At 67.1% G+C, this 230,686-nt stretch carries 195 protein-coding genes, 1 tRNA gene, 1 other RNA gene, 1 pseudogene and 1 riboswitch (2 of these 199 cut by a window edge); of the genes and pseudogenes, 88 read left to right on the top strand and 110 right to left on the bottom strand.

Annotation, left to right across the window (positions count from 1 at the left end):
• From AC5P9F_RS06020 to AC5P9F_RS06010, 3 genes are all read left to right on the top strand, one after another.
• On the top strand, positions 1-703 hold the 3' portion of the coding sequence (locus AC5P9F_RS06020) for a fumarylacetoacetate hydrolase family protein (protein ID WP_087802752.1). It extends 14 nt beyond the left edge of the window; 703 of the gene's 717 nt are visible here — the last part of the coding sequence; the start codon falls outside the window, past its left edge; the stop codon is at positions 701-703.
• A 54-nt stretch (positions 704-757) separates the two neighbouring features.
• Positions 758-1,162 carry a large-conductance mechanosensitive channel protein MscL gene (mscL, locus tag AC5P9F_RS06015; RefSeq protein WP_014038282.1) on the top strand — a complete coding sequence of 135 codons (405 nt, stop codon included), beginning with the start codon at positions 758-760 and terminating at the stop codon, positions 1,160-1,162.
• Positions 1,163-1,387: 225 nt separating this feature from the next.
• Positions 1,388-2,809 (top strand): M28 family peptidase, encoded by a 1,422-nt coding sequence (locus AC5P9F_RS06010; protein WP_012481115.1) that lies wholly within the window; start codon positions 1,388-1,390, stop codon positions 2,807-2,809.
• 161 nt (positions 2,810-2,970) lie between these two features.
• Here the strand turns inward: AC5P9F_RS06010 and AC5P9F_RS06005 are convergent, their stop codons facing one another.
• From AC5P9F_RS06005 to AC5P9F_RS05970, 8 genes are all read right to left on the bottom strand, one after another.
• Positions 2,971-3,804, bottom strand: a complete 834-nt coding sequence (locus tag AC5P9F_RS06005; protein ID WP_099524700.1) for a TrmH family RNA methyltransferase — start codon at positions 3,802-3,804, stop codon at positions 2,971-2,973.
• Positions 3,797-5,317, bottom strand: coding sequence for an alanine/glycine:cation symporter family protein (locus AC5P9F_RS06000; protein ID WP_099524698.1), 1,521 nt, complete (start codon positions 5,315-5,317; stop codon positions 3,797-3,799). The genes AC5P9F_RS06005 and AC5P9F_RS06000 overlap by 8 nt, the downstream gene beginning before the upstream one ends.
• Positions 5,318-5,579: 262 nt before the next feature.
• On the bottom strand, positions 5,580-6,176 hold the full coding sequence (locus tag AC5P9F_RS05995; protein ID WP_099524696.1) for a GNAT family N-acetyltransferase: 597 nt from the start codon (positions 6,174-6,176) through the stop codon (positions 5,580-5,582).
• Positions 6,169-9,294, bottom strand: coding sequence for an efflux RND transporter permease subunit (locus AC5P9F_RS05990; protein ID WP_099524694.1), 3,126 nt, complete (start codon positions 9,292-9,294; stop codon positions 6,169-6,171). Before AC5P9F_RS05990 ends, AC5P9F_RS05995 begins: the two co-directional genes overlap by 8 nt.
• Positions 9,291-10,397: an efflux RND transporter periplasmic adaptor subunit gene (locus AC5P9F_RS05985; RefSeq protein WP_043034322.1), complete on the bottom strand. Its 1,107-nt coding sequence runs from the start codon at positions 10,395-10,397 to the stop codon at positions 9,291-9,293. Before AC5P9F_RS05985 ends, AC5P9F_RS05990 begins: the two co-directional genes overlap by 4 nt.
• Before the next feature lie 274 nt (positions 10,398-10,671).
• Positions 10,672-12,735, bottom strand: coding sequence for a TonB-dependent copper receptor (locus AC5P9F_RS05980; protein WP_099524692.1), 2,064 nt, complete (start codon positions 12,733-12,735; stop codon positions 10,672-10,674).
• Positions 12,736-12,806: 71 nt separating this feature from the next.
• Positions 12,807-13,238 carry a DUF2946 domain-containing protein gene (locus AC5P9F_RS05975; protein WP_049459280.1) on the bottom strand — a complete coding sequence of 144 codons (432 nt, stop codon included), beginning with the start codon at positions 13,236-13,238 and terminating at the stop codon, positions 12,807-12,809.
• A 676-nt stretch (positions 13,239-13,914) separates the two neighbouring features.
• Positions 13,915-14,898 (bottom strand): LysR family transcriptional regulator, encoded by a 984-nt coding sequence (locus AC5P9F_RS05970; protein WP_024958695.1) that lies wholly within the window; start codon positions 14,896-14,898, stop codon positions 13,915-13,917.
• 207 nt (positions 14,899-15,105) lie between these two features.
• Between AC5P9F_RS05970 and cysK the strand changes: the two genes are divergently transcribed.
• A complete protein-coding gene (gene cysK, locus AC5P9F_RS05965; RefSeq protein ID WP_005410829.1) occupies positions 15,106-16,065 on the top strand; it encodes a cysteine synthase A in 960 nt (319 codons plus the stop codon).
• Between the two features lie 268 nt (positions 16,066-16,333).
• Positions 16,334-16,933 carry an O-acetyl-ADP-ribose deacetylase gene (locus AC5P9F_RS05960; RefSeq protein ID WP_049404060.1) on the top strand — a complete coding sequence of 200 codons (600 nt, stop codon included), beginning with the start codon at positions 16,334-16,336 and terminating at the stop codon, positions 16,931-16,933.
• A gap of 92 nt (positions 16,934-17,025) precedes the next feature.
• Here the strand turns inward: AC5P9F_RS05960 and AC5P9F_RS05955 are convergent, their stop codons facing one another.
• The 8 genes from AC5P9F_RS05955 to gap form a co-directional block, all read right to left on the bottom strand.
• The gene (locus tag AC5P9F_RS05955; RefSeq protein ID WP_033834920.1) at positions 17,026-18,171 is read right to left on the bottom strand and encodes a hypothetical protein; all 1,146 of its coding nucleotides are present in this window, start codon (positions 18,169-18,171) and stop codon (positions 17,026-17,028) included.
• 129 nt (positions 18,172-18,300) lie between these two features.
• Complete coding sequence (locus AC5P9F_RS05950; protein ID WP_087923481.1) at positions 18,301-19,305, bottom strand: class I fructose-bisphosphate aldolase; 1,005 nt, start codon at positions 19,303-19,305, stop codon at positions 18,301-18,303.
• 196 nt (positions 19,306-19,501) lie between these two features.
• Positions 19,502-20,968 (bottom strand): pyruvate kinase, encoded by a 1,467-nt coding sequence (gene pyk, locus AC5P9F_RS05945; protein ID WP_005410833.1) that lies wholly within the window; start codon positions 20,966-20,968, stop codon positions 19,502-19,504.
• Positions 20,969-21,194: 226 nt separating this feature from the next.
• The gene (locus AC5P9F_RS05940) at positions 21,195-21,848 is read right to left on the bottom strand and encodes an HAD hydrolase-like protein (RefSeq protein ID WP_012481127.1); all 654 of its coding nucleotides are present in this window, start codon (positions 21,846-21,848) and stop codon (positions 21,195-21,197) included.
• Entirely contained in the window at positions 21,845-23,020 is a 1,176-nt protein-coding gene (locus AC5P9F_RS05935; RefSeq protein WP_005410835.1) for a phosphoglycerate kinase, read from the bottom strand. Before AC5P9F_RS05935 ends, AC5P9F_RS05940 begins: the two co-directional genes overlap by 4 nt.
• 654 nt (positions 23,021-23,674) lie before the next feature.
• Positions 23,675-25,051 (bottom strand): DUF3999 domain-containing protein, encoded by a 1,377-nt coding sequence (locus tag AC5P9F_RS05930; protein WP_099524252.1) that lies wholly within the window; start codon positions 25,049-25,051, stop codon positions 23,675-23,677.
• Complete coding sequence (locus tag AC5P9F_RS05925; protein WP_076739758.1) at positions 25,048-27,711, bottom strand: DUF2339 domain-containing protein; 2,664 nt, start codon at positions 27,709-27,711, stop codon at positions 25,048-25,050. The genes AC5P9F_RS05930 and AC5P9F_RS05925 overlap by 4 nt, the downstream gene beginning before the upstream one ends.
• Positions 27,712-27,836: 125 nt before the next feature.
• The gene (gap, locus tag AC5P9F_RS05920; protein ID WP_005414333.1) at positions 27,837-28,841 is read right to left on the bottom strand and encodes a type I glyceraldehyde-3-phosphate dehydrogenase; all 1,005 of its coding nucleotides are present in this window, start codon (positions 28,839-28,841) and stop codon (positions 27,837-27,839) included.
• A 191-nt stretch (positions 28,842-29,032) separates the two neighbouring features.
• On the opposite strand from gap, the gene AC5P9F_RS05915 reads away from it, so the two are divergent.
• From AC5P9F_RS05915 to AC5P9F_RS05905, 3 genes are all read left to right on the top strand, one after another.
• Positions 29,033-29,662: an OmpW/AlkL family protein gene (locus tag AC5P9F_RS05915; RefSeq protein WP_005410839.1), complete on the top strand. Its 630-nt coding sequence runs from the start codon at positions 29,033-29,035 to the stop codon at positions 29,660-29,662.
• A gap of 231 nt (positions 29,663-29,893) precedes the next feature.
• Positions 29,894-30,712, top strand: coding sequence for a S1/P1 nuclease (locus AC5P9F_RS05910; RefSeq protein ID WP_005410840.1), 819 nt, complete (start codon positions 29,894-29,896; stop codon positions 30,710-30,712).
• Between the two features lie 11 nt (positions 30,713-30,723).
• The gene (locus tag AC5P9F_RS05905; protein ID WP_099524251.1) at positions 30,724-31,524 is read left to right on the top strand and encodes an MBL fold metallo-hydrolase; all 801 of its coding nucleotides are present in this window, start codon (positions 30,724-30,726) and stop codon (positions 31,522-31,524) included.
• 55 nt (positions 31,525-31,579) lie between these two features.
• Here the strand turns inward: AC5P9F_RS05905 and AC5P9F_RS05900 are convergent, their stop codons facing one another.
• The 3 genes from AC5P9F_RS05900 to AC5P9F_RS05890 are packed head-to-tail and all read right to left on the bottom strand — an operon-like array spanning position 31,580 to position 33,694.
• Positions 31,580-32,143, bottom strand: a complete 564-nt coding sequence (locus AC5P9F_RS05900) for a hypothetical protein (protein ID WP_076739760.1) — start codon at positions 32,141-32,143, stop codon at positions 31,580-31,582.
• Positions 32,140-33,336, bottom strand: coding sequence for a M56 family metallopeptidase (locus tag AC5P9F_RS05895; protein WP_060381110.1), 1,197 nt, complete (start codon positions 33,334-33,336; stop codon positions 32,140-32,142). Before AC5P9F_RS05895 ends, AC5P9F_RS05900 begins: the two co-directional genes overlap by 4 nt.
• On the bottom strand, positions 33,329-33,694 hold the full coding sequence (locus AC5P9F_RS05890; RefSeq protein WP_049450457.1) for a BlaI/MecI/CopY family transcriptional regulator: 366 nt from the start codon (positions 33,692-33,694) through the stop codon (positions 33,329-33,331). The genes AC5P9F_RS05895 and AC5P9F_RS05890 overlap by 8 nt, the downstream gene beginning before the upstream one ends.
• A 118-nt stretch (positions 33,695-33,812) precedes the next feature.
• On the opposite strand from AC5P9F_RS05890, the gene AC5P9F_RS05885 reads away from it, so the two are divergent.
• Positions 33,813-34,370 carry a flavin reductase family protein gene (locus AC5P9F_RS05885; protein WP_060381111.1) on the top strand — a complete coding sequence of 186 codons (558 nt, stop codon included), beginning with the start codon at positions 33,813-33,815 and terminating at the stop codon, positions 34,368-34,370.
• Between the two features lie 34 nt (positions 34,371-34,404).
• Positions 34,405-36,357, top strand: coding sequence for an acetyl-CoA hydrolase/transferase C-terminal domain-containing protein (locus tag AC5P9F_RS05880; protein WP_099524249.1), 1,953 nt, complete (start codon positions 34,405-34,407; stop codon positions 36,355-36,357).
• A gap of 125 nt (positions 36,358-36,482) precedes the next feature.
• On the opposite strand, the gene tkt is transcribed toward AC5P9F_RS05880, so the two are convergent.
• The 13 genes from tkt to AC5P9F_RS05815 all read right to left on the bottom strand — a co-directional run bounded on the left by tkt (position 36,483) and on the right by AC5P9F_RS05815 (position 52,355).
• Complete coding sequence (gene tkt, locus AC5P9F_RS05875; protein WP_005414341.1) at positions 36,483-38,480, bottom strand: transketolase; 1,998 nt, start codon at positions 38,478-38,480, stop codon at positions 36,483-36,485.
• Between the two features lie 215 nt (positions 38,481-38,695).
• The gene (locus tag AC5P9F_RS05870; RefSeq protein ID WP_099524247.1) at positions 38,696-40,015 is read right to left on the bottom strand and encodes a dicarboxylate/amino acid:cation symporter; all 1,320 of its coding nucleotides are present in this window, start codon (positions 40,013-40,015) and stop codon (positions 38,696-38,698) included.
• A gap of 57 nt (positions 40,016-40,072) precedes the next feature.
• Positions 40,073-41,788, bottom strand: coding sequence for a BatD family protein (locus AC5P9F_RS05865; RefSeq protein ID WP_099524245.1), 1,716 nt, complete (start codon positions 41,786-41,788; stop codon positions 40,073-40,075).
• Entirely contained in the window at positions 41,785-43,629 is a 1,845-nt protein-coding gene (locus AC5P9F_RS05860; RefSeq protein ID WP_099524243.1) for a VWA domain-containing protein, read from the bottom strand. Before AC5P9F_RS05860 ends, AC5P9F_RS05865 begins: the two co-directional genes overlap by 4 nt.
• Entirely contained in the window at positions 43,626-44,630 is a 1,005-nt protein-coding gene (locus tag AC5P9F_RS05855; RefSeq protein WP_005410851.1) for a vWA domain-containing protein, read from the bottom strand. The genes AC5P9F_RS05860 and AC5P9F_RS05855 overlap by 4 nt, the downstream gene beginning before the upstream one ends.
• Positions 44,627-45,076 (bottom strand): DUF4381 family protein, encoded by a 450-nt coding sequence (locus AC5P9F_RS05850; RefSeq protein ID WP_076739771.1) that lies wholly within the window; start codon positions 45,074-45,076, stop codon positions 44,627-44,629. The genes AC5P9F_RS05855 and AC5P9F_RS05850 overlap by 4 nt, the downstream gene beginning before the upstream one ends.
• Positions 45,073-46,002 (bottom strand): DUF58 domain-containing protein, encoded by a 930-nt coding sequence (locus AC5P9F_RS05845; protein ID WP_099524241.1) that lies wholly within the window; start codon positions 46,000-46,002, stop codon positions 45,073-45,075. Before AC5P9F_RS05845 ends, AC5P9F_RS05850 begins: the two co-directional genes overlap by 4 nt.
• An 8-nt stretch (positions 46,003-46,010) precedes the next feature.
• Positions 46,011-47,036 carry an AAA family ATPase gene (locus AC5P9F_RS05840; protein WP_038646427.1) on the bottom strand — a complete coding sequence of 342 codons (1,026 nt, stop codon included), beginning with the start codon at positions 47,034-47,036 and terminating at the stop codon, positions 46,011-46,013.
• A 198-nt stretch (positions 47,037-47,234) separates the two neighbouring features.
• On the bottom strand, positions 47,235-49,202 hold the full coding sequence (locus AC5P9F_RS05835) for a type IV pilus secretin PilQ (RefSeq protein ID WP_005410855.1): 1,968 nt from the start codon (positions 49,200-49,202) through the stop codon (positions 47,235-47,237).
• Between the two features lie 21 nt (positions 49,203-49,223).
• Positions 49,224-49,727, bottom strand: coding sequence for a pilus assembly protein PilP (locus AC5P9F_RS05830; protein ID WP_044571441.1), 504 nt, complete (start codon positions 49,725-49,727; stop codon positions 49,224-49,226).
• 26 nt (positions 49,728-49,753) lie between these two features.
• Positions 49,754-50,410 (bottom strand): type IV pilus inner membrane component PilO, encoded by a 657-nt coding sequence (locus AC5P9F_RS05825; protein ID WP_076739774.1) that lies wholly within the window; start codon positions 50,408-50,410, stop codon positions 49,754-49,756.
• The gene (locus AC5P9F_RS05820) at positions 50,407-51,297 is read right to left on the bottom strand and encodes a PilN domain-containing protein (protein ID WP_012481141.1); all 891 of its coding nucleotides are present in this window, start codon (positions 51,295-51,297) and stop codon (positions 50,407-50,409) included. The genes AC5P9F_RS05825 and AC5P9F_RS05820 overlap by 4 nt, the downstream gene beginning before the upstream one ends.
• Positions 51,297-52,355, bottom strand: a complete 1,059-nt coding sequence (locus tag AC5P9F_RS05815; protein WP_005410860.1) for a pilus assembly protein PilM — start codon at positions 52,353-52,355, stop codon at positions 51,297-51,299. The genes AC5P9F_RS05820 and AC5P9F_RS05815 overlap by 1 nt, the downstream gene beginning before the upstream one ends.
• Before the next feature lie 219 nt (positions 52,356-52,574).
• Between AC5P9F_RS05815 and AC5P9F_RS05810 the strand changes: the two genes are divergently transcribed.
• Positions 52,575-54,998, top strand: coding sequence for a penicillin-binding protein 1A (locus tag AC5P9F_RS05810; protein WP_005410861.1), 2,424 nt, complete (start codon positions 52,575-52,577; stop codon positions 54,996-54,998).
• A 329-nt stretch (positions 54,999-55,327) separates the two neighbouring features.
• Positions 55,328-55,972, top strand: coding sequence for a hypothetical protein (locus AC5P9F_RS05805; protein ID WP_043034094.1), 645 nt, complete (start codon positions 55,328-55,330; stop codon positions 55,970-55,972).
• Between the two features lie 155 nt (positions 55,973-56,127).
• Here AC5P9F_RS05805 and AC5P9F_RS05800 read toward each other — a convergent pair whose 3' ends face one another.
• The 15 genes from AC5P9F_RS05800 to gmk form a co-directional block, all read right to left on the bottom strand.
• Positions 56,128-56,871 carry a hypothetical protein gene (locus AC5P9F_RS05800; RefSeq protein WP_111118230.1) on the bottom strand — a complete coding sequence of 248 codons (744 nt, stop codon included), beginning with the start codon at positions 56,869-56,871 and terminating at the stop codon, positions 56,128-56,130.
• 69 nt (positions 56,872-56,940) lie between these two features.
• Positions 56,941-61,320, bottom strand: a complete 4,380-nt coding sequence (locus AC5P9F_RS05795; RefSeq protein WP_111118229.1) for an ESPR-type extended signal peptide-containing protein — start codon at positions 61,318-61,320, stop codon at positions 56,941-56,943.
• A gap of 68 nt (positions 61,321-61,388) precedes the next feature.
• The gene (locus tag AC5P9F_RS05790; protein ID WP_043034091.1) at positions 61,389-62,096 is read right to left on the bottom strand and encodes a pilus assembly protein; all 708 of its coding nucleotides are present in this window, start codon (positions 62,094-62,096) and stop codon (positions 61,389-61,391) included.
• Positions 62,097-62,112: 16 nt separating this feature from the next.
• A complete protein-coding gene (locus AC5P9F_RS05785) occupies positions 62,113-63,252 on the bottom strand; it encodes a CblD like pilus biogenesis initiator family protein (protein WP_076739777.1) in 1,140 nt (379 codons plus the stop codon).
• Positions 63,249-65,975 (bottom strand): TcfC E-set like domain-containing protein, encoded by a 2,727-nt coding sequence (locus tag AC5P9F_RS05780; RefSeq protein WP_111189054.1) that lies wholly within the window; start codon positions 65,973-65,975, stop codon positions 63,249-63,251. The genes AC5P9F_RS05785 and AC5P9F_RS05780 overlap by 4 nt, the downstream gene beginning before the upstream one ends.
• A 50-nt stretch (positions 65,976-66,025) precedes the next feature.
• Positions 66,026-66,535 (bottom strand): CS1 type fimbrial major subunit, encoded by a 510-nt coding sequence (locus tag AC5P9F_RS05775; RefSeq protein ID WP_099524236.1) that lies wholly within the window; start codon positions 66,533-66,535, stop codon positions 66,026-66,028.
• Positions 66,536-67,053: 518 nt separating this feature from the next.
• On the bottom strand, positions 67,054-68,142 hold the full coding sequence (locus tag AC5P9F_RS05770) for a membrane protein (protein ID WP_012481150.1): 1,089 nt from the start codon (positions 68,140-68,142) through the stop codon (positions 67,054-67,056).
• Positions 68,143-68,507: 365 nt separating this feature from the next.
• The gene (locus AC5P9F_RS05765; protein WP_005410870.1) at positions 68,508-69,785 is read right to left on the bottom strand and encodes a citrate synthase; all 1,278 of its coding nucleotides are present in this window, start codon (positions 69,783-69,785) and stop codon (positions 68,508-68,510) included.
• 296 nt (positions 69,786-70,081) lie between these two features.
• Positions 70,082-70,324: a type B 50S ribosomal protein L31 gene (locus tag AC5P9F_RS05760; RefSeq protein ID WP_005410871.1), complete on the bottom strand. Its 243-nt coding sequence runs from the start codon at positions 70,322-70,324 to the stop codon at positions 70,082-70,084.
• 88 nt (positions 70,325-70,412) lie between these two features.
• Positions 70,413-71,351, bottom strand: a complete 939-nt coding sequence (locus AC5P9F_RS05755; protein WP_005410872.1) for a nucleoside hydrolase — start codon at positions 71,349-71,351, stop codon at positions 70,413-70,415.
• A 471-nt stretch (positions 71,352-71,822) separates the two neighbouring features.
• Positions 71,823-73,934, bottom strand: a complete 2,112-nt coding sequence (gene recG, locus AC5P9F_RS05750; RefSeq protein WP_495231898.1) for an ATP-dependent DNA helicase RecG — start codon at positions 73,932-73,934, stop codon at positions 71,823-71,825.
• 7 nt (positions 73,935-73,941) lie between these two features.
• Complete coding sequence (locus AC5P9F_RS05745) at positions 73,942-74,328, bottom strand: RidA family protein (protein WP_005410875.1); 387 nt, start codon at positions 74,326-74,328, stop codon at positions 73,942-73,944.
• Between the two features lie 182 nt (positions 74,329-74,510).
• Positions 74,511-76,673: a RelA/SpoT family protein gene (locus AC5P9F_RS05740; RefSeq protein WP_005410876.1), complete on the bottom strand. Its 2,163-nt coding sequence runs from the start codon at positions 76,671-76,673 to the stop codon at positions 74,511-74,513.
• 105 nt (positions 76,674-76,778) lie between these two features.
• Complete coding sequence (gene rpoZ, locus AC5P9F_RS05735) at positions 76,779-77,078, bottom strand: DNA-directed RNA polymerase subunit omega (RefSeq protein ID WP_005410877.1); 300 nt, start codon at positions 77,076-77,078, stop codon at positions 76,779-76,781.
• A gap of 110 nt (positions 77,079-77,188) precedes the next feature.
• The gene (gene gmk / locus AC5P9F_RS05730; protein ID WP_005410878.1) at positions 77,189-77,854 is read right to left on the bottom strand and encodes a guanylate kinase; all 666 of its coding nucleotides are present in this window, start codon (positions 77,852-77,854) and stop codon (positions 77,189-77,191) included.
• A 290-nt stretch (positions 77,855-78,144) separates the two neighbouring features.
• Here gmk and fdnG point away from each other — a divergent pair, with 290 nt between their 5' ends.
• The 10 genes from fdnG to AC5P9F_RS05680 all read left to right on the top strand — a co-directional run bounded on the left by fdnG (position 78,145) and on the right by AC5P9F_RS05680 (position 89,898).
• Positions 78,145-81,213 (top strand): formate dehydrogenase-N subunit alpha, encoded by a 3,069-nt coding sequence (fdnG, locus tag AC5P9F_RS05725; RefSeq protein ID WP_139338758.1) that lies wholly within the window; start codon positions 78,145-78,147, stop codon positions 81,211-81,213.
• Positions 81,214-81,223: 10 nt separating this feature from the next.
• Positions 81,224-82,141 (top strand): formate dehydrogenase subunit beta, encoded by a 918-nt coding sequence (gene fdxH / locus AC5P9F_RS05720; protein WP_005410881.1) that lies wholly within the window; start codon positions 81,224-81,226, stop codon positions 82,139-82,141.
• Positions 82,138-82,785 carry a formate dehydrogenase subunit gamma gene (locus AC5P9F_RS05715; RefSeq protein ID WP_005410882.1) on the top strand — a complete coding sequence of 216 codons (648 nt, stop codon included), beginning with the start codon at positions 82,138-82,140 and terminating at the stop codon, positions 82,783-82,785. The genes fdxH and AC5P9F_RS05715 overlap by 4 nt, the downstream gene beginning before the upstream one ends.
• 392 nt (positions 82,786-83,177) lie before the next feature.
• A complete protein-coding gene (gene fdhE, locus AC5P9F_RS05710) occupies positions 83,178-84,161 on the top strand; it encodes a formate dehydrogenase accessory protein FdhE (RefSeq protein WP_076739919.1) in 984 nt (327 codons plus the stop codon).
• A gap of 3 nt (positions 84,162-84,164) precedes the next feature.
• Positions 84,165-85,589 (top strand): L-seryl-tRNA(Sec) selenium transferase, encoded by a 1,425-nt coding sequence (selA, locus tag AC5P9F_RS05705; protein ID WP_076739920.1) that lies wholly within the window; start codon positions 84,165-84,167, stop codon positions 85,587-85,589.
• Entirely contained in the window at positions 85,586-87,517 is a 1,932-nt protein-coding gene (selB, locus tag AC5P9F_RS05700) for a selenocysteine-specific translation elongation factor (RefSeq protein WP_076739921.1), read from the top strand. Before selA ends, selB begins: the two co-directional genes overlap by 4 nt.
• A 24-nt stretch (positions 87,518-87,541) precedes the next feature.
• Positions 87,542-87,637, top strand: a tRNA-Sec gene (locus AC5P9F_RS05695).
• 26 nt (positions 87,638-87,663) lie between these two features.
• Positions 87,664-88,743 (top strand): selenide, water dikinase SelD, encoded by a 1,080-nt coding sequence (selD, locus tag AC5P9F_RS05690; protein WP_012481159.1) that lies wholly within the window; start codon positions 87,664-87,666, stop codon positions 88,741-88,743.
• Positions 88,744-88,813: 70 nt separating this feature from the next.
• Positions 88,814-89,305 carry a helix-turn-helix domain-containing protein gene (locus tag AC5P9F_RS05685; protein ID WP_495231897.1) on the top strand — a complete coding sequence of 164 codons (492 nt, stop codon included), beginning with the start codon at positions 88,814-88,816 and terminating at the stop codon, positions 89,303-89,305.
• On the top strand, positions 89,302-89,898 hold the full coding sequence (locus AC5P9F_RS05680; RefSeq protein WP_012481161.1) for a nucleotidyl transferase AbiEii/AbiGii toxin family protein: 597 nt from the start codon (positions 89,302-89,304) through the stop codon (positions 89,896-89,898). Before AC5P9F_RS05685 ends, AC5P9F_RS05680 begins: the two co-directional genes overlap by 4 nt.
• 82 nt (positions 89,899-89,980) lie before the next feature.
• Here the strand turns inward: AC5P9F_RS05680 and AC5P9F_RS05675 are convergent, their stop codons facing one another.
• The gene (locus AC5P9F_RS05675; protein ID WP_012481162.1) at positions 89,981-90,841 is read right to left on the bottom strand and encodes a YicC/YloC family endoribonuclease; all 861 of its coding nucleotides are present in this window, start codon (positions 90,839-90,841) and stop codon (positions 89,981-89,983) included.
• Between the two features lie 124 nt (positions 90,842-90,965).
• Here AC5P9F_RS05675 and rph point away from each other — a divergent pair, with 124 nt between their 5' ends.
• The 7 genes from rph (at position 90,966) to pepQ (ending at position 98,213) form a co-directional block, all read left to right on the top strand.
• Positions 90,966-91,691 carry a ribonuclease PH gene (rph, locus tag AC5P9F_RS05670; RefSeq protein ID WP_005410889.1) on the top strand — a complete coding sequence of 242 codons (726 nt, stop codon included), beginning with the start codon at positions 90,966-90,968 and terminating at the stop codon, positions 91,689-91,691.
• The gene (locus AC5P9F_RS05665; protein ID WP_005414366.1) at positions 91,688-92,077 is read left to right on the top strand and encodes a VOC family protein; all 390 of its coding nucleotides are present in this window, start codon (positions 91,688-91,690) and stop codon (positions 92,075-92,077) included. Before rph ends, AC5P9F_RS05665 begins: the two co-directional genes overlap by 4 nt.
• Positions 92,074-92,670 (top strand): RdgB/HAM1 family non-canonical purine NTP pyrophosphatase, encoded by a 597-nt coding sequence (gene rdgB, locus AC5P9F_RS05660; RefSeq protein ID WP_005410891.1) that lies wholly within the window; start codon positions 92,074-92,076, stop codon positions 92,668-92,670. Before AC5P9F_RS05665 ends, rdgB begins: the two co-directional genes overlap by 4 nt.
• 56 nt (positions 92,671-92,726) lie before the next feature.
• Positions 92,727-93,953 (top strand): radical SAM family heme chaperone HemW, encoded by a 1,227-nt coding sequence (gene hemW / locus AC5P9F_RS05655; RefSeq protein ID WP_024956759.1) that lies wholly within the window; start codon positions 92,727-92,729, stop codon positions 93,951-93,953.
• Between the two features lie 202 nt (positions 93,954-94,155).
• Complete coding sequence (locus AC5P9F_RS05650; protein WP_076739923.1) at positions 94,156-96,435, top strand: DUF1631 family protein; 2,280 nt, start codon at positions 94,156-94,158, stop codon at positions 96,433-96,435.
• Positions 96,432-96,806 (top strand): PilZ domain-containing protein, encoded by a 375-nt coding sequence (locus AC5P9F_RS05645; protein ID WP_005410894.1) that lies wholly within the window; start codon positions 96,432-96,434, stop codon positions 96,804-96,806. The genes AC5P9F_RS05650 and AC5P9F_RS05645 overlap by 4 nt, the downstream gene beginning before the upstream one ends.
• Positions 96,807-96,881: 75 nt before the next feature.
• Positions 96,882-98,213 carry a Xaa-Pro dipeptidase gene (pepQ, locus tag AC5P9F_RS05640; protein ID WP_005410895.1) on the top strand — a complete coding sequence of 444 codons (1,332 nt, stop codon included), beginning with the start codon at positions 96,882-96,884 and terminating at the stop codon, positions 98,211-98,213.
• A 544-nt stretch (positions 98,214-98,757) separates the two neighbouring features.
• Here pepQ and AC5P9F_RS05635 read toward each other — a convergent pair.
• The gene (locus AC5P9F_RS05635; RefSeq protein WP_087944448.1) at positions 98,758-100,080 is read right to left on the bottom strand and encodes an aminopeptidase P N-terminal domain-containing protein; all 1,323 of its coding nucleotides are present in this window, start codon (positions 100,078-100,080) and stop codon (positions 98,758-98,760) included.
• 5 nt (positions 100,081-100,085) lie between these two features.
• Positions 100,086-100,634 carry a YecA/YgfB family protein gene (locus AC5P9F_RS05630; RefSeq protein WP_005410897.1) on the bottom strand — a complete coding sequence of 183 codons (549 nt, stop codon included), beginning with the start codon at positions 100,632-100,634 and terminating at the stop codon, positions 100,086-100,088.
• A 153-nt stretch (positions 100,635-100,787) separates the two neighbouring features.
• On the opposite strand from AC5P9F_RS05630, the gene AC5P9F_RS05625 reads away from it, so the two are divergent.
• The 8 genes from AC5P9F_RS05625 (at position 100,788) to AC5P9F_RS05590 (ending at position 104,864) form a co-directional block, all read left to right on the top strand.
• Positions 100,788-101,009, top strand: a complete 222-nt coding sequence (locus AC5P9F_RS05625) for a TIGR02449 family protein (protein WP_005418996.1) — start codon at positions 100,788-100,790, stop codon at positions 101,007-101,009.
• Entirely contained in the window at positions 101,006-101,302 is a 297-nt protein-coding gene (locus AC5P9F_RS05620) for a cell division protein ZapA (protein WP_005410899.1), read from the top strand. Before AC5P9F_RS05625 ends, AC5P9F_RS05620 begins: the two co-directional genes overlap by 4 nt.
• A gap of 97 nt (positions 101,303-101,399) precedes the next feature.
• Positions 101,400-101,585, top strand: a non-coding RNA gene (ssrS, locus tag AC5P9F_RS05615) — 6S RNA.
• A gap of 84 nt (positions 101,586-101,669) precedes the next feature.
• Complete coding sequence (locus AC5P9F_RS05610) at positions 101,670-102,263, top strand: 5-formyltetrahydrofolate cyclo-ligase (RefSeq protein ID WP_076739715.1); 594 nt, start codon at positions 101,670-101,672, stop codon at positions 102,261-102,263.
• Positions 102,260-102,739 (top strand): EVE domain-containing protein, encoded by a 480-nt coding sequence (locus AC5P9F_RS05605; protein ID WP_005410901.1) that lies wholly within the window; start codon positions 102,260-102,262, stop codon positions 102,737-102,739. Before AC5P9F_RS05610 ends, AC5P9F_RS05605 begins: the two co-directional genes overlap by 4 nt.
• A gap of 22 nt (positions 102,740-102,761) precedes the next feature.
• Positions 102,762-103,409, top strand: a complete 648-nt coding sequence (gene rpiA, locus AC5P9F_RS05600) for a ribose-5-phosphate isomerase RpiA (protein WP_005410902.1) — start codon at positions 102,762-102,764, stop codon at positions 103,407-103,409.
• Positions 103,410-103,430: 21 nt separating this feature from the next.
• Positions 103,431-103,874 (top strand): DUF192 domain-containing protein, encoded by a 444-nt coding sequence (locus tag AC5P9F_RS05595; protein ID WP_005410903.1) that lies wholly within the window; start codon positions 103,431-103,433, stop codon positions 103,872-103,874.
• Positions 103,875-104,018: 144 nt separating this feature from the next.
• Entirely contained in the window at positions 104,019-104,864 is an 846-nt protein-coding gene (locus tag AC5P9F_RS05590; RefSeq protein WP_024957828.1) for a SirB1 family protein, read from the top strand.
• A gap of 78 nt (positions 104,865-104,942) precedes the next feature.
• On the opposite strand, the gene AC5P9F_RS05585 is transcribed toward AC5P9F_RS05590, so the two are convergent.
• Positions 104,943-105,167: a rubredoxin gene (locus AC5P9F_RS05585; protein WP_005410905.1), complete on the bottom strand. Its 225-nt coding sequence runs from the start codon at positions 105,165-105,167 to the stop codon at positions 104,943-104,945.
• A gap of 34 nt (positions 105,168-105,201) precedes the next feature.
• Here AC5P9F_RS05585 and thiE point away from each other — a divergent pair, with 34 nt between their 5' ends.
• Complete coding sequence (gene thiE, locus AC5P9F_RS05580; RefSeq protein WP_049460853.1) at positions 105,202-105,828, top strand: thiamine phosphate synthase; 627 nt, start codon at positions 105,202-105,204, stop codon at positions 105,826-105,828.
• Positions 105,829-105,844: 16 nt separating this feature from the next.
• Positions 105,845-107,134, top strand: coding sequence for a glutamate-1-semialdehyde 2,1-aminomutase (gene hemL / locus AC5P9F_RS05575; protein ID WP_049460855.1), 1,290 nt, complete (start codon positions 105,845-105,847; stop codon positions 107,132-107,134).
• 72 nt (positions 107,135-107,206) lie between these two features.
• On the opposite strand, the gene azu is transcribed toward hemL, so the two are convergent.
• Positions 107,207-107,656 carry an azurin gene (azu, locus tag AC5P9F_RS05570; RefSeq protein WP_012481174.1) on the bottom strand — a complete coding sequence of 150 codons (450 nt, stop codon included), beginning with the start codon at positions 107,654-107,656 and terminating at the stop codon, positions 107,207-107,209.
• Between the two features lie 122 nt (positions 107,657-107,778).
• Here azu and AC5P9F_RS05565 point away from each other — a divergent pair, with 122 nt between their 5' ends.
• The gene (locus AC5P9F_RS05565) at positions 107,779-108,381 is read left to right on the top strand and encodes an HAD-IA family hydrolase (RefSeq protein ID WP_049459224.1); all 603 of its coding nucleotides are present in this window, start codon (positions 107,779-107,781) and stop codon (positions 108,379-108,381) included.
• 53 nt (positions 108,382-108,434) lie between these two features.
• Here the strand turns inward: AC5P9F_RS05565 and AC5P9F_RS05560 are convergent, their stop codons facing one another.
• A complete protein-coding gene (locus AC5P9F_RS05560) occupies positions 108,435-109,661 on the bottom strand; it encodes an acetylornithine transaminase (RefSeq protein WP_049459223.1) in 1,227 nt (408 codons plus the stop codon).
• A 63-nt stretch (positions 109,662-109,724) separates the two neighbouring features.
• Here AC5P9F_RS05560 and AC5P9F_RS05555 point away from each other — a divergent pair, with 63 nt between their 5' ends.
• Entirely contained in the window at positions 109,725-110,597 is an 873-nt protein-coding gene (locus tag AC5P9F_RS05555) for an ion transporter (RefSeq protein ID WP_005410911.1), read from the top strand.
• Positions 110,598-110,652: 55 nt separating this feature from the next.
• Here AC5P9F_RS05555 and AC5P9F_RS05550 read toward each other — a convergent pair whose 3' ends face one another.
• Together AC5P9F_RS05550 and AC5P9F_RS05545 are read right to left on the bottom strand one after the other, a co-directional pair.
• Positions 110,653-111,645 (bottom strand): YiiG family protein, encoded by a 993-nt coding sequence (locus AC5P9F_RS05550; protein ID WP_049450508.1) that lies wholly within the window; start codon positions 111,643-111,645, stop codon positions 110,653-110,655.
• A gap of 93 nt (positions 111,646-111,738) precedes the next feature.
• Positions 111,739-112,557, bottom strand: a complete 819-nt coding sequence (locus AC5P9F_RS05545; protein WP_005410913.1) for an SDR family oxidoreductase — start codon at positions 112,555-112,557, stop codon at positions 111,739-111,741.
• Between the two features lie 108 nt (positions 112,558-112,665).
• Here AC5P9F_RS05545 and AC5P9F_RS05540 point away from each other — a divergent pair, with 108 nt between their 5' ends.
• Complete coding sequence (locus AC5P9F_RS05540) at positions 112,666-113,349, top strand: hypothetical protein (protein WP_076739717.1); 684 nt, start codon at positions 112,666-112,668, stop codon at positions 113,347-113,349.
• A 51-nt stretch (positions 113,350-113,400) separates the two neighbouring features.
• Here AC5P9F_RS05540 and AC5P9F_RS05535 read toward each other — a convergent pair whose 3' ends face one another.
• Complete coding sequence (locus AC5P9F_RS05535) at positions 113,401-113,907, bottom strand: DUF2867 domain-containing protein (protein ID WP_076739718.1); 507 nt, start codon at positions 113,905-113,907, stop codon at positions 113,401-113,403.
• Positions 113,904-114,566 (bottom strand): serine/threonine-protein kinase, encoded by a 663-nt coding sequence (locus AC5P9F_RS05530; RefSeq protein ID WP_076739719.1) that lies wholly within the window; start codon positions 114,564-114,566, stop codon positions 113,904-113,906. Before AC5P9F_RS05530 ends, AC5P9F_RS05535 begins: the two co-directional genes overlap by 4 nt.
• Before the next feature lie 85 nt (positions 114,567-114,651).
• On the opposite strand from AC5P9F_RS05530, the gene AC5P9F_RS05525 reads away from it, so the two are divergent.
• Positions 114,652-116,649: a bifunctional DedA family/phosphatase PAP2 family protein gene (locus AC5P9F_RS05525; RefSeq protein ID WP_087802408.1), complete on the top strand. Its 1,998-nt coding sequence runs from the start codon at positions 114,652-114,654 to the stop codon at positions 116,647-116,649.
• A gap of 147 nt (positions 116,650-116,796) precedes the next feature.
• Here the strand turns inward: AC5P9F_RS05525 and AC5P9F_RS05520 are convergent, their stop codons facing one another.
• The 3 genes from AC5P9F_RS05520 to AC5P9F_RS05510 form a co-directional block, all read right to left on the bottom strand.
• Complete coding sequence (locus tag AC5P9F_RS05520; protein ID WP_012481182.1) at positions 116,797-117,375, bottom strand: LON peptidase substrate-binding domain-containing protein; 579 nt, start codon at positions 117,373-117,375, stop codon at positions 116,797-116,799.
• A complete protein-coding gene (gene mpl, locus AC5P9F_RS05515; protein ID WP_087802411.1) occupies positions 117,372-118,736 on the bottom strand; it encodes a UDP-N-acetylmuramate:L-alanyl-gamma-D-glutamyl-meso-diaminopimelate ligase in 1,365 nt (454 codons plus the stop codon). Before mpl ends, AC5P9F_RS05520 begins: the two co-directional genes overlap by 4 nt.
• A gap of 329 nt (positions 118,737-119,065) precedes the next feature.
• The gene (locus AC5P9F_RS05510) at positions 119,066-119,629 is read right to left on the bottom strand and encodes an adenylate kinase (protein ID WP_012481184.1); all 564 of its coding nucleotides are present in this window, start codon (positions 119,627-119,629) and stop codon (positions 119,066-119,068) included.
• Positions 119,630-119,765: 136 nt separating this feature from the next.
• Here AC5P9F_RS05510 and AC5P9F_RS05505 point away from each other — a divergent pair, with 136 nt between their 5' ends.
• Positions 119,766-121,022 (top strand): 6-phosphofructokinase, encoded by a 1,257-nt coding sequence (locus AC5P9F_RS05505; RefSeq protein ID WP_005410921.1) that lies wholly within the window; start codon positions 119,766-119,768, stop codon positions 121,020-121,022.
• Between the two features lie 118 nt (positions 121,023-121,140).
• Positions 121,141-121,530 carry a DUF488 domain-containing protein gene (locus tag AC5P9F_RS05500; RefSeq protein ID WP_111174465.1) on the top strand — a complete coding sequence of 130 codons (390 nt, stop codon included), beginning with the start codon at positions 121,141-121,143 and terminating at the stop codon, positions 121,528-121,530.
• 73 nt (positions 121,531-121,603) lie between these two features.
• Here the strand turns inward: AC5P9F_RS05500 and AC5P9F_RS05495 are convergent, their stop codons facing one another.
• The gene (locus AC5P9F_RS05495; protein ID WP_012481186.1) at positions 121,604-122,107 is read right to left on the bottom strand and encodes a hypothetical protein; all 504 of its coding nucleotides are present in this window, start codon (positions 122,105-122,107) and stop codon (positions 121,604-121,606) included.
• Between the two features lie 355 nt (positions 122,108-122,462).
• Here AC5P9F_RS05495 and AC5P9F_RS05490 point away from each other — a divergent pair, with 355 nt between their 5' ends.
• Positions 122,463-124,490 (top strand): sodium-translocating pyrophosphatase, encoded by a 2,028-nt coding sequence (locus tag AC5P9F_RS05490; protein WP_111174466.1) that lies wholly within the window; start codon positions 122,463-122,465, stop codon positions 124,488-124,490.
• 78 nt (positions 124,491-124,568) lie between these two features.
• Here the strand turns inward: AC5P9F_RS05490 and AC5P9F_RS05485 are convergent, their stop codons facing one another.
• From AC5P9F_RS05485 to AC5P9F_RS05465, 5 genes are read right to left on the bottom strand one after another with little or no spacing between them, the layout of a single operon-like run.
• Positions 124,569-125,288, bottom strand: coding sequence for an energy transducer TonB (locus AC5P9F_RS05485; RefSeq protein WP_111174467.1), 720 nt, complete (start codon positions 125,286-125,288; stop codon positions 124,569-124,571).
• Complete coding sequence (gene exbD, locus AC5P9F_RS05480; protein ID WP_111174468.1) at positions 125,285-125,710, bottom strand: TonB system transport protein ExbD; 426 nt, start codon at positions 125,708-125,710, stop codon at positions 125,285-125,287. The genes AC5P9F_RS05485 and exbD overlap by 4 nt, the downstream gene beginning before the upstream one ends.
• A 9-nt stretch (positions 125,711-125,719) precedes the next feature.
• The gene (gene exbB / locus AC5P9F_RS05475; RefSeq protein WP_049396214.1) at positions 125,720-126,448 is read right to left on the bottom strand and encodes a tonB-system energizer ExbB; all 729 of its coding nucleotides are present in this window, start codon (positions 126,446-126,448) and stop codon (positions 125,720-125,722) included.
• Entirely contained in the window at positions 126,435-126,902 is a 468-nt protein-coding gene (locus AC5P9F_RS05470) for a YbaN family protein (RefSeq protein WP_043034067.1), read from the bottom strand. Before AC5P9F_RS05470 ends, exbB begins: the two co-directional genes overlap by 14 nt.
• A 31-nt stretch (positions 126,903-126,933) precedes the next feature.
• Positions 126,934-127,521 carry a biliverdin-producing heme oxygenase gene (locus AC5P9F_RS05465; protein ID WP_005410929.1) on the bottom strand — a complete coding sequence of 196 codons (588 nt, stop codon included), beginning with the start codon at positions 127,519-127,521 and terminating at the stop codon, positions 126,934-126,936.
• Positions 127,522-127,628: 107 nt separating this feature from the next.
• Here AC5P9F_RS05465 and AC5P9F_RS05460 point away from each other — a divergent pair, with 107 nt between their 5' ends.
• Entirely contained in the window at positions 127,629-127,886 is a 258-nt protein-coding gene (locus AC5P9F_RS05460) for a DUF2789 domain-containing protein (RefSeq protein ID WP_024957127.1), read from the top strand.
• 150 nt (positions 127,887-128,036) lie between these two features.
• Here AC5P9F_RS05460 and AC5P9F_RS05455 read toward each other — a convergent pair whose 3' ends face one another.
• The 4 genes from AC5P9F_RS05455 to AC5P9F_RS05440 all read right to left on the bottom strand — a co-directional run bounded on the left by AC5P9F_RS05455 (position 128,037) and on the right by AC5P9F_RS05440 (position 133,243).
• Positions 128,037-130,955 (bottom strand): TonB-dependent receptor, encoded by a 2,919-nt coding sequence (locus AC5P9F_RS05455; protein ID WP_111174469.1) that lies wholly within the window; start codon positions 130,953-130,955, stop codon positions 128,037-128,039.
• Between the two features lie 201 nt (positions 130,956-131,156).
• Complete coding sequence (locus tag AC5P9F_RS05450; protein WP_111174470.1) at positions 131,157-132,092, bottom strand: FecR family protein; 936 nt, start codon at positions 132,090-132,092, stop codon at positions 131,157-131,159.
• Positions 132,093-132,196: 104 nt separating this feature from the next.
• Complete coding sequence (locus tag AC5P9F_RS05445; protein ID WP_005410933.1) at positions 132,197-132,697, bottom strand: RNA polymerase sigma factor; 501 nt, start codon at positions 132,695-132,697, stop codon at positions 132,197-132,199.
• A 72-nt stretch (positions 132,698-132,769) separates the two neighbouring features.
• The gene (locus tag AC5P9F_RS05440) at positions 132,770-133,243 is read right to left on the bottom strand and encodes a hypothetical protein (protein ID WP_044570834.1); all 474 of its coding nucleotides are present in this window, start codon (positions 133,241-133,243) and stop codon (positions 132,770-132,772) included.
• Between the two features lie 184 nt (positions 133,244-133,427).
• Here AC5P9F_RS05440 and ppa point away from each other — a divergent pair, with 184 nt between their 5' ends.
• The gene (gene ppa / locus AC5P9F_RS05435; RefSeq protein WP_005410935.1) at positions 133,428-133,964 is read left to right on the top strand and encodes an inorganic diphosphatase; all 537 of its coding nucleotides are present in this window, start codon (positions 133,428-133,430) and stop codon (positions 133,962-133,964) included.
• 152 nt (positions 133,965-134,116) lie between these two features.
• On the top strand, positions 134,117-135,238 hold the full coding sequence (locus tag AC5P9F_RS05430) for an HDOD domain-containing protein (protein ID WP_005410936.1): 1,122 nt from the start codon (positions 134,117-134,119) through the stop codon (positions 135,236-135,238).
• A gap of 57 nt (positions 135,239-135,295) precedes the next feature.
• On the opposite strand, the gene AC5P9F_RS05425 is transcribed toward AC5P9F_RS05430, so the two are convergent.
• From AC5P9F_RS05425 to thiC, 6 genes are all read right to left on the bottom strand, one after another.
• Positions 135,296-135,490: a hypothetical protein gene (locus AC5P9F_RS05425; RefSeq protein WP_223846439.1), complete on the bottom strand. Its 195-nt coding sequence runs from the start codon at positions 135,488-135,490 to the stop codon at positions 135,296-135,298.
• Between the two features lie 191 nt (positions 135,491-135,681).
• Positions 135,682-138,645 carry a TonB-dependent receptor plug domain-containing protein gene (locus tag AC5P9F_RS05420; protein WP_005410938.1) on the bottom strand — a complete coding sequence of 988 codons (2,964 nt, stop codon included), beginning with the start codon at positions 138,643-138,645 and terminating at the stop codon, positions 135,682-135,684.
• 49 nt (positions 138,646-138,694) lie between these two features.
• Positions 138,695-139,594, bottom strand: coding sequence for a helix-turn-helix transcriptional regulator (locus AC5P9F_RS05415; protein ID WP_005414398.1), 900 nt, complete (start codon positions 139,592-139,594; stop codon positions 138,695-138,697).
• A 114-nt stretch (positions 139,595-139,708) separates the two neighbouring features.
• Positions 139,709-142,039 (bottom strand): winged helix-turn-helix domain-containing protein, encoded by a 2,331-nt coding sequence (locus AC5P9F_RS05410; RefSeq protein WP_164225584.1) that lies wholly within the window; start codon positions 142,037-142,039, stop codon positions 139,709-139,711.
• A 269-nt stretch (positions 142,040-142,308) separates the two neighbouring features.
• Positions 142,309-142,980 (bottom strand): ion channel, encoded by a 672-nt coding sequence (locus AC5P9F_RS05405; RefSeq protein ID WP_005410941.1) that lies wholly within the window; start codon positions 142,978-142,980, stop codon positions 142,309-142,311.
• A gap of 139 nt (positions 142,981-143,119) precedes the next feature.
• Complete coding sequence (thiC, locus tag AC5P9F_RS05400) at positions 143,120-144,964, bottom strand: phosphomethylpyrimidine synthase ThiC (protein ID WP_012481195.1); 1,845 nt, start codon at positions 144,962-144,964, stop codon at positions 143,120-143,122.
• 82 nt (positions 144,965-145,046) lie between these two features.
• A riboswitch (TPP riboswitch) is annotated at positions 145,047-145,147 on the bottom strand.
• 220 nt (positions 145,148-145,367) lie between these two features.
• Here thiC and AC5P9F_RS05395 point away from each other — a divergent pair.
• Positions 145,368-146,945: a BCCT family transporter gene (locus AC5P9F_RS05395; RefSeq protein ID WP_005410943.1), complete on the top strand. Its 1,578-nt coding sequence runs from the start codon at positions 145,368-145,370 to the stop codon at positions 146,943-146,945.
• Between the two features lie 565 nt (positions 146,946-147,510).
• Here the strand turns inward: AC5P9F_RS05395 and ggt are convergent.
• Positions 147,511-149,229, bottom strand: coding sequence for a gamma-glutamyltransferase (gene ggt / locus AC5P9F_RS05390; protein ID WP_164225757.1), 1,719 nt, complete (start codon positions 149,227-149,229; stop codon positions 147,511-147,513).
• 657 nt (positions 149,230-149,886) lie between these two features.
• On the opposite strand from ggt, the gene ilvC reads away from it, so the two are divergent.
• The 9 genes from ilvC (at position 149,887) to leuB (ending at position 159,541) form a co-directional block, all read left to right on the top strand.
• Complete coding sequence (gene ilvC / locus AC5P9F_RS05385) at positions 149,887-150,861, top strand: ketol-acid reductoisomerase (RefSeq protein WP_005410945.1); 975 nt, start codon at positions 149,887-149,889, stop codon at positions 150,859-150,861.
• 39 nt (positions 150,862-150,900) lie between these two features.
• The gene (gene ilvG / locus AC5P9F_RS05380) at positions 150,901-152,637 is read left to right on the top strand and encodes an acetolactate synthase 2 catalytic subunit (protein WP_164225758.1); all 1,737 of its coding nucleotides are present in this window, start codon (positions 150,901-150,903) and stop codon (positions 152,635-152,637) included.
• On the top strand, positions 152,621-152,872 hold the full coding sequence (locus tag AC5P9F_RS05375) for an ACT domain-containing protein (protein WP_005410947.1): 252 nt from the start codon (positions 152,621-152,623) through the stop codon (positions 152,870-152,872). The genes ilvG and AC5P9F_RS05375 overlap by 17 nt, the downstream gene beginning before the upstream one ends.
• Positions 152,873-152,968: 96 nt before the next feature.
• Positions 152,969-154,060: a threonine dehydratase gene (locus AC5P9F_RS05370; RefSeq protein WP_033835631.1), complete on the top strand. Its 1,092-nt coding sequence runs from the start codon at positions 152,969-152,971 to the stop codon at positions 154,058-154,060.
• Positions 154,057-155,643 (top strand): 2-isopropylmalate synthase, encoded by a 1,587-nt coding sequence (locus AC5P9F_RS05365; protein WP_164225649.1) that lies wholly within the window; start codon positions 154,057-154,059, stop codon positions 155,641-155,643. The genes AC5P9F_RS05370 and AC5P9F_RS05365 overlap by 4 nt, the downstream gene beginning before the upstream one ends.
• Positions 155,644-155,653: 10 nt before the next feature.
• Positions 155,654-156,433, top strand: coding sequence for a class I SAM-dependent methyltransferase (locus AC5P9F_RS05360; RefSeq protein WP_076739909.1), 780 nt, complete (start codon positions 155,654-155,656; stop codon positions 156,431-156,433).
• A 60-nt stretch (positions 156,434-156,493) separates the two neighbouring features.
• Positions 156,494-157,912 (top strand): 3-isopropylmalate dehydratase large subunit, encoded by a 1,419-nt coding sequence (leuC, locus tag AC5P9F_RS05355; protein ID WP_099524003.1) that lies wholly within the window; start codon positions 156,494-156,496, stop codon positions 157,910-157,912.
• Positions 157,912-158,490 carry a 3-isopropylmalate dehydratase small subunit gene (gene leuD / locus AC5P9F_RS05350; RefSeq protein WP_005410953.1) on the top strand — a complete coding sequence of 193 codons (579 nt, stop codon included), beginning with the start codon at positions 157,912-157,914 and terminating at the stop codon, positions 158,488-158,490. Before leuC ends, leuD begins: the two co-directional genes overlap by 1 nt.
• Positions 158,480-159,541 carry a 3-isopropylmalate dehydrogenase gene (leuB, locus tag AC5P9F_RS05345; RefSeq protein ID WP_005410954.1) on the top strand — a complete coding sequence of 354 codons (1,062 nt, stop codon included), beginning with the start codon at positions 158,480-158,482 and terminating at the stop codon, positions 159,539-159,541. The genes leuD and leuB overlap by 11 nt, the downstream gene beginning before the upstream one ends.
• 101 nt (positions 159,542-159,642) lie before the next feature.
• On the opposite strand, the gene AC5P9F_RS05340 is transcribed toward leuB, so the two are convergent.
• Positions 159,643-160,416, bottom strand: coding sequence for an SDR family oxidoreductase (locus AC5P9F_RS05340; protein WP_043034056.1), 774 nt, complete (start codon positions 160,414-160,416; stop codon positions 159,643-159,645).
• A 117-nt stretch (positions 160,417-160,533) separates the two neighbouring features.
• Here AC5P9F_RS05340 and AC5P9F_RS05335 point away from each other — a divergent pair, with 117 nt between their 5' ends.
• Positions 160,534-161,439, top strand: coding sequence for a LysR family transcriptional regulator (locus AC5P9F_RS05335; protein ID WP_274849926.1), 906 nt, complete (start codon positions 160,534-160,536; stop codon positions 161,437-161,439).
• 81 nt (positions 161,440-161,520) lie between these two features.
• On the opposite strand, the gene AC5P9F_RS05330 is transcribed toward AC5P9F_RS05335, so the two are convergent.
• Complete coding sequence (locus tag AC5P9F_RS05330) at positions 161,521-164,682, bottom strand: efflux RND transporter permease subunit (protein WP_005410957.1); 3,162 nt, start codon at positions 164,680-164,682, stop codon at positions 161,521-161,523.
• A gap of 4 nt (positions 164,683-164,686) precedes the next feature.
• Entirely contained in the window at positions 164,687-165,817 is a 1,131-nt protein-coding gene (locus tag AC5P9F_RS05325) for an efflux RND transporter periplasmic adaptor subunit (protein WP_005410958.1), read from the bottom strand.
• Positions 165,818-165,934: 117 nt separating this feature from the next.
• On the opposite strand from AC5P9F_RS05325, the gene AC5P9F_RS05320 reads away from it, so the two are divergent.
• The 3 genes from AC5P9F_RS05320 (at position 165,935) to AC5P9F_RS05310 (ending at position 168,774) form a co-directional block, all read left to right on the top strand.
• Positions 165,935-166,615 carry a TetR/AcrR family transcriptional regulator gene (locus tag AC5P9F_RS05320; RefSeq protein WP_005410959.1) on the top strand — a complete coding sequence of 227 codons (681 nt, stop codon included), beginning with the start codon at positions 165,935-165,937 and terminating at the stop codon, positions 166,613-166,615.
• 136 nt (positions 166,616-166,751) lie between these two features.
• Positions 166,752-167,399 carry a protein-L-isoaspartate O-methyltransferase family protein gene (locus AC5P9F_RS05315; RefSeq protein WP_043034053.1) on the top strand — a complete coding sequence of 216 codons (648 nt, stop codon included), beginning with the start codon at positions 166,752-166,754 and terminating at the stop codon, positions 167,397-167,399.
• 16 nt (positions 167,400-167,415) lie between these two features.
• Positions 167,416-168,774, top strand: a complete 1,359-nt coding sequence (locus AC5P9F_RS05310) for a TolC family outer membrane protein (protein WP_005410961.1) — start codon at positions 167,416-167,418, stop codon at positions 168,772-168,774.
• Between the two features lie 87 nt (positions 168,775-168,861).
• Here AC5P9F_RS05310 and AC5P9F_RS05305 read toward each other — a convergent pair whose 3' ends face one another.
• Positions 168,862-170,079, bottom strand: a complete 1,218-nt coding sequence (locus AC5P9F_RS05305; RefSeq protein WP_012481208.1) for a hypothetical protein — start codon at positions 170,077-170,079, stop codon at positions 168,862-168,864.
• A 216-nt stretch (positions 170,080-170,295) separates the two neighbouring features.
• The gene (gene waaA, locus AC5P9F_RS05300) at positions 170,296-171,594 is read right to left on the bottom strand and encodes a lipid IV(A) 3-deoxy-D-manno-octulosonic acid transferase (protein ID WP_005414416.1); all 1,299 of its coding nucleotides are present in this window, start codon (positions 171,592-171,594) and stop codon (positions 170,296-170,298) included.
• A 60-nt stretch (positions 171,595-171,654) separates the two neighbouring features.
• Here waaA and AC5P9F_RS05295 point away from each other — a divergent pair, with 60 nt between their 5' ends.
• On the top strand, positions 171,655-172,572 hold the full coding sequence (locus AC5P9F_RS05295) for an LpxL/LpxP family Kdo(2)-lipid IV(A) lauroyl/palmitoleoyl acyltransferase (RefSeq protein ID WP_005410964.1): 918 nt from the start codon (positions 171,655-171,657) through the stop codon (positions 172,570-172,572).
• 42 nt (positions 172,573-172,614) lie between these two features.
• On the opposite strand, the pseudogene AC5P9F_RS05290 reads toward AC5P9F_RS05295, so the two are convergent.
• The 4 genes and pseudogenes from AC5P9F_RS05290 to AC5P9F_RS05275 form a co-directional block, all read right to left on the bottom strand.
• Positions 172,615-172,979: pseudogene (locus tag AC5P9F_RS05290) on the bottom strand (transposase).
• 149 nt (positions 172,980-173,128) lie between these two features.
• Positions 173,129-174,460 (bottom strand): O-antigen ligase family protein, encoded by a 1,332-nt coding sequence (locus AC5P9F_RS05285; RefSeq protein ID WP_049460230.1) that lies wholly within the window; start codon positions 174,458-174,460, stop codon positions 173,129-173,131.
• Positions 174,441-175,556 (bottom strand): glycosyltransferase, encoded by a 1,116-nt coding sequence (locus AC5P9F_RS05280; protein ID WP_049460229.1) that lies wholly within the window; start codon positions 175,554-175,556, stop codon positions 174,441-174,443. Before AC5P9F_RS05280 ends, AC5P9F_RS05285 begins: the two co-directional genes overlap by 20 nt.
• 15 nt (positions 175,557-175,571) lie before the next feature.
• Positions 175,572-175,769, bottom strand: a complete 198-nt coding sequence (locus AC5P9F_RS05275; protein ID WP_005410967.1) for a zinc-finger domain-containing protein — start codon at positions 175,767-175,769, stop codon at positions 175,572-175,574.
• A gap of 421 nt (positions 175,770-176,190) precedes the next feature.
• On the opposite strand from AC5P9F_RS05275, the gene AC5P9F_RS05270 reads away from it, so the two are divergent.
• Complete coding sequence (locus AC5P9F_RS05270; protein WP_164225648.1) at positions 176,191-179,535, top strand: GH92 family glycosyl hydrolase; 3,345 nt, start codon at positions 176,191-176,193, stop codon at positions 179,533-179,535.
• Complete coding sequence (locus AC5P9F_RS05265) at positions 179,532-180,275, top strand: basic secretory protein-like protein (RefSeq protein WP_032966989.1); 744 nt, start codon at positions 179,532-179,534, stop codon at positions 180,273-180,275. The genes AC5P9F_RS05270 and AC5P9F_RS05265 overlap by 4 nt, the downstream gene beginning before the upstream one ends.
• Positions 180,276-180,837: 562 nt before the next feature.
• On the opposite strand, the gene AC5P9F_RS05260 is transcribed toward AC5P9F_RS05265, so the two are convergent.
• Both AC5P9F_RS05260 and AC5P9F_RS05255 read right to left on the bottom strand, forming a co-directional pair.
• On the bottom strand, positions 180,838-183,129 hold the full coding sequence (locus tag AC5P9F_RS05260; protein WP_005410971.1) for an NADP-dependent malic enzyme: 2,292 nt from the start codon (positions 183,127-183,129) through the stop codon (positions 180,838-180,840).
• Between the two features lie 231 nt (positions 183,130-183,360).
• The gene (locus tag AC5P9F_RS05255; protein WP_005410972.1) at positions 183,361-184,704 is read right to left on the bottom strand and encodes a dicarboxylate/amino acid:cation symporter; all 1,344 of its coding nucleotides are present in this window, start codon (positions 184,702-184,704) and stop codon (positions 183,361-183,363) included.
• A 332-nt stretch (positions 184,705-185,036) separates the two neighbouring features.
• Between AC5P9F_RS05255 and AC5P9F_RS05250 the strand changes: the two genes are divergently transcribed.
• Entirely contained in the window at positions 185,037-186,206 is a 1,170-nt protein-coding gene (locus tag AC5P9F_RS05250; RefSeq protein WP_005414426.1) for an OprO/OprP family phosphate-selective porin, read from the top strand.
• A gap of 66 nt (positions 186,207-186,272) precedes the next feature.
• Entirely contained in the window at positions 186,273-188,915 is a 2,643-nt protein-coding gene (locus AC5P9F_RS05245; protein WP_087802431.1) for a hybrid sensor histidine kinase/response regulator, read from the top strand.
• Between the two features lie 558 nt (positions 188,916-189,473).
• On the opposite strand, the gene AC5P9F_RS05240 is transcribed toward AC5P9F_RS05245, so the two are convergent.
• The 4 genes from AC5P9F_RS05240 to AC5P9F_RS05225 are packed head-to-tail and all read right to left on the bottom strand — an operon-like array spanning position 189,474 to position 193,278.
• Positions 189,474-190,124, bottom strand: a complete 651-nt coding sequence (locus tag AC5P9F_RS05240; protein WP_005414428.1) for a response regulator — start codon at positions 190,122-190,124, stop codon at positions 189,474-189,476.
• 28 nt (positions 190,125-190,152) lie between these two features.
• Entirely contained in the window at positions 190,153-191,208 is a 1,056-nt protein-coding gene (locus AC5P9F_RS05235; RefSeq protein WP_043034044.1) for an ABC transporter substrate-binding protein, read from the bottom strand.
• The gene (locus AC5P9F_RS05230) at positions 191,205-192,596 is read right to left on the bottom strand and encodes a sensor histidine kinase (RefSeq protein ID WP_024958492.1); all 1,392 of its coding nucleotides are present in this window, start codon (positions 192,594-192,596) and stop codon (positions 191,205-191,207) included. Before AC5P9F_RS05230 ends, AC5P9F_RS05235 begins: the two co-directional genes overlap by 4 nt.
• Entirely contained in the window at positions 192,589-193,278 is a 690-nt protein-coding gene (locus AC5P9F_RS05225; RefSeq protein WP_062605673.1) for a response regulator transcription factor, read from the bottom strand. The genes AC5P9F_RS05230 and AC5P9F_RS05225 overlap by 8 nt, the downstream gene beginning before the upstream one ends.
• Positions 193,279-193,520: 242 nt before the next feature.
• On the opposite strand from AC5P9F_RS05225, the gene AC5P9F_RS05220 reads away from it, so the two are divergent.
• From AC5P9F_RS05220 to AC5P9F_RS05195, 6 genes are all read left to right on the top strand, one after another.
• A complete protein-coding gene (locus AC5P9F_RS05220; protein ID WP_049448331.1) occupies positions 193,521-194,660 on the top strand; it encodes an OprO/OprP family phosphate-selective porin in 1,140 nt (379 codons plus the stop codon).
• Positions 194,661-194,734: 74 nt separating this feature from the next.
• Complete coding sequence (locus tag AC5P9F_RS05215) at positions 194,735-196,063, top strand: CitMHS family transporter (protein WP_012481220.1); 1,329 nt, start codon at positions 194,735-194,737, stop codon at positions 196,061-196,063.
• A 24-nt stretch (positions 196,064-196,087) separates the two neighbouring features.
• A complete protein-coding gene (gene phbB / locus AC5P9F_RS05210) occupies positions 196,088-196,828 on the top strand; it encodes an acetoacetyl-CoA reductase (RefSeq protein WP_005419193.1) in 741 nt (246 codons plus the stop codon).
• A 181-nt stretch (positions 196,829-197,009) separates the two neighbouring features.
• Entirely contained in the window at positions 197,010-197,630 is a 621-nt protein-coding gene (locus AC5P9F_RS05205; RefSeq protein WP_227860177.1) for a hypothetical protein, read from the top strand.
• The gene (locus tag AC5P9F_RS05200) at positions 197,605-198,147 is read left to right on the top strand and encodes a hypothetical protein (RefSeq protein ID WP_164225510.1); all 543 of its coding nucleotides are present in this window, start codon (positions 197,605-197,607) and stop codon (positions 198,145-198,147) included. The genes AC5P9F_RS05205 and AC5P9F_RS05200 overlap by 26 nt, the downstream gene beginning before the upstream one ends.
• Positions 198,148-198,307: 160 nt before the next feature.
• Positions 198,308-200,614: a TonB-dependent receptor gene (locus AC5P9F_RS05195; protein ID WP_164225511.1), complete on the top strand. Its 2,307-nt coding sequence runs from the start codon at positions 198,308-198,310 to the stop codon at positions 200,612-200,614.
• Between the two features lie 439 nt (positions 200,615-201,053).
• On the opposite strand, the gene AC5P9F_RS05190 is transcribed toward AC5P9F_RS05195, so the two are convergent.
• Together AC5P9F_RS05190 and rsgA are read right to left on the bottom strand one after the other, a co-directional pair.
• The gene (locus AC5P9F_RS05190) at positions 201,054-202,307 is read right to left on the bottom strand and encodes a flavohemoglobin expression-modulating QEGLA motif protein (protein WP_164225512.1); all 1,254 of its coding nucleotides are present in this window, start codon (positions 202,305-202,307) and stop codon (positions 201,054-201,056) included.
• 210 nt (positions 202,308-202,517) lie between these two features.
• On the bottom strand, positions 202,518-203,627 hold the full coding sequence (gene rsgA, locus AC5P9F_RS05185; RefSeq protein WP_032965961.1) for a ribosome small subunit-dependent GTPase A: 1,110 nt from the start codon (positions 203,625-203,627) through the stop codon (positions 202,518-202,520).
• A gap of 114 nt (positions 203,628-203,741) precedes the next feature.
• On the opposite strand from rsgA, the gene AC5P9F_RS05180 reads away from it, so the two are divergent.
• The 3 genes from AC5P9F_RS05180 to AC5P9F_RS05170 are packed head-to-tail and all read left to right on the top strand — an operon-like array spanning position 203,742 to position 206,360.
• Positions 203,742-205,016 (top strand): pyridoxal phosphate-dependent aminotransferase, encoded by a 1,275-nt coding sequence (locus AC5P9F_RS05180; RefSeq protein ID WP_005414441.1) that lies wholly within the window; start codon positions 203,742-203,744, stop codon positions 205,014-205,016.
• A 2-nt stretch (positions 205,017-205,018) separates the two neighbouring features.
• Positions 205,019-205,636 carry an SGNH/GDSL hydrolase family protein gene (locus AC5P9F_RS05175; RefSeq protein ID WP_033835206.1) on the top strand — a complete coding sequence of 206 codons (618 nt, stop codon included), beginning with the start codon at positions 205,019-205,021 and terminating at the stop codon, positions 205,634-205,636.
• A 4-nt stretch (positions 205,637-205,640) separates the two neighbouring features.
• Positions 205,641-206,360 (top strand): class I SAM-dependent methyltransferase, encoded by a 720-nt coding sequence (locus AC5P9F_RS05170; RefSeq protein ID WP_005410989.1) that lies wholly within the window; start codon positions 205,641-205,643, stop codon positions 206,358-206,360.
• Positions 206,361-206,480: 120 nt separating this feature from the next.
• Here the strand turns inward: AC5P9F_RS05170 and AC5P9F_RS05165 are convergent, their stop codons facing one another.
• Complete coding sequence (locus tag AC5P9F_RS05165; RefSeq protein WP_049396506.1) at positions 206,481-207,260, bottom strand: polysaccharide deacetylase family protein; 780 nt, start codon at positions 207,258-207,260, stop codon at positions 206,481-206,483.
• 59 nt (positions 207,261-207,319) lie between these two features.
• Here AC5P9F_RS05165 and grxD point away from each other — a divergent pair, with 59 nt between their 5' ends.
• A complete protein-coding gene (gene grxD / locus AC5P9F_RS05160) occupies positions 207,320-208,246 on the top strand; it encodes a Grx4 family monothiol glutaredoxin (protein ID WP_033835209.1) in 927 nt (308 codons plus the stop codon).
• 77 nt (positions 208,247-208,323) lie between these two features.
• On the opposite strand, the gene AC5P9F_RS05155 is transcribed toward grxD, so the two are convergent.
• Together AC5P9F_RS05155 and AC5P9F_RS05150 are read right to left on the bottom strand one after the other, a co-directional pair.
• Complete coding sequence (locus tag AC5P9F_RS05155; protein WP_005410992.1) at positions 208,324-208,863, bottom strand: DUF924 family protein; 540 nt, start codon at positions 208,861-208,863, stop codon at positions 208,324-208,326.
• Between the two features lie 43 nt (positions 208,864-208,906).
• Positions 208,907-209,683: an AMP nucleosidase gene (locus tag AC5P9F_RS05150; RefSeq protein ID WP_005414446.1), complete on the bottom strand. Its 777-nt coding sequence runs from the start codon at positions 209,681-209,683 to the stop codon at positions 208,907-208,909.
• Between the two features lie 152 nt (positions 209,684-209,835).
• Between AC5P9F_RS05150 and AC5P9F_RS05145 the strand changes: the two genes are divergently transcribed.
• From AC5P9F_RS05145 to AC5P9F_RS05125, 5 genes are all read left to right on the top strand, one after another.
• The gene (locus AC5P9F_RS05145; RefSeq protein ID WP_005410994.1) at positions 209,836-211,245 is read left to right on the top strand and encodes an amidohydrolase; all 1,410 of its coding nucleotides are present in this window, start codon (positions 209,836-209,838) and stop codon (positions 211,243-211,245) included.
• Entirely contained in the window at positions 211,245-212,528 is a 1,284-nt protein-coding gene (locus AC5P9F_RS05140) for an amidohydrolase family protein (RefSeq protein ID WP_164225515.1), read from the top strand. The genes AC5P9F_RS05145 and AC5P9F_RS05140 overlap by 1 nt, the downstream gene beginning before the upstream one ends.
• 20 nt (positions 212,529-212,548) lie before the next feature.
• Complete coding sequence (locus tag AC5P9F_RS05135; protein WP_005414448.1) at positions 212,549-213,181, top strand: 2-hydroxychromene-2-carboxylate isomerase; 633 nt, start codon at positions 212,549-212,551, stop codon at positions 213,179-213,181.
• Between the two features lie 94 nt (positions 213,182-213,275).
• Complete coding sequence (locus AC5P9F_RS05130; protein ID WP_012481234.1) at positions 213,276-214,217, top strand: DegV family protein; 942 nt, start codon at positions 213,276-213,278, stop codon at positions 214,215-214,217.
• A 77-nt stretch (positions 214,218-214,294) separates the two neighbouring features.
• Positions 214,295-214,633 (top strand): hypothetical protein, encoded by a 339-nt coding sequence (locus AC5P9F_RS05125; protein ID WP_005414449.1) that lies wholly within the window; start codon positions 214,295-214,297, stop codon positions 214,631-214,633.
• A gap of 112 nt (positions 214,634-214,745) precedes the next feature.
• Here the strand turns inward: AC5P9F_RS05125 and AC5P9F_RS05120 are convergent, their stop codons facing one another.
• The 4 genes from AC5P9F_RS05120 to AC5P9F_RS05105 form a co-directional block, all read right to left on the bottom strand.
• Complete coding sequence (locus AC5P9F_RS05120; protein WP_049459661.1) at positions 214,746-216,158, bottom strand: efflux transporter outer membrane subunit; 1,413 nt, start codon at positions 216,156-216,158, stop codon at positions 214,746-214,748.
• Positions 216,155-217,237: an HlyD family secretion protein gene (locus AC5P9F_RS05115; protein ID WP_043034034.1), complete on the bottom strand. Its 1,083-nt coding sequence runs from the start codon at positions 217,235-217,237 to the stop codon at positions 216,155-216,157. The genes AC5P9F_RS05120 and AC5P9F_RS05115 overlap by 4 nt, the downstream gene beginning before the upstream one ends.
• A 21-nt stretch (positions 217,238-217,258) precedes the next feature.
• Positions 217,259-218,788: an MFS transporter gene (locus AC5P9F_RS05110; RefSeq protein ID WP_033835214.1), complete on the bottom strand. Its 1,530-nt coding sequence runs from the start codon at positions 218,786-218,788 to the stop codon at positions 217,259-217,261.
• Positions 218,789-218,941: 153 nt separating this feature from the next.
• Positions 218,942-219,859: a LysR family transcriptional regulator gene (locus AC5P9F_RS05105; protein WP_043034033.1), complete on the bottom strand. Its 918-nt coding sequence runs from the start codon at positions 219,857-219,859 to the stop codon at positions 218,942-218,944.
• A gap of 141 nt (positions 219,860-220,000) precedes the next feature.
• Here AC5P9F_RS05105 and AC5P9F_RS05100 point away from each other — a divergent pair, with 141 nt between their 5' ends.
• On the top strand, positions 220,001-220,447 hold the full coding sequence (locus tag AC5P9F_RS05100; RefSeq protein ID WP_005411003.1) for a universal stress protein: 447 nt from the start codon (positions 220,001-220,003) through the stop codon (positions 220,445-220,447).
• A 5-nt stretch (positions 220,448-220,452) separates the two neighbouring features.
• Positions 220,453-220,923 carry a hypothetical protein gene (locus AC5P9F_RS05095; RefSeq protein ID WP_005411004.1) on the top strand — a complete coding sequence of 157 codons (471 nt, stop codon included), beginning with the start codon at positions 220,453-220,455 and terminating at the stop codon, positions 220,921-220,923.
• 39 nt (positions 220,924-220,962) lie between these two features.
• Here the strand turns inward: AC5P9F_RS05095 and AC5P9F_RS05090 are convergent, their stop codons facing one another.
• The 6 genes from AC5P9F_RS05090 to AC5P9F_RS05065 all read right to left on the bottom strand — a co-directional run bounded on the left by AC5P9F_RS05090 (position 220,963) and on the right by AC5P9F_RS05065 (position 226,252).
• Positions 220,963-222,408, bottom strand: a complete 1,446-nt coding sequence (locus tag AC5P9F_RS05090; RefSeq protein WP_133050311.1) for a GGDEF domain-containing protein — start codon at positions 222,406-222,408, stop codon at positions 220,963-220,965.
• Between the two features lie 161 nt (positions 222,409-222,569).
• Entirely contained in the window at positions 222,570-223,400 is an 831-nt protein-coding gene (gene fghA, locus AC5P9F_RS05085; protein WP_049459665.1) for an S-formylglutathione hydrolase, read from the bottom strand.
• Between the two features lie 63 nt (positions 223,401-223,463).
• Entirely contained in the window at positions 223,464-223,823 is a 360-nt protein-coding gene (locus AC5P9F_RS05080; RefSeq protein WP_005411007.1) for a YqcC family protein, read from the bottom strand.
• Between the two features lie 8 nt (positions 223,824-223,831).
• Positions 223,832-224,941 (bottom strand): S-(hydroxymethyl)glutathione dehydrogenase/class III alcohol dehydrogenase, encoded by a 1,110-nt coding sequence (locus AC5P9F_RS05075; RefSeq protein ID WP_108270532.1) that lies wholly within the window; start codon positions 224,939-224,941, stop codon positions 223,832-223,834.
• Positions 224,942-225,000: 59 nt separating this feature from the next.
• Entirely contained in the window at positions 225,001-225,276 is a 276-nt protein-coding gene (gene frmR / locus AC5P9F_RS05070) for a formaldehyde-responsive transcriptional repressor FrmR (protein WP_005411009.1), read from the bottom strand.
• A gap of 70 nt (positions 225,277-225,346) precedes the next feature.
• Positions 225,347-226,252, bottom strand: a complete 906-nt coding sequence (locus AC5P9F_RS05065) for a LysR family transcriptional regulator (protein ID WP_049396494.1) — start codon at positions 226,250-226,252, stop codon at positions 225,347-225,349.
• Positions 226,253-226,381: 129 nt separating this feature from the next.
• Here AC5P9F_RS05065 and AC5P9F_RS05060 point away from each other — a divergent pair, with 129 nt between their 5' ends.
• Positions 226,382-227,485, top strand: coding sequence for an alkene reductase (locus AC5P9F_RS05060; protein ID WP_308679174.1), 1,104 nt, complete (start codon positions 226,382-226,384; stop codon positions 227,483-227,485).
• A gap of 101 nt (positions 227,486-227,586) precedes the next feature.
• Here AC5P9F_RS05060 and AC5P9F_RS05055 read toward each other — a convergent pair whose 3' ends face one another.
• Positions 227,587-228,264 carry an SMI1/KNR4 family protein gene (locus AC5P9F_RS05055; RefSeq protein ID WP_043034024.1) on the bottom strand — a complete coding sequence of 226 codons (678 nt, stop codon included), beginning with the start codon at positions 228,262-228,264 and terminating at the stop codon, positions 227,587-227,589.
• A 114-nt stretch (positions 228,265-228,378) separates the two neighbouring features.
• Between AC5P9F_RS05055 and AC5P9F_RS05050 the strand changes: the two genes are divergently transcribed.
• Positions 228,379-228,795, top strand: a complete 417-nt coding sequence (locus tag AC5P9F_RS05050; RefSeq protein WP_043034099.1) for a VOC family protein — start codon at positions 228,379-228,381, stop codon at positions 228,793-228,795.
• A gap of 12 nt (positions 228,796-228,807) precedes the next feature.
• Here AC5P9F_RS05050 and AC5P9F_RS05045 read toward each other — a convergent pair whose 3' ends face one another.
• A complete protein-coding gene (locus tag AC5P9F_RS05045) occupies positions 228,808-229,503 on the bottom strand; it encodes a DAPG hydrolase family protein (protein ID WP_005411014.1) in 696 nt (231 codons plus the stop codon).
• Positions 229,504-229,579: 76 nt separating this feature from the next.
• Between AC5P9F_RS05045 and AC5P9F_RS05040 the strand changes: the two genes are divergently transcribed.
• Positions 229,580-230,242 carry a TetR/AcrR family transcriptional regulator gene (locus AC5P9F_RS05040; RefSeq protein ID WP_024956057.1) on the top strand — a complete coding sequence of 221 codons (663 nt, stop codon included), beginning with the start codon at positions 229,580-229,582 and terminating at the stop codon, positions 230,240-230,242.
• Positions 230,243-230,388: 146 nt separating this feature from the next.
• On the opposite strand, the gene AC5P9F_RS05035 is transcribed toward AC5P9F_RS05040, so the two are convergent.
• A protein-coding gene (locus AC5P9F_RS05035) for a LysR family transcriptional regulator (protein ID WP_005411016.1) crosses the window boundary here: on the bottom strand, positions 230,389-230,686 show its end. The gene runs 587 nt beyond the window's last position; the window shows 298 of its 885 coding nt (coding positions 588-885); the start codon falls outside the window, past its right edge — the gene reads right to left on this strand; the stop codon is at positions 230,389-230,391.

Genomic DNA, 230,686 nt, shown 5'->3' with positions numbered 1-230,686 from the left:
CGATGTGATCCCTGCCATAGCCCTGCCGCGTGTACCGGTGGTGGGCGGTGGCAGTTTCCCCGTGCACCGCATCTACTGCGTCGGCCGCAACTTCGCCGACCACGCCCGCGAGATGGGCGCGGCGGTGCCGGCAGCCGATGACCGCGGCCGCCCGATGTTCTTCAGCAAGCCGGCCGATGCGATCGTGGTCGGCCACGACGATGCCATCCCCTACCCGCCGGCGACCGCCAACCTGCACCACGAAGTGGAGCTGGTGGTGGCGATCGGCCGTGATGCGCCCGCAGGCGAACTGGCCGTGGCCGATGCCGAAGCACTGGTCTACGGCTACGCCGTCGGCCTGGACCTGACCCGCCGCGACCTGCAGGCTGCGGCCAAGGACAAGGGCCACCCGTGGGATGCCGCAAAGGGCTTCGATGCCTCCGCGCCGATCAGCGAAATCGTCCACGCCGAAGAGGTCGGCGACCTGGCCGCGCTCAACCTGTCGCTGGAGGTCAACGGCGAGGTGCGCCAGCAGGCGCTGCTGGACCAGATGATCTGGAACGTGCCGGAGATCCTGCACGAGCTGTCCAAGCTGTGGCAGCTGCGTGCCGGCGACCTGGTGTTCATGGGCACCCCGTCCGGCGTGGCTGCACTGAAGCCCGGCGACCGCTTCAGCGCGCGCCTGGAAAATGTGGCCGAGCGCCACGGCGTGATCGCCGGCTGACATTACCTGCGCTACCCTGCGCGCTGTCCACTTCCCCACCGGAGAAAAACAACAATGGGAATGCTCACCGAGTTCAAGGAATTCGCGATGCGCGGCAACGTCATCGACCTCGCCGTCGGCGTGGTGATCGGCGCGGCCTTCGGCAAGATCGTGACGGCGCTGGTCGAGAAGATCATCATGCCGCCGCTGGGCTACCTGATCGGCCGCGTGGACTTCTCCAGCCTGGCCTGGACCCTGTCGCCGGCCCACCTGGGTCCGGATGGCAAGGAGATTCCGGCCGTGGTGGTTGGCTACGGCGACTTCATCAATACCATCATCCAGTTCGTGATCGTGGCCTTCGCCATCTTCATCGTGGTCAAGGCGATCAACCGCCTCTCGCGCAAGCAGGAGGCTGCACCGGCCGCACCGGCCGAGGAAGTGGTGCTGCTGCGCGAGATCCGCGACAGCCTGAAGAAATAAGGCGGCAGAACGGTAGTGCCGGCCGCTGGCCGGCAACATCGGAACATGCGGAAGCCGGCCAGCGGCCGGCACTACCGCAGCTGCGCGAAAGCCCCGCTCCGGCGGGGCTTTCGCTTTGCCGGACATGGCGGAAAACAGTGTTCGCGCCAGCCATGACCTCCCGCCCATGCGCCGGGCTGAACGACTGTTAAGCTCCAAGGCTTAGGTCCCTTCCCGGAGTTGTCCATGCGTCGCCGCGTCCTTGCCATCGCATCCTCCCTCGCCCTGCTGGCCGCCCCGGCCTTCGCGGCGCCGCATACCACCACCCTGCCCCCGGCGTCGCTGGCCACCGCCGCGCAGCTGCGCGACCAGGCGCTGGCCGATGACACCGGCTGGAAGGTGGTCGAATCGCTCACCACCGAAATCGGCCCGCGCATCGCCGGCAGCGAGGCCGACGCCCGCGCCGTGGCCTGGGCCGAAGCCAAGTTCAAGGCACTGGGCTTCGACAAGGTGTGGAAGGAACCGGTGACCTTTCCGAAGTGGGAGCGCCGCAGCGAACACGCCGCCGTAACCGGCAGGAACCCGCAGCCGCTGCAGATCACGGCACTGGGCGGCAGCCCGGGCGGCACCGTGGAAGCCGAAGTGGTCCGCTTTGCCGACTTGGCCGCACTGCAAGCCGCACCGGCCGGTTCGCTGAAGGGCAAGATCGCCTTCGTCGATTACCAGATGCTGCCGTTCCGCGATGGCCGCGACTATGGCCGTGGCGGCGCGATCCGCAGCAAGGGCCCGTCCGAAGCGATCCGCAAGGGCGCGGTCGGCTTCCTGATGCGCTCGGCCGGTACCGACTCGCACCGCGTGCCGCACACCGGTATCACCCGTTTCGATGACGGCCTGACCCCGGTGCCATCGGCGGCGCTGTCGGTGCCCGATGCCGACCAGCTGGCGCGCCTGCTGGCCCGTGGCAGCACCACGGTGAAGGTGGCACTGGACTGTGGCTGGGATGGTACGGCGACCTCGTACAACGTGATCGGCGAGATCACCGGCCGCAGCCTGCCGAAGGAAGTGGTGGTGATCGGTGGTCACCTGGATTCGTGGGACCTGGGCACCGGCGCGGTCGATGACGGCGCGGGCGTGGGCATCACCATGGCCGCCGGCCACCTGATCGGCCAGCTCAAGCAGGCACCGAAGCGCACCATCCGCGTGATCGCCTTCGCCAACGAGGAACAGGGCCTCTACGGCGGCAAGGCCTATGCCGAGGCACACGCCAAGGACGTGGCCCTGCACCAGCTGGCCGCCGAGAGCGACTTCGGCGCAGGCCGCATCTACGCCTTCAATACCGGTTCACCGAATCCGGAAGGCTCACGTGAAGCGACGAAGCAGATTGCCGAAGTAATGAAGCCGCTGGGCATCGAGTACCAGGCCGACAAGGGTGGCCCGGGCCCGGACGTCGGCCCGCTGGCCGCCAAGGGCGGTGCGTGGGCGTGGCTGGCGCAGGACGGCTCGGACTACTTCCACCTGCACCACACCGCCGACGACACCCTGGACAAGATCGACCCGAAGGCGCTGGCGCAGAACGTGGCCGCGTATACGGTGTTCGCGTACCTGGCGGCGGAAGCCGATGGTAGTTTCGGCAGCGAAGCCAAGGCGACCACGCCTCCGAACGAGTGATGCGGTAGTGCCGGGCCATGCCCGGCGAGCGCAACGGCAGGAGCGGTGCGAACCAAGGTTCGCACCCACCAAGGCGGGTCCTGAATCAGGAACCCGGCAGGGTCAGAGCCCTCGCCTTCGGCGAGGGATCCGACCCCGATCATGCGACCCCGGATACGGGATCACCCGCGGCGACTTGCCCACTGCGCCAGCAGCACGGCCGTGGCCGAGGCCACGTTCAGGCTCTCCACCGCGCCGCTGCCGGGAATCGAGACCCGCATGTCGCATTCGCTGGCCAGGCCGCGGTCCATGCCCTCGCCTTCAGCGCCCATCACGTACACAAGGCGCGACGGCAGCGACGCGCGGAACACGTCGTCACCGCCCTCGACCAGGGTTGCGGCCAGGCCGAAACCGGCACTGCGCAGCTGCGCCATCGCCTCTGCAGTCTCCGGCAGCTGCACCAGCGGCACCGACTCCGCCCCGCCTTCGGCCACGCGTGCGGCAGCACCGGACAGCGCCAGCGTGCTGCCGGCCGGCAGCAGCAGCGCCTTGACGCCGAAATGCGCGGCCGAGCGCAGGATCGCGCCGAAGTTGTGCGGGTTGCCGACACCATCCAGCCACAACGCCAGCACCGGGCCCTGCTCCAGATCGGCCAGCCACTGCGCCAGCGGCACGACCGGCGCACGCAGCACGTCGGCCACCAGGCCTTCGTGATGGGTCGTGGCAGCCAGCTTGTTGAGATCGCCTTCCTCCACCACGCGATAGCCCACGCGGTTGGCCACGCACCACTTCAGCACCGGCTGCATGCGCGGAATCAGCGCGTCCACCAGGTACAGCTTGCGCAGCGCCTGCGGGCGATTGGCGAACAGGGCCTGTACGGCGTTCCAGCCATACAGGCGCAGTTCGTCGTTGCCGCGCCCCGGCGGTGGCGGGGTGCCGCCCTCACGCGGTGGCAGCGGAGTGGCCCGCGGCGGTCGCGACGACGGGCGGCGGGCATTCTTCCAGGGATCATTCACTACGGGACAACTCCAGCTTGCGTTGACGCCAGAAATCGGCGTTCTTGATGCCCAGGGCATCGGGGTCGAAGATTGGATCGAGGCCGAGCTTCTTCTGTCGTTCGTAATCACGCAGGGCGAGCATGGCCGGCTTCTGGATGATGAGGATGGCAATGATGTTCAGCCAGGCCATCAGGCCGACGCCGATGTCACCCAGCGCCCAGGCCAAGGTCGCATTATGGAACGCGCCGAACACCACCATGCCGATGATGCCCAGGCGCAGCACCAGCACGGTCAGCGGGCGCTTCCTGTTGTGGTTCACATAGCTGAGGTTGGTCTCGGCCATGTAGTAGTACGCCATGATGGTGGTGAAGGCGAAGAAGAAGATGGCGATGGACACGAACGCCGAACCCCAGCCCGGCAGCACGGCTTCCACACCGGCCTGGGCATAGCCCGCGCCTTCCGGAATGCCGGCCAGGCCCTGGAAGATCGGCGCGGCGCCGGCACCTGCGGGCGAGTACACGTTGTAGGTGCCGCTGGCCAGGATCAGGAAGGCGGTGGCGGTGCACACCATCATGGTGTCGAAGTAGATGGCGAAGGCCTGCACGTAGCCCTGCTTGGCCGGGTGCGAGACTTCCGAGGCGGCCGCTGCATGCGGGCCCGAACCCTGGCCGGCTTCGTTGGCGTAGATGCCGCGCTTGATGCCCCACTCCACTGCCAGGCCCATCATCGCGCCGAACGCGGCGTGGGTGCCGAAGGCGCTGCTGAAGATGATGTTGAACATCTCCGGCACGCGGTCGTAGTTGATGATCATGATGATGATGGCCATCAGGATGAAGCCGGCGGCCATGAACGGCACCACCACTTCGGCGAAGTTGGCGATGCGCTTGACGCCGCCGAAGATCACCACGCCCAGCAGCAGCGCGACCACGATGCCGATGCCCAGCTTCAGCGCCTGCACCGATTCCATGCCGAAGGCCTGGCCATCGAGCGGCCCGCACAGCGCGGTGCCGCGGCAGGCGTTGATGATGCTGTCGGCGATCGCGTTGGCCTGCACGCCCGGCATCAGGAAGCCGGCGGCGATGATCGTGGCGATGGCGAAGGCCAGCGCGTACCACTTCAGGCCCATGGCCTTTTCGATGTAGTAGGCCGGGCCACCGCGGTAGCGGCCTTCGGCGTCCTTGGTCTTGTAGATCTGCGCCAGGGTGCATTCCACGTACGAGGTGGACGCGCCGAGGAAGCCCATCACCCACATCCAGAAGATCGCACCGGGGCCGCCGAAGGCGATGGCGGTGGCCACGCCGGCGATGTTGCCGATGCCCATGCGGCCGGCCATCGACATGGCCAGGGCCTGGAACGAGGACACGCCGGCGTCGGATTTCTCACCCTTGACGGTGAGGCGGCACATCTCGAGGAAGCCGCGGATCTGCATGAAGCGCGTGCGCAGGCTGAAGAACAGGCCGGCGGCCAGGCACATGAAGATCAGCGCCTTGCTCCAGATGATGCTGTTGATGAAATGTACGGTAGCTTCCACGCGCGCTCTCTCCAGTCGGCGGGTTGTAAGGACGTCCCGTCGGCTGGAGGGGACCGGTCGATTCTCCCTGATCGAAGGCCGCTGCGGTAGCGCCGGATCAATGGGGGCTGCGGGATGGGTGGGTGGGATGGCTGCGCTGACGCCATGATGCCCGGTAGAGTCGACTGTTGGTCCACTGCCGTTGGCCCCGGTCGCAGAAGAGCCCGCGCTGCGCGCGATAGTCGACTGACAGTCGACTCTACCCCTCCCCCTCCCCGGCTGCTCAGGGCAGTTGGGTGCGCACCCGGGCAAAGCGGCGCAGGTCGTGCAGCACCCCGCGCTTGTAGACCGCACAGCGCTCCACGCCCTCTTCCTGGAAGCCGTTCTTCTCCAGTACACGGGCCGAGCCGAGGTTGAAGTCGACCACCCCGGCCTGCAGCCTGAACAGGCGCAGTTCGTCCATCACCCACGGTGCGAACAGGCCAACCACGCGGGTCATCACGCCCTGGCCCCAGTAGGCCTGGCCCAGCCAGTAACCCAGTTCGGCGGTATGCCCACGCTCGGCCACGCCCTGCTGGGCACCGACGCTGCCGCAGGCCTGGCCGTCGATCTCGATGGCCAGGTTCAGGGTTCCGGGGGCAAGCACGCGGCCGGCGAGGAAGGCCTCGCCATCCTCGCGCGTGTACGGGTACGGAAAGCGATCACGCAGGCCGCGCGATACCTCGGCGTCGTTGGCATGGCGCAGCAGGGATTCCAGGTCTTCCGGGCGCCAGGGGCGCAGTCGGAAACCTTCTCCCTGTAGTGGCGGGGTCAGAGCCCTTTCCGTTCCGGAAAGGGGTCCGACCCCTGGTTCGACCCCGTCGGCGTGCCGGTCAGGCATGCCCGCCCACCGAGGGCGATTCGGCTTCCTGCTTCTCCAGCTCGCGCTTCACCGCTTCCGGCGAGCGGGTGTACGGGGCCAGCCGCGCGTAGAACGCCGGCACCACGAACAGCGACAGGAACGTCGAGAGGGTCACGCCGAAGATGATCACGATGCCGATGGTGCCACGGCTGGCCGAGCCGGGGCCACCGGCCACCACCAGCGGGATCGCGCCGACCACGGTGGCGATCGAGGTCATCAGGATCGGGCGCAGGCGCACCATCGCCGATTCGATGATCGCCTCGCGCACGGTTCTTCCGTCGTCGCGCAGCTGGTTGGCGAATTCGACGATGAGGATGCCGTTCTTCGCTGCCAGGCCGACCAGCATGACGATGCCGATCTGACTGAACAGGTTCACCGTGCCGCCGCTCACCCACAACCCGACCAAGGCACCGAGCACGCCCAGCGGCACGGTCAGCATGATGGTGAGCGGGTGGATGAAGCTTTCGAACTGTGCGGCCAGTACCAGATACACCACCAGCAGGGCCATGGCGAAGGTCAGCAGCACTGCGCCACCGGCACTCTGGTACTCGCGCGATTCGCCCTTCCAGTTCACCTGCGCGTACTGCGGCAGCTCCTCACGGGCCACGCTCTGCGCCCAGGCGATGGCCTCGCCCAACGGATAGCCCGGCGCCAGGCCGGCGGTGATGGTGATCGAGCGCAGACGGTTGAAGCGGTTCAGCGTGCCCGCCTCGGCCACTTCACTGAGCGTGACCAGGTTGGACAGCGGCACCAGTTCGCCGGAGGTGGCACGCACGCGGATCGCGGCCAGGTCGGCCGGGCTGGCACGGCCATCGCGACCGGCCTGGACCAGCACGTCGTACTCCTCGCCGTTGTCGACGAAGGTGGTGACGCGACGCGAACCCATCATGGTTTCCAGCGCCGAACCGATCGCGGTGACCGGCACGCCGAGATCCGCCGCACGCTGGCGGTCGATGTTCACCCGCATCTGCGGCCGGGTTTCCTTGTAGTCCGAATCCGGGCCGACCAGGCCGGGATTGTCGGCCATGCGCAGCAGGATGCGGTCGCGCCACTGGGCGATTTCCGCGTACTCCGGCCCGCCCAGCACGATCTGGAAGGGCTGGCCGCCACTGCGCACCAGGCCGCCACCGACCTGGGTACGCACGCGCACGCCGCGCATGGTATCGAGTTCCTTCTGCAGTGCGTTGGCCACATCCGGGGTGGCCTCGCTGCGCTGGCGCCACGGCTGCAGGAAGATGCTGACGCGGCCGGTGTGCATTTCCTCGCTGGCGCCCCAACCGCCGGGCACGCGCGGGTTGGCACGCACGATCGGCTTGTCCGGGCCGACGTGCGGGGCCAGCAGCGCTTCCACCTGCTGTACCTGCTGCACGGTGTAGTCGTAGCCGGCGCCTTCCGGGCCGTCGATCATGATCTGGAACGAACCGCGGTCTTCGGCCGGCGCCAGCTCCGACGGCAGCAGTTTCAGCAGGCCCCAGCTGGCGGCCAGCGCGGCCACCATCACCAGCAGGTAGATCCAGGTGCGGTCCACGTGATGGTCGAGCACCCGGCCATAGCCGGAGGCCAGGCGCTCCAGGTTGCGGTTGACGAAGCCATGCAGGCCGCGCGGTGCCTGCCCGGTGTGCGGCTTGAGCAGTTTGGAGGCCATCATCGGCGTCAGCGTCAGCGCCACGAACGCGGACAACGCAACCGCTGCCGCCAGCGCCACCGCCAGTTCGCGGAACAGGCGGCCGGTATTGCCTTCCAGGAAACCGACCGGCAGGAACACCGCCACCAGCACGGCGGTAGTGGCGATCACCGCGAAGGCGACCTGCGTGGTACCGCGCTTGGAGGCCACCAGCGGGGGCTCGCCCAGGTCGATGCGGCGCTGCACGTTTTCCACCACCACGATCGCATCGTCCACCACCAGGCCGATGCACAGCACCAGGGCCAGCAGGGTCAGCAGGTTGATCGAGAAATCGAACGCATACAGCGCGATGAACGCCGCGACCAGGCAGACCGGCACGGTCACGGCCGGAATCAGCGCAGCGCGGAAACTGCCAAGGAACAGCCAGATCACCGCCAGCACCAGGATCATCGCTTCCACCAGCGTGGCGTAGACGCGATCCACCGCCGCTTCGATGAAGGTGGTGTTGTCGAAGGCGACGAAGATCTGCGTGCCCTTGGGCAGGGTCAGCGCCACCCGCTCGGCTTCAGCGCGCGCGGTACGCGCCACGTCCAGCGAGTTGGCAGTGGAGGTCTTGACGATGCCCAGGCCGATGCCCGGCTCGCCGTTGCTGCGGTAGTACGCGCGACGCTCGGCCGAAGCCAGTTCGATCTTCGCCACGTCGCCCATGCGCACCACGTAACCGTCGCGGCCCTTGCCCAGCGGGATGGTCGCAAAGTCTTCCGGCTTGATGTAGTTGCGCTCCACGCGCAGGGTGAAGTCACGGTCGGTCGACTCGATGCGGCCGGCCGGCAATTCCACGTTCTCGTTGCGCAGTGCGGTTTCCACATCGCCAGTGGTCAGCCCGCGCGCGGCCAGCTGGTCACGGTCCAGCCAGATGCGCATCGCATAGCGCTGGCGACCACCGATGCGGACCTGGGCCACGCCATCGAGGCTGGAGAAACGATCGACCACGTAGCGGTCGGCGTAGTCGCTCAGCTCCAGCGTGTCCATGGTCGAGGAGACCATGTTGAACCAGATGATCGGGTCGGCATCGCTCTCGACCTTGGCGATTTCCGGCGGACGCGCTTCTTCGGGCATGCGGTCGGCGACGCGGCTGACCGCATCGCGCACGTCATTGGCCGCCGCTTCGATATCGCGGTTGGAGGTGAACTCGATGCTGACCTGCGAGCGGCCGTTGGTGCTGCGCGCATTGATCGTATCGATGCCTTCGATGCCGGCCAGCGCATCTTCCAGCACCTGGGTGATGCGGCTTTCGATGACCGCCGCCGAGGCGCCGGTGTAGTCCACCGACACCGACACGATCGGCGGATCGATGGCGGGCAGTTCGCGCAGGGTCAGGCGGGTGAAGGACATCACGCCCAGCACCAGCAGCAACAGGCTCATCACCACGGCGAACACCGGCCGCTGGATGGAGATGTCGGACAGCTTCATCCGCCGTGGCCCTCGGCCGCGACCGGCGCCGGTGCATCCGCCGGCTTGGCACCGCTGGCCGGCGCCGCATCCTTGGCCGCGACCTTCAGGCCCGGGCGCAGCTTGCCGGTGCCATCGACCACGATGCGCTGGCCGGCTTCCAGGCCCTGCTTGATCTCAACCACGCCGGCACGGCGCGCACCGGTCACCACGTCCACGCGCTCGACGCTGTCGTCGCTCTTGATGCGGTACACGAACGTGTCGCGGCCCACCTGCACCACGGCAATTTCCGGCACCACCAGCGCCGGGCGCTCGGGGCGGAACAGGCGCACGTCCAGCAGCATGCCCGGGCGCAGCGCGTGGTCGCTGTTGGCGAAATCGCCGCGCACGGTCACCGCACGGGTCGCCGGGTCGATGCGTGCGTCGATGGTACTGACCACGCCCTCGAAGGTGCGGCCCGGCCACGCCACGCTGGTGGCACTGACCTTGTCACCGACGCCCAGTGCGGCCAGTTCCACTTCCGGCACCTGGAAATCGATGTGCATGTGCTCGATGTCGTCGAGCGTAGCGATGACCGTGGTCGGGGTCACCAGCGAGCCGGGGCTGACCTGGCGGATGCCGAGCACGCCGGCGAACGGTGCGCGCACACGGCGATCACCGATGTCGGCCTGCATCTGCATCACGCGCGCCTCGGCGGCATCACGGATCGACTTCTGCGTATCCAGCGTGGCGCTGGACACCAGCCGCTGGGAGGCCAGCTCGCGCTGGCGCTTGTACAACTGGTCGGCCTCGTGGAAGGTGGCCTGCGCCTGCACCAGCGCCGCTTCCTGGGCCTGCCCGCGCAGCGTCACGATCGGTGCGCCGGCGGCGATGTGCTGGCCGCTTTCGAAATGCACCTTCTCGACGATTTCGCTGACCTTGGCGGTGACGCTGATCGACTCGCGCGCCTTGGCCGTGCCCAGCGCCTGCAGGCTGTCGTTCCACTGCATGGGCTGCACCACCTGCGCCGTGACCGGCACTGCTTCGCCCTGCCGACGCGCGGCGGCCTCCTGTTTGCCTGCGCACCCGGCCAACACGGCCAAGCTGAGGCCAAGGGCCAGGGTCGAAGCGATACGAGCCAACATGAAGGGTCCTGATTGATCCACGGCCGCCGAGTGTAGGCAAGGCCCCGCAAAAGCGGTATGTGCCAAGCGTTTACCATCGTGGAACCGAAGCCGTGATAGCGCCTTGAACCCGTTCCGTGCAAGGCTGCCCTTGGCGGTGTCGGCGTGTGTCGGGTTGTATCCAGCCGTGCACCACGGGCGTTGCCATCGTAGAGTCGAAGCTGCCCGACAGAGGGCGTCGGGCGGGGACGGATCCTGGCGGGGATCCGGCCCCGGTTTTTTTTCACCCGGCGGATCAGTACCGGTAGTTCACCTTCATCCACAGGCTGCGCCCGGGCTCGTTGATGCGCACCGGGTCGGCCGGGAAGCCGAAGTCGGCACTGCCGGCCAGGTTCAGGTGCTCGCTGTACGCGCGGTCGAACAGGTTGTCGACGCCCGCGCTGAGCTGCAGCTGCGAACTGAAACGGTACGCGGCGTTGAGCGCGAACGTGGCGAAACCTGCACTCGGCCCGAGGTCCTGTGCGACCACGTTGCCCTGGCCCTCGGCCACGCGGTGCTGGTGGGTCACCGCACGCAGCAGTGCCCCGGCACTCCAGCGCTGGCCTTCCCAGTTCGCGCTCAGGCGTGCTTCCAGTGGTGGCATCTGCGGCAGCGGACGCTGCTGGTCGCGGTTCTCGCCCCAGGCATAGGCCAGCGTGCCGCCCAGCTTCCACTGCCCGGCCAGGCTCACTTCCAGGCCCGCCTCGGCACCGGCGATGCGCGCGTCGACATTGCGGGCCTGGCTCATGCCCATCATGCCGCTGCCGTGGTACGTGAACAGGATGTAGTCCTGGATCTGCCCGGCGTACGCCGAAACCCACGCCTGCACGCGCGGTCCCTTGTACTGCAGGCCGACGTCGAGCTGGGTGGTGCGTTCGGGCTGCACGCCGGTGAACGCGTTCACTGCGCCGGCCGGGCCGTGGTTGGGCGAGAACAGCTCCCAGTAGTCGGGCATGCGTTCACTGTGGCCGAGCCCGGCGTACCAGGTCAGGCCGTCGGCCAGGTCCTGCTCGTAACGCAGGAAACCACTGCCGAGCCATTCCTTGCGGCGCTGGCCCGCAGTCGGATTGGGCCTGTTCCCCATCATTCCGCGGATCGATTGCCGCTCATCGCGGACGCTGGCGCGGTCAATGCGCAGGCCACTGATCCAGCGCTGGTCGGTGCCGGCGCCCAGGGTCAGTTCGCTGAACACGCCATAGCGACGGAAGTTGGCATCAGTCTCCCACGCCGCCTGCCGGTAGGTATCGCGGCCCATGCCCATGCGGCCGCGGTGGCGGCTGTCTTCGCCATCCACACCCGCCACCAGCTGCACATCCTGCCAACGCCACTCGGAACTGACCCGGCCGCCCTGGGTACGGCGGTCCACGTTCGAGGCCATCGGCATCGGCATCATGCTGTTGGGATTCGGCGTGCGCAGCGTGTAGTTGTCCATCACGTGGTCGGCTTCGTTGTAGTACACGTTGGCCTGCACCGTGTCCCACGCGCCCGGCAGGTTGCGCTTCTCGAAGCGTGCCGCGTAACTGGTGCGCTCGAACGCGGCGCCGTCCATGCCGCGCCCGGCATAACGCGCGATGGCATCGCCGGCACCGGCGGAAATCTCCAGCAGCGTGTCGGCATCCGGCGTCCAGCCGATGGCCACGTCACCGTTCCACTTGCGCCACTTCGACGGCACCACGTCACCGTGGCCATCCTTGTAGTCATCGGCCTCGGAGCGGTTGCCGCTGGCGCGTACATAGCCGGTCGGATCGCCCAGGGTCAGGTCCAGCACCTGGTCGTTGCGGTTGCGCGAACCGACCAGCGCACTGGCATCGGCACGCAGGCCGGGTTCATCGAAGCGCGGCGTGTCGCGCTCGAAGCGCACGGTACCGGCCGAGGCACCTGCGCCCCAGCGCACGCTCTGCGGGCCCTTGATGATGGTCAACCGGTCGAAGCTTTCCGGCGCGATGTAGGACAGCGGATTGTCCATGCGCGACGGGCAGGCACCGATCAGGTTGCCGTCGTTGCTGAGGATGTTCAGGCGCGAACCGAACATGCCGCGCAGCACCGGGTCGCCGTTGGTGCCGCCATTGCGGATGGCAGAGAAGCCGGGAACGGTTTTCAGGTAATCGGCACCATCACTGGCCGGCACCGGCTGCCGCGGCAGGCGCGGATCGGTCACCCAGTGCAGCGGCGAGGACGGTGCGGCGGCGGTGACCACCATCGTATCGAGGGTACGCGCCTCGTCGGCGGGCGCAGCGTGGGCCAGTGACGCGGCCACGGCCAGGCCAAGGGCAACCGGCAGGCGCGCGCAGGCGCCCGCGGGGCGGGAAGTCATTTTCATCGGAACAGCTCCAAGGTACGCACGCGCGCACGGCGCCCGGTCAGGCGTCGTGCGGCAGATTCACGGGGATATCAGCGGACGATGGAGACGCGCGGTGGCCCACGTGCGGCATGTGCGGGCCAGTGCGGTGCGGGCAGCACCTGTTGCGACCACGGGAACACCAGGCGCGGCCGCCACAGCAGCGGCAACAGCAGCACCAGCACCGCCAGCCATGGCAGCAGGCGCATGGCCAGTACACAGTATTCGCAGGCTTCGCCATGCATGGCGTGGGGATCGGCCGCGGGGCGGGGCACTGCCGGCGCGGCGCCGTGCTGATCGTGCCCGGCCATGGCCATGTCGTGCATGTCATGGCCCATGGCGGCGTGGTCCATGCCCGCCATTGCGGTGTGGTCCATCGGCGGCGCCTGCAGCGCGCGGCTGACCAGCGGCGCAAGCACCATCAGCAGCGTCGCCAGGATGGCGAGCTGGAGCAGAAGACGCTGCGGGCGGGACAGGCGGATCACCCCGCTAGTGTAGAGCCGGGTCCAGGGTTACCCGTGCGACGAACCGTCGCAGGAGGGAGTTTATCGGCAGGGCTGCGCCCTGCACCCGCTGCGAGCTGGAGCAACAGCAAGAGCCGAAGCAACATCAAAAGCTGGCTTCCTGTGAGTTAGGCGGGGTGGGTCCGGTTGCGGGGGGCGCTGCAAGTACGTCCATGTAAGCTCGGTCGCCGCATCCATGCGGCTCACGCCCCCGCAACCGGACCCACCCCGCCTTCGACAGATCTCTGCGATCTGCAGTAGATCCACGCCATGCGTGGATGAATCTCCATCGGAATCGAATATTTCGAACTGGAATCGAAAAGCATCCACGCATGGCGTGGATCTATCGTGTCGACCAAGGTCGACACCTACCAGCAGCCATCGGGATCTGTCAGAGGTGGGGCGGTGTCGGAGTGCGGGGTGTCAGCCGCATGGGTCCGAGGCATGTCTCGGGCGGGTTGGGCAGGACGCCCAACCCCGGTCTTGCCGTGTGCGCAGGAAAGCGCACACGAGCAAGCGGCTGCCAAGCTTACAGGGACGTACTTGCAGCGTCTCCGCACTCCGACACCGCCCCGCCAACCCACGGAATGCCGCTTCTGCTGTTGCTGTTGCCTTTGTCCGCAGCAGGTGCAGGGCTGCAAGCCCTGCTCGCCCCCCCTCACACCGTGATGGTCTGGGTCAGTGACTCCCACGTCGGGGGCACCGGCCACGCGGCGGCCTGGTTGCCATCCAGCACCCTGCGCAGATCGCGCGGATCAATCTGCGGTGCCAGCACGTGCACCAGCTCCAGCGCGTAATCGCGCAGCACCCGGTCGCGCGGCAACACCGCCCAGGCAATGCACTCGCTGATCGGGTCCGGCGCCGGCCACGAGCGCAGGTCTTCGTCGTTGGAACTGACCGCCATCTCGGCCAGCAGGCCCACGCCCAGCCCGGTACGCACATAGGTCTTGATCAGGTCCGCATCGAGCGCGGTCAGCGCCAGGTCCGGCGCCAGGCCGTTTGCAGCGAAGGCGCGCTGCAACGAGGAATTCGGGCGGGTCGAGGATTCGTAGCTGATCAGCGGCTGCCGGGCCAACGCGGCCAGGTCCGGTGCGCGGCCGGCGCGGTCCAGCGGGTGCCCCTTGGGTACCACCACCAGGCGTCGCCAGCGGAACAGCGGCACCGCGATGCCATCGGTGGGCTCACTGCCGGCGGTGCTGATGATCGCGATATCCGCGTCACCCTGGTTCAAGCGGTCCAGCGCGTCGGTTTCACCGGCCTGCTGCAGGTGCACGCTCACCTGGGGATAGGCCTGCTTGATCGCTGCCACCGCCGGCGGCAGCACGAAGCGCGCCTGGGTGTGGGTGGTGGTCAGGATCAGCTGGCCCTGGCTCTCGCGGCGCTGGTTGGCCGCGTAGGTGCGGATGTTGTTGGCCTCGGCCAGCACCGCGCGGGCGCGGGCGATGACCTCGGTGCCGGCCGGGGTGACCGACTCCAGGCTGCGGCCCTTGCGCACGAACAACAGGAAGCCGAGCTCGTCTTCCAGCTGCTTGAGCTGCTTGGACAGGCCGGGCTGGGTGGCGTGCACGCGCGAGGCGGCCAGCGTGATGTTCAGCTCGGCGTCGGCGATGGCGACCAGGTAGCGCAGCTGGGTCAGCGTCATGGGAGGCGGGCGGCGTGGGGCGGAGGTCCACTCTAGGGTCAATTGCCGTCACCAGCTTATAACCAAAGGTTGTTTAAGAAAGGTATCTGGTCATTTCCGGGCGTCATATGCCGGCGCTACGGTCAGCCGGCAGCCGCTGGCCTGAACAGCCAGCCCTCCCCTTCTGCCCGCCGGCGTCCGGCGCGGCCCTGTTTCCGGAGCGCTTCCATGGCCCTGTACGACTCCATCCTCGATACCGTCGGCAACACCCCCATCGTCAAGCTGCAGCGCCTGGCGCCGCCGCAGGTCAGCGTCTACGCCAAGGTCGAGTCGTTCAACCCGGGCGGCTCGGTCAAGGACCGCCTGGCGCTGGCGATCATCCTCGACGCCGAAGCACGTGGCCTGCTCAAGCCGGGTGACACCATCGTCGAAGCCACTTCTGGCAACACCGGCGTGGCGCTGGCGATGGTCGCCGCCGCGCGCGGCTACAAGTTCGTGGCGACCATGGTCGAGACCTTCTCGGTGGAGCGCCGCAAGCTGATGCGCGCCTATGGCGCCAAGGTGATCCTGACCCCGGCCGCCGAACGCGGCAGCGGCATGGTGCGCAAGGCGCGCGAACTGGCCGAGCAGCACGGCTGGTTCCTGGCCAGCCAGTTCGCCAACCCGGCCAATCCGGCGTATCACCGCAACACCACCGCCGCCGAGATCCTGCGCGACTTCGCCGGCAAGCGGCTGGACTACTTCGTCAGCGGCTGGGGCACGGGCGGCACGCTCACCGGCGTGGGCGAAGTGCTGAAGGTCGCGCGTCCGCAGACCCGCATCATCGCCACCGAGCCAGCCGGCGCCGCACTGCTGAAGGGCGATGACTGGAAGCCGCACAAGATCCAGGGCTGGACCCCGGACTTCGTGCCCGACGTGCTCAACCGTGATGTGGTGGATGAACTGCTGACGGTGGAAGATGACCGCGCGATCGCCACCGCGCGCCGACTGGCCGCCGAGGAAGGCATCTTCGTCGGCATCTCCGCCGGCGCTACCGTGGCCAGCGCACTGGACGTGGCCGCACGTGCCGAACCGGGTTCAGTGATTCTGGCGATGCTGCCGGACACCGGTGAACGCTACTTCTCCACGCCGCTGTTTGCCGACGTGAATGAGGGTTCCGACGACGACTGGTTGGCCGGCCTGCCGTGACACCCGGGGATCAGAGCCTCTTCCATCCGGAAAAGGATCCGACCCCATCCTGTTACATGCCCGGGGGCGGATCCCTTTTCCGCAGGGAAAGGGCTCCGACCCCCTTCTGCTTCAGCCTGCATGAAGGCGTCGCCCGCCATCGTGCGTGAAGGCCGTCGGATCGCAGCGCGTGAGACGGTCATGACGCAGTATCGATGCCCTGTCCCCTACCGTGGGAACAGCCGGCGCAGATGCTGCGCGGATCACCTCACAGGCAGGAGACGGACGCATGAAGATCGAAGTTTGGCAGGGCGACATCACGACCCTGGCGGTGGATGCGATCGTCAACGCGGCCAATGAAACGCTGCTCGGTGGTGGCGGTGTCGACGGCGCGATCCATCGTGCGGCCGGGCCCGCGTTGCTGGCCGAATGCGGGCAGCTGCCGGAACTGCGCCCGGGCGTACGTTGCCCGACCGGCGAAGTGCGCGCCACCAGTGCTTACGCTTTGCCTGCACGCTACGTACTGCACACGGTGGGCCCGGTCTGGCACGACGGCCAGCGCGATGAACCGGCGTTGCTCGCCAACTGCTACTGGAAGTCGCTGCAGCTGGCCGAATCGCTGGGCGTGCAGTCGATCGCATTCCCAGCCATCAGCTGCGGCGTATACGGCTATCCGCTGTACCAGGCCGCGCAGATCGCAGTGACCGAAACACTGGCCTGGCAGCGCAGCCATGCGCAACCGATGCGCATCGTGCTGGTGGCGTTCAATACCGCTACGGCCAAGGCCTACCAGCAGGCGTTGAGTGCCGCCGGGCAAAGCGCCGACAGCGAACCGCGCGGGTCGATGCTGCCGCCCCTGGGTGACGCGGGTTTTGCCGCCGCGCATTGAATCGCGGCGCAGCGTGGAAAGGAAAAGGCCGGGCATTGCCCGGCCTTCTCAGTTGCACCGTTGATGTCATCCACGCATGGCGTGGATCACGCTCAACGACTGGCAGCTTCCACCGCAGCGGCGTCATCGGCCACGGCGGCTGCAGCGTCGGCAGCGGCACGTGCAGCCGAGGCGGCAGCACCCTCGGCGCTGGCCCCTTCCACCTGCACGCGCACCTCGACCATGCCTGCGCCATTGTTCAGGCTGGACACGTCGACGGTGTAATGACCGGCCGGCAGAGTCTCCTCCAGGCGCGAGTTGGTACCGTTGCCACCGTCGTCATCGGTCAGCTCGACATCGCCACCGACCACGCGCAGCACGGTATCGACCTGGCTGGAAATCGCATCCAGGCGCACGTCGGCCGGCCGGTCCAGGGTCAGCAGGAAGCGGCGACGGCCTTCGTTGTCCAGCATGGTGTACACGCTGCCCGACTTCGGCAGGGCGGTGCCATCGCGCTCGACCAGATTCCCCGGCAGTTCGATGCGGGAGGCAGACAGGGTGAACATGCCATTGACACCGCTGCCGAGGCCGCGCGCGGTCAGGGTGTACTTGCCCGGCTTCAGCGACAGGGTCAGCCGCGAGTTGGTGCTGTCGTTGCCATCGTCGTTTTCGGCTTCAACGCCCTGGCCCGACAGCTTCAGCACCGGATCGAAGACATCCGACACCAGGCGGATTTCGTACAGGCCGGCCTTGTCCACCTGCAGGGTGTAGTCCTGCGAGTCACTGGCCAGCATGTCCACGATTTCGCCACTGCCCGCCAACGGCTTGCCGTCGTAAGGTTTCAGCTTCTCGGCTCGCAGGCGATACGGACCAAAGGCGGTCGGGCCATCGGCATTGACCGCCACCTGGTAGGTGCCGCCGCCATTGGCACGGAACGCCAGCGAGACGTCGCCTTCGCGTTCGTAACCGGTGTTGCTGGTGGAAACAAGACTGCCGTTGTTGAACACGGCGATCGAGCCGCTGAGGGCACCAGTAAGTTTCAGGCCGACCAGATCCTTGTCTTCCAGCTTGATCTGGTAGAGCTGGTGATGGCTGCCATCATTGAAGTTGATGCCGCTGCGCGAGGTGATCTCGCCGGACACCGGCTTGTCGAAATCGAGCGACGCGGCCTTGCCTGCCTCTGCGCCGCCGCCGATGCGGTTGCACCCGCCGGCGACCAGGACCGTGGCTACGGCCAGTGTGATTGCTGCCAAACGCATGTTGTTTCTCCTTGGCCTTCCATGTGGTTCCCGCGTACCGGCCGGGCACGCGGGGGCGGAAAAGATACCCGCAAAAGCAAACGCCGGCGTGATGCCGGCGCTGCCTTGTTCATCCAGCGATGGGACGGATCAACCGTTCCACTTGCCCAGCGCGGCCAGGCCGTTGTCCTTGGCGCGCTCGTACACGGTCTTCTGGGCGGCAGCGTAGTTGCCCTTCATATCCTTGGCCCACAGCTTCAGCGCGGCCTGCTGCATGGCGCGGCCGTAGGAGAAGCTCAGCGGCCACGGCAGGTTGCCCAGCTGGTTCATCGCGTTCAGATGCTCGGTGGACTGCTCGTCGCTCTGGCCACCGGACAGGAACACCACGCCCGGCAGGATGGCCGGCACGGTGCTCTTCAGGCACATCACGGTCGACTCGGCCACTTCCTCGACGTCGGCCTGCTCATCGCAGCCCTTGCCCGAGATGACCATCGAGGCCTTCAGGATGGTGCCTTCCAGCAGCACGTTCTGCTGGTACAGGGCATCGAACAGCGAACGCAGGGTGGCTTCGGTGACTTCGTAGCAGGTCTCGATGTCGTGGTCGCCGTCCATGATCACTTCCGGCTCGACCATCGGCACCAGGCCGCATTCCTGGCACAGGGCGGCATAGCGGGCCAGCGCGTGGGCGTTGGACTCGATGCAGGTGCCCGACGGAATGCTCTCGCCGATGTTGATGACCGCACGCCACTTGGCGAAGCGCGCACCCAGCTTGTAGTACTCCTGCAGGCGCTCGCGCAGGCCGTCCAGGCCTTCGGTGACCAGCTCGCCCGGGCAGCCGGCCAGCGGGTGCGCACCCTTGTCCACCTTGATGCCCGGAATCATGCCGTGGTCGGCCATGTACTTGGCGAACGGCACGCCGTCCCTGGTCGACTGGCGGATGGTTTCGTCGTACAGGATGGCGCCGGAAATGTGCTCGTTGAGCTTCGGCGTGGTCAGCAGCAGCTCGCGGTAGGCACGACGGTTCTCCTCGGTGTTCTCGATACCGACGCCGGCGAAACGCTTGGCGATGGTAGCGGTGGATTCGTCGATCGCGATGATGCCCTTGCCCGGGGCGACCATGGCCTGGGCGGTTTCGGCCAGCTGTTCGATGCTCATGTATTTCCTGTGGCGGGTGCGGGAAAAACGTAAGTATAGCCCCGCTGCCCGTTGCCCCGGTGTCGAGGCCAGGATGGAAACGATTCCAATGTCCGCGCAGGACAAGGGATGTCCTGCGGCATGGGGTCAGAGCCCCTTTGGGGATCTGACCCCGGGTCGGATGCGCGCAGCGGCTCCGACCCGAGGCCGACTGGGTTTACAGATCGCCCAGCCCAATGGCGCGGCCGTCTTCACCCACTTCCAGCAGGCGCAGGGTATTGGTGGCACCGTGGGTTTCCATGTGCTCGCCGCTGGTGAACACGACGCGGTCGCCGGCCTGCAGCAGTTCGGCTTCCACCAGCAGGCGGATGCTGCCGCGCGCGGCTTCGCGCGGGGTCAGGCCGCGGCTGTCGAAGTTGATCGGGAACACATCGCGCATCAGCGCCATCTGCCGGCGCGCGCCGTCATGGCGGGTCACCGCGAACACCGGCGCCTTGGCGCGGAAACGCGACAGGTAACGCGCGGTGCCACCGGACTCGGTCATTGCCACGATCGCGCGCACGCCCACGTGCTGGGACAGGAACATGGTGGCCATGGCAATGGCCTGGTCGGCACGCTCGAGGTTGCGCGGCGAAGCGTTGAAGTCGGTCTCGGTCTGGAACTGGCGCTCGGCCCCCAGGCAGATGCGCGCCATTGCTTCGACCGCCTTGACCGGCCAGGCACCTGCAGCGGTCTCGGCCGACAGCATCACCGCATCGGTGCCGTCGATGACCGAGTTGGCCACGTCCAGCACTTCGGCACGGGTCGGAATCGGGCTTTCCACCATCGACTGCAGCATCTGCGTGGCAGTGATCACCACCTTGTTCTGTGCCAGCGAGGCCTTGATGATCTTCTTCTGCAGGCCCGGCAGTTCGGCATCGCCGATCTCCACGCCAAGGTCGCCACGGGCGACCATCACCACGTCGCTGGCCTCGACGATTTCTTCCAGATTCTCGATGGCCTCGGTGCGCTCGATCTTCGATACCAGTGCAGCATCACAGCCATGCGAGCGGGCGATGTCACGCGCATCGTTCATGTCCTGCGCGTTGCGGCAGAACGACACAGCGATGAAGTCGACACCGATCTTGGCGACGATGCCGATCAGTTCCTTGTCGCGCTCGGTCAGCGCGCCCAGCGAGAGGCCGCCGCCCTGCTTGTTCAGGCCCTTGCGGTCGGACAGCACACCGTCGTTCAAAACGGTATTGATGATGCGTTCGCCCTGCACCTCCACCACCTGCAGCTGCATCAGGCCGTCGTCGAGCAACAGGACATCGCCCGGACCCACGTCCTGCGGCAGGCCGAGGTAGCTCACACCCACCTGGGTGGCATCACCCGGGCCGGCACTGGTGCTGGCGATCAAGTCGAAGCGGTTGCCCGCCTTCAGCTGCACCTTGCCTTCTGCGAAGCGCTCGATGCGGATCTTCGGGCCCGGCAGGTCGGCCAGGATGCCCACTTCCACGCCGACGCGGGCGGCGGCGGCACGCACTTCGGCGGCACGCTTGGCCTGGCCGGACGGGTCACCATGGCTGAAGTTGAGGCGCACCACGTTGACGCCGGCGCGGAACAGATCCTCCAGCACGCCCGGCGGATCAGTGGCCGGACCGAGGGTGGCAAGGATCTTGGTGCGACGCTGACGCTCGAACATGGTGAATGGGCCTCTCCCGATAAAGAACGGAAATTAGCACATCCTTCACGCCGCATGTATACGGTTACAGCCTTGTGCTGCCTGGCTTCGCGGGTCATGGAACGGACATCACCCGGACATACGCTGGCGCAGGGTGTTCTGTAGAGCCGGGCCCTGCCCGGCTGCACCGCGGGCCGCAATCAGCCGAGCGTGGGGCCAGCTCTCCAGGCGGGGTGGGTTTACACAGCTAGGCCAACAGCGTCGTCAGCTGTGCCGGCTCGCGAGCCAGCTGGCCCGCACCGGCTTCGGTCAGTTCGGCCTCACCGCCAAAGCCCCACAGCACGCCCACGCTGCGCAGGCCGTGGTGGCGTGCGCCCTCGATGTCCATGCGGCGGTCGCCGATCATCCAGCACTGTGCGGGCTGCAGCTGCAGGCGGCGCAGTGCCTCCCCGACCAGCTCGGGCTTGTGGCTGCGCGAGCCGTCCAGGGTCGAACCGACGATCTCCTCGAACAGCCCGCCAAACGGCAGGTGCGCAAGGATGCGGCGCGCATGCGGCTCGTTCTTGGCGGTGACCACCGCCAGGCGGTGGCCTCGGCCATGCAGCGTGCGCAGGGTGTCTTCCACCTGCGGGTACACCGTGTGTTCGCGCCAGCCTTCGGCATCGAAGCGCTCGCGGTAATAGCCCACCGCCTGCTCCACCCGCGCTGGTTCGACGAACAGTGGCGTGAAGGTGGTACGCAGCGAAGGACCGATCCAGCCCAGCAGCGTCTCCTGCGGCGGCACCGGATGGTCCATCTTCTGCAGCGCATAGGCGATGCAGGCGGTGATGCCCACCTGCGAGTCGATCAGCGTGCCGTCCAGGTCGAAGAACAGGACATCCTTGCTGTGCCCGGCACTCATGCGCCGCGCGCGTCGAGTGCGGCCACCGCCGGCAGGGTCTTGCCTTCCAGGAACTCCAGGAACGCGCCGCCGCCGGTAGAGATGTAGCTGACCTGCTGGGCGATATCGAACTTGTCGACCGCCGCCAGGGTGTCGCCGCCACCGGCGATGGAGAACGCCTTGGAGCTGGCGATGGCGCGGGCCAGCGCTTCGGTGCCCTTGCTGAAGGCTTCGAACTCGAACACACCGACCGGGCCGTTCCAGACCACGGTGCCAGCCTTCTCGATCAGCTGCGCGTACTGCGCCGCGGTCTGCGGGCCGATGTCCAGGATCAGATCATCTTCGGCAACGGCGTCGACCGCCTTCACCTCGGCGACCGCGTCGGGCATGAACTGCTTGGCGGTCACCACGTCCACCGGCAGCGGGATGTCGGCGCCGCGCGCCTTGGCATCGGCCACGATCTTCTTCGCGGTGTCCAGCAGGTCCGGCTCGTACAGCGACTTGCCGACGTTGTAACCGGCGGCAGCGATGAAGGTGTTGGCGATGCCACCACCGACGATCAGCTGGTCGACCTTGCCGACCAGGTTGGCCAGCAGTTCCAGCTTGGTGCTGACCTTGCTGCCGGCGACGATGGCCAGCAGCGGCTTGGCCGGTGCATCCAGCGCCTGCGCCAGCGCGTCCAGTTCGGCCATCAGCAGCGGGCCACCGGCAGCAACCGGGGCGAAGCGGATGACACCGTGTGTGGAGGCCTGCGCACGGTGCGCGGTGCCGAAGGCGTCCATCACGAACACATCGCACAGGGCGGCGTACTTCTTCGACAGGGCTTCATCGTCCTTGCCCTCGCCGACGTTCATGCGGCAGTTTTCCAGCAGCACCAGCTGGCCCGGCTGGACCTCGACGCCGTCGACCCAGTCGCGCACCAGCGGAACCTCGCGACCGAGCAGCTCGGACAGGCGCTGGGCCACCGGCGCCAGCGAATCGGCTTCGCTCCACACACCTTCCTTCGGGCGCCCCAGGTGCGAGGTGACCATCACCGCCGCGCCCTGCTCCAGCGCGCGCTTGAGCGTCGGCAGCGAAGCGGTGATGCGCTGTTCGGAAGTGATGCGGCCATTCTCGATCGGCACGTTCAGATCCTGGCGGATCAGCACGCGCTTGCCGGAGAGGTCGAGGTCGGTCATGCGGACGATGGACATGGGCAACTCTTTGGCTCGGGGACGGGATGCCGGGGTACGGCAGACGGCCATTGTATCGGGTGCGGGTGGTGGGAGGGTCCATGCCTGTGGCAGACAGAGGCACAACTGCAACTGCAGCAGCAACAGCAACAGCACAGCCAGAGCCAAAGCGCTGGCGCTTCGTGGTGCCGTGAGTGGGCCGGGGCGGTGTGGGCTCGCGGGGGACGCCGTGAATCCATCCCTGGAGGCTCGGGCGCGCCATCCATGGCGCTTACGCCCCCGCGAGCCCAGACCACCCCGGCCTCGACAGGTTCATGAGGCGGAGCGGACGGCGAAAGCAAAGGTGGTTTCTGGTGTCGGAAGGAGATGGAAGGTTGAGCCGAGCTGATGCTCGGCTGGAGATCTCGTGGAGAACAGCCGAGCGTGGGCTCGGCTCTAGAAAGAGCGCCCAGCCAAGCAGCTTTTGCTCTTCTTTTTTTCTTTCCGTGGGTGGACGCACACGGAAACTGTCAGAGGCCGGGCGGGTGGGCTGGGCAGGGGTATCCGCGCCATGGATGGCGCGGCTAAGCCTCCAGGGACGGATTCACGGCGTCCCCTGCCCAGCCCACCCGCTCGGCCCATCCCCGGGATCGCGCTTTGCAGCCACCCACGAGGGGCTGCGCCGTTCGCCGCAACCTACGCCGAAGGCGCCGGCTTCTGCCGAAGCAGGCTGACCGCCAGGCCGCCAACAACCAACACACCCAGCCCCAGCAACGCCCACAGCAACCACGCCTTCCAATCGTGCTGCGGCTTCAGCGCCGCGTCACCGGCCAGCGGCTCCGGGCTGCCCTCCAGGCGCGCCAGCGTCGGCTGCCACGACGGATCATTGCGCTGCCGCAGTTCCTCGATCAACACACCGATCGGCGCTTCCATGCGGCGCGCGGTCGCGCTGCCCACTGCCAATGCATACGGCGCTGCCCCCTGGCTCAGAAATACCAGTACTTCCGGCTGGTAGCCCAAGCGCAGGGTCGGTGCGGTCGCAGTTTCCGCCGGATTCGCCACCAGCTTCCAGTAGCGGTCACGATGCACGCCCCCCAGCGGCTGGGCCGCTGATTGCTGGCGCTGGCCCTGCGCGCCCTGCTGCAGTTGGTACGCAATCCATGGCGCACTGCGGCGCTGCCATTCCGCACTCTCGTCATCGCGGCTGAACAACGTCCACTGCACCAGGCTGTTGTCGGTGCTGGCCACATCCGCGCGCGCTACCGGGAAACGGCCGTCGAGTTCGAAGGTGTATTCACCCTTGCCCTTCGAGGTCGGTTCCAGCGACAGCCACTCCCACGGCAGCGTGGCCGGCGCCGGCGGCAGCTCGGCCAGCACGCTGCGCAGCGTCGGCAGGCGCGTATCGCCCTGCGCCAGCACGCGCAGATAGCGCGCCTCGTCGTCCACCTGCAGGCGGCGCTGCAGCAGGCGCTTGCCAGCACGCTGCAGGTCGACCAGCGGGATGTCACGCCCGATCGGACGCCAGTGCTGCAGGTCGTCGCTGGCATCCAGCTGCACCTGCGCCTGCAACGGCTGTCCGCTGTCAGCCCAGTCCAGCACCAGTGCCGCCAACGGTTGCTGGCCGAGCACGCTGGCATCGATCAGCCAACCACCCTGCCCGTTCGCTGCCGCACCGCCGCTCACGCGTGCTTCGACGCGACGGACACGGCCATCGGTATCGCGCTCGGTCAGCAACTGCAGATCGTTGCGCTGTGCTTCGGCCAGCGGCGGCAGCGCGAACCACGGCAGCTCACGCTGCACCGGCGGCTGTGCCAGCGGCTGGTCGGGCGCCAGCAGCGCCGATGGCAACGATTGGCCGGCGGCGTTGAACACCTGCAGGTCACCCAGGTCTGCGGCACCTGCACGGCGATAGATCGTCGGTTCCAGAACCACCCTGTACGCACCGGACTGTGCGCTGGACAGCGTCAACGGCCACTGCTCGGCGTACTGCGTGCGGTAGTCGGCGGCCTGCACCGCGACGGCGGCCAGCATGCCGAACATCGCCGGCAGCAGCGCCCTGCTCCACTTCCTCATTGTTTTTCCTCCACGGACGGCGCCGCGCTGGGCGGTGCCGGTGCCAGATAACCCACGACCGTGCACAGCAGGCCGTAGGCGATGAACGATGCGATGCCCAGCAGGTTGCCCAGGTGCTGGCGATCGACGATGACCAGCTTGGCCAGCACCACGCCCATCAGCACGGCACCGACCATCCACAACACGCGCTGGCCACGGCGCGATCCCCACACCCAGGCAATCACGCCGAGCACGCTCCACAGCACGGTCAGGCTGGTCTGCGCCAGGCTGGAACGCATCATCGACGCACTCCACGACAGGCCGCCCCACTGATGCACGCCATGCAGCACCACGCTGGTCAGCGCGACGAACGTTGCCAGTGACAGCAGCGGCATGCGGATTCCCGACAGGGTCTTCGGCGCCTGATCGCTGTACAGCCAGCGTGCAAGCAGCAACAGGCTCAGCCACTGTCCGAGCTCGGCCGGATTCAATACCGGCAGCCAGAGCAGCGGCGCAGCATCGCCCGGCAGCAGCTGTCCGAACAGCCAGCCGATCGACAACAGGCCGAACAGCACGCACTGCAGCGGCTGGCGCACGCGATCGAACGCTGCACCCAGCGGCCAGCGCAGCGCATTCCAGCGCCACAGCGACAGTGCCGCCATCAACAGCCACGGCACCGTCACCAGCAACGTGGTCCAGCCCTGTGCCAGACCGGCCTCGCCACCGCCCCACAGGGCCAGCAGCGAAAGCAGAGACGGCCACAACAGCCACCACAGGAACTGCGCGATACGCGCTACGCTGTCGCCCCCCTGGCGCAGGCAGAGCAGCGTGCGCACGCCCATCACGGCGAACACCGCCCAGGCCAGCGCACCGTAGCCGGCGAACGGCTGATGGTGCGCGTCGCTCTGCATCAGCGCCAGCGGGAAGCCCAGCGCCAGCATGGCCAGCGCGGTCACGCCCAGTGCGCGTGCCGGCTGACGGCGCTGCATTTCGGCGGCCAGCCAGGCAGTGACGGCGGCCAGCACCAGCAACGCGTCCACTTCGGTGCGGTACGGGAAGAAGCGGGTGATCTCATGCACCATGCCGCCCAGCCACCACAGCAGGCCCCACAGGTAGTAGACCAAGGCGATCTCGTGGCGTGACCTGCGCTGGTAGCTCCAGGCCGACGCGAAGCCGGCCAGGGCCAGCAGCAGCGCCCCGATGGCGGTCGGATTGATCAGGAAGCGCAGGTCCTCATGCCAGTGATCGCCCCCGGCCACGAAGGCGAACGCAGCGCCCATCTGCAGCAGCGCGCCGGACACCTGCGGCAGCCAGCGCTTCTGGCGCAGGCCCAGCCAGGCCAGTCCGGCGCCTTCCAGCGCGAAGACCGCGCCGGTGGCCCGCGCCGACAAGGCCAGCGGCACCGCCAGCGTGGCAAAGCCCACCGCCAGCACCGCGTGCGACTGCGCCAGCACGGTGTACGACGCGCGCCTGATCAACGCCCACGCCAGCGCCGCGTAGATCGCGGCCAGGCCCAGTGCGCACAGCGCCAGCGTCATCGGCTGCTGGTACAGCATCCCCGCCTGCAACGAGAACGCGACCAACGGCGTACCGAACACCAGGCTGCCATCGACCAGGTCACGCTGCCCGGCGGGCTGCCGGCGTGCGTAGAGCAACGGGATCAGCAGGTAGAAGGCGAAGAACAGCAGCAGGAACGGCTCGGTGCTGCTGAACTTGTCAGGCGCGTACTGCAGCACGCCCCAGAACGTGCCGATACCGAAGGTGAAGGCGAAGCCCAGCAGGTTCAGCGCGCGCCACGGTCGGAACCAGGCAATGGCGAAGATGCCGGCGTTGAGCACGGCGTAGTAGCTGAACAACCCCACGTGGTTGCCGCTGCCGGTGGACAGCCACAGCGGTGCCATGAAGCCGGCGAGGATGCCCAGCACCGCCAGCGTGCGCGAGTTCTGCACCACCGCCAGCACGCACAGCGCGGCCACCAGTGCAATGGAGCTGACGAAGGCGAAGCCCGGCGGAATCAGCTCGAAACGCTTGAAGGCCGCGAAGATGGTCAACAGCAGCACGCCGATGGCACCGCCCTGCAAGGCCAGCGCAAACAGGCGCCGGCGCTCGCGCTGGTGCCAGCCGAACGCCAGCAGGCCCAGTGCACCGACGGTGACACCGGCCAGGCGCAGCTCGATCGGCAGCACCAGCCAGCCCTGGTCGCTGACGTACTTCAGCAGCGCAGCGACACCGGCCAGCAGCACCAGCATGCCGATCTTCACCGGCACGTTGCCCTCGGTGAACCAGCGCTTGACCGCGCCAATGCCGCGCTCGATGAAGTTCGGCAGCGCCGGTCCGGAAGGCAACGATGGCTGCATCGGCGCGGGTGGCACCGGCGGTGGTGCGATCGGGCGCGGCGCCTCCGTTGCCGCAGGCACCGCTTCGCGCACCGGCGTTGGCTGAGGCGGAGGCGGAGGCGGTGCAGCAGCCGCCACCGGCCGCAGGAACGGTGGATCGGCACTGGCCACAGGGGGGGCCGCAGGCCGTTCAGGCGCGTGCATGGTGGCGACCGGCGCGGCAGCCATGGCGCTTTCCAGCGCGGCGACGCGGCGGCGCAGGCCGGCAATCATCACCAGCGCCACCACCAGCAGCAGCGGGATGGCCAGCAGGACCAGTACGACCAGGGCAATCAGTGCTTCCATTGCGTGCTTCCATAGCGTTCCCGCGCCCCAGCGGCAGCGGTCGACCGGCCCATGCTACGACAGGGCCGGCCCCATAAACGACGAACCCCGGCCAGGCCGGGGTCCGTGTGCGATCTTCGCCGGCCTTACTTGGCGGCGATGACCTTGGCCATTTCCAGGCACTTGTTCGAGTAGCCCCACTCGTTGTCGTACCAGGTGACCAGCTTGACGAAGGTGCCGTCCAGGGCGATGCCAGCGTCGGCGTCGAACACCGAAGTGCAGGTTTCGCCGCGGAAATCGGTGGCCACCACCTTGTCTTCGGTGTAGCCCAGGATGCCCTTCAGCGGGCCTTCGCTCTGTGCCTTCACTTCCGCGCAGATCTCGGCGTAGGTGGCTTCCTTTTCCAGTTCGACGGTCAGGTCGACCACCGACACGTCCGAGGTCGGGACGCGGAAGCTCATGCCGGTCAGCTTCTTGTTCAGTTCCGGGATGACCACGCCGACGGCCTTGGCCGCACCGGTGGACGACGGGATGATGTTCTCCAGGATGCCACGGCCACCGCGCCAGTCCTTGTTGGACGGGCCATCGACGGTCTTCTGGGTGGCGGTTGCCGCATGCACGGTGGTCATCAGGCCGCGCTTGATGCCCCACTTGTCATTGATGACCTTGGCCAGCGGGGCCAGGCAGTTGGTGGTGCACGAGGCGTTGGAAATGATCGCCTGGCCGGCGTAGGTCTTGTCGTTCACGCCGTAGACGAACATCGGCGTGTCGTCCTTCGACGGCGCCGACATGATGACCTTCTTGGCGCCGGCATCGATGTGCTTCTGCGCGGTTTCCTTGGTCAGGAACAGGCCGGTGGCTTCCAGCACCACGTCGGCACCGACTTCATCCCACTTCAGGTTGGCCGGGTCGCGTTCCTGGGTCAGGCGGATCTTCTTGCCGTTGACCAGCAGGTCGTTGCCCTGCACCGCCACGTCGGCCTTGAAGCGGCCGTGCACGGAGTCGTACTTGAGCATGTACGCCAGGTAGTCCGGCTCCAGCAGATCGTTGATGGCCACGATTTCGATGTCGTCGCCGAAGTTCAGCACCGCCGAGCGCAGGACGTTACGCCCGATGCGACCGAAACCGTTGATACCAACCTTGATTGCCATTTCTCAAGCTCCTGCGGCCGCTACGGGTGCGGCGGGATGGATAGGGCCCACAAGTCTAGCAAACCGGGGCTGGCCACCGTGGGCCAGCGCCCGGGCCAGAGGGCCGGCGGACAGGATTTGATCCGGATCAAAGCGTTAGCACGGCGTGAGGCCGAGACTGTCGCCATCCACCCAGCAACGAGATCACCCCCATGCGCAAGACCTCCCCCCTGATCCTGGCCGGCCTGGCTGCCGCCCTGTCCCTCGCCGCCGCCCCGGCCATGGCCCAGTCAAAGGGCGACTGGACCGTCTCGGCCGGCGTCCACCAGGTGGCGCCGAAGTCGAACAACGGCTGGCTGGCCGGCCACACGCTGAAGGTCGACGTCGACAACGACGTCAAGCCGACCATCACCGGCGAGTACTTCATTGCCGACAACCTGGGCATCGAAGTGCTGGCCGCGCTGCCGTTCAAGCACGACATCAACATCAATGGCCTCGGCCGCGTCGGCAGCACCAAGCAGTTGCCGCCGGTGGTGACCCTGCAGTACCACTTCAACAGCAAGGGCAAGGTCTCGCCGTTCGTCGGCGCGGGCGTGAACTACACGACCTTCTTCAGCGAAGACACCACCGGTGCGCTGGCCGGCAGCAAGCTGAAGCTGCAGGATTCGTGGGGCCTGGCCGCGCATGCGGGCATCGACTTCGCGATCGGCGAGAAGGGCGCCCTGCGTGTGGACATGCGCTGGATCGACATCGACAGCAAGGTGAAGTTGAACGGCGAGAAGATCGGCACGGTCAACATCGATCCGCTGGTCTACGGCGCTTCGTACGTCTTCAAGTTCTAAGCGGTGTATTGGGCGCGGGGGCTTCGCTCCCGCTCCCCCGCCATACGCAAGACCCTCGCAGCATGTTGCCCCGGTGATTGCCGGGGCTTTTTTGTGCCTGGGACTGAAGCGGTTCCGGAGCCGGGGCGAGGCGGGGAGCAGAGCCGGGACACGCCGCCCCTCCCGCTGCGCTCCCGCTTCGGAACAGGAACGCGCCGCTCTTCAATCCACCTACCCCGCTAGAATGTGCACATGAAAGCCCTGCATTCCCTGTTCCTCGCCGCCGCCCTGGCGCCGGCCCTGCTGTCCGCTTCCGCCCCCGCCCATGCCTGGGGCGCACAAGGCCACCGCCTTGTCGCCGAAGTCGCCGACGCCCGTCTCAACCCCACTGCCCGCGCCGAAGTGGACCGCCTGCTGGCCACCGAACCGGACGCCACGCTGGCCAGCATCGCCCCCTGGGCCGACCAGTTGCGCGCCAAGGATCCGGGCCTGGGCCGTCGCTCGGCCGGCTGGCACTACGTCAACATCGCCGAAGACAATTGCCATTACGAAGCACCGAAGCACTGCAGGAACGGCAACTGCATCGTCGAAGCCCTGAAGGCGCAGAGCACCATCCTCGGCGACCGCAGCCTGACCGATGGCGAGCGCCTGCAGGCGCTGAAGTTCGTCGTGCACCTGGTCGGCGACATCCATCAGCCGATGCACGCCGGTTACGCGCACGACAAGGGCGGCAACGATTTCCAGCTGCAGTTCGGCAACCGCGGTACCAACCTGCACTCGCTGTGGGACAGCGGCATGCTCAACACCCGCAAGCTGGACGACGCGGGCTACCTGCCGCTGCTGCAGAGCCAGCGCGCGCCGAAGCTGGCGCGCCAGTCCAACCCGCAGCGCGACCCGCAGACGTGGGCCGAGGCCAGCTGCCGCATTTCCATGCAAGCTGGCGTTTATCCGGCCACGCGTAAAATCGGTGACGAATACACCGAGCGCTACCGGCCGCTGGCCGAAGCGCAGCTGCGGCTGGCCGGTGAAAACCTGGCGCAGTTGCTGAACCGCGTGCTCGGCGCGCGCTGAGGAGGGTTCCAATGTCGGTCCAGGTGCAGTCGTTCTTCCACCGTGACAGCAATACCTTCAGCTACCTGGTCAGCGACCCGGCCAGTAGCGAGGCAGCGCTGATCGACCCGGTCCTGGACTACGACCCGGATACCGACGCCAACAGTGAAGCGCCGCTGCATGCCGCGTTGCAGGCCATCGAGCAACACGGCCTGCAGCTGCGCTGGCTGCTGGAAACCCATGCCCACGCTGACCATGTGTCGGCCGGGCGCCGCCTGAAGCAGCGCTTCCCGCAGGCCACGCTGGCCATCGGCGAAGGCATCCGCGCGGTACAGGCAACGTTTGCACCACGCTATGGCCTGCAGCTTCCTGCCGCAGATGAAATCTTCGATCACCTGTTCAGCGACGGCGAAACCTTCGCTCTGGGCGAACTGCGCTGCCAGGTGATCGCCGTGCCCGGCCATACCAGCGACAGCATCGCCTACCTGATCGACGATGCGCTGTTCACCGGCGACTCGCTGTTCATGCCCGATGGCGGCACCGCCCGCTGTGACTTCCCCGGTGGTGATGCCGCGCAGCTGTACCGCTCGATCCAGCGCCTGCTGGCCCTGCCCGATGCAACGCGCGTGTTCGTCTGCCACGACTACGGCCCGGGTGGACGCAGTTTCGCCAACGAAACCACCATCGGCGAACAGCGCGCGCACAACATCCACGTGCATGACGGCGTGGCCGAGGCGGAGTTCGTCAGCGTGCGACAGGCCCGCGATGCCACGCTGGAAGAACCGAAACTGATGCAGCCCGCAGTGAAGGCCAACATCCAGGGCGGGGCCTGATCGACGCCGCTGTATTGGCCGGGCATGGCCCGGCGCCACCCGGCATCACGCGCGATCATTTTCCCTGCGTGCGGACCGTCTGCCGGCCCTTCACGACCTCGAAGGTGAAGGCGTACTGCAGGGTGACGGCCACCGGTTCGACCCGCTCGGCACTGCGGCAGTCGCCGCGATCAGCCGGCACTTTGCCTGCCGCGAAGTCGCAGACTGCGGCGGACGAGTACTTCCACATGGCAACCGCCTCCTGCGCTGCCTGCAGCAAGGGCGCATTCTCCGGTGCCTCACCCGCACTGCATTCGCTGCGGTCGGTCAGCGGGATGCTGCGCTCAACGCTACCCTGCGCATCCACCACCACCTGCAGGCAGACCGTAGTCGGCGGCAGCGAGGTGCGTGGATCACGCTCGCCCACTACCGGGTCCGGTGCCGTATGCAGTTGTGGCATGCGGTAGCCTTCGCTGGCGGCCAGCGCGTAGGGCTGGATCTGGCCGGTCCCTCCCCCCGCATCGGGTCGCAGGCGCTGGTGACCCACATTCTCGCTGCGGGTATCGGCGGTGGTCAGGCGATCCTGGGTTGCACATCCCGCCAGCAGCACCGCCATCATCAGCAGCGGCGCTCGCTTCACTTCGTGTCCTCGGTGTCATCCATGGCGTAGGTAATCGGGACGCGCACGGCACCGGCCACCGGCTTGCCGTTCTTCACTGCGGGCCGATAGGTCCAGCTGCGCGCCGCAGCAATCGAGACAGCATCGAACACCCCCGGATTGGTGGCGCTGAGCACCTGGACGTCGGTGGGATGGCCTTGGGCATCCACTTCCACGCGCAGGTTCACCACGCCCACCTGGCGCTGCTCGACCGCAGATTTCGGATAGGACGGCGGCGGCATCTTGTCGACCTGGATCTCCCGATCCATGACGGCCCCTGCCGCGCCTCCCGCGCCTCCGCCCTGGCTGGCCCACGCCACCGCTCCCATCCCCAGGCACACCCCGACCACCAGTACCTGTCCCGACACCCACGGCAATGCCTTCCGCTTGGACTGCTTCAACATGGCGATGCGCTCCTTCAACACGGGTTGGCTGCGCCAATGGCAGACCGCGGGCGCAACCGGGTGGACCAGCTGCGCCTTCAGCAGCGTGCTGGCGTAGAGGCCGCGCAGCGCAGGCTGCGGGCCGATGGTGCGGGCATCGCAGGCCAGTTCCTGGTCGCGCAGGAAGCGGCGTGCGGCCCAGGGCAGCAGCGGGTGGAACCAGAACACCGCGCGCACCAGCAACAGCGCGCCGTTGGCCCAGTGGTCGCCATTGCGACGGTGGCTGCGCTCGTGCTGCACGATCAGGTGCTGTTCCTGTGCACTGAAGTGCTGGTCGAAGTCAGGGCCGACCACGATGCGCGGCCGCCACAGGCCAACCAGCGCTGGCAGGCCCGGGTCGGCGCTGGCCTGCCAGCTGCCATCGGTGCGCGGCGTCAGTGGACCCATGCGCCGTTCGAAACGGCGCTGCGCACGCAGGTCGCGCAGCAGGCAGAGGCCCATGCCCAGCGCCCATGCCAGCAGCAGGGGTGCCCATGGCAGCGACTGCCCGCTCAGTCCATCCACGGCACCCGGCAGCACTTTCAGCGGCAGCGTGGGTACCTGCTGCAACAACGCAACCTGCGGCAACGGCAGCATCAGTGCCAGCAGCAGCATCGGCAGCAGCCACCAGCTGCGGTATGCCAGACCAGCGCCCCCCAATCGCACCAGCAGCGGCCGCATCACCGCCAGCAGGACCGCGCCCACCGCCAACCACAGGCTGGCCTGCCACACTCCGTTGAGCAGCTCAGTCATGGTCCAGCTCCTGGATCAGTTTCTTCAGTTCGGTGATGTCCTGCGCGCTCAACTGGCCGCGCTCGCTGAAGTGCGCGACCAGCGGCGCCACGCGCCCTTCAAAGACACGACCGATGAAATCCTGGCTCTGTGCCGCCACCCACGCCTGGCGCTGCAGCAGCGGCCGGTACAGGTAGCGCCGGCCATCACGCTCGGCAGCAATCGCGCCCTTGGTCAGCAGACGATTGAGCAGGGTCTTGATGGTCGGTTCGGCCCAGTCGCGGTGGGCCAGTGCGGCGACCACTTCATCGGCGCTACGCGGTGCCTGCTGCCACAGCACCTCCATCACAACGGCTTCGGCTTCGCTGATCGGAGTCATGGTTTACGTCCGTAATCGATAAACCGATTACGCGCGTAATCGAATCGCCTGTCAAGCCCCTCGACTCCAGGTTCATCCTGGCTGCGCCAGCATCGATGCCTCCCGCCCCAGGCCCCGGATGAAGCCGCTGCCCAAGAAGGATTTCCCGGTCGAGCAGGCCCGCCGCTTCCTCGAACCTGGCCCGATCGTGCTGGTCAGTACCGCCTGGCGTGGCCAGCGCAACCTGATGACGATGGGCTGGCACATGGTGATGGGCTTCTCGCCGTCATTGGTCGCCACCTACCTGTGGGACGCGAACCACAGCCACGCGCTGGCCCGTGGCAGCGGCGAATGCGTGATCAACGTGCCCGGCGTGGAGCTGCTCGACACCGTGGTGGACATCGGCAACTGCAGCGGCCGCGAGGTCGACAAGTTCGCCCGTTTCGAGCTCGATGCGCTGCCCGCGCGCGAGGTCGGCGCGCCGCTGGTCGGCCAATGTCATTCGAGCTTCGAATGCCGACTCTACGACGACAGCCAGGTGCAATCGAGCAACCTGTTCATCTGGGAAATCGTTCGCGCCCACGTCGCGCCCCGGCCGAAACTGCCGCGCACGGTGCATTACCGCGGCGATGGCCAGTTCATGGTGTCCGGCGCCGAAGTCTCGCGTCGACGGCGGTTCAAGCCCGACATGCTGTAATGCCAGCACTCCCCCACACGCAGGACCGCCGCGCATGACCGAACACCTCACCGACCTGGACGCCGCCGTCGACTGGTTGTTTGCGCGCGTGGACGGGCCGCTGCGGATCGGGGCACCGCTGGCACTGGGCAAGCCGCATCGGCTGCTCAATGCCCTTTATGCACGCGTCGAGCACGATCCGTCGCGACCGCTGCAGCTGTATACCGCGCTGTCGCTGAACCCGCCGAAGGCGCGCGGCAACGGCCTGGAAGCGCGCTTCATGGCGCCGTTCGCGCAGCGCCATTTCGGCGACGATTTCCCGCGCCTGGCCTATGCCGATGCGATCGCGCGCGATGCGCTGCCGGCACATGTGCAGGTGGAAGAGTTCTACATGCAGTCCGGCGCCCTGCTCGGTTCGCGCCAGGCGCAATCCAGCTATACCAGCCTGAACTACACCCACGCCGCCGATGCGGTCGCGCAGCGCGCGCCGCAGGTGATCGTGCAGAAGGTGGCGATGCGACCGAACGATCGCCGGCTTTCGCTGTCGTGCAACAACGACATCACCCAGGACACGCTGGATGCGATGACCGCGCGCGGGCTGCCGCGCCCGTTGCTGATCGCCGAGATCGATCCGCAGCTGCCTTACATGGGCGGCTCGGCCACGGTCGATGTGTCGTTCTTCGATCTGGTGATCACCCCGCCGCCGCCGCACCCGGCGCTGTTCGGGCTGCCGCGGCAGCCGGTGGGCGATGCCGACTACGCCATCGGCCTGTACGCCAGCACGCTGGTGCGCGACGGCGGCACCCTGCAGATCGGCATCGGCACGCTGGCCGACGCGCTCAGCCATGCGCTGGTGCTGCGCCACACCGACAACGCGCGCTACCGCCGCGTGCTGCATGCGCTGGATCCACAGCTGGCCAGCCACCCGCTGGTGCAGGAGATCGGCGGACTGGATCCGTTCGAGGTGGGCCTGTACGGCTGCAGCGAGATGCTCAACGAAGGCTTCCGCCGGCTGGTGCAGACCGGGGTGATCAAGCGCAAGGTGCACGACGACCTGGCGCTGATGCAGCGCATCGAGAACGGCAGCACGCTGTCCATCGACCACGCCACCCTGGCCGCCGAGGGCGAGTACCTGCACGGCGCGTTCTACCTGGGCTCGCCGGAGTTCTACGAGTGGCTGCGCACGCTGCCGGAAGACGAATGCCGTGCGATCGGCATGCGCCGCATCAGCGAAATCAACCAGCTGTATGGCGGCAACGAGACGCTGGAGCGCCTGCAACGCCGCCATGCGCGCTTCTTCAACTCCTGCATGATGGCCACTGCACTGGGCGCGGCCGTGTCGGATGCGCTGGACGACGGACGTGTGGTGTCCGGCGTGGGTGGCCAGTACAACTTCGTGGCGATGGCACATGCCCTGCCGGAAGCGCGCAGCGTCTTGATGTTCCGCGCGGCGCGCGATGACAAGGGCCAGCGCGAATCCAACGTGCGCTGGAACTACGGGCACACCACCATCCCGCGCCACCTGCGCGACATCTACCTCAACGAATACGGCATCGCCGATCTGCGCGGCCTGACCGACGAGGACTGCGTGCATGCGATGACCGCGATCACCGAGGCCCCGTTCCAGGGTGGCCTGCTGCAGCAGGCACAGGCCTCGCGCAAGCTGTTGGCGGCGTCCCAGCCCGACCCGGAGCGCCAGCAGCGCAACACGCCACAGGCGCTGGCGGCGGCACTGGCCCCATTCCGCACCGACGGCAGCCTGCCGGACTATCCGCTGGGCAGCGACTTCAACGAGATCGAGCAGGTACTGGTGAAGGCGCTGGGTTGGCTGAAGGCCAACACGCAGACCCGCGGCGACAAGCTGCGCACGGTCTGGGCAGCTCTGCGGCAACCGGCCGGCGACGGCGATGCGGTGTACCTGCAGCGCATGGGTCTACAGGCCCCGAAGGATTTCGCCGAACGTCTGGACGCGCGCCTCCTGCGGCTGGCACTGGCGCGCACCGCCTGAGAAAAGGGGACGGAGGGGATTAAGTCGCATGTGCACAAACGACTTAATCCCCTCCGTCCCCTTTTTCCTGCGGCAAAGAAAAGGCCGGCGTGCGCCGGCCTTTTCTCATTACGTCGCGAAGCTGCTTACAGCGACTTGGCCGCTTCCACCACGTGGGCGGTGGTGATGCCGAAGTGCTTGTACAGCTGGTCGGCCGGGGCCGAGGCACCGAAGGTGTCGATACCGATCACGGCACCGTCCAGGCCGACGAACTGGCGCCAGAAACCGGTGACGCCGGCTTCCACCGCCACGCGCTTGCGCACGGCGTTCGGCAGCACCGATTCACGGTAGGCCGCATCCTGGCGCAGGAACACGTCGGTGGACGGCATCGAGACCACGCGGGTCTTGAGGCCGGCCGCGTCCAGCTGGGCCTTGGCTTCGGTGGCCAGCGAGACTTCCGAACCGGTGGCGATCAGGATCACGTCCGGGGTACCGTCGGCATCGGCCAGCACGTAGCCACCGCGCTCGATCTGGGCGATCTGCTCGGCGTTGCGCGGCTGGTGCGGCAGGTTCTGGCGGCTGAACACCAGGCAGCTCGGGCCGTCCTGGCGGGTGATCGCGGCCTTCCAGCTCACCGCCGACTCGACCGCATCGCACGGACGCCACACGTCGTTGTTCGGGATGTAGCGAAGCGAGGCCAGGTGCTCCACCGGCTGGTGGGTCGGACCGTCTTCGCCCAGGCCGATCGAGTCGTGGGTGTAGACGTGGATGGCGTGGGCCGGGATCAGCGCGCTCATGCGCACGCCGTTGCGGGCGTAGTCGCTGAACACCAGGAAGGTGGCGTCGAACGGAATGAAGCCACCGTGCAGGGCCAGGCCGTTGGCAATGGCGGTCATGCCGAACTCGCGCACGCCGTAGTACACGTAGTTGGCGTTGGCGTCGTCGCTGGCAACCGATTTGCTGCCCTTCCACAGGGTCAGGTTGGAGTGCGCCAGGTCAGCCGAGCCGCCGACGATTTCCGGCAGCAGCGGTGCATAGGCTTCGATGGCCAGCTGCGACGCCTTGCGCGAGGCAATCGTCGGGCCTTCGGCGGCCACCTGGGCGATGTAGGCATCGGCCTTGGCAACGAAGTCGGCCGGCAGTTCGCCATGCGAGCGGCGGGTCAGTTCGGCTGCTTCAGCCGGGTACTGGCTGGCGTACTTGTCGAACAGCTGTTCCCATTCGGCCTGGCGCAGCGTGCCGGCGCCGTTGGCGCGCCAGCCGTCGTAGATCGCCTGCGGGATCTCGAACGGGCCGTATTCCCAGCCCAGCTGCTTGCGGGTGGCTTCCAGTTCGTCCTTGCCCAGCGGTGCGCCGTGGCTGGATTCCTTGCCCGCCTTGTTCGGCGAACCAAAGCCAATGGTGGTGCGGCAGCAGATCAGGGTCGGCTTGTCGCTCTGCGACAGCGCGGCCTCGATGCCGGCCTTGATGCTCTCCGGGTCATGGCCATCGACATCGCGCACCACGTTCCAGCCATAGGCCTCGAAACGCTCCGGGGTGTTGTCGGTGAACCAGCCCTCGACGTTGCCGTCGATGGAGATGTGGTTGTTGTCCCAGAAGCAGACCAGCTTGTGCAGGCCCCAGGTACCGGCCAGCGAAGCGGCTTCATGCGACACGCCTTCCATCAGGCAGCCATCGCCCATGAACACCCAGGTGCGGTGGTCGACCACTTCCAGCTCCGGGCGGTTGAAGCGCTGTGCCAGCAGCTTCTCGGCCAGGGCGAAGCCCACGGCATTGGCGAAACCCTGGCCCAGCGGGCCGGTTGTGGTTTCCACGCCCGGGGTCTCGTGGCGCTCCGGGTGACCGGCGGTGTGGCTGCCCAGTTGGCGGAACAGCTTCAGCTGCTCGATCGGCAGGTCGTAACCGCTCAGGTGCAGCAGCGCGTACTGCAGCATCGAACCGTGGCCGTTGGACAGCACGAAACGGTCGCGGTTGAACCAGTGCGGGTTGCTCGGGTTATGGCGGAGATAGTCGTTCCAGAGGACTTCGGCGATGTCGGCCATGCCCATGGGCATGCCGGGGTGGCCGGACTTTGCGGTTTCAACCGCATCGGCGGCAAGGAAGCGGATGGCGTTGGCCAACTGGCGACGGGTAGGCTGCGTCATGGTTCTGTCGGAATCGGGAGGCGGCCGCGGACGTGCGGGCGGCCTATTGTCCCATAGTCGCCGGGCGGGGGGTCGGTTCACCTTGCCCGGTCGTGCCGGCCGCTGGCCGGCAACGTCGTCATCTCCCCCGGATTCCGCATGTGAAGCGGGGTCGGAGCCCATTCCTTGCGGAAAGGAATCCGACCCCGATCAGGTCGCCAGCAGTGGCGTTGGACTCAGTCCTGCTGCGGGCCCAGCGCCGGGCCGTCGTGCGATTCGCCCTTGGCCACCAGGGTGGTCAGGGCCAGGTCGCCGGTCACGTTCAGCGCGGTACGGCACATGTCCAGGAAGTGGTTCACGCCCAGGATCAGGCCAATGCCCAGCGGGTTCACGCCCACCATCGCACAGATCATCGCCACCACCGGCAGCGAGCCCGACGGCACGCCGGCGGTGCCGATGCCACCGAGGATGCAGACCGCCATCACCATGACCTGCTGGCCGATGCTCAGGTCCACGCCGAAGAACTGGGCCAGGAAGATCACCGTCACGCCCTCGAACAGCGCGGTGCCGTTCTGGTTGGCGGTGGCGCCCACGGTCAGCACGAAGCGCGACACGCGCTGCGGCAGGCCCATCTGGTCGGCCACGCGCAGCGCGGTCGGCAGGGTGGCGTTGCTGGAGGCGGTGGAGAACGCCATCACCGTCGCTTCCTGGGTATCGCGGAAGAACGACAGCGGCGAACGGCCGGACAGCCACACGGCGGTACCGTAGGTCACGATCATGTGCAGGCCGAGTGCCAGCACCACCACGCCCACGTAGGCACCGAGGCGGATGATCAGCTCGAAGCCGAACAGCGCGGCCAGGTTGAACATGAAGCAGGCCACCGCATATGGGGCCAGGCGGATGACCAGGTTGATCAGGGTCATCGAGATTTCGAACACGCCTTCAATGGCGCGGCGCAGCGGCGCGACCTTCTCATCGTCGGTCAGCACCATGCCGATGCCGAACATCAGCGCGAAGAACATCAGCGACAGGATCGCGCCGTTGTCGGACGCGGCCTGCAGCACGTTGCTCGGCACGATCGACAGCAGCATGTCCATGCCCTTCGGCGTGCCATGGATGCCGGCAACGATTTCCTTGCTGCGCTCGGCGTTCTCCGAGAGCATCATCGCGGCGACCTGCGGATCGACGCCGGCACCCGGCTTGAGCAGGTTGACCAGCACCAGGCCGATGCCCACGGCAATGCCGGACAGCAGCACGGTATACGCCAGGGTCTTCCAGCCGATGCGGCCAAGGGCGCGGATGTCGCCCATCTCCGACACGCCCATGATCAGCGCCGAGAAGATCAGCGGCACGATCAGCATGAAGATCAGGTTGAGGAACAGGCCCGACGCCGGGGTGGTGATGTAGTCCATTACCCACTTGGCACCGGCCTGCAGACCATCGACGCTGCCGCCCAGGGCGTGCACGATCAGTCCCAGGATCAGGCCGATCGCAAAGCCGATGCCCATCTTCCAATGCAGGGGCAACTTCTTCTTGTCGGCAGCAGCTGCTGTCATGCGCGGGTTTCCTCGAAAAATGAATGCACTCTAACAAAGCGCGCAAGCGGCGCCGGTTCAGGTTCGCCGCGTTGGATACAGCGGCGCCAGGCCAGTGTCAGCGGCGCCGGTAGCCGCCGACCAGTGCGGTCCGTCACGGAAGACCTCGCGCAGACGCGCGCGCAGCGATGCCAGGTCGCCCTGCCCGCCCCAGCGTGCCTGCTGCAGGTCCTGCAGCACCTGGCGCTGGCCAGGGTCATCCAACCGCGCGATGACCTGCTCGATGCGCTCAACCCCGGCCATCGCGCACAGCTGCGCTTCCACCTGATCGAAGCCTTCGCCATCCAGCGTGCGGCGCAGTTCGGTCAGGCCGGCACGTCCGCGCGCCACAGTCGGCACAGAGGGCTTGCCGGCTGCAGGCGTCGCCGCACGCGGTCGGCGGCCTCGCTGCCAGCCCCACAACAGGGTCAGCAGCCACAGCAGCGCCAGTCCGATGGCCGCGCCCATCCACGGCCACGGGCGTTCGGCCAGACCACCGGCGCGCGGATCGGTCGCGGCGATGCGGCTGTCCTGGCCATCGCCACCCGGCAGCGCAGCATCGGTGTCGATCGGCGGCAGCGGCGCAGGTGAAGCACTGCCACCGCCACTGCCGGCTGCGACAGCCAGTGTCAGGTCCGGCAGCTTCGCTTCCTGCGCCTTGCCTGCGCGCACATCCCACCACGGCAGGCGCGGCCCCGGCACCACCAGCGAGCCTGGCTGGCGCGGCACGATCGAGTAGCGGCGGGTGATCTTCAGCCGCGGCGTGCTGCCATTGAACGATTCTTCGTACTGCGCAGGTTCGGCGAATACCTGCGCATGGGTGCCCAGATCCGGCACCGGCAGGTCGGTGAACTGTGCGCGGGTTGCCCCTTCGGCAATCGCCTCGACCACCACAGTGGCGGCCTCACCGGTACGGGCGCTGGTCGGCGCACTGGTGTAGCGCAGCTGGAGGCTCTGCAGCGGAAGCCATGGCTGCGGCGCCTGTGCCGGTTGCGCCTGCACCTGCAGCGTGCGATCGGCGCCGGTGGCATTCATGCGGCCGTCGCCGCCGCCGAAGAAGTCGTCGAAGAAGCCACCGGCACTGCGCCCACTGAAGCGCGCACCGGCCAGCCGAAGTGCACCGCTGCGCTCGGGGATCAGCAGGAAGCGGCGCTCGACCACGTTGTAGCGGCGGCCGTTGACCTGCCGCACATCGGTGCGGTCATCGCCCACCCGCTGCAACGACGCACCTGCCGGGGTATCCAGCACCAGTTCGCCAGAGGCCAGCTGAGAAGCGAAGAACAGCCTCACCACCACGCCTACGCTCTGCTGCACGTACGGCGTTTCGTCATCGACAACGGTTTCGATGAATGCCACCGCATTGCTGTCGGGGCCGGCCACGGCAGCGGCATCCACCTGCAGGGTCAGCGGCGCGGTACGGACGCTGCCCACCTGCAGGCCCGGCACCACCAGTGCACCACTACGCCGTGGCGTCAGCGCCACGCCATACAGGTTGCGCTGCTGCATGCTGCCGTTGCTCCACTCCACCTGGCGGCTGCTGGTCTGCCCGCTGAGGTCGAAGTCGGTACGCAACGGTGTGAAGTCAGGGGCGCCCTGGTCGCTCTCGACATTGAGCGTGACCGTGTCGCCCATCGCGATGCGGTCGCGGTCCAGCCACGCGCGCGGCTGCGCCCAGGCCAGCAGCGGCAGCCACAGCAGCAGCGCCGCCAGTACCTGTCGGGGCCAATGCCCGTGCATGTTGATCGCCCGCGTCATCGCCCTTCCCTCTTCCTGCGTTCATTTTCCAGCTGGAACTTGGCCCGCAGCAATGCGCCCGGATCATCCGGCACGCGCCGCATCCACGCCTCCACCGCCTGTTGCTCCTCGCGTTGGCGCGGAGTAGCGCCGTCACTGCCTGGCACGGGTTTGCCATCCTGTTCGCCCTTGCCCTCACGTGCCTGCTGCATCGCCTGCTGCATGCGCTGGCGCTGCTGCTCATCAGCCTGGGCCTGCGCCTTGGCATCCTCCACCTGTGGTGGCGCCTGCTGTCCATCGCGGCCACGCTCACCGGGCTGAGGCGCCGACTGCGCGTCGTCGTCACCCGCCTGGGGCTGCCCCTGCTGGCCCTGCTGAGATGGTGGCTGACCCTGTCCTGGATCCTTCTGGCCCTGCTGCGGCTGCTGGCCCTGCGGGTTCCGCTGGCCCTGTGAATTGTTCTGCTGCTTCTGCTGCCCGTTCTGCTGCGGTTTCTGCTGGTCCTGGCCCCGCCCCCCCGACTGCTTGCGCCTGCGTGCGGCATCAACCACGGCACGGTTGGCGACCGCATCGGCCATGCCGGGATGCAGCGCCAGCGCGCGGTCGTAGGCGGCGATGGCTTCGTCGTAGCTGCCCTGGCGCGCCAGCGTGTTGGCCAGGTTGTACCAGCCCGCATCACTGTCGATGCCCTCGAACTGCTTGCGCGCAGTGGCGAAGTCGCCCGCACGATAGGCCTGCACGCCGTCAGCCAGGCGCTGGTGCTGCAACTGGTCGGCCCGCTTCCACAGCGTGCCCTGCGATGGCGGCGAAGCGGGCGCTGGAGCTGCCTGCGCCTGCACATCCCCCATCCAAGGCAGCAGGCCCACCGCCAGCACTGCGGCCAGCAGCGCGCGGCGGCGGAAGGCGAGCAGCGCCAGCAGCATCACCGGTGGCAGCAGCCAGAATCCTTCATCGCGCCATTGCCTGCCCTCGCCGGGCCGCTGCGCCGCAGTACCTTCGCGTGCATCAAGCACACCCAGTGCGCGCAGGTCACTGCCATCGGCGGTGATGCGCGCATAGCGACCGCCACCTGCCGTGGCCACCGCACGCAGGCGACCTTCGTCCAGCGCAGCCTGGCGGATCTGTCCGCTGTCGTCACGATACGCCGCACCCGCCGGTGTACCGAGCCCCAGCACCGACACCTGCAGGCCGAGCCCACGTGCCTGCGCGGCCGCCAATGCAGCTTCATCATCGGCTTGATCGGTGACCAGCAGGATCTGTCCCTGCGCTGCAGCGATCTGCCGCATCAGCCGCGTGGCCCAGTCGATGCCACGGTCGGCACGCTGGCCATCACGCGGCATCACATCCGGCGACAAGGCATCCAGATACAGCGCGACGTTGCTGCCGTCATCGGTCAGCGGCGCGACGGTGTAGGCATCTTCGGCGTACACCACCAGCCCCACCTGCCCACCCTTGCGTGCGCGCAGGAGCTCGCCGACCTTGGCCCTTGCCTGCAGCAGGCGCGACGGTGGCAGGTCGGTGGCAGTGATGCGGCTGGACAGATCCAGCACGATCAGCAGCGGTGCGCTGGGCTGGAACATCGGCTGTGCCTGCTGCCGCCAGCTCGGCCCCGCCATCGCCAGTGCTGCCAGCGTCCAACCCAGCAGCACTGCCAATGGCAGCCGCACGCGACGGCGAGCACCGGCCGCCAGCAGATGCGGCAACAGGTGCGCATCCACCGCCTGCCGCCACGCATCGCTGCGCCGCTGCCGGTACAGCGCCACGGCGAGAATCACCGGCAAGGCCAGCAAGGCCCACAGCCATTCCGGGCGCAGGAAGTGCAGTGCATTCCAGTCGGGAAGATGGGATGCCAACGCGATCATCGACGGCGCTCCGGCCACACCCATGCCAATGCCCCCAGCAGCAAGGCCAGGCCCAATGGCCACGCATAGCGCTCCTCGCGCGGGCGCAGGCTCGGCCCCTTCGCAGCGATCGGCTCCAGACGATCCAGTTCGGCGTAGATGCCGGCCAGCTGCGCGGTATCGCGTGCGCGGAAGAACTGGCCACCGGTCAGGCTGGCAATCTTCTTCAACGTGGCCTCGTCGACCGGGTCCTGGTCAGCGGAAATCGGAATACCGAGGAAGCGCATGCTGCCATCACCACCGAACGCGACGGTGTGGATGCGCACCCCTTCAGCCTGCGCGACTTCGGCCGCACGCAGCGGTTCCAGCACGCCGGCATTGCTGACGCCGTCGGTCAGCAGGATCAGTACACGTTGCCCTTCCGGCTGGCTGCGCAGGCGCTTCACCGCCAAGCCGATGGCATCACCGATGGCCGTCTCGCGCCCGGCCAGGCCGACCACGCTGTCGCGCAGCTGGTCGCGCACGCTGGCCAGGTCCGCAGTGAGTGGCGTGAGCGTATAAGCACGGTCCCCGAAGATCAGCAGGCCGATGCGATCGCCGGCACGACGATCCAGGAAATCGGCCAGCACGGCCTTGGCTGCGGTGAGGCGATCCACCGCCTGCCCCCCCAGCACCATGTCGCCCTCGCCCATGCTGCCGGACACGTCCATCGCCAGCATCATCTGCCGGCCCTGCTGCGGTGGCGTGATCGCTTCGCCCAGCTGTTGCGGGCGAGCCAGTGCGACGCACAGCGCGCACCAGCCCAGCCACAACAGCAGCGTACGCAGCCACGAAACATCAACGCGGCCGCCACCGGCCAGCGCTTCCAGTTCCGTCGCCGCATAGGGCACGCGCAGCGCAGCGCCGGGATCGGCACGACGCTTCCACCAGCGCATCAGCAGTGGCAGCGGCAACGCCAGCAGGGCCAGCGGCCACGCCAGCTGCAGGTCCGGCCATGGCCAGTAACTTGCCAGCAGGTTCATCGGCGGCGCTCCAGCAGCATCGCCAGGTAGCGCTCGCGCGCCCAGCTACGCACGGCCGCCACTTCGCTGGCGTCCACGCGGGGACGATAGGCACCTTCGGCCAGGAGGTTGCGGCGCGCATCCGGCAACGTGCCCTTCGGATCCACGCGCTGCCACCAGGCATCGTCACGCAGGGATTCACTGCCGGGCTGTGCCTGTCGCGCGGCGCGACGCAGCAGGCCGGCGATCGCCGCCAGTTCCGCGGTGGCATCGGCGGTGGTGGCCAGCTCCTGGTCGAACGCCTGCAACCAGCGTTGGCGACGACGGCGGCGCTGCCACCACAGCAGGGCCAGCGCCAGGATCACCAGCAACACCGCGCCACCGACCATCAGATAGCCGGGGGCCGGCGGCCACCACGACGGTGCCGGCGGCAACTGCACATCGCGCAGCGGAAGGTTGGCGCTCATGCCGGCACCTCGGTTACCGGTGGTGCCAACCAGGCGTCGCTGGGCGCATCGGTGGACAACACCTGCACGTCAACGCGGCGTGCGCCGAGCTGGCGGCGCAGCGCCTGCAGTGGTTCGACGAAGTGCGCCTGCCAGTGCGCCTGCACCTCGCTGCGACGCAGGTCGAGGCCAATGCGCTGCTGCGCGGTCTGGAACTGCAGGGCCGCCGAGGGCGGTTGCAGCTCGAGGGGATCGACCAGCAGCACCAGGCTGAGGTCATGGTGCTGGGCCAGCGCGCTCCAGCGCACGACGGGAATCCGCGCGGCCTGCTGCGGATCGGCCAGCACCAGCATGCGCGCCCCGGGGCGCAGCACGCGGGCGGCATGGTCCAGCGCGCGTTCCAGGCCGAGATCGTCGGCGGGCGGCTGTGCGTACCAGCGGGTGAGTGCGTCGAGCACGCGCAGTACACCACGCGGCCCACCCGCAGGTGTAATCGGCGCTTCGCGGTCACTGCCGCGCAGGGCACCCACGCGGTCACCGCGACGCTGCGCCGACCACGCGGCGACGGCGCCCGCGCGGGCCGCCTGCACCGACTTGAATCGCACGCGGGTGCCGAAATACAGCGCCGGCGACGTATCGGCCACGATCAGGCTGACCCGCTCGCGCTCGGCCTGGAACAGCTTGGTATGGGCACGGCCGGTCCGCGCGGTCACGCGCCAGTCGATATGCCGTGCATCATCACCGGCCACGTACTCGCGTGACTCGGCGTACTCCATGCCACGCCCACGCAGCGGCGACGGCGCCTGCCCGGCGTTGCCGGCACGGCCACGGCGTGGCGGCGGCGGCCGCTGTGCCAGCCGGCGCAGGGCCACCAGTTCGGGCAGGTGCGGGCGCAGTCCGTCGCCATCACTGACGGTGGATGCGGCTTCCAGGGATGGATCGGTCATGCGCGGGCTCAGGGTGCCGGCACCCGGGCCAGCAGCTCCTGCACCAGGCGTTCGCCATCCCAGCCTTCGGCGGTGGCTTCGTAGCTGGGCAGCACGCGATGGCGCAGCACGTCGGCGGCAACCGCACGCACATCGTCGGGGGTGACGAAGTCACGGCCGGCCAACCAGGCGCGTGCCCGGGCGCAGCGTTCCAACGCAATGGAACCACGCGGGCTTGCGCCCCAGGCGATGCGGCGCCCGAGGCCGGCGTCATAGCGCGACGGATCACGCGAGGCCAGCACAAGTTCGACCAGGTAGCGCTCCAGCGCCGGCGCCATGTGCAGGTCCAGCACTTCGCGGCGGGCGTCGAACACATCCTGCATCGGCAACTTCGCCGGTGCGGGTGCCGCTTCGCCCAGTGCGCCACGGGCACGCTCGCGGGCGAGCCGCAGGATCTCCGATTCGGCGGCCTGGTCCGGATAGCCGATGCGTACGTGCATCAGGAAACGGTCCAGCTGCGCTTCCGGCAGCGGGAAGGTACCTTCCTGCTCGATCGGGTTCTGCGTGGCCATCACCAGGAACAGCGGCGGCAACGCATAGGTGTGGCGGCCAACGGTGACCTGGCGCTCGCCCATCGCTTCCAGCAGTGCCGACTGCACCTTGGCTGGCGCGCGATTGATTTCATCGGCCAGCAGGATCGGGTGGAAGATCGGGCCGGGTACGAATTCGAAGCGCCCTTCCTGCGGGCGCCAGATCTCGGTGCCGGTCAGGTCGGCCGGCAGCAGGTCGGGGGTGAACTGCACGCGGGCGAAATCCGCCTCCAGGCGCGAGGCCAGTGCGCGGATGGCCGTGGTCTTGGCCAGTCCCGGGGCGCCCTCCACCAGCAGGTGCCCGTCGGCCAGCAATGCGATCAACAGGCGTTCGACCAAAGCCGCCTGGCCGACGATTTCGGCCGACAGCGCGTCGCGCAACTGGTTGAAGGCGCCATGCAGGCGGGAGGCGGCCGGCGCGGGCGGCGGCGAGACGGTTTCGGGCATCGGCGGTGGCAGGTTCATGGGGGCCTTTGACCGGCGCGGGACGGCACGGGTTCCCCACATCATCGCAGGGTGCCCTGCGATTGGCATCAAGAACGGCTGAACGGGCCTCTCCTCCACGCATGGCGTGGATCTACCGGATCATCCGCGGACTACGTCCGGCATGAACGAAGAAGGGCCGCACATGGCGGCCCTTGTTCGTGTCGCGGGTTCGCTGGCTCAGTTCTGCCTGGCCACGCGCAGCACCTTCGGGGTGACGAACACCAGCAGCTCGGCCTTGTCCTTGCTGCGGCCACGCTTCTTGAACAGGTTGCCCAGGAACGGTACATCGCCCAGGAACGGAACCTTGCTGATGCTGTTGCGGTCGGTGAACTCGTACACACCACCGATGACCACGGTCTGCCCGTCCTCGACCAGCACTGCGGTGTTCACTTCGCGGCGGTTGATCGACGGCACGGTGCCATAGCCTTCCAGCTGGATCAGCCGGTCCACTTCGTCCTTCTTCACCTGCATGTTGAGGAACACGCGGTTGTCGTTGGTGATGGTCGGGGTGACCTTCAGTTCCAGCACCACTTCCTTGAACTGCACGTTCGGCGTAGCGACACCGCCCGCACCGGCGCTGATGGTCACATAGCCGATTTCCTTACCCTGCTTGATCAGGGCCTCGCGCTGGTTGGTGGTGACCACGCGCGGGTTGGAGATCACTTCACCACGCGACTCCTCCTGCATGGCCGACAGCTCGACGTCCAGCAGGTAGCCGGCATTGAGGATCGACAGCGCAAGCGAGCCTGCCGGGTTGGTGGACGCCGCCGGCATGGCCCAGTTCAGGCCACGGGTGATTGCCGAGCCGACCGGCACCGGCGCCGGGCCCGTACTGCCACCGGCCAGCCAGTCGCGGTAGGCCTTGGCGTTGGTCGCATTGGCTTCGACCTGCGACTTGCGGGTTGCCTCGTTGGCTTCCAGATTGCCGCTGAAGTAGGCGTTGTCGCGGCTGCCACTGATGCCGAACCGCGCGCCCAGCTCACGCGCGAACGTATCGGTGGCGATCACGATGCGGCTTTCGATCAGCACCTGGTCGACCGGGCGGTCGATCACGTTGATCAGCTCACGCATGCGCGCGATCTTCTTCGGAATGTCGCTGATCATCAGCGTGTTGGTGCGCTCGTCGGCAACGATGCGGCCACGGCCGGACAGGAAGCCACTCTCCTCCTGCGACGACCCACCACCACCGCCACCTGCGCCACCACCGCCACCACCGCCGATGCCCTTGGCTTCGGTCAGGGCTTTGAAGATCTGGGTGGCGCTGTGGTAGTTGATCTGGACGTAATCGGTCACCAGGTCTTCGCGGTTCTCGATGGCGATGCGCGCGTCTTCCTTCTCCTGCTCGAACTTGGCCAGCTCGGCCTGCGGGCCGACCCAGATCACGCTGCCATCGCGTCGCTTGTCCAGGCCCTTGGCACGCAGCACGATGTCCAGTGCCTGGTCCCACGGCACGTTGACCAGGCGCAGGGTCACATTGCCCTGCACCGAGTCGGAGGCCACCACGTTGAGGTTGGACTCTTCGGCGATCAACTGCAGCACGGTGCGCACTGGCACGTCCTGGAAATTGAAGGTCACCGGCTTGCCGGTGAAGCCACGCTGGCCGACGGCCTTTGCGGCCTGGGTGACGCTGCCGGCGGTCACTGCACCGACGGCGGCCGGAGCCTGCCGCGCGCTGATCTCCACCACGTATTCGTTGCCGCTCTGGTAGGCCAGTGACTCCACCGCACCGCCGGTGCTCAGCACCAGCTGGGTGCCGGCGCCGGACGGCTTGGCGTCGATGCGCTGCACCGGCGTGGCGAAGTCGACGACGTTCAACGGCTTCTGCAGGTTGGCCGGCAGGCGGGCATTGCCCACGTCGACCACCACGCTGTTGCCCTGCGTGCGCAGGTCCGGGATCGCGCCCTGGCCGTCAAACTGCACGATCAGGCGGCCCGCGCCATCATCGCCGCGCTTGAAATCGATCTTGGCCACCGACAGGCCGGCCGGTGCCGCGGCCGGTGCGACGGTGGTGCCCACCGGCTTCTCCGCCGGTGCGGCGGCCAGCGCCGGAGCGCAGGCCAGCATCAGCGCGACTCCCAACGCGCTGACACGGTTCAAGGTAGAGCGCCGGTTGGGACGCAGCCCCTTGGCTTGGTGAAAGGTCATCGTGCTATCCCCAGTAAACGATCATTGATCTTCAAGCGAGAGCGTTGCCGGCCGTTCCAGCCAGCCACCCGCGCCATCCGGCACCAGTTCGATCAGCTCCACACGGTCTTCGAAGACCGCAGTGACCCGCCCGTCGCTCTGCCCCAGGTAACCGCCCGGGCGCACCCGGTAGGTCACCTTGTCCGGTCCCATCACCAGTGCGACGGTGCCGCCGCCGGTGCCGATGGTACCGACCATGTCCAGTGCGTCCAGCGGGAAGCCCTCCAGGGGCTCCTTGCGCCGGTTCGGATCCGGCCGCAATCCGCCATTCCCCTGCGGATTGGTCCAGGCATCGGTGAACGGATCACGCAGGCCCTGCGCGGAGTATTCGAAGGTCTCGAACTGCTGCATCACAGGCAACGGTTCCAGCGGCTGCGCCGGCCGGGCACGTTCGCCTTCCACCCACTTCTCGAGATTCGGCGCATCGCCCGGCGTGCTGGTCACGCCACGGCCGCAGGCGGCCAGCAGCAACACGGCAGCGGCCATCCCGCAGCGTGCAAAGAAGGAACGGATCACTTGCTGCCCTCCTTGCCGGCTTCAGCCTTCTGCTGTTCCTGCACCTCGGTTTCGTCGAGATACCGGTAGGTCTTGACCGTGCCGGACAATTCCAGCGCACCGGCACGCGAACCACCTGAAGCCTTGTCCGCCGGCTTCAGGTTGATGTCGTGCATGGTCAGGATCACCACGCGCGGCAGCGAGGCCACGCCACTGACGAACGCACCGAACTGGTGGTAGCTGCCCACCATCTTCAGCTTGATCGGCTTCTCGGCGTAGAACTCCTTGACCTGCTCCTGTTCCGGTTCGAACAGCTGGCTGGTCAGGCCGCTGGACAGCGCGGTCTGCGAAATGTCGATGATCAGGTCCGGCATTTCGGTCTTGCTGGGCAGCTGCCGCAGCATCTGCTGCAGGACCTGCTCCATCTGCGCCAGCTGCTGCTTCAGCGGCCCCAGGTTCACCGCGCGTTCCTGCTGCTTGGAGAACTCGGTACGCAGATCGCTTTCCTTCGACTCCAGGCTGGCCAGTTCATCGCGCTTGCCGCTGATCAGCAGCATCCACGCAACGAACATGATGACCAGGGCCAGCAACGAACAGAAGACGATCTTGGCCTTCTGCGGCCAGTTGCCGATGTCGTTGAAATCCAGGTTCTTCAGATCGATTTTCTGGCTCATGCGCGACCCCCCTGCAGCGGGGCGTAAGAGGCCTGCGGCGGCTGCGCCAGGCGGCTGCCCTCAGGCCTGGCGGCCGGTGCCGGTGCGGCGGGCTGGTTCGGCTTGGCCGGTGCAGGTGCAGGCGCCGGCGCAGTAGCCGGAGCGCTGGCGGGCGCTGCTGCCGGGGCCGCCGCCGGTTGGGCCGGGGCCGGTGCTGTTGCAGCAGCCGGGGCCGCGGCATCGGGGCCGGCGGCAAGCGGCGCCACGGCAGGCGTCGCAGCCGGCGTGGTCGCCACGCTGCCATCGGCGTTCAAACCGGGGGTGCCGGTCTCTTCACTCTGCGCAGGCAGCTTCACCGTGACCTTGAACATGTACGGCAGTGCCTTGATGTCCGATACCGGGCCGGCTGCACTCTTGTCTCCGGCGCTGGCCTGGATGATCGACAGCTCCGGGTTGGTCATCCAGCCGGAGGTTTCCAGGTTGCGCATGTAAGCCGACACGCGGGCATTGGACTGGGTGCGTCCCTCGAGGGTGAGCATGTCCCCCTCCTGCTGCAGGGCGGTCAGCACCACGCCGTCGGGAATCGTGCGCACCAACGCGTCGAACAGGTGGACCATCTGCGAGCGCTTGGCCTGCAGTTCCTCGATCACCTTCTTGCGGGCCAGCAGGCGGTCCTTCTGCGCATCGAGGCGATCGATCTCCTTGTTCTGTTCCTTGACCTTCTCGATCTCGGCTTCCAGATAGGCATTGCGGTCCATCTGGCCGCTCACCTGCCGGTCGTAATAGAACCAGATCAGCAGCGACAGCAGCAGGCCACCGATTGCGGCCATGCCCAGCATTGCGTAGAACTCGCGCTGGCGTTGCTTGCGCCGCTCGGCGCGCCAGGGCAATAGATTGATGCGTGCCATCAGTCGAAGCTCCTCAGCGCCAGACCGGTGGCGATCATCAGCGCGGGGGCATCCTGGGCCAGCGCATGTGCGTTCACCTTCGGGCCCAGGGTCATCTGTGCCAGCGGGTTGGCGACCACGGTCGGCACGCCCAGCTGTTCCTCGACCATTTCCGGCAGCCCGCCCAGCACGGCGCAGCCGCCGGCCAGCACGATGTGATCAACGCGGTTGAACTCACTGCCTGCATAGAAGAACTGCAGCAGGCGGCTGATCTGCTGGACCGTGGCTTCCTTGAACGGCTCCAGCACTTCCATCTCGTAGCTTTCCGGCAGCCCGCCCTGACGCTTGGCCAGGCCGGCCTCCTCGTAGCTCAGGCCGTAACGGCGCATGATCTCGTCGGTCAGCTGCTTGCCACCGAACACCTGTTCGCGGCTGTACAGGCTGCGGCCGCCGCGCAGGACGTTGAGGGTGGTCATGGTGGCGCCGATATCGACCAGCGCGACCACGCCGTCGATGGACACCGGCAGCTCGCTGGCGACCAGTGCGTAGGCGTTCTCGACCGCGAAGGCCTCCACGTCCATCACCTTGGCCTGCAGGCCACCCAGTTCCAGGGCCGACTGGCGCAGTTCCACGTTCTCCGAACGCGACGCGGCCAGCAGCACCTGGACCATCTCCGGGTTGTTCGGGATCGCCCCGATCACCTCGAAGTCCAGGTTCACTTCCTCGATCGGGTACGGAATGTAGTTGACCGCTTCCAGCTCGATCTGGGCTTCCATGTCGTTCTCGTCGAGCTCGGCCGGCATCGGGATCACCTTGGTGATCACCGCCGACCCGGCGACGGCGGCAGCGGCCAGCTTGGCCTTGCTGCCTGAACGGTTCATCGCACGGCGGATGGCCTCACCCACGGCCTCCACTTCCACGATGTTCTTCTCTACCACCGCATTCGGCGGAAGAGGTTCCACAGCGTAATGTTCCACACGGAAACGATTGCCGCTGCGGGACAGCTGCAAAAGCTTTACCGCAGTCGAACTGATGTCGACGCCTACAAGCGGCGACTGACTTTTTGGGATGAGCCCCACGGTTTCTCCCCTGCCGACGGGCACTTGGACGCAAGACCTGCGCCCGAGCATTAATAACGTATTCTTAGCAAATGGCAACGGCCCTGCTGTGAAGTTCCTCACGGATTCACGATGCAGCCCCTGACTGTTCCCCTTGCGCTCCCCGGTGCCGACCCCAGCCGCCACCTTGCGTAATCTATACTCTGCGACCACGAAATTCGCAATCGGAATCTGAACCCGATGACTCGACTCCGCCGCTGGCTGCGCTGGATCTTCCTGATTGTCCTGGTCCTGGCGCTGATCGGCGCGGCCGCCGTGGGCGGTCTGTACTACGCTGTGTCCTCCAAGCTTCCCGACGTGCAGACCCTGCGCGACGTGGAAATGCAGGAGCCGATGTACGTCTATGCTGCCGACGGCAAGCTGATGGCGGTGTTCGGCGAGACCCGGCGCACCCCGATCACCATGAAGGACGTGCCCGAGCGCCTGAAGCAGGCCTTCCTGGCCACCGAGGACGCCCGCTTCTACGAGCATGGCGGCGTGGACTACATGGGCATCGGCCGTGCGGTGTGGCTGCTGGCCACCACCAACGACAAGCGCGTGCCGGGTGGTTCCACCATCACCCAGCAGGTGGCCCGCCAGTTCTTCCTCAGCTCCGAGTACAGCTACACCCGCAAGCTGGCCGAGATCCTGCTGGCGCGGAAGATCGAGTCCGAGCTGAGCAAGGATGAGATCTTCGAGCTGTACCTGAACAAGAGCTTCTTCGGCAACCGCGCCTACGGCGTGGCCGCCGCGGCCGAGTTCTACTACGGCAAGAAGCTGAACGAGCTGGACCTGGACGAGATGGCCTCGCTGGCCGGCATCCCCAAGTTCCCGTCCTCGGGCAACCCGATCTCCAACCCGGAGCGCGCCCGCCAGCGCCGTGACAACTATGTGCTGCAGCGCATGGCCGACCTGAAGTTCGTCAGCCAGGCCGAGGCCGACGCGGCCAAGGCCGTGCCGATGCATGCCACCGCGCATGAGCCGCCGGTGCAGGTCGATGCCCCGTACGTGGCGGAGCTGGTACGCCAGGAAATGATCGCCCGCTTCGGCGGTGATGTGGTCAACAAGGGTTACCACGTCACCACCACCATCGACTCCACCCTGCAGACCGCCGCCAACCAGTCGGTGCGCGACGGCCTGCTGCTGTACGACCACCGCCACGGCTGGCACGGCGTGGAGAAGCAGGTGCAGGTGGGTGCCGGCGAAGACGCCGCTGCCCTGGCCGAGCACCTGCGCGGCATGTACGGCCAGGCCGGCCTGCTGCCGGCCATCGTCGCCAGCACCGGCGCCGATGGCAGCGCCACCGTGGTGCTGGCCAACCGCAGCGAGATCGTGCTGCCGGCCGGTGCCGCCAAGTGGACCAACAAGACCCCGGGCAAGCTGGTGCAGCGCGGTGACATCGTGCGCGTGCGTGCCGGTGCCAAGGAAGGTGAGTGGCTGCTGGACCAGATCCCGCGCGGCCAGTCCGCGCTGGTCTCGCTCGATGCCCACAACGGCGCCCTGAAGGCGCTGGTCGGTGGTTTCAGCTTCTCCGGCAACAAGTTCAACCGCGCCACCCAGGCCCGTCGCCAGCCGGGTTCGAGCTTCAAGCCCTTCATCTACGCCGCGGCCTTCGACAAGGGCTACAACCCGGCCTCGATCGTGCTCGACGCCCCGGTCGTGTTCCGCGACCGCCGCGGCAAGACCTGGGCCCCGCAGAACGACGGCGGCGGCTTCCGCGGCCCGATGCGCCTGCGTGAGGCGCTGGTGCAGTCGCGCAACCTGGTCTCGGTGCGCCTGCTCGATGGCATGGGCGTGGACTACGCGCGCAAGTACATCAGCGAATTTGGTTTCGCCGAATCCGAACTGCCGCCGAACCTGTCGATGTCGCTGGGTACCGCCTCGCTGACCCCGCTGTCGGTGGCCCGTGGCTACGCTGTGTTCGCCAACGGCGGCTCGCGCGTGGACACCTGGCTGATCGACCAGGTCAATGACCGCGACGGCAACCTGGTGTTCAAGGAAAACCCGGCGCTGGCCTGCCGCGACTGCGCCGGCAGCAGCGACCAGCCGGTCAACCAGGTGGTGGACGGCTTCAACTTCGGCGCCCCGGCCCCGAAGGTGGACCCTGCTGCAGCCGCCAAGGCCGAAGCCAAGACCGAAACCCCGGCCGCGCCGGCCAACCCCGATGCCCGCACCGCTCCGCGTGCGATCGACGCCCGCACCGCCTACCAGCTGGTGTCGATGATGCGCGACGTGGTCCAGCGCGGCACCGGCGTGCAGGCCAAGGTGCTCGGCCGCGAGGACGTGGGCGGCAAGACCGGCTCCACCAACGACCACCGCGACGCCTGGTTCTCCGGCTTCGGCGGCCCGTACGTGACCACCGTGTGGGTGGGCCGCGACGACTTCCGCTCGCTGGGCTACCGCGAGTACGGTGGCAAGGCGGCCCTGCCGATCTGGATCGACTACATGCGCACCGCGCTGAAGGACACCCCGATCGCGCAGAACGAGCCGCCCAGCGGCATGGTCCAGGCCACGCTCAACGGCGCGACCGAGTGGGTGAAGGTGGAAGACATGGACCGCCTGACCGACTACGACCTGAACCTCAATACGCCGCAGGCCGACGCCGCCGCGTTCGATATCTTCTGAGGAACGGTCCGGTGGGTGCCAACCTTGGTTGGCACCGATGCGGCTCCGGTAGAGGCCAACCTTGGTTGGCGCCTCGTGCCGACCAAGGTCGGCACCTACCAAAGCGTTGGTGGGTGCCAACCGTTGGTTGGCACCGATGCATCCGCCGGGCACGGTCCCGCGCTGCTCTGGTAGCTGCCAACCTTGGTTGGCTCCCTGTGCCGACCAAGGTCGGCACCTACCAGAGCGTTGGTGGGTGCCAACCGTTGGTTGGCATCTCCGCGCCATACCCACGCAGATGTCACATCCGTGCGCTAATCTGTAGCCAGGTCGCAACAGGGAGTCATCGCATGCACCGTGCTCGTCAGCATGCTGCCAGCCAGACCCGCGAGCGGCGCCACCGCCTCGCCCACGAAGCCGCCCGCCTGATGGCTGAAGGCGGCATCCGCGACTACCACCAGGCCAAGTTGAAGGCCGCCAGCCGGCTCGGCATCCACGACGATGCCTCCCTGCCCCGCAACACCGAGATCGAAGACGCCCTGCGCGAGTACCAGCGGCTGTTCTCCGGCCCCCAGCACGGCAACGAACTGCAGCGCCGCCGCGAGGCCGCCATGCGTGCGCTGGAGTTCCTGCACGGCTTCGCCCCTCGCCTGGCCGGCCCGGTGCTGGAGGGCACCGCCGACGCCAACAGCCCCGTGCAGCTGCACCTGCACAGCGACGACCCGGAAGCCGTGCACCGCTTCCTGGACGAACACGGCATTCCCGCCGAATCGCGGACGCGTCGCCTGCGCATGGATCGCGAGCGCAGCCTGGATGTGCCGGTGTGGGTGTTCAGTGCCGAGGAGCTGACCTTCGACCTGGCCGTGCTGCCCTACGATGCCCTGCGCCAGGCACCGCTGTCGCCGGTGGATGAGAAGCCGATGCGACGCGCGTCGGTGGCGCAGTTGCGGCAGCTGCTGGCCGAAGCGGAAATCACCGCGTATATCGGCGGGTGACGGTAGCGCAGCGGTGCCTGCCTTGGGTGGGTGCGGACCGTTGGTCCGCACTGTGCTTCGGGCATTTCGATGGCTGAGCGAAGAGCAGTCGAGCAAGCTCGCCTCTACAAAAGCGGTGTTACCTGCCCTGGCAGATGATGCCGATCATGCTCCCGCTACCAGACAAAACGGGTATCGCGCAGCGGATCGCTGAACAACCGCGGCAACCACGGGGCGGGAGCTCGCCGCGGATACTCCCGCATCATCTGTGCGTGCATGACCTGCAGATCCCGCAGCAACCAGGACTGGTAGTAGATGTCGTCGAATCCATCCGACCACCCGCTCTTCACACGCTCATGCTCGTCTGCCTCCAACGGCGGCATCTGGTCCAGCGGCACCTCCAGGACTGTCGACAGCGCCGCGTTGATCTGCGCGTTCTCAACCCCCGCCTGGCGCACGTAGTCCAATCGATCGAGGACCCGCCGGCAGTTGTACGGGAAGCACCCGCCCGTGGCGGTGATGTAGTCAGCAATATCCGCCAGCATGTCGGCTTTCAGCCGCCACACCACTTCGCTGTCCATCACTTGGCGTACCCGCATCGTGCGTAACGTGCTTGCCCGCACCTCTTCCGGCGTAGTGAACGGGGCCCCCGGCGTGCTGCCCGCGTGGCGCACCAGCACTATGCGATGGATCGCCTCGCTGGTGACGCCGTCGATGCGCAGCGCCGCTGCCTGAGGGTGCACGCGCGGCGGCGGCACGCCCAGCATCTGCCACAGGTACCACAGCACCAGCAGCAGACCGGCGATGCACAGCCCGCTCATCAGCGTCCACAGGTCCAGGTTCCGGGTGTAGTAGCGAAAGCGCGCCCGCCAGATATAGAACGTGCGATAGCTGACGATTCCACTTACCCATCTGTACATTGCCTTCTCCTCGGCAAGGACCCCGGCGCGGCGGGGTTCATTACGCGCACCACGCCGGGGCCGCATGGCTTACCAGCCGATGCCCACGCCGACGCCCATGCTGCGCTCACCGCTGTTGGTGAACGCGCCATTGAGGCTGAAGGTGGCCGAGCCCTTCTCGTTGAGCACACGCTGGTAGCCCACCGCCATCGCCGACTCACCCTCGCTGTAGCCCACGCCCGCACCCAGGCGGTTGTAGGTGGCCAGGCCGGCGGTGTTCATCGCCATCGCGGTCTGCGCGCTGCTCATCGCCGCCATGCGGTTGAAGCGCTTGTCCATCTTGTCCAGGCGACGCTCGAAGGTGCTGATCGCGCCATCGGTGTACTCGTTGGCACGGGCCAGCATCTTCTCCAGTTCAGCGGTATCGACCTGGGGCTTCGGGGTGTCCTCCTTCGTCTTCGGCTGCGGTGCAGGTTTCTCACCCTCGCCGACCGACGCCACCTGCTGGCCGCCTTCGGCCTGCGGCACCGGCGCTTCCGGCTCCGGCACCGAAGCCACCGCCATTGCCTGCGACTGCGGCGCATCGATGCGCTGCTCCAGCCCGTCCATGCGGCCGTTGAGCTGCTGCTGCATCGAGTGCAGCTGGCCGCCATTGACTGCATCGCGGCTGCCGGCCGCAATCAGGCCATTGGCCACGTTGGAAATGACCATGCCGTGGGTTCCGGCCAGGGTGAGCTGGTTGAGACCGTCGGCGCGGACGGAGGGCGTGTCCTGGAACACGCTGCGCAGCTGCGACTCGACCTGGTTCACGCGCGAGCGGTTGCTGACCACTGCGCCGTCGAGTGCTTCCAATGCACCATTGAGCGTGGACTGGGACTGGCCCTGCACGGTGAAGCTGGGGCCGACGATGTTGCCGTTGGCATCGACTTCACCGCCGAGCGCGGACAGCGCACCGCGCAGCTGGCCGACGGTGGCGGCGTTGTGGTTGGCGGTGCCGTTGGCGATGTTTACGAGACGGCGCTTGATCCCAACACCACCAAATGACGCGACTCCCTCTTCATCTGCTTGGGAGCCATTTCCAAGTGCTAGCGAGCCGTGCGCCCCGCTTCCGACTCTTGCGCCAGCACCAATTGCGACACCCTCATTCGCGCCGCCCGCGTCTCCGCCGACCTGTGCACCGACTCCCATTGCGAATCCATTCGCAGAATCCACAGAGACAGTCGCCGCTCTACCAATTGCGGTCGAGTTCTTTCCCATGGCCCCCGCAAACGTCCCTACCGCAGTTCCTCCCTCTAGGCCCGTCTTCGCCGAATTTCCCAACGCAACGCCTGCCACACCCGCTTCCGCGCGTTCACTGAAGGGCGCTGACCCGATACTCACAGACTGTGCGACGTCCTCAAGTTCCGAGACTCGGCTGTTGGTCCCATAGAGCTGACTGCCGCGCACGACGTCCGAGCTGTCAGCCGACAGCTTCGCCTCCGCCACGCCAGTCAAACGCGCACCACCGAAATCAATCGGACCGCTCGCATCCAATCCACGCATCGCCTGCTGCCCCGTCTCCCTCTCCTTGCGCATCGCCTCCAGATCATTCCGATTCTGCGAGATCTTCTGCTCTGCAGCGTACAACTGGCTGCCAGTCACGGCATCACGGCTTCCTGGCGCTACCCGACCGTCAGCCAAGTTGGTCAGCACCATGCCGTTCGCGCCACTGAGCGCGATCTGGTTCATGCCATCGGCACGGGCCGACGGCGAGTCCTGGAAGATGGAGCTGAGTTGATCTTCCACCTTGTCCGCGCGGCGGCCTGCGGTGATGACGGCGCCATCAAGCGCCATCAGTGCGTCTTCGACCGTGTTCTGCGTTCCAGCCTGCACCGAGTAAGTTGGGGCGATGATATTGCCGCTGGCATCCATGCCTGCGCCAGCGCCGAGGGTGACGAGTGCGTCCTTGAGCTGAGAAACCGTGATCGCGTTGTGGTCGGCGGTGCCACGAGAGACATTCACGAGCCGACGTCCCACACCAGAGGCCCCAAAGGACGCGGTCCCCGCTTCGGTAGCTTCGGAACCCGCTCCAAGCGCAAGAGATTCATCAGCTGTTGCGGCAACCTTTGCACCAGATCCGATCGCGACGCCGTTGTTTGCGTGTACGTTCGATCCTGCTCCCATTGCAAATCCATTGGCTGCCCCCCCCGCGACAAGGGATGCGCGGCCAATCGCTACTCCATTTCTCCCAAGTGAAGTAGAGAAGGCACCTACTGCCGTTGCACCCTCAGCACCAGCCTTTGCAGAATCACCGATTGCGACGCCAGCCTGCCCGGCCACAGCATCCCTACTGAACGCATCCACTCCGACGCTTATGTACTTTCCTGCACTTTCCAAAGCCCCCAAGCGGACGTTTGTCGCAAATAGCTGACGGCCCGAAACACCATCGCTACTGCCTGCACTCAAATCCCCATCCGATACACCATTAATTCTTCTATTCTCATTCTTGTTGTTACGGACGTCCAAAAGCGTTCCGCTGTTCTCCTCACCTAGACGTACATTGCCGGTTGCCGACACCTGCCCCACCAGGCCACCCAGCGTCACCGCCTGAGCCAGTGCCTTGCCTGCTTCCACCTTGGCGGTGTCCGCAGCGGCCTGTGCCTTGGCGACATTCTCGTTGGTCGTGTTCAACTGCCTGCCGGTCACCGCTTCAGCACTGGACGTGCTCAGCGTGCCGTCGGCCACACCAGTCAGCTTTCGACTAGCATTCGCGCTATTGCGCACATCCAGCACCGTTCCGCTGTTCTTCTCACCCAGGCGGACATTGCCGGTTGCCGACACCTGCCCCACGAGGCCGCCCAGCGTCACCACCTGAGTCAGCGCCTTGCTCGCATCAGCTTTGGCCTCTCCCGCAGCGGTCTGTGCCTTGGCAACATTCTCATTGGTCGTGTTCAACTGCCTGCCGGTCACCGCTTCCGTGCTGGAGGTGCTCAGCGTGGCATCGGCCACACCGGTCACCTTGCGGTTGGCATTGGCACTGTTGCGGACATCCAGCGAGGTACCGCTGTTCTTCTCGCCCAAGCGGACACTGCTGGTGGACGAAGTCTGGCCGATCAGGCCGGTCACCGTGGTGACCTGGGCCAGCGCCTTGCTGGCATCAGCCTTGGCCGCATCCGCAGCGGTCTGCGCCTTGGTGACATTACCATTGGTCGTGTTGAGCTGGCGTCCGTTCACAGCGTCGGTGCTAGTCGTCGTCAGCGCGCCATCGGACACGCCGCTCACCTTGCGCGTGGCCAGCACCGCGTTGCGCATGCTGACTTCCGAGCCGGTGTTGCTGTTGGCGATGCGTACGATGCCGCCTGCGGAATCCTGCTTGATCATGCCGTCAACCCGCTCGTTCATGGCATGCAGCTGCTTACCGGTGACCGCATCGGTGCTGGAGGCGGTGACACGACCATCGGCCACGTTCACGATGCGACGGCGCACCGAGGCGCTGCCTACCGACACCGTATTGGCTTCCGTGGCCACCGAGCGGACACCCAGGGCTACAGCGCCCTGTGCGGACACAGACGCCGCATAGCCCAGCGCAACGCCGTCGATGTACGCGCGCGTATCGCCGCCGATGGCGATGGCACCGGTGTAGCCCAGGCTTCCCGCACGGGCACCGCCACCGATGGCGACACCACCCGTGCCTGCACCGGTGTCGACCATTGCCTTGGCACCAAGCGCCACCCCACCAGCACCGTTTGCGATCGTGCTCGCGCCCAGGGCAACTGCGTCCTCCTGCTGCGCCACGGAACTCAACCCCAGGGCGATGGCATTTGTACGGCTGGCAGACGCCTTTGCACCAACCGCCATCGAACCCGCGGCCGAAGTGCTGGAGTTGGCACCGAGCGCAAGGGCATCCACGCCACGCGACGACGAGCCGCTGCCGAGTGCGATGGCATTTGCTGCCCTGGCCTCTGCCTTGTTCCCCAAGGCAGTGGCACCAATGTAGGCGGCATAGGCATTGGCACCAACGGCCACGTTGTGGCCGCCATCAGCGGTGGTTCTGGCGTTGTAGCCCACCGCCACGCTATCCACGGCATAGGTGCTTGCCTTGAATCCGAAGGCAGCGCTGTTCTGACCGTTGATCCGGGCACCAATGCCAAATGCGGTGGTGTTGTCGCCTTTCATGTTCACGCCTGCACCGTAGCCAAGCGAGTTCAGGCCGTTGGTCAGTGCATAGCCGACGAACATGGTGTCGTCATAGCGGCCAGCAATGGGCGAGCAGGAAACAAACTCGCCATTTCCCAGATTGAAGGGATCGCACCCAATGTAGTAACGGGTCTTGGCGTGCGCATCCCCGCCCGCCAACAGCAGCGCGACCATCAGCAGTCCACCGGCGCCGGTTGCGCGGCTCGATTTCCTGCCACAGGGCCTGGTCAACTCGCTGGCCACCTCCCAGCAGCCTTTGGCGTGATTCCAGATACGACGATAGATTCGATTCATGTGTTTCTCCTTAACAGGACAAGGAAAGTGAGGCCCCGTTCCGGGCACGGGGCGGGCAAAGTGCGGGCTCAGGTCGCCGTCGGTTCGATCGTCCGCACGTGTTCGCGATAGCCATCGCGGGTGAGCCGGTAACGCAGTTGCAGCGAGTTGCCCGGCTGAAGCTGGAACGGCAGCGTCAGTGCGGCATCGGGATAGAGGCTGTGCGACACGGGGTGTGGCGTGCAGGTGCCCGCGGCCGTGCACTCCTCGGCACCGATGATTCCCACGCGCAGCGTGCCGGTGTTGTGCAGCGTGTTGTCCTGGAGGCGCAGGTCCACCACACCGTCGTCGGGGGTGACGTTGACCAGCGCCCCCCAGACCAGGCTGACGCCGATGTTTGCCTGTGCGCCTTCGCCGTCTTCGAGGGGAGCGTCATCCGGCCCGCGCACGCCTTCGAAGTAGAGGCGGTAGGCCGTTTCCTTCTGGACCTGCTGCAGCGGAATCACCCGAATCAGCCGGTTGCCGCCGCCGGAAAGTGCGAACTTGCCGGGGGTGATGGCAATCGCCGCATCCGAGGCTTCCATCTCCTGTTCTTCTTCGGCAGGCGTGGCAGGATTGACGATGCGCCGCAGGCGGGTCTGCACGTACTGCGGAATGGTCGACTGCGAGTACACGCGGATATGGGTGCCGCGCTTGGCATCCACCGCTGCGCGCATCGGGTGGATGGATAGATTGGCGTATGCCGGCAGTGCAAGCAGGGCGCTCACCGGCAGCAGGCAGAACAGCAGCTTCTTCATGGCAGGCTCCTCGGGATCAGGGTTTGGCAGTGGGGACATCGAGCACCACGGTCAGCTCGCCCTCGTACAGGCCGGGGCGCTGGCTGGCGATAGGGGTAGGCGGTGTTTCCAGGGTCAGCGGCGTGGGCACGCAGTACACCGGCTGGCTGATGCCCGGCAGCATCACCAGCCGCAGCTGTGCGCTGTCGATGCCGCGCAGCTGCTGCTTGACGTTGTGCTTCATCGCCAGGCGGTGGCCGCCGTAGTCCAGGTGGACGCGGTAGTCCAGGCGCTGGCTGGCATCGCTGCCGCCATCGCGGTGCCAGAGCGAGAAGTCCGACCCTGCAGGTGGGCGTGGACCGCTGTCGCGAACCGTGACGTCGAGGTATTCGCTCTGCGAACCCAGGCCGTCGTACAGGCACATATCCAGCTGTTTCCTGCCACCCACCACCTTCTGGATGGGGTCGTAGCGCAGATCGAGATTGACCAGCGGCGCGACGGTGTCGAAGGTCGGGAAGTAGATCGAGATCGCGTCGTAGTCGGTGACGGTGAAATCGAAGTTGAAGGTGGCTGTGGCGACGGGTGCTGCGGCGGGGTCGGCCTTGATGTTCAGGCGCATCGTGGCCTTCCAGTGGCCTGCGACAAGCTTTGCGATCTCGCTTGCAGGAATATCCAGTTTTGCGCCGGTTCCAAGTGGCTGGTCGACCGTACAGATGAACCATGATGCGGCGTGCAGCATTCGACGCGTGCCAATGTCCTCCCAGAAATCGAGTCCGCAAGCACGCCCAGACATCGCCCTCTGCAGGTAGCCGAGTACGCGAATCTCCGCACGCAATCCTGTCCGCTCCTCAACGAGCTCCAAACCGATCTCGGTCACTCCTGGAACCTGGGTCAAAGAACCCTCCGTCGGGCACCGACCGAATTCACTGTCAGAAGCAGACTCACAAACCACATGGATCTGCCCATACTTCAGCGCCAGGTCGTGACTGAATCCCAACACCGTCCGCGGCGCCCACAACTCCACATCACCGGGTACCGCCGAGCGATCCCAGCTCATCACGATGTCCCGGCTCTGGTCGGCCGGATGCGTTTCTGGCGGCCACTGCGCCCACGCCCGCGGCATCACCAGCACCAGCGCACACACCAGCATCAACACGAACATCCAACGCCGGTTCATGGCGTACCTCCTGCAGCAGCGGTCCGGGGCGTGGCGGCAATCAACGCGCGTTCCTGCAGCAGGCGGGTCACGCGGGCCTGCTGGCGGATCTCGGCCGGCAGCTGGGCCACGGCCAGCGGCTCGCAGTGCACGGCACCGACCAGCAGCACCACCTGGCGGCGCTCGCGCACCTGCAGCGGGCAGTGCAGCAGGCGGTCGTCCTGCAGCAGGTACAGCGTCGTTTCGCGACGCGGGAAATCGGCGACGAAGCCGCCGTTGGCGCTGGTGCCGGGCACCGGCGCGTTGAGAATGCGGGCGCCGCCCAGCGGCGCACCGGCCAGGTCACGGGCATGGCCGATGAAGGTGTAAGTCACTTCGATCGGCACCGGCATGCGCATCAGCTTGCCGGGCGTGAGGAACATCGGTCGTGCACCGCCCACGCCGGTCACGCGGATGGCGGCGATGCTGTCCAGCGTGCTGGCGTCCTGCACTTCGGCACGTTGCGATTGATAGGCCGGTAGTGGCAGCAACCGGCGTTCACCGATCTGCAGGCGTTGCCTGCGCAGCCCGCCCACCTGCAGTTCGGCGGCCACGCCGCGCAGGTCGGCGTCATCGGTATCGGCCACCTGCACGGCAAGGCCGGCATCGGCGCCGTTGGCACCGCTCCAGTAGAAGCCGCGACGGCCGAGCGCGAAGCCGGAACTGTGTGCGCCGCTGTAGCCGGTTTCGCTGCGGCCACGCTGCTGGTAGCGCGCCACGCTGGCGCTGGTGTGGCCGACGCCATTCTGCAGCTGGCCACCCAGTGAAGCGCTGTAGCGCTCGTTGTTGTTGGCGCGCAGCTCGCCGGACAGCTCGCGGTACTGTGTATCCAGTTCCTGGCGCAGGCTCTGGCCAACGCTGTAGTCGATCGCCGGGCGCTGATGCTGCGGCTGGCGCACATCCACGGCATAGCGGCGCTGCCCATCACCGGCAGCGCCGCGGTGCCGACGGCTCAGGCTGAGGTTGACGTAGATGCCACGGTCGCGCTCGGTACTGCCACGCACGCTGTCGGTGCTGTTCTGCCGCCACACGCCCACGCGCGTGGAGACACTGAAATCCTGCCAACGGTGGCTGCGGCTGAAGCTGGCCTGCCAGGTGCGGCTGAGCAGCGGCTCGCGGCGCGGTTCCAACGGCCCCGGCGGCAACAACGGCTCAAGCCCGAACAACGGATCCTGCTCGAACGCCGGTCGGTGCCAGCCGGTGCGCCAGGTCTGGCGCCGGGTGTAGCCCACGTAAACATTGCCGCCCGCCAGCGGCAGCGACATCGAACCACTGAGCGCGTTGGTGCACCCCAACTGGTCGCGCGCCTCGGCCTCGAACTGGCAGGCCTTGCCACGCATGCGCTGCTGGTAGAGGTTCCACGACGCCGTGCGCCGGTACGACAGCTGGTGCTGCTGCCCATTGCTGCCGTCGCTGCCGCGCATGCCGCTGAAGGTGACGCGGACTTCCTGCGTGGCCATCACCCGGCGCAGGTCCAGGCGCAGCTCACCGTAGCGGTGCCCGCCGAACGTGGCGGCACCGGCGGTCATGGCCGCGTCGCGGCCCAGCGGCACGCGCACGCCGGCCATCGCGATGCGCTCGCCATCGAAAGCATCGCTGCGGCGTTCGTTGCGGTGGCCACCCTGCACGAACCATTGCCACTGGCTGTTGGTCCAGTCGCCGCCCTTGTCGAAGGGCGCCTCCTCGGTGCGCACCAGCACACCGTCCTCGTAGATGCGCATGCGGACCAGGTAGTTGCCGAACGGGAAATTGCGGGTGTCGATCTGGTTGATGCCGGCCTGCAGGTAGAAGGTCTGCAGCAGGCGCTCGCCATCGAATACGTCCACCCGCGCATCGCGCGCCAGCAGCACGGTCAGCGGGCTGGCCTGCACCGCCGCGTCGGTGTCCACATAGGCCTGGGTGGTACCCAGGCGTGCGCCCTGGAAGCGGTCCAGCGGCAGCATGCTGAAGCTGAAGGTGCCGCCCTGCGGGCTGGACAGGTTGCGGCGGTCCATGCGCCCGGCCTGCAGGTAGTGCGCCGGCCCCAGGTCGTGGCGGTAATAGACGTTGTCGAACTGGAAATCGTCGTCGCTGTGGCTGCGATAGCGCTGCTGGTTGTAGTACCACTCGGCCGACAGGTGGCCGCGTTCGAACAGGCCCAGCGTGCCGACGCCGCGTGCCGACAGCGACTGGTAGTCACGGCCACCACTGAGGTTGAGCGTCTGCTGATGCAGGAACGCGTTCTCGGCATTGGCGGTGACCGTGTGGAAACGCTCGGCGGCAGGCTTGCCGGGAATCCACTGGCGCGCCACGAACAAGCGCACCGCGCCCTCGCCTTCGTCATACAGCGCGCGCACCTCGTCGGGAGCTTCCGGCGGATCGATGTAGCCGCAGCCGGCACTGGCACCACCGAAGCGGCAGGCCAGATGGCTGTTGCGCGGCAGCGGCTGCGACAGCGCAGGCAGCAGGGCGGCCTGCGCCTCGGCAGGCAGGTCCAGTGACTGCAGCACGCGCGCGGGATCTTCCAGCTGCACGTGCTCCAGGGTCACGCGCACCGGCGACAGCCCGGCCGAGCGGCCGAACAGCTGGATGTCGAGTTGTTCGGTCTGGCCTTCGACCAGATCTTCAAAACCGGGCGGGACGCCGCGCGCGGCCGCCAGCGGAGTGGACAACGCCAGGGCGAGCGCGACCGCCAGCCGGGTGACGGCGGGGGCGTGTAGGGTCATGGGGGCACCGCTGCAAGCGGCCGGCCCGGGATGCGGGCCGGCGCGGGGGATTACGGCGTAGCCGCCTTCTGGTTCAGCACGACGTTGACCAGGCCGCTGTACGCGCCCTTGGTGAGGATCGGCGCCGGCGTGGTCTGTGCGATGGTCAGCGGCATCGAGATCGAGGCGCCCGGGGTCGAGCCCGCACCGTTGAACAGGTCAGTTGCCTTGTACTCGATGGCGGCTGCACCCAGCGCGCGGTTGTTCAGGCTGATGGTCATCGGCACGGTCACGGTGCCGGTCTCGTTGGCCAGGAAGAAGCTGCCATCGATACGCGCTTCGATATCCGCCTTGTCATCGTTGGAATGGATACGCACGCGCTGCGTGTTCGGAATCAGGCCACGCAGCGGATCGTGGGTCAGGGTGACCATGTCCGGCAGCGGGGTGCCGTCATCGCGCAGCAGCGCCAGGGTCGGGTCGACGTCGGCGTAGACGGAGATCTTGGTTTCCACGGCGTGCGCGGACAGCGAAGCAGTGGCCAGCGCTGCAGCGAGCGCGGCCTTCTTGATAATGGCGTGCATGGGTGTCTCTCTCGGACAGGGGGAATATGAAAGCCCCCCTCCCCTAAGGAGAAAGGGAGGGAGGCGCCGCCCGCAGAGGTGGTTGCGGGCGACGGAGAGAATGTTAGGAATCCATTGCCATGCAGGCCATTCAAGCATTCCTAAAACGTTGGAGGTTAAGGAGGATTCTTGAAGGCGCTCAATGTTTGAGGGTTATGCAAACTCCCTCACTGCTTGAATGCAATAAACCTCATTGCCTTGGGTTTGTAGAGTCGGCTGTTAGTCGACTGCTCTTCCGATACTGCGCGAAGCACACACGCTGCGCGCGTGAGTCGAGTACGGCTCGACTCTACAGCGGGTCATCCACGCATGGCGTGGATCTGCTGGATGGCATCAGGCCGCCCTTCGGCGGCCTGATGAGACATCGCGTTGGCGCACGATCAGAAGAAGATCGCGTACAGGATCAGCAGCGGAATCGGTACGCCCAACAACCAGAGCAGAATCATTTTCATTGCAGGTCTCCTTGCGTGGAAGGCGGGTTACAGATCGCGGCGGCGGCCGCCCCAGGTGGCGCTGAGGCTGGCGAAGAACGCACCGATCAGCAGGGTGATGAACAGCCACAACGCGGCATAGGCGGTCGCCTTTCGGGCATCGTCGGCGGCCTGCTTGGCGGTGTTCCTGGCCTTCTCCAGCGCCGCACGCATGCGCGTCTGCACATCGGTCACGCGCGCCTGCGCTTCGGCCGGGCTCATGCCGGTTTCGCGCGCGATCAGCTGCGCCAGGTACTGGGTGTCGGCCGGATCCAGGCCATCGCCCTGCAGGCTGTTGACGATGATGCGGTTCACTTCGGCACGCACTTCGCGGCGGTCACCCATCGGGCCATTACCCGGCATCGGGCGCGGCGGCAGGCCTACGCGCACATCGCGCGGCCCGACGCTTGCAGCCGGCGGCGGTGGGGCCGGATCTGTCGCCGCCACGCCGGACGCTGCATCAGGCGCGCCCGGGGCCGGCGGCGCGCCTGCAGCTGCCGGACCCGCATCGGTAGCGTTGCGGAACAATGAATCCACCCAGTAGTTGAGGTCGCCTTCCGGGGCCGCCGCGGCAGTGCTGCCCGCGCCCGCGGCAGCAACGCCGGCCGTGGATGCGGCAACGCCCGCGGCGGCACCGGCCACCTTTGCGCCGGCGCCCAGCACGCCACCGATTGCCGATGTGAGCAAGCCCGCGGTCAGCAGCGTGGCGACGGCCCACGACACGAAGCCATGCGCGGTATCGCGGAAATAGGTTTCATCGCCATGGATCTGCGTCCACTTGGTACGCAGGCGGCCCGCCAGATAGCCACCCAGGCCGGACGCGGCCAATGCGGTGAAGGTGAGCCAGATGATGCTGGACCAACCGAAGGTCTCTTTGCTGACGCCTTCGAACGACCATGGCGACACCGACGACAGGCCGAGGCCAACACCGAGGATCAGCAGGATGAGGGAGAGTGCAGCGGCAGCGGTGGCGCCAGCGAAGATCGCGCCCCAGGAAACGGCGCTTTCGCTGGGAGGGGCGACGATCGGGGCGGTGACGACGGCGGCGACGTCAGGGCCGAGCGGTCCGCGCTCGGGTGGGTCGAATCGGGTACTCATCGGGATGGACGCTCCATTTCAGGTGCTGCGGATGCAGCTGGCGTCCTGAGGCTGCGCGAGCGCTTGTGAAGCTGGCGAGACCCTTGAATCACGCGGTCTTGGCACGATGAAGCGCGTGCCAACCAAGGTTGGCACCTACCGAAGGCGGGTGCGGCGGTAGATCCGCGCCATGCGTGGATGGGAAAGCGTGCCAACCAAGGTTGGCACCTACCGAAGGCGGTTGCGGTGGTAGATCCGCGCCGTGCGTGGATGATTTTTCGCGGGCGCCGAAATCGTGCGGACCAACGGTCCGCACCCACCAGGTCCGCTCAAAAAAAAACGCCCCGCGGATGCGGGGCGTTCTCGGCACAACCTACGCGGGGCGATCAGCCCTGGTAGTCGCGCACGTCGCTGCCGGTGTAGACCTGGCGCGGACGGCCGATCTTCATTTCCGGATCAACCTGCTGTTCCAGCCAATGCGAGACCCAGCCGGAGGTACGGCCCAGGGCGAACATGACGGTGAACATTTCGGTCGGGATCTGCAGCGCCTTGTAGATGATGCCGCTGTAGAAATCGACGTTCGGGTACAGCTTGCGGGCGACGAAGTACTCGTCCTGCAGGGCGGCCTGTTCCAGCTTCACGGCCACGTCCAGCAGCGGATCCTGCACGCCCAGCTGCTTGAGCACCTTGCTGGTCATCTCGCCGATGACCTTGGCGCGCGGGTCGAAGTTCTTGTAGACGCGGTGGCCGAAGCCCATCAGGCGGAAGCCGGAGGTCTTGTCCTTGGCCTTGACCACGGCGGACTCGACGTTGTCGGCGCTGCCGATTTCTTCCAGCATCTTCAGCACGGCTTCGTTGGCACCACCGTGGGCCGGACCCCACAGCGCTGTGACACCCGCAGCAACCGACGCGTACGGGTTGGCACCGGTCGAACCGACCAGACGCACCGTCGAGGTCGAGGCGTTCTGCTCGTGGTCGGCGTGCAGGATGAACAGCAGGTCCAGCGCCTTCACCACGTCCGGGTTCAGGTCGTACTGGCCGTCAGCCGACTCGAAGGTCTGCTTCAGGAAGCGGCTGACGTAGTCCAGCGAGGTGTCCGGCTTGTTGGCCGGCAGGCCCTTGCCATGGCGGTAGATCAGCGCCGACAGGGTCGGCACCTTGGCGATCAGGCGCACGGCGGCCTGGCGGCGCTGTTCGGCGTCGGACAGGTCCAGCGAGTCGTGGTAGATGGCCGACAGCTGCGCGATTGCAGCGGCCAGGATGGCCATCGGATGGGCATCCTTGGCGAAGCTGCCGATCAGGGTGTTGATCGACTCATCGACGTTGGCTTCGGCGGTCAGCTCATCGGTGAAGGCCTTCAGCTGCTCGGCGCTCGGGCGCTCGCCGTTGATCAGCAGGTAGGCCACTTCGACGTAGCTCGACTTTTCCGACAGCTGTTCGATCGGGTAGCCGCGGTACAGCAGCACGCCCTTGTCGCCGTCGATGTAGGTGATGGCGGACTTGCAGCTGGCCGTCGCGGTGAAGCCGGAATCGTAGGTGAAGAACCCCGTTTCCTTGGTCAGCTTCGCGATGTCGACGCAGTCGTTGCCAAGGGTGGGTTTGATGACGGGCAGAACGACCGACTTGTCGCCGGCGTTGAGCGTGACCTGATCAAGATCGGACACTGTGTGCGCTCCTTCATGGGAAGGCGCCTGCCCAAGCGCATTGGTCAGGCACGTGAATGACGTCCTCGGCCTGTGCCGGGGATCAGGTCATTATCGCACAGCAGCATTTGCCCGGCGCTAGACAGAAGTCGTATACGACAGGCAGCCAGACACCGGCCATTGAGCGGCCCGGATCGGCAAAAGCGTTGTCACACGAACGCAGTGTTCCGCCCATCCAAACGCCCGTTGGGTTGGCGTTGGGGAAAAACAAACGGCCGCGCAGAGCGCGGCCGTTGGTTCGAAGCTGGATCGACAGATCAGCGCGCGTAGCGCTTCTGGAACTTGTCGATACGGCCCGAGGTGTCGATGACCTTGTGCTTGCCCGTGTAGAACGGGTGCGAAGCCGAGGAAATTTCAACCTTGACCAGCGGGTATTCGTTGCCGTCTTCCCACTGGATGGTTTCCTTCGTCGCCATGGTCGAGCGGGTCAGGATCTTGAAATCGGAGGTGACGTCATGGAAGACGACGTCGCGGTAGTTCGGATGGATATCGGCCTTCATGGGCTCACACCGTAAATGGGCTGGTGGTCAAGAGCGGCATTATAAGCACCGGTTGCCGCCCGGGGCAACCGGTGCCGGTCAATCGACGTCAGTCCGCACCCAGGGCCTGGCGCACCAGGGCCTCGAAACGCTGCTGGTCGTAGGCCATCAGCAGATCGCAGTTGTCCGGCTGGCCGGTCTGGCGGTTCCAATCGACGATGGTGGCGCCGCGGCTGAACGTGCCGTTCAGCTCCACGTTCAGCGGGCGCGACTCGACCCGCAGCTGCCCTTCGGGGTTCAGCGCCCAGGCCATGGCCACCGCATCGGCGGTGTACCAGCGCCCGCCCTTGCTGTCTTCGGACAGGCCACGGGTCTTGCGCGAGATCAGTTCGTAGAAGCGGGCGCGATCGGAATCGGCCTGCAGCCACTTCTCGGCGTCCTGCAGCGGCAAGCCATGGGCGACGGTGGCCTCCCAGTCCGACACCAGCAGGTGCTTGAACGAGGTGAACACCACGTGCGCCGCTTCCGGGTCGAACGCAATGTTGAATTCGGCCGCCGGGGTGATGTTGCCGTGGCAGGTGACCGCGCCGCCCATCACCACGATGCGCTTGATGCGCTCGGGCAGGGTCGGGTCCAGCTTCAGTGCCAGGGCAAGGTTGGTCAGCGGGCCCAGCATCACCAGCATCAGTTCGCCGGCGTGCTCGTGCGACAGGCGCAGGATGGCCAGTGCGGCGTGTTCGGCTTCAGCCTGGCGGCTCGGCGGCGGCAGGTCCACGTCGCCGTAGCCGTCACGGCCATGCACGTGGGCAGCGTCAACGGAGGGATGCAGCAGCGGATCCGGGCTGCCGGCAAACACCGGTACGTCGGTGCGGCCGACGATGTCGCAGAGCTTGAGGGCGTTGCGGACGGTGTACTGCAGGCCGACGTTGCCGGCGGCGATGGTCAGGGCGACCACGTCATGCCGTTCGTCGGCAAAGGCCATCAGCAGGGCCAGGGCGTCGTCCACACCGGGGTCGGTGTCGATCAACAGGGGGATCTTGTGGGTCATCGTTGCCGTCTTCAGATCGGCAACGAAGTGTGGACCGGGATGATGACCGTTGCAAGTACGGGGGTTGGGGTTCGGCAGGGCTGCGCCCTGCACCCGCCGAATCAACGGCAAACGCCGAATCAACGGCAAAAGCTGGTTTCCTGAGGGATGGCGGGGTGGATCCGGTTGCGGGGGACGCTGCAAGTACGTCCATGTAAGCTCGGTCGCCGCATCCATGCGGCTCACGCCCCCGCAACCGGATCCACCCCGCCTTCGACAGATTTCCGCGGCTGTTGATGGGTGTCGACCTTGGTCGACACATCCATGCAATGCGTGGATGAACATGGAAATGATCCAAAGCGCTGTCTGTAGAGTCGAGCCTTGTCCGACTCCCGCGCGCAGCGCGAGGTAGATCCACGCCATGCGCGGATGAGCATCCCGGAAATGGGGTCAGAGCCCTTTGCTGCACAAAGGGATCCGACCCCTGGGTACTTACGCCGAGGCGTAACGCACGGCGGTGCCGATCCAGCGCTGCACCACACGATCGGCCAGCGTGGGTTGCTGGTCCAGCAGGCGCTCGGCCAGGTCATGCACGCCGGGCAGCAGGCCGGCGTCACGGGCCAGGTCGGCGATGCGGAAACCGGCCAGGCCGGTCTGCCGGGTACCCAGCAATTCACCGGGACCACGCAATTCCAGATCCTTCTCGGCAATGACGAAACCATCGTTGGTTTCGCGCATGGTCTGCAGGCGCTCGCGTGCCATCTGCGAAAGCGGTGCCTGGTACAGCAGCACGCAGCGCGATACCGCAGAACCACGGCCGACGCGGCCGCGCAGCTGGTGCAGCTGGGCCAGGCCCAGGCGCTCGGCGTTCTCGATCACCATCAGCGAGGCGTTCGGCACATCCACGCCCACTTCAATTACCGTGGTCGCCACCAGCAGGTCGATGTCGCCGGCCTTGAACGCCACCATCGTCGCCAGCTTTTCGGCGGCTTTCAGACGGCCATGCACCAGCCCCACGCGCACGCCCGGCAACAGCGCCTGCAGCGATTCGTAGGTGGCCTGCGCCGGGGTGGCATCCAGTTCTTCGCTTTCCTCGATGAGGGTGCACACCCAGTACACCTGCCGCCCTTCCTGGCAGGCCAGTGCGATGCGCTCGATCAGCTCGGGACGACGATCATTGTTGAGCGCGACGGTCTGCACCGGGGTACGGCCCGGCGGCAGTTCGTCGATGGCCGACAAATCCAGGTCCGCGTATTCGGACATCGCCAGCGTGCGCGGAATCGGCGTGGCGGTCATCACCAGCTGGTGTGGCACGCTGTTGCCGCCCGCGCCCTTGTCGCGCAGCGCCAAGCGCTGGTGCACGCCGAAGCGGTGCTGCTCGTCGACGATGGCGAGCGCCAGATCCTGGAACACCACCGCCTCCTGCATCAGCGCGTGGGTACCAACCACCACCTGCGCTTCGCCGCTGGCGACCTGCTCCATCACCTTGGCGCGCGCCTTGCCGGTGACTTTGCCGGCCAGCCAGGCGATGCGCACGCCGAGCGGTTCCAGCCAGCCGCGCAGGTTGTTGAGATGTTGTTCGGCCAGCAGCTCGGTGGGCGCAGCCAATGCAACCTGCTTGCCCTGCTCCACCGCCAGCATCGCCGCCAGCGCGGCGACCACGGTCTTGCCGGAGCCCACATCGCCCTGCACCAGCCGCAGCATCGGGCTGGGCCGCGCGAGGTCTTCGCGAATCTGCTTGAACACGCGCGCCTGCGCGCCGGTGAGCGCAAACGGCAGCTGCTTCAGCAGCGCCTTGGCCAGTTTGCCGGGGCCGGCCAGCGGCGGCGCATGGTGTGCCTGCAAGGCAATGCGCTGGCGACGCAGGCTGAGGTGGTGGGCCAGCAGCTCTTCCATCGCCAGGCGGCGCTGCGCCGGGTGGGTGCCGGCGGCCAGCGCGGCCAGATCGGCATCTGGTGGCGGCCGGTGCACGGTCAGCAGCGCGCTGCGCAGTGACGGCAGGCCGAGGCCATCGAGCCAGCCGCTGGGCAGCAGTTCCAGCGCGCTTTCCTCGGGCAGGCGGTCCAGCGCCTGGCCGATCAGCTTGCGCATGGTCATCGGACCGACGCCTTCGACGGTGGGATACACCGGGTCGAGGCGGTCGCCGAGTTCGGGATCGTCGTTGCGGCCGAGCACCTGGTAGCTGGGGTGGACGATTTCCAGGCCGAGCTGGCCCGGTTTGGGCGTGCCGAAGCAGCGCAGCCGGTTGCCGACCGCGAACTGGCCGACCTGCTGCTGGCGGAAGTGGAAGAAGCGCAGCACCAAAGTGCCCCGCCCTTCGTCTTCCACCGCCACTTTCAGCATCGGCCGGTAGCGCATGCCGCGCTCGACCGCGACCACCCGCCCTTCCACCTGCGCCGGTACGCCGTTGCGCAGGTCTTCGATGCGGGTCAGCCGGGTCCGGTCTTCATAGCGCAGCGGCAGATGAAGCCAGAGATCCTGCAGGGTGGCCAGGCCACGCGCCTGCAGTTTGGCGGCCACGGCCGGACCGACGCCCGCGAGCATCGCCAGGGATGCTTCGCCGGACGGTGACAGGACCGGGGTGACCGCCGCCTTGCGTGCCACGTGGCGGTCAGTCGATGACCATCACCGCGTCGACCTCGAAGTTGGCGCCCTTGGGCAGGCCGGAGACTTCGATGGTGGAACGGGCCGGGTACGGGGCCTGGAAGTAGTCCTGCATGACCGCGTTGACCTTGGCGAACTCGCCCAGATCGGTCAGGTACAGGCCCAGACGCACGACCTTGTCCAGCGAGCCGCCAGCGGCTTCGGCCACGGCCTTGAGGTTGTCGAAGGCGCGGCGGGCCTGTGCTTCGACGTCGCCGGCGCCGACGATGTCGCCGGTGGCCGGGTCGAGCGGGATCTGGCCGGAGAAGTACACGGTGTTGCCGGCGCGCACGGCCTGCGAGTACGGGCCGATGGCGGCGGGGGCCTTTTCGGTGTTGATGATCTGGCGGGACATGGGTCGCTCCGGTGCTTGGGGGAAAACAGAGCGGTGATTGTACCGGCTGGGGGTGCATCCACGCATGGCGTGGATCTACCGCACCGCTCCGGTAGTGCCGGCCGCTGGCCGGCAACCTCATGAACATAGGAAGCACCGCGAAGTTGCCGGCCAGCGGCCGGCACTACCGGTCCGCGCAGGACCTACTGGCGGCGTACCGACTGCACGACCGACAGGCGGCGCAGGCGGCGCATCACTTCGGCCAGGTGGTTGCGGTCGCGTACCTGGATGTTGAACGCCAGCACGGCGGCGTTGAAGTCGCGGTCCAGGTAGTCCACGCGCTCGATGTTGGAATGGCTCTGGGCGATGGCGGCGGCCAGCTGCGCCAGCACGCCGGTGCCGTTCTCCACTTCCACCACCAGCGAAGTGTCGTAGTCGCCGGAAACGGTAGTGTCCCAGCCGATCGGCACCCAGCGCTCGGGCGACTTGCGCAGCTCGGCCAGGTTCGGGCAGTCCATGCGGTGCACCACGATGCCCTTGCCGGCGGTGTGGTAGCCCATGATCTCGTCACCGGGAATCGGCTGGCAGCAGCCGGCGAAGGTGACCACGCCGCGCTCGCTGCCGTTGATCAGGATCTTTTCCTGCGAATGGTGGCGCGAATGCGGGCCGCCACGCAGTTCGGCGTAGGCCATCAGCGCCTGCGCGGCCTGGGTCGGCATCCAGTTGCCCAGCGCGACCTCGGCCAGCAGCGCCTCCAGGCGCGGGAAACGATGCTCGGCCAGGAACGCATCCAGGCGCCCCTTCGGCAGCCGTTCCAGCGATGAATCCATCGCCTCCAGCGCACGGTCGAGCATGCGGTGGCCCAGCTGCACGGCATCTTCGTGTTCCAGCTGCTTGAGCTGGTGGCGGATGGCAGTGCGCGCCTTGCTGGTGACCACGAATTCCAGCCACTGCGGTTTCGGCGTGGCCGAGCGTGCGGTGATGATCTCCACCGACTGCCCCGACACCAGCTTGGTGCGCAGTGGCACCAGTTTCTTGTCCACGCGCGAGGCCACCGCCATGTTGCCGACATCGGTATGCACGGCGTAGGCGAAATCGAGCGCGGTGGAATTGCGCGGCAGGGCCAGGATCTTGCCCTTCGGGGTGAACAGGTAGACCTCGTCCGGGAACAGGTCGACCTTGACGTTGTCGAGGAACTCCAGCGAGGAGCCGGCAGCGCGCTGCGAGTCGATCAGCTCGACGATCCAGGCGTGGGCACGGCTCTGCGCGCTGTTGGGCGAATCGCCACCAAACTTGTAGGTCCAGTGCGCGGCCACGCCGCGCTCGGCGATCAGGTCCATTTCCTCGGTACGGATCTGCACTTCGATCGGCGAGCCATACGGCCCGAACAGCACGGTGTGCAGCGACTGGTAGCCGTTGGCCTTGGGAATGGCGATGAAGTCGCGGAAGCGGCCATCCAGCGGTTTGAAGGTGGCATGCACCGAACCCAGCGCGTGGTAACAGCTGGGCACGCTGCGCACGACCAGGCGGAAGCCGAACACGTCCATCACCTGGTCGAAGGATTTGTTCTCGTCGCGCATCTTGTTGTAGATGCTCCACGGGGTCTTGATGCGGCTGATCAGCCGATGCTCGATCCCCTCCTTGGCCAGGCGCTGCGACAGCTGCACTTCCACCTGCGCCATCGCCTCGCGGCGCACCACCGGCTGGCTGCGGATGTGTTTTTCAATGATGGCGTGGCGCCACGGGTAGAGCGCCTTGAAGCCGAGGTTCTGCAGCTCGCTCTTGACCAGGCTCATGCCCAGGCGCTGGGCGATGGGCGCGTAGATCTCCAGCGTCTCGCGGGCGATGCGGCCGCGCGCTTCGCGGCTCTGCGCGCCCAGCGTGCGCATGTTGTGCAGGCGGTCGGCCAGCTTGATCATGATCACGCGCAGGTCGCGCGACATCGCCAGCAGCATCTTGCGGAAGCTCTCGGCGGCCGCTTCCTGGCGGTCGCGGAACTTCAGCTTGTCCAGCTTGGTGACGCCGTCGACCAGTTCGGCCACGGCTTCGCCGAACTCGGCAGCCAGCGCCTCGCGGGTGAGCGGGGTGTCTTCGATGGTGTCGTGCAGGATCGCGGCGATCAGCGCTTCCACGTCCAGGCCGAGCTCGGCCAGCACCTGGGCCACGGCCACCGGATGGGTGATATAGGGCTCACCCGACTTGCGCGTCTGCCCAGCGTGCGCGGAGGCACCGACTTCCCAGGCACGGCGCAGCAGCGGCAGCTGTTCCGGCGGCAGGTAATGGGCGGCGCGTTCAAGCTGGAGGACGTAGTCGGGTACGGCGGCAGCGGGGGCTGCGGCGACCTTGGCAGTGGGGCCTGGGTTCATGCCCGAAGCCTATTCCAGCGCGACGTTTACGGCAAATCCTGAATGCGAAACAGCCCGCACGGGGCGGGCTGTTCGGCGATCCAGCAATGACGTTGATCGATGCGATCAATCGTCGTTCTTGGACATGTCTTCGTCGGCGACCACTTCGGCGGCAGCCCACTCCAGCGCTTCGCGCTCGGCGCGCTCACGCTCGGCCTTCTCGACTTCGTCGATCAGCGCGTTGTCGATCTTGCGGGCGGCGATTTCGCGCAGCGCCAGCACGGTCGGCTTGTCCTCGGTCTCGCTGTTGTCCAGCGTGGCCTGCACGCCGTTGGCGAGCTGGCGGGCACGCTTGGAAGCCATCATGACCAGTTCGAAACGGTTGTTAACGACTTCCAGGCAATCTTCTACGGTGATGCGGGCCATACGGGCTCCCGGCGACCGGTCGGCCGCTCAGTCGAATGAGGGAAAGGGGACGGAGTGTACTGGCAGGGGCTGGACAAAATCAAGCCAACCCCCACCCGATTCTTTTGGAATCAGTCAGTTGCACCCGGATCGGGGGTCAGCAGGGCCTGGATCAGGCCGGCGTGGCGGACCTTCTGGGCCTCCCGGCGCAGGCGGCTGGCGGTGAAGATGGCGCACAGCTCGTCCACGGCGGTGTCGAACACCTCGTTGACGATGACGTAGTCGAACTCGTTGAAGTGCAGCATTTCATCGCGTGCCGCGCCCAGGCGCTGGGCGATGACCGCCTCGCTGTCCTGGCCGCGCTTGCGCATGCGGTCCTGCAGGGCCTGCTTGGACGGCGGCAGGATGAACACGGTGACCGTGCCCGGCACCAGCTGGCGCACCTGCTGCGCACCCTGCCAGTCGATTTCCAGCAGCACGTCCTGGCCGGCGGCCAGCTGCGGCTCCACCGACTGGCGGGCAGTGCCCTTCCAGTCGCCGTGCACCCAGGCGTGTTCGAAGAAGTCGCCGGCGGCGATCATCTGCTCGAACTTCTCCGCAGAGACGAAATGGTAGTGCTGGCCGTTCACTTCACCCGGGCGCATCGCGCGCGAGGTGAAGGAGATCGACAGGGCGATCTGCGGGTCACGCGCCAGGGTGGCATTGACGATGCTGCTCTTGCCGGCACCGGACGGGGCGGCAACGATGTACAGCGTGCCGCGCGCAACGGCGTCCGACGGCTTCGACGGGGCGCTCATGCGGGGGATCCAACGGGTTGATTTCGCAAAATTTTTCCTCGGTGTTCCAGATCCGGCGCGGAGGATCGCGCCAGGACGGCGGGGGCTGCGCGGAACATCCTGGAACCAGGCCCGGCAGACGCTTTCCCCGGGGGGCGGGCACGCAACTTTACCAGAGCGGCCCCGTTGCGCGCCCGTCTGGCGGGCGCCGGGCCTTGTGCCACATGGGCGTACGGGGCCTGTGCTATAACCGGGCCGTACCCAACGACAGCCCGGAGGCCTGCGCCTCCCCGCCATCCCAGGAGAACGGCATGCCATCGATGAGCCGCCGCCAGTTCCTGAAAGTGACCGGGACAACCCTGGTCGGCTCCAGCCTGGCATTGATGGGCTTCGCGCCCGGCATCGCGCTCGCGGAGGTCAGGCAGTACAAGCTGACCCGCGCGACCGAGACCCGCAACACCTGTACCTACTGTTCGGTGGCCTGCGGCATCCTGATGTACAGCCTCGGCGATGGTGCCAAGAACGCCGAGCCGAGCATCTTCCATATCGAAGGCGACCCGGACCATCCGGTGAACCGCGGCACGCTGTGCCCGAAGGGCGCCGGCCTGGCCGACATCATCCACAGCAAGTCGCGCCTGCTCTACCCCGAGTACCGCGCGCCGGGCTCGAACGAGTGGAAGCGGCTGAGCTGGGACGATGCGCTGGACCGCATCGCGCGGCTGATGAAGGAAGACCGCGATGCCAACTTCGTGCAGAAGAACGAGGCCGGGCAGACGGTCAACCGCTGGCTGACCACCGGCATGCTGGCGGCCTCGGCCACCAGCAATGAAACCGCGGTGCTGACCCACAAGGTCGTGCGCTCCCTTGGCATGTTGGCATTCGACAACCAGGCACGTGTCTGACACGGCCCGACGGTGGCAGGTCTTGCCCCGACGCTAGGCCGTGGTGCGATGACGAATCACTGGGTCGACATCAAGAATGCCGACCTGATCCTGATCATGGGTGGCAACGCCGCCGAGGCGCACCCGTGCGGGTTCAAATGGGTGACCGAGGCCAAGGCACACAACAAGGCACGCCTGATCGTGGTCGATCCGCGCTTCAACCGCTCGGCCGCGGTGGCCGACGTGTACGCGCCGATCCGCACCGGTACCGACATCGTGTTCCTGGGGGGCCTGATCAACTACCTGTTGACCGAGGACCGCATCCAGCACGAGTACGTGCTGAACTACACCGACATGTCGTTCCTGGTGAAGGACGAGTTCGCCTTCAAGGACGGCCTGTATTCGGGCTACAACGAAGAGAAGCGCAGCTACGACCGCTCCAGCTGGGACTACGCCTACGGTGACGATGGCTTCGTGCGCAGCGACCCGACGCTGAAGGACCCGCGCTGCGTCTACAACCTGCTCAAGCAGCACTATGCGCGCTACACGGTGGAGATGGTCGAACGCATCTGCGGCACGCCGGCCAACAGCATCCGCCAGATCTGGGACATGATCGCGTCCACCGCCGGCAAGGACAAGGCGATGACCATCCTGTACGCGCTGGGCTGGACGCAGCACTCGATCGGCGCGCAGAACGTGCGTGCCGGCACCATGGTGCAGCTGCTGCTGGGCAACATCGGCGTGGCCGGTGGCGGCATGAACGCCTTGCGCGGGCATTCCAACATCCAGGGCCTGACCGACATCGGCCTGATGTCCGACCTGCTGCCCGGCTACCTGACCCTGCCGAAACAGGACGAGCAGGACTACGAGGCCTACATCGCCAAGCGCACGCAGAAGCCGCTGCGCGCCAACCAGATGTCGTTCTGGCAGAACTACCCGAAGTTCCACGTCAGCCTGATGAAATCGTGGTGGGGCGACGCCGCCACCGCCGACAACAACTGGTGTTTCGATTACCTGCCCAAGCTCGACAAGCCGTACGACATGTTGCAGGCGTACGAGCTGATGAACGAAGGCAAGATCCACGGCTACATCTGCCAAGGCTTCAATCCGCTGGCCTCGGCGCCGAACAAGGGCAAGCTGATCAGCGCGTTCTCCAAGCTGAAGTTCATGGTCAGCATGGACCCGCTGGAAACCGAGACCATCGCCTTCTGGCAGAACCACGGTGCGTTGAACGACGTCGACCCGAGCACGATCCAGACCGAAGTATTCCGCCTGCCGACCACCTCCTTCGCCGAGGAGAACGGCGCGGTGGTGAATTCCTCGCGCTGGCTGCAGTGGCACTGGAAGGGTGCCAACCCACCGGGAGAAGCGCGCAGCGACATCGAGATCATGTCCGAGCTGTTCCATCGCATCAAGGCGATGTACGAGAAGGACGGCGGGGCGTGGTGGGAGCCGGTGCGCGACCTGGCCTGGAACTACGCCAACCCTGAGGTACCCACGCCCGAAGAACTGGCGATGGAATACAACGGCAAGGCGCTGGCCGATGTGTTCGATCCGAAGGACCCAACCAAGCTGGTGCGCAAGGCCGGCGAGCAGCTGGCCGCATTCGGCGACCTGCGCGACGACGGCAGCACCGCCTCCGGCTGCTGGATCTACATCGGTGCCTGGGGCCCGACCGGCAACATGATGGCGCGGCGTGACAACAGCGACCCCACCGGCATCGGCAACACGCTGGGCTGGGCCTGGGCGTGGCCGGCCAATCGTCGCGTGATGTACAACCGCGCCTCGTGCGACGTCGCCGGAAAGCCATTTGATCCACGGCGCACGCTGCTGGCGTGGAACGGGAAAAACTGGGGCAGCGTGGACGTGCCCGACTTCAAGGCCGACGAAGATCCCGCCGGCGGAATGGGCCCGTTCATCATGAACCCGGAGGGCATCGCGCGCTTCTTCGCCAAGGCCGGCATGGCCGAAGGCCCGTTCCCGGAGCACTACGAACCGTTCGATACACCGCTGCGCAGCAACCCGCTCAGCCCCGGCCAGGCACTGACGCTGAACAACCCGGCCGCCCGCGTATTCGCCAGCGATCGCGCACAGATCGGTTCGCCGGACGAGTTCCCGCATGTGGCCACCACCTACCGCCTGACCGAGCATTTCCACTTCTGGACCAAGCACGGCAAGTTGAACGCCATCATCCAGCCCGAGCAGTTCGTCGAGATCGGCGCGGCGTTGGCCGACGAGCTGGGCATCAATAACGGCAGCCGCGTGCGGGTCAGTTCCAAGCGCGGCCACATCGAAGCGGTCGCCATGGTGACCAAGCGCATCAAGGCCCTGCAGATCGATGGCCGGACCGTGCACCAGGTGGGCGTGCCGATCCACTGGGGCTTCCTCGGTGCGGCCAAGCCCGGATACATCGCCAATACGCTGACCAACGCCATCGGTGACGGCAACTCGCAGACGCCCGAATCGAAGTGCATCCTGGTCAAGGTCGAGAAGGTGTAGGAGACACGCCATGTCACTGCAATCCCTGGACATCATCCGCCGCTCGGCCACCACCACGCCCTCGCCGGAGGCGCGTGGTGCGCACACCGGCCAGGTCGCCAAGCTGATCGATGTGAGCAAGTGCATCGGCTGCAAGGCCTGCCAGGTCGCCTGCATGGAGTGGAATGACCTGCGCGACGAAGTGGGCAGCTGCGTTGGCAGCTACGACAACCCGCCCGACCTGAGCGACCAGTCGTGGACGGTGATGAAGTTCCGCGAGTACGAGGACGAGAAGGGCAAGCTGGAGTGGCTGATCCGCAAGGAAGGCTGCATGCACTGCAGCGATCCGGGCTGCCTGAAGGCCTGTCCGTCGCCCGGCGCGATCATCCAGTACGCCAATGGCATCGTCGACTTCCAGGAAGAGAACTGCATCGGCTGCGGCTACTGCGTGACCGGTTGTCCGTTCGACGTGCCGCGCATCTCCAAGAAGGACCACAAGGCCTACAAGTGCACGCTGTGTTCGGACCGGGTGGCGGTGGGCCAGGAACCGGCCTGCGTGAAGACCTGCCCGACCGGCGCGATTACCTTCGGCAGCAAGCAGGCGATGACCGAGCACGCGGCCGGACGCGTGGAAGACCTGAAATCTCGCGGCTACGAGAACGCCGGCCTGTACGATCCGCAGGGCGTCGGCGGCACCCACGTGATGTACGTGCTGCAGCACGTGGACAAGCCGGAGCTGTATGCCGACCTGCCCAAGGACCCGCGCATCAGCCCGATGGTGGAGGTGTGGAAGGGCGTGGCCAAGCCGCTGGGCGTGCTGGCGATCGCCGCCACCGCCTTCGCCGGCTTCCTGCATTACATCGGCATCGGCCGCAACACGGTCAATGACGAGGAAGAAGAGGAAGCCGAGCACGAGGCGAAGAAGATCGAAGAGGAGCAGCGGCCATGAAGTACGCCCCGCACCCGCGCCAGATCATCCGCTACCGCGCACCGACCCGCATCAACCACTGGATCGTGGCGATCTGCTTCGTGCTGACCGCGCTGTCCGGGCTGGCGCTGTTCCACCCTGCCCTGTTCCCGTTGACCCAGCTGTTCGGTGGCGGCCCCTGGACGCGCATCCTGCATCCGTTCATCGGGCTGGCCATGGTGGTGGGCTTTGCGCTGCTGGCGTTCCGCATGTGGCGCGACAATCTGCCGACCGCCGACGATCGCGCATGGATGCGCGGCATGCGCGATGTACTGCGCAACGAGGATGAGAAGCTGCCGCCGGTGGGCCGTTTCAATGCCGGCCAGAAGCTGCTGTTCTGGGCCATCATCGGCTGCCTGTCGGCGCTGCTGCTGACCGGCTTCGTGATCTGGCGGCAGTACTTCAGCCACTTCTTCCCGATCGGGGTGATCCGCTTCTCGGTGCTGGCCCATGCGCTGTTCGGCTGGGTGCTGGTGTGCGCGATCGTGGTGCACATCTATGCGGCGATCTGGATCAAGGGCTCGGTGCGGGCGATGACCCAGGGCAAGGTGACCTATGGGTGGGCGTACAAGCACCACCGGCAGTGGTTCAGGGACATCCTGCGTGGACGTCGGGAAGAGGGTTAGCGGCAGGGCCTGCGGCCCTGCACCCGCAGAGGCAAGGTCAACGTCAACGTCAACGTCAAAAGCGGGCTTCCTGAGGGGTGGCGGAGTGGGTCCGGTTGCGGGGGACGCCGTCAACCCGTCCTTGGGGGCTTGGCCGCGGCATCCATGCCGCGGACACCCCCGCAACCGGACCCACTCCGCCTTCGACAGTTTCCCGCTGCTGTCGGAATGGCATGAGCTGCTCTTGGTGGGTGTCGACCTTGGTCGACACGATGAACATGGCAACGACCGAAACCGGTTTTTGTAGAGTCGAGCCGTGCTCGACTGCTTTGCTCGACTGCGTTGTTTGAACACGCTGGACGCCAGCGCCGACAACGGCGAGGATGGAGGCTGGTTCTTCTGGCTGGCCCTGCATGGCGCAACGCATCCTTGAACCCGGTGAGATCGAGACGCTCGCCTCGCGCGATGTGCCGCGCATCATCCTGCCCGATATCGAGTCACTGTTCGCTGAGCGCGCGACGCGCCTGCGCAGACTGGCCGCGCACAGTGCCATCGGCGGTTACCTGCAGCTGCTGGCGGCGTTGGCCGATGCACAGCAGGCGCTGCTGGATGAGCTGACACCGCAGCAGCGCGAGGCGCTGCAGTCGCAGGCGCGTGCGCAGCAGTCGAGTGCGGCGGCCGGTGCCGGCATGCCGTTGCGGCCGGCCAACACGCTTCAGCTGGATGGATGCTGGCGCGACTGGCTGCGCACGCTGTGCCAGCACTGTGCCGACGAAACGGGGCTGCCGCTGGAAACCCGACAGGAGCTGCAACGCGTCGCGGCTGCCGACGACGCCTGGCTGGATGCTCAGGCGCACGCGGTGCTGGAGCGCGATGACGCGCCGTCGGTGGATGCGGTCGCTGCGCTGCTGGTGATGAACGCACTGCAGGTTTACTGGGCGGTGCTCGCAGCCAGCTTCCGCCCTACCGACCTGAAGCCGCTGGCTGATGCGCCAGGGCTGTGCCCGCTGTGCGGCACGTTGCCGGTGACCAGCGTGGTGCAGGCGCGGCCACCCTATGCATCCTACCGTTACCTGTCGTGCTCGCTGTGCGCCTGCCAGTGGCACTACGTGCGCGTGCAGTGCAGCCAATGTGGTGCCGCCGGCAAGGACATCGCCTATCGCGCCCTGGCCGATGTGGACGGCGACAGCGGCGAGGCGGTGCGCGAGAGCGCGGTGCGTGCCGAGACCTGCGACCACTGCCACAGCTACCGCAAGATCCTGTATCTGGAAAAGGACCCGTCACTGGAGCCGGTGGCCGATGACCTCGGCACGCTGGCGCTGGATCTGCTGCTGGCCGAGGAAGGTTATGCGCGTGCCAGCCAGAATCCGCTGCTGTGGCAATCCGACGGCGACTGACCGATGCCAGCCACGCCCCCCACCCCGGCATCGGCCGCCACCCTGCCCTCACTGGACCGGGTGCTGCGCCTGCCTGCACTGGTGGCGCTGATCGAAGGCCACGGTCGAAACCGCATCACCCAGCTGCTGCGTTCGCACCTGCAGGTGCTGCGCGACCGTATCAGCGCCGGCCAGCTGTCGACCGCGCAGCTGCAGGAGGCGGTTGAGGGCCCGACGCTGGTGGCAGCGGTCGAGGCCGCACTGGCAGCCGATGCACGGCTGGACCTGCAACCGATGTTCAACCTGACCGGCACCGTACTGCATACCAACCTGGGTCGCGCATTGCTGCCCGAGGCCGCGGTGCAGACAGTCACCCGCGCGATGACCGCGCCGGTCGATCTGGAGTTCGACGTCATCCGTGGCCGTCGCGGCGACCGCGATGCGCGGGTACAGGCACTGATCTGCGAGCTGACCGGTGCCGAAGCCGCCACCGTGGTCAACAACAATGCGGCAGCGGTCCTGCTGCTGCTCAACAGCCTGGCCAACCGCCGCGACGTGGTGGTGTCGCGCGGCGAGCTGGTGGAGATCGGCGGCGCTTTCCGCATCCCGGATGTGATGCGCAGCGCGGGCGCTCGGCTGCTGGAAGTGGGTACCACCAACCGCACCCATGCGGCCGACTTCACCAACGCCATCGGCGCGCGCACAGCGCTGCTGATGGAGGTGCATGCCAGCAACTACGCGATCACCGGATTCACTGCCAAGGTCGACACGGCGGCGATGGCCACGATCGCGCACGAGCATGGCCTGCCGCTGGTGGTGGACCTGGGCAGTGGCAGCCTGTGCGATCTGGCCACGTTCGGCCTGCCGCACGAACCCACCGTGCAGGAAACGCTGACGGCCGGCGCCGATCTGGTTTCGTTCAGCGGCGACAAGCTGCTGGGTGGTCCGCAGGCCGGCATCATCGCCGGCCGCGCCGACTTGATCGCGCGGATCAACCGCAACCCGCTGAAGCGGGCACTGCGCATGGACAAGATGGGCCTGGCCGCACTGGAGGCGGTGCTGGCCTTGTACCGCGAACCCGAGCTGCTGGCACAGCGGCTGCCGACACTGCGCACGCTCTCGCGTACGCAGGATGACATTGATGCGCAGGCCCAGCGCCTGCTGCAGCCGATGCGTGCCTCGCTGGCGGCGGACTACACCCTCGAGCCTGCTTCGATGCACAGCCAGATTGGTAGCGGCGCGCAGCCACAGGCGCAGCTGGCCAGCGCCGGACTGCGCATTACCAGCGCGCGCCGTGGCGGACTGGATCGCCTGGCCAAGCGCCTGCGTCAGCTGCCGCGACCCGTGCTGGGCCGCATTGCCGATGACGCGCTGTGGCTGGACCTGCGCTGCCTGGAACCGGCCGACGAAGCGCGCTTCGTCGACCAGTGGAGCATGCTGCAGGCATGATCGTCGGCACCGCCGGGCATATCGACCACGGCAAAACCAGCCTGGTACGCGCACTGACCGGCATCGAAACCGATCGCCTGCAGGAAGAGCGTACGCGTGGTATTTCCATCGAACTGGGCTACGCCTATGTCCCGGTGGAAAGCGGGGACGTCGAAGGCCCGGCCGCGACCCTGGGTTTCGTCGACGTGCCGGGCCACGAGCGCTTCGTGCACACGATGGTGGCCGGCGCCACGGGTATCGACGTCGCGCTGCTGGTCATCGCTGCCGACGACGGCGTGATGCCACAGACCCGCGAACATCTGGCCATCCTGCAACTGCTGGGCGTGAACCGCGGTGCGGTGGCGCTCACCAAGATCGACCGTGTGGATGCGGCGCGCCTGGCCCGGGTCGAGATCGAGGTCGCTGCCCTGCTGGCCGGCACGCCGCTGCAGGATTCCCCTGTGTTCACCTGCAACAGCACCGCACCCGACGATGCTGGCATCAACGCGCTGCGTACCCAGCTGCACGCGTGGGCGGCGGACGACGCCAGCACGCGCCAGGCCGAACTGCGCAGCGAGCTGTTCCGCATGCCGGTGGACCGCGTGTTCTCGCTGGCCGGCCACGGAACGCTGGTGACCGGCGCAGTGCACGGCGGCATCGCCTCGGTGGGTGAGCATCTGCAGCTGATGCCGGCCGCCACTGAAGTGCGCATACGCAGCATCCACGCGCAGAACCAGGCCAGTGACCACGCGATGGCCGGGCAGCGCTGCGCGCTGAACCTGGCGGCCATCGCCCGTGATGACATCCGCCGCGGTGACTGGATCGCCGACGCAGGCGCACTGCTGGCCACCACCCGCGTTGATGTGCGGTTGCGGCTGTCCGCGTTGGCCGCACCGTTGCGCGACTGGGCACCGCTGCATATCCACTGGGGCACGATGCACCGGCAGGCCCATGTGGTGCTGCTGGAGGACCATGACCACGGTGATGGGCAGTTGGTGCAGCTGGTGTTCGATGCTCCGGTCTGTGCGATGTGTGGCGATCGCTTCATTGCCCGCGATTCAGCGGCCACCCACACGCTGGGCGGCGGCCTTGTGCTCGATCCGGACCCGCCACAGCGGCGCCGGCGCAGTCCTGCACGGCTCGCATGGCTGGGAGCCCTGGAGCAACTGGCCGCGGGTGCGGGAATCGGCCCACTGTTGCAGCAGGCGCCCTTCGGCGTTGCCATGGCCGCGCTGCAGCGCTACTGCCGGCGCGCCGCCGACCGGATCGATCTTCCTGCAGACACGCGACGCATCGTCACCCGCGAAGACACGGTAGTCATCCTTGTCCCGCACTGGCAGGCATTGCGCGAGCAGGTGATCGCCTCACTGCGTGGATGGCATGAGCGACGCCCGGACGAACCCGGTGTCGACAGCGGCCGCCTGCAGCGCGGCACCCTGCCCGCGCTTGCAGCGAGCCTCTGGAATGCGCTGCTGCAGGACCTGCTGGACGACGGCAGCGTGCAACGCGTGGGTGCCTGGTGGCGCCTGCCCGGGCATGACCATGCGCCACCGGAACGCGAGCGTCTGCTGCTGGAACGCGTGCTGCCGCAACTGCACGCAGGTGGCTTCGATCCGCCGTGGGTGCGCACCCTTGCTGCCGAGATCGGCCTGGCCGAAGACGAAGTCCGCGCCGTCCTGCGCCGCGCCGCCGCACGTGGCGAACTGTTCCAGGTGGTGCCGGACCTGTTCTATGCACCGGCGCGCATTGCGGAACTCGCCGCCATCGTCGCGCAGCTGTCACAAGCCAGCGGCACGGTGGATGCGGCGGCCTTCCGCGATGCCATCGGCCTGGGCCGCAAACGCAGCATCCAGATCTTGGAGTTCTTCAATCGCGTTGGCTACACTCGACGCGTCGGTGACCAGCATCGGCCGCGCGGCGACCTGCAGTGGAACGCAGTCCGCGACTGAGCCCACCGGTACCGCCGTACTTTCGGAAGGCATGCGCATCCGGGCATGCGGCTGGGCTTCAAACCCAGTAGGGGGCGTCGATCGTTCCCTGGTAGGTTCGACTCCTGCTGCCTTCCGCCATTCGCGTTCCCGCAGGAGATGTCGGCATGGTCACGCACGCGCAGTCCCCCGCCCCTTCAACGGCCGATGCCCCGCAACGACTGACCTCTCTCGCGCATGGCGGCGGCTGCGGCTGCAAGATCGCGCCGGGCGTGCTGAGCGAACTGCTGCGTGGCGTTCCAGCGCTTCCCGCTCCGGCTGAGCTTCTCGTCGGGCGCGAGACCAGTGACGACGCTGCGGTGTACCGCCTCGATGATCGCCAGGCAATCGTCGCCACCACTGATTTCTTCATGCCCATCGTCGACGACCCGTTCGACTTCGGCCGCATCGCGGCCACCAACGCGCTGTCGGACCTGTATGCGATGGGCGCGCGCCCGCTGTTCGCACTGGCCATCGTCGGCATGCCGATCAATACGCTGCCGCAGGACACGATCCGCGGCATCCTGCAGGGTGGCGAACGCGCCTGCGCCGATGCTGGCATCGTGGTCGCTGGTGGCCACAGCATCGATTCGGTGGAACCCATCTACGGCCTGGCCGCGATCGGCGTGCTCGACCCGCAACGACTCAAGCGCAACGCCGATGCCCGCGCCGGCGACGTGCTGGTGCTGGGCAAGCCGTTGGGCGTGGGCGTGTATTCGTCGGCGCTGAAGAAGGAAGTGCTGGATGCCGACGGCTACCGGCAGATGATCGCGTCGACCACCCGCCTGAACACCGTGGGCGTGCCGCTGGCCGCGCTGGACGGTGTGCATGCCATGACCGACGTCACCGGCTTCGGCCTGCTCGGCCACCTGCTGGAAGTGTGCCGCGCCAGTGGTGTCGCTGCCGAGGTGGACAGTGCACAGGTGCCGCTGCTGCCGCAGGCGCTGGAGCTGCTGCAGCGTGGCTGCGTGACCGGCGCTTCCCACCGCAACTGGGCCTCGTATGGCGCCGAGGTGCGCTTCGCCGATGGGTTGCCGGCACACTGGCAGCCACTGCTGACCGACCCTCAGACCAGCGGCGGCCTGCTGGTGTCCTGCGCCCCGGAAGCGGCGGATGCGGTGCTGGCCTGCTTCCACGACGCGGGGTTCGGCCAGGCAGCCGTGGTCGGGCGTTTGAGCGAAGGAGCGCCGGGCGTCAGCGTGGTTTGAGACGTGAAGGTTTGCCAACGTGTCACTTCCGGGCACTTGAATCATGTCCAAAATATTGGACACTAAAGCCATGAACCTGATCGACATCGGCAAGGCGGTTCGTACCCGCCGTGAGCAGCTTGGCCTGTCGCAAGGCCAACTGGCTCATCTCAGCGGCCTTTCCCGGCAGACCGTGGTCGGCCTGGAAGGGGGCACCCTTAGTGATCTGGGCGTCAATCGCGTGGGACAGCTGATGGCCGTGCTCGGTCTGGATGTTCCGGCACCCACCACCGAAAACCGGCTGCGCAAGCAAGGCCTGAAAATGGCCGCGCGAACCGCGAACGTGAGCTACGCAAGCGAATTGACTGCGGGCGAGCTGGCCCGCGTACTGGTCAGCGGGGAAGTTCCTGCCACCTACGCGGCGCAGATGGCGTACCTGCTGGATGAAGCCCCTCCCGCCATGGTGGTGATGGCGGTCGAGGAAGCTGCAATCGGCGCGCAGATGCCACCACGGCGCATCTGGCGCAACGTGGCGAAGATGGCCAACACACTTTCTGCTCACCGCAAGGACCTGTGGATGTGAACCGCGAATTGCCGGCCGGCGCCTGGCAGGCGCTGCTACCCCGGGCGCTTGTCCTCATCGGGGAGATCCGGCGCCACGGCGGCATCACCGATCCGTTCTGGACGTTGGGTGGCGGAACGGTACTGATGTTTCGACATCGGCACCGGCTCAGCAAGGACATCGACATCTTCGTGCCGAACCCCCAGTACCTGGGCTTCGTCACTCCCCGCTTGAGCGATGTGGCCGCGAGCCTTACCGGCGACTACAGCGAAGATCCCAGCGCATGGGTCAAGCTGCAGTTCGAGGAAGGCGAGGTGGATTTCGTCGCAGCTCCCAATCTTCTCGATGACGCCTGGGAGGAATGGACGATCGATGGCCGGCGCATACGCGTGGAAACGTCGGCGGAAATCATCGCCAAGAAAATGTTCCATCGCGGGCATCGAACAACGGCCCGAGACCTGTTCGATCTTGCGCTGGTCATCGAACGCGAGCCGGACGCGCTGGCGGCCGCAGCAGACGCACTGGTCCGCCATCGATCAACGTTTCTTGATCAGATCCGCAATCCCCATCCGACATTGAAGATTGCGTTCAAGGCCATCGACACGCTGGACTAATCGCCAGACTTCGACCACTGCGTCGCGATAGCTGCGGACTACCTGGAAGGACTGTGATCCTCCCAGGCGATTGCGCAGAACATCACTCGATGTTCTGCACCTGTTCGCGGATCTGGTCGATCAGCACCTTCAGTTCCACCGCGGCATTGGACGTGCGGCTGTCCACCGACTTCGAGCCCAGCGTGTTGGCTTCGCGGTTGAACTCCTGCAGCAGGAAGTCCAGGCGGCGGCCGACCGGCTCGCGCTGCTTGAGCACGCGACGAATCTCGACGATATGGCTGCCAAGGCGGTCCAGCTCTTCATCCACGTCCAGCTTCTGCAGCCACAGCACCAGCTCCTGCTCGGCGCGGCCGGGGTCGACCGGGTGCGGCAGGTCAGCCAGACGGGCGGCCAGCTTGGCGCGCTGGCCGTCGCGAATGGCCGGAATCAAGGTGCGCACTTCGGTGGCGATGCGCTCGATGCCGTCCACACGCTCGCTGATGGCCGCAGACAACTTGCCGCCTTCGCGCTCACGGGCCTCGACGAAGCCATCCAGCACCTGGTCCAGCAGCGCCAGCGCCTCGACCTGCAGGGCGGCGGCATCGGTGGCCTCGCCACGGGTCACGCCCGGCAGCTGCAGCAGGTCGGTGAAGCTGACCTGCAGGTTGGGGAAATCGGAGGTCAGGCGGTGCGCCAGGCGGCCCAGCTGGGCCAGCAGGGCCTCGTCAACCTGCAGGTTGGCCGCCGCTTCCGGCGCGCGCAGGCGCATCACCAGATCCAGCTTGCCACGGCTCAGGCGCGCGGCGATGCGCTCGCGCAGCTGCGGTTCCAGCGCCCGCAGCTCCTCGGGCAGGCGGGTGCCGACCTCCAGGAAGCGGTGGTTGACCGAGCGCAGCTCGCAGCCCAGCGTGCCCCACGGGGTGACCCGCTCGCCGCCGGCATAGGCGGTCATGCTTCGAATCATGGATTGTGTCCGGTGCGTGCAAAGGGGGAATGGTACCCTAGCGCCCTCACCAGAGCCCCCTTGCCCGCCCCGTGAAGGCTGCGGGCGTGGCGGCGTACTCCCTTGCCATTACGGAACCCGCACCATGTCCGATTCCCGCCCCAGCGGCCGCCAGCCCGACCAGCTCCGCCCGGTCGTCATCCAACGCGGCTTCACCCGCCACGCCGAAGGTTCGGTGCTGGTGTGCTTCGGTGAAACCCGTGTGCTGTGCACCGCCAGCGTCGAGAACCGCGTGCCGGGCTTCCTGCGCGGCAAGGGCGAAGGCTGGGTCACCGCCGAATACGGCATGCTGCCGCGCGCCACCCACACCCGCAGTGACCGTGAAGCGGCCCGTGGCAAGCAGGGTGGCCGCACGCTGGAGATCCAGCGCCTGATCGGCCGCAGCCTGCGCGCCTGCGTGGATCGCAACGCGCTGGGCGAGCGCACCATCACCCTCGACTGCGACGTGCTGCAGGCCGACGGTGGCACCCGCACCGCCGCCATCACCGGCGCCTACGTGGCGCTGGTCGATGCGGTGAACGTGCTGATGAAGCGTGGCGACATCAAGCGCAACCCGATCCTGGGCGCAGTGGCCGCCGTATCGGTAGGCGTGTACCGCGGCACCCCGGTGCTGGACCTGGACTACGCCGAAGACAGCGACTGCGACACCGACATGAACGTGGTGATGAACGACGGTGGCGGCTTCATCGAGCTGCAGGGCACCGCCGAAGGCCACGCCTTCCGTCGCGATGAACTGGATGCGCTGCTGGGCCTGGCCGAAAAGGGCGTGGGCGAACTGCTGGCCGCACAGCAGGCGGCGCTGTCGGCATGAACCGCCGCATCGCCCTGACCACCCTGGTGGTGGCCGACTATGACGAAGCCATTGCCTGGTACACCGGCAAGCTCGGCTTCGCACTGTTGGAGGACATCGACCAGGGTCACAAGCGCTGGGTGGTGGTCGGCCCGACCGACGGCAGTGCCGCCGCCCTGTTGCTGGCCCGCGCCAGCGACGAGGAACAGCGCAGCCGCATCGGCAACCAGACCGGCGGCCGCGTCGGCTTCTTCCTCAACACCGACGACTTCCGTCGCGACCACGCGGCGATGGTCGCCGCCGGCGTCGAGTTCCTGGAAGCGCCGCGCGAAGAACCCTATGCAACGGTTGCGGTGTTCCGCGATCTGTATGGCAACACCTGGGACCTGCTGGAGCCCCGTCAATGAAGAAACTGGTACTGGCCAGCCACAACGCCGGCAAGCTGGTGGAGATGCAGGAGATCCTTGCCGATCTGCCGCTGCAGATCACCTCGGCCGCCGAACTGGGCCTGGGCGATGTGGAAGAGACCGGCCTGACCTTCGTCGAGAACGCGCTGCTGAAGGCACGCGCGGCCTGCGAAGCGACCGGCCTGCCGGCGCTGGCCGATGATTCGGGCCTGATCGTCGATGCCCTCGGCGGTGCGCCGGGCCTGTACAGCGCACGCTATGCCGGCCACCCGACCAATGCTGCGGCCAACAATGCCAAGCTGCTGGACGCGATGGCCGACATTCCCGATGGCCAGCGCAGCGCCCGCTTCTATGCGGTGATCGTGCTGCTGCGCCACGCCACCGACCCGCAGCCGCTGATCTGCGAAGGCCGCTGGGAAGGCCAGATCATCCGCGAACTGCGCGGCACCAATGGTTTCGGCTACAACCCGGTATTCCTGGACACCACCCACGGCCTGACCGCCGCGGAAATGGAGCCGGCACTGAAGAACGCCATCAGCCACCGCGCCATTGCCCTGCAGCAGCTCAAACAGCAGCTGGCGACGCTGTACTGACGCTACCCGATCGACCCAGGGAAGCCGGCCAGCGGCCGACACTACCGAAGAAGCCCATGCCGCACGCCCACGACCACTGCAACCACCTGCCCGGCGAAGCCTGCTCCGCCGACCACGACAACCCGCCGCGGCTGGTGCCGCCACCGCTGTCGTTGTACGTGCACCTGCCGTGGTGCGTGCGCAAATGCCCGTACTGCGATTTCAATTCGCACCAGGCCAAGGGCGAGCTGCCGTTCGACGCTTATATCGATGCGCTGCTGCGCGACCTCGACCAGGACCTGCCGCTGGTCTGGGGCCGGGTGGTGCACAGCGTGTTCTTCGGTGGCGGCACGCCCAGCCTGTTCCCGCCGGAGGCAATCGACCGCTTCCTGCAGCAGGCCAGCGCACGCCTGCGTTTCGCGCCCAATGCCGAAATCACCCTGGAAACCAACCCGGGCACCGCCGAACATGGCCGCTTCGACCGCTATCGCGCGGCCGGCGTGAACCGCCTCAGCTTCGGCATCCAGAGTTTCGACGATGCGATGCTCAAGCGCCTGGGCCGCATCCACGACAGTGGCGAAGCCGAGCGCGCGGTGAAGATGGCGCAGGACGCGGGCTACGACAACTTCAACATCGACCTGATGTACGCGCTGCCGGAACAGACCCTGGCCGGTGCCGAGGCCGACCTGGAACGCGCGTTCGCGCTGCAGCCGGCACACATCTCCCACTACCAGCTGACCCTGGAACCGAACACGGTGTTCTTCGCGCGGCCGCCGCAGGGCATTCCCGATGAAGACAACGCCTGGGACATGCAGGAACACTGCCAGGCATTGCTGGCACAGGCTGGTTTCGGCCAGTACGAGGTCAGCGCCTATGCGCGCCCCGGCCGGCAGAGCGCGCACAATCTGAACTACTGGCGCTTCGGCGATTACCTGGGCATCGGTGCCGGCGCGCACGGCAAGATCAGCTCGGGCGCCGAGGAACACGTGCTGCGGCGCTGGAAGCTGAAGCATCCGCAGGCCTACCTGGACAGCGCCGGCACGCCCGCCTCGTTCGGCGGCGACGATGTGATCGCGCCGGAGCGCCTGCCGTTCGAGTACATGCTCAACCTGCTGCGCCTGCACGAAGGTTTCGGCCTGCGCGATTTCGAGTCGCGCACGGGGCTGCCGCGCAGCGTGCTGGACGCTCCCCTGGCCGAGGCCGTGCAGCGCGGCTGGCTCGACGTGACCGATGGGCATGTGCAGCCGACCGAGCTGGGCCGCCGCTTCACCAACGATGTGGTGAGCCTGTTCCTGGAAGATTGATCCTCGCCTGGCAAAGGATCGTTCCGGCCGCTGGCCGGCAATCCGGTGAAGACATATCTGCCGGCCAGCGGCCGGCACTACCGTTCATCGGTCGGGCCAGGCCCGGCGGATGCGATTCACGTTCAGCCTAAAGTAGCGCCGACATCGGCCGACACGGTAGATTCACCAGATCGATCCGCGGGAATCCGGGTACCGCCTGCCGATGTCAGCTGTCTTTTCCATCACTCCTGCCGACAAGAACCGCCTGGCCGCCAGCGATCTGCCACCGCGGGTACGTGAGCTGCTGGGCGCGCTGATCGGCCTGTGCCGGCAGACGCTGGCGGCGCCCCTGATCCTGACCGTCGAGGCGCTGGAGCAGACCCTGCTGCACGACGCCGACCACGCACGCAATCCGCAGCAGCAGGCCGAGCTGATGGCCCAGCGTGGACAGCTGCACGCCTTCGCCGGCCATTTCGCCGATCGCATGCTCGATGCCGTGGCCGACGCCCTCACGCGGTTGCGCGAACCGGTCAGCGGTGTCAGTACCAGTGCCAGGCCGCCAGCGCTGCCGGGCATGCTCGGGCTGTCGCTGGTTGATGAGCACGAAGTGGATCGCGACCTGCTGCTGACCGAGATGGTGCGGCGCGAAACCCTGCGTTCAACCAACACACTGAACCTGCTGGGCCAACGCCTGGGCGTACTGGCGGCGGCGCCGGCCTTCGAGGCCGACACCCTGCCGCTGGCACCGCAGGCACTGTGCGCGATGGTGCGCCGGATTGCCGAACAGGACGCGCTGAGCGTCGAGGTACAGCTGGCGCTGTATCGCAGTTTCGAACGGCAGGTGCTGGAACGGCTGGGCGATATCCTTGACCGTGCCAATGCCCTGCTGGCCCAGTCCGGTGTACTGCCGGGGCTGGTCTACACCCCCTACCTGGCACGCTCGTCGAGCACGCGGCGGATCATCACCCAGTCGGTGGGGGGCGGCCGCACCACGCAGCCGGCCAAGCGCACCGCAGCCCCCTTGACCGGCTGGAACGGTTCGGCACCGGCCGGCTCCTGGTCCAGCCTGGTACAGGACGCCTTCCACGAGGGCGGCGCAGCCGGCCCCGCCACGCCGGGTGTGACCACCTCCACCGGCAGTGCACTGCATGAGCTGCTGCAGCAGGCGCGGCACGACAGCCCTGCCCCGGCGGACAGCGGCGCTGTGCCCAGCGCGGCAGTCGACGCGGTACTCGCGCGCCTGCAGGCCCAGTCCAGTGCGGCAACCGGTGTGGCCGACCTGCAGGCTGCCGTGGTCGCGCAGCTGCGCAGCGAGCATGGTGCGCAGGCCCAGCTGGGCAGTCACGACCGGGACAACCTCGACCTGCTGCGCATGCTGATGCAGCAGGTGCAACAGCAGCAGCGTCCCGATCCAGTGCCGGCCGCGCTGCTGGCCCGCCTGCAGGTACCCCTGGCACGCGCCGCCATGGCCGATCCGGGCTTCTTCGTGCGCGACGAACACCCCGCGCGTGAGCTGCTCAATCAGATCGCCGAAGTCGGCGCCAACTGGCTGGGCGATGAGGATGTCGACCCGCAGCTGCTGCAGCGCATGGCGCAGAGCGTGCAGGGCCTGCTGGGGCAGGATGCGCGTGCGCCGGAAGTCTTTGCCGCCGCCAGTGAAGACGTGCAGCAGCACCAGCGCGCGGCGGCCCATCGTGCCGAACTGGCCGAGCGCCGCCATGTGGAAGCCGCGCGCGGCAAGGAACGATTGGAACTGGCCCGTCGCCAGGCCACCGCACAGATCGACCAGTGCTGCGACACCCGGTCGCCACCGCGTTTCGTGCAGACCTTGCTGCGCCAGGCCTGGGCCGATGCACTGACCCTCACCCGCCTGCGCCATGGCGACGATTCACCGCAATGGCGGGAGCGCCTGCAACAGACCGAGCGCATCGCTGCCATCACCGCGCAGGCCATCGACGCCCCCGGCGGCACCGATACCGCACTGGCAGCGGACGTGGAGGCCGCATTGCTGCAGGTCGGCTACCACGCCGAGGAAGCCGCCGCTGTCGCGCGCAGGCTGGCCACGCCCGGCGGCGAGGATGAAAGCACCTCGCGTACCGAGCTCAGCGCACGCCTCAAGGCACGTGCGCGCCTGGGCGAGCACGCCGGCACGAACGGTGGCGCCGCACCTGCCACGCCGCGCAGCAGCGCCGAAGAAGCGGCCTACCAACAGCTGTCCAGCCTGCCGTTCGGCAGTTGGTTCGACATCGACATGGGCGATGGCACGATGCGCCGCCAGCGCCTGTCCTGGTACAGCCTGCTGACCGGCCACGCGTTGTTCGTCAATGCGCGCGGGCAGAAGATCACCGATACCGACCTGGATGCGCTGGCACGGCAGATCAGTGCCGGGCGCGCGCAGCTGGTCACCGAAGACAAGGGCCGGCTGGTCGACCGTGCCTGGGAAGCCAGCCTCGGTGCGCTGCGCGCACTGGCCACGGCTCGCGCACAGGAGACCCCCGCATGAAAGCCGTACCGCCGCAGGACACCCGCCGCGCGCCGCGCCGCCAGGTCTCGGACCTGGTGCCGGTTACCGACCAGATGCGCGAGTGCGTGGTCGGGCGCCTCGGCAATGTCTCCGAAACTGGCATGCTGATGCTGGCCAGCATGCCGCTGCGCGAGGATGCGCTGTACCAGCTGCGCTTTCCCTTGCCATTGGGTGATGGCCGCCAGCAGGCCATCGACGTAGGCGTGCATCTGCTGTGGAGCGAGCCCGCACACGTTCCCGGGCAGAGCTGGACCGGCTTCCGCTTCCTGACCCTGTCGCGCGAACATCGGCAGCTGCTGCGGCAGTGGGTGGGCGAAGACAGCGACGAGGGGCCGGTTTCGACGGCCTGAGTGCCGGTTCCGGCACAGCGGTTTTTCGCGGTATGCGGCAGAATCTAGGGCCGTTTTCCGTGTCGAGCCACCGCAATGATCCAGCAAGACCCCGGCGCCCTGTATTCCGACCACCTGGCCGTGCTGTGCCGACGCGCCGAGCAGGCGCTGGCCCGCGGCGGCTTCGACCATCTGGTGGTGCCCAGCGGCACCCTGCACTACCAGGTGTTCGACGACCGCGACTACCCGTATGCGGTCAACCCGCAGTTCAAGGCCTGGCTGCCGCTGACCCGCGTGCCCAACAGCTGGATCGTGTTCACCCCGGGCAAGCGCCCGGCAGTGATCTTCCACCAGCCCTTCGACTACTGGCACGTGGTACCGGACGCCCCCAGTGGCTGGTGGGTGGAGCACTTCGACATCCACATCATCCGCAAGCCCGAAGAGGCGCTGGCCCTGCTGCCGGCCGACCCGTCGCGCTGCGCGATCCTGGGCGAGCCGCAGAGCGCACTGGGCAACTACGTGCCGAACAATCCAGCGCCGGTGGTGAACTACCTGGAATGGCACCGCGGCAGCAAGACACCGTATGAAATCGCACTGATGCGCCAGGCCCAGGTGCTGGGCGTGCGCGGCCACCGCGCCGCCGAGGCCGCGTTCCGCAACGGTGCCGACGAATTCAGCATCCACATGGCGTACTGCCAGGCCGTCGGCCAGGATGCCAACGAGCTGCCCTACGGCAACATCGTGGCGTTGAACGAACACGCCGCCGTGCTGCATTACACCGAGCTGGGCCGCAAGGCACCGCAGCCGCTGCGCAGCTTCCTGATCGACGCCGGCGCCAGTGCGCACGGCTACGCCAGCGACATCACCCGCACCTACGCCGCGCAGGGCCACGACGAATTCGCCGCGATGATTGCGGCCGTCGACGCCGCCCAGCAGCAGATGTGCGCAGCGGTGCGCCCGGGCTTCGACTACAAGCAGCTGCACGTGGACGCACATCTTTCGCTGATGGGCGTGCTGAAGGACTTCGGCGTGATCAGGGTCTCGCCGCAGACCGCGCTGGAGACCGGCGTCAGCGCCGCATTCTTCCCGCACGGCATCGGCCACCTGATCGGCCTGCAGGTGCACGACGTGGCCGGCTTCGCGGCCAGCGACGAGGGCGGCCGCATCGAGCGCCCGGCCGGCCACCCGTACCTGCGCCTGACCCGCGTGCTGGAACCGGGCATGGTGGTGACCATCGAGCCAGGCCTGTACTTCATCGACATGCTGTTGAACGAAGTGAAGGACGCCGGCCATGGTGATGCGATCAACTGGGAGCGCGTGGACTTCTTCCGTCCGTATGGTGGCATCCGCATTGAAGACGAAGTGCTGTGCACTGATGGCGAGGCGGACAACCTGACGCGGCCGGCGTTTGCGGCGGCGAACGGCTGAGCCCCTCGTGGTTGGGTGCTGAATTCAAAAGCCGCGCTTGGTGGGGCGGGTAGGCCATGCAGGGGACGCTGCAAGTACGTCCCTGTAAGCTCGATGGCGCCATCCATGGCGCCAACGCCCCTGCATGGCCTACCCGCCCCACCTTTGACAGTTTCCTGCCGCGTCCAACCACGGAAAAGAAAAAAGAAAAGCAGAAGCGGGTCGCTCGCTGCGCTCGCTCTGTGTCGACCACGGTCGACACCTACCCAACAGCCGCAATTGCCCGTAGATCCACGCCATGCGTGGATGATTCATTCGATATCTGACAGATGTGCCGACCAACGGTCGGCACCCACCAACAGCCACAGGAATCTGTCGGGGGTGGGGCGATGTGGGTGGGCAGGACCGTTGGCGCCATGGATGGCGCCATCGAGCCCCCATGGATGGGTTTACGGCGTGTCCTGACCACCCACACCGCCCCGCCATCCCACGGAATGCCGCTCTGGCATTGGCAGTTGCCGTTGATTGCAGCAGGTGCAGGGCTGCAAGCCCTGCAGAACACCACTTACCCCGCCATCACCGCTTCAATCTCGTCGGCGCTGCGCGCCAGGCCTTCGGTCAGTACGCGATGGCCGTCATCGGTGATCAGCACGTCATCCTCGGTACGGATGCCGATACCGCGCCAGCGCGGCTCCACCGTCGTGTCATCCACGCCGATGTACAACCCCGGCTCGATGGTGAACGCCATGCCCGGCTCCAGCAGACGCGAGTCACCGGCCAGGCGGTAGTCGCCCACGTCGTGCACGTCCATGCCGATCCAGTGCCCGGTCTTGTGCCGGTAGAAGCGCTGGTACAGGCCTTCGGCCAGGTTCTTTTCCAGCGTGCCCTTCAGCAGGCCCAGCCGCAGCAGGCCCTCGGTCAGGGTCTGCACTGCGGCGAGGTGACCGGCTTCGTACGGCACGCCCGGCCTGGCCTGGGCCAACGCAGCGGCCTGCGCATCGCCGACCAGGTCGTGCAGTGCACGCTGCTCGGCGCTGAAGCGGCCATTCACCGGGAACGTGCGGGTGATGTCACTGGCGTAGCCACGGTACTCGGCACCGGCGTCGATCAGCACCAGCTCGCCGTCGCGCGAACGCGCGTTGTTGTCGCGGTAATGCAGGATGCAGCCGTTGCGGCCGGCGCCGACGATGCTGCAGTACGCGGGCACCGCATCATTGGCGCGGAACACGCGTTCCAGCTCCGCCTGCAGTTCGTACTCGTGGATGCCGGCCCTGGCTGCCTTCATCGCGGCCAGATGCGCACGCACGCTGATCTGCGCGGCGTGGTGCATCAACGCCACTTCGGCACCGGACTTGAACAGGCGCTGCTCGTGCAGCAGGTGGCCCAGTTCGAGGAACTCGTGCGGCGGCTGCGCACCGTGGCGCACCTGCGAACGCACGCGGTTGACCCAGCCGATCAGCTTCAGGTCGAAGTCGGCATCCCGGCCGAAGTGGTAGTAGACGCGCGAGCGGCCTTCCAGCAAGCCCGGCAGGATGTCGTCCAGATCATCGATCGGGTAGGCATCGTCCATGCCGTACTGCGCCACCGCGCCTTCCTGGCCAGCGCGGCTGCCGTCCCAGGCCTCGCGTTCGGCATCGCGCTCGCGGCAGAACAGGATGGCCTCGCCGTGGCGTCGGCCCGGGATCAGTACCAGCACTGCTTCCGGCTCCGGGAAGCCGCTCAGGTACTGGAAATCCGAATCCTGCCGGAACGGATAATGGGTATCGAGGCTGCGCACCTTCTCGGCCGCGGCCGGCAGCACCAGGATCGCATCCTCGCCGGCCATGTCCATCAGCTGGCGGCGACGACGCTTGTACTCGCCGGCGGCAATGCCGGTGCGCTGCTTGATGTCCATCAGTTCAGGCGCTGACGATGGCGCGAGGCCAGCACCACGTCGCCGTGCAGCAAGAGCACCGCCACGCGGATGAATTCCTCGATCTCCGACAGGGCTTCGTCGTCATCATCGCCACCGGCCTCGAAATCCTCGCTGGAGGCCCGCGCCAGGCTGGCCATGTCGGTCAGCGCTTCCTCGCCCTCTTCGGACAGGGTCGGGCGGCGGCCGCCGCTGCCCAGGCCGAAGCCGCCCAGGAAGGAACGGGTCCAGCTGAACATGGCATCGGCCTGCGCTGATACGTCGTCGCCGTCGGTCAGCAGCAGCTCGAAGGCGAAGTCGCGGTCTTCCAGCTGCTTGATGGTGGCCTGCAGCAGCTGCCCCAGCACGCTGTCGGCAGCCACCGGCGGCAGGTTGTCGTCGGCCAGCACGCGCGCCGGCCAGTCGTTGCCGGGGGCACCGCCGGCAGCCAGCCAGCCGCACAGCGCGCCGTGCAGCTCGGCAGCGGTGGCACCCAGGCCCAACGCCTGGCTGGCGCGGGTAACGTCGTCGACGGAGGGAAGTTCGGTCATCGTGCGGCTCGTTCGGAAAGGAAACCCGGGGCGCGCACGCGCGCGCCCGTAAGACCCCGTAGTGTAGCAACCCGACGGCATCCTCTCCGCAGGCGTCCAGCCTTGCTGCGACAACGCTTGACCGCCCTTGCCCGGCTTGCCTATCGTGCCCGCATGGAACCCGCCGATCCCCTTGCCCAGCTGCAGGACTTCGCCGCCCGCGTGGACGCGTTGCTTGAACGCAACCAGCGCCTGGCCGAGGAGAACCGCAGCCTGCGCCACCAGCAGGAGCAGCTGGTGGCCGAGCGCTCGACGCTGCTGGCCAAGAATGAGCAGGCACGTTCGCGGGTGGAAGCAATGATCAGCCGGCTCAAATCCCTGGAGCAGCACACATGAGCGCCGAACCGGTCAGTGTCCGCATCCTCGATCGTGAATACACCGTGGGCGTCGGCGGCGATGAACGTGACAGCCTGATGGCCGCCGCGCGCCTGCTGGATGCGCGCATGCGCGAGATCCGCGGCAGCAACCGCATGGCCGCGGTTGATCGCGTTGCCGTACTGGCCGCGCTGAACCTGGCCCACGAACTGCAGCTGCTGCGCGACGAAAACGCCCGCCAGGCCGTGGCCCTGCAGCAGACCCTGGCCGACCTGAACCGGCGCCTGGACCGCGCCATCGACGGCACCCCCTGAAAATCGTGCAAAACGCGTCTTCTCATATCTGAATTGGCACGGACTGTTGCCGACGAACGGCCTATCCAGATCCTGCGTGCTGGCTATAATGGTCACGCGTTCTCTGCGGTACTCGACGGCATGTGCAAACATTCGCCTTGTCCCTTAAGAACGACACCGGGAGCGCGACAGCGCCGGGAGTGCAGGTCCGCCTTGCAGCGGGAAGCCCGATGGTTCTCCAGCGTTCCCACTTGAGCCCCCGGGTTCAAGGTCGTTTCGCATGCATCGACATTGCGGAGAATGCAATATTCCAGCAAGGGCGGCGTCTTCGGGCGTCGCCCTTGTTCTTTCCGGCACAATGGCGGCTGTTCCCCCGCCGCACGCTGCCATGACCGACCCGCGCCAGGCCCTGCGCCACGACCTGCGGCAACGCCGCCGCGACCTTTCCGCCACTGAGCGCATCGCCGCCGCCGAATCGCTTGCCGATGCCCTGCTCGCCCTGCCGTTCGCCCCGCGCGAAGGCGCCGTGGCCGGCTACTGGGCGCTGGATGGCGAGATCGCCCTGCACCGCTGGCAGTTGCAGTTGCCCGAAGGCCTCACCTACTGCCTGCCGGTGCTGGCCGGCGACGTGCTGCGCTTCGCGCCGTGGCGGCCGGGGCAGCCGCTGACCAGCAACCGCTACGGCATTCCCGAGCCGGACGTGGCGCTGGAAGACACACTGGAACCAGCACAGATGGCGCTGGTGGTGGCCCCGCTGGTGGGTTTCGACACGCAGTGCCGGCGGCTGGGCATGGGGGGCGGCTGGTATGATCGCAGCTTCGCCTTCCGCCACGACCGGCCGGCGCCGCCCTGGCTGGTCGGTGCTGCGTTCGCGGTGCAGCAGGTCGAGTCCTTGCCGGTGGCGTCGTGGGACGTGCCGGTGGATGCGATCTGCACCGAAGACGGCACCCTGTTCCCCTCCGCTGCCCCCGTGAACGCATGACCGCCCGCAAGCGCTACTGGCTGATGAAGTCCGAACCGGACGCCTTCTCCATCGATGACCTGGCCAAGGTCAAGGTCGAACCCTGGAACGGGGTGCGCAACTACCAGGCGCGCAACTTCATGCGCGATGGCATGCAGGTGGGCGACGGCATCCTGTTCTACCACTCCAATACCAAGGTGCCGGGCATCGTCGGCCTGGCCACGGTGGCCAGTACGGCCTACCCGGACGACACCCAGTTCGATCCGAAATCCGACTACCACGACCCCAAGAGCACGCGCGAAAACCCGCGCTGGATGCTGGTGGACGTGGCCTTCGACCGCAAGCTCAAGCAGGTGATCGCGCTGGACGAGATCAAGCTGCACGCCGAAGAACTCGGCGAGGGCTTCCCGCTGGTTGCCAAGGGCAACCGCCTGTCGGTGTTCCCGGTGACCGCCGCGCAGTGGAAGCTGCTGCTGTCGCTGGAAAAGAAATCCTGATTCCCTGCCTGAGAGTTCTCCCATGTCCGAAGCCAAGCGCCTGGCCGCCGAGAAAGCCATCGAGTACGTTGAAGACGGCATGATCGTCGGTGTCGGCACCGGTTCCACCGTGGCCTATTTCATCGATGCCCTGGCCCGCATCCAGCACCGCATCAAGGGCGCTGTTTCCAGCTCCGAGCAGAGCACCGCGCGCCTGAAGCAGCACGGCATCGAGGTGATCGAGCTGAACCACAGCGGCAACCTGTCGCTGTACGTCGATGGCGCCGATGAGTGCGACGCCAACAAGTGCCTGATCAAGGGCGGCGGCGCCGCGCTGACCCGCGAGAAGATCATCGCCGAGGCCAGCGAGCGCTTCATCTGCATCATCGACCCGAGCAAGCAGGTGCCGGTGCTGGGCAGGTTCCCGCTGCCGGTGGAAGTGATCCCGATGGCGCGCAGCCTGGTCGCCCGCCAGATCCGCGACATGACCGGCGGCCAGCCGACCTGGCGTGAAGGCGTGGTCACCGACAACGGCAACCAGATCCTGGACATCCACAACCTGCAGATCACCGATCCGGAAAAGCTGGAGCGCGAGCTCAACCAGCTGCCGGGCGTGGTCTGCGTCGGCCTGTTCGCCCGCCGCCGCGCCGATGTGGTGATCGTCGGCGGCGAGCCGCCGGTCGTGCTCTGACCCTTTCGAAGGATCCTGACGATGTCGCTGTTGCGTTCGCTGCTGATGCTCCCGCTGCTGGCCCTGGCTGGCTGCGCCACCGACGCGGCCCGCCACTGGGTCGAACTGGATGGCGCCCGCTACCAGGTCGAGCTGGCCACCAACGATGAAACCCGCGCACGCGGTCTGATGTTCCGCGACCAGATGGCGGCCGACCACGGCATGCTGTTCATCCACGACCGCGAGGAAATGCAGGCGTACTGGATGAAGAACACCAGGATCGCGCTGGACATCCTGTACTTCGACAGCCAGCGCAAGCTGGTCAGCCAGCAGCGTGATGTGCCGCCGTGCTCGGCCGGCGACATGTGCCCGCCCTACCCCAGCGGTGGCCCGGCACGTTACGTGCTGGAGCTCAACGCCGGCCAGGCCGAGAAGCTCAAGCTGAAGGACGGCACGGAGCTGAAGTTCGGCCCAGGCATCGAGTAACAGGGTTCTGCCCGCGGTAGTGCCGGCCGCTGGCCGGCAACCCTGCAGGGGTCAGATCCCTTTCGCACGCGAAAGGGATCTGACCCCCGGATTTTTCACGCGGCACCGCTTGAAACCGCCTGCGAATGACGCCAGTCTGTGGTCATGCAGGACCGGATCACACTCCCCGACTGGGATGCACTGGCCGACCTCGAAGACGAGGCGCTGCCCTTGTTGCCGACCGCGCTGCTGATCGCGCGCGATGAATACCCCGATCTGCAGCCGTCCACCTACGACGCGCTGATCCAGAGCCATGTCGATCACCTCCGTTCGGAAGTGGAGAGCATCGACAACAGCCCACTGAAAATGGCGGCGATCAACCGCCACCTGTTCGACGAGCTGGGCTACAGCGGCGACCACGACGAGTATTACGACCCGCGCAACAGCTACCTCAACCAGGTGTTCGAGCGGCGCTTGGGCAATCCGATCTCGTTGGCGCTGGTGCAGATGGAAGTCGCGCGCCGGCTCGGCATACCGTTGGATGGCGTGTCCTTCCCCGGCCACTTCCTGGTGCGCTTGCCGGTGGACGACGGCGTGCTGGTGATGGACCCGTTCAACGGTGGCCGGCCACTGGACGTGGACGAACTGCGCGAACGCGCCAAGTCACACCTGGGCGGACAGATGCCCGATGACCAGGTGCTGGCGCAGATCCTCGACCCGGCGCCGGCGCGCGCGATCCTGATGCGCATGCTGCGCAACCTGCATGGTGTCTACGCCGAAGCCGGTGAATGGGATCGTGCCGCACGCAGTGCCGACCGCCTGCTGAAACTGGCGCCCGAGCAGGACGACGCGCTGCGCGACCGCGGCCTGGCGTACCTGCAACTGGAGTATCTGGCCGGTGCCCGCCATGACCTGGGGCAGTACCTGAAGCGCAATCCCGAGGCCAGCGACGCGCAGTGGCTGCGCGAGAAGCTGATCGACCTCGGCGGGCCGATGCCGCGGCTGCATTGAGGGTGTCGGTGTGTGGACCAACGGTCCACACCCACCCCAACGGTCCTCACCCACAGGATGGGCCGGGTGGCCCGCCGGTCAATCGACCTCGACCATCTCGAAATCGGCCTTGGTCACCCCGCAGTCCGGGCAGGTCCAGGTCTCGGGAATGTCCTCCCAACGCGTCCCGGGCTCAATACCCTCCTCCGGCAAGCCTTCCGCTTCGCTGTACAGGAAGCCGCAGACCACGCACATCCAGGTTCGCAGGGTGGTGGGGCTGGCGTCGCTCATCGGATAATCGGGGCTGGATTCACGGGCGGCCATTGTCCCATTGCAGCCCACGCACCGGTAGCCATCGATGACTTCTGCTTCCCCGGCGCCCCGCGGCGTCTACCTGATCACCCCGGACGAGCCCGATACCGCGCGCCTGCTGGCCCGTACCGCGCCGCTGCTGGCCGCGGGTGCCACCTGGCTGCAGTACCGCCACAAGACCGCCAGCGATGCCCTGCGGCAGGAACAGGCGACGGCCCTGCAAGGCCTGTGCGCCGCCCACGGCGTGCCGCTGATCGTCAACGACGACCCGGTGCTGGCCAAGGCCGTGGGCGCGGCCGGCGTGCATCTGGGCGGCACCGACGGGGACATCCCCAGCGCGCGCGCGCTGCTCGGTGCCGAGGCCATCATCGGCGCCTCCTGCTACGACCAGCTGGCCAATGCAGAGAAGGCCGTGGCGGCCGGCGCCAGCTATGTGGCCTTCGGCGCCTTCTTCCCGACCACCACCAAGGTCACCAGCAGCCGCGCCCACACCGACCTGCTGCGGCAAAGCGCCGCACTCGGCGTGCCGCGGGTGGCGATCGGCGGCCTGACGCCGGACAATGTCGGTCCCATCATCGACGCCGGCGCCGATCTGGTGGCCGTGGTCAGCGGTATCTATGCCGCATCGGACCCGGTCGCGACCCAGCGCGCCTATCTCGCCCAGTTCGCGTAATGCCCAGGAAAGCCCCATGAACCACGACCAGTCCCACGCCCTGTTCTCCCGTGCCCAGCAGCTGCTGCCGGGCGGCGTCAATTCGCCGGTACGTGCGTTCAAGTCGGTCGGCGGCGAGCCGTTCTTCGTTGAACGCGCCGATGGCGCCTACCTGTACGACGTCGATGGCAACCGCTACATCGACTACGTCGGTTCCTGGGGCCCGATGATCGTCGGCCATAACCACCCGGCCGTGCGCCAGGCGGTGAAGAAGGCGATCGACAATGGCCTGTCCTTCGGTGCGCCGTGCGCGGCCGAAGTCACCATGGCCGAGACCATCACCCGCCTGGTGCCATCGTGCGAGATGGTGCGCATGGTCAACTCCGGCACCGAGGCCACGCTGTCGGCGATCCGCCTGGCGCGTGGCGCCACCGGCCGCAACCGCATCGTCAAGTTCGAAGGCTGCTACCACGGCCACGGCGACTCGTTCCTGGTCAAGGCCGGCAGCGGCATGCTGACCCTGGGCGTGCCGACCTCGCCGGGCGTCCCGGCCGGCCTGAGCGAACTGACCCTGACCCTGCCCTACAACGACTTCGAAGCGGCCACCGCCCTGTTCGAACAGCAGGGTGACGACATCGCCGGCCTGATCATCGAACCGGTGGTCGGCAACGCCAACTGCATCCCGCCGCGCGAGGGCTACCTGCAACACCTGCGTGCGCTGTGCACGAAGCATGGCGCGCTGCTGATCTTCGACGAAGTGATGACCGGCTTCCGTGTTGCCCTTGGCGGTGCGCAGGCGCATTACGGCATCACCCCGGACCTGACCACTTTCGGCAAGATCATCGGCGGTGGCATGCCGGTGGGTGCCTATGGTGGTCGCCGCGAGCTGATGCAGCAGATCGCACCGGCCGGCCCGATCTACCAGGCCGGCACGCTGAGCGGCAATCCGGTGGCGATGGCCGCCGGACTGGCGATGCTGGAGCTGATCCAGCAGCCGGGCTTCCACGCCGACCTGGCCGAGCGCACCGCGCGCCTGTGTGCCGGCCTGGAAGCGGCCGCCGCCGAATCCGGTGTGGCCGTGACCACCACCTGCGTGGGTGCGATGTTCGGGCTGTTCTTCACCAGCGAGAAGGTGGAGACCTATGCGCAGGCCACCGCCTGTGACATTCCGGCGTTCAACCGCTTCTTCCACGCGATGCTGGAGCAGGGCGTGTTCCTGGCCCCGTCGGCGTACGAGGCCGGCTTCCTGTCCAGCGCCCACGATGACACGGTGATCGAGGCCACCCTCGCCGCCGCACGCGTAGCGTTCCGGGCTGCCAAGGGCTGATCGCAAAAAAGGGGACGGAGGGGATTAAGTCGTTTGTGCACAAACGACTTAATCCCCTCCGTCCCCTTTTTTTCAACCGAAGACGAACTTGCCCTTCATCATCGCGAAGTGGCCGGGGAACGAGCAGAAGAAGGTGTAGTCACCGCCCTTCTGCAGGCCCTGGGTGGAGAAGCGCACGCGCGTGGTCTCGCCACCGCCGATCACCTTGGTGTGCGCCAGCACGCGCTTGTCGGCCTTCGGCAGGTAGCTGTCGGCCAGGGTCATGCGCATGCCCGCCATCGCCACCGGCTGGTAATCGGCGGTACGGGTCAGCACCCAGTTGTGACCCATCGCGGTGACAGCCAGCTTGCCGGTGTGGCGCAGGGTCAGGTCCACGGCGGTGCAGTCGGTGGCGACCTTGATCTCGCGGCTGCTGAAGCTCATCTGGTCGGTGCTGTCGATGCTCACCGCACACACCCGCGCCATCGCCGACGGCGCCAGCATCAGCGCGCCCAGTCCCACTGCCACCATCCAAGCCTTCATCGTTGCATCTCCTGCGGATTCAAACGCCATTCTAGGCAGCCCCCTGTGGCCGCGTCTGCGACCGTCTGTCGCACGCGCACTCCAGGGTTTCCGCGCATCCACCGCGATGGCATGCTCGGCTGATGCGGATCGATCTGTTGCTGCTGGATGTGGATGGCGTGCTGGTGCAGTACCAGCGCGCGCAGCGCGTGCTGCATCTGGCACAGGCGCTGGATGTCGCGCCGGAAACCGTGCAGGCCGCGCTGTACGACAGCGGGCTGGAAGCGGCGCATGACAATGGCACGCTGGATGGCCCGGCCTATCTGGCGCAGCTGAGCAAACAGCTGGGCCGCACCGTTGATGTACACACGTGGATCGCGGCGCGACAGGCCGCCAGCCATCCACAGCCGGCCGTGCTGCAGCGGCTGCAGGCCCTGCAGCTGCCGATGGCGGTGCTGACCAACAATGGCGCACTGATGCAGCAGGCCTTGCCGACTCTGCTACCGGAACTGTTCCCGGCGCTCCAGGGCCGCGTGTTCTGCAGCGCGGAGTTCGGTCTGCGCAAACCGGCGCCCGCGGTGTTCCTGCGCACGCTGGAAGCACTGGACGTGGCACCTGCGCGCACGCTGTTCGTCGATGACCTGTTCGCCAACGTGCGCGGCGCACGCGCCGCCGGCCTGCACGCGGAAACCGTGCGCGATGGCCGTGAGCTGGGCAAGGTGTTGAAGCGTTACGCGGTGGGCTGATCGGGGCCAGAGCCCTCTGCGCAGGAGAGGGATCCGACCCCAGCATTATGGCTTCAGCGCGCGGCGATGAACGCGGCAATTGCCGCGCGCAGGCGCTTGAGGCCTTCGGCCACTTCTTCGTCGGTGATGTTCAGCGACGGCACGAAGCGCAGCACGTCCGGGCCGGCCTGCAGGGTCAGCAGGCCCTGCTCGGCGGCGTGGTCAAGGATCGCACCGGCCTGGCCGGCAAAATCCTTGCTCAGCACCGCGCCCAGCATCAGGCCACGGCCACGCACGTCGCTGAACACGCCGAATTCTTCGTTGATGCGCGCAAAGCCATCGCGCAGCGCCTTCGACTGGCGGCTGACGTTGGCGGCGATCTCCGACGAGGCCAGCTTGCGCAGCGCCACGCGGGCCACCGCAGCGGCCAGCGGGTTGCCACCGAAGGTGGTGCCGTGCGCGCCAAACTGCATGGTCTCGGCCACCTTCGGGCCGGCCAGCATCGCACCGATCGGGAAGCCGCCACCCAGTGCCTTGGCCAGGGTGACCATGTCCGGCACCACGTCGTCCTGCCAGTGCGCGAACAGCGTGCCGGTGCGGCCCATGCCGGCCTGGATCTCGTCCAGCACCAGCAGCGCGTCGTGCTGGTCGCACAGTTCGCGCACGCGCTTGAGGAAGCCGGACTTGGCCGGCATCACGCCGCCCTCGCCCTGGATCGGCTCCAGCATCACCGCCGCCACGTCACCGGCGGCCATCGCGGTTTCCAGCTGCACTTCGTCGTTGAAATCGATGTAGCGGAAGCCCCCCGGCAGCGGCTCGTAGCCTTCCTGGTACTTCGGCTGCGCGGTAGCGGTCACCGCGCCCATGGTGCGGCCGTGGAAGCTGCCACGGAAGGTGATGATGACGCGCTTGTCGGCCGGGCGGCCCTGGCTGGAGGCCCACTTGCGGACCATCTTGATCGCCACTTCGTTGGCTTCGGCGCCGGAGTTGCACAGGAACACCCGCTCGGCGAAGCGACTGGCCTTCACCAGTTCCTCGGCCAGGTGCAGCGGCGGTGCGCTGTAGAACACGTTGCTGGTGTGCCAGAGCTTGCCGGCCTGCTCGACCAGCGCGGCCACCAGGTCCGGATCGTTGTGGCCCAGGCCGCACACGGCGATGCCGGCAGCCAGGTCGATGAACTCACGGCCCTGGCTGTCCCATACGCGGGCGCCCTGGCCTCGCTCCAGTACCACCTGGCGGGGCTTGTAGACCGGCAGGTAATAGTGCGAAAGGGAGATCAGCGGATCGGTCGCGGCGGTCATGGCAGTCGGCAGGGTTCAGGAACGCCCATTCTCGCGCCGGAACCCCTGCGGCACAATGCGCCCATGCGACCGTTTTCCGCCCCCCAGCTCAACCCCGCCACCGAGACCGGCTGGCGCCGTCGGTGGTTCGACATCATCTACCGCCATGACACCCGCCCTTCGCGCAATTTCGACCTGATCCTGGTGGTGGCGATCGTCGCCAGCATCCTGGTGGTGATGATCGACAGCGTGCAGCACCTGCATGCGGAATGGTCCACCGGCCTGTACATCCTGGAATGGGGATTCACGATCATCTTCACCGCCGAGTACCTGCTGCGGCTGGCGGTGGTCAAGCGCCCCCTGCGGTATGCAGTGAGCATCTGGGGCATCATCGACCTGCTGTCGATCCTGCCCGCCTACCTGTCGATGTTCATCCCCGGCGCGCAGAGCCTGCTGGTGGTGCGCGCGCTGCGCATCCTGCGGGTGTTCCGCATCCTGAAGCTGACCCGCTACATCGAGGAAAGCGGCGTCCTGATGACGTCGCTGTGGCGCAGCCGGCGCAAGGTGCTGGTGTTCCTGTTCACGGTGATCACCATCACCATCATCGCCGGTGCGCTGATGTACGTGATCGAGGGCCCCGAACACGGTTTCACCAACATCCCGGCCAGCATGTACTGGGCGGTGGTGACCATGGCCACGGTCGGCTTCGGCGATATCGTGCCGCAGACCGTGCTCGGCCGCTTCGTCACCTCGGTGCTGATCCTGATCGGCTACAGCATCATCGCCGTGCCCACCGGCATCTACACCGCCGAACTGGCCAGCACCATGCGTGAAGCCGAGCAGGCCGCACGCCGCGATGCGCGTGGCTGCCCGGACTGTGGGCTGGAAGGCCATGAACCGGATGCACTGCACTGCCGCAAGTGCGGCGGCAAGCTGCCGGATGCGTTCAGTCATTGATGCGAGCGCCGGCGATGTACACCGGCGCACGCTGATCACGCCATGAGCGGGAGCACTACTGGCGGTTGCTCTGGAAAACGAGCGTGTTGTATTCCTGCATCAGCTTGCTGGCCGATCCACGCGGCGCCATCGACGGCGAATCAAGCATGCGTCGTTCGAAATCGGTGTAAGGCTCTTTCTCGCTGACGCGCTGCAGCCGCGCCTTGCCTTCCCGACGGAAGTTCTCGGCCTCACGCTCGAAGCTGTTCCAGTCCAGCTTTCCCGGTTCCTGATCAGCCACCTTCGCATGCGCTTCGTCGGAAATGCGGTTGAACGCATCCAGACGCTCGCGGGCCTTGGCCTGATCGAAATCATCCTCGCTCATCAGATCCATGATGGCCTTGGCTTCCAGCATCATCGCCAGGCGGTAGTACTCGCGCGTGCGACCCTCGGCCTGCTCCAGTGCCTTGAGCTGCTCGCGCTGGGCGGCGTCGTTCTGGCGCTCCAGCTCGGCATTGAACGTTTCGCTGGCAGCCACGAAATCCTTGAAGGCGGCCATCAAGGGCGCGTGCAGCTGCTTGCCCTTGGCGAACTGGTCGTCTTCGTAGTCCTGGCGATCGTAGTAGTCGTGCGCGTCCTTGCTGATCGGCACCAGCGCCTTCAGCGCCTGCTGGTAGTGGCCGGCAGCAGCATCGAGTTCGGCCAGCACTGGCTTGGCAGCGATCGCCTCGGTCACGGGGGCATCGCACTGCTTCATGTCGTAATCGCTGATCTCGAACGGACCGTACACCTGTGTCTCGCGACCGGTCGGGCCGGCGGCGACATCCTTGATCCAGCGCGTATAGGACTCGATGCTGCCGTGGGTCTTCGAATCAAGCGCGTTGAAGCAGCCGATGTAGGCGTTGAGCTTGGCGGTCAACTGCTGCTGCGGGTCGGACGGCGCCGCGCTGGCGTCCGGCGTGCCGGATGCAGCGGCGCCGCCCGCAGCGGCGGGTGCCTTGCCACCGCAGGCGGCCAGGATCAACGACAGCGAAGCGGCCAGCGCCGCGACGGAAAGAGTGCGTGACATGTGTTCACATCCCTGTTGAAAACGATTACAGCCGCACATTCTAGCGCAGCAGGCCGAAGGTCGCAGCCCTCGGCCTCTTCCGGCGACGTACGATCAATCCAGGAACAGATCCGGCAGCAACGGACGCGATGGATCCACTGCGTAGCCCGAAAGATCGGTGATACCCGCCTGCGCCAGCACGTCATCGTCGATCAGGAACTGGCCATGGAAGCCCGCCGCTTCGCGCACCAGCACCGCATGCGCGGCATCAGCCATGATCTGCGGCGTGCGGCAGCCGGCCGCATCCACGCCCGGGATCATGTTGATCGCATCGGTGGCGATGACCGTGCGCGGCCACAGCGCATTCACCGCCACGCCCTGCGGGCCGAATTCCGCGGCCAGGCCCAGGGTAACGAAGCTCATGCCCATCTTTGCCAGCGTGTAGCCGGTGTGCGGTGCCCACCACTTCGGCTCCAGGCTGGGCGGTGGCGCCAGGGTGAGGATGTGCGGATTCGGCGCCTGCAGCAGGTACGGCAGGCAGGCCTGTGCGCACAGGAAACTGCCTCGCGCATTGACCTGCTGCATCAGGTCGAAACGTTTCATCGGCGTATCCAGCGTACCGCGCAGCCAGATCGCGCTGGCGTTGTTGACCAGGATGTCGATGCCACCGAAGGTATCGACGGTGGCCGCAACCGCCGCGTGCACCTGCTCTTCCTCGCGGATGTCGCACTTCAGGGCCAGTCCCTGCCCGCCTGCCGCCGTCACCGCTTCAGCCGCGGTATGGATGGTGCCCGGCAGCTTCGGATTCGGCACCGACGACTTGGCCGCAATGGCCACGTTGGCGCCGTCGCGCGCAGCGCGCAGTGCGATGGCCAGGCCGATCCCACGCGAGGCTCCGGTGATGAAAAGCGTTTTGCCCTGCAGACTGCCCACGTTCCACACTCCAGCGTATGCAATGAGCCGCTAGTATGCCGCGCCGACGCGGAGTTCACCCGACCTTGACGATACTCGGGCCTCCAGTCAACGCACGAGGTCCACGCCATGCGCCGTTCCCGCCTGTTGCTGCCTGCCTTGGGGCTTGCCCTGCTGACTGCCTGCCAGGGCCGTTCGCCGGAACCCGGCAAGGAGCCACCCGCCGGTGACGCGCCCAGCGCGGAGAAGGCCGCCGCCGACGGCAAGATGCACTGGAGCGAGGCCGTGGTCTGGGATGGCGATCTGAACGCATGCCGCCAGGGCGAGAATGCCGCCACCCGGGATTGCCTGCGCGATGCGATGCGAGCGGGGGGAGCAAGCGCCGAGGCGATCACCGCGGCCGAGCAACTGTCCAGCGCCGGGGAACTGGCGTATGTGACCGCGTGGCATGAGAACGAGGGGCTGGGCATTGCCACGGTCGAGTATCCCTTCCGGGCCAACACCAACGAAGGCACCCGCCTGGTCGACGCCAGCGGCAAGCGCATCGATGTGGATGCCGTACAGCTGGACGACACGCTGCGTGCCGACCCGGCCGTGCAGGAGCTGCTGAAAGCCAATCCGCAGGCCACGCCGTTCGCGCCGGCGCAATCGGCCGGAGCGACACCGCTGGAGGGCGGCGGGATCCGCCTGCTGTACCGCACACCGCTGCGCGACTGCCACGCCTGCCCGGACGTGGGCCAGCTGCAGATCGCCTATGACTTCGATGCCAAGCGCAACTTCATCGGCCAGCAGGTGGTGCCGGCGACGCCGTAATCCGGGAACGCCGCGTGTCGCCGGGCATGGCCCGGCGAGCGCAGTGTCGAATCATCGATACGCCTGCACCTGCCTCTGCAGCAGATGCGGCACGATCAACCTGTGCACGGGCGCGACCGGCAGCATGTAGAGGCGCCCGAATGCGTTATGCGTATGCACCACCGTCACCACTTCCAGCACATCGCCCTGCCATTGCAGGGCCAGCTGTACGCGCAGGTGGCGATCATCGTCTTCCAGCACGATGGCATCGTCATCCAGCGACTGCAGGGTGAAGATGCCCAGCCGCTGGCCGGCGGCCGGATCGTCGGTGTCGTGCACCGCACGCAATGAGCCAAGGTGCTTCATCCCAAGCAGGCGCATGCCGTGGTTGCGCAGCGCCATCAGACCATCGAACCAACCGGGAATGCTCGCGGCCATGTCACGATAGGCCTGCAACGCCGAGCGCCCATCACGACGGGTGGTCGCATGGCACGCATGCACGAAATCCGCACCGGGCAGCTGAGTTCGCAGCACGCTGCCCGCGCTCGGCGGCGCGCTCATCACCTGCGATGCACTCACGGCTTCGGTCCCTGCCCCTCGTTGTCTTCCCAGTGCAGGATGCGGCGGGTGACGAAGCGGTAGACCGGCTTGCCGGTGGCGAACCACAGCTCGCGCACCCACGAAGTACGCTTGAGCACGCGCCTCTCCACCGGGGTGAGTGATTCGCGGCAGTACATGCGCTTGTGCTTGAGCAGGTGGCGCAGGTCCTCGCGGGCCAGCAGCCGCATCCAGCGCGAGCGCGGGTTGCCGATCACCGCCAGCTGGAAGTCGATCAGCGCCGGTCGTCCATCTTCAGTGACCAGCCAGTTGGCTTCCTTGGCCAGGTCGTTGTGGGCCACGCCATTGCGATGCAGCTGCTGCAGCAGGCGACGCGCGGCGCGGAACCAGGCCAGATCGCCGCGCGGCGGACGCTGGTACATGGCATCGCCGGCCATGAAGCTGCGGTCGAGGTGGCGGCCATCCCAGGCCAGCAGCTGCGGCACATCGGCCATGCCATGGATATGGCGCAGCGCGCGTGCTTCGCGACGTGCAAGCCACCACGCGGGCAACCGCAGCCACAGCGGCGTGGCCCCCAGGTCGCGGCGTACGAACGAGCCATCGGGCCCTTTCACAAGAAGGATCCGGCCGAAGCTGTCGGCCTTCAAAGCATGGTGGGGAGCGTCTGGCGTATGCGGCATGACTCCATTCTAGGCGATGGCGCCGGTTGCAAACGGTCACGAAGCGGCTGGGAACCAGTCACCTTCACGCCCCTATAATCGGGCAATGGACTCTTCATGGATCGACGCCACGCTCGCGTGGATTGCCGCTCACCCCGTGCTGGCGGGCGCCGTTATCTTCCTCATCGCCTTCTGCGATGCGGTCATCATTCTTGGCGCCATCGTGCCGGCGCTGCCACTGCTGTTCGCGGTGGGCGTGTTCATTGGCCTGGGCCAGATCTCCGGGCCATACGCGGTGGCGGCTGCGGCATTGGGTGCGTTTGCCGGCGATGGCATCAGTTACTGGATCGGCCGCCGCTGGGGCGACCGCCTGCGCGGCGTGTGGCCGTTCAGCCGTTACCCGCAGCTGCTCGACCGCGGCGAAAACCTGTTCCGCCGCAATGCCTTCAAGAGCATCCTGGTGGCACGCTACGTCGGCGCGATCCGCCCGTTCGTGCCGGCCATCGCCGGCATGATGAAGATGCCCGCCAGCCGCTACGTGCAGGCCAGCGGCATCGCCAGCATTTCCTGGGCGGTACTGTTCCTGGCGCCAGGCTGGATCCTCGGCGAAGCGTATGACGCGGTGGCTGCTGTGGCCGGTCGGCTGGTGGTGGTGGTCGGCCTGCTGGCGGTGATCCTTGGCCTGGTCTGGGCCATCGTGCTGTACGGCTACCGCTGGTCGGCCGCACGCATGGACAACTGGCTGGCACGCCTGCTGGACTGGTCCAACCGCCACCCGACGCTGGGCCGCTACACCGTTGGCGTGCTGGACCCGAAGCGGCGCGAATCGGTGCCGCTGGCGATGCTGGCGCTGATGCTGCTCCTGCTGGGCTGGGGCTGGTTCGCGCTGTTGACCGTGGTGGTCGCGCACGGCGAGCCGCTGGCGATCGACCTGCTGGTGCACCAGGCCATGCTGGCGCTGCGCAATCCGCTGGCCGACTACCCGATGGCTGCGCTGGCGTCGCTCGGGGCCTGGCAGGTCCTGCTGCCGGCCACCGCCGCGGCGATGGGCTATCTGATCTGGCGCCGACGCTGGATGGCCGCTGCACACTGGCTGGCGGCACTGGCCTTCGGCCTGGCGCTGACCATGCTGCTGGGCGCCACCGTGGATGTGGTGCGCCCGATCGACGCCAGCAGCGGCTTCGGCTTCCCGTCGGTGTCGGTGACCATGGCCACCATCACCTTCGGCTTCTTCGCGGTGCTGATCGCACGCGAGATGCCCGGCCGCACCCGCGTCTGGCCGTACCTGGTCTCGGGCATCGTGGTCAGCCTGATCGGCTTCTCGCGCCTGTACCTGGGCGCGCATTGGCTGAGCGACGTGATCGGCGGCATGCTGTTCGGCACGTTCTGGCTGCTGGTGCTGGGCATCGCCTATCGCCGCCGCTTCAACCGCTCGTTCTGGGTGAAGCCGGTGGCCTGGCTGTTCTACGGCGTCTTCGCCGTGGCGGCGATGTGGTACGCACCGCGCAACATCCCGGTGAAGCTGGAACGCTTCGAACCGACCCTGCCGGCCCCGCAGGCGATGGACATGCAGGCCTGGTGGGAGCACGACTGGGCCACGCTGCCGGCGCGCCGCAACGAGTTCGACGACGACCAGCGCTGGCCGCTGGACGTGCAGGTGGCCGGGCCATTGGCACCGCTGCAGGCGCAGCTGGAAGCGCGTGGCTGGAAGCGGCAGGAACAGGCCGGCTGGCAGCAGGCGCTGCTGATGCTGGACAAGAACACCGGCGCCGATGAACTGCCGGTGCTGCCGGCCACGCTGGACACCCGCGTGGAAGCACTGCTGATGGTGCGCCAGGGTGCGAAGCCGGACGAACGCTATGTGCTGCGCCTGTGGCCGGCACCCGCGCAGCTGCAGGCGGGCAACACGCCGCTGTGGCTGGGCAGTGCACAGACCCTGCGTTACGAACGCCACTTCGAATGGATCGGCATGTGGCACCCGCTGCGTGGCGTCGACCCGGCGTTGAACGCGGTGAAGGACGCCGTGCAGGACCTGCCGCAGCGCGAGGACGTGCACAGCGAAACCGGGTTGCCGGTGCTGCGGTTGAAGACCACCATGCCCTGAGGAGGCCGCCGCAGCGCTCTGGTAGATGCCAACCTTGGCTGGCGTTTCGGGGAAAGCCTGCCAACCAAGGTTGGCAGCTACCGGTTCTGCCGCGCCCTGGTCGTCCCCTGCCGTGGGTAGTGGCCAACCTTGGTTGGCGGCTATCGGCTACGGCATCCAGCCCAGCAACTGCTGCAACCGCTGGTGCGGGTCGTCCATCTGCAGCAGCTGCAGGCGCTGCTGCTCGCTCAGCGGCAGCAGTTCGGCCAGCCGCCAGCCAACCCAGCTGGCCTGGTCCAGCAACGCCGGATTGGCCGGCGCATAGGCCTCACCGGCCTGCTCGATGATGTGCCCCAGCACCGTGGCCAGCAGCGCATGCTGCGGCCGCAGCTCATCGTCGGGGTCTTCGTCGCACCAGCGCACGTCGGCCACCACCAGGCCGTTGTCGCGTACGCGGGTGCGCTCGACATGGAAGCGGCGGGTGCCTCGCAGGCGCAACTGCAGCACGCCGTCGGCGCCGACATCGAAGTCTTCGATGCGTACCTGCACGCCATAGGCTGCCGGTGTCGCCGGGGCTCCCACTTCCTGGCCGTCGAGGATCAGGCAGACACCGAAGCCCTCGCCACTGCGGCCGCTGTCGCGGACCAGATCCAGGTACCGCCGCTCGAACACGCGCAGGCCGACCGCTGCACCCGGCACCAGCGTGGTGTGCAGCGGAAACAGCGGCAGTGATGTGTCGCTGCTCATCGGGCCTGCAGCGCGGCGAGGAAGCGGCGCGGTGCGCCGTCGAAGCCCCCATTGGACATGAACACCACGTGGTCGCCGCTGCGCGCGCTGGCCTGCAGCTGCGCCAGCAGCGCGTCGGTATCGGGCACCGCGTGCGCTTCGCCGCGCACTGCGGCGATCACCGCGGCCGCATCCCAGGCCAGTTCCGGGCGATGCAGGAACACCACCTCGTCAGCCAACGCCAGCGACGGGGCCAGCGACTGCGCGTGCGCCCCCAGCCGCATCGAATTGCTGCGCGGCTCCATCGCGACCACGATGCGCGCGTCACCCACCTTGGCACGCAAGCCATCCAGCGTGGTGGCGATCGCGGTCGGGTGATGGGCGAAATCGTCGTAGATGGTGATGCCGTCATGGCGGCCGATCACTTCCATGCGGCGCTTGACGCTGCGGAAGCGCGCCAGCGCAGGAATCACGTCGGCCGGCGCCACGCCCACCGCATGTGCGGCAGCCAGCGCAGCCAGGCCGTTGAGCACGTTGTGGCGGCCCAGCAACGACCAGTGCACGTCGCCCATTGCCTGCCCGCGGTGATGTACGCGGAAGGCGCTGCCATCGGCGGCCAGCAGCTCGGCATGCCATTCCAGCGACGGGTCGAAGCCGAAGCGCTCGACCGGGGTCCAGCAGCCCATCGCCAGCACTTCGGCCAGATGCGGGTCCTCGCCGTTGACGATCAGTCGGCCACGCGCCGGCACCGTGCGCACCAGGTGGTGGAACTGGCGCTGGATCGCGGCCACGTCCGGGAAGATGTCGGCGTGGTCGTATTCAAGGTTGTTGAGGATGGCCACCAGCGGCCGGTAGTGCACGAACTTGCTGCGCTTGTCGAAGAACGCGGTGTCGTACTCGTCGGCCTCGACCACGAACTCACGGCCCTGGCCCAGCCGGGCGGAGACGCCGAAATCCTCGGCGACGCCGCCGATCAGGAAACCGGGCGAACGACCGGCGCTTTCCAGCAGCCAGGTGAGGATGGTGGTGGTGGTGGTCTTGCCATGGGTACCTGCCACGGCCAGGGTGTCGCGACCCGGCAGTACCTGTTCGGACAGCCATTGCGCTCCGGAAATGTAGCGCTGGCCGGCGTCGAGCACGGCCTCAACGGCGGCATTGCCGCGCGAGAGGGCGTTGCCGATCACCACGTCATCGGTGCCGGCCGGCACGCTGTCGGCGCGGTAGCCCTGGTCCAGGGCGATGCCCAGCTGCTCGAGCTGGGTCGACATCGGCGGATAGATGGCCTGGTCGCTGCCGCTGACCGTATGGCCCAGTTCCCGCGCCAGGGCGGCCACGCCGCCCATGAAGGTGCCGGCGATTGCAAGGATATGTACGCTGCTCATGACCGAGGATTGTGACCGATGACGGCTGTATAGGGCCAATGTCCGCCCCCGGGTAAGACAAGTCCTACACGGGATGTGAGAAAACTCCAATCACCTGTCAGGGAATTCCCGATAGCGATGTTCTGTGAACCCGGACACAATTCGAACTGCCAGCCGCAGTACCCGAACCGGTCCTACTCCCCAAGAGGCCATCCCCAAGGGAGCTCATGCTGCGGGGCCCTGAGCAAGCCCTTCGCTGGCGCCTGTCAAACGACACAGGCCTGATCCTCACGGACCAGGCCTGTGTTTTTTTGCGCCCGAAGGGCCGGCAACAGGCCGGCCCCGCCGGATCAGGCCTTGATCGCCGCCAGGATGCGGGCTTCGATCTCGTCCAGCTCACCGACGCCATCGACGCGGGCCAGGGTGCCACGGCCGGCGTAGAAGTCGACCACTGGGGCGGTCTGGTCGTTGTAGACCTGCAGGCGCTGGCGCACCGCTTCCGGCGTGTCGTCGGCGCGGCCCTGTTCCTTGGCACGACCGGCGATGCGCTCGACCAGCAGTTCGGTGGCCACGTCCAGCTGCACCACGGCATCCAGCGGCTGGCCGATCTTGGCCAGCAGGCCGTCCATCGCATTGGCCTGGGCCACATTGCGCGGATAACCATCAAGAATGAAGCCCTTGGCGACATCGGGCTGGGTCAGGCGCGACTCCAGCATGCCCAGCAGGATGTCATCCGACACCAGGTTGCCGGCATCCATCACCGTCTTGGCCTGCTTGCCCAGCTCCGTGCCCGCGGCGATTTCCGCGCGCAGCATGTCACCAGTCGAAATGTGGGCGATCTCCAGCTTTTCCTTCAGGCGCGTCGCCTGTGTCCCCTTGCCCGAACCGGGCGGTCCCAACAGAACCAATCGCATTGACCTGACTCCAACGTGTTGAAAACAAAGAAGGTTCGCGTCCCGGACGGACCGGTATCGCTGCACCGCAATAGCGCCACTTTACCGCATCCGGGTAATGTCCCTGCAATGTCCTTTCCCCCGAGCAGGTAGACGCATGCGCAACGGTACTCTCCTCTACGCCCAATCCGGTGGTGTCACCGCGGTCATCAACGCCACGGCGGCGGCGGTGATCGAGCAGGCCCGGGCCAAGGGCATCAAGGTCCTGGCCGCGCGCAACGGCATCCTCGGCGCGCTGCGCGAGGAACTGATCGACACCAGCAAGGAGAGCGCTGCGGCCATCCGCGCCCTCGCCCATACCCCGGGCGGCGCGTTCGGCTCCTGCCGGGTCAAGCTGAAATCGCTGGATGCCGACCGCGCCCGCTACGACCGCCTGCTGGAGGTGCTGCGCGCGCACGACGTGCGCTGGTTCCTCTACAACGGCGGCAACGACTCGGCCGATACCGCGCTGAAGGTCTCGCAGCTGGCCAAGGCCTCCGGCTACGACCTGACCTGCATCGGCGTGCCCAAGACCATCGACAACGACCTGGCAGTGACCGACACCTGCCCCGGCTTCGGCTCGGCGGCCAAGTACACCGCGGTGTCGGTACGCGAGGCAGCGCTGGACGTGGCGGCGATGGCCGAAACCTCCACCCGCGTCTTCATCTACGAAGCGATGGGCCGCCACGCCGGCTGGCTGGCCGCGGCCGCGGGCCTTGCCGGCAACGGCGATGACGAAGCGCCGCACATCATCCTGCTGCCCGAACGCGCCTATGACGAGGCGGCGTTCCTGGCCAAGGTGAAAGCGGTGGTCGAGCGCGTCGGCTACTGCGTGGTGGTGGCGTCGGAGGGCATCGCCACCGCCGATGGCCGCTTCGTCGCTGACGCTGGCGGCGGCAAGGACTCGTTCGGCCACTCGCAGCTGGGCGGCGTGGCCGCGCACCTGGCCGGCCGGGTCAAGGACCAGCTGGGCCTGAAGGTGCACTGGGCGCTGCCCGACTACCTGCAGCGCTCGGCCCGGCACCTGGCCAGCAGGACCGACTGGGAGCAGGCGCAGGCGGTCGGCAAGGCCGCCGTGCAGCTGGCGCTGAAGGGCCAGAACGGCGTGATGCCGGTGATCGTGCGCAGCAGCGATGCGCCCTACCGCTGGAAGATCGAAGCGGCGCCACTGTCGAAGATCGCCAACCATGAAAAGAAGATGCCCGCCGGCTTCATCCGCCGCGACGGCTTCGGCATCACCGCCAGGGCGCGGGCCTACCTGTCGCCGCTGATCAAGGGCGAAGCGCCGCTGCCGTATGGCGCCGACGGCCTGCCGAAATACGTCACCCTGAAGAACGTGGCGGTGAAGCAGAAGCTGCCGCCGTTCGAGGGCTGACCCGAAAAAGGGGACGGAGGGGATTAAGCCGCATACGCCCCTCTGTCATCTCCAACAGCGTCAGCAGTGGGTCGGATACGACTTAATCCCCTCCGTCCCCTTTTAATGGAGGAACACCATGGCATTGCGTGTTGTTCGACTCGGTACGCCGCGCGTGCCTGGCGAGGGCCTGCGCATCGGCACCGTGCGGCGGCCGCCGCGCGGCGTTCCGCGCAGCGAGTTCGCCCGACAGGACTGGTACGACGTCTGGTTCCCGACCCTGTCACCCAGCGCGGAACTGGTGAAGCGGGCGCATGAGGCGACGACGGCCGCCGACTGGACCGCGTTCTTCCGCCACTACAAGGCCGAGATGAAAGCGCCCGATGCCGCCCATGCACTGGACCTGCTTGCCGCACTGTCGCAGCACAGCGACATCAGCGTGGGGTGCTACTGCGAGGATGAGGCGCACTGCCATCGCAAGGCTTTGCGCGAGCTGCTGGTGGCGCGCGGGGCGACGCTGGCCGAGTGATGATTGCAGGATTGCCGGCCAGCGGCCGGCACTACCCGTGGATGACCGCGTGAGTACACCGCCCACGCAAAATTCAATTGCAGGCCTTGCCTTCCACCTGCAGCTGCGCGGCGAACATCGTCACCTGCGGAATCTGGCCGGCAGCGGCCTGCTTCCTGGCCTCTTCCAGATAGATGCGTGACTGCCCCTGACCGTCCAGCTCGACCTTGTTGGTCGACGGCAGCCGCCACACGCGCACCACCGCCTGCTGTGCCGGGCACGCGGCGCTGGGCACGCGGATCACATCATTGAGCTTCCAACCCTTGTCGGCACTCGGTTGGGCCTTGGCGTAGTCGACGAAGCGCGCGCGCGGCTGGCACTGCTCACTGGTACGCACCGCAGAGAAGCGGTACGGCTCGGCCGCCTGCCCGGTGAAGGCGCCTTCCAGGCGCGCACAGGCCTCGGGAATCTGGCGCAGCGTATGCACCGCGCCCACCGCCTGGGGTGCGCCCACGGCACGCTGTAGCTCCGGGGTTTCCGCAGCCAATGCCGGTACAGCCGGGACCAGGGCGGCAAGCATCAACAGGGACAGGCGCATGGGAGATCTCCTTCAGGACTGAGCGCAGGCTTGCAGAGCTTGGCTTAACGGGGTGCAAAGGCCTGTGACTCTCGTGCCCCATGGCCCGGCGGCAGGGCCCGCGCGCATGGCGATGCCTTCCACCCTGAGGGCACCCACAGGATCAGGAGGCGCGGCTCGCAGAAGCCAGTTGAGCACGGCTCGACTCTACAAGTGGCGGCACGCATACTGCGGGCACCAGGGAATGCTGAACACCGCCATACGTCGGACGACCGCCAAGGTCGGTACGGGTTGGTTCCAGGCTGCAGCCCGTCGTCCCCCTCGTGGTGCCGTTCATCGCCACTGGATGCCTACATCCATTCTGCGGAGGGGTCTAATGCTGGAACGTCACGGGCTGTCACTGGCGCTGGGCTGCGCCATTCTCGCGATCCTGTTCGGAATCGTCTCGGCGCGCTGGATCCTGCGCCAACCCACCGGCAATGAACGCATGATCGCGATCGCCACGGCGATCCAGGAAGGTGCGCGTGCCTATCTCAACCGCCAGTACCTGACCATCGGCGTGGCCGGTGTGGTGCTGTTCGTGCTGGTCGGTGTGTTCCTCAGCTGGTACACCGCGATCGGCTTCGCGGTCGGCGCGGTACTGTCCGGCGCGGCCGGCTACATCGGCATGAACGTGTCGGTACGCGCCAACGTGCGCACTGCCGAAGCTGCACGCCACGGCATCAGCGCCGCAATGGACGTCGCCTTCCGCGGCGGCGCCATCACCGGCATGCTGGTGGTCGGCCTCGGCCTGCTGGGCGTGGCCGGTTACTACGCGCTGCTGCTGCGCATGGGCCTGCCGATGGAACAGGCGCTGCATGCGCTGGTCGGCCTGGCCTTCGGCTCGTCGCTGATCTCGATCTTCGCGCGGCTGGGAGGTGGCATCTTCACCAAGGGTGCCGACGTCGGCGCCGATCTGGTCGGCAAGGTGGAAGCCGGCATTCCCGAGGACGACCCTCGCAACCCGGCGGTGATCGCGGACAACGTGGGTGACAATGTGGGCGACTGCGCCGGCATGGCCGCCGATCTGTTCGAAACCTACGCGGTGACCGTCATCGCAACGATGCTGCTGGGCAGCCTGATGCTGGCCGAGGCAGGCGCCAATGCGGTGCTGTATCCGCTGGTGCTGGGCGGCGTATCGATCATCGCCTCGATCATCGGCGCGCTGTTCGTGAAAGTGAAGCCTGGCGGCTCGATCATGGGCGCGCTGTACAAGGGCGTGATCGTCTCCGGCGTGCTGGCCGCCATCGCCTTCTACCCGATCACTACCGGCCTGATGGGTGACAACGTACATGGGCCGATGGCCCTGTACGGCTGCGCGTTGATCGGCCTGGTCCTGACCGGGCTGATCGTGTGGATCACCGAGTATTACACCGGCACCCAGTACAAGCCGGTGCAGCACGTGGCGCAGGCCTCGACCACCGGCCACGGCACCAACATCATCGCCGGCCTCGGCATCTCGATGAAGTCCACCGCGCTGCCGGTGGTGGCCGTGTGTGCGGCGATCTGGGGCGCGTTCGCGCTGGGCGGGCTGTACGGCATCGCCATCGCCGCCACCGCGATGCTGTCGATGGCCGGCATGATCGTCGCTCTCGATGCCTACGGGCCGATCACCGACAACGCCGGTGGGATTGCCGAGATGGCCGAGCTGCCCTCGGAGATCCGCGACATCACCGATCCACTGGATGCGGTGGGCAACACCACCAAGGCGGTGACCAAGGGCTATGCGATCGGTTCGGCCGCACTGGCCGCATTGGTGCTGTTCGCCGACTACACGCACAACCTGCAGGCTGCACATCCCGGGCAGGAATTCCGCTTCGACCTCAGCGACCACACGGTGATCATCGGCCTGCTGATCGGCGGCCTGATTCCCTACCTGTTCGGTGCGATGGCGATGGAAGCGGTCGGCCGCGCGGCGGGTGCGGTGGTGGAGGAAGTACGTCGCCAGTTCCGCGAGATCCCCGGCATCATGCAGGGCACCGGCAAGCCGCAGTACGACAAGGCGGTGGACATGCTGACCCGCTCGGCGATCCGCGAAATGATCGTGCCCTCGCTGCTGCCGGTGGCGGTGCCGGTGGTGGTCGGCCTGCTGCTGGGGCCACGCGCACTGGGTGGCCTGCTGATCGGCACGATCGTGACCGGCCTGTTCGTGGCCATTTCGATGACCACCGGCGGTGGCGTCTGGGACAACGCCAAGAAGTACATCGAAGATGGCCACTTCGGCGGCAAGGGCAGCGAGGCGCACAAGGCTGCGGTGACCGGCGATACCGTCGGTGACCCGTACAAGGACACGGCCGGCCCGGCGATCAATCCGCTGATCAAGATCATCAACATCGTCGCGCTGCTGCTGGTGCCGCTGTTGTAGATCCACGCCATGCGTGGATGACGGCCTCGATGGGGTCAGAGCCCTTTCCTAAGGAAAGGGATCCGACCCCACCGTCAATCACCGCCCGCGCAGGAAGAACGACACCGGCACCATCACGTCCACCGGGTCGCCGGCCACTTCGGCCGGCGGCGCCGGTACCGGGCTGGCGCGCTGCACGGTGTCCAGCGTCTCCTGGTCAAGCAGCGCGAAGCCACTGCTGCGGCCCAGCTTCAACCCCGAGACCGCGCCATCGCGGGCCACGGCAAAGCGCACGTAGACCACGCCCTGCTGGCGCAGCCGCTCGGCCTGGCGCGGATAGCGGCGATGCTTCTGCAGGTGCCCCAGCAGGCGACCTTCCCAGCTTGCCTCGGCGCGACTGCGCTCACCCGCCGTGGTCTGCGGTGCGGTGTAGCGCGCGGCGGCGTCAGCGGCCACCTGTGGCGGTGCGCTGGTCTGCGCGACATTGGCGTCGGCGACATCCGGCGAGGGCGTCGGCTCCGGTGTACGCGGCGGTGGCAGGTCACCCTGCGGCTGCACCGGCGCCTTCGGTTGCTCGTGCAGGGCCGGCTTCGGCGCCTGCCGCTGCTGTTGCTGCTGCAGTGGACCGGTGGCGACCTCGCGCGGCGGCACCGGCGGTGCCTGCACCATCGGTGCCAGTTCCAGCATCAGCGCGGCGGGCGGCGCCGTCGCAGCCAGTACCGGTGCGCGCGTCGCCCACCAGCAGGCCGCGCCAATCAGCAGCGCGTGCACCAGCAGCACGATCGCCAGGCTGGTCGCCCAGCGCCGCAGTCCACTCATCGCGCACCCTGCTCAACGCCGACCAGCGCCACCTTCAGGTAACCGGCCGCACGCAGCGCATCCAGCGTGGCCATGAGTTCGCCGTAGGGCACGTGGGTATCGGCACGCAGGAAGATGCGCTGCGCGGTGTCGCCGTGGGAGGCCGCCTGCAATGCAGCGGCCAGCCCGTCACGCGCCACCGCCTGCTCGCCCACGCGCAGCGACAGATCGGCCTGCACGGTCACATACACCGGCGCCTGTTCGGGCGGCGTGGCACTGGCGCTGCTGGCCGGCAGCTGCACCGGCACTGATACGGTGGCCAGCGGTGCGGCTACCATGAAGATGATCAGCAGCACCAGCATTACGTCGATGAAGGGCGTGACGTTGATCTCGTGTGCTTCTTCCGGTGCGTCGTCGCGGTCGGACGCGGTCCTGATCGCCATCGTCGCGCCTCAGTGCACCGCGCGCAGCGGTGCCGCTGCGGTACGCGGCACGGCACGATCAAGATCGCGCGAGACCAGCTGCTGCACGGCCGCCGACAGATCGCCGAGCAGGCCCCGCAGGCCGGCCAGCACGCGGCTGAAATGGTTGTAGACCAGTACCGCGGGAATCGCCGCGACCAGGCCGAGTGCGGTCGCCAGCAGGGCCTCGGCGATGCCGGGCGCAACCACCGCCAGGTTGGTGGTGTTGCTGTGTGCGATGCCGATGAAACTGTTCATGATGCCCCACACCGTGCCGAACAGGCCGACGAAGGGCGCCACCGCGCCGATGCTGGCGAGCACACCGATGCCGCGCCGCTGCACGCGCGCGGTCTCCAGCTCGATGCGGTCCAGGCGCGAGGCGATGCGCTCCTTGATGCCGTCGCGACTATCCAGATCCTGCGACAGACGCAGTTCGGTGCGGGCGGCGTCCAGCATCGCCAGCGCGATGCCCTGCTGCAGACTTGCCTCTTCGCTCTGCGGCGGCAGCTGTGCGGACTGCAGCAACAGCGCGCGCGCCGCGCGCAGCTGCCGGGCCTGGCGGGCCAGCTCCCAGCCCTTGGCCAGCAGCACGGTCCAGGTGGCCAGCGACGCCAGTGCCAGCGCGATCATCACGGCCTTCACCACCACGTCGGCGGCCAGGTACATGCCCCATGGGGTCAATGCGGGGGCGGCCACGGGGGCCAGGTCAGCAGGCAGCATCGTCTCGGTTTCCATCAGCATCAGGGGTCGCTGCGCGACGACGGGCCGCGCGCGGATCATTGGCGTCGTCCACTTCCACGACCGGATGGGACTCCAGCCGGGGGGCCGGTCGGCTCAGCACGTAGCCGGCGCTGACCGCGAAGAACAGGCCCACGCCCAACAGCAGGCGCCAGGACGGGTGCGCGCCCCAGCAGAACAGGGCAAAGCCCAGCGCCATGCCGGCACTGGCAAACGCCTTGCCCTTGCGCGATACCGCGCCCTGCTCGCGCCACAACCGCAGCGACGGGCCGTAGCGCGGATGCGCCAACAGGCGCTGCTCGAACTTCGGCGAGCTGCGCGCGAAGCAGCCCACGGCCAGGATCAGGAAGATGGTGGTCGGCATCACCGGCAGCAACGCGCCGATCACCCCGAGCCCGACCATCAGCCAGCCCAGCGCGAACCAGAGCCAGCGCATCAGCGCTGCACCTGTGGGCGCACGCCGTGCATCAGGCGAATTCCACTTCGACGTGGCCGTGCACGCTGCGGAACGCGGCGTCGGCCGCATCGATTACCTGCTGCTCCTGCTCGACACTCAGCGGTACCGCGTCCAGCGCCGCGGTGAACTCACGCCAGTGGCGCGCCGCGCCATCCGGATGCGCGGCCAGGTGGCGGGCGCCAAAATCACGGTCCAGGCCGAGCTTGGCAGCCATCTTGTACAGAATGGTGCCGCCCAGGTTGGAGCCTTCAGCCACGTACAGCCACCCCAACGCGGCGGGCAGTTCCAGATCGGACGGCAACGCCGCGATGTCAGCCCCCGGCAGGGTCTGCTCCAGGTCCTGCAGGTCGCGCGCGACCTGGGTCAGGCGGCGGCGCTCGCCCAGGTCCGGCAGCAGTGCGTCCAGCGCAGGGTTGGCATACAGCGCATCGATGCTGCGGTGGAAGCGATACTGCACGCGCAGGAAACGGGCGAAATTGCTGCGGTCGGCGAAGATGTCGCCGGCCATGATGCGCTTGTCCAGGGCACCGTGGCTGTCGCGGGTGGCGGCCTTGAGCCGCAGGCTGCGGCTTTCTTCAGGGGCGATGTGTGCGTTCATGGGGGAATGCCAAGGGGGTCGTCGTGCTGTAGACGTCTGCCACGGGGCTTTCCCCAAGGCCGTCTACACCGATAATGGGCCATCCCCTTGTCCATCCGGAACCGACGATGATCACCACCGAACCGCGCATGACCAACCTGTTCCTGCAGCTGGGCCTGGATGCCAGCGCAGAGGGCATCGCCCGCTTCATCCGCGAACACCAGCTGGCCACCGATGTCGAAGTGGTCGAGGCGCCCTACTGGAACGATGCCCAACGCCAGTTCCTGTCTGAATCGCTGCAGGCCGATGCGGCATGGAGCACCGTGGTGGATGAGCTGAACGAGTCGCTGCACGAAGATGCGGTAAAGGCTTCGAGCGGGCTGTAAATAGACGCCGGGCATGGCCCGGCGCTGTCGATTGCACGGCAGAAGCGGTGCGGACCAAGGTCCGCGCCCACCGAGGGCGGTTGGGGCTCGCTGGGGTCAGAGCCCTTTCCGCAGGAAAGGGATCCGACCCCACCACTCATCCGCGACCGATCAGTACTTCCAGGTCAACGCCAGTCGCGCGGTGCGGCCCGGGGCTGGCATCACGCCCAGGGCCAGCGGGTCCAGGTAGTAGCGGTCGGTCAGGTTGTCCACGCCGGCTTCCACCGACAGCTGGTCGTTGAAGCTCCAGCTGGCGAACAGATCCACCAGCGTGGTTGGCCGGTACAGCTGCTGGATCGCCGACAAGCCCACGTTCCAGTCCTTGTCCAGCTTGCTGATCGGGCCGGCGTTGTGGACCACGCGGGTGCCGAAGGTCAGGCGCTCGTCGAACAGGCGCGAGCCCAGGGTCAGGTTGACCATGTAGCGCGGCGGGTTCTGGGTATTGGTGTACGAGCCCTCGAAGCCGCCGTCCACGCAGTCGGGCGTGTTGGCCAGCTCGCCGTTCCTGCGCTGCGCCCCATAGGCACGGCGCTCGGCGGCGATGTCCGGCGCGCAGGTCTTGGCCTTGAAGTAATAGTGCGCGGACAGATCGGCAAATACCTTGCCGCTGTCATAGCTGGACTGGAACTCCATGCCCGAGACCTTGAACTGGTCGACGTTGCGGATCAGGCCCGCCGACAGCGTGCGGTAGTCACGGGTGATCAGGTCGTCGATGCGGGTATCGAAGTACGCCAGCTTCAGCGCCAGGCGATCGCCGGCGGTGAACAGGTCATAGCGGAGGGTGCTTGCACCGATTTCCCAGCTGCGCGCGCGCTCCGGCTTCAGCTCGCCCACCGGCTTGGCGGCGGTGAACAGGCCCAGCGTGGTCTCGAACAGGCTCGGCAGCTTGGTGCCTTCGGCATACTTCACGTAGACCAGGGTGTCTTCGCTGAAGCGGTAGGCCACGCTGGCAGTCGGCGAGAACGCGGTGTCACGACGGCGGATCGGCTGCGACCAGGTCCAGCTGACCGGCACTTCCAGGTCCTGCGCCTTGCCGGCGTCGTAGAAGTTCCAGCCACCGATGTCGCCCACCGTGCCCTTCTTGTACGGTGAGGCCAGCAGCGATTCCTGGGTGAAGTTGCCGTTGGCATCCGGATACCAGTTCAGCAGCGCGATGCGCTTGGCCCGCCACGACGGCAGCGCCGGGTTGCCATTGAGCAGTTCGGTGTAGCGGTACTGGCCCTGCACTTCATAGGCATCGGGCGTGGCCAGGCGGTTGCGGTCATGCACATCCACGCGGTTCCAGCGGCCGCCGGCCAGCAGTTCCCAATGCTCATCGGGCTGCCACTTCAGCGAGGCCACGGCGCTGTATTCCTTGCGCTCGGCGTTGCGCAGGAAACGGTTGTTGACCAGATCGTCGTGCATGACCGGCCCCGAGCTGCCCGGTGCGATGTCTTCGTCACTGTAGGACAGGCCGTAGTCGAGGGTGAACGCGCCAGCACGTGTGTCGAACTTCGAGGTGTTGCTGGCATCCAGTCCGAAGCGCTTCTGTCGCAGCGGATTGCGGTAGGCATCCTTGTAGCCGGGGTCGCCACTGAAGCTGGGCGCGTCGTACCACTCGGTACGACGATCGAAATACCACGGGGTGATGCCGGTCAGGCTGTTGTACATCACGCTGTCGGTGTCGGTGTACGCGGCATTGACGCGCAGGTCGACCAGCTCGCTGTCCGGGTTGAAGCGATAGCGCAGGGTGTAGCTGTCCATGTCGACGTGGCCCGGATCCCATTGCGGAATGCGGTCGCGATCGACGCGGATGATCTGCGAGGCCATGATCTCGCCGGCGGTGCCTTCGTAGCGGCGGTAGCCCGCTTCCAGGGTCTGTGCATCGTCGATACGCCAGGTGCCCTTGAGCAGCGCCGACTTCGAGCGCGACGAGGTGTTGAACACTTCGGTACGCGGCGGATTCAGCGGTGCCAGCGTGCGACGGGTCTGTGGGAAATCATCGTAACCGTGCTTGCCGGAGAAGTAGTTGCCATTGTCGCGGTAGGCGTAGGCGGCGACCAGATCGAAGCGATCCCAGTGTCCCGCAGCGGCCACGTTGAAGAACTGGCTGCCGGTGGCGCTGCGATCGTTGCGCGGCGCGGCACTGTAGGAAGGCAGGTTGTTGGCGCTGTTGTTGGCCAGGCCGCCACGCACGCGCACGCCGAAGTCGCGCTCTTCGCGCAGCACGTCGCCGATCTTCAGCGTCTCCATCTCGACCACGCCGCCGATGCCGCCAGAGGCGTTGGCCTGCAGGCTCGGGCCCTTGGTGATGGTCAGGCTGGAGATCAGGTCCGGGTCGAGGTAGGTACGCTGCGATTGACCGGCATAGCCACGGTAGGTATCCATGCTGGACTGGCCACCGTCGATGATCACCGGCACGCGGCCCTGGCCCTGGATGCCGCGGATGTTGACGTCGAAGCCATTGCCAACGCGTGGGTCACCGGCAGTGACGCCGGCCACGCCCTTGACGATGTCGCCGTTGGACGTACCGCGGAAACGCTCCAGCTGCGTGCGGTTGAGCGTGGTGGTGGAACCGACGCTGCGATAGCTGTCGAGCAGGCGCGCCTCGTCGCTGGTCGCGCCACTGTCGACGCGGTCGCCGGCCACGCTGAGCGTGTCGGTGACGATCACGCCGCTGTCGGCCTGCGCCGGCGTCGCCGCTTCCAGCGCGACTGCATCTGCGCTGACCCGGCGCACCGCCAGGCCACTGCCCTGCAGCAGCTGCTGCAGCGCCTCGTTGGCCGGCAGGCTGCCATTGACCGCACGCGAGCTCACCCCGTGGGCCAGGATGGCCGGATACACGACCTGCACGCCGGACTGGCGCATGTAGCTGCGCAGCGCCTCGTCCAGGGGCTGCGCCGGAATGTCGAAGCGCTGTACGGCGGCGTGATCGCCACGGGCGTTCTGTGCCAGCGCGGATGGCGTGGCACTGGCCAGGCCGGCAGCCAGCAATGCAATGCACAGGCGGGACGGGCGCGGCGCGCGGCCCGGACGGTGGGAGTCGAACATGGGGAACCTGTCAGGTAATCGGTGCCGCAGGCGCGGCGTCATCCGCAACACAGGCGGACACGGCGACGTACGTGGCGGCGGCGGGTACGTTCGCGGGGTAAGACGGTTGGGCGCGCGGCAACCCCAAGGGCGATTTGCGGCCGCAGAGGGTGCCGACCGTTTGCCGGCACATCGGAAACATCATCCACGCATGGCGTGGATCTACTGATGGATGATGGCGACGCCGAGCGGCAGGCGGGTGACCTGCAGACCTGCCGTCGCCGCCAACGCGTCCAGCGCCTGTTCCGGGCGATCGATGCGTAGCGCCGCACTGATCGCCGGCAGTCGCGACAGATCACCGCGCACGAACGTCGGGCCGGCACGATAGCACCCCACCCATTGCACGGCGTCGGCGACGCTGGCCTGCTCCAGCAGCAGCTCGCCCTGGCGCCACGCGCCCACGCTGTCGGCCGCCACATCCTGCAGGCGCGTCACGCCGTTGCGCTCGCCATAGACGGCACGCTGGCCCGCCTGCAGGTAGGTCCAGCCACCGTCGGCCGGGCTGGCCACACGCACCCTGCCTTGCCCGACCTGGGTTTCCACCCGGTCATCGCCACGCGCGACGGTGAACGCGGTCGAGATGTCCTCAACCACGCCATTGCCGGCACGCACGCTGAAACGCCGCTGCGCATCCGGGCTGACCTCGAACCAGACGCGCCCGCGCAGCAGCTCGACCTCGCGTGCGTGCGCATCGAAGCGCACGGTGATCGCGCTGTCCGCATCCAGCACTGCGCGGCTGCCATCGGGCAGCGTTACGTTCTGCACGACGTGCGAGCTGCGATGGTCGGCCTGCAGCCGCAACCAGGCCTCCGGCCATGCCACCAGCATCGCCAGCACAGCTGCAGCGGCCATCGCCCAGCGCATTCGATGCGGGCGGCGGCGTTCGGCACACCGGGCCAGCGGGCGTGGCCCGACACTGCGCCACAGCGTGCGCTCGTGCTCGAAGGCCCGGCGGTGCCCCGGCTCTGCCAGCCAGCGCTCGAACTCGTGCATGCGTCCCTCGCCGATGTCACCCGAGGCCAGCCACGCAATCCAGCCCCGGGCCTGTTCGGCCAGGGCATCGTCATTGGCGGCGGGCAGCGTGTTCGGCGGGCTCATCGGCTGGCGGACAGGCGCATTCAAGCGCGGGCGGGGGAACTAGACCGCATCTGCGGTCCAGTGATCAAGACGTTTCAGCGAGGGCCAGCCCCAAGCCGGGGCGATCATCGGCCGCTGCGCGCCCAGGCCAGGCGTTGCAACGCGGTGCGCACATGGTTCTCAACGGTGGTCACCGACACCCCGAGGCGGCGGGCAATCTCGGCCTGGGTCAGGCCCTGCAGGCGGTTGAGCCGGAAGATGGTGCGGGTCGGCTCCGGCAGGTGTCCGGCCGCATCCAGCACACGCTGCAGCTCGTCCTGGGCCATGGCCTGTTCCTCGGTCGAGATGACCTCGTCCGCTCCCCACAGGTAGTGGTCGGCCAGCAGGCGGTTGCGCCGGGTCGATTCGCGGCCATGGTCGGTGGCCAGGTTGGCGGCCAGCCGGTACAGGTAGGCACGCGGATTGTCGATGGCCTGGCTGTCATCGACACCACGCGCCTTGAACCACACCGCCTGGATCACGTCCTCGGCGCCGTTGTCGCCCCCCAGGATGCGTTGCACCCGGCGCAGCAGCGCAGGCCGCTCGCGGATCAGCAGTTCGGTGAGGGAGGCGGCATTGGAGGACATGCGCGGAACCGGGACGACAGACGGAAGGCGCCGCGCATGCTACTCCGTTAATGAGAATCAGTCACGTTCGCATCAATGGATGCACCCGGTCAGCCCGTCATAGACGCTCTGCGAGGTCCCCGGCAACGGGTCATGCAGTGGATTGCGGGCGGCGAGCGCGGCATGGAAGGCCTCCACCGGTGTGCCAGGCTCCAGCGGCAGGCGGCACAGCCAGGTCGGTTGCCGGGCGACGATCGCACCGTCATGCCGCGACACAGCCAGGTCACTGGCGGCAAATGCCCACAGGCACTCATGCACCGTGCCGCGCATCGCGTCCACCGAGCAGCGCAGGCGCAGGGCGCGGATATCGCTGTACTCGCCTTCGCAGAAGGTATCGCCGCAGATCGCGTCGAACCCGTACTGCAGACGTCCCTCCAGGGCAAAGAAGCGGTCCCAGTTGGCTTCCTGCCGCGGGTAGTCGATCAGGTCGACGTAAGGAGAGGCCTGGGCCAACGGCGCAACCAGCAGCATGCAGAACAGGGCGAACGGCAGGGCAGACACTTTCATCGGCGGACTCCTTGGCAAGGTCGATCCAGCCTGCGCCCCCGCACCGGCCGGCCCTATCAGCCAACCCCGGCCTGCCGCGTGGGTCCCTGCCCCACGCAGCGGTCAGCCCCTCCCTCTGCACAGCGCCCGGCAAAGGCATAAAATGGGGGGCTATCCGTCTATATCCCCCACCTGGAGCACGACCATGGGTCTGGAACTCGTCTCGCCCGGCAAGAACCCGCCGGAAGAAATCAACGTCATCATCGAGATCCCGAAGGACTCGGAGCCGGTGAAGTACGAAGTGGACAAGGAAACCGGCGCGATCTTCGTCGACCGCATCCTGTCCACCCCGATGCGTTACCCCTGCAACTACGGCTACGTGCCGAGCACCCTGTGCGGCGACGGCGATCCGGCCGACGTGCTGGTGGTGCTGCCGCTGCCGCTGGTGCCGGGCTCGGTCGTGCGCTGCCGTCCGGTCGGCGTGCTGAAGATGAGCGATGAGGCGGGCAGCGACGAGAAGATCCTGGCCGTGCCGGTCTCGAAGATCTTCAGTGGCTACGCCCACGTTGAAGACATCGCCCAGGTGTCGAGCCACTGGCTGGAGCGCATCGGCCACTTCTTCGAGCACTACAAGGACCTCGAGAAGGGTAAGTGGGTCAAGCTGGACGGTTGGGGCGGCGCCGCTGAGGCCAAGCAGATCCTGATCGAGGCGCACCAGCGCCACCTCGACAGCAAGGCCTGAGCCTGAACCGGATCGCTCCGGCGGTACCCTGCCGGAGCGATGCGGGTCACGTTTCATGATGACGGCACATCACTCTTGCTGCCGTATTAGGTAAATTGCGTCACTTCACACGTCATCGACATCCATCGTCGAGACAGCCAGGGGAATGTGTCGTGCGTATTCTGCTTGTTGGGGATGCAGCCAGCCTGCCGGCTGAGCTGACCGAATTCATTGCCGATCTTGGGGAAGACTGGCAGCCGCTGACCGCCACCGATGGCCAGACCGCGATGACCGCGGTTGCCACCCAGGGCGTGGACGCGGTGATTGTCTGCCCGCAGCTGCCGGACCTCAATGCCACCACGCTGCTCGGCCAGATCAGGACCCTGCGTCCGGAAACCATCCGCATCGCGCTGGTGGACGCACAGCATGGCAACCGGCCGCCGCCGGCACGCCTGATCGGTGTCGCTCACCGTTTCCTGCCGTTGCCACTGGCACCGGAAGTACTGCTGGAAGCGCTGACCAGCCTGGAAGAGCTGCGCGAAGTGCTGGACAGCCCGCGCCTGCGCGATGCCATCGGCCGCATCGAGAAACTGCCGTCGCCGCCGCACCTGTACTTGAGCCTGACCCAGGCGCTGGAGCATGACGACGACGCCGACAGCGCCGACGTGGCCAAGCTGGTGGCCGCCGATCCGGCCATCGCCGCCAAGGTGCTGCAGTTGTCGAACTCGGCGTTCTTCAGCCAGGGCCGCACCATTGCCGACCTGCGTACTGCAGTCACCCGGCTGGGCCTGGCCACGCTGCGTGACCTGGTGCTGGCCAGTGAAGTGTTCTCGGCGCCGACGCTGTCGACTGCCGAACGCAACTCGCTGCAGCAGCGCGCCCTGCTCGCCTCGCGCCTGGCCGCACGCCTGCTGCCCGAATCCAGTGCCGAACTGGGCGCAACCGCGGCACTGCTGGCCGACATCGGCCTGCTGCTGCCCGGCGTACGCAACGAGCGCACCGAGCCGTCGCTGGCCGGTGATACCCGCCCAGGCCATGCCGAAGCCGGTGCCTATCTGCTGGGGCTGTGGGGCCTGCCGATGCCGATCATCGAAGCGGTGGCATTCCACCTGCAGCCGCAGCGCGCCAACACCCGCAGCTTCTGGGTGACCGGTGCGGTGCACGTGGCCCTGGCGCTGGTCAACGGCGACCCGGTGGATGAGGACTATCTGCAGCGCGCGGGCGTGCTCAACAAACTGCCGCAGTGGCGTGAACATGCCAACAGCCTGATGGGGCTTACGCCGAGCGAAGCCTGAGTTCCACCGGCAATCCACACGATGAAGGCGCGTCCGCAGGGACGCGCCTTCGTTGCGTCAGGGCTGCGCGCAGTGGTCGTACACGCAGCGCTCGAACAGGAACTGGCAGTACGCCGCATCCTCACCGGCCTTGATGCAGTTGCTGCGCACCTCCGCGCAATAACGGCCATTGGCACACACCAGCGGACCGGCCGACACACTGCCGGCCAGGCTCAGGACGGCGAGAACTGCAGCAGCAAACATACGTGGCATCGCGTTGTTCATTTCGCGCTCTCCCTGGTCCGGAATGGACCTCTGCGAACCTACCAGCGGTCCAGTTGCGACAAGCGTGACCTTTGTCGCTGAACTGCCCGATTCAGAATTTCCCGACCCGGCTCTGCCAAACGCAAAGAGGGCGGGCCTTGCGGCCCGCCCTCCTCGTCTTGCCTTCAGGCTTCGATGGATCAGAAGCGCTGGTTGTACTGGATGAACAGGAAGCGGTCGTAATCCAGCATCGGGTCCAGCTGCACGGCACTGGCGTTGGTCACCGCGTAGGTGATCGGCGGGGTCTTGCCGAACACGTTGCGGGCACCGACGGTCACGCTGCCGTTCCACGGGGCCTGCCAGGTGGCCGAGATGTCGTGATAGACGATCGCGCCCTTCTTGTTGGCACCCAGGCCACCGCTCCAGCCACCGTTCTCGGTGTAGTAATCCGGCTGGTTGCACTCCAGGCCATTTTCCTGGTCGTAGCAGAAGTCGCGGAAGCCGCCGTAGTAACGCATGGTCCAGGTGGCCGACAGGTCGCCCTTGGTCCAGGTGCTGGCCAGGGTGCCGCGGACACGCGGGTAGTTCCAGTAGCCTGCGTAGTCATCCCATGCAGCACCCTTGGTGGCCTGCTGACGGAAGCTGGTCAGGTAGTTGGTGTCCAGGTTGAACGACAGGGTACCGAAGCTGTATTCCGGCATGCGGTAGCGGACGCCGAAGTTGTAGCCTTCGGTTTCCAGCGACCCCAGGTTCGCGTTGCCGCGGCTCAGGCCGGTGACCTGCTGGCCGTTGGCGACGTCGCCACGGCTGTACTGGTCACAGAAGGCCTGCACACCGTTCTGGTAGCACTGGTTCAGCACGTAGTTCGCCGACAGCGCGGTGATCACGTTGTCGACAGTGATCTTGTACCAGTCCAGCGAGACGTTCAGGCCGCTGACGAAGCTCGGGCTCCAGACCAGGCCCGCGGTGCGGGTCTTGCTGGTTTCCGGCTGCAGCTTGTCGTTGCCCACACCCGAGTTGAACGGGTTGTTACCCTGGGTGTCACGGGCACTGATCGGACGACCGGCAGCGTCGGTCTGACGGAAGTCGGACGCCAGGCCTTCAGCACCGCAACGGGCTGCAACGGCCGGGTTGCTGCGCTGGCCGAACACGGCATCACACGGATCGGTGAACTTGTCGAAGGTCTGCGAACCACCACCGAACGTGTCGTCCAGGGTCGGGGCACGGAAGCCCTCGCCGTAGGTCGCACGCACCAGCAGGTCGTCGATCGGCTTCCAGGTCACGCTGAACTTGCTGTTGACCGTGTTGCCGAACTTGTCGTAGTCCGAGTAGCGGCTGGCGATATCCAGCGACAGCTCCTTGGCACCCGGCAGGTCACGCAGCAGCGGCACCATCAGTTCCAGGTAGAACTCGTTGGTCTTGTACTTGCCTTCGGTCGGCTGCGCGGCCAGCTCGGTGGTGTAACCCGAGGAGGACAGTGCGTCCGGGTGATCGTAGCCCGACACTTCGCGATGCTCGTAACCGGCAGCGAAGGCGAACTCGCCCGCATCGCCCGGCATGTCGAACAGCGAACCGGTGATGTTGGCGAAGTACTGCTTGCTCTTGCTCTGGCCGGTCGAGTTCAGCAGGGTGTTGATGTACTTCAGCGCATCCGGGGTCGCGGCGCTGGCGCCACCCAGCAGGTCGAACGGAACGCAGCTGCCCGGGCTGGTGCCCAGCGCGATCGGGTTGGCAGCGGTGCCGCACTGGGCGACGCCGTTGGCGTTGATGAACGACGGGCCGAGGGCGTTCTTCAGGGCCAGCAGGTTGATGTTGCCCGAGCTGGTCTGGGTCACGTCGAACTGGTTGTAGTTGATGCCCACATCCCAGTCGAACGGACGGTTGTTGAAGTCGAAGTTGCCTTCCAGGGCCGCGTCGAAGTGCAGCGACTTGACGTTGTTCTGGGTGATGCGCGGCAGTTCGAAGATACGACGGCCCCAGCCACCGATGTCAACGCCGGCGCCCGGGTTGGCCCAGTTGCCCAGCGGGTTGTAGATGCTGTCCTTGCTGATCGCCACCGGGAACTGCGGCTGCGAGGTGCCGGTCAGCGGGTAGCCGGCGATCTGGCGCTTGGAATCGCGCTCGGAGTACATCGCCGTCGACTTCAGACGCAGGTTGTCGTTGATGTCGTAGCTGGCCGAGGTGAACATGGTCTTCGACTCAGCGCCCTGGTTCAGCATCATCTGCTGCGAGGCGTTGTAGTAGTCGTCCAGACCAATCAGGTGGTAGTTGTTGAAGTTGTTCGACGGCTGGCCAACGCCGACCGGGGTGTCCCAGGAACCGGTGTGGTTGACCACCCAGGTGTTCGGGACCCACTTGCCAGCCTTGTTGTATTCGCCAGCACCGGCGGTGCCTTCGGCACGCGGATCGGTGAAACGACCCCACGGGCCAGCCGGGCTCAGACCGTCTTCCTTGTGGCCCTGGCCATAGGAGTACTTGGTCAGGCCACGATCCTTGGCCCACACCGGATCTTCCTTGATGTAGTTCGCGCCGAACACGATCGAGGAGCGCTCGCCGCTGGCACCCAGGGTCAGGCTGTACTGGGTCTTGGAACCGTCGCCGTGGCTGTTCTGGCCATAGTAGGCACTGGCCTCGGCGCCATCGAAGTTCTTGCGCAGGATGATGTTGACCACGCCGGAGATGGCGTCGGAACCGTAGATCGCCGAGGCGCCGTCCTTCAGGACTTCAATGCGCTCGATCAGCGAGGTCGGGATGGTCGACATGTCGGTGAAGCCGGCCAGGCTGGTGCTCCAGCGCTTGCCGTTGACCAGCACCAGCGTGCGCTGCTCACCCAGGTTGTACAGGCTGACGTACTGGCCGCCCTGTTCCGGGTTGGACGCCAGCACGGCCGCCTTGCTGAAGGTCTGGGTGCCTGCCACGGACAGGTTCTGCAGCAGGTCGCCGACGCTGACCAGGCCCGAACGCTGGATGTCCTCATGGCTTACGGTGAGGACCGGCTGGGAGGTTTCCACATCCACCGAGCGGATGCGGGAGCCGGTGACTTCCAGGCGATCAAGGGTGGTCGGGGCACTGGCTTCCTGTGCGGAAGCAAATGCCGGTGCCAGCGCCAGCGCGATGCCGGCGGGCAGCAGGCCCAGCCGCACGGCAGGGGTGCGAACGTTCATCAATCTCTCCAAGGTACGTGTTAGTAGCGTGTTAAAACGCTCCAGCACGTTACGATTGCGTTGCGATGCTGTATTTGCGCGACCCAACCGTAGACTTTGCAGAGTGTGGCGGGAGCAAGCCGCCGTTTTCCCTGAACCGGGAAGCAGACTGCCCGTAACGGGCGCGGAAGGCGCGCGCGAAGCTGCAGCAGTTGTCGAATCCGCTGGCCGCGGCGACCTCGCCCACCATCATGTCGGTGTCGCGCAGCAGATCTGCGGCCCGCTCCAGGCGCAACCGTGCCGAAAGCGACTGGGGGCTCTCTTCATACAGGCTCTGGAAGGTCTTGGAGAGATACCAGCTGGAGAAGTTGGTCAGCTCGGCCAGTTCGCCGATCCGCACCACGCGGTGGCTGTTGCCCTCCAGATAGAGACGGGCGCGCTGCATGCGGCCGAACACCTGGCGCTTGCGGCTGCGTGAGCGACCGGGGCAGCGCTGTACGTTGTCGGCCAGGTCACGCTGCAGGCCGGCCAGATGCAACAACAGCGGGCGCAGCGCCTGCGCTGGCAGGCCGCTGTCGAGCGCATCGCGCCACAGGCGCAGGGCAACGCGGGCGTCGCCGCGGCTCATGCGACCACGACCGGCATACAGGCCGCAGTCGGCCATCTCGGACAGCACCCGCATCGCCTCCGCAGTCAGGCTGAGGCCCACGCACAGTCCGTTACGGCCGGCCTGCACCAAGGGGCGCGACTCCTTCTCGAAGGCAATCCACTCACCATGGCGCAGGCGGAAACGCCCTTCCTTGGCTTCCACCCAGGAACTGCCCCGCACCTGCAGCCAGACAGTGAAGCTTGACCCTGCGGTCTGCAGGCTGCCGAGCCGGGCCACGCCCATGCAGGTCGGCGCGAGATCGTCCAGCGCCTTGTCGAGGGAGACGGTTTGGCCACGATCGGCCAGCGAGAGTTGACGCATGGAGCACCACGGGTTTGCCTGATACAGGCTTCCGTTTTGCCTAATCAGGCGTCAGCCCGTCAGGAAAATCCGCCGAGATCGCCACGAATTCGCGGCGAGAACTCCACGAAAAAATCACGAAGAGATATTTTTCTTCAGGATCAACGACTTGAGAAAGGCCGGGAACAGTGCCGGCGTCGACCGGGGCAGCTGCATGACGCCGATGTCGGCACCATCGCTGACCGCCAGGGCGACATACAGATCCCGGCCATCGGCGCTGGCACTGATGCCGTTGCCCGCACTGAGCCGCTGCCGGTCCAGGCAGCGCTCGGGGGCTTCGGTGCCGGCCTGGATATGGATCAAGGTCGTACCGCATTCGGTCGAGTTGCCGAGATACCCGATGCCTCCGGTGCCCGCCACCGTCCAGGTGCGATAGCGCCATCGGCTGGGCCGGTCTTCACTGACCTGCTGCACGCTGGCCGGGGACAGTGCCGCATCCACCGACCACAAGCCGCCGGACGCCAGGCGTGTGAACAGCACGCGGCCATCGCCGCGATCGAAACGCGCCTGGGAGACGCCGTCGATACTGGCCAGGCGGCGCCAGGGGGTCACGCTGCGATCGAACAGGCTCAACCGGGTGCGTTGCTCTGCATCGCGCTCGACTACCAGCAGCTGCTCCGGGGTTGCCCCGTACAGGGCCTGCAGCGGCTGATCCACCGGAACCGGCAGCGGTTGCAGGTGCTCGTCGCGCGGGGCGATCTCGTAGACAACGGTACGCCCATGCTCGTCACGCCCGACCACCAGCAGCTGGCGGCTGTCGGCCGACCAGTCCGGCGCCTGCCGCCCCTCCGGACGCAGGCCCTCGATCGGCCGCAGTGAGTCGGGCCGCTGCATGTCCGCCCACCACAGCGCGAAACTGCCGGAACGATCGGAGGTGAAGACCAGCTGGCGACCGTCGGGCGCCGCCATCGGCTGCCCGTCGCGCCCGCTGGACGCGAACAGCCGCTCGGCGCTGCCGCCGGCCATCGGCACCTTGAACACGCCGAACTGGGCACGGCGGTGAACGAAGGCCAGCACGTCGCCGTGGCGCGACACCGCAGGCCACTGTGCGTCGTCGAGGCCGGCATCACGCAAGGTGCGGCGCTCCACGTCCAGGTAGTACAACCGCACCTCGCTGTCCACGCGCCGGCCGAACACGATGCTGCGCCCATCGCCCAGCCAGGCCCAGCCACGCTGTTCGGCGGATTCGTTGGTCAACTGCTCCAGCTCACCGCCTGCGGCCGGCATCCGCCACAGGTCGCCCATCTGTGGATTGCGCACGAACACCAGCCACTTGCCGTCGGGCGAGTAGCGTGGCGCGTAGTCAAAATCATCCTGATCGACCGCGTAGTCCAACGCCCGCCACTGGCCGCTGGCCAGGTCGAGCACACGGATGCCGCGATGGGCATAGCGGCCCACCATGCTGCCAAAGACCAGGCCGCGGCCATCCGGTGTCCAGTCGAAGCTGAGCAGCTCGGTTCCATCGCAACGGGTCGCCTGGCGCACGCCGCCGCCAGTGGCGCTGGCGATCAGCACCTGGCACCCGCCGTCGGCTCCAAAGCGGGCAAAAGCGATCTCGCGCCCGTCCGGTGACCAGCTCGGGAATCGGTCACTGGCCCCCTTCGGCGGCAGCGCCAGCTGCCGGGCCGGCGCATTGCCCGAGGTCTGCACCTTGATCACACCACCTCCGGCGCCATCCTCGCTGGCGCCTTCGTAGGCAACCTGGGAGCCGTCCGGCGAAAGTGTGGGATAGGTTTCAAAACCACTGGTAGCGGTGATCAGGCGATAGGGACGCTGCGGGCTGCCGATCACCCGCACGCCGTTCTCGACCGCTGCATCCACCGGTGAACTCGGCTCCGGCCCGCGCCGCAGCAACAATGTGGCCATGACCAGCAGCGCGGCCAGCATCATCACGCCCAGCACCCACAACAGCTGGCGGCGCAGCTGGCGCCAGCCACGCCGGCGTGAAGGCGCTGCCGGCACGGCCAGCGCCGGAATCGTGCCGGCACCGTCCGGCGACGGCATCACATCCGCAACGGCCACCGCGTCCACTTCCGCCAGCGGCTCGAAGTCGTCCAGCGCCTGCACCGGTACCAGCAGCCGATAGCCGCTCTTGGCGATGGTCTCGATGTAGGCCTGGCCATTGTCATCGTCGTTGGCGAACGCCTTGCGCAGCTGGGTGACGGCCTGGGTCAGCACGTCATTGGTCGGCAACGTATCGGGCCAGACCTCGGCAAACAGCTCTTCACGGGTGACCACGCGCCCAGGCTGCCGCATCAACACGCGAAGTACGCCCAGCGCTTTCGGCGTCAGCCGCCGCGGACGGCGCGCGCCTTCAACCTCGACCTCACGCGAGGACAAGGTAATGACACAGTCGCCGACCTGCACGCGGTCGGCGTCAATGGGCGTGAGTTCGCTGCTGTTCATTTTCCGCTATACAGTAGGGACGGGACCTGGGCAGGGCTCACCAGCAATACCGTCCCCACCGTCCCTGGACAGGGCCATCGAAAAGCCAGATTCCGCACAAAGCATCGGCGCATACCGCAAAAACAATAACGCCCCCGGATATTAGCCTAAGCCGGTTACCCCGCCTATGACGGGGTCGACACTCAGGCTCTCTCTCGCCGACGCATTCACATAATCTGCATCACCATTCGCGCCCTTTTGGGCGCGAAATTTTTATCTGGCGTTCATTTTCACATGCGCCGAAGCATGGTCAATCCGACCAGACGCGACACCACAAGGCCGATATACATGACGCCTGCGAACTGTTCGAGCATCACCAGGGCCCGTGCCTGCGGGTGCAACGGCACGACGTCACTCAATCCAACTCCGGACAACAAGCTGAAGCTCAGATAAAGCAGCTCCATCCAACTGCGCTCGGGGCCAGCCGTCGCACCCTGGAAACTGCCTGGATACCACTGTTGGCACACCGCGAATGCAAAGGCGAACCCCCAGGCCAGCAGGGTGAAGGTTGCTCCGGCCGCGAACAGTTCGTCGCGTGTTACTCGATGGTCCTGCAGCATGTAGGCGATCAATGCCCCGGCCGTGTAGAAGTACAGCAGGCTTTCCAGCAGCTGCGCGGTGGTCAGCAGCGCGCTGCGGTCAAGCAGGGCGCCAGCCAGCGAGAACACCACCGATGGAATGGCCAGCAGCAATGCCAGCCAGGTTCCCAACGGACTGCGCTGGACCACCCACAGCGCCAGGCCGAGTACCGCCATGCCGAACATGCCCAGCGCCGCCCGGCCAGCGGCGGTGTCATCGAGGGCGGGATACAGCAGCACCGCGATCAACTGGGCGGCCAGGAGCCAGGCCGAAGGATGGCGGCGGGCGATGGCCAGCCAGCGGGTGGTCGTGGCAACGGGCATGGCGTCCTTTCCCCTGGGCGATGCGCGGAGGATAGCCGGGCGCGGCGTGATGAACGGTAGTGCCGGCCATTGGCCAGCACTCTCCCCGGTCCCGTGCACGACGGAATGCCGGCCGGCGGCCGGCACTACCCGTTACCCGTCACCCCTGGCGGTAGACCTCGGCCCCGCCAGCACGGAACTCCTGCGACTTCTCCTTCATGCCGGCCTCGGCGTAATCGCGCACGTCCTGGGTGATCTTCATCGAACAGAAGTGCGGTCCGCACATCGAGCAGAAGTGGGCCAGCTTGTGCGCGTCCTTCGGCAGCGTCTCGTCGTGGAATTCCTTGGCCTTTTCCGGATCCAGGCCCAGGTGGAACTGGTCCTCCCAGCGGAACTCGAAGCGCGCCTTGCTCAGCGCGTTGTCGCGTACCTGTGCGCCCGGATGCCCCTTGGCCAGGTCGGCCGCGTGCGCGGCAATGCGGTAAGCCATGATGCCGTCGCGCACGTCCTGGCGGTTGGGCAGGCCCAGGTGTTCCTTCGGCGTCACGTAGCAGAGCATGGCCGTGCCAAACCAGCCGATCATCGCCGCGCCGATCGCACTGGTGATGTGGTCGTAGCCCGGCGCGATGTCGGTCGTCAGCGGCCCCAGCGTGTAGAACGGCGCTTCGCCGCATTCGCGCAGCTGCTTGTCCATGTTTTCCTTGATCAGCTGCATCGGCACGTGGCCGGGGCCTTCGATCATGGTCTGCACATCGTGTTTCCAGGCGATCTTCGTCAGTTCACCCAGCGTTTCCAGTTCGCCGAACTGCGCCGCGTCGTTGGCATCAGCGATGCAACCCGGGCGCAGCCCGTCGCCCAGCGAGAAGGTCACGTCGTAGGCCTTCATGATTTCGCAGATGTCTTCGAAATGCGTGTAGAGGAAGTTCTCCTTGTGGTGCGCCAGGCACCACTTGGCCATGATCGAGCCGCCGCGGCTGACGATGCCGGTAACACGCTTGGCGGTAAGCGGCACGTAGCGCAGCAGCACGCCGGCGTGGATGGTGAAGTAGTCCACGCCCTGCTCGGCCTGCTCGATCAGGGTGTCGCGGAAGATCTCCCAGGTCAGTGCCTCGGCGCGGCCGTCAACCTTCTCCAGGGCTTGGTAGATCGGCACGGTACCGATCGCCACCGGCGAGTTGCGGATGATCCACTCGCGCGTCTCGTGGATGTGCTTGCCGGTGGACAGGTCCATCACCGTGTCACCGCCCCAGCGGATCGCCCACACCAGTTTCTCCACTTCCTCGGCGATGCCGGAAGACACCGCGCTGTTGCCGATGTTGGCGTTGATCTTGGTCAGGAAATTGCGGCCGATGATCATCGGCTCGCTTTCCGGGTGGTTGATGTTGTTGGGCAGCACCGCACGGCCACGGGCGATTTCGTCGCGCACGAACTCCGGGGTGATGACTTTCTGGATCGACGCACCGAAGGCCTCGCCCGGGTGCTGCTGCAGCAGGCCGGCATCGCGGATCGCGTCCAGGCGCTGGTTCTCGCGGATGGCGACGAATTCCATTTCCGGCGTGATGATGCCGCGGCGCGCGTAATGCATCTGGGTGACGTTGGCACCGGCACGTGCACGGCGTGGCAGGCTGCGCGCGGGGAAACGCACCGCGTCAAGCTTCGGGTCATGCTCGCGATCGCGGCCGAACGAAGAACTCAGTCCTTCAAGCTGCTCGGTATCACCGCGCTCTTCCACCCAGCCGCGACGCAGTGCCGGCAAACCGGCGGACAGATCGATGCGCACCTCCGGGTCGGTGTACGGGCCCGACGTGTCGTAAACGGTCACCGGCGCATTCTCTTCGCCACCGAACAGCGTCGGCGTACGGGTCAGCGCGATCTCGCGCATCGGCACCTGCAGATCCGGGCGTGAACCGGGCACGTGGATCTTGCGCGAGCCGGGAATGGGCCGGGTCACGGATGCGGAGAGTTGCTGGGCCTGTTGCTGCAGGGCGGAGAGCTGTGCGTTCATCGGGCGTCGTCCAGGAAGGTCAGGGACGAAGCGGCGGCGCACGGCACCCGCGCACGGACGGTCCTTGGGCGGAGTCCGGGCACAGCTGCATTGCAAAGCTTCCCTACGCCGGTATGAGCCGGATCAGGTTCCAAGGGACTGTCTCAACCGTGGCCACATGGCCCGGTACCCCCGCTTCTTGGTGCGCATTAGAGCATAGACCGACCGCCTCCGGGATCAGATCGCCATTCGTTAACGGAACCATGACGTCGCGTTCAGTAACGTGCACGCCATCGCGTTGCTGAGATCGATGCGTTCCCCGCCGCCTTCGCGGCCCCTGCCCGGTCCGTGCTGCATGCCGCCGGCCCTTCGCCGCAAGCTCTGCTCGCTCCCCTCAATCCCCCTTGATCGGAGAAGCTCCTTCATGGTGTTTCGCGTTTCCATCGCACTGGTTCTGCTGCTGGTGCTGCTCGCCGGTATCGCCCCCGGCCCCTTCAACACCGTGGTCCAGTCGATGCTGGCGGAAGTCATCCGCAGTGTCGGCTGGCTGTACCTGCTGGTGGTGTTCCTGGCGCTGGTGTTCCTGATGTACCTGGCGTTCGGCCGCTTCGGCAATCTGCGCATCGGCGGCGAGGACGCCGAACCCGAGTTCTCGCGTGCCAGCTGGATGTCGATGCTGTTCGCCGCCGGCATGGGCATCGGCCTGGTGTTCTGGGGTGCGGCCGAGCCCATCTCGCATTTCAGCAAGCCGCCGGAAGGCCTGGCGCCGCAAAGCCTGGATGCGGCGCGCGCATCGATGCGCTATGCGTTCTTCCACTGGGGCCTGCACCCGTGGGCGATCTACGCACTGATCGGTCTGGCGATGGCCTGGTTCCAGTTCAACCGCAATGGACGCGGCCTGGTCAGCGACATGCTGCAGCCGATCATCGGCCGCCACCATCGCGGCTGGATCGGTCGGGTGGTCAACATCGCCGCCGTAGTTGCCACCGCGATCGGTGTCGCCACCACGCTCGGCTTCGGCACCATCCAGATTGCTGCCGGTATCGAACGCGTCTTCAGCGTGCAGGCTACCGTCGCCGTGCAGATGACCATCATTGCCGTCGCCTTCGTTTTGTACATGGCCTCCACCGCCAGTGGCGTGGAGCGAGGTGTGAAGTGGCTGTCCAACTTCAACCTGGCGTTGGCTGCCCTGCTGGCAGCCATCCTGCTGGTGCTGGGGCCGACCGGCTTCATCTTCGATACGTTCACCACCACGCTGGGCTCCTACCTCAACCAGCTGGTGACGATGAGCCTGCGCATGTCACCGTTCTCCGGCAGCACCTGGGTGGCGGACTGGACGATCTTCTACTGGGCCTGGTGGATCTCGTGGGCGCCGTTCGTGGGATCGTTCATCGCGCGCATCTCGCGCGGCCGCAGCGTGCGCGAGTTCGTGATCGGCGTCGTGCTCGCACCGACGCTGCTGGGCTTCTTCTGGTTCGCGGTGTTCGGCGGCACTGCGTTGTGGGCACAGATCTTCGGCCACGCCGATCTGGTGCAGGCGCTTGGCAATGGCTACGAGACGGTGTTGTTCACACTGTTCGACAGCATGCCGCTACCGCTGTTGCTGTCGTGCATCGCGCTGGTGCTGCTGATGATCTTCTTCGTGACCTCGGCCGATTCGGCGGTCCTGGTGCTGGCCAGCATGTCCACCGACGAGGCTGGCGACCCACCGTTGAAGCGCAAGCTGGCCTGGGGCATTGCGGTGGCACTGATCGCAGCGGCATTGCTGCTGGCCGGAGGCCTGGACGCGCTGCAGGGCATGATCACGATCGCGGCATTGCCATTCGCGCTGCTGATGGTGCTGGTGATGGTGTCGCTGTACCGGGTGCTGGACCAGGAGTACACGCGCGAGCGGCGGCAGGCGCAGCGCCAGCGGCACATGATCGATGCGTGGATCGCACGCGAGATGGCGGCGCAGGAGGAGACCCAGGCGGAGGCAGCGCGCGCGCACGATCAGGATTGAGGGTTGTTTTGCAGCCTGCGGCTGCACCGCTTTTTCAGGCAAGGGCCAAGGTCAAATTCAAAAGCAGCTCTGGGTTGCTGCTAGTTTGGCGGGGCGGTGTGGGCTGGCAGGACACGCCGTAAACCCATCCCTGGGGGCTCGATGGCGCCATCCATGGCGCCAACGGTCCTGCCAGCCCACGCCGCCCCACCCCCGACAGTTTCCGTGTGACGGTGGGTTTTCCACGCTAGGCGTGGATGAGGTGTATCGGAAAACAAGAAGGGGTCGGATCCGTTTTCCTTCGGAAAACGGATCCGACCCCAACCCACAGCGCGCGGCTGTTGCCGTTGCCGTTGCCGTTGCCTTTGCTCTTGCTCTTGCTCTTCCTTTTCTTTTCCTGCGGTGACGGCCACGGAAACTGTCCGTGGCCGGGCGGGTGGGTTGGCTGGGGGCGTGAGCCGCATGGATGCGGCGACCGAGCTTACATGGACGTACTTGCAGCGGCCCCCAGACAATCCACCCGCCCGGCCAAGCCCCGTATCACTGCCACCACCGCAGAGGGGGCTCAGCCCGTTGGCCGGGAAACTCAGTACCCCGCCGCCTGCCCATCCTTGCGACTCTCCGAAGCTCCGTAATAAACCCCGCTCTCGGGATCGCGCATGATCGCCTGGTACCCGCCATAAGGCCCATCGGCGAACACGATGCGATGCCCCTTGCGCATCAGCGTACGCACCGTCTCGTAGGGGAAGCCGGTCTCCAGATTCACTTCGCCGCCGTCGGTCATCGCCGTGGCCTGACCCGTCGGTTCAGTCGAGCCTTCGTGCTGGATGCGCGGCGCATCACCGGCTTCCTGCAGGTTCATCCCGAAATCCACCAGGTTCATCACGATCTGCGCATGGCCCTGCGGCTGCATCGCGCCGCCCATCACGCCGAAGCTGGCATACGGCTTGCCGCCCTTGGTGATGAACCCCGGAATGATGGTCTGGAATGGACGCTTGCCCGGCGCGTAGCCGTTGGGATGGTTCTTCTGCAGCACGAACATCTCGCCACGGTCCTGCAGGATGAAACCCAGACCGGGCGGTGCCATGCCGCTGCCCATGCCACGGTAATTGGACTGGATCAGCGAAACCATCATGCCGTCGGCGTCGGCCACGGTCATGTAGATCGTGTCGCCCTCCTCCAGCTGCTTCGGCGTGCCCGGCTGCACTTCCTTCAACGCCTTGTCCATCGAGATCAGCGCACGACGCTGCGCGGCGTACTCCTTGGAGATGAGCTTCTGCACCGGTGCCGGCTGGAACGCCATGTCGGCGTAGAAACGCGCACGGTCGGCAAAGGCCAGCTTCTTCGCTTCGACAAACAGGTGCACGTGTTCCGGTGAACCGAACGGGATCTTCGAGAAGTCGTAGCCTTCCAGCACATTGAGGATCTGCAGCGCGGCGATGCCCTGGCTGTTCGGCGGCAGTTCCCAGACGTCGTAGCCGCGGTAGTTGCTGCTGACCGGTTCGACCCACTCGCCATGATGGTCAGCCATGTCCTGGTAGCTCAGGTAACCACCGTTGGCCTTGAAGTAGTCGCCGATGGTGTGGGCGATCTCGCCCTTGTAGAAGGCGTCGCGGCCACCGTCGGCGATCTTCTGCAGGGTGCTGGCCAGGTTCGGGTTCTTCCACATCTCGCCCTTGCGCGGGGCGTGGCCGTTGATCGTGAACTGCTCCTTGAAGCCCGGGTACTGCGACAACTTGGGCACCGAGCGGTCCCAGTAGTAGGCGATCACCTCGGCCACCGGGTGACCCTCGCGGGCGTAGCGGATGGCCGGCGCCAGGTTGTCGGCCATCGGCTTGCGACCGAAGCGGTCGTGCAGCGCGAACCAGCCGTCGACGGCACCCGGCACCGACACCGGCAGTGGACCGGTGGCCGGGATGTCCTTCAGGCCACGGCGCTGGAACTCGCCCAGGGTGAGCGACTTCGGCGAGCGGCCCGAGCCGTTGTAGCCGTAGAGCTTCTGGGTCTTCGGGTCCCACACGATGGCGAAAAGGTCGCCGCCGATGCCGTTGCCGGTCGGCTCCATCAGGCCGAGCGCGGCGTTGGCGGCAATCGCCGCGTCCACTGCCGAACCGCCGCCCTTCATCACGTCCAGCGCGATCTGGGTGGCCAGTGGTTGCGAGGTCGCGGCCATCGCATGCGGGGCGATCACCTCCGAACGGGTGGCGAAGGTGTGGCCGGTGATGCGGTCGGCGCCGAAGGACAGCGCGGGTACGGCAGCCAGTACGGCGGCGGCGAGCAGGGAACGGGCAAGGCGTCGGGACACGGTCGGGTTCCGATGGACGGGTGGTTCCCCGATCTTCGCCGCTGCGGCCTTCACGCGGTATCGGACAGACGTCATGGACGCTGATCCTTGGGCGGAAAAATCCACCGGATTCCGCGCAAAAACCGCCCCGAAAGGAGTGAATTCGGGTTCACCGAAACACTTTCAGCAGCAACCATCCTTGTGCCGCAAGCGATTGCGCTGGATGCAGCGGAAACCGATAGAAAATCCGTCGCGAGGGTTGACACCGCCGAAATGGCTGTGTTTCTCTCGATCACATGTTGCATCACAACACGCCACCGCGAACCCACATCGAAGCCGCCGACACCGGCGCCGCCTTGCTGCGTTCGATTCTTGTGCTCGTACTTATTACCCAACCAACAGGTGCGGGACGAGCCAGCGTGTAAGCAACACACACACCGGAACTCTTCAAAAACCCGCACCCGCCCCGGTGCGGGTTTTTTCATTTCAGAACCTGGTTTCAGACGCAACCACCATGACCAACGCTCATCGCACAACCCGGACCTGCACCACCACGCCTCGTGGTGGCTGCGCCTGTGCGATGCGCGGCGCCTCCTCCACCGCTTTCCCCTGACCGGCCGGCACGTCACCTCGACGACCGGCCGTTCTTTTTTCTTCCCACCGCAAGGAACCTCCCCCATGAGCACCAACGACCTGCCCCAGACCAAGATCGCCGTCATCGGCTACGGCAGCCAGGGCCGCGCCCACGCACTGAACCTGCGCGAATCCGGCTTCGACGTGGTGGTAGGCCTGCGTCCGGGCGGCCCGACCGAAGCCAAGGCGCAGGCCGATGGCTTCACCGTGATCGCGCCCGCCGAGGCCGTGAAGGACGCCGACCTGGTTGCCGTGCTGACCCCGGACATGGTGCAGAAGAAGCTCTACAACGACGTGCTGGCGCCGAACATGAAACAGGGGGCGTGCCTGCTGTTCGCGCATGGCCTGAACGTGCATTACGGGATGATCGAGCCGCGTGCCGACCTGGACGTGGTGCTGGTCGCGCCGAAGGGCCCCGGCGCGCTGGTGCGCCGTGAGTACGAGATCGGCCGTGGCGTGCCGTGCATCTGGGCGGTCTACCAGGACATCAGCGGCAAGGCCGCGCAGCATGCGCAGGCCTATGCGGCCGGCCTCGGCGGTGCGCGCGCCAACCTGATCCAGACCACCTTCAAGGAAGAGACCGAGACCGATCTGTTCGGTGAGCAGGCGGTGCTGTGCGGCGGTGCCTCGGCGCTGGTGCAGGCCGGATTCGAGACCCTGGTCGAAGCCGGCTACCAGCCGGAGATCGCCTATTACGAAGTGCTGCACGAACTGAAGCTGATCGTGGACCTGTTCTATGAAGGCGGTATCTCGCGCATGTTGGAGTTCATCTCCGAGACCGCGCAGTACGGCGACTACGTCAGCGGCCCGCGCGTGATCGATGCCGGCACCAAGGAACGCATGAAGGAGGTGCTGAAGGACATCCAGGACGGCACCTTCACCAAGAACTGGGTGGCCGAGTACGAAGCGGGCCTGCCGAACTACAACAGGTTCAAGCAGGCCGACCTGGAGCACCCGATCGAGAAGGTGGGCAAGGAACTGCGCGCCAAGATGGTCTGGTTGCAAGGACAGGCTGCGTAAGCACGCGGCCCTCCCCCACCCGCTTTGCAAGGTTCCCCCATGAACTCTTCGACACATCGCAGCGCGCCGCCCAACGGCGCGCGCTGGCTGACCCAGGCGCTGGAGGCCGAAGGCGTCCGCACGCTGTTCGGCTATCCCGGTGGCACCATCATGCCGTTCTACGACGCGCTGGTGGATTCGTCGCTGAAGCACATCCTGGTACGCCATGAGCAGGGCGCGGCGCTGGCCGCCAACGGCTTCGCCCGCGCCAGCAACCAGGTGGGCGTCTGCGTGGCCACCTCCGGCCCGGGCGCCTCGAACCTGGTCACCGGTATTGCCGATGCGATGCTGGATTCGGTACCGATGGTCTGCATCACGGGCCAGGTCGGCACGCCGCTGCTGGGCACCGACGCCTTCCAGGAACTGGATGTGTTCGGCCTGACGATGCCGATCGTCAAGCACAGCTGGCTGGTGCGCAGCGTCGATGACCTGCCGCGCGTGGTGGCCGATGCGTTCCGCATTGCCCGTGAGGGTCGCCCAGGCCCGGTGCTGATCGACCTGCCCAAGGATGTGCAGCTGGCCGATGCCAGCCATCTGCCGGCGCATGTGCCCAGCAGCGTCGAACCGCCGCCGGCGCCGGCCGAGGCCGCCATCGCCGAGGCCATCGCCGCGCTGGCGGCGGCCGAGAAGCCGGTGGTCTACGCAGGTGGCGGCATCGCCCTGGGTGATGCCGTGCAGGACCTGCGCGACTTCGTCGAGGCCAGTGCCATCCCCACCGTAATGACCCTGCGCGGCCTGGGTGCACTGCCGGCCCACCATCCGCAGTCGCTGGGCATGCTGGGCATGCACGGCACCCGCGCCGCCAACATGGCGGTGCAGGAAAGCGACCTGCTGCTGGTGCTGGGTGCGCGTTTCGATGACCGCGCGACCGGCAAGCTGGCCGAGTTCGCGCCATTCGCCCGCGTCGTCCACATCGATGCGGACGCCTACGAGATCTCCAAGCTGCGCACTGCCGACGTCGCCGTGCCTGGCAACGTCGGTCACGCCATCCGTGCCCTGCGTGCGGCCTTCCCCTCCCCCAGGGCCCACCAGGACGCCTGGCGCAAGCGCTGTGCGCAGCACCGCGACCGCTTCGCTGCCCGCTACGACGCACCGGGCCAGCACATCTACGCCCCGGCGCTGCTGAAGCGCCTGAGCGAGCTGGCCCCGGCCGATGCGGTGATCGCCTGCGATGTCGGCCAGCACCAGATGTGGGTGGCCCAGCACTGCCGCTTCAACCACCCCCGCAACCACCTGACCAGTGGCGCACTGGGCACGATGGGCTTCGGCCTGCCAGCGGCGATGGGTGCGCAGTTCGCCTGCCCGGAGCGCACCGTGGTACTGGTGTCCGGCGACGGCAGCTTCATGATGAACGTGCAGGAGCTGGCGACCATCGCCCGCTGCCGCCTGCCGGTGAAGATCGTGCTGCTGGACAACAGTTCGCTGGGCATGGTGCGGCAGTGGCAGGAACTGTTCTTCGCCGAGCGTTACAGCGAGATCGACCTGTCCGACAACCCGGACTTCGTAGCCCTGGCGCAGGTGTTCGGCATTGCCGCCGCCCGCATCGACAACCGCGACGACGTGGAAGGCGGCCTGGCCGCGCTGCTGGCCGAGCCCGGCCCGGCGCTGCTGCACGTGGCCATCGATGCACGCGCCAACGTGTGGCCGCTGGTGCCGCCGAACACCGCCAACAGCACGATGCTGGAAAGCAACCCCGCCCATGCCCGCCAGGAGACCCCCAATGCAATACCGGCTTGACCTGGTGCTGCACCCGGCCGAGGGCGCGCTGCTGCGCGTGATCGGCATGGCAGAACGCCGTGGCTTTGCGCCGCGTGCGATCAGCGGCGCACCGGTGGCCGCCGACGATGGCCGCTGGCACCTGCAGCTGGTCGTCGATGGCCAGCGCCCGGCGGAAACGCTGTGCCGGCAGATCGAGAAGATCTACGACTGCGTGTCCGTGCAGGTCACCGCCGTGGAAGGAGTATCGCCATGAACACCCGTACCGTAGCGACCACGGTGCCGGTACGGAGGCGTCTTCTTCGCCGCCCGTGCCCGCATGCGGCGGTCTTCCGCACCGCGCCGGTGGCCCATGCCGGCCGCTGACACCAGCCAGGAAAGCGATGTCGGCGACGTAAGCGTCGCCGACGTCCTGGCAGCGCAGGCCCGCCTGCGCCGCTTCCTGCCGCCCACCCCGCTGCACCACGCCGAACGCTTCGGTACCTGGCTGAAGCTGGAGAACCTGCAGCGCACCGGTTCCTACAAGGTGCGCGGCGCATTGAATGCACTGCTGGCCGGCCGCGAACGCGGCGACACCCGGCCGGTGATCTGCGCCTCGGCCGGCAACCACGCCCAGGGCGTGGCCTGGGCCGCCTATCGCCTGGATGTGCCGGCCATCACTGTGATGCCGCATGGTGCACCCGCCACCAAGATCGCCGGCGTCGCCCACTGGGGCGCGACCGTGCGCCAGCACGGCAACAGCTATGACGAAGCCTACGCCTTCGCGGTCGAACTGGCACAACGCCACGGCTACCGCTTCCTGTCCGCGTTCGACGATGCCGACGTGATCGCCGGCCAGGGCACGGTCGGCATCGAGCTGGCCGCGCATGCCCCGGACGTGGTGATCGTGCCGATCGGTGGCGGTGGCCTGGCTTCCGGCGTGGCCCTGGCGCTGAAATCACAGGGCGTGCGCGTGGTCGGCGCGCAGGTGGAAGGCGTTGATTCGATGGCACGCGCGATCCGCGGCGACGTGCGCGAGATCGCACCCGTCGCCTCGCTGGCCGACGGCGTGCGGGTGAAGATCCCCGGCTTCCTGACCCGTCGCCTGTGCACCTCGCTGCTGGACGATGTGGTGATCGTGCGCGAAGCCGAACTGCGCGAAACCCTGGTCCGGCTGGCACTGGAAGAACACATCATTGCCGAGGGTGCCGGCGCGCTGGCGCTGGCCGCTGGCCGCCGCGTCGCGGGCCGCCGCAAGTGCGCGGTGGTCTCCGGCGGGAACATCGATGCCGGTGTGCTGGCCGGCCTGCTAACCGACATCCGACCGCGCCCGCCGCGCAAGCCACGGCGACGGCGCAGCGAAACACCCCGCTCGCCCGCCAAGGCCAGCGCGCCGCCCTCCCCCATGCCTTCCCCTTCCCACCTGCAAGCCGCAACGCCCGCTGTCGAGGAGATTTCCCTGTGACCACCATCGAACGAATTACCACCCCGCGCATCCGCATCTTCGACACCACCCTGCGTGACGGCGAGCAGTCCCCCGGCTGCAGCATGAGCCCGCCGCAGAAGCTGGTGATGGCGCGTGCGCTGGACGAACTGGGCGTGGACATCATCGAGACCGGCTTCCCGGCCAGCTCGCAGTCCGACCGCGAAGCGATGGCACTGATCGGCCGCGAACTGCGCCGCCCGAGCCTGAGCCTGGCGGTGCTGTCGCGCTGCCTGCAGGCCGATATCGAAACCTCGGCACGCGCACTGGAAGCCGCGGCCAACCCGCGCCTGCACGTGTTCCTGTCGACCAGCCCGCTGCACCGCGAGCACAAGCTGCGCATGACCCGCGAACAGGTACTGGAGTCGGTACGCAAGCATGTATCGCTGGCCCGCACCTACATCGACGATGTCGAGTTCTCGGCCGAGGATGCCACCCGTACCGAGCTGGATTACCTGATCGAAGTCGCGCGCGTGGCGATCGCCGCCGGTGCCACCACCATCAACCTGCCCGACACCGTCGGCTTCACCACGCCCGAAGAGATCCGCGCGATGTTCCAGCAGGTCATCGCCGGCGTCGCCGACGTGCCGAACGCGGCCAACGTGATCTTCAGCGCGCACTGCCACAACGACCTGGGCCTGGCCGTGGCCAACTCGCTGGCCGCCATCGAAGGCGGCGCGCGCCAGGTCGAGTGCACCATCAACGGCATCGGCGAACGCGCCGGCAACTGTTCGCTGGAAGAGATCGCGATGGTGCTGAAGGTGCGCCAGGCCTTCTACGAGCAGGACAGTTCGATCAACACCCCGCGCATCGTCGGCACCTCGCAGTTGCTGCAGCGCCTGGTCGGCATGCCGGTACAGCGCAACAAGGCCATCGTCGGCGCCAATGCGTTCGCCCACGAATCGGGCATCCACCAGCACGGCATGCTGCGCCATCGCGGTACCTACGAAATCATGCGCCCGGAAGACGTGGGCTGGGAGGATTCGCAGATGGTGCTGGGCCGCCACAGTGGCCGTGCCGCCGTTGAAGCGCGCCTGCGTGCGCTGGGCTTCTGGCTGGACGAAGACGAACTGAAGCTGGTGTTCGAGCAGTTCAAGGGCCTGTGCGAACAGCAGCGCGTGGTCACCGATGCCGATCTGCAGACGCTGATGCAGGGCGGTTCCAACGCACAGGGCTACCGCCTGGCCTCGATGACCATCAGCGATGTCGGCAGCCGCGCCAACGCACTGGTCGAACTGTCCGATCCGGATGGCAACCGCGTGGCCGAGACCGCGCAGGGCGACGGCCCGGTCGATGCGCTGTTCGGCGCACTGTCGGCCGCCACCGGCGTGCAGCTGATGCTGGACAGCTACCACGTGCACAGCGTCGGCATCGGCGCCGATGCACGCGGCGAAGCCAACCTGAGCGTGCGCCACGAGGGCGTGGAGTACGACGGCACCGGCACCAGCAAGGACATCATCGAAGCGTCCGCGCTGGCCTGGCTGGATGTTGCCAACCGCCTGCTGCGCCAGCGCCAGGCCGCCGCCCACAGCAGCACCGACGTTCCCACCCCCGCCACCGCCTGAGGAACCCGAGATGAGCGCCTTCGACACCCCCACCCCGACCAGCGCCGCTGGCCAGCAGTGGAACGCCCAGGACTATGCGATCGACGCCGGCTTCGTCCCGCTGCTCGGCGGCGCGGTATCGCGCCTGCTCGACCCGCGCGCCGGTGAGCGCATCCTCGACCTGGGCTGTGGCGATGGCGTACTCAGTACCGAGCTGGCGCTGAGCGGCGCACGCATCCACGGCGTGGATGCTTCGCCGGAACTGGTGGTCGCCGCCCGCGCACGCGGTGTCGACGCGCAGGTGATGGACGGCCACGCGCTGTCGTTCGACAGCGAGTTCGATGCAGTGTTCAGCAATGCCGCACTGCATTGGATGACGACTCCGGACCGCGTGCTGGAAGGCGTGCGCCGCGCCCTGCGCCCCGGCGGCCGCTTTGTCGCCGAATTCGGTGGCCACGGCAACGTGGCCACGATCATCGCGGCGGTACAGGCCGCGCGCGTGGCCCACGGCCATGGCGCCAGCACCTTCCAGTGGTATTTCCCGACGGCCGATGCCTACGCCGACCGCCTGCGCCAGCATGGCTTCCAGGTGCAACTGATCGAGTGCACGCCGCGCCCGACCGCACTGCCGACCGGCGTGGCCGGCTGGCTGCGGGTCTTCGCCGCACCACTGCTGGACGACCTGCCGGCCGAGGCCCGCGCTACCGTGCGCGAGGCCGCCACCGCGTTGCTGGCCGAGCTGCCGCGCAATGCCGCCGGCCAGCCGCTGGCCGACTACGTGCGCCTGCGCGTGCTCGCCCGCCGTCGCTGACTTGACCGTTCCGTTTCCTTTACTGATGTTCGCTATTTCGTACTTCTGCCAGGCATACGCATGACTTCCGCACCCCGCACCCTGTACGACAAACTGTGGGACGCCCACGTGGTGGTTCCCGAAACCGACAGCGCCCCCGCCGTGCTGTACATCGACCTGCACCTGATCCACGAGGTGACCTCGCCGCAGGCGTTCACCGAACTGCGCGAGCGCGGCCTGTCGCCGCGCCGGCCGGACCGCACCAAGGCGACGATGGACCACTCCACGCCAACCCTGCCGCCTGCCGCCGACGGCACGTTTCCCTACGCCAGCGCTGCGTCCGAAGCGCAGGTCGCCACCCTGGCACGCAACTGCGCCGAACACGGCATCGAACTGTTCGACATGGCCTCGGACAACCGCGGCATCGTCCACGTGATCGCGCCGGAACAAGGCTTCACCCAGCCCGGCATGACCATCGTCTGCGGCGACAGCCACACCTCCACCCACGGTGCGTTCGGTTCACTGGCCTTCGGCATCGGCACCAGTGAAGTCGGCCACGTGCTGGCCACGCAGTGCCTGCTGCAGCGCAAGGCGAAGACCTTCGCGATCACCGTCGATGGCCCGCTGGCGCCCGGCGTCGGCGCCAAGGACGTGGTCCTGCACATCATCGGCGTGATCGGCGTCAACGGCGGCACCGGCCACGTCATCGAGTTCCGTGGCAGCACCATCGAAGCGATGGACATGGAACAGCGCATGACCCTGTGCAACATGTCGATCGAGGCGGGTGCGCGTGCCGGCATGGTGGCGCCGGACCAGGTCACCTTCGACTTCGTCGCCGCTACGCCGCGCGGGCCGAAGGGCGCCGATTTCGACGCCGCCGTGGCGCGCTGGCAGCAGCTGCGCAGCGATGAGGGCGCGCGTTTCGACAGCGAAGCGCACATTGACGCCGCCGACATCCGCCCGACCCTGACCTGGGGTACCCATCCGGGCACGGCTATCGCGGTGGATGCGCCGATTCCGGCGGCCAACGATGCCGCCGCACAGAAGGGCCTGGACTACATGCATTTCCAGGCCGGCAAGGCGCTGGCCGGAACGCCGGTGGACGTGGTGTTCGTCGGTTCGTGCACCAACGGTCGGCTGAGCGACATGCGCGAAGTGGCGCAGGTACTGCGCGGTCGTCGCGTCGCTGACCGGGTGCGCATGCTGGTGGTGCCGGGCTCGGAGATCGTCAAGCGCGAAGCCGAGGCCGAAGGCATCCACGAGATCGTGCGCGCGGCCGGTGCCGAGTGGCGCGAGCCGGGCTGCTCGATGTGCATCGCCATGAACGGCGATCTGGTCGCACCCGGGCAGCTGGCCGTGAGCACCAGCAACCGCAATTTCGAAGGCCGCCAGGGCCCTGGTTCGCGCACGCTGCTGGCCTCGCCGATGAGCGCGGCGTGGGCCGCGGTGAACGGGCACGTCGCCGATACCCGCGAACTGTTCGCACAGGAGGTGGCGTGATGGCCGGTTTCCGTACCCTGACCTCGGCCAGCGTGGTGCTGCGCCAGACCAACATCGACACCGACCAGATCATTCCGGCGCGGTTCCTGTCCACCACCGAACGCGCCGGCCTGGGCCGCAACGCGTTCAATGACTGGCGCTGGCAGGCCGACGGTTCGCCGGTGGCCGACTTCGCCTTCAACCAGCCGCACAACGCCGGCCGCAGCATCCTGCTGGCGGGCCGCAACTTCGGCTGCGGTTCTTCGCGCGAGCATGCACCGTGGGCATTGACCGATCTGGGCCTGCGCGCCATCGTCAGCAGCGAGATCGCCGACATCTTCCGCGGCAACTCGCTGAAGAACGGACTGCTGCCAATCGTGCTGGACGAAGCCGACGTGCAGGCGCTGATGCAGCGCCCGGACGACGAGCTGACCATCGACGTGGCCGCGCGTGAGCTGCGCACGCCCGATGGGCGCGTCTATTCCTTCCCGCTGGATGGCTTCTCGCAGACCTGCCTGCTGGAAGGCGTCGACCAGTTGGGGTATCTGTTGGGCCGTGTCCCTGAAATCGAACGCTACGAGAGTGAGCATGCACGCTGAAATTGTTGTCCTGCCCGGTGATGGCATCGGCCCGGAAGTGGCCGCCGCGGCAGTCGCCGTCCTGAAGTCTGTCGCCACGCGCTTCAACCACACCTTCACCTTCAGCGAGCACGACATCGGTGGCATCGCCATCGACCGCCACGGCGAGCCGCTGCCGGCCTCTACGTTGACTGCCTGCCAAGCCGCCAACGCGGTGCTGCTGGGTGCGGTCGGCGGCCCGAAGTGGTCCGATCCCAACGCCAAGGTGCGCCCGGAACAGGGCCTGCTGGCGATCCGCAAGGCGCTGGGCCTGTATGCCAACCTGCGCCCGGTGCGTACCCACGAAGCCGCACTGCACGCCTCGCCGATCAAGGCCGAGCTGCTGCAGGGCGTGGACTTCGTCGTGGTACGCGAACTGACCGGTGGCATCTACTTCGGCGACAAGACCCGCGACGCCGACAGCGCCAGCGACCTGTGCCGCTACACCGTGGCCGAGATCGAACGCGTGCTGCGCAGTGCCTTCCGCCTGGCCCGGCAGCGCCGCGGCAAGGTCACCTCGGTGGACAAGGCCAACGTGCTGGAGACCTCGCGCCTGTGGCGTGACGTGGCCGCGCGCATCGGCCGCGAGGAATTCCCGGACGTTGCGCTGGAGCACCAGCTGGTCGATTCCATGGCCATGCACCTGCTGGCCAAGCCGCGCGAGTACGACGTGATCGTCACCGAGAACATGTTCGGCGACATCCTCACCGATGAGGCGTCGATGCTGGCCGGGTCGCTGGGCCTGCTGCCGTCGGCCTCGCTGGGCGAGCCGGGCGCGGTGGGCATCTACGAACCGATCCATGGTTCCGCTCCGGATATCGCTGGCAAGGGCATCGCCAATCCGTACGCGACGATCTTCAGCGCCGCGATGCTGCTGCGCCATTCGCTGGGGTTGGAAACGGAAGCCGCTGCGGTGGAAGCCGCCGTGCACGCCGTGCTGGACGATGGCGTGTTCACCGCCGATCTGGCCGCCAAGGGCCAGGCGGTGAGCACGGCAGCCGCCACCGACGCGGTGCTGGCCAAACTCAACTGATCCGATAGCGCCACGCCACCTGTGGCGCCTCTCCCTTCGCACATTGCGGGCAGCCACCCATGGGGTGGCTCTACTGTAGAGCCACGCCATGCGTGGCTGCATTATTTGGTGGTGTACCCACCATTGACCAGGATGGTCTGCCCGGTCATCCACCAGCCGTCGGTGACCAGGAAGCGGATCCACGGCACGATGTCGGCGATGTCGGTCAGGCCGGTGCGGGTGAACGCCGAGAGCGCGGCCGCGGTCTTGTGGTACGCCTGCGCATCGGCACTCTCGGCCGGGTAGAAGAACGGCGTGTCCATCGGGCCCGGCCCGATCGCAGTCACCGAGATGCCGCGCTCACCGAACTCCTTGGACGCCGCGCGGGTGAAATGCTCAACCGGTGCCTTGGTGCCGGCATAGCTGGAATAGAACGGCGTGAACGCACCCAGCAGTGAGGTGACCAGGGTGCAGATGCGGCCACCGTCGTTGACGTGGCGGCCAGCCTCCTTGAGGAAGAAGAACGCGGCCTTGGCGTTGACCGCGCTCATCTCGTCGTACTCCGCTTCGCTGATCTCCAGCAGCGGCTTCTTCAGCACCTTGCCGACCGTATTGATGGCGATGTCGGGACGGCCGACTGCGGCCACGGCATCGGCGAACAAGCGCTCCATCGCTGCGGCCGACGTCAGGTCGCCCTGCAGGGCAACGGCCTTGCTGCCGGCGGCCTGCACGGCGGCGACGGTCGCCTCTGCATCGGCCTGGGTGGCGGCGCTGTTGTAGTGGATGACGATGGCTTTGGCGCCCTGGCTGGCGAAGTCGCGGGCGATCAGTCCGCCCAGGTTCTTGGCGCCACCGGCGATCAGTACGGTCTTGCCGTTGAGGGAATGGTCGGTCATGGCCTCGGTCTCGGGAGGGGGCTGCCCGGGGTGGCAACCCTGCCCTGACGACGATATCGTGCAGAAAATGCGGATAAAGCCCGCCGCATTGACTTAACCTTCCAGAGCCAGCGAACAATGGATCGGATCGATCGCTTCCGCATCTTCACCCGGGTGGTGGAGTGCGCCAGCTTCACCCGCGCCGCCGACCAGCTCGGCCTGCCCCGCTCCACCGTCTCGGCAGCCATTGCGGAGCTGGAGCAGCGGCTCGGTACCCGCCTGCTGCAGCGTTCGACCCGCAGGGTGTCGACCACCCACGACGGCGACGTGTTCCATGCCCGCTGCCTGCGCCTGATCGCCGAGGTTGAAGACGCCGAATCGCTGTTCCGGCAGGACGATGCGCAGCCGGTGGGTCTGCTGAAGATCGACGTGCCCAGTCGCATCGGCCGCCGCATCATCGCCCCGGCGCTGCCGGATTTCTTCGCTCGCTACCCGCAGGTGGAAGTCGACCTGGGCATGACCGACCGCGCGGTGAACCTGATCGAAGACGGCTGCGATGCCGTGCTGCGGGTCGGGCAGCTGGGCGATTCCAGCCTGGTCGCGCGCACGCTGGGCCAGCTCGACTTCGTCAACGTTGTCGCGCCGGCCTACCTGCGCGAGTACGGTGTGCCGCAGCAACCTGCCGACCTGCAGCAGCACCGGGCGGTGAACTACGCGTCGCCGACCACGGCGCGGGTGGAACCGTGGGAGTGGCAGGAGGGTACGCAGCTACGCACATTGCCGATGCCCGGCTGGGTGCGGGTCAACAGTGCAGAAGCGTCGATCGCGTGCTGTGTGGCGGGGCTGGGGCTGCTGCAGATTCCGCGCTACGACGTGCAGGCCGAACTGCAATCCGGTGCGCTGGTGGAAGTGATGCCGCAGCATGTGGCGCAACCATTGCCGGTGACCCTGCTGCAGCCGCATCGGCAGCACCGCGCACAACGCGTACAGGTATTCATCGAATGGCTGCTGCCAGTGCTACGGAGCGGCCTGCAGCTACAGTAGATCCACGCCATGCGTGGATGCGTGCCGCAGTGCCAACCAAGGTTGGCACCTACCAAGGCGGTGGCCGCAGAACCCGGGGCATTACGCCCCGGATTCGTCCGGCTTCACCCGGAACCATGCCGCGTACAACGCCGGCAGGAACACCAGGGTCAGCACCGTGCCGACGATCAGGCCGCCCATGATCGAGATCGCCATCGAGCCATAGAACGCGCTGCGCGACAGCGGAATCATCGCCAGCACGGCCGCCAGCGCGGTCAGTACGATCGGGCGGAAGCGGCGCACCGTCGCGTCGATGATCGAATGCCAGCGGTCATGCCCGGCATCGATGTCCTGCTGGATTTGGTCGATCAGGATCACCGAGTTGCGCATGATCATGCCGGCCAGCGCGATCGTGCCCAGCAGTGCCACGAAGCCGAACGGCGCGCGGAACAGCAGCAGGAACAACGTCGCGCCGATGATGCCCAGCGGCGCGGTCACCAGCACCATCGCCGCACGCGAGAAGCTGCGCAGCTGCAGCATCAGCAGCGTGGCCACCACCACCAGGAACAGCGGCATGCCGGCCTTGATCGAGTTCTGGCCACGTGCCGAATCCTCCACGGTACCGCCGGTTTCCAGCAGGTAACCGTTCGGCAGCTCGGCACGGATGCCATCCAGCGTCGGCAGGATCTGGTGCACCACGTCCAGCGGCTGCATGCCATCGCTGATGTCGGCACGCACGGTCACCGTCGGCAGGCGGTTGCGGTGCCAGATGATGCCGTCCTCGAAGCCGTACTCCATCGTCGCCACCTGCGACAGCGTGATGCTGCCGCCGTTGGCGGTCGGCATCGACAGGCTGGACAGCAGCTCCAGCTGGTTGCGCTCATCGGCCGGGCCACGCAGCAGCATCTCGATCTGGCGGTTGCCTTCGCGGTACACGCTCACCGACTGCCCGGCCAGCGAACTGGACAGGAACTGGCTGACCTGGGCACTGCTCACGCCCAGCGCCCGCGCACGCTCCTGGTCGATCACCAGCCGCACCACCTTGCTCGGCTCGCTCCAGTCCAGGTTGACGTTCATCACGTGCGGGTTCTCGCGCACCTTGGCCTCGACCTGGCGCGCGATCGCCTGCACCTTCTCGATGTGCTCGCCGGAAATGCGCATCTGCACCGGATAGCCGACCGGCGGGCCGTTCTCCAGGCGGGTCACGCGCATCTGCACGTCCGGGAACTTCGGAATCACCTCGTGCAGCAGCCAGTCACGGGTGCTTTCGCGCGCCTTGATGTCCTTGGCCAGTACCACGAACTGGGCGAAGTTGGTGGCCGGCAGCTGCTGGTCCAGCGGCAGGTAGAAGCGCGGCGAACCGGTGCCCACGTAGGACACGTAGTTGGCGATGCCCTCGCGGCTGGACAGCAGCTTCTCCAGCTTCTCGGCCTGGGCCTGGGTCGAGCGCAGCGATGCGCCCTCGGCCAGCTCGATGTCCACCATCAGTTCCGGCCGGGTCGAATCCGGGAAGAACTGCTGCGGCACGAAGCGGAACATCATCAGCGAGAACACGAACAGGGCAATGGTCGCGGCAATCACCCACCAGCGGTGGCGCAGGCAGCCATCGAGGAAGCGACGGAAGCTGCGGTAGAACGGGCGCTGGTACGGATCGTGGTCGTGCCCGTGCTGCGGCGGCGCGATCAGGTTGGCCAGCGCCGGATAACGATCGGCCCACTGCTGGCGCTTGGCGTGCCAGCGCGCGGACACGCTGCCCGGCTTCGGCGGCTGCGGATTGAACAGGTCCGGCAGCATCTTGTCGCCCAGGTACGGGATGAACAGCACCGCCGCGATCCACGACACCACCAGCGCGATGGTCACCACCTGGAACAGCGAACGCGTGTACTCACCGGTGCTCGAGGCCGCCGTAGCGATGGGCAGGAAGCCGGCCGCCGTGATCAGCGTGCCGGTCAGCATCGGGAACGCGGTGGATTCCCAAGCGAAACTGGCCGCGCGCAGGCGGTCGTAACCCTGCTCCATCTTGGTGGCCATCATCTCCACCGCGATGATCGCATCGTCCACCAGCAGGCCCAGCGCCAGCACCAGTGCACCCAGCGAAATCTTGTGCAGGCCGATGTCGAAGTAGTGCATGACGAAGAAGGTCATCGCCAGCACCAGTGGAATGGTCACGCCCACCACCAGGCCGGTGCGTAGGCCCAGCGAGAAGAAACTGACCAGCAGCACGATCACCACCGCTTCGGTCAGCACCTGCACGAACTCGCCGACCGACTCTTCCACCGACTGCGGCTGGTCGGACACCTTGCGCAGTTGCATGCCCGCCGGCAGGGTCTTCTGCAGGCGCTCGAACTCGGCATCGAGATTGGCGCCGAGCTTGAGGATGTCACCGCCATCCTTCATCGCCACTGCCAGGCCGATGGCCTCTTCACCCATGAAGCGCATCTTCGGCGACGCCGGATCGGCGAAGCCACGCTTGACCTCGGCGATGTCGCCCAGGTGCACGGTGCGGTCACCGGCGCGGATCGGGAACTGGCGGATCGCTTCGATGTCGTTGAACTGGCCGGTCACGCGCAGCTGCACGCGGTCGGTGGCGGTCTCGAAGAAGCTGGTGCCGGTGACCGCATTCTGGTCGGCCAGCGCCTGCTGTACCTGCTGCATCGACACACCCAGCGTGGCCAGGCGGGTGTTGGACAGCTCGATCCACACCTTCTCGTCCTGCAGGCCGACCAGGTCGATCTTGCCGACATCGGGCACGCGCTGCAGTTCCAGCTGGATGCGGTCGGCGTAGTCGCGCATCACCGCGTAGTCGAAGCCCTTGCCGGTCAACGCATAGATGTTGCCGTAGGTGTCGCCGAACTCATCGTTGAAGAACGGACCGACGATCTCGCGCGGCAGCGTCGCACGGATGTCGCCCACGCGCTTGCGCACCTGGTACCACAGGTCCGGGATCTGCCTGGAACGCAGGCTGTCGCGGGCCATGAAGATGACCTGCGATTCGCCGGGGCGCGAATAGGAGCGGATGAACTCGTACTCGCCGGTGTTCATCAGCGCCTTCTCGATCGGCTCGGTCACCTGCCGCGAGACCTGTTCGGCTGTGGCGCCCGGCCACAGCGTGCGCACCACCATCGCCTTGAAGGTGAATGGTGGATCCTCGGACTGGCCCAGATGCTTGTACGACCACGCGCCGATCAAGGCGAAGGCGAGCATCGCAAACAGCACCAGCGGGCGATTGGCCAGCGCCCACTCGGAAAGATTGAAGCGGCGCACCGGCTTACTCCTTGGCCTTGGCGGCAGCGGCCGGCGCGGCCGGCTTCAGCACCGGGCGGTTCTGCCGGTCCACGGCGATCACCGGCTGGCCCGCTCGCAGCAGGTGGCCACCGGCGGCAACCACCCAGTCACCCGCGTTCACGCCGGACAGCACCGGCACGGTCTCGCTGCCAAACGCACCGGTGGTGACCGAGGCGGCCTTCAGCGTGCTGTTGGCCGGATCGACCACCCACACGCTGGCGGCACCGTTGGCACCGCGCTGCAGCGCGCCCAGCGGCAGCTGCAGGGTACCGTGGCGACCGGCGCTGCTGTAGACGCGTGCGCTCTGGCCCAGTTCGACATCGGCCAGCGCATCGGCGGCCAGGCTGACGCGGGTGGCATAGGTGCGTGCCTGCGGATCGGCGGCGGCGGCGATCTCGCGGATCGTACCGGGCAGGCGCTGGCCCGGGCGGTTCCACAGTTCCACCTCGACCGGCTGGCCGACCGCGTAGTCGCGGATGGTCGCCTCGGGCAGGTCGATCAGCACTTCGCGGCCGCCATCGGCGGCCAGGTTGAAGATGGTCTGGCCGGCGGACACCACCTGCCCGGCTTCGGCCTCGCGGCTGGCGATCACGCCATCGGCCGGCGCGCGCAGCTGCGCGTAGTCGGCCTGGTTGCGCAGCACATCGAGGTTGGCGCGGGCCGCATTGGCCTGGCCCTGCGCGGCCTTGAACGCCGCGGACTGCTGGTCCAGCTGCGAGCGGCTGACCAGTTGCTGGTCGGCCAGCACCTGGTAGCGCTTCAGGTCATCGCGGGCACGCACCAGGTCGGCCTCGGCCGCAGCCAGCTGCGCCTGTGAGGCACGGGCCTGCAGCGCGAAGTCAGCCACGTCCAGTTCGGCCAGCACGTCGCCCTTCTTCACCCGCTGGCCGGCATCGACGTGGCGCTTGACCAGGTTGCCTCCGACGCGGAACGACAGCGGGCTTTCCTGACGGGCACGCACCGTGCCCGGGAATGCCGCCGGCGCCTGTCCGGCCTGTTCGCCGGGGTGAACCACCAGTACCGGCACGGCCGCCTGCGGCGCCTGTTCCTGTCCCGAACAGGCTGCCAGCGCAGCCACCCACACCATACCGCCCATCCAGCGCACGATCTTCATCGGTCAACGTCCTGAAAACGCAGGGTTGCAACAAGGGGGAGCCGCGACTGCCGGCCCAATTTAATAAACCGGCCGGTATAGTATAAATATCGAACCGCTTGGTCTAGTATTGTTGCGATGAGTTCTTCCACTTCCCGCAAGCCGTCGGCCAAGCCCGCTGCCAAGGCCGCCGGACCCGGGCGCCCCAAGGATCTGGGCAAGCGCGCGGCGATCCTTGAAGCAGCCAAGGTACTGTTCATCGAACAGGGGTATACCGGCGTGAGCATGGACGCCATTGCCGCCCAGGCCGGCGTCTCTAAGCTGACCGTGTACAGCCACTTCGGCGACAAGGAGACCCTGTTCTCCGAGGCCGTGCAGTCAAAGTGCATTGAAATGCTGCCCGATGCCCTGTTCGTGGCCGACGCGGACGGCCCGCTGCGCGACCAGCTGATCGGCATCGGCCTGGCCTTCTTCGAACTGATCACTTCCGATGCGGCGATCTCGATCCAGCGCATGATGATGGCGCCGGAGACCGACGAACGCCTGCGCGAGCTGTTCTGGAAGGCAGGACCGGAACGTACCTGCGAGGCCCTGGCTGACTTCCTGCGGGCACGCGCCGAGCGCGGCGAGCTGGAAATCACCGACTATTCGCTGGCTGGCGAGCAGTTCCTGACCCTGGTCAAGGGCGAAGTGCACATGCATATGATGTGCGGCATGCCACTGTCACCGGTGGAGTGCGACCCTCTTGCCCACGTGACCGCCAGCATCGACTTCTTCCTGCGCGCCTATGCGCCGCGAGGGGCCGGGACGGCTGAATAACCAAAACTGAACGAACCGGAGGTCGCGATGACTTCCGGCACTGCGACCCCGGCCACCCGGCAGCTGATGCTCTGGGCGCGCCGCCGGCCTCCGGCACCGGTAAAATGGCCGGCCCACTGCGCTGGATTTGAACCTCATGACGATTGATTACGCCCACGCCCGCGAACTGATGGTGGAACAGCAGATCCGTCCCTGGGACGTGCTGGACATCAAGGTGCTCGACGTCCTGGCCCGCCTGCCGCGCGAGGCTTTTGTCGCCGATGCACACCGGGCGCTGGCCTACGCCGATGTCGAACTGCCGATCGGCCACGGCCAGAAGATGATGAAGCCGGTCATCGAGGGCCGTACCCTGCAGGCACTGGATCTGCAGCCGGGTGACGAAGTGCTGGAAATCGGCACCGGCAGCGGCTTCCTGTCCGCCTGCATCGGCGCGCTCGCGCGCGACGTGCTGAGCCTGGAGATCGACTCGGAGCTGGCCGCCGCCGCGCGTGCCCGCCTGGACGCCTCCGGCCTGGGCACCAACGTCCGCGTGGAAGTGGCTGACGCCCTGTCCTGGCAGACCGAACGCCGCTTTGACGTGATCTGTGTCACTGGTGCGGTCGACGTGGTGCCGTCACAGTTCGCCTCGTGGCTGCGTCCGGGTGGTCGCCTGTTCGTGATCCACGGCCGCTCGCCGGCGATGGAGGCCCTGCTGGTCAAGGCCGACGGCAGCACCGAGTCCCTGTTCGAGACCGATATCGATTACCTGCGCGGTGCCGCCCCGGCACCCCAGTTCCACCTCTGAGTCCAAGGAAGCCGCAATGATCCGCCGATCCCTCGCTGTTGCGCTGGCCACTGCCCTGCTGCCGTTGTCTGCCCATGCCGCCGACCTGCTGCAGGTCTACGAAATGGCGCGCAACGGCGATCCGCAGCTGTCTGCCGCCGAATCGACCCGGCTGGTCGACAAGGAAGGCGCCGTGCAGGCGCGCGCCGCCCTGCTGCCGCAGATCAACGGCCAGGCCACGCTGAACCGCACGCGCAGCGAGCCGAACGCCGACATCAACTCCGGCTCGTTCACCAACAAGCGCCGCAATTACACGATCGATGGCAGCCAGACGCTGTTCAACTGGACCCAGATCAACAACCTGCGTTCGCAGCGTGAGCTGAGCAAGGCGGCGGACTTCACCCTCGAATCTGCCAACGACAGCCTGATCGTGCGCACCTCGGCGGCCTACTTCAACGTGCTGGTGGCGATCGAATCGCTGAACGCCGCACAGACCAATGAAGCGGCTGCGAAGAAGCAGTTCGACTTCGCCGACAAGCGCCTGGAAGTGGGCCTGGCGCCGATCACCGACGTGCACGAAGCACGCGCCCAGTACGACCAGGCGCGTGCCAACACCATCGTTGCGCAGAACACCCTGGCCGATAACTACCAGGCCCTGACCGAACTGACCGGCCAGCCGGTGGTCAACCTGCGCGGCCTGCCGGCCGACTTCCGTCCGGAAGTGCCGGCCAACCGTGGCAACATCGATGAGCTGGTGCACCAGGCCACCACCCAGAATCCGGCGCTGAAGGCGCAGGAACTGAAGGTGAGCGCCGCCGAAGCCGGCGTGCAGGCCGCGCGTGGTGGCCACTACCCGACCCTGTCGCTGGGCGGCAGCTGGGGCAAGACCGCAACCTGGGGCGACAGCACCGGCTCCGGCTCGCTGTCCCCCGATGCCCGCACCAACAGCATCGGCCTGACCCTGAACGTGCCGATCTTCGCCGGCGGCGCTACCCAGTCCGGCGTGCGCCAGGCGCTGGCCCAGCGTGACATTGCCCAGGACGGCTACGAGCAGCAGAAGCGTGCCCTGGACCGCAACACCCGCAATGCCTACCAGACCCTGGTACAGGGCATCAGCGAAGTGGAAGCCCGCCGCCTGGCGGTGGTCTCGGCACAGAGCGCCTATGACGCCTCGCAGGTCGGCCTGGAAGTCGGTACCCGTACCGTGCTGGACGTGATCCAGAACCAGCGCATCCTGTTCTCGGCGCAGCTGGACTACGCCCAGGCCCGTTACACCTTCCTGCAGAACCGCCTGCTGCTGAGCCAGTCGCTGGGTGCGCTGGACGTGGCCGAGCTGCAGGACGTCAACCGCCTGCTGACCCAGGACGCGGGCAACCCGGCAACCACCACGCACTGAGTCGTCAGCCTGCCGGTCACGAAGAAGCCACCCGCGAGGGTGGCTTTTTTGTTGGTCGCGCGGACGGAAGCATGCACCCACCGACCGTCAGCCGGGCCAGACCCGCATCCGTTCGACTGCGGCCAGCAGACACAGTGCGATGGCGACGGGAGCCAGCACCGGCAGGGCGCGTGATCGCGGTGCCCGTCCGCGCAGCACGGCCACGCACACGGCCCCCATCACCAACAGGGTTGCCGGACCAGGCAGTACCGGCAGGCTGCCCATGGGCGCCCACAACGCCAGCAATGCCGCCGACAGGACGACGGCAACCGGCACCAGTCTCTCCCGGAACTCCAGGGATCGGTCACCTGCCGTCGGCCACAGCTGCATCGCCACCCGCGCAGCCAACATCAGCAGTACCAGGATGAGCGCCACCAACCCTGCCACTCCCGCCAGCGGCAGCAAGGGCATCACCCAGTACAACTGCGGGTGATGCTGCAGGGCGACCGACAAAGGCCGCGTGCTGGCCAGAGCCGGAAATTCGACCAGGCCCGCCTGCAACGCGGCCAGTACGATCAGCAGCACCATGGCCAGCAGCACGCACGCCGGCAGCAGCGGCGGCCGTGCCCTCGCCTGCCTGCCGATGCCAGGAAATCCCAGCGCCAGGCCAACGGTGGCGAACACACCGTACAGCGGCACGCTCGCCGCCAGTACACCGCCGATCCCGAAGCGATAGGGTGCCGTTGCTGGCGGCAGCCATGGAATCCAGTACGCGTAGTGCACATGGCGGGCTGCCAGCACCAGCAACAGCAGGCCGGCGCCGACCTTCACCGTCAGCAGCACGCAGGCAACCAGCACCACACGGTGTGGCCGCAGCAATCCGACCACTGCAAGCAACAGCAGGCTGGCAGCAGCCATCAGTTGACCCGGCATCCCGTTGCTGGCCTCGATTCCACAACCAGCCAGCAGTACATGCAGATGGTTGGCGACGGACTGCGCAACGCCAGCGGCAGTCACCACCAGTTCCAGCAGCAGCGCGCCACCGAGCAGAACGGCCGGCACGCCTCCCCAGCAGTCCCGCACCACGCCATGCAGGCCATCGGCAGCGGGCCTTTGCTGGTTCAGAACGTGCAGGCAGTACAGCAGCGGCCCTGTGCCCAGCGCGGCCAGCAGCAGGCTCAGGACGATGGCCGGGCCTGCCTGGGCTGCGGTGTGCTGGCCGACCAGCGCGACCACGCCGCCTCCCAGCAGCAAGGTCAGTGCCACCACCACAAGGCGATCGCCGTACCCGGGCTCATCGATGCCGGGGCTGCTGTCGCTGTCCATCGCAAGTTCCCTTGATATCCGCCCAAGCGCGGTCGACAGCAGACTGACAGCCTGTGCCGGGAGGCGGTATCGGAATACGCGCCATGCGCATCACGATGTGACGGCAGGCACGTTGGCAAGGAAGCTCACGGTCCCGCTACGACAGATTCCAGGTCGCTAAGCAGAATTGACGCGGTCTTTCACGACAGTCACGTCGCGTGCGCCGGCCCTTCGGACTCAGCGGCAAGGTGGCGGCAGATGCGGTCCGACCAGCGCCAGCGTACGCTGCAGGGCACCGCGTCCGTTGCTGATCAGCGTGCAGCCTGCCCGCGCCATGTCCTCGCGTGCCTGCGGATCTTCGAGCAGGTGCTGCAGCAGTTCGCCGACCGCCTGCACGTCTTCGCCGATCAACAGCGCGCCCGCCTCGCGCATGCGGCGGGAAATTTCCGAGAAGTTGTGCAGGTGCGGGCCCGTCACCGCAGCGGTGCCCATCGCCGCCGGCTCCAGCAGGTTGTGGCCACCGATCGGCTGCAGGCTTCCACCGACAAACGCCACCTGCGCGCAGGCATAGAACGGCATCAGCTCGCCCAGGGTATCGATGACGAACACATCGGTTCCAACCTCCGGCCACTGCTTCGCGCGCCGGGTTGCCACGTTCCAGCCCTGCTCCCGCGCCAGCGCCTCCACCTTCGGGAAGCGCTCGGGATGCCGGGGCGCCCACAGCAGCAACAGGTCGGGGTGCTGCCGGCGCAGGCGCCGATGCAGATCGATCACCGCCTGTTCTTCACCATCATGGGTACTGGCGGCGATCCACACCGGCCGCCGGGCCGGCACGCGGGCATGGAACTGCTCGACGAAGCCCTGCACGTCCGGCGTAGTGATGTCGAACTTCAGGTTGCCCAGCGCCTGCACCTGCTCCGGCGCGGCACCCAGCTGCACGAAACGCTCGGCATCGTCCTGCGACTGCGCGGCCACGCAGGTGACCGTGCGGAGCGCGCGGCGGATCAACGCCGCCAGCAGCCGGTAGCCCCGCAGCGAACGTGCCGAGAGGCGCGCGTTGAGGATGTAGACCGGAATGCCACGGTCACGGCAGCCGAACAGCATGTTCGGCCACAGTTCGGTTTCCAGGATCAGCGCCAGGCTGGGCTGGAAGTGGCCGAGGAAGCGGTTGACGCTGCCGGGCACGTCATACGGCAGGTAGACGTGGTCCAGGGCGTCGCCCCACAGCGCACGCACGCGCTCGGAGCCGGTCGGGGTGATGGTGGTGATGACCCAGCGGATGTCCGGGCGCTCCTTGCGCAGCGCGTTCACCAGCGGCGCAGCGGCATTGACTTCGCCCACCGAGACCGCGTGCAGCCAGACCCGCGGTTGGCCGGTGGGCTGGGGATAGGAGGCATAGCGCTCATCCCAGCGCCGGAAGTATTCACGGACCCGGAAGCCGCGCCAGACCAGGTGGTACACGGTGATCGGCAGCAGGATGTAGAGCACGACCGAATACAGGCCGCGCAGGATCCATTCGACAGGGTCTTTACGCATGCGGCAAGGATACGGGAGCCCCCCGGGAAAGACACGCGGCCGCCTTGGTAGAATGGGCCAATGTCCGATGCCACCACCGCCGTCCGCCCGTCGCTGCGCGATCCCCGCAACTGGCCGATGTTCGCCGCCATGCTGGGCGCCTTCGCCATCGCCCGCCTGCCGTGGATGCTGCAGCGTGCGCTGGGCCGGGGCGTCGGCTGGATCACCTGGCGCCTGCTGGGCAGCCGTCGCCGCGCCGCCGAGGTCAACCTGCAGCTGTGCTTCCCCGAGAAGGACGAGGCCTGGCGCCAGCGCCTGGTGCGCGACAGCTTCGATGCCCTGGGTGTGGGCGTGTTCGAGTGCATCCGCGCCTGGTGGGGCAGCATCGACAGCATCCGCCCGCAGGTGCAGATCGAAGGACTGGAACATCTGCGGCAGATGCAGGCGGAAGGTCGTGGCGTGCTGCTGGTGTCCGGCCATTTCATGACCCTGGAAATGTGCGGGCGACTGCTGTGCGACTACGTTGATCTTTCAGGCATGTACCGCAAGCACAAGAACCCGGTGTACGAGTGGGCGGTGAAGTTCGGCCGCCTGCGCTACGCCAAGGCAATGTTCGCCAATGAGGACATCCGCGCCACCGTGCGCCACCTGAAGAAGGGCGGCTTCCTCTGGTACGCGCCCGACCAGGACATGCGCGGCAAGGACACCGTGTTCGTGCCGTTCTTCGGCCACACCGCTTCGACCATCACCGCCACCCACCAGCTGGCGCGGATGACCGGCTGTGCGGTGATCCCGTATTTCCATCGCCGCGAAGGCGGGAAGTACTTCCTGAAGATCGGCGCGCCACTGGAGAATTTCCCCAGCGACGACGTGGAAGCCGATACCACGCGGGTCAACCAGGCCATCGAAGAGATGGTGCGCGAGGCGCCCGACCAGTACCTGTGGATCCACCGCCGCTTCAAGCGCCAGCCAGGCGGGCGGAGCGATTTCTACAAGTAGATCCACGCCATGCGTGGATGCTCTTCGATTCCGTGCCGGGATTCACAACGGCCAGCGGCACCAGGCGTACGGGTACTCCCCCACCACGCACGCCAAGCCCGCACGGACCGGATTGGCCAGGATGTACATCGCCTTCTCGTGAAGTGATTCGTCGGTCCGCACTGCATGGTCGTGATAGGCGCGCTGCCACTGCGCAGTTCCATCAGCCAGTGCAGATGGTCGGGCATCACCACCCAGGCGAGATTGTGGCGGAAGCCCCTACGCTCGACGAAGCGCAGGGTGTCGATCAGGATCGCCATGTTCGCCGCATCGGCGAACAACGGTTCACGGCCAAGGGTTGCCGTGGTCAATGAGTACACGTTGCCGGATCGGGAATATCGACCGTAGCGGAGTCTTGGGCTGGCCATGCCTCGAGCGTACGATACGCATGGAAACACCGGTGGGGGTGGGTTACCTGTGTTTGCGTCGGGAAAGCTCCATCCACGCATGGCGTGGATCCACCACAGCAATCTCCGTTCGGTACGCGCAGTAGAGCCACGCCATGCTGGATGGACGATCACACCGCCGTCGGCGTGTCGTCCGCGTCGCGCGCCAGCAGGCTGCCGGCGAACAGCGCGGCCAGCAATACGGTCAGGCCACCCCAGAAGGCCGAATAGAACGCCAGATGGGTGTTCAGCGGGAACACGGTCACCGCCAGCGCCAGCATCGCCGGACGCGCGCGTTCGCGGGCCATTGCCGGCGCGTAGCGCCATGCGCGCCAGGCCTGGGCCACGGCCGCCAGCCACAGCAACAGACCAATCACTCCAGTCTCTGCGAGGATTTCCAGCACGATCTGATGGGCATGAAGCGCCGGGGCATTGCCCCACACGGCCGGCCCGTCCTCCGCCACGCAAGCGGGATAGGCATCGCGGAAACCACGTGCACCCACGCCATTGATCGGGTGCTCTTCAATCATGCAGGCGGCGGCTTCCCAGATCCGCGCGCGCCCTGACAGGGCCTCGTCGACACCACGCTCACCCCCATCCAGGGCCATGGCCGTTCGCGCGAAGCGCTCGCGCAGCTGCGGCACGCTGGCGGTCAGCGCACCGGCGCCGAGCACCGCCACCAGCGCCAGCGCCGCCAGCCGTTTCCAGCCGAACTGGCGCACGCCGCTGTAGGCCAGCACCAGCGCGAAGGTGATCCACGAGGCGCGCGAACCGGCCAACAGCAGCACGCTGCCCAGCGCTGCCGCAGCCAGCAGCCAGCCCGTATTGCCAAAGCGCCGCGCGGCGGGCAGCAGCAGGAACGGCGACAGGCTGGCCAGCACCTGGCCGAACTTCAGGTTGCACGGTCCCAGTGCGCCACTGAGGCGATCTGCCAGTGCGGCCTCGTCGGCCGGGCACAGTGCGTGGCCACTGACCGCCAGCTTCAGGTGTTCCAGCGACCAGAACCATGGGCTGGTGCCGGCCACCGCCTGCACCAGTGCATCCAGCGTCCATGCGCCGGTGATCAGTGCCAGCCCCGCGAAGGTCAGCCGCCGCCGCTCCGGCGTAGCCACCGCGATCGCCACCAGCCACATGAAGGGCAGATAGCGCAGGCCCGCAGCAGCCTTGGTCCACGAGGCCGCCGGATCGATCGCATCGAATGCGGAGAATGCCTGCGGCAGCCAGTAACCAAGGAACAGGATCGAAGTCAGTGCCCAGGCCGCCGTGCTCAACAGATGCGGGCGGCGCTGCAGGCGGCGCGTCACCATGCGCACCGCCGCGTACAGCGCGCCGAGGCCCAACACGGTTTCGGCGATGCCTGGCAACGGCCACATCGCCACGTACGCCAGCACCCACCAGGGCGTCCAGCGCCCGGCGCGGTCGTCGCGCACGATGACGGCGGGGTCAGCCGGCGAGGTCGGCATAGAGGCGGAGGGTATCGCGCTGCATGGCCTGCAGGGTAAACGGGATGCGGGTCGGCAAGGACGGGGGCTGGGCCAGCAGGGCCAGCGCACGTTCACCCAATGCCCGCGCATCGCCGAGCGGCACGGCACCTGCGGGTTGCAGCTGCCGAAGCAGCTCACCGACGCCACCATGGTCCCAACCCAGCACCGGCCGGCCCACCGACAGCGCCTCGACCACGGTGCGGCCGAACGCTTCGGGCTTGTCCGACAGCTGCAGTACCAGGTCGCTGGCCGTGTAGGCCTGGGCGATGCGTGCGGTCGGCGTGCTGATGTGCACGGCCTCGGCCACGCCGAGCGCGGCCGCCTGCCGGCGCAGGTCGGCCACGTAGGCTTCACGGCCGGGTTCATCGGTGCCCAGCATCCACAACTGTGCCGGCACGCCGGCGGCGCGCACATCCGCCAGCAGCTGCAATGCGTGTGCGTGGCCCTTCAGGCGGGTGCCACGCCCCGGCAACAGCAGCAAGGGGCCTTCAACCTGCGCCAGCCATGGGTACTCTGCCGCAAGCGCCATCCGCGGACGGCGATCGGCACGCGCCACGCGCGGGAACTGGGCCACATCGACGCCACGCGGAATCACCTGCAATGCCTGTTCGGGCACGGTCGGGTAGTGCCGCTGCACGTAATCGCGCACGGTGTTGGACACGCAGATCACGCGTTCGCCGCTGGTCATCACCGCGCTGTAGCGGCTGGGCGAATTCAGCCCATGCACGGTGGTCACCCAGTGCGGGCGTTGCGCGGCAGGCAGGGCACGGATTGCGTACAGGCCCAGCCAGGCCGGCAGCCGCGAGCGGGCATGCACGATGTCCGCACCAACCTCGGCAAACAAGCGGCGCAGGGTCGGCAAGTGGCGCAGGGTCAGCAGCGACTTGCGGCCGATGTCCAGGCTGAGGTGCTCGGCACCGCTGTCGAGCAGCGGCTGCACCAGGCGGCCACCGGCGGAAACCACCAGCGCGCGATGGCCGGCGGCGACCAGGGCCGCAGCGATTTCCAGGGTCGAGCGCTCGACGCCGCCGGAGTGCAGCGCCGGCAGCAACTGCACCACGGTCAATCGGCGCATCGAAGGGGCGGCCGCTTAGTCGGCCAGCACGAACACGGAACCGCAGTACGGGCACTGCGCTTCGCCATTGGGCTCGTCTTCGATCGGCAGGTACACGCGCGGATGCGAGTTCCACAGCGCCATTTCCGGGGTCGGGCAGCTCAGCGGCAGATCGCTGCGGTGCACGGTGTAGCGCTTCTCGGCGTTGGCGGGCGCAGTGGCGGTATGGCTCATGGCGGATGTCGATGAACGGGTTGCGAGGCCTGTGATTCTAGCATCCAGGCCGCCCCGACATTGCGCCGCAACGGGTGTTTGGGCGTACCGGGCCGATTCCCTGCGACCTTGCATGCCACTTCGGGATGAGGTGCCGGTGGGAATTCCCGACCGATCCTGCAGATTCACCCCGGGAAACCACCGACAACGATATTTACCGCATTTGGATCGAACTAAATGGCACTTGTCAGGTTGCCACGGCTGTTGCAGGATCGGGCCAGGTCGTGAACCGGCCTACCCCAATCCGACCCGATCGCATGGCCCGCCCCCACCGGACCGGCATCGCCTCTTCCACTGCCATCGCGGCGGGCGGAGCGATGCTGTCCGTGGTGTCCGCCGATGCGGGTTCTGCCCGCCGCCAGCCCTTCCGGGAGACCCTTGCATGACCCTGTCCGATCCACGCCGCGCCCTGCTTCCGCTCGCCCTGGCCCTGGCCTGTGCGACTACCGCGATGCCGGTGCTGGCACAGGGACTGCAGAGCTCGTTCGAGCCGGGCCAGCCGGCTCCGGAACCGGCCGCAGGCGCATTGCAGGTCACGATCGGCAACGGCCCCGCTGCGCCCTACGCCGCCAAGCGCAATGCCGGCTACAGCGGCCTGCACGCACTGCGCTACAGCAGCGAAGGTGGCAATGCGCGGCGCGAACTGTTCAAGGCGGACGTGACCATCGAGGCCGATACCACCCTGTCGTGGTTGGTGCTGCCGGAGATCGTCGGCAAGGACACCGTGGCTTCGACCTATGTGTCACTGGACCTGCTGCTGGACGATGGCAGTCGGGTTTCGGCCGGCACTGCACGCGACCAGCACGGCGTAGCGATCGGCGCACGCGCGCAGGGCGACTCGAAGACGCTGTACCCGCAGCAATGGGCGCGCAAGGCGGTGCGGCTGGGCGATGTGCCCGCGCTGAAGGGCCGCCGCGTGGTGGCGATCGAACTGGAGGTGGCCAGTGCCGACGGCGTACCGGTCTCCGGCTGGATTGATGACGTTCGCCTGGACACAGTGCCACGGCAGCAGCCAGCGCGCGTCTCCGACTGGGTGCTGACCACCCGCGGTACCCAGGCCAACGGCACCTTCTCGCGTGGCAACAATTTCCCGGCCACGGCGGTGCCGCACGGGTTCAACTTCTGGACCCCGGTCACCGATGCCGGTGCGCTGAACTGGCTGTACCGCTGGAACGAGCAGAACGACGCGCAGAACCGTCCGCAGCTGCAGGCGCTTGCGCTGAGCCACCAACCCAGCCCGTGGATGGGCGACCGCCAGACCTTCCAGGTGATGCCATCGGCCAGTCGTGGCGTGCCGGAGGCTGACCGCCGCAAGCGTGCCCTGTCGTTCGACCGCGGCCATGAAAGCGCCCGCCCTTACCGCTACGACGTGCGCTTCGACAACGGCGTCGCGGCATCGATCGCGCCGACCGACCATGCCGCGCTGTTCCGCTTTGACTTCCCGGAGGACGGCGACGCCAACCTGCTGTTCGACAATGTCGATGCACGCGGTGGCCTGACTCTGGACGCCGCCACGCAGACGCTGTCCGGCTACACCGACACGCGCAGTGGCCTGTCCAACGGTGCCAGCCGCATGTACGTGGTGGCCAGCTTCGACAAGCCGTGGCGCAGCAGCGGTCGCCTCGACACCGGCCGCCCGACCGGTTACATCAAGTTCGATGCCGGCAGCGACCGGCGGGTGACCATGCGCATCGCCACTTCGCTGATCTCGGTGGAGCAGGCACGACACAACCTGGCGCTGGAAATCACCGCCACCGATACGCTGGAGAGCGTGGCCGGCCGTGCGCAGGATGCATGGGACGCACGCCTGGCCCGCTTCGACATCGGCGATGCCAGCGACGACCAGAAGACCACGCTGTATTCCAGCCTGTACCGGCTGTTCCTGTACCCGAATTCCGGCCATGAAAACGTGGGCAGCGCCGCCGCACCGGAGTGGCGCTACGCCAACCAGGCCAGCGCCAGCGATGACAACACCGAGGGCAGCGCGACCCGCACCTTTGCCGCCGTGCGCGATGGCAAGGTGTTCGTCAACAATGGCTTCTGGGACACCTTCCGCACCACGTGGCCGGCCTACGCGCTGTTCACGCCCGACGATGCCGGGCAGATGGTGCAGGGTTTCATCGAGCAGTACCGCGCTGGCGGCTGGATCGCGCGCTGGTCGTCGCCGGGCTACGCGGACCTGATGGTCGGCACCAGCTCGGACGTGGCCTTCGCCGATGTGTGGCTGAAGGGCGTCGGCGGCTTCGATCCGGGCGAGGCCTACGCCGCCGCGCTGAAGAACGCGACCGTGGTACCACCCGACCGCCATGTCGGCCGCAAGGGCATGGACCGTTCGACCTTCCGGGGCTACGCCAGCGCCGACGTGCATGAGGGCATGTCGTGGACGATGGAAGGCGCACTCAATGACTTCGGCATCGCCAACATGGCCGATGCGCTGGCCAAGCGCGCGGCCACGCCGGCCGCACGCGAGCGCTACAGCACCGAAGCCGACTACTTCCGCCACCGCGCTGCCAGCTACGCGACGATGTTCGACCCTGCCGCCGGCTTCTTCCAGGGCCGCAAGGCGGATGGCCGCTGGCGCGTGGACGCCAAGGACTACGACCCGCGCGTGTGGGGCCACGATTACACCGAATCCAACGGCTGGACCTTCGCCTTCACTGCCGCCCATGACGGCGAAGGCCTGGCCGCGCTGTACGGTGGCCGCGACAAGCTGGCGGCGAAGCTGGATACCTTCTTCGCCACGCCGGAAACCGCAGACCCGGCACTGGCCGGCTCCTACGGCGGCACCATCCACGAGATGACCGAAGCGCGCGACGTGCGCATGGGCATGTACGCGCACAGCAACCAGCCGGCGCACCACATCCCGTGGATGTACCTGTATGCCGGGCAGCCGTGGAAGACCCAGCAGCACGTGCGCGAGATCCTGTCGCGGCTGTACGTCGGCAGCGAGATCGGCCAGGGCTATCCGGGCGATGAGGACAACGGCGAAACCTCGGCATGGTACGTGCTGGCCTCGCTGGGCCTGTACCCGCTTCGCATGGGCGCCCCGGAGTACGTGATCGGCTCGCCGGCCTTCGAACATGCACGCGTGGAGCTGCAGGGTGGCGCGGTGCTGACCGTGAACGCGGCCAACAACTCGCGCGAGAACGTCTACGTGCAGTCGCTGAAGATCAACGGCAAGCCGTGGACGAAGACCTGGGTGCCACACGACCTGATCGCCAAGGGCGCGACCCTCGACTTCGTGATGGGACCCCGTCCCTCGCGCTGGGGCAGCGGCGTGGACGATGTGCCGCGCTCGTTGACCGCGCGCGGCCAGCGCCCGCAGCTGCTGCACGACCTGCTCGGCAGCGGCGCGAAGGCGACGCTGGCCGATCGCCGCGCCCTGCCCGCACTGGTCGATGACGATGCGAGCACCACCGTGGGCCTGGGCGGCGGCGCAACCATCGCGCTGACCGGACTGAGCGACGGCACGCCGACGATGTACACGCTCACCAGCGGCGACGGCCGCATCCAGGGCGGTGAGTGGACGCTGGAGGCGCGCAACGGCGGCGGCAGCTGGACCGTGCTCGACCAGCGCAGCGGCGAAGACTTCGAATCCGCCCGCCAGACCCGGCCGTTCCGCATCGCCAGACCCGGCCGCTACAGCGAATACCGCCTGCGCCTGGCGGCACCGGCACGGCTGCCACTGGCGGAGATCGAACTGCTGGCGGCCGGCACCGTACAATGAGCCGCATGCGCTACCGTCTTCTGCCTCTGGCCCTTGTTGCCCTGTCCTTCTCAAGTTTCGGCCAGACCCAGGCGTTCGATACGCAGCTGACCCGCGACGGCGTGACGCTGAACTACCAGGACGCCCGTGGCGCCCTGGCCGCGCCGCAGCGCAAGCGGGTAATCGATACGTTCTTCTTCGCCTACCTGCGCGAACGCGCGGACTTCCACCCGGCCGCGCCGGCGATGGTGCGCATCGTGATCGATCCGGCCTACACCGGCATCGCCTTCGTCGGCGACAAGGACCAGGCAGCGACGATCACCATCAACCCAGGCTGGTTGGCGCAGCACCCGAACGACATCGACCTGGTCACCCATGAGGCGATGCACATCGTGCAGGGCTATCCAGGTTACGGCGATGCACGGGTGCCGGGCTGGCTGGTGGAAGGCATCGCCGACTACGCACGCGACCGCTACGGCATGGACAATGCCGCCGCAGGCTGGGTACTGCCGGGCAAGGTCGAGAAGGGGCAGAATTTCGACAGCGGCTACCGGGTGACCGGTGCGTTCCTGAAATGGGCCGAGGCCGAGTATCCCGGCCTGGTGCTGGCGCTGGACAAGGCCCTGCGCGACGGCCGCTATACGCCGGCGCTGTGGCAGAAGCACACCGGCAAGGCACTGCCGGCGCTGTGGACGCAGTACGCCAAGCCGCGTTCGGATGCACCGCCGCCGGCACCAGCGCGCCGCGGCAAGCGGCGCTGACTGGGCGATCAACTGGGTATTGCGGCGACTGGGTATTGCGGCGACTGGGTAGAGTCGACTGTTAGTCGACTGCCTTTCGTACAGCCCCCGAAAACCCCGCGCTTCGCGCGATAGTCGACCAACGGTCGACTCTACCTCGCTGCGTCTACGCCTCAGCGCGACTGCACGAAGCCGGCGTACAGCGCGAACAGCTGCTGGAAGTACCGCCGCGTCACTCGATTGCGCATGACACCCTCGCCCATGGAAAGTTGGTCGGGCCCAGGGTGGGAAGGCCGGTCCGGTCCCTTCCCACGGCCAGGCCGCGTGGACGTATTGGGCCGCAACGGCGTTGCAGGGACATGACCGGGTTGCGTAGCGCGTGTGGCAGCGGTGGGACCGGCGTTGGGACCGGTATCGGGACCGGTAGAGTCGACTGTTAGTCGACTATCGCGCGATCGCGCGGGATTTTCGGCGTCCGAATCAAGAGCAGTCGACTAACAGTCGACTCTACCCGTTTCCGCTTTGCGGAAACAGAAACGCGCCCCGTGGGGCGCGTTTCTGCAGCTGTCGCTGAAAAGAAGGTTTACGCCTTCTTTTCCGCTTCCAGCTGCTTGCGAATCTGCGCATCCACCGCCGCAATGGCGGTCATGTTCAGGATCCGGCGCGAGGTCGCGCTGGTGGTCAGGATGTGCACCGGCTTGTTCACGCCCATCAGGATCGGGCCGATCGCCACGCCGTCGGTGAACACACGCACCAGGTTGTAGGCGATGTTGGCCGCTTCCAGGTTCGGCAGCACGAACAGGTTGGCGCGACCCTGCAGGGTCGAGCCCGGCAGCAGCTTCTGGCGCAGCGCTTCATCCCATGCGGTGTCGCCCTGCATTTCACCGTCCACGTTCAGACGCGGGTTGCGCTTGAGCAGCAGCTCGCGCACCTGGCGCATCTTCAGCGCGTCCTTGGAATCGTGGCTGCCGAAGTTGGAGTGCGACAGCAGCGCCACCTTCGGCTCGATGCCGAACAGCTTCATGCGGTAGGCCGCCTGCAGGGTCGCTTCGCACAGCTGCTCGGCGGTCGGGTCTTCCTGCACGTGGGTATCGACGAAGAAGAACACGCCCTGCTGGTTGATCACGCCTGTCATCGCAGAGGTCGAGGTGACCTTCGGCTCCAGCGGCAGCACGCTGCGCACGTAGCCCAGCTTCTTGTGGAAGCGGCCGACGATGCCGGTCAGCATCGCATCGGCTTCGCCACGGGCCACCATCACCGCCGCGATCAGGGTCGGGCGCGAACGCATCAGGTTCTTCGCCGCGGCCACGGTCACGCCACGACGGCCGGTCAGGCCGTGGTAGTACTGCCAGTATTCGTTGAAGCGCGGGTCGTCGTTGATGTTGGTGACTTCAACGTTCTCGCCGATCTTCAGGCGCAGGCCGAGGCGCTCGATGCGCGATTCGATCACTTCCGGGCGGCCGATCAGGATCGGGTGCGCCAGGCCGTCGTCGACCACGTTCTGCACCGCCTGCAGCACTACTTCCTCTTCGCCTTCGGCATACACCACGCGCTGCTTGTCGCTGCGCGCGCGGTCGTAGACCGGCTTCATCATCAGGCTGGTGCGGTAGACGAACTGGGCCAGCTTGTCACGGTAGGCGCCCATGTCCTCGATCGGGCGCGAGGCCACGCCCGAGTCCATCGCGGCCTGGGCCACGGCGGCCGACAACTCCACCAGCAGGCGGCGGTCGAACGGGCGCGGGATCAGGTATTCACGGCCGAAGCTCGGCGTCTCGCCACCGTAGGCCGAGCCCATGTCGGTGGCGGCACGACGTGCCAGCGCGGCGATGGCACGCACGCAGGCGATCTTCATTTCCTCGTTGATCGCGGTGGCGCCCACGTCCAGCGCGCCGCGGAACAGGTACGGGAAGCACAGCACGTTGTTGACCTGGTTCGGGTAGTCCGAACGGCCGGTGCCGATGATCGCGTCAGGACGCGCGGCGCGCGCCACCTCCGGCATGATCTCCGGGGTCGGGTTGGCCAGCGCGAAGATCACCGGGTCCGGCGCCATGGTCTTGACCATGTCGGCAGTCAGGATGCCCGGTGCCGACAGGCCCAGGAAGATGTCCGCGCCGTCGACGATCTCGGCCAGGGTGCGCTTGTCGGTGTCGCGCGCATAGCGCTGCTTTTCCGGATCCAGGTCGGTACGCCCGGTGTGGATCACGCCCTCGCGGTCGAAGGCCAGGATGTTTTCCGGCTTCAGGCCCAGCTGCACCAGCATGTTCACGCAGGAAATGCCGGCTGCGCCCATGCCCGTGGTCGCCAGCTTCACGTCTTCGATCTTCTTGCCGGTGATCGCCATGGCGTTGAGCACGGCCGCACCGACGATGATCGCCGTGCCGTGCTGGTCGTCATGGAACACCGGAATCTTCATGCGCTCGCGCAGCTTGCGCTCGACCACGAAGCACTCCGGCGCCTTGATGTCTTCCAGGTTGATGCCGCCGAAGGTCGGCTCCAGCGAGGCGATGATGTCGACCAGCTTGTCCGGGTCGGTCTCATCCACTTCGATGTCGAACACATCGATGCCGGCGAACTTCTGGAACAGCACGCCCTTGCCTTCCATCACCGGCTTGCCGGCCAGCGCGCCGATGTTGCCCAGGCCCAGCACCGCGGTGCCATTGGAGATCACCGCCACCAGGTTGCCGCGGGCGGTCAGCTCGCTGGCCTGCTGCGGGTCGGCCTTGATCGCTTCACAGGCGTACGCCACGCCCGGCGAATACGCCAGCGACAGGTCGCGCTGGGTCAGCATGGGCTTGGTAGCGGAAACCTTGATCTTTCCCGGCGGGGACATCCGGTGGTAATCGAGGGCGGCCTGTTTGAAATCTTCGTTGGACATCGATGTGGGTTACATGAATGGGCAGAAGGGACAGGGGATGATACCCCCGTTGGAGCGTCTGGACCTGTCGCTATCCTGTCGCAGGCATGCTGCGACTGCACAATTCCGTGCCGTATGCGACGGTACCGGGATGCCAAGCATCGGCGCCCCCGATGACAGCCATGGGACGCCCTGAAACGCCGCGGGGCCGTACCACTGTCGTGATCGGCCCCGCGGTACCACACACCTGGGTCAGCCCTTGGCCGGCAGCGCCTCGGGCAGTGCGTCCACCGGCGGCGGCAGCTCGCTTTCGCGGCCATCCAGCGCCAGCTGCAGGCGGTTGCGGTCCAGCGCGCCTTCCCAGCGCGAAACCACCACGGTGGCCACCGCATTGCCGATGAAGTTGGTCAGCGAGCGGCATTCGCTCATGAAACGGTCCACGCCCAGGATCAGCGCCATGCCGGCCACCGGTACCTCCGGCACCACGGCAAGGGTGGCGGCCAGGGTGATGAAGCCGGCACCGGTGACGCCGGCCGCACCCTTGGAGCTGAGCATGGCAACCAGCAGCAGGGCGATCTGGTGGCCCAGGGTCAGTTCGGTGTTGGTGGCCTGGGCAATGAACAGTGCCGCCAGGGTCATGTAGATGTTGGTGCCGTCCAGGTTGAACGAGTAGCCGGTCGGGACCACCAGGCCCACCACCGACTTGCTGCAACCGGCGCGTTCCATCTTCTCCATCAGCGACGGCAGCGCCGACTCCGACGAGGAAGTGCCCAGCACCAGCAGCAGCTCGGCCTTCAGGTAGCGCGCCAGCTTGAACACCGAGAAGCCGCACAGTCGGCAGACCACACCGAGGATCACCGCCACGAACAGGAACGCGGTGAGGTAGAACGAGCCCACCAGCCACGCCAGGTTGACCAGCGAACCGACGCCGTACTTGCCGATGGTGAAGGCGATGGCGCCGAAGGCACCGATCGGGGCGGCCTTCATCAGGATGTGCACCAGCTTGAACACCGGGGCGACCAGCGCCTCCAGGAAGTTCAGGATCGGCTTGCCCTTCTCGCCCACCGAGGCCAGCGCGATGCCGAACAGCACCGCGATGAACAGCACCTGCAGGATGTTGCCGTCGACGAAGGCGCTCACCAGCGTCTTCGGAATGATGTCCATCAGGAAACCGACCAGGGTCAGGTCGTGCGACTTCTCGACGTAGCTGTGCACCGCGGTCTGGTCCAGCTCGGCCGGGTTGATGTTCATGCCGGCGCCGGGCTGCACCACGTGCGCCACGATCATGCCCACGATCAGTGCCAGCGTGGAGAAGAACAGGAAGTACGCCATCGCCTTGGCGAACACCCGGCCCACCGTGCGCAGGTGGGTCATGCTGGCGATGCCGGTGACGATGGTGAGGAAGATCACCGGCGCGATGATCATCTTCACCAGGTTGATGAAGGCATCGCCGAGCGGCTTCATCTTCTCGCCGATCAGCGGTTCGTAGTGGCCGAGGATGGCGCCCAGGACGATCGCCACGATCACCTGGAAATACAGCTGGCGATAGATCGGCAACGGCTTTGCAGGCGCCGGGGCTGCGGTCGGGATGTGCATGGCGGACTCCGGAAGTGGCGTTTTCAGGCACGTACGGCCCCGGGACAGCACGGGAACCGTTACCGTGGAAACTGATCGCAGGCCCTGTGCTGCATGCGCAGGAGGTGCGACCAATGGACGCCTTTGTACGCGCCGGGCACGCCGGCGCAGATAACCTATTGGTACTAGCCCCCCGGTTCAGGTGGCGGCGATGCCTACACTGGCGCCGCACCGCCCGATCCTGGGGAGGCCGGTGGCCCGTGCTGAACGGCCGGGCGCGTCATTGCGAAAGTTTCGGCCCCTGCGGCCGTTGTTGTCCTGTCCACACGCAATCTGAGAGAGCCGCACCCAACATGCGCCCGATTCCCACCTTGCTGGCCCTGTCGCTGGCCGCGCTTCCCGCCTTCGCTTCGGCTGCCGATTTCGACAACTGGCCGACCAAGTACGCCTTCGGCGACGGCACCGAGTTGGCCGCTACCGCCAACATCGCCTACGACTACAACGATTTCTCCTCGGGCAGCGGCCTGGAGGACGACGACGCCGTGCGCCGCAAGGAGTTCGGTGCGACGCTGAAGAAGAAGGGCGTCTACGACGCGATGGTCTACTACGACTTCCAGTCCGATACCTGGCTGGACGTGTTCGTGCGCTTCGAGAGCAAGGCCTTCTTCGGCCGCGACATCGGTCGCTTCCGCTTCGGCTACATGAAGACGCCGGTCGGCCTGGATGCGAACACCTCTTCGCGCGCCGGCAGCTTCCTGGAAACCGCACTGCCCGTGCAGGCCTTCTACGAAGGCCGCCGCACCGGCGTGGAATGGGTGCTGGAGCGTCCGCAGTACCTGCTGCAGGCCGGCGCCTATGGCGGCAAGGACCTGCAGGGTGACAACCCCGGGACCACCCAGGCAGTACGTGCGGTGTGGACCCCGGTGAAGGCGCCCGGTGACGTGATCCACCTGGGACTGGCCTACTCGCAGGAAAATCCGCGCGGTTACAGCGATGGCCGTGACGTGCACCACGAGGCCAGCGCGCGCCTTCGCGCACGCCCGGAAGCCGGCCTGACCGACATCCGCTACGTCGATTCCGGCGCCCTGGTCACCGCCGACCAGATCCGCCGCACCGGCCTGGAAGGCATCTGGATCCGCGGCCCGTTCTCGCTGCAGGCCGAAGCCCTGCGCGCCACGGTCACCCGCCATGACGGCAAGCCCGACTACACCGGCAGCGGCCAGTACGCGATGGCCAGCTGGGTGCTGACCGGCGAGTCGCGCCCGTACAACGCAGGTGCCGTGGCCAACATCAAGCCGGCGCACGACTACGGCGCGGTGGAACTGGTGGCCCGTTACAGCCGCATGGACCTGGACGATGGCAGCATCCTGGGTGGCCGCCAGCACGACCTGACCCTGGGCGCGAACTGGTACCTGACCAGCCACTTCAAGTTCCAGGCCAACTACGTGAAGGTCGACGCCAGCCGTCGCGGTGTGCACAGCACGCCGGAGATCTTCGAGCTGCGCGCGCAGATGCACTTCTGACCCCTTCCACGTCAGATCCCGGCGGGCGTGCACGTCACGCCCGCCGGCCCTGCGTAGACTGCCGCCATGTACTGGCTCAGCCGCCACCGGATGCTGTTGCTGACCATCCTGGTGATGGTCGGAGGCACCGTGCTTTGTGCGGTCGCCGCCGGCCACTACGCCTGGCGGCGCGCCCTCGGCGAGGAAAGCAGCCAGGTGCAACGCCAGCTGCAGCTGTACGGCCAGGGCCTGCAGCAGCGCATCGACCGCTTCGGCACGTTGCCGCAGGTACTGGCGCTGGATCCGGATCTGCTGCACGCCCTGCGTGTGCCGCCCTCGCCCACCGAACAGCAGCGGCTGAACCTCAAGCTGCAACGCGCCAATGAAGTCACCCGTGCCTCGACCCTGACCCTGGTCGGCCACGACGGCGTGGCAGTGGCGGCCAGCAACTGGGACCAGCCGACCAGCAACGTCGGCGAGAACTACAGCTACCGCCCCTACTACCGGCAGGCACTGGCGCAGGGCCGCGGCCGCTTCTACGGCATCGGCATGACCACCGGCGTACCCGGCTACTACCTGTCGCAGGCCATCGAGGAAGATGGCAAGCGGCTCGGCGTGGTGGTGATCAAGGTCGAGCTGTCGGCGCTGGAACAGGAATGGTTGAGCAGCCCGGACGTGGTGCTGGCCAGCGACGACCATGACGTGGTGTTCCTGGCCAACCGTGACAGCTGGCGCTACCGCCTGCTGCGCCCGCTGGGCGCCGATGAGCGCCGCGAAATGCTGGACGCCCGCCAATACGCCGACCGCGCATTGCAGCCATTGCGCGCGCGTACTGAAGACGTGCTTGCCGATGGTGGCCGCATGGTGCGCCTGCTCGATCCCGCACTGCCGCAGCCGATGCTGTGGCAAAGCCTACCGCTGCCCGCCGAAGGCTGGAACCTGCATCTGCTGCACGACGCCAGCGCCGCCACCGCCGCCGGTCGCGCGGCCGCCCTCACCGGCGGTGCCGCGTGGCTGGCGCTGGGCTTCCTGGTGCTGTTCGTGCAGCAGCGCCGACGCCTGGCCAAGCATCGCCTGCGCAGCCGCCGCGAACTGGAAACCCTGCTCAAGCAGCACGCACAGGAACTGCGCACCGCACAGGATGGCCTGCTGCAGGCGGCCACCGACGCCGACAGCGGACTCAGCCGCAGCCTCGAACACCTGCCGCAGGGCGTGGTGGTGATCGACCGCGAACTGCGCCTGGTCGCGTGGAACTCGCGCTACCTGGAACTGTTCCGTTTCCCACAGGATCTGGTTCGCGTCGGCCGGCCGATCGAGGAACTGTTCCGCTTCAACGCACGCCGTGGCCTGCTCGGTCCGGGCCCCGTCGATGAAGCAATCGAGCGCCGCCTGAACCACCTGCGCAGCGGCCGCCCGCACATGCGCGAGAGCGAGAAGGACGACGGCACGGTGCTGGAGATCCGTGGCAATCCGCTGCCTGACGGCGGCTTCGTCACCAGCTATGCCGACATCACCAGCTACAAGAACGCCGCGCGCGAACTGCGCTCGTTGGCCGATGCGCTGGAGCACCGCATCGCCGAGCGCACCCATGATCTGGAAGAAGCACGCCGCGAAGCCGAGCAGGCCAACCGCTACAAGACCCGTTTCGTTGCCTCGGCCGTGCACGACCTGCTGCAGCCCCTCAACGCGGCGCGCATGTTCGTCTCGGTGCTGCGCGGCAAGCTGAGTGACCCGGCGCAGCAACAGACCAGCGACCACATCGATGCTGCATTGGCCGCGCAGGATGCGATCCTCAACAGCCTGCTGGATATCGCGCGCCTGGAATCGGGCAGCCTGCCCACGCGCGTACAGGCGTTCCGGCTCGGGCCTTTGCTGCAGACGCTGGCACGCGAGTTCGGCATCGCCGCGCAGCCACGTGGGCTGGTGGTCGATTGGGTCGATACCGCTGCGGTGGTGGTCAGCGATGAAGCGCTGCTGCGCCGCATCCTGCAGAACTTCCTGTCCAACGCATTGCGCTACAGCGAACGTGGCCGCGTGCTGCTCGGCTGCCGTCGCCGCGAAGGCCTGCTGTGGATCGAAGTTCACGACCAGGGCCCCGGCATTCCCGATGCACTGCAGGGCGAGATCTTCGAGGAGTTCCGCCGCCTGCACGACGGCCAGCAGCGCGGCGCCGGCCTTGGCCTGGCAATCGTCGACCGCATCGGTCGGCTGCTCGGCCACCCGATCCGCCTGCGCTCGCAGCTGGGCCAGGGCAGCGTGTTCGCGGTGGGCGTGCCGTTCGGCGAAGCCAGCGCGATTCCCGCTACTGCTCCTGTGCCGGTGCTGGTGCAGGAACCGGCCGCGGACAATCCGCTGCGCGGTCGCCGGGTGTGGGTGATCGACGACGATCCGCACGTCTGCGCCGCCAGCCGCGCGCTGCTGGAGCGCTGGGGCTGCGAGGTGGCGCTGGCCGACGGCCCGCAGGCGGCGCTGCAGCTGGCGGCAACAGGCGCGGTGCCGGAGCTGGTGCTGCTGGATGTGCGCATGGGCGATCACCACGGGCCGGTGCTGTACGAGACGCTGGCCGAGTTGTGGCAAGCGCGCCCGCCGGTGGTGCTGGTCACCGCCGAGCGCGATGCGGGATTGCGTGAGATGGCCGGCGAGCGCGGTTGGGGAATGATGGCCAAGCCGGTGAAGCCGCCGGCGCTGCGGGCGTTGATGAGCCAGTTGTTGATCCGGCATCGCGGGTAGTTTCCAGCCAATGGCGCAGCCCCTCGTGGGTGGTCGCACAAAGCAGTTCATCGGTGGGGCCGGGCAGATGGGCTGCACAGGGGCCGCTGCAAGTACGTCCCTGTAAGCTCGGTCGCCGCATCCATGCGGCTCACGCCCCTGTGCAGCCCATCTGCCCGGCCACGGACACGTTCCGTGCGCGTCCACCCTCGGAGAAGAAAAAAGATCAAAAGCGGGTCGCGCGCTGCGCTTGCTCGTGTAGAGCCAAGCCCATGCTCGGCCTCACGGACGGGCCGGAAAGCAGCCGAGCGTGGGCTCGGCTCTACGAAAAATGGCCTGCCAGGCTGCCTTTGCTTTTGATCTTCTTTTCTCTTCCGTGGGTGACAGGCCACCGAAATCTGTCAGAGGCCGGTCGGGTTGGGTGCGCGGGGGTGTCAGCCGCATGGATGCGGCTGCCAAGCCTCCAGGGACGGATTCACGGCGTCCCCCGCGCACCCAACTCGACCGGCCCGCTCGCAGCTTCTGCTTTCAGCGACCAACCCAAACCCACCCACGAGGGGCTGCGCCGTTGGCTGGAAACTACAACCCGATGCCGGCGTCGCCCTCAGGCTCCAGCGCCTTCACCAGTACCGCCGCCTGTGTGCGGCTGTGGCATTCGAGCTTCTTCAGGATCGCAGTGACATGTACCTTCACCGTGTTCTCGGCCAACCCCAGCGTGTAGGCGATCTGCTTGTTGAGCAGGCCATCGGCCAGGCACAGCAGCACGCGGAACTGCTGCGGGGTCAGCTGCGCCAGACGGCTGGCCAGCAGTGCGTCGGCCTCGGAGCGTTCGGCGGCCATCGCCGGGAACCACAGGCCACCATCGAGCACCGCCTGCACCGCCTCGCCGATGGTCTCGGCCGGGGCGGACTTCGGGATGAAGCCAGCGGCGCCAAACTGCTGAGCACGACGGATCACCCGCGGATGGTCGTTGGACGAGAGGATCACCACCGGAATGTCCGGATGCGAGCCGCGCACGTGCAGCAGCGCGGAAAAACCGTGCGCGCCGGGCATGGTCAGGTCCAGCAGCACCAGGTCCACATCCGGGTGGGCATCCAGCGCTTCGGCCAATGCCTCGGCGCTGGCGACCTCGCGCACCTGCGCCAGCGGCAGGCTCTGCCGCAATGACTGCACCACCGCCGAACGCAGCAGCGGGTGGTCATCGGCGATCAGGATGGTGTATTCGCTCATGCCGCCATTGTACGGGCAGGCCGGAGCCTCAGCGCCCTGCCGGCTCCACGCTGCTGCGCCAGGCATCCAGGAACTGGCGGCGCTTGAGCGCGTCCAGGTACACCAGCAGGCCTGGGCCGAGCTGGATCGGACGGCGGCTGCGGCCGGGCGCATCGTCGCCACGTGCGTTGCCGGTCACGATCGGCATCAGCCGTGCCTCGCGCGACAGCACCTGCTGGCCACGCGGTGACAACAGGTAGTCGAGGAAGCGCCGGGCTTCTTCCGGGTGTGGGCCGGTACGTGGAATCACCGCGGTACGCAGCACCACCAGCGTGTAGTCCTCGGGCTCCACGATCGCCAGCGGCGCACCCGCGTCGATGCGCGCCTGCGCGTAGGAGCCGAGCACGTTGTAGACCAGCGACAATTGGCCGTTGGCCACCTGGTCCAGCAGCACGCCGGTGCGCTCCTCGCGCACCACGTCGTTGTCGCCCAGCGCGCCCAGCAACGCGCCGGCGATGCTGCCACGCTGTGCATCCTGGGTAGACAACAGGTAGCCGACGCTGCTGCGCTCGATGTCATAGGTACCGACCCTGCCGCGCAGTGGTGCCCCCTCCGCGCGCAACCGGTCCAGCAGTTGCCGACGCGTGTGCGGCACCTTCGCAGCCGGCAGTGCGCGGGTGTTGTAGACCATCACCACCGGCTCGTAGCTGATGCCGAAGGCCTCGTTGCGCCACTGCGCCCAGGCCGGTAGCGCAGCGGTCTGCGCCGAACGATGCGGCAGCGCGTGGCCGTCGTTGACCAGCTTGGTCTGCAGGTCCATGCCGCTGGAGATCAGCAGGTCCGGCGATGCCGGTCCGCCGCGGTCGTGCAGGTACCGCGCGTACAGGTCCTGGGTGATGATGTCCTCGTACACCACCTCAGTGCCGGGGTGCAGCCGCTGGTAGTCGGCAATCACTACCGCGAACACTTCGATGTCGGTAGTGCCGTGGATGCGCAGCTGCGCAGTGGCCTTTGCCTGGGCCGGGAAGCGGCGCACGTCGCCCGGTGCTGCAAGCACCGGCAGGGCCAGCAGCAAGGCAACGGCAGCAGCGAACAGGCGGATCATGGACTGCTCCGGGGCAGGCGGATGGTGGCGACCAGCCCGCCCTGCGGACGGTTGCTGAGGTCGATGCGACCGCCATGGCTGTCGACCACGCGCTTGACGATGGCCAGGCCAAGCCCGGCGCCGCCGGACGGCGCGCCTTCGCCACGGGCGAAGCGCTCGAACACGCGTTCGGCATCGGCGGCGGCAATGCCGGCACCGTGGTCGGCGATGGTCAGCACGGCCTGCCCGCCTTCCACGGTCAACGCGATCTGCAACGGGCCGTCACCGCCGTACTTGAGGGCGTTGTCGACCAGGTTCTTGATCGCCTCGCGCAGCAGCAGCGCATCACCGTGCACCTGCACGGGTTCGGCGGTCATCGCCAGTTGTACGCGCGGTGCCGGCCCTGCCTGCGGCAGCGCCTCATGCAGGGCCTGGTGCACGGCCTCGGCCAGGTCCACCGCTGCAAAGCGCTGCAGATGCGAGCGATGGATCACGCTGGCATCGCTGAGCAGCTGGTTCAGCAACCGGCTCATGTGGGTGGCATTGCGTTCGATCGCCTGCAGGCTGCGCCGCATGTCCTCGGGGTCGTCGTCATCCAGCGCCAGCTGTGCCTGCGCGCGCAGGGCAGCCAACGGCGTACGCATCTGGTGCGCGGCCTCGGCCATGAACGCGCGCAAGGTCTCGTTGCTGCTGGACAGTCGTTCCATGAAGCGGTTCAACGCCGCCACCATCTGGTCCATCTCGCGCGGCACGCGCGCATCCAGCGGTTTCAGATCGGACGGCTCGCGGCGCGACAGCTCGCGTTCCACCCGCACCAATGGCCGGAACGCGCGGTGCACGCCAAAGGCCACCAGCGCCAGCAGCAGCCCGGACAGCACACCGATCGCCAGCAATGCACGGTTGACCATGTCCTGCGCAACCGCTTCACGTGCACGCCGGGTCTGGCCGACCTGCACCTGCACCTCGCCCTGCGCCGACGCGGCGGCGAAACTGCGGCCGACGACCACGAAGCGCACGGTCTCGCCGCTGTACGCCGCATCAAACAGCTGCGGTTGCGGGCCGGGCCGGCGCGGTGGCGCCGGCAGGTCGCCGTAGCCGGTGATCAGGTTGCCGCGACTGTCGGCGACCCGATAGAACACACGGTCTTCCGGAGCCATCGCCAGCAGGTCCAGCGCGGCATAGGGAAGATCGACCTGCCATTGGCCATCGACCAGGGCCACCGAATCGGCAATGGACAACGCCGAGGACACCAGCAGGTGATCGTAGGAACGGTTGGCGGCGCGCTGGCCATAGCCGCGCGCGGCAAACAGCAGGGCCACCGCGAACACCGCCAGCAACGCGCCGAGATAGAGCAGCAACGTGCGCCGCAGCGAGCCCGGTGCGGCATTCGCGGTACGCGCGTCAGCCATCGGCGTCGGCGCTGCCGTCACTGGCTTCCAGCAGGTAGCCAACGCCGCGCACCGTGGTGATACGCAGCGGTGCGCCTGCCAGCTTCTTTCTCAGGCGACCCACATACAATTCGATGGCATTCGGACCGGCTTCGTCGTCGAAGCCGAACAGGCCGTTGCCGATTTCGTCCTTGCCGACCACCTGGCCGAGGCGGCCGACCAGGATCTCCAGCAGCCGGTATTCGCGGTTGGGCAGCTCGATCGGTTCACCGTTGAGGCTGACCCGGTGCGCGGCGTTATCGAACTGGAAGCCGCCGATCTGCACCACTTCGCTGGCCTGCCCACGCGCACGCCGCAGCAGCACGCGGCAGCGTGCTTCGAACTCGCGGAAATCGAACGGTTTGCCCAGGTAGTCATCGGCGCCGACATCCAGCGCCTGCACGCGGTCTTCGATGCCATCGCGCGCGGTCAGCATCAGCACCGGCGTGCTGTCGCCGCGCTCGCGCATGCCGGCCAGCACGCGCAGGCCATCGAGCTTGGGCAGGCCGATATCCAGCACCACCAGGTCGAAGCTCTGGTAGCGCAGCACGCTGGCCGCCGCCAGGCCATCGGCCTGCCAGTCCGCCGCATGCCCACTGCGGCGCATGCGGCGGATGATCGCATCGGCCAGATCCGGGTTGTCTTCGACCAGCAGCAGGCGCATGGGCACGGGGGTGGGAGGGGAAACGAATGCTACCGCATGCCGCTGTCGCGCTCGCCGGCCCCCGCCCGGAGGCAGCAGCGGGCCGCTTTACGCTGCACCGCACAATCCGTTGACAGGACGATGACAGCTTGCCCGACCCAGACTGCGGCCGCGCACCGTCCGGTGCCCACGATTGCCGCGCGCCTGGCGCGCACCTGGGAGGGTTTGTGGAATTCACGTTTGCCTGGCGGCGCCCTGCCGCCATGATGGCGCTGGCTGCCCTGTCGGCGCCGGCCTTCGCCGCCGAAGACGACCGTCCGGTCACCGCCACCCTGGGTGGTCGCCTGCACCTGGACTTCGCCACCTTCGACAACGACAACCGGGGCACCCCGAACAAGGACGACACCGAAATCCGCCGTGCGTGGGTTGACGTGTCCGGCAAGTTCTTCGTGGTCGACTACAAGCTGGAAGCCGATTTCTCCGGCGACCGCGTCGAGGCCAAGGACGTGTACCTGGCACGCAGCTTCGGCAAGGCCGGCAAGCTGACCGTGGGCCAGTTCAAGCAGTACTTCTCGCTGGATGACCGCACCAGCTCCAACTACGGCAGCTTCCTGGAACGTGGCAACGCCGGCACCACGTTGGCGCCGCTGTACCGCCTGGGTGCGTCCTGGCAGGCCAACCCCGGTGACTTCACCTGGGCGGCCAGCCTCTACAGCCTGGAGAGCATCGACGCCTGGCAGGTGAAGGGTCGCGCCGCCGGTGGCCGCGTCACCTGGGCACCCTCGCCCAGCGATGGCGACGTGCTGCACCTGGGCCTGTCGCTGGCCCGCGAGGCCTACGACAACCCCGGCGCCAACGGCGTGCCCGGCCTGCGCATCCGCCCGCGCCCGGCCGGCCATCTGTCGGACGAGAGCCGCCTGACCCTGGTCGACTTCTCCGCCGGCCGCGATACCGACGTCAACAAGTGGTCGCTGGAATACGCGCAGGTGCGCGGCCCGCTGTCGTGGCAGGGCGAGTTCAGTGGCGCCACCTTCGACGACGGCGCGCAGCGCGGCGATGTAATGGCGGCCTACGGCATGCTCAGCTGGTTCGTCACCGGCGAAAGCCGTGCCTACGACCGCAAGACCGGTCGATTCGCGCGGGTGAAGGACATCCGGCACAAGGCCGGTGCCTTCGAAGTGGCGCTGCGCTACGACCAGATGTGGGGCGCGCAGCATCTCGACGGTGCGCCGGACCTGCGTCGCGGCAGTACCGAAGCCTGGACACTGGGTGGCAACTGGTACCTGCGCGACAACCTGCGCTTCATGCTCAACGTGATCGAAAGCCGCAACCGTGATCGCCTGGCCGGGGTGACGGTGGACCGCACGCGCGCGGTCACCGGCCGCCTGCAGTACGACTTCTAGGCCCGACATTCCGGGCATTCCGCCCGGGCCCCTTCCACTCCCCACGTCCTGTTTTCGCAAGGAGTCCGCAGATGATGCTGAGCATCCTCGGCTTTGGCATGGTCATTACGTTCATGTACTTGATCATGAGCAAACGCCTGTCGCCGCTCGTCGCCCTGATCACCATTCCCATCCTGTTCGCGCTGATCGGTGGCTTCGGTGCCGGCATCGACGAGATGATGCTGGAGGGCATCAAGAAGATCGCGCCGACCGGCGTGATGCTGATGTTCGCCATCCTCTACTTCGGGGTGATGATCGACGCCGGCCTGTTCGATCCGCTGGTGCGGGTGATCCTGCGCTTCGTCAAGGGCGACCCGATGAAGATCGTGCTTGGCACCGCGGTGCTGGCGATGCTGATCTCGCTCGATGGCGATGGCTCGACCACCTACATGATCACCGTCTCGGCGATGCTGCCGCTGTACCAGCGGTTGGGCATGAACGCGCTGAACATGACGTGCGTGACCATCCTCGCCGGCGGCGTGATGAACCTGACCCCGTGGGGCGGCCCGACCGCACGCGCGGCCACCGCGCTGCACGTGGACCCGGCCGACGTGTTCGTGCCGCTGATCCCGTCGATGGTGATCGCCTGTGCCGGCGTGCTGCTGCTGGCCTGGTACCTGGGCCTGAAGGAACGCCGTCGCCTCGGCGTGGTCACCCTGCCCAAGGGCGGCAGCTGGATGGACAACAGCGTGTCCGATGACAGCAACCCGCTGCCGACCGTGGAAGACGCCGAAGACATCAAGCGCCCGAAGCTGCTGTGGGTGAACCTGGCGCTGACCGTGGCACTGATGACCGCGCTGATCATCGGCGTGCTGCCGATGCCAGTGCTGTTCATGGTCGGCTTCGCCATCGCCCTGGTGATCAACTATCCGAACCTGGCCGAGCAGCGCCGCCGCGTGGTCAACCATGCCGGCAACGTGCTGTCGGTGGTGTCGCTGATCTTCGCCGCAGGCATCTTCACCGGCATCCTCAACAACACCGGCATGGTCGAAGCGATGTCGCACAGCTTCCTGGCGGTGATTCCGGAATCGTGGGGCCCGTACCTGGCGGTGATCACGGCGGTGGCGTCGATGCCGTTCACCTTCTTCATGTCCAACGACGCGTTCTACTTCGGCGTGCTGCCGATCCTGTCCGAGGCCGCTGGCAACTACGGCATCACCCCGGTGGAAATGGCGCGCGCCTCGCTGGCCGGCCAGCCGGTGCACCTGCTCAGCCCGCTGGTGCCGTCCACCTACCTGCTGGTGGGCCTGGCCAAGGTCGAATTCGCCGACCACCAGAAGTTCACCCTGAAGTGGGCCATCGCCATCTCGATGCTGCTGATGGTCGGCAGCCTGCTGTTCGGCCTGTATCCCCTCGCCGCCTGACCCTTTGCCAAGGAGCCTTCTGCAATGACGCTTCGAATCGCTTACGTCACCAGTGGAATGGGCAGTGTCGGCACTGCCATCTGCCAGAGCCTGGCCCGCAGCGGCCACACCGTGGTTGCCGGCTGCGCGCCGAACTCGCCGCGCAAGGCCAACTGGCTGCGCGAGCAGCGCGAACAGGGATTCGACTTCATCGCCTCCGAAGGCAACGCGACGGACTGGGCCTCGACCAGCGCGGCGTTCGCCAAGGTCCGCGCCGAAGTCGGCGAGGTGGATGTACTGGTCAACAATTCCGGCGGCAGCCGCGACCTGCTGTTCCGGCAGATGACGGTGGAGGACTGGAACGCGGTGATCGCGTCCAACCTCAACGCGCTGTTCAACCTGACCAAGCAGGTGGTGGACGGCATGGCCACGCGGGGCTGGGGCCGCATCATCAACATCGGTTCGGTCAGTGCCCACAAGGGACAGATCGGCCAGGTGAACTACGCCACCGCCAAGGCCGCGATGCATGGCTTCAGCCGTGCGCTGGCTGCCGAAGTTGCGTCGCGCGGGGTCACCGTCAACACGCTGTCGCCGGGCTACATCGCCAGCCAGGCGATCAGCAGCTTCCCGCCGGATGTGCTGGACCGGCTGGCCGCCTCGGTGCCGGTTCGCCGCCTGGGCCGCCCCGAGGAAGTGGCCGGCCTGTGCGCGTGGCTGGCGTCGGATGAAGCCTCGTATGTGACCGGTGCCGACTATCCGGTCAACGGTGGCCTGTACATGGGCTAAGCCCTCCCCCACGGAGTGCGCGGGGGCCGGATCACCTTCAGTTGTGAAGGTGATCCGGCCCCTTTTGTTTCTGCATTTCTGAGACGCACTTCCCGATACATCGGCAGAACGCTGCTATACCTGCCAGCGCTCGCCGAGCCCGATGGATGAACGGCTGGAATCGCGGATCAAGGAGGTTGGCATGCGTGCATTGCTGATTGCGCTTCTCGTGGTCGCCACTACGCTGCTGGCGACACCGACCCGCGCGGAGCCCCCGCCTATGCGGGTGATCACGGGCCTGGGCTGCCCCGACTGGCTGATCCCACGCGCGCCCACGCTCGACGCGCAGATCACCGGCCATCCGGAGTGGACCTTCGCCTGGGCTCCCGCGTCCTATACCAATCGCGATCCCATCCGGATCTACATCCAGTCCTTCGACTGCGATTCCTCCGACATTGCAGGCTATTACTTCCGGATCGCAGCCATTGCCCATGAAGTGGGACACGCACTGTATTTCGAAGGTATCGCCCTGAGCACCCGAGGTGCGTTCATCCAGCACTTCTGCACCATGGAGGGGAAAGCGGTACTCAACAACCTCACCGCGCGCAGTGAGCTTCTGGTGACCAGCCTGGGGTACTACGACATCGGCGTAGCTGCGTCCAACGGTCCTGGCCTCATCGCACAGGCCGATGCCGGCGGTGAAGACCTGGACCGGCAGGTAGGTAAGCTGTTCTGCGACAACAACGTAACTTCAACCACCGGCGAGAACTACAACGACTTCTACGGAAGAATCTACGATGAAGCGATCGCAGCCCGTCCCTGAACTTCTTCTGATCCTGAGCCTGTTGGTTGCCGGTTCTGCAACAGCAGCCACGTCCGCTGCCACTGCGGAAGAGGCGGATGCAACCTGGCGGCTCGTGGAGCGCTGGTCCTTGCAGCTGTCACGCTCTGACCTTGTCGCGCAGCTATCACCCCTGGCTCCGGCCGGCTCGCGTTCGGAAGCAAGAATGGGCCGGGGCGACAGCGCCACCATCGATCTGGCGCCATTCGCGGTCGCTGGGAGGATCAAGGGGCCCTCTGGCCAGATCTACACCGACGCGTCGGGGCGAATCATCAAAGGCATTACGCTGCGGCTGAGCGGCGCCTGCATCTCGCGAAAGCAGATGGGTCGTCGCTACCCCGACTTCAATGTCCTTTCCGTGCCGTCAGGGCATAGCCTGAACGAGTCGACGGTGTTCGGCACAGTAGTGAACGGCATCCAGATCGGGTTCTCATTCTCCGAGCATGACCGTGACTGCATGGACCAGCTCAAATTGAGCTGGCCTGGGGAGCGCTTCTGATTCCCACCGGCCTACCACCATGACGAACATGTTGCAGAGCACGCACCACTGCCCTGCATCGTTCGTTGGTTTTTCGTAAAGAAGGTTTCATGTTCCGTTCGCATAGTGGCCATGCACCGCGCACGCGTGCCGGTGACCACCCCCAATGCAACGGACCACCATGCAGACCCGACACCTGACGATCGCCGTGGCGATCGCCCTCTCCGCCGCCACCAGCGCCCATGCCGCCACCGCCGCCGATACCGGCGCCAGCACCGATGCCGCGCTGAGCGCGCAGAGCGCGCAGACGCTGGATACCGTCTCCGTGATCGGCCAGGGCGAGACCCGCCAGGTGCAGCGCATCACCACCGTCGACAAGCAGGTGCTGCCGCCGGGCACCAGCGGCCAGAAGATCCTCGACCGCCTGCCGGGCGTGTCGGTGCAGTCCAACGATGCCTTCGGCGCCAACGAAGAATCGCAGACCATCAGCCTGCGCGGCTTCGACAAGAGCCGCCTCGGCTACACGCTGGACGGCATCCCGCTGGGCGACAACAGCTACGGCAACTACAACGGCCTGAGCATCGCCCGCGCCATCATCGCCGAGAACCTGGCCGGTGCCGAGCTGTCGCAGGGCATCGGTTCGCTGGGCGTGGCCTCGACCAGCAACCTGGGCGGCACCATCCAGTACTTCTCGATGGACCCGTCCACCGAGTTCGGTGGCCGCGCCAGCGTCACCGTCGGCGACAACAGCCAGCGCCGTGGCTACCTGCGCGTGGATACCGGTGACATCAACGGCTTCTCGGCCTATGTGTCCGGCGTGCACCAGGACCAGGACATGTGGGCCGCGCCCTACCAGAACCAGACCACCCGCCAGTTCAACGCCAAGGCAGTGTGGAATGTCGGCGACCACCGCTTCGGTGCGTTCGTGGCCACCTCGCGCGCCAGCCAGGCCAACTACGCCTACCTGTCCAAGGACATGCTGGCGCGTGGCCTGGGCTGGGATTGGAACATCTACGCGCCGGACTGGGATCGCGCCGTGGCCGCTGCGTACTGCGCGCCGGGCACCTTCAATGCTTTGAAGTGCAAGTACAGCGGCAATGTCCGCAGCATCGACGATGCCTACTACCAGAGCCGCGCACTGCGTGACGACAATCTCTATTCGGTCGATGCCGACCTGCGCCTGGGCGAGCAGGGCCGCCTGAAGCTGCTGGCCTATCACCACGACAACCGTGGCCAGGGCCACTGGTGGGCACCGGGCCAGCCGTCCTACCCGGGCACCGACAGGATGCTGCCGATCTCGATCCGCAGCACCAACTACACGATCAACCGCGACGGCCTGACCGCCGCGCTGTCGTGGACGGTGGGCATCCACGAACTGGAAGCCGGCCTGTGGTACGAGCAGAACGACCACAACGTCTCGCGCAACTTCTACTACATCAGTGGCCCGTTCCTGGACGACCTGTACCTGAAGAACCCTGATCGCCTGCTGTTCAACCAGGACTTCGACATCCGCACGCGCCAGTTCTACGTGCAGGACCGCATGCGCTTCCTGGACCAGCGCCTGACCGTGGACGTGGGCATCAAGAGCCCGAACACCCGCATGCGTGCCACCGCCCAGCCGGGCGTGGAAACCAGCATCGCCTCGGGCACGCTGACCGCCAAGGAATCGGTGCTGCCGCAGGTGGGCCTGGGCTTCAAGCTCAATGCCAACAACGAGCTGTTCGCCTCGTACGCCGAAAACATCGCCGCCTTCGTCGGCGGTGGCAGCGGCGGCCCGCTGCAGGTGTCGCCGGAATCGTTCGCGGCCAGCGCTGGCCTGGAGCCGGAGAAGTCCAAGAGCCTGGAAGCCGGCTTCCGTACCTTCGGCGAGAAGTACCAGGCCTCGATCGCCGCATACAACGTCAAGTTCGACAACCGCCTGCTGTCGTTGAACCCGTGCTCGAGCATCGAAGTCGGCACGCGTCCGGAGTGCGTGACGCGCTTCATCAACGTCGGTTCGGTGAAGAGCTACGGCGCGGAACTGACCTTCATCCTCAAGCCGATCGACGGCCTGCAGTGGTACAACGCGCTGTCCTGGAACAAGACCACCTACGAGGATGACTACACCTCGGGCGGCGCCATCGTTCCGGTGGCCGGCAAGATCACGGTGGATACGCCGCAGCGCATGGCCTCCAGTGAGATCAGCTGGAATCGTGACGGCTTCTTCGCCAGCCTGCGTGCCAAGTACACCGGCAAGCGCTACTACACCTACACCAACGACCAGTCGGTGCCGGGCGTGACCACCTTCGACGCTGGTGCGGGCTACGACTTCGGCCCGGGCCTGGGCCTGCGCAACGTGCGGGTTTCGTTGAACGCGACCAACCTGACCAACAAGCGCTATGCCGGCCAGCTGAGTTCGTTCGCACCGACTGATCCGAAGGGCACGCGTTATGCGATCCATGCGAGCGCGCCGCGGCAGCTGTTCATGACGGTGGCGGCGGAGTTCTAAGTCGAAAGCGTTGCCCCGCGGCGTCTTGATTATCGTCGCGGGGCAGGGCCGGATGGGCCGGCGCAGGACACGCCGTAAACCCATCCATGGGGGCTCGATGGCGCCATCCATGGCGCCAACGGTCCTGCGCCGGCCCATCCGACCCTGCTCGACGGTTTCCCGCGCCACGGTGCGGAAGGCAAAGAAGAGCAAAAAGCAAAGAGCCGGGCATTGCCCGGCTCTTTGCTTTTCAAGCGCAATCCCTTCGGCGCGGTGATGTGCTGCCGCCCGCGCGGGAAAATGTCTGGCGGCGGTGGGGCACCCTGGCCAGGACCGTGAGGCGCATGGATGCGCCGATCGAGCCCCCATGGATGGGTTTACGGCGTGTCCTGGCCAGGGTGCCCCACCGCCGCCCAGCGACATCAATCGAGGCGCCAGCGCATCATCCCGCCAACGCCTTTCATTCCGGCGCCAGCTGGTCCATCCGTATCCGGTTGGCGAACAGCGAGAACGCCAGCATGCCAGCCAGGCCGTTCGCCCGGCTCACCCAATGCGGCAGCCAGCGCGGCGGCTTCAACACCCCCGCCTCGAACAGCGGCGCGAACGCGATCGCATCGGCCAGGCTCATCTTGCCGGCGAACAACCAGCGGCAGACCTGCAGGCGGTCCTCGGCCAGCATGTGGCGGAAGAAGGTGTGCACCGACACCAGGCCGCGCAGATACACCGTGTCCTTGGTGAACGCCAGGCCGCCATTGGGCGGCACGCCACGGAACACGCGCTGTGCCGAAGCGAAGCTCTCTTCCGCGTTCTGCCCGGCATCGCAGAAGTAGCGGAACACCTCGATGAAATCAGCACCTTCGCGCGCCATCGCAATCGCCTCGGTACGCAGGCTGATGCGCTTCAGGCGCTCGATGTCGATGCTGCCGGTGATCTGCTCGGCGAACGTCGCCAGCCCCTCCTGGGTTGCCGTCACCCGTGGCGAGGACAACGCCAGGCTCGGCAGCACCGGCTGTTCGCGGCCATTCAAGGCGGTCAGCGAATGCACCAGCGCTTCATGGTGGAACAGCTGCGCACGGTCGTAGGCGCTGAAGCGCGCACTGGTACGCAGGCGGATACGGGTCGGGCCGGCGGCCGCCTTGGACACCAGCTCCGGATCCAGCTGCACCTGGATGATGCGTGATTCGAAGAAGGCATCCAGATCGTTCTGCAGTTGCAGCTGCAGGGCAATGGCCGAGACCGGCACCTGCTCTTCCGGCGCCAGCAGTTCGTGGTCGAGTTCGGCAGCAATCTGGATGAAGTGACGCGCCGCTTCGCGCGTGCTTGGGCCACTGCCCGGCAGCGGCTGCTCGGGGGCGCCGAACAGCTGCACCGAACAGGTATCGACCGCCGCGGTGCCCAGCCCTTCCAGCAGCTGCGCGGCCAGGTCCCAGCTCTGCGCCGACTGTCGCACGTAGTGGCCCAGTGGGTGGCTGTCGTCGCAGTCGGCGGCGATCGCGGCCAGCGCGCGACGTTCTTCGCTGAAGTCCAGCCGTGGGTAATCCACCTTCGGCAGCACCGGCTGACCACGTGCCACGCTATCCAGGAACGGTGCCTGCACCGTTGCCGGCCAACTGGTCAGGCCCAGCAGGCGGATGCCTCCCACGGCCTCGACCAGGCGCGCATCGAGCGCTGCATGGTGGGCCACTTCACGGTCCAGCGTCGCAGTCGGTTCCATGCGCGGACTATAGCGCCCTGCCCGCGCGTTGGTAGGTGCCAATCTTGGTTGGCATCCGCCGAAGGCGGGCTTCGGACACGTCCGTGCCAACCAAGGTTGGCACCTACCAGAAGCAGGTTTCCTGCACCTGCCAGGCGCGGGCAGAGGCGGGATGCATTGCGCAGATCAGCGCCCATCGCGGCGCAATGGGATCCGACCCCGCGGTACCGATCAGCGCCTACGCGGCTTGCCGGCCGGGCGGAACTGCTGGCCCTTGCCCTTCTTGCCGCCACGCTCCTGCGCGGTCTCGGCCTGGCGGACCGCCAGCTTGGCGGCGGCGGCGGCCACTTCTTCCTTCAGCTTGAAGTAATTGAGCAGCCGGCTCTCTTCGATCTCACCTGCGTCGATCGCTGCGCGTACGGCACAGCCCGGTTCCTGCTGGTGCTTGCAGTCGTTGAAACGGCACTGTGCGGCCAGCGCTTCGATATCGGCGAAGCCGCCTTCGGACAGCGTCTCTTCACCGGTCGGCTTCAGCTCGCGCATGCCGGGGGTGTCGATCAGGCAGGCGCCGGTCGGCAGCGGCATCAGTGCGCGGTGCGTGGTGGTGTGGCGTCCGCGCGAATCGTTGGCGCGCACCGCGTTGGTCTTCATCCGCTGCTCGCCCAGCAGGGTGTTGGTCAGCGTCGATTTGCCGGCACCGGACGAGCCCACCAGCACCACCGTGCGGCCCGGGCCCAGCCACGGTTGCAGCACCGCCACGCTGTCGGCATCCAGGCCATTGATCGCATGCAGCGCGATACCCTGCATCTCCAGCTCTTCCAGCACCGCCAGCGCGTCTTCGCTGTACTCGGTCTGGTCGGCCTTGGTCAGCACCACCACCGGTTCGGCACCACCACCGCCGACCAGCAGCAGGTAGCGCTCGATGCGGCGCGGGTTGAAGTCGGCATCCAGCCCGCAGACGATGAACACCGTATCGATGTTGGCCGCGATCACCTGCTGGTGGTAATGCTCGCCTGCCGCACCGCGCTTGATCGCGGTACGCCGCGGCAGCAGCGCGACGATGCGGATGCCGTCGAGCAGCACCCAGTCGCCCACTGCGGGCCGTTCATGGCTGGGGAAGCGCGGGCGCTGCCATTCGGGCAGCGACTCGGCCTTGATCGAGGCATCCGGGCCATCGGCCACCACGTAGTGGGTGCGGTGCTGTTCGATCACCCGTGCCGGGCGGGCCTGCGGGTGCGCGGCCATCGCGGCCTGCCAGTCGGCCTGCTGCGCCGGGCCCGGCCAGGGCCAGCCAATGGTCTGCAGGGCGATGAAATCGGGGGTCTGGGTCATCGCCGCCATTCTACCTGTGCCGGCGCCCTGCCAGCCCAGCAATGACGGGCCCGGCGCCCTTGCCATGCATTGCAGCAATTCCGGTAGGATGGAAGCCCCATGCCTTTTGACGGCCCAGCTCCCATGTCCACCAACTCGCCCAAGCCCCTGGCCATCCGCGAGCGCCTTTCCGAAGTGCGCTACGAAATCCGCGGAGAACTGGCGCGGCGAGCCCGGGAGCTGGAGGCGCAGGGCCGCAAGCTGATCAAGCTCAACATCGGCAATCCGGGCGCTTTCGGCTTCCGCGCGCCGGAGCACCTGCAGCGTGCGATCGCCGACGACATGGGCCGCACCGACCCGTACACGCACCAGCAGGGCCTGCCGGTGGCGCGCGAAGCCATCGCCAGCTACTACGCCCGTCGTGGCGCGCCCGATGCGCACCCTGACCGTGTCTTCCTCGGCAATGGCGTCAGCGAGCTGATCGACCTGTCGCTGCGTGCGCTGCTCAACCCGGGCGATGAAGTGCTGGTGCCCTCGCCCGACTACCCGCTGTGGTCGGCCTCGACCATCCTCAACGATGGCCGTCCGGTGTACTACCGCTGCGCACCGGAGAACGGCTTCCAGCCGGACCCGAGCGAGATCGAGACGCTGGTGTCCTCGCGCACCCGCGCCATCGTGCTGATCAATCCGAACAACCCCAGCGGCGCCAGCTACCCGCGCGAACTGCTGGAGCGCGTGGTCGAGATCGCACGCCGCCACAACCTGTTGCTGCTGGTCGACGAGATCTACGACCAGATCCTGTACGACGACGCGGTGTTCCAGCCGGTCGCGCCGCTGGCCGGTGATCATCCGTGCCTGACCTTCAGCGGCCTGAGCAAGGTGCACCGCGCCTGCGGCTGGCGCGTGGGCTGGGCCCACCTCAGCGGCGACGATGCCCGCCTGGGTGACTTCCGCGCGGCACTGGACCTGTTGGGCGCGCTGCGCCTGTGCGCCAACGTGCCGGGCCAGTACGCCATCGAGGCCGCGGTGAACGGTCCGGACACCATTTCCGAACTGTGCACGCCGGGCGGCCGCCTGTATGAAACCCGCCGCGCGGTGATCGAGGCCTGCGAAGCCAGCGAGCACCTGTCGCTGGTCGCACCGGCCGGCGCGCTGTACGCGTTCCCGGCCGTGGTCGGCGCCGCTGCGAAGGGCTTCGACGACCACAACTTCGCGCTGGACCTGATGAACAACGAAGGCGTGCTGGTGGTGCCGGGCTCGAGCTTCAACGTGCCCTATCGCCATCATTTCCGCGTGACCTTGATGCCGGAAGCCTCGGTGATGCGCGATGTGTTCGCGCGCATCGACCGCGTGCTGGCGCGACGTGCCGAGGACGCGACCAAGGTCGTGCCGCTGAAGCCGCGCCGTTCGGTGGCCTGAGCGTGGCGCTGTCCTACCTGGCGCTGGGCGATTCGTACACCATCGGTGAAGCGGTTGCAGTCGAAGGCCGCTGGCCGCACCAGCTGGCCGCCACGCTGCGTGCGCAGGGCATTGAGCTGTCCGATCCGCAGACCATTGCGACCACCGGCTGGACCACCGACGAGCTCGATGCGGGCATCGATGCGGCTGCGCCGCAGGGGCCGTTCGATTTCGTCAGCCTGCTGATCGGCGTCAACAACCAGTACCGCGGGCGTCCGCTGGACGAATACCGCAGCCAGTTCCAGGTGCTTCTGCAGCGGGCGATCGGCTTCGCTGGCGGTGATGCCGGACGCGTGCTGGTGCTGTCCTTCCCCGATTGGGGCGCGACCCCGTTCGGCGCAGGCAGTGGCCGCGACCTGGCCGCGATCGAGATCGAGACCGACGAGTTCAACGCGGCAGCCGAGGTGATCAGCACCCAGCAGGGCGTGGCCTTCGTCGACATCACCGATATCAGCCGCGCACAGGGCGAAGACCCGACGATGATCGCCGAGGATGGCCTGCACCCTTCGGCGCGGATGTACGCGCTGTGGAGCGCACGCGCCCTTCCGGTGGCCGCGCATCTGCTTGGCGGCACGGACTGAGGCGATGGACGGCACGCCACGGAACGGCCCGCCCCTGCCCTGCACTCCCCTGACGGCCCCGCAGGCCCGCTTGATTGCCGAGGCCTTCCGCCCGGCGCAGGCCTGGGGCAGCCGCCGCGACTACTACTACACCCGCGGCAAGCTCGGCAGCGATCCGCTGTACGACGGCGTGCTGCAGCATCTGCCTGACGATGGGCAGCCGGTGCTGGACCTGGGCTGCGGGCTGGGCCTGTTCGCCCATGTACTGCGCCAGCGCGGCGGTACCCAGCGATACCTTGGCGTGGACGTGGATGCCGGCAAGATCACCCGCGCGCAGCGTGCTGCCGCCGACCTGCATGACGTGCGCTTCGATTGCGTGGATGTGCAGGCGCCGCTGCCGGCGCAGGCCGGGCACGTCCTGCTGCTGGACGTGCTGCAGTACCTGGACGCGGGCCCACAGCAGGCACTGCTGCGCGCGGCCAGCGCACAGGTGGCCCACGGCGGCCGCCTGCTGCTGCGCACGCCGCTGGCCACCGGCGATGGCCGCGACCGCACCACGCGGGTGGCGGACCGGCTGGCCTGGCTGATCGGCTGGATGGGCACGCGACCGCGCCACTACCCCGATCCGCAGGTATTGCAGACAACGCTTATCGAAGCTGGATTGCAGGTGACCGCACCCCGGCCGCTGCACGGGCGTACCCCCTTCAACAGCTGGCTGCTGGTGGCCAAACGCCCCGCGTTGTAGGGCCGAACCCACGCCCGGCTGTGCTGTTGCGGTAGATCCACGCCATGCGTGGATGGCCTCGCGACCATTCCTGTAGGGGCGAGCCCACGCCCGGCTGCCCCAAGCGGCCAGAAGCCTGGTTTACAGGACCGGCAGCCGCGCCTTCAGCCCCCGCTCGTCCAGCGCCTGCAGCACGCGTTCGATGATCACCCGATTGTGACCGTGGGCGGCGCCCTCATGCAGCAGCACGATGGCGCCGGGTTGCAGGTCAGGCAACAGCCGCGACAGCACGCCCTCCGGCGTGCAGCCGACGCCGTCGTAGCCCCGGGCACTCCAGCCCACGCGCACCAGGCCCAGCGCCTTCAACACCGGTGCCACGAACGGATTGGTCATGCCCACCACCGAGCGGTACCAGCGCACTGGATGCCCGCTCAGGGCCTGCAGTGCATGCTGGCAGCCCTCGATCTCGGCCCGCATCGCCGCCGGGCCCAGACGCCAGAAGCGCGCCTGTGGGTGGCTGTGGCTGTGGTTGCCCAGGTCGTGGCCGCGGCGCAGGATCTCCTGCACCAGTTCCGGCTGTGCCAGCGCACGTTCCCCCACCAGGAAGAAGGTGGCGCGCGCCTGGTGGCGGTCCAGCAGGTCGAGCACGGCGCGGGTTTCCGGGCCAGGGCCGTCATCGATCGTCAGCCAGACGCTGTTGCCGGCCTCTGGCAACCGGCTCAGCACCGGTGCGTAGAAGCGGCTGTTGGGCAGGAATATCGGCACCATGAACAGCGCGTGGCTGGCCACCATCAGCGGCAGGCCCCAGTGCCAGCCTGCCAGTGCCCATACCAGGATCACGGCCAACTGCGACGCCACCAGCCAGGGCAGCCAGCGCCAGGGCCGGGTCGGGATGCGATGCAATGTTCCTGCGTTGCTCATCCCCCATGATGCCATGAGGGGTAGAATTGATGATTCGAATTCCCGGAAACCCGACGTCCATGTCCCTCGATCCCGCCCTGCGTTCGCGCATCGAATCCATCCTCAACGCCAACCGCGTCGTGCTGTTCATGAAGGGCCAGCCGTCGATGCCGCAGTGCGGTTTCTCGGCCAAGGCCGTGGGCGCCCTGCAGGACCTCGGCGTCGAGTTTGCCCACGTCAACGTGCTGGCCGACCAGGAAATCCGTGAAGGCATCAAGGCCTACGGCGACTGGCCGACCATCCCGCAGCTGTACATCGACGGCGAACTGGTCGGTGGCAGCGACATCGTGCTGCAGATGGCCGCCAGCGGCGAGCTGAGCAGCGTGCTGGGCCTGGCCGCACCGGACCGCACCCCGCCGAGCATCACCGTCACCCCGGCCGCCGTGGAAATGCTCAAGGGCGCGCTGGCCGACGCTCCGGGCGCTGCCCTGCAGCTGAGCATCGACGCCGGCTTCCAGCCGAACTTCCAGCTGGCTCCGCACGACGAAGGCGCGATCGCTGCCGAGTCCAACGGCCTGCGCGTGCAGTTCGACCTGGCCAGCGCGCGTCGCGCCAACGGCATCACCATCGACTGGGTGGACGACATCCGCGGCAAGGGCCTGGCCATCGACAATCCGAACGCACCCAAGCCGGTGCAGGAAATCAGCGTGCGTGATGCCGATGACCTGGTGCGTGCCGGCAACATCACCCTGGTGGACGTGCGCCCGGCCGAGGAGCGCGAGATCGCTGCCGTGGGCGTGCCGTTCAAGAGTTTCGACGGCAACGGCCGTGCGGAGCTGGAGGCCCTGCCCAAGGACACCGCACTGGCCTTCATGTGCCACCACGGCGGCCGCAGCGCACAGGCTGCCGAGCAGTTCCGTGCACTGGGCTTCACCAAGGTGTTCAACGTCACCGGCGGCATCAACGCCTGGTCGGAAGAGGTGGACAACGGCGTGCCGAAGTACTGATCGGCACTGAGAAAGGGGACGGAGGGGATTAAGTCGTTTATGGCACAAACGACTTAATCCCCTCCGTCCCCTTTTTCTTAGCCGGCGAACCCGCCTTCGGCCAGGTAATCCAGTTCTTCCGCCGTGGGGAAGCGACCGAGCACGGCATTGCGATGCGGGAAACGACCGAAGCGGCGGATGATGTCGCGGTGCAGTTCGGCGTACTGCAGGTATTCCTTGTCACCCAGCACGTCGAACATCGCCACCGAGCGGTCCTGGTCCAGCGGATCCTCGGAGTGCTCGAACGGCAGGTAGATGAAGGCGCGCAGCTTCGGCACCAGCTGCAGGTCCAGGCCTTCCTCGATGGCGCGCATGGCGTAATGCCGGGCCAGGCCATCGGTGGCGTAGGAATGGGCAGTACCCCGGAAGCAGTTGCGCGGGAACTGGTCGAGCAGCAGCATCAGGGCCAGCGCCCCTTCGGCACTGCCCAGCCAATGTTCGCGCGCGCGCGAAGCGGCGGCGAAATGCTCATCCAGAAACAACTGGCGGAACTGCGCGTCGAACGCGTCGTCGCGGGCGAACCACTTCGCAGGGCCCGCCTCCTTCCAGAATTCCACCACTTGCGCGGCAACGTCCATCACCTACTCCCCAGGGCCGGCGCGCCGCGCCAGGCCATCATCATCATTCGTCGAAGCGCAGGTGGCGGACCGACTTGCCGTTGCGCCGGATAAGCTTAAGCGCCTCGATACCGATCTGGATATGGTTTTCCACGAACTGGGAGCTGACCTTGGCATCGGAGGCTTCGGTCTTGACCCCATCGGGGATCATCGGCTGGTCCGACACCAGCAGCAGCGCACCGCTGGGGATGTGGTTGGCGAAGCCGGCGGCGAACACGGTGGCGGTTTCCATGTCGATGGCCATGCAGCGCATCGCCCGCAGCCGCTCCTTGAAGGCCTCGTCGTGCTCCCAGACCCGGCGGTTGGTGGTGTAGACGGTGCCTGTCCAATAGTCGTGGCCAAGGTCGCGGATCATGGTCGAGACCGCACGCTGCAGCGCGAACGCCGGCAACGCCGGCACTTCCGGCGGCAGGTAGTCTCCCGAGGTACCCTCGCCACGGATCGCAGCGATCGGCAGCACCAGGTCGCCCAGCTGGTTCTTGCGCTTGAGGCCGCCGCACTTGCCCAGGAACAGCACCGCCTTGGGCATCACCGCCGACAGCAGGTCCATGATGATCGCGGCATTGGGGCTGCCCATGCCGAAGTTGATCATGGTGATGCCGTCGATCGTGGCGCTTGCCATCGGCCGGTCCAGGCCGATGACCGGCGCACCGGTCAGCTCGGAAAAGGTATGCAGGTAGCCGCCGAAGTTGGTCAGCAGGATGTGCTGGCCGAACTGGTCCAGAGGCACGCCGGTATACCGGGGCAGCCAGTTGTCGACGATTTCCTGCTTGCTTTTCATGGGCGGTCCGGTACGGCGGGGGACCGGGTATTTTCGGCCACCCGGCCGGTGCAGTCGAGCCGCCGTCGACCGTCCTGTGAAGAAGGTCACTTGGCAAGCCCGCCGCCACCGGGCTAGCGTCGGCGGTTGGACCAGGTTGCAAGGGGAACTGCATGGCATCGACGTTGTTGCGCGCCGGGGTGGCCCTGGCGCTGCTTTCATTGAGTACGGCTCCGGCGGTGGGCGCCTCGCGCTTTGTCGCCGATCCCTACCCCAGCACCTACCAGGCCCATCCCGATGCGCCGGTACTGATCCAGAATGCCACCGTGCTGACCGGTACCGGCCAGCGCCTGGACAACGCCGATGTGCTGCTGCGCGACGGCCGCATCGTTGCCGTCGGCCGCCAGCTGCAGGCCGATGCGGGCGTCACCCGCATTGATGCACAGGGCAAGTGGGTCACTCCGGGCCTGATCGACGTGCATTCGCACCTGGGCGTGTATCCCAGCCCGGGTGTCGGTGCGCACAGCGACGGCAACGAGATGACCGCACCGGTCACCGCCAACGTCTGGGCCGAACACTCGGTGTGGCCGCAGGACCCGGGCTTCGCCACCGCGCTGGCCGGCGGCGTGACCAGCATGCAGGTGCTGCCGGGCTCGGCCAACCTTGTCGGTGGCCGCGGCGTGACGCTGAAGAACGTCCCGGCCATCACCTACCAGGCGATGAAGTTCCCCGGTGCGCCGTGGGGCCTGAAAATGGCCTGCGGCGAGAACCCCAAGCGGGTCTATGGCGAGGGCAAGGGCGTGACCCCGGCCACGCGCATGGGCAACGTGGCCGGCTATCGTGCCGCCTTCATCGATGCCGCCGACTACATCGCCAAGAACAAGCCCAAGCCGGCAAAGCGCAAGAGCTGGTTCGGCAGCGACAAGGGCGACAGCGCCGGTGATGCCGGCGGCAAGCGCGATCTCAAGCTGGACACGCTGGCCGGCGCGATCGAAGGCGACATCCGCGTGCACATCCACTGCTACCGCGCCGACGAGATGGCCACCATGCTCGATCTGGCCAAGGAATTCGGCTTCAAGGTAGCCGCCTTCCACCACGGCGTGGAGGCCTACAAGCTGGCCGACAGGCTGGCCGCCGACGGCGTCTGCGGTGCGCTGTGGGCCGACTGGTGGGGCTTCAAGATGGAAGCCTTCGACGGCATTCCGGAGAACATCGCGCTGGTCGACCGGCCGAAGAACAGCTGCGCCATCGTCCACTCCGATTCACCCGAGGGCATCCAGCGCCTGAACCAGGAAGCGGCCAAGGTGATGGCGTCCGCGCGCCGCGCGCGCATGCCGGAGATCACGCCCGAACACGCCATCACCTGGATGACCGCCAACGCCGCCAAGGCGCTGGGCATTGAAGGCCAGACCGGCACCCTGGAGGCCGGCAAGATGGCCGACGTGGTGGTCTGGAACGGCAACCCTTTCAGTTCCTACGCGCTGGCCGAGCAGGTCTTCATTGATGGCCGCAGGTTGTACGACCGCAGTGCACCGGCAGCGACGCCGCGTTCTGATTTCCAGCTTGGCCAGGAGGTGCGTTGATGATGGTGCTCAAGCAGTTGGCGCAGTCTGCCGCGAAGGGCAGCCGAGCATGGTTCGGCGCTACTGTCATGGTGCTGGCCTGCATCTCCGCATCCGCACAGGCACAGGACCTGCTGGTGCGCAACGCAACGGTGCACACAGCCAGCGCACGCGGCAGCCTGCACAACGCCGATGTGCTGGTCCAGGGTGGCATCATCCGCGCGGTCGGCCCCGGCCTGTCCGCGCCGGCCGGGGCGACCGTGGTCGAAGCCAATGGCAGGCCGCTGACCCCGGCCCTGTTCGGTGGCATCACCGAAACCGGCATCGAAGAGGTCTCGGGTGAATCGAGCACGGTGGACAGTTCGTTGAAGCTCGGTGAGCAGCCGCTGCGCCCGGAATTCGACGTCACCCTCGCCTACAACCCGGCCTCGGTGCTGATTCCGGTCACGCGCCTGGAAGGCATCGGCTTCACTGCATTGGGGGCAGCCACTGGTGGTGGTTTCGTGGCCGGCCAGGGCGGCGTAATGCGGCTGGACGGCAGCACCGACCCGATCGGCCCGCGTGCCCTGTTCCTGCGCATCGGCGCGGCCGCCTCCGAACTGACCGGCCATTCGCGCGCCGCGCAATGGATGCTGCTGCAACAGATGGTCGACGAAGCACGCGGCCAGGTTGCTGTGGATTCGCCGCACGCGCTGTTGACCCCGGCCGGGCGCCGTACGCTCAGTCGCTACCTGGCCGGCCAGGGCCGCATCGTGGTGGAGGTGGATCGTGCCTCGGACATCCGCCAGCTGCTGCGCTGGGCCACACGCGAGAAGGTAAAGATCGCCATTGCCGGTGCCAGCGAAGCCTGGCAGGTCGCGCCGGAGCTGGCCGCTGCGCACGTGCCGGTATTCGTCGACGTGCTGGCCAACCTGCCGGCCAGCTTCGACCAGCTCGGTGCCACCCTGGAAAACGCCGCGCGCCTGCAGCGTGCCGGCGTGGCGGTTTCTTTCGTGCAGCGCGGCGATGCCACCCACAACGCGCGCAAGATGCGCCAGCTGGCTGGCAATGCAGTGGCCAACGGCCTGCCCTGGGCTGACGGTCTGGCCGGGCTGACCCGGGTACCCGCACAGGCGTTCGGCGTGGCCGACCAGATCGGCAGCATCGAGCCCGGCAAGCACGCCGACCTGGTGCTGTGGGAAGGCGACCCGCTGGACGTGGCGCACTATGCCGAACAGGTCTGGCTGGGCGGCCGTGCGATGCCGATGCGCTCGCGCCAGACCGACCTGCGTGATCGCTACCTGCAGCGCAATGCGCAGCCCTGACCGCATTGAAGGACACCACCATGGCCACCCTGCGCTGGTACTTCGACTTCGTCTCGCCCTACTCCTACCTGCACTGGCAGAAGCTCAAACAGTTGCCGCAGTTCGCGCAGATCCAGACCGTGCCGATCGCCTTCGGCGCGGTGCTGCATCACCTGGGCAATCTCGGGCCGGCCGAGATTCCGGCCAAGCGCCGTTTCATGTACCGCCAGCTGCAATGGACCGCGCAGGCCGAGGGCACGCCGATGCGCTTCCCGCCCGGCCATCCGTTCAATCCGTTGTCGGCGCTGCGCCTGTGCCTGGCCGCCGGAGCCAGCGCACAGGCGGTGGACGTGCTGTTCGACTGGATCTGGCGCGACGGCCATGCCGGTGACAGCGCCGAAGCCCTGCGCGAACCGGGTGCGCAGCTGGGCATCGAGGATGTCGCCAGCGCCATCGCCGCCCCGGCGGTCAAGGAACAGTTGCGGCGCAACACCGAGGCCGCAATCGGCGCCGGGGTGTTCGGGGTCCCGACCCTGGCCATCGACCAGGAACTGTTCTGGGGCAACGACGCCCATCCGCTGATGGCGGCCGTGCTGGCCGATCCCGCCCTGCTGCAGCAGCCCGAATGGCAACGCCTGGACAGCCTGCCGGTGGCGGTGCAGCGCGATCGCTGAACAGGGGTGGCGCGTTTCCCTCGGGCGCGGGCTCTGGTTTTGAGATAGATTTCACGTTTCCGAACCTACAACCGCCCTGGAGGGGGAGCCGCGGATGCGCATCGGAATCGTCGTCGACTCGGCCTGCGACCTGCCGCAGGACTTCATTGCCGAGCACAACATCGTGCTGCTGCCGATCACCGTCCGCATCGGCGAAGCCGTGCTGGCCGATCACCGCGATGAGCAGGCCACCCTGAGCTTCCTGCACGCGCACGTGGCCGAACACGGCGCCGAGGCGGAAACCATTCCCTTCAGTGTCAACCAGATCCGCGACCTGTTCCTGCAGCAGCTGGTGATCGATTACGACCACGTGTTCTGCATGACCATCACCAAGACCCGCAGCCCGATCCATGACAACGCGCTGCAGGCCAGCTTCGCCATCCTCAACGACTACAAGCCGGTGCGCCAGGCGGCAGGCTACAACTCACCGTTCGCGCTGCGCGTGCTCGATACCCAGAACCTGTTCGCGGCGCAGGCGGTTACGGCGGTGGAAGCCGTGCGCCTGCGCGAGAGCAACGCCAGCGTGCAGCAGATCCGCGAGCGGCTGGAGGAACTGGCTGGCAACGTGCACGGCTACATGGTCACCCGTGACCTGTACTACATGCGTGCGCGCGCACGGCACAAGGGCGACCGCAGTGTCGGCCTGCTCAGCGCCGCACTGGGCAGCGCGCTGGACATCAAGCCGGTGCTGCATGGCTACCGCGGCGAGACCGGGCCGGTGGCCAAGATCAAGGGATTCGACAATGCCGTGCAGAAGCTGTTCGCGGTGGTCGGCCAGCGCGTACGTGCCGGACTGATGACGCCGACGGTGTGCGTCAGCTACGGCGGAGAACTGGACGAGCTGCGTTCCCTGCCCGGCTACGCACAGCTGAAAGAGGTCTGCGCCACCCATGGCGTGACCGTGTACGAATCGGTGATGAGCCTGACCGGCATGGTCAACGTCGGCAAGGGCGCGGTCACCGTAGGCTTCGCCGATGGGCCGCATCGGTTCGAATGAGCGCTGGCCACGGCCGGAATCTGCACATCGATTCCACTGCGGTTGTGCCAGTCTTGCCGCACTTCAAGGAGAACTCCATGCCTGCGCAGTACCACATCAGCCTGCCCGACCCGTCCAAGGCCCGCGGCAACGACCCTGACCTGTCCTTCCATTCGCAGGGCGCCGCCGGTTTCGCCGAAGAGCTGCAGGATGCCCTGCGCAGCGGCACGCTGTTCGAGCGCTGGAAGGCCAAGCAGCCCGACCCGGACGCGGTGGAACCGCAGTGGGGCGTGACCGATCCGGACGCCACCGTGACCGGCGAGCAGAAGGACCTGCGCATCAACCTGGTCGCCACCACCCGCATCGATAGTGACGTGTTCAAGCAGCGCCTGCGCCTGCTGGCCGGCAGCCACTGGGAACTGCGCGACGTGCGTTGAGGCCCTGCTCTGGTAGTTGCCAACCTTGGTTGGCAACTACCGCGACGCGAGGTAGTGCCGGCCGCTGGCCGGCATCCGCAACATCCATGAAGGTGCCGGCCAGCGGCCGGCACTACCAGCCTCCGCCCAGCGCGCGGTACAGCTCTACACGCGCGATCGCGGCGGTGGCCTGGCTGTTGGCCAGCGCGGCCTGGTTGTCCAGTGCGATGCGCTGGGTGGTCAGCACGTCCAGCATGTCGACCACGCCGGCCTGGTACTGCCGGCGCGCCGCCCCCAGTGCCGTCTCGCTCTCATCCACTGCCACGTGCAGCTGCACCGTGCGCTGCTGCTCGGCACTGTAGCCATCCATGGCGTCATCCACTTCGTGCCATGCCTGCAGCACGGTACGGCGGAACTGCAGGGCCGACTGTTGCTGCTGCAGCCTGCTCAGCGCGAGATTGGCCTTCAGCCGTCCGCCCTGGAAGATCGGCAGGCTGATCGACGGACCGATGCTGAAACGGTGCGCGTTCCAGCCATCCAGATCATCCAGCTGCTTGGCCTGGAAGCCGGCGTCGCCATTCAAGGTGATGCGCGGCAGGAAACTGGCCTTGGCCACGCCGATGCCTGCCGTTGCCGCATGCAGTGCCGCTTCGGCACGACGGATGTCCGGGCGACGCTCGGCCAGTTCACTGGGCAGCCCCACCGCTACGGCCGGCAACGCCGGCCAGTCACGGCGTGCATCCTGCAGCTGCGCGTCCAGCGCCTGCGGCGGCTGCGCCAGCAGGAACGCCAGCGCATTGCGCAGCTGCGATTCGCGATGCTGCAACGGCGCGATGCGTGCCTGCAGCGATGCCACCTGCGCGGCCGCGCTGGACACCTGCAGCGTGCTGGCCACACCCTGGCGTTGGCGTGCTTCGGTCAGGCGTTTGATGTCGTGGGCGATGCTGAGGTTGTCCTCGGTAATCGCCAGCAGCTGCCGCGTCGCGCGCAGCTGCAGATAATCACGCGCGGTTTCCGCCAGCAGCGCGATGCGCACTGCATGTGCATCCTCCTCGGCCATCTGCACGCGCGCGTCGGCCGCTTCCACCTGGCGCCGCACGCGGCCCCACAGGTCCAGTTCCCAGCTCAGGCCGATACCGGCCTGGAACAGCCCGTAGTCATCACGGCCGCCGTTGCCGGACGGATCATTCAGGCCCACCTCGCTGTTGCGTGCACGCACGCCACTGGCGCTCGCGCTGACGCTGGGCAGGCGATCGGCGGCGGTGATGCCGCGTGCAGCACGGCTCTGCTGCACGCGGTTGGCCGCCAGCTGCAGGTCCAGGTTGGCCGCCAGCACCTGGTTGGCCAGCTGCCCCAGCAGCGGATCGTCGAAACCGGCCCACCAGGCCGCGTCCTGGTCGATGGCGTTGCCGGCGACGGCCTCACCCTGCCAGTGGCTGGGCAGTTCCGCCTGCGGGCGTACGAAGTCCGGACCCATCGTGCAGGCAGCCAGGGCCGTGCACAGGCTGGCCGCAACGAAGGTGCGGAACACGGTGACTGCGCTCATGCGCCCTCCCCGCTCTTGTGGCCCGGACTGTGCTGCACGCTCTGCGCGCGCGCGCGGCTGCCCAGGTCAACGCTGGCTTCCACCGACATGCCGGCACGCAGCTGGTCCAGCAGCGGCTGGCCCGGCTCCAGCACGATCTTCACCGGAATGCGCTGCACCACCTTGGTGAAGTTGCCGGTGGCGTTCTCTGGTGCGACGGCAGCAAAGGTGACGCCGGTGGCTGGTGCAATGCTGTCGATGTGCCCGCGCAGCGGCGTGCCCGGGAATACGTCCACCTTCAGTTCGACCTGCTGGCCGGCCTGCATGCGGGTCATCTGCGTTTCCTGGAAGTTGGCGACCACGAAGGCGCGCTTCAGCGGCACCACCGCAGCCACCGGCGTACCCGGCGTCAGGTAGGCACCCACGCGCACCGCGCGGCGACCGACCATGCCATCGATCGGTGCGCGCAGCACGGTGTGCGACAGATCCAGTTCGGCGCGTGCCTGCGCCGCTTCCGCACGCTGCACCGCCGCCTGTGCAGCCTGCACGCCCGCGCTGAGGATGTCGGTGCGCTGGCGTGCGGTCGACAGCGCGGCCTGGCCCTGCTGCAGATGCGCACTGGCCACGGCCTGCTTCGACTGCGCCTGCTGCGCGTTCTGCACGGTACCGGCGCCGTCACGGGCCAGTTCGCGGTAACGCTGCTGGTCGGCACTGGCCAGGGTCAGTTCGGAACGGCTGACATCGACACTGGCCCTGGCCTGCGCGATCAACGAGTCCTGCTGGGCCAGTGCGGCCTGCGCATTGGCCAGCTGTGCACGGGCATTGGCGAGGTCGGCACGGGCCGCCTGCAGGGCGACCTGGTAGTCGCGGTCGTCGATGCGGGCCAGCACATCACCGGCCTTCACCGACTGGTTGTCCTCGACTTCCACGGCACTGACGAAGCCGGGAATCTTCGGCGCTACCAGGGTGTAGTCGGCCACCACGTACGCATTGTTGGTGGTCTGGTGGCCGCCATCGCGCAGCAGCAGCCACGCGCCGACGGCCAGGGCCAGCACGCCCAGGCCCAGGCCAGTGTTGAGGGTGGTTCGATTGATCGTCATGAGGGGGTTCCTGCGAAAGGTTCAGGCCACGGCACGTGGCGGATGGATGCGGGTGGGCATCCAGGCAATGAGGGGAATGAAGGCCAGCGCCACCAGTGCGACCACCCAGTACAGGTCGGCCGAAGTCAGCGCCTGTACCTGTGCATGCAGGCGCGCGCCCAGCTGCGGGCCATCGGCCAGCCACGGTTGCTCGCCAAGGCGGTCGACCAGCACGGTGGAATGGAAATGACGGCGGCCCTGGGCGACGGCATCCAGCACACCACCGGCGAGCACGGCAGCGAAGCCCTTGACCGTGTTGAACCAGGCCGAGGCGAACGGGCCGTCCTGCGGCGCCAGGCCGCCGGTGGCCAGCATCAGCAGCGGCAGCACCGCCATCGGTTGCGCGAACACCTGCAGCAGCTGCACCCACAGGAAGTTGTCGCGGATCCAGGCCACGTCCAGGTGCGAGCCCAGCCAGCAGGCCAGCGCCAGCATCGCCAGGCCCGTGGCCTGCACCCAGCGGCAGTCCACCGCGCGGATGTTCAGCAGCGCCGCCACCAGCGGCAGCGCGATCACCTGCGGCAGCGCCACCCACAGCAGCATCGGTGCGGTCTGCAGCGGCCGGTAGCCCTGCACGCTGGCCAGGAACCCGGACGGGATCGAGATCACTGCCAGCAGCACGAACAGCACGCCGCCCAGCGTCACCAGCGAGTAGCTGAGATTGCGGTTGGCCAGCAGCTGCAGCTTGAAGAACGGCAGCGGATGGAACCATTCATTGATCATGAACAGCACCATCAGGCCGGCACCGCCACCGATCATCAGCGTGATCATCGGCGAGTCGAACCAGTTCAGGCGCGGGCCCTGCACCAGGCCCAGCACCAGCAGCACCAGCGCCGGCAGGCCCAGCAGCAGGCCGACGCCATCGAACTGGGCAAAGCGTTCCAGCCGCAGCGGGTCCTGAGGCAGGCCCCAGCCGACCATCGCCATGGCGGCCAGGCAGTACGGCACGATCTGCCAGAACGCCCAGTGCCAGCCCACCTGCTCGACCCAGAACGCGGCCAGCGGCGTGCCCATGCTTGGGCCGAACGTCGCCGTCAGCGCATAGCCGGCCAGGCCATACAGCTTGATGCCCGGGGGCAGGAAGCGCAGCGCCACGCTCATCAGCAGCGGCGGCAGCGCGCCACCGCACAGACCCTGCAGCGCGCGCAGCAGCAGGAACACCTGCAGGTTCGGGGCAAGCGGGCACAGCACGCCCAGCACCATGAAGCCACCGATCATCGCCAATGCGAAGCGGCGCAGCGAGAAGGTGGCGGCACACCACGGTGCGAAGGCCATCGCGCTGACCGACATCGCGCTGTAGAGGGCGACGACCCAGCTGCCGTCGTCGACGCTGAAACCCATCGCGCCACGGATGTCGGCCAGGGCGACCTTGGTGATGTTCTCGTTGAAGCCCGACACCAGCACCGCCAGCAGCACGCCACACAGGCCGACCAGAATGCGGCGATCGAGCCCGGGGGCGGCGGCAGGACGGGGCGCTGCGGCGGCCGGGACAGCGGCGGCCGGCGTACTCATCGCCGGGCACCTATCCGTGCAGTGCACGGCATGTTGGGGGTCATTGGAATGCGCTCAGTGAAACTCCGGGGAGCGCAGTCTAGGGAGCCGGTACCCTGCGAAAAATGGCGCAACCCGCATCCCAGGCGTGCGCCAGGCGCACGCATGCAGATGTCAGCGCGGGGCCTCCCCTGCGCTTTCGCACATGGTCTTGATCGACCGCCGCAGCCACTGGTGGGCGGCGTCGTTGTCCAGGCGTGGATGCCAGGCCTGCACGATGGCGGCGGTCCGCACCGGGATCGGCAGCGGGAACAGGCGCAGCGGCAGGCGCATGCTGACGATCCGCTCCAGCATCACGCTCGGCATCTGCGGCAGGATCAGGTCCGATTCGGCCGCCGCGAAGATCGCGCCGTGGAAGGTCGGGCTGATCAGCGCCACCCGCCGCTGCAGGCCCAGCGCGGCCAGATCATCGTCGATCGGACCACGCGGCAAGCCGCGGCGCGACACCGCGATGTGGTCGCAGGCGGCAAAACGCTCGGCGCTGATCTCCTCATCGAACAAGGGATGATCTTCGCGCGCGGCGCCCATGAACGAGGTACTGAACAGGTTCTGCACCTTGGTATCGGGCGCATGCTTGCCGGCCGTGCTGATGTACAGGTCGATCCGGCCCTGCGCCATCGCATCGTCATCGGTATCGCCTTCGGGCACGAAGCGCAGCACTGCGCGCGGCGCCTGCTGGCGGAACAGCTCGCGCAGGCGTCCGCCGAACCCCCCGACGAACACATCATTGGCACGCACGCTGAAGGTCCGCTCGAGCACGCGCATGTCCACTTCACGACCGGCGTTGAAGACGCGGTGGGCCTGCTCGATCACATCGCGGACCTGCTCGCGCAGCTGCAGGGCGCGGGGCGTGGGCGCCAGACCGCGGCCGGCACGCACCAGCACCGGGTCGCCCAGCGCGTTGCGGATCCGGCCCAGGGTACGGCTCATCGCCGGCGCGCTCAGGTTCATCCGGCGCGCGGCGGCGGCCACGCTGCATTCGTCAATCAGCACGTCCAGTGCCAGCAACAGGTTCAGGTCCGGCAGGGGCATGACAGTCTCCAGTAAATCAGATGACTTTACGGCACTTGCAACCACGGTGGATTGCGTTCGACGCATTCATTGACTGCCGCGCACGGCATGGGTGCGCGCGGTGACATCGGCGACCATCCCCGGCCTGCCAAGGAGACATCCATGTTCAATACCCTGCTGGTCGCCCTGGATGGTGGCCCCCAGCACGCACGCGTGCTCGACCTGGCCGCCGCCATCGCCGGCCCCCACAGCCGCCTGCACCTGCTGTGCGTGCTCGACCCCGAATTCGCGCTGGCGGCCGATGCCAGCGAAGCCGACCGCATCGAGTACCCGGAAGCCGCCCGCCAGCGCTCGCGGGCCGAAGCGGTGCTGGCCGAAGCCCTGGCCGAGCTGCGCGAACGCGGCATTGACGCCATCGCGCAGATTCCCTCCGGTGACCCTGGCGAAGTGATCAGCGAGCAGGCCCGGCGCCTGAAGTGCGACCTGATCGTCATCGGCCACCGCCACCTGTCCCGGCTGGAACGCCTGTTCGAACCCTCGATCGGGCAATGGACCATCGACCACGCGCCCTGTCCGGTACTGGTGGAAACCCGCGACCCACAGCCCTAGCCACCATGGCCTCCCGTTCCCCGTTGTTTCCCACCCGGGTCAACTACCGCGCCTTCGGTCGACAGTTCGGCCGCGGCGAACAGGCGCTGCTGGGCGCGATACGGCAGCTGCGCGACCCCGATCTGCAGGCCGATGGCCTTGCCCAGCTGAGCGGACTCGGGCTTGGCCAGGAGGGATGCGACGCCTTCATCGGCCTGCTGCCGCTGCTGGCCACCCCCGCCGCTCCGATCGATCTGCTGCCGGCCGGCTCTCCCTTCATTGCCGCCAGCGAACTGGACCTGCTGGTCTGCCTGCTGCGCATCGCACAATGGCGGCATGCGCGGCCCCGCGAAGACGACACGCTGGCACCGTTGCGCCGGCAACTGGCACGCTGTGCGATGGCCGTGCAGGCGGCAAACCTGCCGTTGCGGCAACGCTCATTGTCACCGGTCGGGCTGAGGCTGCTCGATCCGACCGGCTGGTTGCGGCAGCGATAAGCCGTCGCGCCCCCCGTGTGATCGCATGCAGAGAGCTGCTCAGCAGTCCATCGTTCCGTGCGTGCTGCCCTCGTCGTCCAGCACATGCGCATGCAGGATCACCTGGTTGCGGCCAGCCCGCTTGGCGGCATACAGGCCGGCATCGGCGTCTGCCAGCAACTGATCGGCACTGGCCAGAGCCGGCGGATGCAGGTAACCCACGCCGACGCTGATGCTGACCGGGCCTTCCGGCAATGGCAGCGCTTCGACCGCTTCGCGCAGCCGCTCGGCCAGCGCCAGCACGCCCGACAACGGGCTTCCGGGCACGATGACGGCGAACTCTTCACCGCCATAACGCGCAACGCTGTCACCACCGCGACCGGCTATGGCCTTCAGCACCCCGGCCACCGCCTGCAGGCAACGATCACCGGCCGGATGGCCGTGCTGGTCGTTGAAGGCCTTGAAGTGGTCGATATCCACCAGCAGCAGGCCCAGCTCGGTGCCGCTGCGCCGTGCGCGATTCCACTCGGACGTCAGCCGTGCGTCGAACTCGCGGCGGTTGGCCACGCCGGTCAGGCCATCCTGCCGCGCCAGTTGATCCAGTGCTGCCTGGCGTTCCAGAAGATCGGTCTGCAGCAGGACGCTGCGCAGGCCGAAGCCAAGGGTGGCTACGACGAAGCCGGCAACGGCCAACGGCCGCGCATGATCGACCACCAGCGTGCCGACCACCAGCAGCAGCAATGGCAGGATGATCGGACCGGCGGCCTGCACCGTCCTCGCCAGCCGCGGGTGTGCCGTGGTGCCTGTGTCCGGCCTCGTGTCCAGCGCCAGGCAGGCGATCAGCAGAAAAGGTACGTCGATCAGCAGATCGTTGAACGCACCGAATGCATCATCGGAGGTGTAGTGGTTGATGTAGTAGGCCACCAGCAGATAGGCCAGTGCGTACAGCGCCAGTGCGCGGAAGAACCTGCGCCGTTCGGGCACGTCGCCGGCCAGCCATCGCACCACGGCGAACGCGGCGATACACAGGTTCTGGATGTCGAACATGCGCTGCATGTTGGACATCGCATGGGCGTCGACCTCGACACGGGCGGCGAACGATGCGGTGTGCACGAAGAACAGCACACCCAGCAGCGCCGCCATCGCCGCGTCGATCAGGCTGATGCTCAGGCGCTCGCGGCGTGCCCGCGCCAGGATGAACACCAGGGGCACGCCATACAGCACGTAAAGGAACAGGCTTGCGCGCGGGGTGAAATCAGCACGCCCGGCGCCCAAGGCGTCGATCATGTTGAACGCCATGCCGCCGGCCCACAGCAGCAGTGCCAATGCCGTGGCGCGCCACCCCAGTGCCGCGCGGTCGCGACGGGCCCGCCACAGGCAGGCGGCCGCCGCCAGCAACGGGGCGCCGGTCAGGAAAACGAAGGAGCCTGCCCCGGCGGGGCCAGGCCACAGGGCCAGCACCAGGCCATGGCACAGCACATACAGCAGCGCCAGCACTACCGGCATGCATCCCCCCGATCCGCAAGGCCGTCTACGCGCACGATAGCGCGGGGCGGCGCCATAAGGGTGTGATCCATCGCTGAAAAAGGGGACGGAGGGGATTAAGTCGTTTGCGGCACAGCGGCAAATGCGACTTAATCCCCTCCGTCCCCTTTTTCCCAGGGCGCTCAGCCCTGCAGGGCGCGGGCGTGGTGGGCGATGTGCTCGCCGATGAAGCTGGCGATGAAGTAGTAGCTGTGGTCGTAGCCGGGCTGCAGGCGCAGGGTCAGCGGATGGCCGGCGGCGTCGCAGGCCTGCTGCAGGCGCTGCGGCTGCAACTGGGTCTGCAGGAACTCGTCCGCCTCGCCCTGGTCGACCAGCAGCGGCAGGCGCTCGTCAGCCATAGCGATCAGCTCGCAGGCATCCCATTGCGCCCAGTCGGCCGGGTTGTCGCCCAGATAGGCATGGAAGGCCTTCTGCCCCCACGGCACGTGGCTGGGCGCGACGATCGGCGAAAACGCCGACACGCTGCGATAGCGCCCGGGGTTACGCAGCGCGATCACCAGCGCGCCATGGCCGCCCATCGAATGGCCACTGATCGCGCGCGCGTTGGTCACCGCGAAGTTCGCCTCGATCAGCGCCGGCAGCTCCTGCGCCACGTAGTCATGCATGCGGTAGTGCTTCGCCCACGGTGCGCGGGTGGCATTGAGGTAGAACCCTGCCCCCTTGCCCAGGTCGTAGCCCTCGGCATCGGCTACGTCATCACCGCGCGGGCTGGTGTCGGGCGCGACGATGATCACACCGTGCTCGGCCGCATAACGCTGCGCGCCGGCCTTGGTGATGAAATTCTGCTCGGTGCAGGTCAGGCCGCTTAGCCAGTACAGCACCGGCAGCTTCTGTGTTTCCGCCTGCGGTGGCAGGTACACGGCGAACTGCATGTCGCAGCCCAGCGTGGTCGAATGATGGCGGTAGACGTCCTGCCAGCCGCCAAAACATGCGCGGTGTTCAATGCGTTCCATGGTGCTCTCCTGCGCGGCGCGTCAGCGCACGCGTGCTTCTGGTAGATGCCGACCTTGGTCGGGTTATCCACGCCCGGCGTGGATGCCTTGGTTGATCCGTTCATCCAGCTGTGCCAGCAGGCGCAGCAATGATTCGACGCCAGGCTGGCCGTCCAGGTTGCGATACGCCGCCACCGCCACGTCGCTGCGTGGTGGCCACTGGCCGTCGGCGCGGGCTTCGTGCAGGCGCGGCAGGAATACCTGCGCAAGCCACTGCTCGAACGGCATGCCATCGTCGCTGCCGAAGGCCGAAGTCACCGCACGCGGTGGTCCCACCTCGCCGTCGACCCAGCCCAGCGCACGCAACGCCTGCTCGATCGGCACCACCAGGGCCGCGCGCGGGTCTTCCGCACGCGGCCGGCGCAGGGCATCGAACCAGCCCATGACGCGGCTCAGTAGTGGACCACCGAACGGATCGACTTGCCTTCATGCATCAGGTCGAAGGCGTCGTTGATCTTGTCCAGGTCCATGGTGTGGGTGACGAACGGAGCCAGTTCGATATCGCCCTTCATCGCATCCTCGACCATGCCCGGCAGCTGGCTGCGGCCCTTCACGCCGCCGAAGGCGGTGCCCATCCACTTGCGCCCGGTCACCAGCTGGAACGGACGGGTGGAGATCTCCTGGCCCGAACCGGCCACGCCGATCACCACGCTCTGGCCCCAGCCACGGTGCGCGCATTCCAGCGCCGCGCGCATCACGTTGACGTTGCCGATGCACTCGAAGCTGTGGTCCACGCCCCAGGTGGTCATTTCAACGATGACCTGCTGGATCGGCTTGTCGAAATCCTTCGGATTGATGCAGTCGGTGGCACCGAATTCGCGCGCCAGCTCGAACTTGGACGGGTTGGTGTCCACCGCGATGATGCGGCCGGCCTTGGCCTGGCGTGCACCCTGGATCACCGCCAGGCCGATGCCACCGAGGCCGAACACGGCCACGCTGTCGCCTTCCTGCACCTTGGCGGTGTTGTGTACCGCGCCGATGCCGGTGGTGACGCCGCAGCCGAGCAGGCAGACATGTTCCGGGTTGGCGTCCGGGTTGATCTTGGCCAGCGAGACTTCGGCAACGACGGTGTACTCGCTGAAGGTCGAGCAACCCATGTAGTGGTACAGCGGCTCACCGTTGTAGCTGAAGCGGCTGGTGCCATCGGGCATCACACCCTTGCCCTGGGTGGCGCGCACGGCCACGCACAGGTTGGTCTTGCCGCTCTTGCAGAACAGGCACTCGCCGCACTCGGCGGTGTACAGCGGAATCACGTGGTCGCCGGGCTTGACGCTGGTCACGCCCTCGCCGACCTCCACCACGATGCCGGCGCCTTCGTGGCCCAGCACCACCGGGAACAGACCTTCCGGATCATCGCCGGACAGGGTGAACGCATCGGTGTGGCAGACACCGGTGTGGGTGATCTTGACCAGCACTTCGCCCTTCTTCGGCGGGGCGACGTCGATCTCGACGATCTTCAGCGGCTGGCCGGGACCAAAGGCGACGGCGGCACGGGACTTCATGGGTGGACTCTCCAGAGACAGGCAATGACAGGATGGGCGGCGCCATGTTGCGCCATCGTTTATTTCAGGTACGAGCGGATCAACGCGCTCATGTCGCGCACGCGTTCGGCGCGTTGTTCATCGGAGGCCGCGGGCTGCCCGAACTCCTCGCGCAGATGAGCCTCCATCACCTCGGACATCAGGCCGTTGACCGCGCCACGGATGGCGGCGATCTGCTGCAGCACCGGCCCGCAGTCGGCGCCGGCTTCCAGCGCGCGGTCCAGCGCATCGCACTGGCCACGGATGCGGCGCACGCGGGCCAGGACCTTTTTCTTCTCTTCGGGGGAGTGCGGCATGGCGGGCCACCTTGGAACTATACTGGGGGATAGTATACAAACCGGAGCCACGGACTCAATCCCGGCCGGTTCAATCAAACAATCCCTCACCCGCCAACCGGGTCAGCTCATCCACCACGTAGCGCACCTTGGGCCGCAGGTGGCGCGTCGGTGGCCACAGTGCGTGGATATCGATGTGCCGTTGCATGTGCGCATCCAGCACCGACCGCAACGCGCCGGAATCCAGGTGGCGGCGTACCAGTGAAACCGGCATCTGGCAGATACCAAGCCCGGCGATGGCCGCCTCGATCACCGCGTCGCCGTCATTGAGTTGATACGGCGCATTCGGGATGAATGTCCCTTCGTCCTCCTCGCTACCGATCCGCCACCACACCGGTTGCCCGTGGCGGAAGCCAACAATGCTGCGGTGCTGCGCCAGTTCCTCCACCGTGCGTGGCACGCCGTGCGCCTGCAGGTACTCCGGCGATGCGCAGGTGACCAGTCGCTGACGCCCCAGCCGCCGCGCCACCAGATGCTCGGCCTGGTGCAGCCCGCCGAAGCGGATCAGCAGGTCGATGCCTTCCTCGACGGGATCGACGAAATGATCGGTGAAGGTCATCGTCAACTGCAGGTCCGGGTACTGCCGGCACAGCCGCAACAGCACCGGCAGCACCACCAGGCGCCCGAACGAGGATGGCATGTCGATGCGCAGCCGCCCGCTGGGCAGGCCGGCCGAACCCAGGCAGGCCTCGGCGGCGGAGATTTCTTCCAGCGCCGCCGCGCACGATGCGTAGTACGCCTCGCCATCGGTGGTCAGCGCGATGCGCCGCGTGGTGCGGTGGAACAGGCGCACCCCCAGCCGCGCTTCCAGCCGGGCGACGGCCTTGCCCACCGCCGAGCGCGAGATGCCCAGCGCGTCGGCGGCCTCGGTGAAGCTGCCTGAGCGGGCCGTGGTGACGAACGTGACCAGGCCATTCAACGATTCCAGCGGCAGCATCGTTCGCGCTCCATTGGGGACAAATAGTCCCGCACCCAGAGAGATCGAAGCGCTTTATGCGCCCGCATGTCAACTCCATCCTGTGTGCATCGCGCCGCTGGCGCCTTCCCCCGCATCGAGATGACCGACATGATCGCCGCCCTGTTCCGCCCCTTCGAGCTTGCAGGCACTTCCCTGCGCAACCGCATCGCGATGGCGCCGATGACCCGTGCCCGCAACCCCGGAGCGGTCGCCAACGAACTCACCGCGCAGTACTACCGGCAGCGCGCCAGCGCCGGCCTGATCATCAGCGAAGGCACGCCTGTCTCGCCGCAGGGCCAGGGCTACATCGACGTGCCGGGCATCTGGTCGGCCGAGCAGGTGGCCGGGTGGAAGCGTGTCACCGAGGCGGTGCATGCCGCACAGGGCACGATCTTCGCCCAGCTCTGGCACGTCGGCCGCATGTCGCATTCCTCGCTGCAGCCCGGCGGTGGGCAACCGGTCAGCGCCGGTACCCGCCCGGTGGCCAGCGCACCGAAGAACACCTCGTTCGTGTACCTGGACGATGGCAGCCGCGGCCACGCCGATCCCACTCCGGCACGTGCACTGGAGACTGCGGAGATCCCCGGTATCGTCGACGACTTCGTGCGCGGGGCAGACAACGCCATTGCGGCCGGCTTCGACGGCATCGAACTGCATGCCGCCAACGGTTACCTGTTCGAGCAGTTCCTCAACCCGCTCATCAACCAGCGTGATGATCGCTACGGCGGCTCGCTGCCCAATCGTGCGCGCTTGATCCTGGAAACCGTCGATGCGATGGCGCAGCGTATCGGTGCGCATCGCATCGGCGTGCGCCTGGCACCGAACAACCTCACCTTCGACATGCCGTTCTACCCCGACAACGAAGCCACCTATCTGTACCTGGCCGAGGAACTGGGCAAGCGTGGGCTGGCCTACGTGCACCTCAACGACAACCTGCAGGCGGGCCGGTCGGTGCTGGGCGAGGCGTTTCTGCGGCAGTTCAGGCAGGCCTACGGTGGCACCGTCATCCTGGCAGGTGGCATGACCCGCGAACGCGCCCTGCAGCTGGTCGAAGCGGGCACCATCGACCTGGCCGCGTTCGGCCAGCCGTTCATCGCCAACCCGGATCTGGTCGAACGCCTGCAGCGCAACATCGCGTTGGCCACGCCCGACCGCAGCACCTATTACGGTGGCGGCGAAGCAGGCTACCTCGACTACCCGGCCGCGGGCTGATCCCCCACGGGGTCGGAGCCCTTTCCAACGGAAAGGGCTCTGACCCCTGTTCGGCGCACAAGGCGTCAGAGCCACGCTGCGCGCGGATCCGACCCCGGCCTTCAGGCGTCCTCGCGCACGTAGGCGAACGACTCGTCCAACCGCTCGAAGCCGATCACCTCAGCGACGATGGCCTGTGCATCCTCGTCGCTGATGTTTCCTTCAGCGATATCGTCAACGCGGGCGAACAGCCGCTGCAGGGCTGCGTACTGGTCATCGCGCAGGAACGGCTGGTGGCTCTGCAGCCAGCGCCGCAGGTTGCTGGCCAGCTCGCCGTGCGACAGCAGCGTGTACGGCCCCTGGTAGTCAGCAACGGCTTCGACCATCTTGCGGAACAGGAAATCCTGATAGCTGGCGGCCAGCACATCGGCACGATCATCGTCATGCCACGCCAGCACGACGGGGGGCTCGGCAAAGCCGGGCGCGTTGCTCCAGAAGCAGTAGCTGTCGCCGCCGCCGGTCCGCGCAAAGGGCAGCAACTGCAGGTCAGTGCGCAGGGGATTGTAATGATCCTCCGCGGTCAGCTCCTGCCACGCCTCGAGCAGTTCATCGTGTTCCAACGGCTCATAGTCCTGGGCATACAGCAGCACCGGCGGATCCGCCTGCAGCGTCGGGAATACCACCTCGGACCATTCCGGATGTGGGGCACCCCAACTCAACCGATCCGCTGCATGCAGCTGCTTGAACAGGGGCGGGAAGGACTGGCCGGTGGCCTGCTCGATGCCGGATAGCGCGCTCATGGATGTCCTTGTCGATGGAGACCGCCCAGCTTGCCCGAATCCGCGCAGGAGATGAACCGGCCGCAGCACGCGGCAGGACTAGACTGCGACCACCGGATGCCGCCCATCGCTGCCATGAACCCCACTGCCCACAGCTTCATCGTCAACCTCGACGTGCCCGACCTGGCCGCCGCCGAAGACTTCTACATCCGGGCCTTCGGCCTGCGCATCGGCCGCCGTCTCGGCCCGGGCGCCGTGGAGCTGCTCGGTGGGCCAACGCCGCTCTACCTGCTGCACAACGACGCCGGCAGCGCCGCCACCGAAGACGGCGACGTGCGCGACTACGAGCGCCATTGGACGCCGCTGCACCTGGATTGGGTGGTGGATGACATCGAAGCCGCGCTGGTACGTGCAGTCGCAGCCGGAGCGACGCTCGAGCAATCCATACGCGAGCGTCGCTGGGGGCACATCGCCGTGCTGGCCGATCCGTTCGGCCACGGCTTCTGCCTGATCCAGTTCAGCGGCGAAGGCTACGACGCACTGGTCGAATGACCGCTGCACCGCTCACCACGGCAACGGCACCGCTTCGCCGTTGGCGCGCTCACCGTAGTACAGCGACGGCAGCAGGCGCGAGAGGAAACTGAACTCCGTGTAGCAGTGCTTGAGCAGGCCCAGCCCGACCGCATCGCCGGCATCGCGGTGCGGATCGGTGCTGTCCAGGCCGAGCACGAAGCGGCTGCGCAGCACACAGCCAAACGGCGTATCGCGTGCGACGTGCAGCATCTGCCCGTCGCAGGGGTCAGCGTTTGCATCCAGGCGGACCTGGTCGCCGAAGCCGATGCGCGCGGCGATCACCGCCGATACATCGCCTGCATCCTGTGCCGCCTGCAGGCGCTCGGGCACCAGCAACGTGCGCGGGTCATGGAACTTCAGGCGCGCCGCCACCGGCGGAATGTCGGCCAGCGATTCCACCGCATGGATGCTGGCGCCGTGGTAGCTGCGCCCGCGCTGCCAGGCCGCGTCCCAGCCGCGATGCTCGACATGATCGACCGGATGCCACCAGCGGATGTGCTGGGTGGTCTCGAAGAAGGTGAACCACCAGTCGAGCATGCGGCCCTTGCAGCCGTGCAGATCGGTGCGCACCGCCACCAGCAGGGTGCCGTCTTCGCGGCGCTGGATGCCGGTCTCCAGATGCATCGGCGCCGGGTCGAGCAGATCGTGGTGGTCCAGCCAGGCGCGGGCGTTCACAGCGGTATCCATCGGGGTCTCCTGCGGTGTTGGGAGTCCCGACAATACGGAAACGATATTCGTTTCGCAATTGTCCGGATGCGGTAAGATGGGCGCAATGAACAGCACCACCGTGCCCGAGCCCACATCACCGACCCGCCGCCGCGGCCGCCCTGCGCGGCCGGAAGCCGAAGTCCGCCACGCCGTGCTGCAGGCCACGCTGGAACTGCTGCTGGCGCAGGGCTACGAGGCCACCACCATCGAAGCGGTGGCGGCGCACGCCGGGGTGGCGAAGAAGACCGTCTACCGCCACGCCAGCAACCGCGAGGAACTGGTTGGGTTGGCGGTGCGTGAGTGGACCGACGGCTTCGCGCCACAACTGCAGCGCGATGCGCGCAATGCCCAAGAGGTCGTGCCGTTGCTGCAGGACATCCTGCACGCGGTGTGCGCGCAGGCGCTGTCGGCGCAGGCGGTGCAGGTATTCCGCCTGCTGGCCACCGACTTTCCCGGCAAGGACGCGCTGCTGCAGGCCTATCTGGACAACGGCATCGAACGCGGCCGTGCGCTGCTGGCCGACTGGCTGGCGCGCCAGCAACAGCGTGGGCTGCTGCGCGAGGGAGATCCTGTTCGCATGGCGCGATTGCTGCTGGCGATGGCCGTGGCCGAGCCGCTGCGCGAACGCGTGATCGGTGTGGTGGCCGAGGATGCGCCGGTGGACGTGCACCTGCGCGACTGCGTGGCGTTCTTGGCGCCGGTGTTGCAGGCGCCGTAAGGTTGTTCCATCCACGCGTGGCGTGGATCTACCGGCCGGTCCCGATTCGTTGGTCGGCAATGGCCTTGCCCGGTGGGTGCCGACCGTTGGTCGGCACTGGCCTTCCACGGTGGGTGCCGACCGTTGGTCGGCACTCCTGCAGTAACTCACTCGCGCAGCATGTCCACGAACGCGCGCAACGCACCGGGCATCTGCCGCTGCTTCGGGTAGTACAGCGCGAAGCCGGCGAACGGTTCGCTCCAGTCTTCCAGCACTGCCACCATCTGGCCGGATTCGATGTACGGGCGGGCGGTGTCTTCCAGCACATAGGCCAGGCCGATGCCATCGAGTACCGCTCTGACCACGGTGCCCTGCTCGCACAGCGTCAGCCGCCCCGGTACATCGATCTCCAGCGCCTGCCCACCGCGCTCGAACTGCCACTTGTACAGATGCCCGCTGGCGAAG

The sequence above is a fragment of the Stenotrophomonas sp. YJH_SMC_4 genome (genome assembly GCF_059371575.1).
Note: the sequence above shows the minus strand (reverse complement) of the source record. Positions and strands in the feature narration are given on the sequence as shown.

Bases quoted from the DNA above. Each gene is read 5' to 3' on its own strand.
- ppa (WP_005410935.1), top strand. From the start codon at position 133,428: ATGGGTCTGGAACTCGTCTCGCCCGGCAAGAACCCGCCGGAAGAAATC.
- AC5P9F_RS05560 (WP_049459223.1), bottom strand. From the start codon at position 109,661: ATGACCGCCGCGACCGATCCGCTGATCTCCCTTTCGCACTATTACCTG.
- AC5P9F_RS05565 (WP_049459224.1), top strand. From the start codon at position 107,779: ATGCGGATCGATCTGTTGCTGCTGGATGTGGATGGCGTGCTGGTGCAG.
- AC5P9F_RS05275 (WP_005410967.1), bottom strand. From the start codon at position 175,769: ATGAGCCATACCGCCACTGCGCCCGCCAACGCCGAGAAGCGCTACACC.
- gmk (WP_005410878.1), bottom strand. From the start codon at position 77,854: ATGAGCGCCCCGTCGAAGCCGTCGGACGCCGTTGCGCGCGGCACGCTG.
- AC5P9F_RS05245 (WP_087802431.1), top strand. From the start codon at position 186,273: ATGTACTGGCTCAGCCGCCACCGGATGCTGTTGCTGACCATCCTGGTG.
- AC5P9F_RS05335 (WP_274849926.1), top strand. From the start codon at position 160,534: ATGGATCGGATCGATCGCTTCCGCATCTTCACCCGGGTGGTGGAGTGC.
- AC5P9F_RS05405 (WP_005410941.1), bottom strand. From the start codon at position 142,980: ATGCCCGTTGCCACGACCACCCGCTGGCTGGCCATCGCCCGCCGCCAT.
- AC5P9F_RS05520 (WP_012481182.1), bottom strand. From the start codon at position 117,375: ATGAGCAGCGACACATCACTGCCGCTGTTTCCGCTGCACACCACGCTG.
- exbD (WP_111174468.1), bottom strand. From the start codon at position 125,710: ATGGCGATCAGGACCGCGTCCGACCGCGACGACGCACCGGAAGAAGCA.
- AC5P9F_RS05095 (WP_005411004.1), top strand. From the start codon at position 220,453: ATGGCCTCCCGTTCCCCGTTGTTTCCCACCCGGGTCAACTACCGCGCC.
- AC5P9F_RS05620 (WP_005410899.1), top strand. From the start codon at position 101,006: ATGAGCGCCGAACCGGTCAGTGTCCGCATCCTCGATCGTGAATACACC.
- azu (WP_012481174.1), bottom strand. From the start codon at position 107,656: ATGAAGGCTTGGATGGTGGCAGTGGGACTGGGCGCGCTGATGCTGGCG.
- AC5P9F_RS05140 (WP_164225515.1), top strand. From the start codon at position 211,245: ATGATGGTGCTCAAGCAGTTGGCGCAGTCTGCCGCGAAGGGCAGCCGA.
- AC5P9F_RS05835 (WP_005410855.1), bottom strand. From the start codon at position 49,202: ATGACCTTTCACCAAGCCAAGGGGCTGCGTCCCAACCGGCGCTCTACC.
- AC5P9F_RS05825 (WP_076739774.1), bottom strand. From the start codon at position 50,410: ATGAGCCAGAAAATCGATCTGAAGAACCTGGATTTCAACGACATCGGC.
- AC5P9F_RS05460 (WP_024957127.1), top strand. From the start codon at position 127,629: ATGATCACCACCGAACCGCGCATGACCAACCTGTTCCTGCAGCTGGGC.
- AC5P9F_RS05055 (WP_043034024.1), bottom strand. From the start codon at position 228,264: ATGAGCGCGCTATCCGGCATCGAGCAGGCCACCGGCCAGTCCTTCCCG.
- AC5P9F_RS05885 (WP_060381111.1), top strand. From the start codon at position 33,813: ATGAAGCCGCTGCCCAAGAAGGATTTCCCGGTCGAGCAGGCCCGCCGC.
- AC5P9F_RS05505 (WP_005410921.1), top strand. From the start codon at position 119,766: ATGCGCAACGGTACTCTCCTCTACGCCCAATCCGGTGGTGTCACCGCG.
- AC5P9F_RS05960 (WP_049404060.1), top strand. From the start codon at position 16,334: ATGAAGATCGAAGTTTGGCAGGGCGACATCACGACCCTGGCGGTGGAT.
- AC5P9F_RS05425 (WP_223846439.1), bottom strand. From the start codon at position 135,490: ATGCCACGTATGTTTGCTGCTGCAGTTCTCGCCGTCCTGAGCCTGGCC.
- AC5P9F_RS05955 (WP_033834920.1), bottom strand. From the start codon at position 18,171: ATGCGTTTGGCAGCAATCACACTGGCCGTAGCCACGGTCCTGGTCGCC.
- AC5P9F_RS05785 (WP_076739777.1), bottom strand. From the start codon at position 63,252: ATGAACCGGCGTTGGATGTTCGTGTTGATGCTGGTGTGTGCGCTGGTG.
- AC5P9F_RS05530 (WP_076739719.1), bottom strand. From the start codon at position 114,566: ATGCCGCATACGCCAGACGCTCCCCACCATGCTTTGAAGGCCGACAGC.
- rsgA (WP_032965961.1), bottom strand. From the start codon at position 203,627: ATGGCGGCGATGACCCAGACCCCCGATTTCATCGCCCTGCAGACCATT.
- AC5P9F_RS05255 (WP_005410972.1), bottom strand. From the start codon at position 184,704: ATGCACATCCCGACCGCAGCCCCGGCGCCTGCAAAGCCGTTGCCGATC.
- AC5P9F_RS05555 (WP_005410911.1), top strand. From the start codon at position 109,725: ATGCGACCGTTTTCCGCCCCCCAGCTCAACCCCGCCACCGAGACCGGC.
- AC5P9F_RS05205 (WP_227860177.1), top strand. From the start codon at position 197,010: ATGCGTGCATTGCTGATTGCGCTTCTCGTGGTCGCCACTACGCTGCTG.
- hemL (WP_049460855.1), top strand. From the start codon at position 105,845: ATGAACCACGACCAGTCCCACGCCCTGTTCTCCCGTGCCCAGCAGCTG.
- AC5P9F_RS05930 (WP_099524252.1), bottom strand. From the start codon at position 25,051: ATGAGGAAGTGGAGCAGGGCGCTGCTGCCGGCGATGTTCGGCATGCTG.
- rpoZ (WP_005410877.1), bottom strand. From the start codon at position 77,078: ATGGCCCGCATCACCGTAGAAGATTGCCTGGAAGTCGTTAACAACCGT.
- AC5P9F_RS05525 (WP_087802408.1), top strand. From the start codon at position 114,652: ATGGACTCTTCATGGATCGACGCCACGCTCGCGTGGATTGCCGCTCAC.
- AC5P9F_RS06010 (WP_012481115.1), top strand. From the start codon at position 1,388: ATGCGTCGCCGCGTCCTTGCCATCGCATCCTCCCTCGCCCTGCTGGCC.
- AC5P9F_RS05040 (WP_024956057.1), top strand. From the start codon at position 229,580: ATGGGCGCAATGAACAGCACCACCGTGCCCGAGCCCACATCACCGACC.
- AC5P9F_RS05990 (WP_099524694.1), bottom strand. From the start codon at position 9,294: ATGAAGCTGTCCGACATCTCCATCCAGCGGCCGGTGTTCGCCGTGGTG.
- AC5P9F_RS05595 (WP_005410903.1), top strand. From the start codon at position 103,431: ATGTCGCTGTTGCGTTCGCTGCTGATGCTCCCGCTGCTGGCCCTGGCT.
- AC5P9F_RS05980 (WP_099524692.1), bottom strand. From the start codon at position 12,735: ATGAAAATGACTTCCCGCCCCGCGGGCGCCTGCGCGCGCCTGCCGGTT.
- AC5P9F_RS05440 (WP_044570834.1), bottom strand. From the start codon at position 133,243: ATGAAAGTGTCTGCCCTGCCGTTCGCCCTGTTCTGCATGCTGCTGGTT.
- AC5P9F_RS05610 (WP_076739715.1), top strand. From the start codon at position 101,670: ATGACCGACCCGCGCCAGGCCCTGCGCCACGACCTGCGGCAACGCCGC.
- AC5P9F_RS05260 (WP_005410971.1), bottom strand. From the start codon at position 183,129: ATGTCCAACGAAGATTTCAAACAGGCCGCCCTCGATTACCACCGGATG.
- AC5P9F_RS05650 (WP_076739923.1), top strand. From the start codon at position 94,156: ATGTCAGCTGTCTTTTCCATCACTCCTGCCGACAAGAACCGCCTGGCC.
- mpl (WP_087802411.1), bottom strand. From the start codon at position 118,736: ATGAGCAGCGTACATATCCTTGCAATCGCCGGCACCTTCATGGGCGGC.
- AC5P9F_RS05340 (WP_043034056.1), bottom strand. From the start codon at position 160,416: ATGACCGACCATTCCCTCAACGGCAAGACCGTACTGATCGCCGGTGGC.
- AC5P9F_RS05905 (WP_099524251.1), top strand. From the start codon at position 30,724: ATGTCGGTCCAGGTGCAGTCGTTCTTCCACCGTGACAGCAATACCTTC.
- exbB (WP_049396214.1), bottom strand. From the start codon at position 126,448: ATGCTGCCTGCTGACCTGGCCCCCGTGGCCGCCCCCGCATTGACCCCA.
- AC5P9F_RS05585 (WP_005410905.1), bottom strand. From the start codon at position 105,167: ATGGCCGCCCGTGAATCCAGCCCCGATTATCCGATGAGCGACGCCAGC.
- AC5P9F_RS05795 (WP_111118229.1), bottom strand. From the start codon at position 61,320: ATGAATCGAATCTATCGTCGTATCTGGAATCACGCCAAAGGCTGCTGG.
- AC5P9F_RS05235 (WP_043034044.1), bottom strand. From the start codon at position 191,208: ATGATCCGCCTGTTCGCTGCTGCCGTTGCCTTGCTGCTGGCCCTGCCG.
- AC5P9F_RS05755 (WP_005410872.1), bottom strand. From the start codon at position 71,351: ATGACCCACAAGATCCCCCTGTTGATCGACACCGACCCCGGTGTGGAC.
- AC5P9F_RS05625 (WP_005418996.1), top strand. From the start codon at position 100,788: ATGGAACCCGCCGATCCCCTTGCCCAGCTGCAGGACTTCGCCGCCCGC.
- AC5P9F_RS05250 (WP_005414426.1), top strand. From the start codon at position 185,037: ATGCGCCCGATTCCCACCTTGCTGGCCCTGTCGCTGGCCGCGCTTCCC.
- fdxH (WP_005410881.1), top strand. From the start codon at position 81,224: ATGTCACTGCAATCCCTGGACATCATCCGCCGCTCGGCCACCACCACG.
- AC5P9F_RS05970 (WP_024958695.1), bottom strand. From the start codon at position 14,898: ATGACGCTGACCCAGCTGCGCTACCTGGTCGCCATCGCCGACGCCGAG.
- AC5P9F_RS05045 (WP_005411014.1), bottom strand. From the start codon at position 229,503: ATGGATACCGCTGTGAACGCCCGCGCCTGGCTGGACCACCACGATCTG.
- AC5P9F_RS05780 (WP_111189054.1), bottom strand. From the start codon at position 65,975: ATGACCCTACACGCCCCCGCCGTCACCCGGCTGGCGGTCGCGCTCGCC.
- leuD (WP_005410953.1), top strand. From the start codon at position 157,912: ATGGCCGGTTTCCGTACCCTGACCTCGGCCAGCGTGGTGCTGCGCCAG.
- leuC (WP_099524003.1), top strand. From the start codon at position 156,494: ATGACTTCCGCACCCCGCACCCTGTACGACAAACTGTGGGACGCCCAC.
- AC5P9F_RS05305 (WP_012481208.1), bottom strand. From the start codon at position 170,079: ATGGACAGCGACAGCAGCCCCGGCATCGATGAGCCCGGGTACGGCGAT.
- AC5P9F_RS05590 (WP_024957828.1), top strand. From the start codon at position 104,019: ATGCAGGACCGGATCACACTCCCCGACTGGGATGCACTGGCCGACCTC.
- selD (WP_012481159.1), top strand. From the start codon at position 87,664: ATGGTCACGCACGCGCAGTCCCCCGCCCCTTCAACGGCCGATGCCCCG.
- cysK (WP_005410829.1), top strand. From the start codon at position 15,106: ATGGCCCTGTACGACTCCATCCTCGATACCGTCGGCAACACCCCCATC.
- AC5P9F_RS05105 (WP_043034033.1), bottom strand. From the start codon at position 219,859: ATGCCCCTGCCGGACCTGAACCTGTTGCTGGCACTGGACGTGCTGATT.
- selA (WP_076739920.1), top strand. From the start codon at position 84,165: ATGCCAGCCACGCCCCCCACCCCGGCATCGGCCGCCACCCTGCCCTCA.
- AC5P9F_RS05445 (WP_005410933.1), bottom strand. From the start codon at position 132,697: ATGTCCTCCAATGCCGCCTCCCTCACCGAACTGCTGATCCGCGAGCGG.
- AC5P9F_RS05830 (WP_044571441.1), bottom strand. From the start codon at position 49,727: ATGGCCGCTGCCGTGTTGCTGCTGGCCGCCTGCGGCCGTGGCGTGACC.
- rdgB (WP_005410891.1), top strand. From the start codon at position 92,074: ATGAAGAAACTGGTACTGGCCAGCCACAACGCCGGCAAGCTGGTGGAG.
- AC5P9F_RS05150 (WP_005414446.1), bottom strand. From the start codon at position 209,683: ATGAAAAGCAAGCAGGAAATCGTCGACAACTGGCTGCCCCGGTATACC.
- tkt (WP_005414341.1), bottom strand. From the start codon at position 38,480: ATGACGCAGCCTACCCGTCGCCAGTTGGCCAACGCCATCCGCTTCCTT.
- AC5P9F_RS05800 (WP_111118230.1), bottom strand. From the start codon at position 56,871: ATGTACAGATGGGTAAGTGGAATCGTCAGCTATCGCACGTTCTATATC.
- AC5P9F_RS05190 (WP_164225512.1), bottom strand. From the start codon at position 202,307: ATGGAACCGACTGCGACGCTGGACCGTGAAGTGGCCCACCATGCAGCG.
- AC5P9F_RS05685 (WP_495231897.1), top strand. From the start codon at position 88,814: ATGAACCTGATCGACATCGGCAAGGCGGTTCGTACCCGCCGTGAGCAG.
- frmR (WP_005411009.1), bottom strand. From the start codon at position 225,276: ATGCCGCACTCCCCCGAAGAGAAGAAAAAGGTCCTGGCCCGCGTGCGC.
- AC5P9F_RS05310 (WP_005410961.1), top strand. From the start codon at position 167,416: ATGATCCGCCGATCCCTCGCTGTTGCGCTGGCCACTGCCCTGCTGCCG.
- AC5P9F_RS05790 (WP_043034091.1), bottom strand. From the start codon at position 62,096: ATGAAGAAGCTGCTGTTCTGCCTGCTGCCGGTGAGCGCCCTGCTTGCA.
- AC5P9F_RS05100 (WP_005411003.1), top strand. From the start codon at position 220,001: ATGTTCAATACCCTGCTGGTCGCCCTGGATGGTGGCCCCCAGCACGCA.
- ilvG (WP_164225758.1), top strand. From the start codon at position 150,901: ATGAACTCTTCGACACATCGCAGCGCGCCGCCCAACGGCGCGCGCTGG.
- AC5P9F_RS05500 (WP_111174465.1), top strand. From the start codon at position 121,141: ATGGCATTGCGTGTTGTTCGACTCGGTACGCCGCGCGTGCCTGGCGAG.
- AC5P9F_RS05230 (WP_024958492.1), bottom strand. From the start codon at position 192,596: ATGGCTGACGCGCGTACCGCGAATGCCGCACCGGGCTCGCTGCGGCGC.
- AC5P9F_RS05135 (WP_005414448.1), top strand. From the start codon at position 212,549: ATGGCCACCCTGCGCTGGTACTTCGACTTCGTCTCGCCCTACTCCTAC.
- AC5P9F_RS05220 (WP_049448331.1), top strand. From the start codon at position 193,521: ATGATGGCGCTGGCTGCCCTGTCGGCGCCGGCCTTCGCCGCCGAAGAC.
- AC5P9F_RS05995 (WP_099524696.1), bottom strand. From the start codon at position 6,176: ATGCCTGACCGGCACGCCGACGGGGTCGAACCAGGGGTCGGACCCCTT.
- AC5P9F_RS05375 (WP_005410947.1), top strand. From the start codon at position 152,621: ATGCAATACCGGCTTGACCTGGTGCTGCACCCGGCCGAGGGCGCGCTG.
- AC5P9F_RS05125 (WP_005414449.1), top strand. From the start codon at position 214,295: ATGCCTGCGCAGTACCACATCAGCCTGCCCGACCCGTCCAAGGCCCGC.
- mscL (WP_014038282.1), top strand. From the start codon at position 758: ATGGGAATGCTCACCGAGTTCAAGGAATTCGCGATGCGCGGCAACGTC.
- AC5P9F_RS05510 (WP_012481184.1), bottom strand. From the start codon at position 119,629: ATGCGATTGGTTCTGTTGGGACCGCCCGGTTCGGGCAAGGGGACACAG.
- AC5P9F_RS05890 (WP_049450457.1), bottom strand. From the start codon at position 33,694: ATGACTCCGATCAGCGAAGCCGAAGCCGTTGTGATGGAGGTGCTGTGG.
- AC5P9F_RS05115 (WP_043034034.1), bottom strand. From the start codon at position 217,237: ATGACGATCAATCGAACCACCCTCAACACTGGCCTGGGCCTGGGCGTG.
- AC5P9F_RS05770 (WP_012481150.1), bottom strand. From the start codon at position 68,142: ATGAGTACCCGATTCGACCCACCCGAGCGCGGACCGCTCGGCCCTGAC.
- AC5P9F_RS05060 (WP_308679174.1), top strand. From the start codon at position 226,382: ATGATCGCCGCCCTGTTCCGCCCCTTCGAGCTTGCAGGCACTTCCCTG.
- AC5P9F_RS05080 (WP_005411007.1), bottom strand. From the start codon at position 223,823: ATGGGCTGGTTCGATGCCCTGCGCCGGCCGCGTGCGGAAGACCCGCGC.
- AC5P9F_RS05760 (WP_005410871.1), bottom strand. From the start codon at position 70,324: ATGAAGGCCGATATCCATCCGAACTACCGCGACGTCGTCTTCCATGAC.
- AC5P9F_RS05850 (WP_076739771.1), bottom strand. From the start codon at position 45,076: ATGAGCGCCAACCTTCCGCTGCGCGATGTGCAGTTGCCGCCGGCACCG.
- AC5P9F_RS05065 (WP_049396494.1), bottom strand. From the start codon at position 226,252: ATGCTGCCGCTGGAATCGTTGAATGGCCTGGTCACGTTCGTCACCACG.
- AC5P9F_RS05360 (WP_076739909.1), top strand. From the start codon at position 155,654: ATGAGCGCCTTCGACACCCCCACCCCGACCAGCGCCGCTGGCCAGCAG.
- fghA (WP_049459665.1), bottom strand. From the start codon at position 223,400: ATGGAACGCATTGAACACCGCGCATGTTTTGGCGGCTGGCAGGACGTC.
- phbB (WP_005419193.1), top strand. From the start codon at position 196,088: ATGACGCTTCGAATCGCTTACGTCACCAGTGGAATGGGCAGTGTCGGC.
- AC5P9F_RS05285 (WP_049460230.1), bottom strand. From the start codon at position 174,460: ATGCCGACCTCGCCGGCTGACCCCGCCGTCATCGTGCGCGACGACCGC.
- AC5P9F_RS05840 (WP_038646427.1), bottom strand. From the start codon at position 47,036: ATGAACCTGCCACCGCCGATGCCCGAAACCGTCTCGCCGCCGCCCGCG.
- AC5P9F_RS05820 (WP_012481141.1), bottom strand. From the start codon at position 51,297: ATGGCACGCATCAATCTATTGCCCTGGCGCGCCGAGCGGCGCAAGCAA.
- AC5P9F_RS05050 (WP_043034099.1), top strand. From the start codon at position 228,379: ATGAACCCCACTGCCCACAGCTTCATCGTCAACCTCGACGTGCCCGAC.
- AC5P9F_RS05415 (WP_005414398.1), bottom strand. From the start codon at position 139,594: ATGCGTCAACTCTCGCTGGCCGATCGTGGCCAAACCGTCTCCCTCGAC.
- AC5P9F_RS05865 (WP_099524245.1), bottom strand. From the start codon at position 41,788: ATGACGCGGGCGATCAACATGCACGGGCATTGGCCCCGACAGGTACTG.
- hemW (WP_024956759.1), top strand. From the start codon at position 92,727: ATGCCGCACGCCCACGACCACTGCAACCACCTGCCCGGCGAAGCCTGC.
- AC5P9F_RS05155 (WP_005410992.1), bottom strand. From the start codon at position 208,863: ATGGACGTTGCCGCGCAAGTGGTGGAATTCTGGAAGGAGGCGGGCCCT.
- fdhE (WP_076739919.1), top strand. From the start codon at position 83,178: ATGGCGCAACGCATCCTTGAACCCGGTGAGATCGAGACGCTCGCCTCG.
- AC5P9F_RS05540 (WP_076739717.1), top strand. From the start codon at position 112,666: ATGCGCCGTTCCCGCCTGTTGCTGCCTGCCTTGGGGCTTGCCCTGCTG.
- AC5P9F_RS05170 (WP_005410989.1), top strand. From the start codon at position 205,641: ATGGACGGCACGCCACGGAACGGCCCGCCCCTGCCCTGCACTCCCCTG.
- gap (WP_005414333.1), bottom strand. From the start codon at position 28,841: ATGGCAATCAAGGTTGGTATCAACGGTTTCGGTCGCATCGGGCGTAAC.
- AC5P9F_RS05090 (WP_133050311.1), bottom strand. From the start codon at position 222,408: ATGCCGGTAGTGCTGGCGCTGCTGTATGTGCTGTGCCATGGCCTGGTG.
- AC5P9F_RS05805 (WP_043034094.1), top strand. From the start codon at position 55,328: ATGCACCGTGCTCGTCAGCATGCTGCCAGCCAGACCCGCGAGCGGCGC.
- pepQ (WP_005410895.1), top strand. From the start codon at position 96,882: ATGATCCAGCAAGACCCCGGCGCCCTGTATTCCGACCACCTGGCCGTG.
- AC5P9F_RS05145 (WP_005410994.1), top strand. From the start codon at position 209,836: ATGGCATCGACGTTGTTGCGCGCCGGGGTGGCCCTGGCGCTGCTTTCA.
- AC5P9F_RS05550 (WP_049450508.1), bottom strand. From the start codon at position 111,645: ATGTCACGCACTCTTTCCGTCGCGGCGCTGGCCGCTTCGCTGTCGTTG.
- AC5P9F_RS05165 (WP_049396506.1), bottom strand. From the start codon at position 207,260: ATGAGCAACGCAGGAACATTGCATCGCATCCCGACCCGGCCCTGGCGC.
- AC5P9F_RS05130 (WP_012481234.1), top strand. From the start codon at position 213,276: ATGCGCATCGGAATCGTCGTCGACTCGGCCTGCGACCTGCCGCAGGAC.
- AC5P9F_RS05855 (WP_005410851.1), bottom strand. From the start codon at position 44,630: ATGAACCTGCTGGCAAGTTACTGGCCATGGCCGGACCTGCAGCTGGCG.
- AC5P9F_RS05110 (WP_033835214.1), bottom strand. From the start codon at position 218,788: ATGAGTACGCCGGCCGCCGCTGTCCCGGCCGCCGCAGCGCCCCGTCCT.
- leuB (WP_005410954.1), top strand. From the start codon at position 158,480: ATGCACGCTGAAATTGTTGTCCTGCCCGGTGATGGCATCGGCCCGGAA.
- AC5P9F_RS05325 (WP_005410958.1), bottom strand. From the start codon at position 165,817: ATGAAGATCGTGCGCTGGATGGGCGGTATGGTGTGGGTGGCTGCGCTG.
- AC5P9F_RS05950 (WP_087923481.1), bottom strand. From the start codon at position 19,305: ATGAGCATCGAACAGCTGGCCGAAACCGCCCAGGCCATGGTCGCCCCG.
- grxD (WP_033835209.1), top strand. From the start codon at position 207,320: ATGTCCCTCGATCCCGCCCTGCGTTCGCGCATCGAATCCATCCTCAAC.
- AC5P9F_RS05605 (WP_005410901.1), top strand. From the start codon at position 102,260: ATGACCGCCCGCAAGCGCTACTGGCTGATGAAGTCCGAACCGGACGCC.
- AC5P9F_RS05410 (WP_164225584.1), bottom strand. From the start codon at position 142,039: ATGAACAGCAGCGAACTCACGCCCATTGACGCCGACCGCGTGCAGGTC.
- AC5P9F_RS05665 (WP_005414366.1), top strand. From the start codon at position 91,688: ATGAACCGCCGCATCGCCCTGACCACCCTGGTGGTGGCCGACTATGAC.
- AC5P9F_RS05215 (WP_012481220.1), top strand. From the start codon at position 194,735: ATGCTGAGCATCCTCGGCTTTGGCATGGTCATTACGTTCATGTACTTG.
- AC5P9F_RS05495 (WP_012481186.1), bottom strand. From the start codon at position 122,107: ATGCGCCTGTCCCTGTTGATGCTTGCCGCCCTGGTCCCGGCTGTACCG.
- AC5P9F_RS05450 (WP_111174470.1), bottom strand. From the start codon at position 132,092: ATGAGCCCGCCGAACACGCTGCCCGCCGCCAATGACGATGCCCTGGCC.
- rph (WP_005410889.1), top strand. From the start codon at position 90,966: ATGTCCGATTCCCGCCCCAGCGGCCGCCAGCCCGACCAGCTCCGCCCG.
- AC5P9F_RS05280 (WP_049460229.1), bottom strand. From the start codon at position 175,556: ATGCGCCGATTGACCGTGGTGCAGTTGCTGCCGGCGCTGCACTCCGGC.
- AC5P9F_RS05485 (WP_111174467.1), bottom strand. From the start codon at position 125,288: ATGAGTGGACTGCGGCGCTGGGCGACCAGCCTGGCGATCGTGCTGCTG.
- AC5P9F_RS05675 (WP_012481162.1), bottom strand. From the start codon at position 90,841: ATGATTCGAAGCATGACCGCCTATGCCGGCGGCGAGCGGGTCACCCCG.
- AC5P9F_RS05740 (WP_005410876.1), bottom strand. From the start codon at position 76,673: ATGAACCCAGGCCCCACTGCCAAGGTCGCCGCAGCCCCCGCTGCCGCC.
- AC5P9F_RS05120 (WP_049459661.1), bottom strand. From the start codon at position 216,158: ATGAGCGCAGTCACCGTGTTCCGCACCTTCGTTGCGGCCAGCCTGTGC.
- AC5P9F_RS05270 (WP_164225648.1), top strand. From the start codon at position 176,191: ATGACCCTGTCCGATCCACGCCGCGCCCTGCTTCCGCTCGCCCTGGCC.
- AC5P9F_RS05860 (WP_099524243.1), bottom strand. From the start codon at position 43,629: ATGATCGCGTTGGCATCCCATCTTCCCGACTGGAATGCACTGCACTTC.
- AC5P9F_RS05870 (WP_099524247.1), bottom strand. From the start codon at position 40,015: ATGACAGCAGCTGCTGCCGACAAGAAGAAGTTGCCCCTGCATTGGAAG.
- AC5P9F_RS05465 (WP_005410929.1), bottom strand. From the start codon at position 127,521: ATGAACGCACACATCGCCCCTGAAGAAAGCCGCAGCCTGCGGCTCAAG.
- AC5P9F_RS05895 (WP_060381110.1), bottom strand. From the start codon at position 33,336: ATGACTGAGCTGCTCAACGGAGTGTGGCAGGCCAGCCTGTGGTTGGCG.
- selB (WP_076739921.1), top strand. From the start codon at position 85,586: ATGATCGTCGGCACCGCCGGGCATATCGACCACGGCAAAACCAGCCTG.
- AC5P9F_RS05180 (WP_005414441.1), top strand. From the start codon at position 203,742: ATGTCCACCAACTCGCCCAAGCCCCTGGCCATCCGCGAGCGCCTTTCC.
- AC5P9F_RS05195 (WP_164225511.1), top strand. From the start codon at position 198,308: ATGCAGACCCGACACCTGACGATCGCCGTGGCGATCGCCCTCTCCGCC.
- thiC (WP_012481195.1), bottom strand. From the start codon at position 144,964: ATGAACGCACAGCTCTCCGCCCTGCAGCAACAGGCCCAGCAACTCTCC.
- AC5P9F_RS05075 (WP_108270532.1), bottom strand. From the start codon at position 224,941: ATGAAGTCCCGTGCCGCCGTCGCCTTTGGTCCCGGCCAGCCGCTGAAG.
- AC5P9F_RS05935 (WP_005410835.1), bottom strand. From the start codon at position 23,020: ATGTCCATCGTCCGCATGACCGACCTCGACCTCTCCGGCAAGCGCGTG.
- waaA (WP_005414416.1), bottom strand. From the start codon at position 171,594: ATGCGTAAAGACCCTGTCGAATGGATCCTGCGCGGCCTGTATTCGGTC.
- AC5P9F_RS05370 (WP_033835631.1), top strand. From the start codon at position 152,969: ATGCCGGCCGCTGACACCAGCCAGGAAAGCGATGTCGGCGACGTAAGC.
- AC5P9F_RS05775 (WP_099524236.1), bottom strand. From the start codon at position 66,535: ATGCACGCCATTATCAAGAAGGCCGCGCTCGCTGCAGCGCTGGCCACT.
- AC5P9F_RS05630 (WP_005410897.1), bottom strand. From the start codon at position 100,634: ATGACCGAACTTCCCTCCGTCGACGACGTTACCCGCGCCAGCCAGGCG.
- AC5P9F_RS05320 (WP_005410959.1), top strand. From the start codon at position 165,935: ATGAGTTCTTCCACTTCCCGCAAGCCGTCGGCCAAGCCCGCTGCCAAG.
- AC5P9F_RS05240 (WP_005414428.1), bottom strand. From the start codon at position 190,124: ATGAGCGAATACACCATCCTGATCGCCGATGACCACCCGCTGCTGCGT.
- AC5P9F_RS05845 (WP_099524241.1), bottom strand. From the start codon at position 46,002: ATGACCGATCCATCCCTGGAAGCCGCATCCACCGTCAGTGATGGCGAC.
- AC5P9F_RS05265 (WP_032966989.1), top strand. From the start codon at position 179,532: ATGAGCCGCATGCGCTACCGTCTTCTGCCTCTGGCCCTTGTTGCCCTG.
- AC5P9F_RS05915 (WP_005410839.1), top strand. From the start codon at position 29,033: ATGCGCAAGACCTCCCCCCTGATCCTGGCCGGCCTGGCTGCCGCCCTG.
- pyk (WP_005410833.1), bottom strand. From the start codon at position 20,968: ATGTTCGAGCGTCAGCGTCGCACCAAGATCCTTGCCACCCTCGGTCCG.
- AC5P9F_RS05455 (WP_111174469.1), bottom strand. From the start codon at position 130,955: ATGTTCGACTCCCACCGTCCGGGCCGCGCGCCGCGCCCGTCCCGCCTG.
- AC5P9F_RS05395 (WP_005410943.1), top strand. From the start codon at position 145,368: ATGGTGTTTCGCGTTTCCATCGCACTGGTTCTGCTGCTGGTGCTGCTC.
- AC5P9F_RS05490 (WP_111174466.1), top strand. From the start codon at position 122,463: ATGCTGGAACGTCACGGGCTGTCACTGGCGCTGGGCTGCGCCATTCTC.
- ilvC (WP_005410945.1), top strand. From the start codon at position 149,887: ATGAGCACCAACGACCTGCCCCAGACCAAGATCGCCGTCATCGGCTAC.
- rpiA (WP_005410902.1), top strand. From the start codon at position 102,762: ATGTCCGAAGCCAAGCGCCTGGCCGCCGAGAAAGCCATCGAGTACGTT.
- AC5P9F_RS05470 (WP_043034067.1), bottom strand. From the start codon at position 126,902: ATGCGCTGGCTCTGGTTCGCGCTGGGCTGGCTGATGGTCGGGCTCGGG.
- AC5P9F_RS05925 (WP_076739758.1), bottom strand. From the start codon at position 27,711: ATGGAAGCACTGATTGCCCTGGTCGTACTGGTCCTGCTGGCCATCCCG.
- AC5P9F_RS05745 (WP_005410875.1), bottom strand. From the start codon at position 74,328: ATGTCCCGCCAGATCATCAACACCGAAAAGGCCCCCGCCGCCATCGGC.
- AC5P9F_RS05645 (WP_005410894.1), top strand. From the start codon at position 96,432: ATGAAAGCCGTACCGCCGCAGGACACCCGCCGCGCGCCGCGCCGCCAG.
- thiE (WP_049460853.1), top strand. From the start codon at position 105,202: ATGACTTCTGCTTCCCCGGCGCCCCGCGGCGTCTACCTGATCACCCCG.
- AC5P9F_RS05225 (WP_062605673.1), bottom strand. From the start codon at position 193,278: ATGCGCCTGCTGCTGGTCGAAGACAACCCGGATCTGGCCGATGCGATC.
- AC5P9F_RS05295 (WP_005410964.1), top strand. From the start codon at position 171,655: ATGTCCGATGCCACCACCGCCGTCCGCCCGTCGCTGCGCGATCCCCGC.
- AC5P9F_RS05810 (WP_005410861.1), top strand. From the start codon at position 52,575: ATGACTCGACTCCGCCGCTGGCTGCGCTGGATCTTCCTGATTGTCCTG.
- AC5P9F_RS05985 (WP_043034322.1), bottom strand. From the start codon at position 10,397: ATGTTGGCTCGTATCGCTTCGACCCTGGCCCTTGGCCTCAGCTTGGCC.
- AC5P9F_RS05420 (WP_005410938.1), bottom strand. From the start codon at position 138,645: ATGAACGTTCGCACCCCTGCCGTGCGGCTGGGCCTGCTGCCCGCCGGC.
- AC5P9F_RS05200 (WP_164225510.1), top strand. From the start codon at position 197,605: ATGAAGCGATCGCAGCCCGTCCCTGAACTTCTTCTGATCCTGAGCCTG.
- AC5P9F_RS05910 (WP_005410840.1), top strand. From the start codon at position 29,894: ATGAAAGCCCTGCATTCCCTGTTCCTCGCCGCCGCCCTGGCGCCGGCC.
- AC5P9F_RS05715 (WP_005410882.1), top strand. From the start codon at position 82,138: ATGAAGTACGCCCCGCACCCGCGCCAGATCATCCGCTACCGCGCACCG.
- AC5P9F_RS05940 (WP_012481127.1), bottom strand. From the start codon at position 21,848: ATGAGTGCCGGGCACAGCAAGGATGTCCTGTTCTTCGACCTGGACGGC.
- AC5P9F_RS05315 (WP_043034053.1), top strand. From the start codon at position 166,752: ATGACGATTGATTACGCCCACGCCCGCGAACTGATGGTGGAACAGCAG.
- AC5P9F_RS05880 (WP_099524249.1), top strand. From the start codon at position 34,405: ATGACCGAACACCTCACCGACCTGGACGCCGCCGTCGACTGGTTGTTT.